The organism is Streptomyces celluloflavus (assembly GCA_000720995.1).
Lineage (GTDB): Bacteria > Actinomycetota > Actinomycetes > Streptomycetales > Streptomycetaceae > Streptomyces > Streptomyces celluloflavus.
The window spans coordinates 57,292-287,977 of sequence record JOEL01000001.1; the positions used below are offsets into that span (position 1 = coordinate 57,292).

The 230,686-nt window shown below is 72.0% G+C and carries 167 protein-coding genes, 2 pseudogenes and 1 riboswitch (1 of these 170 cut by a window edge); of the genes and pseudogenes, 72 read left to right on the forward strand and 97 right to left on the reverse strand.

Going from position 1 to position 230,686, the window contains the following annotated elements; genetic code table 11:
- Positions 1 to 61 carry the 3' end of a hypothetical protein gene (locus IH09_RS00245; RefSeq protein ID WP_052853149.1) on the forward strand. Its footprint begins 794 nt before the window's first position, so 61 of the gene's 855 nt are visible here — the last part of the coding sequence; the start codon falls outside the window, past its left edge; it ends in the stop codon at positions 59 to 61.
- 39 nt (positions 62 to 100) lie between these two features.
- On the opposite strand, the gene mmuM is transcribed toward IH09_RS00245, so the two are convergent.
- The 5 genes from mmuM to IH09_RS00270 all read right to left on the reverse strand — a co-directional run bounded on the left by mmuM (position 101) and on the right by IH09_RS00270 (position 9,775).
- Positions 101 to 1,021, reverse strand: a complete 921-nt coding sequence (gene mmuM, locus IH09_RS00250; protein WP_052853150.1) for a homocysteine S-methyltransferase — start codon at positions 1,019 to 1,021, stop codon at positions 101 to 103.
- Positions 1,022 to 1,060: 39 nt separating this feature from the next.
- Entirely contained in the window at positions 1,061 to 1,933 is an 873-nt protein-coding gene (locus IH09_RS00255; protein WP_052853151.1) for a YceI family protein, read from the reverse strand.
- 123 nt (positions 1,934 to 2,056) lie between these two features.
- Positions 2,057 to 5,044 carry a glycoside hydrolase family 2 TIM barrel-domain containing protein gene (locus IH09_RS00260; RefSeq protein ID WP_052853152.1) on the reverse strand — a complete coding sequence of 996 codons (2,988 nt, stop codon included), beginning with the start codon at positions 5,042 to 5,044 and terminating at the stop codon, positions 2,057 to 2,059.
- Positions 5,045 to 5,402: 358 nt separating this feature from the next.
- On the reverse strand, positions 5,403 to 6,698 hold the full coding sequence (locus IH09_RS00265; RefSeq protein WP_052853153.1) for an SWF or SNF family helicase: 1,296 nt from the start codon (positions 6,696 to 6,698) through the stop codon (positions 5,403 to 5,405).
- The gene (locus IH09_RS00270) at positions 6,695 to 9,775 is read right to left on the reverse strand and encodes an SNF2-related protein (protein ID WP_052853154.1); all 3,081 of its coding nucleotides are present in this window, start codon (positions 9,773 to 9,775) and stop codon (positions 6,695 to 6,697) included. Before IH09_RS00270 ends, IH09_RS00265 begins: the two co-directional genes overlap by 4 nt.
- 165 nt (positions 9,776 to 9,940) lie before the next feature.
- Here IH09_RS00270 and IH09_RS00275 point away from each other — a divergent pair, with 165 nt between their 5' ends.
- Positions 9,941 to 10,123 (forward strand): hypothetical protein, encoded by a 183-nt coding sequence (locus IH09_RS00275; protein WP_052853155.1) that lies wholly within the window; start codon positions 9,941 to 9,943, stop codon positions 10,121 to 10,123.
- Between the two features lie 524 nt (positions 10,124 to 10,647).
- Here the strand turns inward: IH09_RS00275 and IH09_RS00280 are convergent.
- Together IH09_RS00280 and IH09_RS00285 are read right to left on the reverse strand one after the other, a co-directional pair.
- Positions 10,648 to 12,051 carry a tannase/feruloyl esterase family alpha/beta hydrolase gene (locus IH09_RS00280; protein WP_404827225.1) on the reverse strand — a complete coding sequence of 468 codons (1,404 nt, stop codon included), beginning with the start codon at positions 12,049 to 12,051 and terminating at the stop codon, positions 10,648 to 10,650.
- A gap of 373 nt (positions 12,052 to 12,424) precedes the next feature.
- The gene (locus IH09_RS00285; RefSeq protein ID WP_052853156.1) at positions 12,425 to 13,207 is read right to left on the reverse strand and encodes a hypothetical protein; all 783 of its coding nucleotides are present in this window, start codon (positions 13,205 to 13,207) and stop codon (positions 12,425 to 12,427) included.
- A gap of 256 nt (positions 13,208 to 13,463) precedes the next feature.
- On the opposite strand from IH09_RS00285, the gene IH09_RS00290 reads away from it, so the two are divergent.
- The gene (locus IH09_RS00290) at positions 13,464 to 14,360 is read left to right on the forward strand and encodes an oxygenase MpaB family protein (RefSeq protein ID WP_052853157.1); all 897 of its coding nucleotides are present in this window, start codon (positions 13,464 to 13,466) and stop codon (positions 14,358 to 14,360) included.
- A gap of 25 nt (positions 14,361 to 14,385) precedes the next feature.
- On the opposite strand, the gene IH09_RS00295 is transcribed toward IH09_RS00290, so the two are convergent.
- Entirely contained in the window at positions 14,386 to 14,997 is a 612-nt protein-coding gene (locus tag IH09_RS00295) for a class I SAM-dependent methyltransferase (protein WP_052853158.1), read from the reverse strand.
- Positions 14,998 to 16,112: 1,115 nt separating this feature from the next.
- Complete coding sequence (locus IH09_RS00300) at positions 16,113 to 16,541, reverse strand: PPOX class F420-dependent oxidoreductase (protein ID WP_052853159.1); 429 nt, start codon at positions 16,539 to 16,541, stop codon at positions 16,113 to 16,115.
- A gap of 166 nt (positions 16,542 to 16,707) precedes the next feature.
- Between IH09_RS00300 and IH09_RS00305 the strand changes: the two genes are divergently transcribed.
- Together IH09_RS00305 and IH09_RS00310 are read left to right on the forward strand one after the other, a co-directional pair.
- Entirely contained in the window at positions 16,708 to 17,115 is a 408-nt protein-coding gene (locus tag IH09_RS00305; protein WP_052853160.1) for a roadblock/LC7 domain-containing protein, read from the forward strand.
- A 79-nt stretch (positions 17,116 to 17,194) separates the two neighbouring features.
- Positions 17,195 to 18,106 carry a DUF6397 family protein gene (locus tag IH09_RS00310; RefSeq protein WP_318279356.1) on the forward strand — a complete coding sequence of 304 codons (912 nt, stop codon included), beginning with the start codon at positions 17,195 to 17,197 and terminating at the stop codon, positions 18,104 to 18,106.
- On the opposite strand, the gene IH09_RS00315 is transcribed toward IH09_RS00310, so the two are convergent.
- The 3 genes from IH09_RS00315 to IH09_RS00325 form a co-directional block, all read right to left on the reverse strand.
- Complete coding sequence (locus IH09_RS00315) at positions 18,022 to 18,906, reverse strand: acyl-CoA thioesterase (RefSeq protein ID WP_052853161.1); 885 nt, start codon at positions 18,904 to 18,906, stop codon at positions 18,022 to 18,024. The two genes, IH09_RS00310 and IH09_RS00315, sit on opposite strands and share 85 nt — an antisense overlap.
- 52 nt (positions 18,907 to 18,958) lie before the next feature.
- Positions 18,959 to 21,472: a DUF3516 domain-containing protein gene (locus tag IH09_RS00320; RefSeq protein ID WP_052853162.1), complete on the reverse strand. Its 2,514-nt coding sequence runs from the start codon at positions 21,470 to 21,472 to the stop codon at positions 18,959 to 18,961.
- Positions 21,473 to 23,136: 1,664 nt separating this feature from the next.
- Positions 23,137 to 23,658, reverse strand: coding sequence for a DUF6624 domain-containing protein (locus IH09_RS00325; protein WP_052853163.1), 522 nt, complete (start codon positions 23,656 to 23,658; stop codon positions 23,137 to 23,139).
- A 791-nt stretch (positions 23,659 to 24,449) separates the two neighbouring features.
- On the opposite strand from IH09_RS00325, the gene IH09_RS00330 reads away from it, so the two are divergent.
- The 3 genes from IH09_RS00330 to istB all read left to right on the forward strand — a co-directional run bounded on the left by IH09_RS00330 (position 24,450) and on the right by istB (position 27,787).
- Positions 24,450 to 25,043 carry a pyridoxamine 5'-phosphate oxidase family protein gene (locus tag IH09_RS00330; RefSeq protein ID WP_052853164.1) on the forward strand — a complete coding sequence of 198 codons (594 nt, stop codon included), beginning with the start codon at positions 24,450 to 24,452 and terminating at the stop codon, positions 25,041 to 25,043.
- A gap of 447 nt (positions 25,044 to 25,490) precedes the next feature.
- Positions 25,491 to 26,996, forward strand: coding sequence for an IS21 family transposase (gene istA / locus IH09_RS00335; protein ID WP_052853165.1), 1,506 nt, complete (start codon positions 25,491 to 25,493; stop codon positions 26,994 to 26,996).
- Complete coding sequence (istB, locus tag IH09_RS00340; protein WP_052853166.1) at positions 26,996 to 27,787, forward strand: IS21-like element helper ATPase IstB; 792 nt, start codon at positions 26,996 to 26,998, stop codon at positions 27,785 to 27,787. The genes istA and istB overlap by 1 nt, the downstream gene beginning before the upstream one ends.
- Positions 27,788 to 28,261: 474 nt before the next feature.
- Here istB and IH09_RS00345 read toward each other — a convergent pair whose 3' ends face one another.
- Entirely contained in the window at positions 28,262 to 28,543 is a 282-nt protein-coding gene (locus IH09_RS00345) for a hypothetical protein (protein WP_205380085.1), read from the reverse strand.
- 351 nt (positions 28,544 to 28,894) lie between these two features.
- Between IH09_RS00345 and IH09_RS00350 the strand changes: the two genes are divergently transcribed.
- Positions 28,895 to 29,674 (forward strand): SDR family NAD(P)-dependent oxidoreductase, encoded by a 780-nt coding sequence (locus tag IH09_RS00350; protein ID WP_052853168.1) that lies wholly within the window; start codon positions 28,895 to 28,897, stop codon positions 29,672 to 29,674.
- Between the two features lie 733 nt (positions 29,675 to 30,407).
- On the opposite strand, the gene IH09_RS00355 is transcribed toward IH09_RS00350, so the two are convergent.
- From IH09_RS00355 to IH09_RS00370, 4 genes are all read right to left on the reverse strand, one after another.
- Positions 30,408 to 31,133 carry a tRNA-dependent cyclodipeptide synthase gene (locus IH09_RS00355; protein WP_052853169.1) on the reverse strand — a complete coding sequence of 242 codons (726 nt, stop codon included), beginning with the start codon at positions 31,131 to 31,133 and terminating at the stop codon, positions 30,408 to 30,410.
- 22 nt (positions 31,134 to 31,155) lie between these two features.
- Positions 31,156 to 31,476 (reverse strand): DUF6092 family protein, encoded by a 321-nt coding sequence (locus IH09_RS36430; protein WP_110951962.1) that lies wholly within the window; start codon positions 31,474 to 31,476, stop codon positions 31,156 to 31,158.
- Complete coding sequence (locus IH09_RS00360; RefSeq protein ID WP_110951963.1) at positions 31,433 to 32,050, reverse strand: nitroreductase family protein; 618 nt, start codon at positions 32,048 to 32,050, stop codon at positions 31,433 to 31,435. Before IH09_RS00360 ends, IH09_RS36430 begins: the two co-directional genes overlap by 44 nt.
- Positions 32,051 to 33,530: 1,480 nt before the next feature.
- Entirely contained in the window at positions 33,531 to 34,304 is a 774-nt protein-coding gene (locus IH09_RS00370; RefSeq protein ID WP_052853171.1) for an HAD hydrolase family protein, read from the reverse strand.
- Positions 34,305 to 34,709: 405 nt separating this feature from the next.
- On the opposite strand from IH09_RS00370, the gene IH09_RS00375 reads away from it, so the two are divergent.
- On the forward strand, positions 34,710 to 35,435 hold the full coding sequence (locus tag IH09_RS00375) for a vWA domain-containing protein (RefSeq protein WP_052853172.1): 726 nt from the start codon (positions 34,710 to 34,712) through the stop codon (positions 35,433 to 35,435).
- A gap of 13 nt (positions 35,436 to 35,448) precedes the next feature.
- A complete protein-coding gene (locus IH09_RS00380; protein ID WP_190233166.1) occupies positions 35,449 to 36,387 on the forward strand; it encodes a helix-turn-helix domain-containing protein in 939 nt (312 codons plus the stop codon).
- A gap of 394 nt (positions 36,388 to 36,781) precedes the next feature.
- Here the strand turns inward: IH09_RS00380 and IH09_RS00385 are convergent, their stop codons facing one another.
- Positions 36,782 to 38,149: a M64 family metallopeptidase gene (locus tag IH09_RS00385; protein WP_110951964.1), complete on the reverse strand. Its 1,368-nt coding sequence runs from the start codon at positions 38,147 to 38,149 to the stop codon at positions 36,782 to 36,784.
- A 325-nt stretch (positions 38,150 to 38,474) separates the two neighbouring features.
- On the opposite strand from IH09_RS00385, the gene IH09_RS00390 reads away from it, so the two are divergent.
- A complete protein-coding gene (locus IH09_RS00390; RefSeq protein ID WP_052853174.1) occupies positions 38,475 to 39,170 on the forward strand; it encodes an MFS transporter in 696 nt (231 codons plus the stop codon).
- On the opposite strand, the pseudogene IH09_RS36440 reads toward IH09_RS00390, so the two are convergent.
- A pseudogene (locus IH09_RS36440) lies at positions 39,158 to 39,364 on the reverse strand (helix-turn-helix domain-containing protein); the annotation flags it as partial. The gene IH09_RS00390 and the pseudogene IH09_RS36440 sit on opposite strands and share 13 nt — an antisense overlap.
- Positions 39,365 to 40,065: 701 nt before the next feature.
- Here IH09_RS36440 and IH09_RS00395 point away from each other — a divergent pair.
- From IH09_RS00395 to IH09_RS00430, 8 genes are all read left to right on the forward strand, one after another.
- Positions 40,066 to 43,038, forward strand: coding sequence for a BTAD domain-containing putative transcriptional regulator (locus IH09_RS00395; protein ID WP_052853175.1), 2,973 nt, complete (start codon positions 40,066 to 40,068; stop codon positions 43,036 to 43,038).
- A 135-nt stretch (positions 43,039 to 43,173) separates the two neighbouring features.
- Positions 43,174 to 44,175, forward strand: a complete 1,002-nt coding sequence (locus IH09_RS00400) for an L-tyrosine/L-tryptophan isonitrile synthase family protein (RefSeq protein WP_205380086.1) — start codon at positions 43,174 to 43,176, stop codon at positions 44,173 to 44,175.
- 108 nt (positions 44,176 to 44,283) lie between these two features.
- Positions 44,284 to 45,144, forward strand: a complete 861-nt coding sequence (locus tag IH09_RS00405; protein WP_052853176.1) for a TauD/TfdA dioxygenase family protein — start codon at positions 44,284 to 44,286, stop codon at positions 45,142 to 45,144.
- Positions 45,141 to 46,688 (forward strand): 4-hydroxyphenylacetate 3-hydroxylase family protein, encoded by a 1,548-nt coding sequence (locus IH09_RS00410; RefSeq protein WP_052853177.1) that lies wholly within the window; start codon positions 45,141 to 45,143, stop codon positions 46,686 to 46,688. The genes IH09_RS00405 and IH09_RS00410 overlap by 4 nt, the downstream gene beginning before the upstream one ends.
- 30 nt (positions 46,689 to 46,718) lie before the next feature.
- Entirely contained in the window at positions 46,719 to 48,605 is a 1,887-nt protein-coding gene (gene asnB / locus IH09_RS00415) for an asparagine synthase (glutamine-hydrolyzing) (protein WP_052853397.1), read from the forward strand.
- Positions 48,606 to 48,653: 48 nt separating this feature from the next.
- Positions 48,654 to 49,625: a quinone oxidoreductase family protein gene (locus IH09_RS00420; protein WP_052853178.1), complete on the forward strand. Its 972-nt coding sequence runs from the start codon at positions 48,654 to 48,656 to the stop codon at positions 49,623 to 49,625.
- A 28-nt stretch (positions 49,626 to 49,653) separates the two neighbouring features.
- The gene (locus IH09_RS00425) at positions 49,654 to 50,544 is read left to right on the forward strand and encodes a DODA-type extradiol aromatic ring-opening family dioxygenase (protein WP_052853179.1); all 891 of its coding nucleotides are present in this window, start codon (positions 49,654 to 49,656) and stop codon (positions 50,542 to 50,544) included.
- A 69-nt stretch (positions 50,545 to 50,613) separates the two neighbouring features.
- Positions 50,614 to 51,120 carry a flavin reductase family protein gene (locus tag IH09_RS00430; RefSeq protein ID WP_244933997.1) on the forward strand — a complete coding sequence of 169 codons (507 nt, stop codon included), beginning with the start codon at positions 50,614 to 50,616 and terminating at the stop codon, positions 51,118 to 51,120.
- Between the two features lie 400 nt (positions 51,121 to 51,520).
- On the opposite strand, the gene IH09_RS00435 is transcribed toward IH09_RS00430, so the two are convergent.
- Positions 51,521 to 52,246, reverse strand: a complete 726-nt coding sequence (locus IH09_RS00435; protein ID WP_052853401.1) for a Mut7-C RNAse domain-containing protein — start codon at positions 52,244 to 52,246, stop codon at positions 51,521 to 51,523.
- Positions 52,247 to 52,519: 273 nt separating this feature from the next.
- Here IH09_RS00435 and IH09_RS00440 point away from each other — a divergent pair, with 273 nt between their 5' ends.
- A complete protein-coding gene (locus IH09_RS00440; protein ID WP_052853180.1) occupies positions 52,520 to 53,311 on the forward strand; it encodes a metal-dependent hydrolase in 792 nt (263 codons plus the stop codon).
- A gap of 93 nt (positions 53,312 to 53,404) precedes the next feature.
- On the opposite strand, the gene IH09_RS00445 is transcribed toward IH09_RS00440, so the two are convergent.
- Together IH09_RS00445 and IH09_RS00450 are read right to left on the reverse strand one after the other, a co-directional pair.
- Entirely contained in the window at positions 53,405 to 55,186 is a 1,782-nt protein-coding gene (locus IH09_RS00445) for an ABC transporter ATP-binding protein (protein WP_052853181.1), read from the reverse strand.
- A complete protein-coding gene (locus IH09_RS00450; protein WP_052853403.1) occupies positions 55,183 to 57,057 on the reverse strand; it encodes an ABC transporter transmembrane domain-containing protein in 1,875 nt (624 codons plus the stop codon). The genes IH09_RS00445 and IH09_RS00450 overlap by 4 nt, the downstream gene beginning before the upstream one ends.
- A gap of 394 nt (positions 57,058 to 57,451) precedes the next feature.
- Here IH09_RS00450 and IH09_RS00455 point away from each other — a divergent pair, with 394 nt between their 5' ends.
- A complete protein-coding gene (locus IH09_RS00455; RefSeq protein WP_052853182.1) occupies positions 57,452 to 58,219 on the forward strand; it encodes a L,D-transpeptidase family protein in 768 nt (255 codons plus the stop codon).
- Between the two features lie 172 nt (positions 58,220 to 58,391).
- Here the strand turns inward: IH09_RS00455 and IH09_RS00460 are convergent, their stop codons facing one another.
- From IH09_RS00460 to IH09_RS00470, 3 genes are all read right to left on the reverse strand, one after another.
- Positions 58,392 to 59,843, reverse strand: coding sequence for a Gfo/Idh/MocA family protein (locus IH09_RS00460; RefSeq protein ID WP_052853183.1), 1,452 nt, complete (start codon positions 59,841 to 59,843; stop codon positions 58,392 to 58,394).
- A gap of 396 nt (positions 59,844 to 60,239) precedes the next feature.
- Positions 60,240 to 63,197 (reverse strand): FAD-binding and (Fe-S)-binding domain-containing protein, encoded by a 2,958-nt coding sequence (locus IH09_RS00465; protein ID WP_052853184.1) that lies wholly within the window; start codon positions 63,195 to 63,197, stop codon positions 60,240 to 60,242.
- Positions 63,198 to 63,291: 94 nt separating this feature from the next.
- Positions 63,292 to 63,750 (reverse strand): MarR family winged helix-turn-helix transcriptional regulator, encoded by a 459-nt coding sequence (locus tag IH09_RS00470; RefSeq protein ID WP_052853185.1) that lies wholly within the window; start codon positions 63,748 to 63,750, stop codon positions 63,292 to 63,294.
- Between the two features lie 127 nt (positions 63,751 to 63,877).
- On the opposite strand from IH09_RS00470, the gene IH09_RS00475 reads away from it, so the two are divergent.
- The gene (locus tag IH09_RS00475; protein WP_052853186.1) at positions 63,878 to 65,686 is read left to right on the forward strand and encodes an ABC transporter ATP-binding protein; all 1,809 of its coding nucleotides are present in this window, start codon (positions 63,878 to 63,880) and stop codon (positions 65,684 to 65,686) included.
- A gap of 112 nt (positions 65,687 to 65,798) precedes the next feature.
- On the opposite strand, the gene IH09_RS00480 is transcribed toward IH09_RS00475, so the two are convergent.
- From IH09_RS00480 to IH09_RS00500, 5 genes are all read right to left on the reverse strand, one after another.
- Positions 65,799 to 67,004 (reverse strand): GDSL-type esterase/lipase family protein, encoded by a 1,206-nt coding sequence (locus IH09_RS00480; protein WP_052853187.1) that lies wholly within the window; start codon positions 67,002 to 67,004, stop codon positions 65,799 to 65,801.
- A gap of 154 nt (positions 67,005 to 67,158) precedes the next feature.
- Positions 67,159 to 70,404, reverse strand: a complete 3,246-nt coding sequence (locus IH09_RS00485; protein WP_052853188.1) for a glycoside hydrolase family 2 TIM barrel-domain containing protein — start codon at positions 70,402 to 70,404, stop codon at positions 67,159 to 67,161.
- Between the two features lie 148 nt (positions 70,405 to 70,552).
- The gene (locus IH09_RS00490) at positions 70,553 to 71,197 is read right to left on the reverse strand and encodes a LutC/YkgG family protein (protein WP_052853189.1); all 645 of its coding nucleotides are present in this window, start codon (positions 71,195 to 71,197) and stop codon (positions 70,553 to 70,555) included.
- Entirely contained in the window at positions 71,194 to 72,681 is a 1,488-nt protein-coding gene (locus IH09_RS00495) for a lactate utilization protein B (RefSeq protein ID WP_052853190.1), read from the reverse strand. Before IH09_RS00495 ends, IH09_RS00490 begins: the two co-directional genes overlap by 4 nt.
- Positions 72,678 to 73,430 (reverse strand): (Fe-S)-binding protein, encoded by a 753-nt coding sequence (locus IH09_RS00500; protein WP_052853191.1) that lies wholly within the window; start codon positions 73,428 to 73,430, stop codon positions 72,678 to 72,680. The genes IH09_RS00495 and IH09_RS00500 overlap by 4 nt, the downstream gene beginning before the upstream one ends.
- A gap of 124 nt (positions 73,431 to 73,554) precedes the next feature.
- Here IH09_RS00500 and IH09_RS00505 point away from each other — a divergent pair, with 124 nt between their 5' ends.
- A complete protein-coding gene (locus IH09_RS00505; RefSeq protein ID WP_275126347.1) occupies positions 73,555 to 74,916 on the forward strand; it encodes an MFS transporter in 1,362 nt (453 codons plus the stop codon).
- Positions 74,917 to 75,323: 407 nt separating this feature from the next.
- Here the strand turns inward: IH09_RS00505 and IH09_RS00510 are convergent, their stop codons facing one another.
- From IH09_RS00510 to IH09_RS40530, 6 genes are all read right to left on the reverse strand, one after another.
- Positions 75,324 to 76,478, reverse strand: coding sequence for an NAD(P)-binding domain-containing protein (locus IH09_RS00510; protein ID WP_110951966.1), 1,155 nt, complete (start codon positions 76,476 to 76,478; stop codon positions 75,324 to 75,326).
- A gap of 144 nt (positions 76,479 to 76,622) precedes the next feature.
- Entirely contained in the window at positions 76,623 to 77,828 is a 1,206-nt protein-coding gene (locus tag IH09_RS00515) for an LLM class flavin-dependent oxidoreductase (protein WP_052853192.1), read from the reverse strand.
- 1 nt (position 77,829) lies between these two features.
- Positions 77,830 to 78,873: an ABC transporter substrate-binding protein gene (locus tag IH09_RS00520; RefSeq protein WP_052853193.1), complete on the reverse strand. Its 1,044-nt coding sequence runs from the start codon at positions 78,871 to 78,873 to the stop codon at positions 77,830 to 77,832.
- Entirely contained in the window at positions 78,870 to 79,724 is an 855-nt protein-coding gene (locus IH09_RS00525) for an ABC transporter ATP-binding protein (protein ID WP_110951967.1), read from the reverse strand. Before IH09_RS00525 ends, IH09_RS00520 begins: the two co-directional genes overlap by 4 nt.
- Positions 79,697 to 80,584 (reverse strand): ABC transporter permease, encoded by an 888-nt coding sequence (locus IH09_RS00530; protein WP_190233168.1) that lies wholly within the window; start codon positions 80,582 to 80,584, stop codon positions 79,697 to 79,699. Before IH09_RS00530 ends, IH09_RS00525 begins: the two co-directional genes overlap by 28 nt.
- A gap of 240 nt (positions 80,585 to 80,824) precedes the next feature.
- Positions 80,825 to 80,911 carry a putative leader peptide gene (locus IH09_RS40530; protein WP_404827226.1) on the reverse strand — a complete coding sequence of 29 codons (87 nt, stop codon included), beginning with the start codon at positions 80,909 to 80,911 and terminating at the stop codon, positions 80,825 to 80,827.
- 145 nt (positions 80,912 to 81,056) lie between these two features.
- On the opposite strand from IH09_RS40530, the gene IH09_RS00535 reads away from it, so the two are divergent.
- The gene (locus IH09_RS00535) at positions 81,057 to 81,479 is read left to right on the forward strand and encodes a YjbQ family protein (protein ID WP_052853195.1); all 423 of its coding nucleotides are present in this window, start codon (positions 81,057 to 81,059) and stop codon (positions 81,477 to 81,479) included.
- 154 nt (positions 81,480 to 81,633) lie between these two features.
- Here the strand turns inward: IH09_RS00535 and IH09_RS00540 are convergent, their stop codons facing one another.
- From IH09_RS00540 to IH09_RS00555, 4 genes are read right to left on the reverse strand one after another with little or no spacing between them, the layout of a single operon-like run.
- The gene (locus IH09_RS00540; RefSeq protein ID WP_052853196.1) at positions 81,634 to 82,878 is read right to left on the reverse strand and encodes an FtsX-like permease family protein; all 1,245 of its coding nucleotides are present in this window, start codon (positions 82,876 to 82,878) and stop codon (positions 81,634 to 81,636) included.
- The gene (locus IH09_RS00545) at positions 82,875 to 83,645 is read right to left on the reverse strand and encodes an ATP-binding cassette domain-containing protein (RefSeq protein WP_052853197.1); all 771 of its coding nucleotides are present in this window, start codon (positions 83,643 to 83,645) and stop codon (positions 82,875 to 82,877) included. Before IH09_RS00545 ends, IH09_RS00540 begins: the two co-directional genes overlap by 4 nt.
- On the reverse strand, positions 83,642 to 84,778 hold the full coding sequence (locus IH09_RS38720) for an efflux RND transporter periplasmic adaptor subunit (RefSeq protein ID WP_052853198.1): 1,137 nt from the start codon (positions 84,776 to 84,778) through the stop codon (positions 83,642 to 83,644). The genes IH09_RS00545 and IH09_RS38720 overlap by 4 nt, the downstream gene beginning before the upstream one ends.
- Positions 84,762 to 85,412, reverse strand: coding sequence for a hypothetical protein (locus IH09_RS00555; RefSeq protein ID WP_190233169.1), 651 nt, complete (start codon positions 85,410 to 85,412; stop codon positions 84,762 to 84,764). Before IH09_RS00555 ends, IH09_RS38720 begins: the two co-directional genes overlap by 17 nt.
- A gap of 111 nt (positions 85,413 to 85,523) precedes the next feature.
- Between IH09_RS00555 and IH09_RS00560 the strand changes: the two genes are divergently transcribed.
- The 4 genes from IH09_RS00560 to IH09_RS00575 all read left to right on the forward strand — a co-directional run bounded on the left by IH09_RS00560 (position 85,524) and on the right by IH09_RS00575 (position 90,246).
- The gene (locus IH09_RS00560; protein WP_052853200.1) at positions 85,524 to 86,300 is read left to right on the forward strand and encodes a response regulator transcription factor; all 777 of its coding nucleotides are present in this window, start codon (positions 85,524 to 85,526) and stop codon (positions 86,298 to 86,300) included.
- The gene (locus IH09_RS00565; RefSeq protein ID WP_110951968.1) at positions 86,290 to 88,176 is read left to right on the forward strand and encodes a sensor histidine kinase; all 1,887 of its coding nucleotides are present in this window, start codon (positions 86,290 to 86,292) and stop codon (positions 88,174 to 88,176) included. The genes IH09_RS00560 and IH09_RS00565 overlap by 11 nt, the downstream gene beginning before the upstream one ends.
- Before the next feature lie 194 nt (positions 88,177 to 88,370).
- Positions 88,371 to 89,162, forward strand: a complete 792-nt coding sequence (locus tag IH09_RS00570) for a Pr6Pr family membrane protein (RefSeq protein ID WP_052853201.1) — start codon at positions 88,371 to 88,373, stop codon at positions 89,160 to 89,162.
- A 409-nt stretch (positions 89,163 to 89,571) separates the two neighbouring features.
- Positions 89,572 to 90,246: an HdeD family acid-resistance protein gene (locus IH09_RS00575; protein ID WP_052853202.1), complete on the forward strand. Its 675-nt coding sequence runs from the start codon at positions 89,572 to 89,574 to the stop codon at positions 90,244 to 90,246.
- A 59-nt stretch (positions 90,247 to 90,305) separates the two neighbouring features.
- Here IH09_RS00575 and IH09_RS00580 read toward each other — a convergent pair whose 3' ends face one another.
- On the reverse strand, positions 90,306 to 91,940 hold the full coding sequence (locus tag IH09_RS00580; protein ID WP_052853203.1) for an ABC-F family ATP-binding cassette domain-containing protein: 1,635 nt from the start codon (positions 91,938 to 91,940) through the stop codon (positions 90,306 to 90,308).
- A 391-nt stretch (positions 91,941 to 92,331) separates the two neighbouring features.
- Between IH09_RS00580 and IH09_RS00585 the strand changes: the two genes are divergently transcribed.
- Positions 92,332 to 95,736 (forward strand): HelD family protein, encoded by a 3,405-nt coding sequence (locus IH09_RS00585; protein WP_052853204.1) that lies wholly within the window; start codon positions 92,332 to 92,334, stop codon positions 95,734 to 95,736.
- A gap of 50 nt (positions 95,737 to 95,786) precedes the next feature.
- Here IH09_RS00585 and IH09_RS00590 read toward each other — a convergent pair whose 3' ends face one another.
- From IH09_RS00590 to hcp, 3 genes are all read right to left on the reverse strand, one after another.
- Positions 95,787 to 96,176, reverse strand: a complete 390-nt coding sequence (locus IH09_RS00590) for a cupin domain-containing protein (RefSeq protein ID WP_052853205.1) — start codon at positions 96,174 to 96,176, stop codon at positions 95,787 to 95,789.
- A gap of 93 nt (positions 96,177 to 96,269) precedes the next feature.
- Positions 96,270 to 97,370 carry a 2Fe-2S iron-sulfur cluster-binding protein gene (locus IH09_RS00595; protein ID WP_052853206.1) on the reverse strand — a complete coding sequence of 367 codons (1,101 nt, stop codon included), beginning with the start codon at positions 97,368 to 97,370 and terminating at the stop codon, positions 96,270 to 96,272.
- The gene (hcp, locus tag IH09_RS00600; RefSeq protein ID WP_052853207.1) at positions 97,367 to 99,031 is read right to left on the reverse strand and encodes a hydroxylamine reductase; all 1,665 of its coding nucleotides are present in this window, start codon (positions 99,029 to 99,031) and stop codon (positions 97,367 to 97,369) included. Before hcp ends, IH09_RS00595 begins: the two co-directional genes overlap by 4 nt.
- A 146-nt stretch (positions 99,032 to 99,177) precedes the next feature.
- Between hcp and IH09_RS00605 the strand changes: the two genes are divergently transcribed.
- Positions 99,178 to 99,873, forward strand: a complete 696-nt coding sequence (locus tag IH09_RS00605) for a Crp/Fnr family transcriptional regulator (protein ID WP_052853208.1) — start codon at positions 99,178 to 99,180, stop codon at positions 99,871 to 99,873.
- 185 nt (positions 99,874 to 100,058) lie between these two features.
- Here the strand turns inward: IH09_RS00605 and IH09_RS00610 are convergent, their stop codons facing one another.
- The gene (locus tag IH09_RS00610; RefSeq protein ID WP_052853209.1) at positions 100,059 to 100,808 is read right to left on the reverse strand and encodes a thioesterase II family protein; all 750 of its coding nucleotides are present in this window, start codon (positions 100,806 to 100,808) and stop codon (positions 100,059 to 100,061) included.
- A gap of 299 nt (positions 100,809 to 101,107) precedes the next feature.
- Here IH09_RS00610 and IH09_RS00615 point away from each other — a divergent pair, with 299 nt between their 5' ends.
- A complete protein-coding gene (locus IH09_RS00615; RefSeq protein ID WP_052853210.1) occupies positions 101,108 to 101,899 on the forward strand; it encodes a hypothetical protein in 792 nt (263 codons plus the stop codon).
- A 157-nt stretch (positions 101,900 to 102,056) separates the two neighbouring features.
- Here the strand turns inward: IH09_RS00615 and IH09_RS00620 are convergent, their stop codons facing one another.
- The 7 genes from IH09_RS00620 to IH09_RS00650 all read right to left on the reverse strand — a co-directional run bounded on the left by IH09_RS00620 (position 102,057) and on the right by IH09_RS00650 (position 126,116).
- Complete coding sequence (locus tag IH09_RS00620) at positions 102,057 to 102,932, reverse strand: TauD/TfdA dioxygenase family protein (protein ID WP_052853211.1); 876 nt, start codon at positions 102,930 to 102,932, stop codon at positions 102,057 to 102,059.
- Positions 102,933 to 103,029: 97 nt separating this feature from the next.
- Positions 103,030 to 103,731, reverse strand: coding sequence for a hypothetical protein (locus IH09_RS00625; RefSeq protein WP_190233170.1), 702 nt, complete (start codon positions 103,729 to 103,731; stop codon positions 103,030 to 103,032).
- Positions 103,694 to 104,737: a GSCFA domain-containing protein gene (locus IH09_RS00630; RefSeq protein ID WP_052853212.1), complete on the reverse strand. Its 1,044-nt coding sequence runs from the start codon at positions 104,735 to 104,737 to the stop codon at positions 103,694 to 103,696. The genes IH09_RS00625 and IH09_RS00630 overlap by 38 nt, the downstream gene beginning before the upstream one ends.
- An 18-nt stretch (positions 104,738 to 104,755) precedes the next feature.
- Positions 104,756 to 105,523: a thioesterase II family protein gene (locus IH09_RS00635; RefSeq protein ID WP_052853213.1), complete on the reverse strand. Its 768-nt coding sequence runs from the start codon at positions 105,521 to 105,523 to the stop codon at positions 104,756 to 104,758.
- 27 nt (positions 105,524 to 105,550) lie between these two features.
- Positions 105,551 to 114,751, reverse strand: coding sequence for a non-ribosomal peptide synthetase (locus IH09_RS00640; RefSeq protein WP_052853214.1), 9,201 nt, complete (start codon positions 114,749 to 114,751; stop codon positions 105,551 to 105,553).
- The gene (locus tag IH09_RS00645) at positions 114,748 to 118,866 is read right to left on the reverse strand and encodes a non-ribosomal peptide synthetase (RefSeq protein WP_052853215.1); all 4,119 of its coding nucleotides are present in this window, start codon (positions 118,864 to 118,866) and stop codon (positions 114,748 to 114,750) included. The genes IH09_RS00640 and IH09_RS00645 overlap by 4 nt, the downstream gene beginning before the upstream one ends.
- Positions 118,863 to 126,116: a non-ribosomal peptide synthetase gene (locus IH09_RS00650; RefSeq protein ID WP_052853216.1), complete on the reverse strand. Its 7,254-nt coding sequence runs from the start codon at positions 126,114 to 126,116 to the stop codon at positions 118,863 to 118,865. Before IH09_RS00650 ends, IH09_RS00645 begins: the two co-directional genes overlap by 4 nt.
- Positions 126,117 to 127,190: 1,074 nt before the next feature.
- Between IH09_RS00650 and IH09_RS00655 the strand changes: the two genes are divergently transcribed.
- On the forward strand, positions 127,191 to 130,205 hold the full coding sequence (locus IH09_RS00655; RefSeq protein ID WP_052853217.1) for a non-ribosomal peptide synthetase: 3,015 nt from the start codon (positions 127,191 to 127,193) through the stop codon (positions 130,203 to 130,205).
- 33 nt (positions 130,206 to 130,238) lie between these two features.
- Here the strand turns inward: IH09_RS00655 and IH09_RS00660 are convergent, their stop codons facing one another.
- From IH09_RS00660 to IH09_RS00675, 4 genes are all read right to left on the reverse strand, one after another.
- The gene (locus IH09_RS00660) at positions 130,239 to 130,451 is read right to left on the reverse strand and encodes an MbtH family protein (protein WP_052853218.1); all 213 of its coding nucleotides are present in this window, start codon (positions 130,449 to 130,451) and stop codon (positions 130,239 to 130,241) included.
- Positions 130,452 to 130,559: 108 nt separating this feature from the next.
- Positions 130,560 to 132,845, reverse strand: a complete 2,286-nt coding sequence (gene murJ / locus IH09_RS00665) for a murein biosynthesis integral membrane protein MurJ (protein WP_052853219.1) — start codon at positions 132,843 to 132,845, stop codon at positions 130,560 to 130,562.
- 204 nt (positions 132,846 to 133,049) lie between these two features.
- Positions 133,050 to 134,108 carry a glycosyl hydrolase family 18 protein gene (locus tag IH09_RS00670; protein WP_190233178.1) on the reverse strand — a complete coding sequence of 353 codons (1,059 nt, stop codon included), beginning with the start codon at positions 134,106 to 134,108 and terminating at the stop codon, positions 133,050 to 133,052.
- Between the two features lie 582 nt (positions 134,109 to 134,690).
- On the reverse strand, positions 134,691 to 136,841 hold the full coding sequence (locus tag IH09_RS00675) for an endo-beta-N-acetylglucosaminidase (protein ID WP_190233171.1): 2,151 nt from the start codon (positions 136,839 to 136,841) through the stop codon (positions 134,691 to 134,693).
- 789 nt (positions 136,842 to 137,630) lie between these two features.
- Between IH09_RS00675 and IH09_RS00680 the strand changes: the two genes are divergently transcribed.
- Positions 137,631 to 138,062: an ASCH domain-containing protein gene (locus IH09_RS00680; protein WP_052853222.1), complete on the forward strand. Its 432-nt coding sequence runs from the start codon at positions 137,631 to 137,633 to the stop codon at positions 138,060 to 138,062.
- 191 nt (positions 138,063 to 138,253) lie between these two features.
- On the opposite strand, the gene IH09_RS00685 is transcribed toward IH09_RS00680, so the two are convergent.
- From IH09_RS00685 to IH09_RS00695, 3 genes are all read right to left on the reverse strand, one after another.
- A complete protein-coding gene (locus tag IH09_RS00685; RefSeq protein ID WP_052853412.1) occupies positions 138,254 to 138,976 on the reverse strand; it encodes an HAD family hydrolase in 723 nt (240 codons plus the stop codon).
- A 25-nt stretch (positions 138,977 to 139,001) separates the two neighbouring features.
- Complete coding sequence (locus IH09_RS00690; protein ID WP_052853223.1) at positions 139,002 to 139,481, reverse strand: Lrp/AsnC family transcriptional regulator; 480 nt, start codon at positions 139,479 to 139,481, stop codon at positions 139,002 to 139,004.
- Positions 139,482 to 139,851: 370 nt separating this feature from the next.
- Positions 139,852 to 140,271, reverse strand: a complete 420-nt coding sequence (locus IH09_RS00695; protein ID WP_052853224.1) for a CBS domain-containing protein — start codon at positions 140,269 to 140,271, stop codon at positions 139,852 to 139,854.
- Positions 140,272 to 140,649: 378 nt separating this feature from the next.
- Here IH09_RS00695 and IH09_RS00700 point away from each other — a divergent pair, with 378 nt between their 5' ends.
- From IH09_RS00700 to IH09_RS00715, 4 genes are all read left to right on the forward strand, one after another.
- The gene (locus IH09_RS00700) at positions 140,650 to 141,648 is read left to right on the forward strand and encodes a dihydroxyacetone kinase subunit DhaK (protein WP_052853225.1); all 999 of its coding nucleotides are present in this window, start codon (positions 140,650 to 140,652) and stop codon (positions 141,646 to 141,648) included.
- Positions 141,649 to 141,676: 28 nt separating this feature from the next.
- On the forward strand, positions 141,677 to 142,378 hold the full coding sequence (gene dhaL / locus IH09_RS00705) for a dihydroxyacetone kinase subunit DhaL (RefSeq protein ID WP_052853226.1): 702 nt from the start codon (positions 141,677 to 141,679) through the stop codon (positions 142,376 to 142,378).
- Positions 142,379 to 142,550: 172 nt separating this feature from the next.
- Complete coding sequence (locus IH09_RS00710; RefSeq protein WP_318279357.1) at positions 142,551 to 143,624, forward strand: lysylphosphatidylglycerol synthase transmembrane domain-containing protein; 1,074 nt, start codon at positions 142,551 to 142,553, stop codon at positions 143,622 to 143,624.
- A gap of 232 nt (positions 143,625 to 143,856) precedes the next feature.
- A complete protein-coding gene (locus IH09_RS00715) occupies positions 143,857 to 144,885 on the forward strand; it encodes a zinc-dependent alcohol dehydrogenase family protein (RefSeq protein WP_052853228.1) in 1,029 nt (342 codons plus the stop codon).
- 187 nt (positions 144,886 to 145,072) lie between these two features.
- Here IH09_RS00715 and IH09_RS00720 read toward each other — a convergent pair whose 3' ends face one another.
- Both IH09_RS00720 and IH09_RS00725 read right to left on the reverse strand, forming a co-directional pair.
- Entirely contained in the window at positions 145,073 to 145,804 is a 732-nt protein-coding gene (locus tag IH09_RS00720) for a BPL-N domain-containing protein (protein ID WP_052853229.1), read from the reverse strand.
- A 146-nt stretch (positions 145,805 to 145,950) separates the two neighbouring features.
- Entirely contained in the window at positions 145,951 to 149,937 is a 3,987-nt protein-coding gene (locus tag IH09_RS00725) for a Pls/PosA family non-ribosomal peptide synthetase (RefSeq protein WP_318279358.1), read from the reverse strand.
- Positions 149,938 to 150,293: 356 nt separating this feature from the next.
- Here IH09_RS00725 and IH09_RS00730 point away from each other — a divergent pair, with 356 nt between their 5' ends.
- Complete coding sequence (locus IH09_RS00730) at positions 150,294 to 150,728, forward strand: cold shock domain-containing protein (protein WP_172450793.1); 435 nt, start codon at positions 150,294 to 150,296, stop codon at positions 150,726 to 150,728.
- Between the two features lie 418 nt (positions 150,729 to 151,146).
- Here the strand turns inward: IH09_RS00730 and IH09_RS00735 are convergent, their stop codons facing one another.
- The 5 genes from IH09_RS00735 to IH09_RS00755 form a co-directional block, all read right to left on the reverse strand.
- Positions 151,147 to 152,373 (reverse strand): MFS transporter, encoded by a 1,227-nt coding sequence (locus IH09_RS00735; protein ID WP_052853231.1) that lies wholly within the window; start codon positions 152,371 to 152,373, stop codon positions 151,147 to 151,149.
- Between the two features lie 96 nt (positions 152,374 to 152,469).
- On the reverse strand, positions 152,470 to 153,543 hold the full coding sequence (locus tag IH09_RS00740; protein WP_052853232.1) for a hypothetical protein: 1,074 nt from the start codon (positions 153,541 to 153,543) through the stop codon (positions 152,470 to 152,472).
- A gap of 135 nt (positions 153,544 to 153,678) precedes the next feature.
- Positions 153,679 to 154,866 (reverse strand): cupin domain-containing protein, encoded by a 1,188-nt coding sequence (locus IH09_RS00745; RefSeq protein WP_143682152.1) that lies wholly within the window; start codon positions 154,864 to 154,866, stop codon positions 153,679 to 153,681.
- A gap of 83 nt (positions 154,867 to 154,949) precedes the next feature.
- Positions 154,950 to 155,090: a hypothetical protein gene (locus tag IH09_RS38725; RefSeq protein WP_165484674.1), complete on the reverse strand. Its 141-nt coding sequence runs from the start codon at positions 155,088 to 155,090 to the stop codon at positions 154,950 to 154,952.
- A gap of 709 nt (positions 155,091 to 155,799) precedes the next feature.
- On the reverse strand, positions 155,800 to 158,583 hold the full coding sequence (locus IH09_RS00755; protein ID WP_052853234.1) for an AAA family ATPase: 2,784 nt from the start codon (positions 158,581 to 158,583) through the stop codon (positions 155,800 to 155,802).
- A 190-nt stretch (positions 158,584 to 158,773) separates the two neighbouring features.
- On the opposite strand from IH09_RS00755, the gene IH09_RS00760 reads away from it, so the two are divergent.
- Positions 158,774 to 159,688, forward strand: a complete 915-nt coding sequence (locus IH09_RS00760; RefSeq protein ID WP_052853235.1) for an MBL fold metallo-hydrolase — start codon at positions 158,774 to 158,776, stop codon at positions 159,686 to 159,688.
- A 21-nt stretch (positions 159,689 to 159,709) separates the two neighbouring features.
- The gene (locus IH09_RS00765) at positions 159,710 to 161,200 is read left to right on the forward strand and encodes a carboxylesterase family protein (RefSeq protein WP_052853236.1); all 1,491 of its coding nucleotides are present in this window, start codon (positions 159,710 to 159,712) and stop codon (positions 161,198 to 161,200) included.
- Between the two features lie 67 nt (positions 161,201 to 161,267).
- Here IH09_RS00765 and IH09_RS39550 read toward each other — a convergent pair.
- The 7 genes and pseudogenes from IH09_RS39550 to IH09_RS00795 all read right to left on the reverse strand — a co-directional run.
- A pseudogene (locus tag IH09_RS39550) lies at positions 161,268 to 161,369 on the reverse strand (precorrin-6A synthase (deacetylating)); the annotation flags it as partial.
- A 109-nt stretch (positions 161,370 to 161,478) separates the two neighbouring features.
- On the reverse strand, positions 161,479 to 162,264 hold the full coding sequence (locus IH09_RS00770) for an enoyl-CoA hydratase (protein WP_052853237.1): 786 nt from the start codon (positions 162,262 to 162,264) through the stop codon (positions 161,479 to 161,481).
- Positions 162,261 to 163,181: a 3-hydroxyisobutyrate dehydrogenase gene (gene mmsB / locus IH09_RS00775; RefSeq protein WP_318279359.1), complete on the reverse strand. Its 921-nt coding sequence runs from the start codon at positions 163,179 to 163,181 to the stop codon at positions 162,261 to 162,263. Before mmsB ends, IH09_RS00770 begins: the two co-directional genes overlap by 4 nt.
- Positions 163,178 to 164,263, reverse strand: coding sequence for a 3-hydroxyisobutyryl-CoA hydrolase (locus IH09_RS00780; RefSeq protein ID WP_052853238.1), 1,086 nt, complete (start codon positions 164,261 to 164,263; stop codon positions 163,178 to 163,180). Before IH09_RS00780 ends, mmsB begins: the two co-directional genes overlap by 4 nt.
- Positions 164,260 to 165,408 carry an acyl-CoA dehydrogenase family protein gene (locus IH09_RS00785; RefSeq protein WP_052853239.1) on the reverse strand — a complete coding sequence of 383 codons (1,149 nt, stop codon included), beginning with the start codon at positions 165,406 to 165,408 and terminating at the stop codon, positions 164,260 to 164,262. Before IH09_RS00785 ends, IH09_RS00780 begins: the two co-directional genes overlap by 4 nt.
- 5 nt (positions 165,409 to 165,413) lie before the next feature.
- The gene (locus IH09_RS00790) at positions 165,414 to 166,937 is read right to left on the reverse strand and encodes a CoA-acylating methylmalonate-semialdehyde dehydrogenase (RefSeq protein ID WP_052853240.1); all 1,524 of its coding nucleotides are present in this window, start codon (positions 166,935 to 166,937) and stop codon (positions 165,414 to 165,416) included.
- A 266-nt stretch (positions 166,938 to 167,203) separates the two neighbouring features.
- Positions 167,204 to 167,382: riboswitch (cobalamin riboswitch) on the reverse strand.
- A 143-nt stretch (positions 167,383 to 167,525) separates the two neighbouring features.
- Positions 167,526 to 168,956, reverse strand: a complete 1,431-nt coding sequence (locus tag IH09_RS00795; RefSeq protein WP_052853241.1) for a short-chain fatty acyl-CoA regulator family protein — start codon at positions 168,954 to 168,956, stop codon at positions 167,526 to 167,528.
- Positions 168,957 to 169,141: 185 nt separating this feature from the next.
- Here IH09_RS00795 and IH09_RS00800 point away from each other — a divergent pair, with 185 nt between their 5' ends.
- Genes IH09_RS00800 through IH09_RS00810 form a run of 3 tightly spaced genes read left to right on the forward strand, consistent with a single transcriptional unit; the run spans position 169,142 to position 172,727 of the window.
- Positions 169,142 to 170,662: an MmgE/PrpD family protein gene (locus tag IH09_RS00800; RefSeq protein ID WP_052853242.1), complete on the forward strand. Its 1,521-nt coding sequence runs from the start codon at positions 169,142 to 169,144 to the stop codon at positions 170,660 to 170,662.
- On the forward strand, positions 170,662 to 171,567 hold the full coding sequence (gene prpB, locus IH09_RS00805) for a methylisocitrate lyase (RefSeq protein ID WP_052853243.1): 906 nt from the start codon (positions 170,662 to 170,664) through the stop codon (positions 171,565 to 171,567). Before IH09_RS00800 ends, prpB begins: the two co-directional genes overlap by 1 nt.
- A 20-nt stretch (positions 171,568 to 171,587) precedes the next feature.
- Positions 171,588 to 172,727, forward strand: coding sequence for a bifunctional 2-methylcitrate synthase/citrate synthase (locus tag IH09_RS00810; protein ID WP_052853244.1), 1,140 nt, complete (start codon positions 171,588 to 171,590; stop codon positions 172,725 to 172,727).
- A 163-nt stretch (positions 172,728 to 172,890) separates the two neighbouring features.
- Here the strand turns inward: IH09_RS00810 and IH09_RS00815 are convergent, their stop codons facing one another.
- On the reverse strand, positions 172,891 to 173,274 hold the full coding sequence (locus tag IH09_RS00815; protein WP_052853245.1) for a winged helix-turn-helix transcriptional regulator: 384 nt from the start codon (positions 173,272 to 173,274) through the stop codon (positions 172,891 to 172,893).
- A gap of 115 nt (positions 173,275 to 173,389) precedes the next feature.
- On the opposite strand from IH09_RS00815, the gene IH09_RS00820 reads away from it, so the two are divergent.
- From IH09_RS00820 to IH09_RS00835, 4 genes are all read left to right on the forward strand, one after another.
- Positions 173,390 to 173,797 carry a RidA family protein gene (locus IH09_RS00820; RefSeq protein WP_052853246.1) on the forward strand — a complete coding sequence of 136 codons (408 nt, stop codon included), beginning with the start codon at positions 173,390 to 173,392 and terminating at the stop codon, positions 173,795 to 173,797.
- 196 nt (positions 173,798 to 173,993) lie between these two features.
- Positions 173,994 to 174,683: an SRPBCC family protein gene (locus IH09_RS00825; protein WP_052853247.1), complete on the forward strand. Its 690-nt coding sequence runs from the start codon at positions 173,994 to 173,996 to the stop codon at positions 174,681 to 174,683.
- Between the two features lie 757 nt (positions 174,684 to 175,440).
- Positions 175,441 to 176,946 carry an FUSC family protein gene (locus IH09_RS00830; RefSeq protein WP_172450900.1) on the forward strand — a complete coding sequence of 502 codons (1,506 nt, stop codon included), beginning with the start codon at positions 175,441 to 175,443 and terminating at the stop codon, positions 176,944 to 176,946.
- 128 nt (positions 176,947 to 177,074) lie between these two features.
- A complete protein-coding gene (locus tag IH09_RS00835; protein ID WP_052853249.1) occupies positions 177,075 to 178,121 on the forward strand; it encodes a beta-propeller fold lactonase family protein in 1,047 nt (348 codons plus the stop codon).
- A gap of 73 nt (positions 178,122 to 178,194) precedes the next feature.
- Here the strand turns inward: IH09_RS00835 and IH09_RS00840 are convergent, their stop codons facing one another.
- The 6 genes from IH09_RS00840 to IH09_RS00865 all read right to left on the reverse strand — a co-directional run bounded on the left by IH09_RS00840 (position 178,195) and on the right by IH09_RS00865 (position 184,073).
- Positions 178,195 to 178,536 carry a nuclear transport factor 2 family protein gene (locus IH09_RS00840; protein WP_052853250.1) on the reverse strand — a complete coding sequence of 114 codons (342 nt, stop codon included), beginning with the start codon at positions 178,534 to 178,536 and terminating at the stop codon, positions 178,195 to 178,197.
- A 413-nt stretch (positions 178,537 to 178,949) separates the two neighbouring features.
- Positions 178,950 to 179,822, reverse strand: a complete 873-nt coding sequence (locus IH09_RS00845; RefSeq protein WP_052853251.1) for a sirohydrochlorin chelatase — start codon at positions 179,820 to 179,822, stop codon at positions 178,950 to 178,952.
- 188 nt (positions 179,823 to 180,010) lie between these two features.
- Positions 180,011 to 181,042 (reverse strand): N-acetylglucosamine kinase, encoded by a 1,032-nt coding sequence (locus tag IH09_RS00850; RefSeq protein WP_052853252.1) that lies wholly within the window; start codon positions 181,040 to 181,042, stop codon positions 180,011 to 180,013.
- A complete protein-coding gene (locus IH09_RS00855) occupies positions 181,035 to 182,078 on the reverse strand; it encodes a phospholipid scramblase-related protein (protein ID WP_052853253.1) in 1,044 nt (347 codons plus the stop codon). The genes IH09_RS00850 and IH09_RS00855 overlap by 8 nt, the downstream gene beginning before the upstream one ends.
- Before the next feature lie 22 nt (positions 182,079 to 182,100).
- Complete coding sequence (locus IH09_RS00860; protein ID WP_052853254.1) at positions 182,101 to 182,778, reverse strand: uracil-DNA glycosylase; 678 nt, start codon at positions 182,776 to 182,778, stop codon at positions 182,101 to 182,103.
- A gap of 209 nt (positions 182,779 to 182,987) precedes the next feature.
- Complete coding sequence (locus tag IH09_RS00865; protein ID WP_052853255.1) at positions 182,988 to 184,073, reverse strand: WD40/YVTN/BNR-like repeat-containing protein; 1,086 nt, start codon at positions 184,071 to 184,073, stop codon at positions 182,988 to 182,990.
- Positions 184,074 to 184,807: 734 nt separating this feature from the next.
- Between IH09_RS00865 and IH09_RS00870 the strand changes: the two genes are divergently transcribed.
- Positions 184,808 to 185,758: a phosphotransferase family protein gene (locus IH09_RS00870; protein ID WP_318279360.1), complete on the forward strand. Its 951-nt coding sequence runs from the start codon at positions 184,808 to 184,810 to the stop codon at positions 185,756 to 185,758.
- Between the two features lie 91 nt (positions 185,759 to 185,849).
- Here the strand turns inward: IH09_RS00870 and IH09_RS00875 are convergent, their stop codons facing one another.
- A complete protein-coding gene (locus IH09_RS00875) occupies positions 185,850 to 187,244 on the reverse strand; it encodes an FAD-dependent oxidoreductase (protein WP_052853256.1) in 1,395 nt (464 codons plus the stop codon).
- Positions 187,245 to 187,380: 136 nt separating this feature from the next.
- Between IH09_RS00875 and IH09_RS38730 the strand changes: the two genes are divergently transcribed.
- Positions 187,381 to 188,520, forward strand: coding sequence for a DUF6214 family protein (locus IH09_RS38730; RefSeq protein ID WP_190233180.1), 1,140 nt, complete (start codon positions 187,381 to 187,383; stop codon positions 188,518 to 188,520).
- Positions 188,521 to 188,657: 137 nt separating this feature from the next.
- Here the strand turns inward: IH09_RS38730 and IH09_RS00885 are convergent, their stop codons facing one another.
- Together IH09_RS00885 and IH09_RS00890 are read right to left on the reverse strand one after the other, a co-directional pair.
- Positions 188,658 to 189,299, reverse strand: a complete 642-nt coding sequence (locus IH09_RS00885) for a TetR/AcrR family transcriptional regulator (RefSeq protein ID WP_052853258.1) — start codon at positions 189,297 to 189,299, stop codon at positions 188,658 to 188,660.
- Positions 189,300 to 189,692: 393 nt separating this feature from the next.
- Positions 189,693 to 190,133 carry a hypothetical protein gene (locus tag IH09_RS00890; protein ID WP_052853259.1) on the reverse strand — a complete coding sequence of 147 codons (441 nt, stop codon included), beginning with the start codon at positions 190,131 to 190,133 and terminating at the stop codon, positions 189,693 to 189,695.
- Positions 190,134 to 190,576: 443 nt separating this feature from the next.
- On the opposite strand from IH09_RS00890, the gene IH09_RS00895 reads away from it, so the two are divergent.
- Complete coding sequence (locus tag IH09_RS00895; RefSeq protein WP_052853417.1) at positions 190,577 to 191,650, forward strand: Nickel transporter NicT; 1,074 nt, start codon at positions 190,577 to 190,579, stop codon at positions 191,648 to 191,650.
- A gap of 67 nt (positions 191,651 to 191,717) precedes the next feature.
- Here the strand turns inward: IH09_RS00895 and IH09_RS00900 are convergent, their stop codons facing one another.
- The 6 genes from IH09_RS00900 to IH09_RS00925 form a co-directional block, all read right to left on the reverse strand.
- Positions 191,718 to 192,656, reverse strand: a complete 939-nt coding sequence (locus IH09_RS00900; RefSeq protein WP_110951973.1) for an ornithine cyclodeaminase — start codon at positions 192,654 to 192,656, stop codon at positions 191,718 to 191,720.
- On the reverse strand, positions 192,653 to 193,654 hold the full coding sequence (locus IH09_RS00905; RefSeq protein ID WP_052853260.1) for a proline racemase family protein: 1,002 nt from the start codon (positions 193,652 to 193,654) through the stop codon (positions 192,653 to 192,655). Before IH09_RS00905 ends, IH09_RS00900 begins: the two co-directional genes overlap by 4 nt.
- A 4-nt stretch (positions 193,655 to 193,658) precedes the next feature.
- Positions 193,659 to 194,573 carry a dihydrodipicolinate synthase family protein gene (locus IH09_RS00910; RefSeq protein ID WP_052853261.1) on the reverse strand — a complete coding sequence of 305 codons (915 nt, stop codon included), beginning with the start codon at positions 194,571 to 194,573 and terminating at the stop codon, positions 193,659 to 193,661.
- Positions 194,574 to 194,704: 131 nt separating this feature from the next.
- Complete coding sequence (locus IH09_RS00915; protein ID WP_052853262.1) at positions 194,705 to 196,192, reverse strand: FAD-dependent oxidoreductase; 1,488 nt, start codon at positions 196,190 to 196,192, stop codon at positions 194,705 to 194,707.
- Positions 196,173 to 196,496 carry a (2Fe-2S)-binding protein gene (locus IH09_RS00920; protein WP_110951974.1) on the reverse strand — a complete coding sequence of 108 codons (324 nt, stop codon included), beginning with the start codon at positions 196,494 to 196,496 and terminating at the stop codon, positions 196,173 to 196,175. The genes IH09_RS00915 and IH09_RS00920 overlap by 20 nt, the downstream gene beginning before the upstream one ends.
- Entirely contained in the window at positions 196,493 to 197,671 is a 1,179-nt protein-coding gene (locus tag IH09_RS00925) for an NAD(P)/FAD-dependent oxidoreductase (protein WP_052853263.1), read from the reverse strand. Before IH09_RS00925 ends, IH09_RS00920 begins: the two co-directional genes overlap by 4 nt.
- A gap of 187 nt (positions 197,672 to 197,858) precedes the next feature.
- Between IH09_RS00925 and IH09_RS00930 the strand changes: the two genes are divergently transcribed.
- Entirely contained in the window at positions 197,859 to 198,137 is a 279-nt protein-coding gene (locus IH09_RS00930) for a hypothetical protein (RefSeq protein ID WP_052853264.1), read from the forward strand.
- Between the two features lie 427 nt (positions 198,138 to 198,564).
- Complete coding sequence (locus IH09_RS00935; RefSeq protein WP_165484678.1) at positions 198,565 to 199,896, forward strand: cation:proton antiporter; 1,332 nt, start codon at positions 198,565 to 198,567, stop codon at positions 199,894 to 199,896.
- 73 nt (positions 199,897 to 199,969) lie between these two features.
- On the opposite strand, the gene IH09_RS00940 is transcribed toward IH09_RS00935, so the two are convergent.
- Together IH09_RS00940 and IH09_RS00945 are read right to left on the reverse strand one after the other, a co-directional pair.
- Positions 199,970 to 200,764, reverse strand: a complete 795-nt coding sequence (locus tag IH09_RS00940) for a carbon-nitrogen hydrolase family protein (protein WP_052853266.1) — start codon at positions 200,762 to 200,764, stop codon at positions 199,970 to 199,972.
- A gap of 329 nt (positions 200,765 to 201,093) precedes the next feature.
- Complete coding sequence (locus IH09_RS00945; protein WP_052853267.1) at positions 201,094 to 203,481, reverse strand: phosphoketolase family protein; 2,388 nt, start codon at positions 203,479 to 203,481, stop codon at positions 201,094 to 201,096.
- 768 nt (positions 203,482 to 204,249) lie between these two features.
- Between IH09_RS00945 and IH09_RS00950 the strand changes: the two genes are divergently transcribed.
- Both IH09_RS00950 and IH09_RS00955 read left to right on the forward strand, forming a co-directional pair.
- A complete protein-coding gene (locus tag IH09_RS00950; RefSeq protein WP_052853268.1) occupies positions 204,250 to 204,768 on the forward strand; it encodes a lytic polysaccharide monooxygenase auxiliary activity family 9 protein in 519 nt (172 codons plus the stop codon).
- Positions 204,769 to 205,465: 697 nt separating this feature from the next.
- Complete coding sequence (locus IH09_RS00955; RefSeq protein ID WP_052853269.1) at positions 205,466 to 206,413, forward strand: hypothetical protein; 948 nt, start codon at positions 205,466 to 205,468, stop codon at positions 206,411 to 206,413.
- Between the two features lie 394 nt (positions 206,414 to 206,807).
- On the opposite strand, the gene IH09_RS00960 is transcribed toward IH09_RS00955, so the two are convergent.
- Positions 206,808 to 207,248, reverse strand: coding sequence for a DUF779 domain-containing protein (locus IH09_RS00960; protein ID WP_094792809.1), 441 nt, complete (start codon positions 207,246 to 207,248; stop codon positions 206,808 to 206,810).
- Positions 207,249 to 207,707: 459 nt separating this feature from the next.
- Between IH09_RS00960 and IH09_RS00965 the strand changes: the two genes are divergently transcribed.
- From IH09_RS00965 to IH09_RS01005, 9 genes are all read left to right on the forward strand, one after another.
- Complete coding sequence (locus tag IH09_RS00965) at positions 207,708 to 208,004, forward strand: thiamine-binding protein (protein WP_052853270.1); 297 nt, start codon at positions 207,708 to 207,710, stop codon at positions 208,002 to 208,004.
- Positions 208,005 to 208,221: 217 nt separating this feature from the next.
- Entirely contained in the window at positions 208,222 to 208,941 is a 720-nt protein-coding gene (locus tag IH09_RS00970) for a DUF1684 domain-containing protein (protein ID WP_052853271.1), read from the forward strand.
- A gap of 38 nt (positions 208,942 to 208,979) precedes the next feature.
- The gene (locus IH09_RS00975; RefSeq protein ID WP_052853272.1) at positions 208,980 to 210,497 is read left to right on the forward strand and encodes an ABC transporter substrate-binding protein; all 1,518 of its coding nucleotides are present in this window, start codon (positions 208,980 to 208,982) and stop codon (positions 210,495 to 210,497) included.
- A gap of 21 nt (positions 210,498 to 210,518) precedes the next feature.
- Positions 210,519 to 211,487, forward strand: coding sequence for an ABC transporter permease (locus tag IH09_RS00980; RefSeq protein ID WP_052853273.1), 969 nt, complete (start codon positions 210,519 to 210,521; stop codon positions 211,485 to 211,487).
- Positions 211,484 to 212,308, forward strand: a complete 825-nt coding sequence (locus IH09_RS00985; protein WP_052853274.1) for an ABC transporter permease subunit — start codon at positions 211,484 to 211,486, stop codon at positions 212,306 to 212,308. The genes IH09_RS00980 and IH09_RS00985 overlap by 4 nt, the downstream gene beginning before the upstream one ends.
- Positions 212,305 to 213,111, forward strand: a complete 807-nt coding sequence (locus IH09_RS00990; RefSeq protein WP_052853275.1) for an ATP-binding cassette domain-containing protein — start codon at positions 212,305 to 212,307, stop codon at positions 213,109 to 213,111. Before IH09_RS00985 ends, IH09_RS00990 begins: the two co-directional genes overlap by 4 nt.
- The gene (locus IH09_RS00995) at positions 213,108 to 213,884 is read left to right on the forward strand and encodes an ABC transporter ATP-binding protein (protein WP_052853276.1); all 777 of its coding nucleotides are present in this window, start codon (positions 213,108 to 213,110) and stop codon (positions 213,882 to 213,884) included. Before IH09_RS00990 ends, IH09_RS00995 begins: the two co-directional genes overlap by 4 nt.
- 508 nt (positions 213,885 to 214,392) lie before the next feature.
- Entirely contained in the window at positions 214,393 to 214,893 is a 501-nt protein-coding gene (locus IH09_RS01000; RefSeq protein WP_052853277.1) for a DUF1003 domain-containing protein, read from the forward strand.
- A 492-nt stretch (positions 214,894 to 215,385) separates the two neighbouring features.
- Positions 215,386 to 217,380 carry an ABC transporter ATP-binding protein gene (locus tag IH09_RS01005; protein ID WP_052853278.1) on the forward strand — a complete coding sequence of 665 codons (1,995 nt, stop codon included), beginning with the start codon at positions 215,386 to 215,388 and terminating at the stop codon, positions 217,378 to 217,380.
- Positions 217,381 to 217,540: 160 nt separating this feature from the next.
- On the opposite strand, the gene IH09_RS01010 is transcribed toward IH09_RS01005, so the two are convergent.
- Entirely contained in the window at positions 217,541 to 218,257 is a 717-nt protein-coding gene (locus IH09_RS01010) for a chitinase (RefSeq protein ID WP_052853279.1), read from the reverse strand.
- A gap of 347 nt (positions 218,258 to 218,604) precedes the next feature.
- Positions 218,605 to 219,156, reverse strand: coding sequence for a GNAT family N-acetyltransferase (locus IH09_RS01015; protein WP_052853280.1), 552 nt, complete (start codon positions 219,154 to 219,156; stop codon positions 218,605 to 218,607).
- Between the two features lie 67 nt (positions 219,157 to 219,223).
- Here IH09_RS01015 and IH09_RS01020 point away from each other — a divergent pair, with 67 nt between their 5' ends.
- From IH09_RS01020 to IH09_RS01030, 3 genes are all read left to right on the forward strand, one after another.
- The gene (locus IH09_RS01020; RefSeq protein WP_094792814.1) at positions 219,224 to 219,844 is read left to right on the forward strand and encodes a TetR/AcrR family transcriptional regulator; all 621 of its coding nucleotides are present in this window, start codon (positions 219,224 to 219,226) and stop codon (positions 219,842 to 219,844) included.
- A 425-nt stretch (positions 219,845 to 220,269) separates the two neighbouring features.
- Positions 220,270 to 220,926: a uridine kinase family protein gene (locus IH09_RS01025; RefSeq protein ID WP_110951976.1), complete on the forward strand. Its 657-nt coding sequence runs from the start codon at positions 220,270 to 220,272 to the stop codon at positions 220,924 to 220,926.
- Positions 220,927 to 221,078: 152 nt separating this feature from the next.
- Complete coding sequence (locus tag IH09_RS01030; RefSeq protein WP_190233172.1) at positions 221,079 to 222,014, forward strand: polysaccharide lyase; 936 nt, start codon at positions 221,079 to 221,081, stop codon at positions 222,012 to 222,014.
- Positions 222,015 to 222,075: 61 nt separating this feature from the next.
- Here IH09_RS01030 and IH09_RS01035 read toward each other — a convergent pair whose 3' ends face one another.
- A complete protein-coding gene (locus tag IH09_RS01035) occupies positions 222,076 to 222,804 on the reverse strand; it encodes a class I SAM-dependent methyltransferase (RefSeq protein WP_052853282.1) in 729 nt (242 codons plus the stop codon).
- Positions 222,805 to 223,273: 469 nt separating this feature from the next.
- Entirely contained in the window at positions 223,274 to 226,057 is a 2,784-nt protein-coding gene (gene mgtA, locus IH09_RS01040; protein WP_110951977.1) for a magnesium-translocating P-type ATPase, read from the reverse strand.
- Between the two features lie 595 nt (positions 226,058 to 226,652).
- On the opposite strand from mgtA, the gene IH09_RS01045 reads away from it, so the two are divergent.
- The 3 genes from IH09_RS01045 to IH09_RS01055 all read left to right on the forward strand — a co-directional run bounded on the left by IH09_RS01045 (position 226,653) and on the right by IH09_RS01055 (position 227,745).
- Positions 226,653 to 226,982 carry a hypothetical protein gene (locus tag IH09_RS01045; RefSeq protein WP_052853283.1) on the forward strand — a complete coding sequence of 110 codons (330 nt, stop codon included), beginning with the start codon at positions 226,653 to 226,655 and terminating at the stop codon, positions 226,980 to 226,982.
- A gap of 32 nt (positions 226,983 to 227,014) precedes the next feature.
- Positions 227,015 to 227,287, forward strand: a complete 273-nt coding sequence (locus IH09_RS01050) for a hypothetical protein (protein ID WP_052853284.1) — start codon at positions 227,015 to 227,017, stop codon at positions 227,285 to 227,287.
- Positions 227,288 to 227,553: 266 nt separating this feature from the next.
- A complete protein-coding gene (locus IH09_RS01055; RefSeq protein WP_052853285.1) occupies positions 227,554 to 227,745 on the forward strand; it encodes a DUF1059 domain-containing protein in 192 nt (63 codons plus the stop codon).
- 230 nt (positions 227,746 to 227,975) lie between these two features.
- Here the strand turns inward: IH09_RS01055 and IH09_RS01060 are convergent, their stop codons facing one another.
- The gene (locus IH09_RS01060) at positions 227,976 to 228,926 is read right to left on the reverse strand and encodes an MBL fold metallo-hydrolase (protein ID WP_052853286.1); all 951 of its coding nucleotides are present in this window, start codon (positions 228,924 to 228,926) and stop codon (positions 227,976 to 227,978) included.
- 127 nt (positions 228,927 to 229,053) lie between these two features.
- Here IH09_RS01060 and IH09_RS01065 point away from each other — a divergent pair, with 127 nt between their 5' ends.
- Positions 229,054 to 229,275, forward strand: a complete 222-nt coding sequence (locus IH09_RS01065; RefSeq protein WP_052853287.1) for a hypothetical protein — start codon at positions 229,054 to 229,056, stop codon at positions 229,273 to 229,275.
- Positions 229,262 to 230,659, forward strand: a complete 1,398-nt coding sequence (locus tag IH09_RS01070) for an amidase (protein WP_052853288.1) — start codon at positions 229,262 to 229,264, stop codon at positions 230,657 to 230,659. The genes IH09_RS01065 and IH09_RS01070 overlap by 14 nt, the downstream gene beginning before the upstream one ends.
- Positions 230,660 to 230,686: the final 27 nt, after the last annotated feature.

Below are 230,686 nucleotides of genomic sequence, written 5' to 3' on the forward strand. Positions count from 1 at the left end.
CAGTTGCAGTCTGACGGGCAACCGCACCGGCACCAAGAAGCTCACCAAGCCGCTCTCCTGAGCCCGACGCCGCCGGGGCCGACCCGGCCCCGGCGGTGCGTCAGCGCTCAAGGCCGGCCGCCAGCCCGGCGATGGCGGCCGGGCCCACCCGGCAGCAGCCGCCGATGAGCCGGGCACCCGCCGCCGCCCAGGCGGCGACCCGGTCGGCGCTGAACTCCGGACTGCCGCACCACGCCCGCGCCCCGGCGTCCCAGCTCTCCCCGCTGTTGGGATAGACCACCACCGGTTTGCCCGTGATCCGCGCGGCGAGCGGGACCGCCCGGTCCGCGTCCCGCGGCGTACAGCAGTTCACGCCGACCGCGATCACTTCCGCGGCCTCCGCGGCCAGCGCGAACGCCTCCGTCAGCGGCTGCCCGGCCCGGGTGCGGTCACCCGCGATGCTGTAGGAGAGGTAGGCCGGTACCTCCAGTCCGCGCACGGCGCGCAGCAGCGCACGGGCCTCGTCGGTGTCGGGCACCGTCTCCAGCGCCAGCACATCGGGCCGCGCGGCGGCCAGCACGGCCAGCCGCGGACGGTGGAACCGCTCCAGCTCCGCCACCGACAGCCCGTAGCGGCCGCGGTATTCGGAGCCGTCCGCGAGCATCGCGCCGTACGGACCGGCCGACGCGGCGACGTACAGCGGTGCGGCCACACCGCCGGCCCGTGCCCGCCGGGCCGCCTCGCGCGCCAGCTCCACACTGCGGCCGAGCAGCACCGCGGCGTCCCCGGCACCGATGCCGCGCCGCGCGAACCCCTCGAACGTCGCCTGGTAGCTGGCGGTGATCGCGACCTGCGCCCCGGCCTCGTAGTACGCCAGATGCGCCAGGACGACGGCCTCCGGGTCCTCGGCGAGCAGCCGGGCCGACCACAGGGTGTCGCTCAGGTCGTGCCCGGCGGACTCCAGCTGGTTGGACAGCCCGCCGTCGAGGACGACCGGTCCCGCGGCCAGGGCGTCGGCGAGCGACGGGGAGACGCTGACCACAGCTGCACCTCTTCCTCCGGCGGGTTCTCCCCGCCGCTCCTAGTCCTGCTGGACGGCCTGGATGTCCAGCTCGACCCGGATCGTAGCGCCGATCGCCGCGATGCCCCTGGCCAGCATCTTGCGCCAGTCCAGGGTGAAGTCCTCGCGGTGCAGTTCGGCGGCGGCCGTGCACGCGGTGCGGGTCTCGCCCCCCATGCCCGTACCGATGCCCAGATAGCGGGTGTCCAGCTGCACATTGCGGCTGACGCCGTGCAGATGCAGGACGCCCGGCACGGTCCAGCGGCTGCCGCCCTTGTGCACGAACCGCTCACCGGTGAACTGGAGCGTGGGGAACCGGGCCACGTCCAGGAACTCGGCGGAGCGCAGATGGTCGTCGCGCAGCTGCACGCCCGAATCGATGCTGGCCGCGTCGATGGTCACCTCGACCCGGGAGTCGCTCATCTGCTCGCCTATCCACAGCCCGCCCTCGAACCGGTTGAACCGGCCGTGGATCTCGGCCAGTCCGATGTGCCGGGCGGTGAAACGGATGGAGCTGTGGTCGGGGTCGAGCCGCCACCGGCCGGGGGCGGGCAGCTGCGGCGCGGGCGCCAGGTCCAGCGCGACCGGCCGCGGCGCCGTCCGCTCACCCGCCACGACCTCGGCGTCGAACCGCTCGGGTCGGAACCCGTCACAGGTGATCACGAGGTGGTACCCGGCCGGAGCCAGCGTCGCGGTCAGCCGCCCGTTCGGATCGGTCCGGCCGCGCATCACCTCCTGGCCCCCGGCGTCCCGGACCGAGACCTCGGCCCCGGCCATCGGCAGCCCGACGGGATCGTGGACGGCCAGATCCAGCGCCCCGGCACCACGAGGGAGGGGCGCCTGGGTGGCGTGCGGCGTACGGTCACGAAGGCGGTTCAGGAAGGCGAGCGCCATGGCAGGACGGGCCTCTCGGTCGATAGTGGGGGGATTCGGAGATTGGCGGGCAATCAACTCCATCCTGTCATTGGTCCAGACCGGGCTTGCAGTCGGCTGCCATGCCACGACGAAACGTGACATTCATCGCAACGAGGAGAAGGTGAAGGCGAACCGGGCCGGCGCCACCTCCAGCCGGTACCGCGGCAGTACGCCGGGCCCGCACGACTGGCTGCCGATGCCGTGCTGCGCATGGTCGAGATGCAGCCACACCAGCTCACCGGGCGAGAGGTCCGTGGTGTGCCGGGCCGCGTCCAGCTCCTCGACCGGCCAGCGGCGCGCGGTGAGATAGAAGTCCGGATCGCCCTCGATCCGGATGCCCGAACCGTCCGTACGGGACAGCTGCGCCCAGCGCACACCGGGCCGGGCACCGTTCTCCTGCGGCCGGACGTACGGCGTCTGCATCGCGTCCACCGGCATCGACCAGCGGCCCACCCGCGCCGCGGCCAGGGTGTCCGGATAGCCCTCACCCGGCCCGCCGCCGAACCACTCCGCGTGCCCGACGCTGCCGCACACCGCCATCCGCACCCCCAGCCGCGGCAGCGGAGCGGGCCAGTCGCCCTCCGGCTCGACGGACACCTCCAGCCGCAGCAACTCCCGCCGGGCCGTCCAGCGGTAGACCGTACGCAGCGCCGGCTCCGCCCCGGCCGCCGCGACACGGGTCCGCACGATCAGCGCGTCCGCGAGCGTCTCGACGGCGTCGACGCGGTGCCGCATCCGGTGCAGCCCCAGCCGCCGCCACTCGGCGGCCGGCGACCGTCCCGGCTGCCGGGGCGCGGCCTCGTCGTTGTCGGTCGGCGCCCGCCAGACCTCCAGCCGGGGGCCGCGCAGCAGCACACCGTCGAGATAGCCGAGCGTCCCCGTGGTGGCGTCGAACGTCCCCGGGCCCAGCAGGATCACATTGCCCTCGCCGCGGCGTGGAACCGCGGTGGCGGCCGGGGGAGTACGGACCGGACGGGCGGCGGCCGGCAGCTGGCCCCAGGCGACCTCGTGTCCCGCGCCCGCCCACGCGGTGTCGTCGGCCAGCACCGCCCGGACCGTCCACAGCGCCTCCGCGCCGCCCGGCGCCGCGGGCGGCGCGGGCAGCCGTAGCCCGGCCGACTCACCGGGCGCCAGCGCCGGCACCGCCAGCGAACCCGTCCCGCGCACCTCGCCCGCCACCTCGTACACCCAGCGGAACGCCAGATGGCCCAGATCCGCGAAGTCGTGGAGGTTGGTGATCCGGACCGTGCCCGCCACCCCGTCACCCTCGATCCGCACCGGCTCGACGACCTTCTTGAACTCGGCCAGCCCCGGTGACGGCGTCCGGTCGGGGAAGACCAGCCCGTCGCAGACGAAATTGCCGTCGTGCAGCTCCTCGCCGAAGTCGCCGCCGTAGGCGTGGTACACCTCACCGTCCGGCGTCAGCTGCCGCAGCCCGTGGTCGATCCACTCCCAGACGAAACCGCCCTGGCAGCGCTCGTACGTTTCGAACAGCCGCTGGTACTCGCTCAGCCCGCCGGGACCGTTGCCCATCGCATGCGCGTACTCGCACAGCAGGAACGGCAGCCGGCGGCGCCGGGCGTCCAGCTCCGGGTCGGGCAGCGGGTCCTCGGCGCGCCGCCCGATCCGCGCGACCTCGGCGTGGTCGGCGTACATCCGGGAGTAGACGTCCGTATCGGCGCAGCTGCGGTCGCCCTCGTAGTGCAGCGGGCGGGACGGGTCGCGCTCGCGTATCCAGGCGGCCATCGCGGACAGTCCGCGGCCGGTGCCGCACTCGTTGCCCAGCGACCACAGCACGATGGCGGGGTGGTTCTTGTCCCGCTCGACCATCCGGCGGGCGCGGTCCAGCAGCGCGGGCTCCCAGCGCGCGTCGTCCACCGGATTGCCCCGCCAGTCCTGCTGTCCGAAACCGTGGGTCTCCAGATCGCATTCGTCGACCACCCACAGGCCCAGCTCGTCGCAGAGGTCCAGGAAGGCGGGGTGCGGCGGATAGTGGCTGGTGCGGACCGCGTTGATGTTGTGGCGCTTCATCAGCAGCAGATCGCGGCGCATCACCTCCCGGCCGACCGTGCGCCCGTCACGCGGGTGGAACTCATGGCGGTTGACACCGCGCAGCAGGATCCGGCGGCCGTTGACCTTCAGCAGCCCGTCCTCGACGCGGACGGTACGGAACCCGATCCGCAGCGGGATCCGCTCGCCGGGGGTGGCCAGTTCGGCGTCGTAGAGCCGGGGTGTCTCCGCCGTCCACGGGAGCACCGGGACACTCGCGCCCTCGCCCGTCGCCAGATCGAGGCCGAGCGCCGGGACGGTGACCCGGCCGGCCGGTGCGCAGTCCACGCGCAGGGTGCCCAGGCCCGTCGTGTGGTCGAACCCGGCGTGCACGAAGTGGTCGGCGATCGAGCCCTCGGGGCGGCGGTGGACCGAGACGCTCCGGAAGATGCCGGGCAGCCACCACTGGTCCTGGTCCTCCAGATAGCTGCCCGACGACCACTGGTGCACGCGGACCGCCAGCACATTGCCGCGCGGCCGCAGCAGGTGCCCGACCGCGAACTCGTGGGGCAGCCGGCTGCCCTTGAAATGCCCCAGCTCCTGCCCGTTGAGCCAGACCCGGGCACAGGACTCCACACCGCCGAAATGCAGCACCGCGGGTCCCTCGCCCCAGCCCTCCGGCAGGTCGAAGCGGTGGCGGTGGTCGCCGGTCGGATTCTCGTCCGGCACCCGCGGCGGGTCGACCGGGAAGGGATAGGCGGTGTCGGTGTACGCGGGCGTGCCGTGACCCTTGAGCACCCAGTGGCCGGGCACCCACAGGTCCTGCCACCGGGAGTCGTCGAAATCCGGCCGCGCGAAGGAGTCGTCCTCGGCGGTGGCGGTCACCGAGAGCCGGAAGCGCCAACTGCCGTGTAACGGGAGCCGGGCGGCGTCCGATCCGGCGTACCAGGCACGCGGCGGCAGCGCCCCGCGGCCCGGGGAACGGTCCTCGTAGTACGGCGGGAGCTCCGGCCGGCGGGGTGTGCCGGCCGCGCCGGGGGCGGTCCGGGGCGGCGGCCCGTACGGCGGATGGTGCGGTGCGTGGGACGAAGTGCCGGACACTGGTCCTCCTCGCTGCGGGGCGGTGGCCTGGCCGTGGGGGATCCGATCAGCGAATCATGATCGGGCTCGGGGCGCAGCAGGATGGGCAGGATTGGCCGGGGCGACGGGCCGGGACGTCCGCCGCCGTACCGGGCACCGGCGGCTGTCCAGCTCCCGCACCGGTCCGGAATGCGCCCCTCGTGCCGGCCCGTCCCTTCCCCGTGCCGGCACGTCTCCCCGGCCGATCCGCCGCGTACGGCACGGGGATGCCCACACGGCGTGAACTCCGTGGTACCGGCCGGTGAAGCCGCGGGATCCGCTCCGGCACGTCCGTGTGGCCCGCCCCGGCCACCGCCCACCGGAGCGGTCCCGCCCGGTGTCAGTCCGCCGCCGACAGCCCCGCGAGGGCGCCCGCCGGATCGTCCGTCGCCGGGCCCGCGGGTGCCCACCGGCCGTGCTCCTTGCGATAGGGCCACCAGCGCCCGTCCCGGCCGTACCGCAGCTGGGCGTCGCCGCCGGCCACCGTCCAGCGGTTGCGGTCGGCGCGCAGCCGCGGCCGGGGTTCGTCCTCCTCCCAGGCGGCGGCCAGCCGGCCGGTTGCGCGCGCCAGTGCGGCCGGATCCGGCGTCCACTCCTCCTCCAGGACGGCGAGCCCGGCCGTACCGCCCAGCTCCCAGGCCCGTACGGCGAGCGCCAGTCCCCGCGCATCGCGCCCCGAACCGGCCGCCAGCCGCTCCGCGACGGCCGCCTCGGGCCCGGTGCCCGCCAGCCGGACCGCGTCCTGCGCGGGCGTCAGGGCGGGCACCGGCGGCGTGTCCGCGTGCCGGTCGGCGAGCGCGTCCGCCAGCAGCAGCCGGGCGCGTGCCGCCGTGTCCCGGATGAGGAACTCCAGGGCGGCCACGTCCACTCCGGGCGCGGGCGGGGTGCCGCCGCCGAGCGCCGGTGCGGCGCCCGGCGCCTCGACCGGCGGTGGCGGCGCGGGCAGCGGCGGCAGGATGTCGCGCGCCGCGTACGCCTCGACGGCCGGTACGCCCGCGGCCGGTGCCGCCGGCCCCGCTTCCGCGTCGGCCGGCATCCCGGCGCGGGCGGCGCTGCGTGCCTGGAGATCGTCCAGCAGCTCGTGCTCCCCGCGCCCGCGCAACAGCAGCAGCACGAACGGATCCTGGTCCAGCAGCCGCGCCAACTGGTAGCAGAGGGCGGCGGAATGCGCGCAGTGGTCCCATGCCTCGCAGCCGCACTCCGACTCCATGTCGCCGATGGACGGCAGGAGGCCGATCCCGGCGGCGGCCGCGTCCTCGACCAGATGTGGCGGCATATCGCGGTCCAGCAGCGCCGCGATGTGCCCGGCCCGGTCCGCGACCAGGTCCAGCAGACGGTCCCATTCCGCCGCGCTCAGCTGCTGGAGCAGCACATCGGCGCGGTACCGGGTGTGGTCCGGGTCCTGGACGATCGCGGTGATCCGGCCGGGGCGCACCGACACCGCGCCGACCGCACCGGCGCGGGCATGCCGGCGGCCCAGCCGCAGCTGCGCACCGTCCAGTGCGGTGTCCTCCAGCGCCTTGAGCCACGCCTGTCCCCACCAGCTCCGGGCGAAGGGGCCGCTCCGGGCGGCCGGCAGCGCGGCGAAGGTGCGTTCCCGCCCGTCGGGCGCGTTTCTCGTCTCCGGTGTGTTCATCGCTCGCTCCCTCGCAGTGCGACCAGGTCCGCCAGCTCGGCGTCGGTGAGTTCGGTCGCCGCGGCCTCGCCGGAACCGAGCACCGCGTCCGCCAACCGCTGCTTACGGGAGAGCATTTCCGCGATGCGGTCCTCGACGGTGCCCTCCGTGATCAGCCGGTGGACCTGCACCGGCCGGGTCTGTCCGATGCGGTACGCGCGGTCGGTGGCCTGCGCCTCGACGGCCGGATTCCACCAGCGGTCGAAGTGCACGACATGTGCGGCCCGGGTGAGGTTCAGGCCCGTACCGGCCGCCTTCAGCGACAGCAGGAACACCGGGACCGCGCCCTCCTGGAAGCGCCGTACCAACTCCTCGCGGCGGGCCACCGGCGTACCGCCGTGCAGGAACAGGGTGGGCACCCCGCGCGCCGCCAGATGCCCCTCCAGCAGCCGCGCCATCGCCACGTACTGCGTGAACACCAGCACGCTCGCGCCCTCGGCGAGGATGGTGTCGAGCAGCTCGTCCAGCAGCTCCACCTTCCCCGAACGACCGGCGAACGCCGGCCCGTTCCCCTCCCGTCCGGCTCCGTTCGGGCCGGTCTCCCTCCCGTACTGCGACGGGTGGTTGCAGATCTGCTTGAGCGAGGTGAGCAGCTTGAGCACCAGACCGCGGCGCGCGAACCCGTCCGCCCCGGCGATCTCCTCCAGCCCCTCGCGCACCACGGCCTCGTACAGCCCGGCCTGTTCCCTGGTCAGCGCCACCGCATGGTCGGTCTCCGTCTTCGGCGGCAGCTCGGGCGCGATCCCCGGATCGGACTTGCGGCGGCGCAGCAGGAACGGCCGCACCAGCCGGGCCAGCCGCTCGGCCGCCGCGGCCGCCTCGGCGGACGCCACCGCACCGCCTTCGACGGCCCGCGCGTAGCGGGTACGGAACCGGCCGAGCGGCCCCAGCAGGCCGGGCGTCGTCCAGTCCAGGATCGCCCACAGCTCCGACAGGTTGTTCTCCACCGGGGTGCCGGTCAGCGCCACCCGCGCCTTGGCGGGGAGGGTGCGCAGCGCCCTGGCGGTGGCGGAGAACGGGTTCTTGATGTGCTGCGCCTCGTCGGCGACGACCAGCCCCCAGCCGGCTCCGGCCAGCTTCCCGGCGTCCAGCCGCATGGTGCCGTAGGTGGTGAGCACGAACTCGCCGTCGGCCAGCTCCGCCAGGCTGCGCCGTCCGGCGTGGAAGCGGCGCACCGGCGTGCCCGGCGCGAACCTCTCGATCTCGCGCTGCCAGTTGCCCATGAGGGACGTGGGGCAGACGACGAGTGTGGGGCCCGCCGAGTCGGGATCGCTCTGACGGTGCAGGTGCAGGGAGATGAGGGTGATGGTCTTGCCGAGGCCCATATCGTCGGCGAGACAGCCGCCGAGTCCGAGCGAGGTCATCCGGTGCAGCCAGCCGAGCCCGCGCAGCTGGTAGTCGCGGAGCGTCGCGGCGAGTCGGTCGGGCTGCCGGACGGGCTCGGCACCGCTCCGCTCCGGGTCGGCGAGCCGGTCGCGCAGCCGCGCCGCCCAGCCGGCGGCCCGCACCTCGACGGACCGGCCGTCGTCGGTCTCGGCCGTCCCGGTGAGCGCCGCGCCGAGCGCGTCGAGCGGCGTGATCTTACGGTCCTGGCGGTCGCGCGCGGCGCGCAGCTCCTCCGGGTCGATCAGCACCCACCGGTCGCGCAGCCGCACCAGCGGACGACCGGCCTCGGCGAGCCGGTCCAGCTCCGCCTTGTCGAGCTCCTGGTCACCCACCGCGAACCGCCAGCTGAAGGAGAGCAGCGCATCGGCGGAGAGCAGCGCGGGCAGTGCGGACTCCGGTCCGCCCACCGGGTCGGGCGTTCCCACCACCGCCCGGGTGGTCAGCGTGCGCGCCAGCCCCCTGGGCCAGTGGACCCGCACTCCGGCGGCGGCCAGCGCACGGGCGGCCGGCCCGAGCAGTTCGGCGATCTCCTCGTCGGCGAGGTCGAGTGCGCCGGGCACCGCCGCGGACAGCAGCGGGGTGAGCGGCGCCCAGGCGTCGGCCGCGCGGCGCAGCGTGCGCAGGGTGTCCATCCGCGCCCGCGGACCGAACGCCTGACCCGCGGCGGACGTTCCGGCCCACACCTCGGCGGCGTCCGCGACCAGCGTCGGGTCGGTGAGGCTGTGCAACTGGAGGACGGCGGTGAAGCCGATCCGGGCGGCGTCCGGATCCGCGGGCCCGTCGTACGGCGGCCCTTCCCGCGGCGGCTGTTCCTCCCGGCTCCCGCTCCCTCGTCCGGTCCGGGTCTCTGCTGCTGCCTGCCCGTGCTGCTTTTGGGTGCCGTCTCCTCCCGGCGGTACATCCGGTTCGACCGGTCCGACCGCGCCGTGCATCTCCACCCGCAGCGAGATCCGTACGCCCGCGTCCTGCCCGGCGGCGACATCCGCGGCCCAGGCGCGCTGCTCGGGGATGCGCTGCGGGGCGGACGCCGCGAAGGCCGGTGCCCCGGTGGCCAGCGCCGCGGCGGGGGAGCGCGGCAGCCCGTCGGCCACCGCGTCGAGGAAGGCCCGCAGGTGGCGCTCCGGCTCGGGCAACAGCACCGGGTCGGTGTCCGGGAGCGGGGTGGCGTGCGCGGACGGCGGCATCGCGGCCGCGAGGTCACGCAGCCGCTCGACGTCGGCCGGGTCCAGTGGACCCAGCCGCCAGGCGTCGTGGTCGGCGGCGCTCAGACCGGGCAGCAGTCGGCCCCGGGCGGCGAGCTGGAGCGCCAGCATGGCCGCGGCGCCCCAGAACGCGGCGGCCGGATCGGCGCCACGGGCGGTCCGCGCGCGGGTGAGGACGGGCACCGCGGCGGCGACGGGCAGGACCACGGCCGGGACGGCGCACACCGAGAACCCGCCGTCCGCATCCGGCAGCACGACGGGAATCCCGTCCGCCACCGGCAGGGCGTCCACCGTCGGTCCGTCCTCGGCGGCGGGGTCTGCGAGGGGTTCGCCGTCCGGGCGCCAGAAGGCGACCCGGCCGGCCCGCGGCGGGTCCGACGGAAGGAAAACCGCTGCACAGCGGACCAGCGCGGACAGGCGCGCGGGCGTGACTGCGGGAAGGGAAGTCACTGGGTGGAGAGCTCCTCAAATTTGACTACTGGCGCTTGGAGCGCCCGAGAGTACACGACGCCCTGGCCCTCGATGGAACCTGCGGCGCGAAAACGGCGTTCAATGGGATACGGCGTTCACAGGGATGCACGGAGCGCGGCATGCGCCGCGGAAGGGGCGTGAAGGATGTCCACACAGGCGAAGGTCGCGATCGGCGGCGTTGCGGTGGGAGTGATCCTGCTGTGGCTGCTGCCGTTCTGGGCGGCCGTACTGGTCATGGTCGGAGTTCCGGCCGTCGCGTATCTGGCGCTCGACCCCTCCCAGCGCCGTCGACTGCGCCGGGCCAGCCGCAAGGAGATCGGCCGCTGAGCCGCGGGGCCCCCGCACCGCTCCGGGGGCCCGGGGGCCGGCCGCCGGCCGAGGCCGGGCGGGGGCCGCAGCACCGTACGGCCCCGAACACCGGCTCATGAGGCCAGACGGAGCCCTGCCCGTGACCTGAGTCGCCCGGTCCGGGGTCTGAGTACGGGGTGCGACTGGGACTTGGGTACGGGGCGCGAGGGCGCGACCGCCGGATCCGCCCGGTCGGCCGGGATCGCCCGTCGCTCGTTCCCTCCTGGTGGATGGTCAGAGGGGCATCGCTTCTCCTGACGGAGGGCCAGAGCGGGGTTCTCTCCTCCCGCAGACCGCCAGGACCACGGTTCGCAAGGAGCACTGCTCGCCGGGACCACTCCTCGCTGGGTCCACTTCTCGCGGGAGACGGCCAGGGCTCGAATCCGGTACGGCGGACCCCATTGGAGCCGCCGGCCCTGCTGCCGACGACCGGCCCCGGACCAGGCGCGGTGGAACGGTGGGACGCGGCCCCGGTGCGATCAATCAGCCTCCGACGCGATCGATCAGCTTCCGACGCGGCAGGTGTTGACGACATCCCCGACCACCGGTCTGCGGATCGTGTGGTCCGCGGGCGGGAGGACGCCCCGCTCCACCCAGTCGGTCAGCGCGGTGAACGCCGACCGGTAGCAGGGCAGTATCGGCCGGAGCAGGCCCGGATAGCTGTCGTAGAGGCCGTCGACATGGGTACCGCCCTGCACGGTGTAGTAGCGGTGCAGCCCGGAACGCCGTTGGTCGGCGACCATCCGGGCGTAGACGTCGGAGTCCGTCGCGATCGGCAGCAGCGTGTCCAGATCGCCGTGCAGCGTGATCAGCGGCCGCCCGATCCGTCCGGTCAGTGCGATTCGCTCGACCGCCTGCCGCACGGCCGCGGGACGGGCGGCGAAATCGTATGCGGCGTCGGACGCACAGGGCGCCAGAATCTCGGCGGGCGTCGAACCCGCCGAAGCCCCCGGGCAGGTGCGGTCGTAGTCCGGATCCAGCGCCGCCCGGTAGGTCTTCTGCGTCACGCCCCAGTAGGCGGCCTGGTGGTACGGCCACAGAAACCACGAACCGGCCGCGAACCCCGCCGCCACCATCTCCCGCGCACCGGCCTTCCCCTGCCCGTACGCCACGGCCGTCGGCAGCGACGTCAGCGGGTTCGGCCCGTTCGCCGTCCACAGCGTGCCCTCCCAGTCCACACCGCCGTCGTACAGCTCCGGGTGGTTCTCCAACTGCCAGCGCGTCAGATATCCGCCGTTGGAGATCCCGGTCATGTACGTACGGCGCGGGGCGCGGCCGTAGAAGCCGGCCACCGTCTGCCGCGCGGCGCGGGTCAGCTCCGTCGTGCGACGGTTCCACTCGGCGAGGGCATCACCGGGCCGCCGCCCGTCGCGGTAGAAGTCCGGGCCGTTGTTGCCCTTGTCGGTCGCGGCGTACGCATAGCCCGCCGCCAGCACCCGGTCGGATATCAGGACGTCGGTGGCGTACTGCTTGCGCGTGCCGGGCGCGCCCGTGACGACGAGCCCGCCGTTCCAGTGCTCCGGGAGCCGGATCACGAACTGGGCGTCGTGCCGCCAGCCGTGCGTGGTGTTGAAGGTGGAGTCGTCGGGGAAGTAGCCGTCGATCTGGACGCCGGGCACACCGCTGGGTCTCTGCGTGCCCGCGGCCGCGAGACCGGCCTGGTCGGCGGTGTCCGTGTACTCCGTACCGGCCAGCGCGGTGGTGGTCAGATCGGGCAGACAGACCGCCTGCTGCCGCTCCGCCCCCGGCACACGCGGGGCGGAGACGACGGCGGAACCCGGCGCGGGCCCCGCGCAGGAGCGGGCGGCACCGGACGCGGCGCGCGCCGGACCCACCATGGTCAGGGCGAGCAGAACGGCGCCGCACAGCGCGGCGGTGCGTCGCGAACGGCCGTACGGCGGGCGCATGATGAGCCTCCAGAGGCGGGACGGCGGAGAACGGTGGAGCCGGCGGTCCGAGGCGACCGCGGCGCCCCATGCTGCGCCGCCGCACCACCACGCACCATGGCCCCGCCCCACACCTCCCGGACCGCGACGGTGTGCCCGGCCGCCGACAGCCGCGCCGGCCCGGAGAATCCGTACACGGACCGCTCCCCGGTGGCGCCCCCGTAAGGCCGGCGAAGGGGCCGCCGGTGCCCGTGCCGAAGCCGTCGGCCCATCCCGTCCCGCGCCGGTCGCCCGCATGAACGCCTCCCCGTGTGCCCTCCTCATACGTCCGGGAACAGTTCAGCACACGGGTCTGACAACGCCCGTTCCCGGCGACCGCCGCCTGCCGTGGAGGTCAGGCGGGGTGTGCCGCCAGTGCGTCCAACGACGCCAGCAGGCCGGGGAGTTCGGGCCCGCGGCCCACCGGATGCACCGTGCCGGGCTCCTCGTCCAGCAGCACGAACGCGATGTCGTCGGTGCGGGCGACCATGCTCCAGCCCGGCCCGTCGACCCGTAGTGTGCGGGTCTCACCCGCCGCGAACGACGACCGCACCCGGCCGGGCGGCGGGGGCTGCGCCAGGTAGCCGTGCGCCTCGTGCAGCACCCGCCGCACCCCGTGATGCGGGTGGGCGCCCGGAGCGACGAAGGTGACTTCGCCGTCCACCTGCTCGCGCCATCCCGCCCACCGCAGCGCGATCTCGTCCGCGCCGAGCCGCCGTTGGGCCGGTCCCCACCGCCCGGCATCCGGCGGGGCGAGCGGGGCCGGATCCCCGTCCCGCGGTGCCGGGTCGTGCGGCCGCGGAACCCCCGGCGCCGATATGGCGAGGGCCAGCGGCCAGCCCGGCAGCGCGCCGACGATGCGGTCCGCCCCGGGCGAGAGGTCGTACGCCATCCCGCAGTCCCACGCCGCGATGGCACAGGCCACCAGCGGCACATCGTCCGTCGCCACCGTCCAGCGCGCGCCGCCGCCGTCCTGGCCGAGGACCAGCCCGTAGCCCGTACCGCGGGGATCGAGGCCGAGACCCGCACACGCCTCGGGATAGTCGTCACCGAGCACGCTCGGGAACCGCGCGGGCGTCAGCAGCACCGCCGTCAGCACGAACAACTCGTCGCTGTCGGCGCTCTCGGTCCTGGACACGGGGGCCTCCCCAGCCGATCCGTCCGGAGTACGTCGGCGCACCCTAATGGGGCCGGCAGGAGCTTGTCACCGGCCTCGGTACGCCCGCCCACAGGCCGCACCTCTCACGCGGCCGGCCGGCCGAGCGGCTCGCGGCGCCCCGCGGCACCCCGTATGAATCCGGCCACCCTGTCCCCGGCCGCCGTCCGTCTTCGCCGTTCAAGTGTGCCCGGAGCCCATAAAGTTGGAATTTCGGCAATCGAAGGGATGGCTTCAGGTGCGGCGCTACGACTGGCTGAGAGAGATCCGGCGGCTCGATCCCGAGCGTGACTTCCTGCGGATCTACCGCATCACCGCGACCCATGAATTCCCCTGGGACATGACCAGAGCCCTGGAACTGGCGCTCTACCGCACCTATGCCGTACCGAGCATCGGCCGGCTGCTGGCCGAAACCGCGGAGCTGACGGACCGCACGCAAAAGCGCTACGACGACACCGCCCTTCTGCTGGACGCCGTGGTGGAGCACGGCTTCGACGGGACCGACGGCCGCACGGCGATCCGCCGCATCAACCAGATGCACCGCAGCTACGACATCAGCAACGACGACATGCGGTACGTCCTGTGCACCTTCGTCGTGGTGCCCAAACGCTGGATCGACAACTACGGCTGGCGGCAACTGACCGAGCACGAACTACGCGCCATCGCCGCCTACTACCACACTCTCGGCCGCCATATGGGCATCACCGGACTCCCGGAGACCTACCAGGACTTCGAACGCCACCTGGACGACTACGAGCGCGCGCACTTCGGCTGGGACGAGGGCGCCCGGCGGGTCTCGGACGCGACCCTGGACCTGATGGCGGGCTGGTACGGCCCGCTCGCCCCCGTGGTGCGCGGTGCGAGCATGGCCCTCCTGGACGATGCGTTGCTGGACGCCTTTCGGTACGAGCGGCCCGGACCGGCGGTCCGGGCGGCGGTACACACCGCCCTGAAGCTGCGTGCCAAGGCCGTGCGGCTGCTTCCGCCCCGCCGCAGTCCGCACTACGCCCGCCAGAACCCCGAGATCAAGGGCTATCCGAACGGCTTCCGCGTCGCCGACCTCGGCACTTTCCCCACCGCTCGCCGTATGGGCGGCTGCCCGGCCCCGCACTCCGAAGGCCCGGTGACCCCTTGAGGAGCGTGTACCGGCCGCGGAGTCCTCACCCCCGCCGGAGAGCCAGCGCCAGATAGCGGGCGTCCTCGTCCACGTACCGGATGAGGTCCCACCCGGCGGCAGCCAGCAGGGGCCGCAGATTCGGCTCCGCCCGGAGGTCGCCGGGGGTGAGCGCGCGGCCCTTGCGGGCGGCGAGGGCGGCCCGCCCGACGGGATGGAAGAGCGCCAGCCGGCCGCCGGGCCGCACGACCCTGGCCAGTTCGCCGAGCCCGCCCGCCGAGTCCGGCAGATGGGAGAGGAGCCCGGCCGCGAAGACGGCGTCCAGGGCGGCGTCCCGCAGCGGCAGTCGGGTCACATCCGCGAGCAGCAGCCCCGCGTCCCGGCCGCGCCCGGCCCGTACGGCGGCCGCCAGCATCTCGGGCGTGAGGTCCGCACCCAGCACCGTCCCACGCGGTCCCACGGCGTCCCGCAGCGCGGGCAGCGCCCGCCCGGTGCCGCAGCCGGCGTCCAGCACCCGGTCACCCGCGCGCAGCTCCAGCTCAGCGACGCCCGCGGCATAGGCAGGGCCGTCGTCGGGGAACCGGGCGTCCCAGTCGGCGGCCCGCGCGGCGAAGAACGTGCGGACGTCGTGCGGCTGGTCGGCGTGGTGGTCGGTCATCGGGTTCCTCCGGGGCGGATCGGTCGGCCAGGTGGGCGGTGATGGCGTGCGGGACCCCCGCGACGGGCGGGGTCCACTGTGATGGTCGGGGGCCACCGAGACGGACGGGGCCACCGCGATACCGAGACGCATGGTGCCCGTGTGCCGTACGTGGCGCCGTCGGTGAACGGAAACCCCGCGGCCACGGCGGGACGGGGTCGGCGGAGGCGATCAGCCGGAACCCGACGCCGGTGGCGACGGCGAGCGAGCACACTCCCGCCGCCCGCTCGGGGTGCGGTGCCGCTCCGATGCCGCACGGAGGCCGACGCCGTGGCTTCGGCGGCACCCGCCGAGGTCTGCGCGGCGGCCCGTACGCCGTGCCACCACCGGGACCGCTGCCGCCTCATGAGCCCATGATCCCGCACGGTTGCCGGGCCGATGGCGGGCGGGTGAGTCGGGTCCGGCGAACGGAGCGGAGCGCGCGGGTGGCGAACGCGTTACGTCACACGAAGCCGGTTCGCTGCCGACGAGCCCGGAACCGCCCCGGGACACCGCAACCTTGGCCGACCCCTGCCGCGCCCCGGACACGGCAAACGAGAACGCAGGCCGCACAGGTGGACGGCACCGGAGCGCGAACCGCAAGCCCACGACGACACCAGCGATCGATTTCGGCCGCATCACCAACTGACGGAGACCCGCGCGCCACCGCTTCGACGCGCCGGGACAGGACCGTTTCTCCTGCCGGGGGACGATCTGGAGACGGCCCATCGGGCGCCCTGATCCCGGCATCGGCACCCGACGGCTTCCGGCCTGCGCGCCCGGTGGCGGACTGCCTCGCGTACTCCCCGCCCGGCATCAACTCCCGTATGCAGCAACAGACTTACGGCGCTGGAGACGCGCCCGTGTCCTGGGTGGCGCCTCCCGTGGCACCTCGGCCCTGCCGCTGTGCCGCCCCGGACCGTGACCCGGGCGAGCAAGAGCTGGTCAGGCGGGGTGAACGCGCCAGGCGGAGGTGTCCCGCCCGGCTGCCGCACCGGTGGAAGGACGGGACGGTCAGTCCGTCCGGCGGTCGCGCTCAGCCGGAGGTCCGGACGGTCGGTGGCGGGGGCGCCGCCCGGCGCATCGTGCCGGGGCCGTCATTCCGCGAGGCGCGTGACGGCGACGGCCTTGCCGATACGGACCCGCACCAGCAGCTCTCCCGGAACGCCGTTGCGCTCGCCGTACTCCTCCGCGCGGTCCTCACCCATGTAACGGGCCGCGATCCGAGCCGCCCAGTGCCGGACATCGGCGAGTTCCTCACTGATCTCCACCGACCCCTCCACGACCACGAAGGCGAAGGGCGGCCGCTCGTCGTCGACGCACAGCGCCACCCTGCCGTCCCGGGCGAGGTTACGGCCCTTGACCGTGTCCTTGCCGGTGTTGAACACCAGCTCATCGCCGTCCATGAGGAACCACACCGGTGCGATGTGCGGGCTGCCGTCGGCCCGTACGGTCGCCAGTTTCGCGGTCCGGGTGCCCTCGGAAAGGAAGTTCTGCCACTCGTCCTTGGTCATTTTTCGTGCCATGGCGACATCCTCTCCATCCGGCGCGATCGAGCGGGGCGTGGCACGCCGGGGCGCGGGGCCGCTTGCCGAGACGGCGGAGGTGGGACAGGCTGGCACGGCAGTCGCGGACGGACTGCCGACGGCCGCCCGGCCAGGTGTGCGGACGGGGACACGGGGAGGAAGCGGCATGGCACTGAGCAGCGCACTCGACTGGCTGCTGAACGACCTGACCAAGCGGATGGAAAAGGTACGGCACGCGTTAGTGCTCTCCAACGACGGGCTGGTGACCGGCGCGAGCCAGGGGCTGGAGCGCGAGGATGCCGAACATCTGGCGGCGGTCGCCTCGGGGCTGCACAGCCTCGCGAAGGGGTCCGGACTGCACTTCAAAGCCGGGCGGGTGCGCCAGACGATGATCGAGTTCGACGACGGAGTGCTCTTCGTGACGGCGGCGGGCGACGGCAGCTGCCTGTGCGTGCTGGCCGGCGCCGACCCGGACCTGGGGCAGATCGCCTACGAAATGACACTGCTGGTCAATCGCGTCGGGGAGCATCTGGGCGTCGCGACCAGGCAGTCGGAGAGTTATCCACAGGCTTGAGGCGAGGGTTGACGCACTGTCACAGCCCGCCGGTAGTGTCATCACTGTCAGTGATCGACCGAGCTGTGGGGGAAGCGACATGACAGTGATGTGTGACGGACGGCAGGCACTCACGATGGGGCAGGCCGCCCGCGAACTGGAGCTGAGGACCGGCGAGTTCGAACTCGCCACCCAACTCGGAGAAGTGCGTACGATCCCCGCCGGGCCGCCCGGCCGGCGTCGGGTCCCCGCGGAAGAGATCGACCGCCTGCGGGCCGAGCCGGGCTTCCCCGACGCGCTCCGCGAACGGGTCCGCACCGTCGGCACGACGGAGGCCGCCGAGCTGATGGGCATCGGCCCCGGCCGGTTCCTGCGGCTCACCCGGGCCGGCTGCCTCGGCCCCGTCAGGTTCTATCCGAACCGCTACGGCGCGGTGGTCTGGCTCTATCTCGCGACCGAGATCACCGGCTTCGCCGACCGCGAGCCAGGACTGATGCGGGGCAGCATCCCCGCCGCGATGCGCGTCATGCTCGCCGGGGGCCAGGACTGGCGGGGCCGGCAGTGGCGCGGCCGCCGTGTCGCCCAGCTCATGGGACAGGCCGAGGACCGCTGGGAGTCGGCGGCCGTGATCGCCGCCGTGCTGCCCCCGGAGGAACTGGCCTCGGTCGTCGACGACCCACGGGAGCGATCCCTGCTCCGCGAGCTCCGGCCGCCCTTCGCCTCCGTGATCACGGCGACGGCCGCCGCCCGGGATTCCTTCGACCGCGTGCTGACGGCCGAGGAGTTCGACGAGGTGATGTGGTACCGCGTCAACCTCTCCCGGGCACTCGCCACCGCCCGCAGAGACGCCCCGGCGCGCCCGCGGGAAGCGACCTCGGCCCGCCGTCGTCCCCCGGGCTTCGCGAACCGCCCATCCCGGACCGGGACTTACGGCTCGGTGACCGAGCTGTCGCGCGGACGGAAAAGCCCTTCCTGGACAACCGAGACCAGCAGCCTGCCCTCCCGGTCGTAGATCCCTCCGCGGGCCAGACCTCGGCCGCCGATGGCGATCGGCGACTCCTGGTCGTAGAGGAACCACTCGTCCGCGCGGAACGGACGGTGGAACCACATCGCATGATCCAGAGAGGCCATGTCGAACCCGCGCCGCCCCCAGAGCGGCTCGATCGGGATCCGGACGGCGTCCAGCAGTGTCATATCGCTGGCGTAGGTCAGCGCGCAGGTGTGCACGAGCGGATCGTCACCCAACGGCCCGACCGCGCGCATCCACACCGCACTGCGCGGCTCCGCACCCTCGATCTCGTCCGGCGTCCAGCGCAGCCGGTCGGCATAACGGATGTCGAACGGCTGCCTGCGCGCCATCCGCTCCAGCGCCTCGGGCAGTTCGCCCAGGTGCCCACGGAGCTCCTCCGCGATCGTCGGCAGCTCCTCCGGGCCGGGCACCGCCCGGCGCATCGGCAACTGATGAGTGAAGCCGGGTTCCGGCTTGTGAAAGGAGGCGGTCAGATTGAAGATCGTGCGTCCCTGCTGGACGGCGACGACCCGGCGGGTGGTGAAGGACCGGCCGTCGCGTACCCGCTCGACCTGGTACACGATCGGCACCCCGGGCCGCCCCGGCCGCAGGAAGTACGCGTGCAGCGAGTGGACCGGGCGGTCCCGCTCGGTGGTCCGCCCGGCGGCCACCAGCGCCTGGCCCGCGACCTGCCCGCCGAAGACCCGCTGGAGGGACTCCTGCGGACTGCGGCCACGGAAGATGTTCACCTCGATCTGCTCCAGATCCAGCAGATCGACCAGTCTCTCGGCAGGGTTGGTCATGACCGGCGGTCCTCCGTCACATCCGTCGACGGCCTCGGACGAAGCCGTTCCCTCACAGCTGACCCACATCGGTGACGCGCACCACCGCGCGCCCCTCCTCGTCGGAGGCGGCGAGATCCACCTCGGCGGAGATGCCCCAGTCGTGATCGCCGTTCGGATCGGCGAACGTCTGCCGCACCTTCCACAGGCCGTGCTCGGCGTCCTCCTCGATCAGCAGCAGCTTCGGGCCGCGCGCGTCCGGACCGGTGCCCAGCTCGTCGTACTCGTCCCAGTAGGCGTCCATTGCGTCGCCCCAGGTATCCGCGTCCCAGCCGGACTCGGCGTCCATCTCACCGAGCTCCTCGACCTTGTCCAGCGCCGCCAGCTCCACCCGCCGGAACATCGCATTGCGCACCAGCACACGGAACGCGCGGGCGTTGGCGGTCACCGGCCGGACCTGATCGGCCCGTTCGGCGGCCTGCTCGGCCGTCTCCTCCGCCGGGTTGGCGAGCTGCTCCCACTCGTCCAGCAGACTGGAGTCGACCTGCCGCACCATCTCGCCCAGCCAGGCGACGATGTCCTGGAAGTCCTCGGACTTCAGATCGTCCGGCACGGTGTGATCCAGCGCCTTGAACGCACTCGCCAGGTAGCGCAGCACGATCCCCTCGGTGCGCGCCAGCTCGTAGAAGGACGTGAACTCCGTGAAGGTCATGGCGCGTTCGTACATATCGCGGATGACCGACTTCGGCGACAGCGGATGGTCGCCGACCCACGGATGGTTCTTGCGGTACAGGTTGTACGCGTGGAAGAGGAGCTCCTCCAGCGGCTTGGGGTACTCGACGTCCATGAGCCGCTCCATGCGGTCCTCGTACTCGACGCCGTCGGCCTTCATCTGGGCGACCGCCTCGCCCCGGGCCTTGTTCTGCTGCGCGGCCAGGATCTGCCGCGGATCGTCCAGCGTGGACTCCACGACCGAGACCATGTCCAGGGCGTAGGACGGCGACTCGGGGTCGAGCAGGTCGAACGCGGCCAGCGCGAAGGTGGACAGCGGCTGGTTGAGCGCGAAGTCCTGCTGAAGATCGACGGTCAGCCGGACGATCCGCCCCTCCGCGTCCGGCTCCGCCAGGCGCTCCACGATCCCGCCGTCCAGCAGCGAACGGTAGATCGCGATCGCCCGCCGGATGTGCCTGAGCTGGTTCTTACGCGGCTCGTGATTGTCCTCCAGCAGACGGCGCATCGCCTCGAAGGCATTGCCCGGCCGGGCGATCACCGACAGCAGCATCGCGTGCGTGACCCGGAACCGCGAGGTCAGCGGCTCGGGATCGGAGGCGATGAGCTTCTCGAAGGTGTTCTCACCCCAGTTGACGAAGCCCTCCGGTGCCTTCTTGCGCACGACCTTCCGGCGCTTCTTGGGATCGTCACCCGCCTTGGCCAGCGCCTTCTCGTTCTCCACCACATGCTCGGGGGCCTGCGCGACGACGAACCCCGCCGTGTCGAAGCCGGCCCGCCCCGCGCGCCCCGCGATCTGATGGAACTCCCGCGCCCGCAGCGTCCGCACCCGGGTCCCGTCGTACTTCGTCAGCGCGGTGAACAGCACCGTGCGGATCGGGACATTGACGCCCACGCCGAGGGTGTCCGTACCGCAGATGACCTTCAGCAGACCCGCCTGCGCCAGCTTCTCGACGAGCCGGCGGTACTTCGGCAGCATGCCCGCGTGGTGCACGCCGATGCCGTGGCGGACATAACGCGAGAGGTTGCGGCCGAACTTGGTGGTGAACCGGAAGTTCCCGATGAGCTGCGCGATCTGGTCCTTCTCGGCACGCGTGCACATATTGATGCTCATCAGCGCCTGCGCCCGTTCCACGGCGGCGGCCTGCGTGAAGTGCACGATGTAGACCGGCGACTGGTGGGTCTCCAGCAGCTCGGTGAGCGTCTCCGTCATCGGTGTCGTGCGGTACTCGTACGACAGCGGTACGGGCCGGGTCACGGAGCGCACGACCGAGGTCGGCTTCCCGGTCCGCCGGGTCAGATCCCCCTCGAACCGCGACATGTCGCCGAGCGTCGCCGACATCAGGATGAACTGTGCCTGCGGCAGTTCCAGCAACGGAATCTGCCACGCCCAGCCGCGGTCCGGTTCGGCGTAGAAGTGGAACTCGTCCATCACGACCTGGCCGATGTCGGCGTGCTTCCCGTCGCGCAGCGCTATCGAGGCGAGCACCTCGGCCGTACAGCAGATGACCGGTGCATCGGCGTTGACGGACGCGTCACCGGTGAGCATCCCGACGTTCTCGGTGCCGAACAGCTTGCACAGATCGAAGAACTTCTCCGACACCAGGGCCTTGATGGGCGCGGTGTAGAAGGTGACCTGGTCATTGGCGAGGGCGGTGAAGTGCGCACCGGCCGCCACCAGGCTCTTACCGGAGCCGGTGGGCGTGGACAGGATGACGTTCGCCCCCGAGACCACCTCGATCAGAGCCTCCTCCTGGGCAGGGTAGAGCGTGATCCCCTGCTGCTCGGCCCAGCTCGAAAAGGCTTCGAAGAGGGCATCGGGGTCGGCGTCTTTCGGCAAATGATCGATGAGGGTCACACCCCCTATAGTGCCTGCCTTCGACCCGCATCAGGGAACCGGCGGCCCATATCGAGATCATGCGCCCCGGCGACCCGCTGACCTGTGGTAACGGCTACCGCATGGTGTCTGAGCTGCCGCGATGCTGTATCCCGTCGTACGGGCTCAGGAGCCTCGGACCACCTCAAGGCTCCACCTGACGCAAGGCCCGAGAAGGGGCGCAGGGATCGCCGGACGAGCGGGGCGGCTAGGGGCGCGGGGATGAGGGTGCTGAGCCACCTTGGATACGTGGGCTGACCTGCGGAAATGTGTCCCATGGGCGTTGGTCGACACGTCTCTGGGACCTATGTGGAATGTGGGGGAGAAGAGTGAATGGGGCATTTTCATCCCGCCGGATACCAGGGAGCTCAGCGCCGCGGTTCCCCCGTCTCCAGCTCCCTGGGGCTATCTGGCTCCTCCCGGGCAATCCTCGTTCTTCGGCCCTTGCGGCAGGAGGGGCAGGGGACGGCGTCGGGTCGGAGGAGGTTCCGTCGGTCCGCGGGGAGTGGCGGAGATCACCGTGGGCGTGGTGGCGCGCGAGCCCTGCCCACCGGAGCTGGACGAGGTGAGTGCGGAGGCGCTCCTCGGGATGCGCATCCCGAGGAGCAGACACCCGCCCTGGCCGGCCCGCAGGCCACCGGCGCTGCCACCGACACCGGATGGAGTCGGTCGGCGTCGATGGGAATGGTTCGCCGGGCGTGGTCGATCACGGAGATCGGTGCGTCGGCCCGCTGGGAAATGCGTCCAGCCCTCGGTGCAGTCGGTCCTCTGCGAAAGGAGGCGTGATCCACTCGGCTGGTGCCTGCTGTGGGAGAGGCGTGCCTCGGCGCGGTAGGGGCGGTGGGAGCACACAAGGCGCGGGACGCAGGGGGCGGGAGGGTCAGGATGCGCTCCACGGTGAGGCGTCGCTGTCGTGCGCATCAGGCAGCAGCGCGGTAGAGGCGGCGGGCGACGTGCGGGACACATTCTCGTATGGCTATCTGCACTGTGGGCGTGGGGCGTGGGGCGTGGGGGTGGTGGAGGCGGGGAGGGCGGAGGGGGAGAGAGAAGGGTGGGGGCGCCGGCCGAACTGCGGCCGAGGCGGTGTCGCGCCCCAAACCGTCGATCCTGCCGACGGTCTATTCCGCCTCGCCCACAGCAGTGCGCATCGAATGCGCATTGAATCGGCGTCGGCCGCTTCCAGCAGGATGGTGCGGACCCGGTCCGGCGTGCGCGTCATCAAATCGGCGACGCTGTAGATCCCTCAGAGCGGTGTAGAGCCCTCTGAGCATTGGGGGCCCCTGAGTGCTGGAGAAATCCCGAACGTTGGAGGCGTACCGAGCGTCGTCCCACTGCCGTATGTGTGAGGCCCGCCCGATCACCATGTGTGACGGCCGCCGGAGTGTGTTTCTGTCCGAGGCCGGAACTGGTCCCGGCCATGAGCCCAGTTTCGGCCCCGCCGGGCGCTCGGTCGCACCGCGTGCTCATCGCGCTCATCTTTCCTGTTGCGCGATCCGGGGTCTTCGATCCTGACGGCACCGGTGTTCAGCCTGCGCGGTCGATGTTGTGCGGTAGTCGACGGCTCGCGGAGGCAGGGGCCTGTGGGCCTTGCCAAGAGCGGCCGGGATTCGGGGTGCGGTCCGGCGCGCCCGGCTCAGGGTGACGGATCAGGTGGTTGAGATCTTGTCGGTGTACTTGGCGGTGTATTCGGCGAAGGGCGCGATTCCGACCTCCGCCCGCAACTTGTCCATGTGCTCGGGCTGTTCACAGGGCCACGGAACAGGCGAACCGTCCTTGATGCCGGCGATCTGTGTGCCGTAGACCTGCTTGTGCCCGTCGTTCACCAGCGTCCGGTCACGCAGGAACGCCAGTTCGCGGGGGCTGGCTGAGCCCGTAGCCACTGCCTGCTCCATGAGCTGGAGTGCCCGCCGCTGTATGCCGAGCTGCCGGTCGGCGTGCTGTGCGATCAGCCAGGCGCCGCGCGCGGCGTCGTCACCGACCAGTTCCGCAGTCGGCCAGCCGTACTCATCCATGATCTCGTTGAGTCGGTCGCCGTGCCGGGCGGTGAGCCGCCGCCATGCCAATTGCTCGGCAGGGTCCTCGTCGTTGGCGCGGTATGAGTTCTGCTGGTCCGCCGCAGCCATGTTGATCAGTTCCGCTGCCAATGCGGTGATGTTTTCGTGAGTCACTGTCAACTCCTTGGTTCAGGTGGGAACTTCATGTCGGTCCACAACATTAGAGGCGTATTTCGCCGTGAAGATCATTCGGTGGAACGGTGACAGAAGTGCCCGTGCGGAGGGATACTGGATCTACTCCCAGAAGCGACACGGCGTTGTCCGCAGGCGGCACAGCGATTCCCGTACGTAGGCTCGCGGCCACAGTTGGACGGCGGAGAGAAGACAGTTGTCCCGGGGCAGTGCACGTTCCTTCTTTGGTGGTCGCCCACACGTCGCATGGCGCAAAAGTGCCTTGGTCGTAGCTGCTGGGGGCGATTGGCGGCGGGCATGCCGCTCAAGTTCCGGGCGGTCGATACTCGATCGGCGTGGCGTTCGGCGGTACAGCCTTTGTCACCAGGGTGGAGGGGCGTACGGGTGCAGCGGCGGGGCAAGTTGTGGCAAATAATGCTAAATCGCGCCCGTACCGGCAAGTGCGCCGGGTCGGTCCGAAGTCGGGCGCTGCGACTTCGCGCTTTCCCCGGGGACTGGTTGCGCGACCACCCGTCCCCGGTCGGGCAGTACCGCTACTCGTCGCCGCTGACGTCGACTGCGGTGTTCACGGCGCTTCGTAACCAGGCCGCTTCGGTGAAACCCTCGGCATAATCGTCAAGACTTGTGGATCAGGTGCGAGGTGCGCCGCTCATGCCGTCCAGCCGATCGTGATGTGCGCCAGCGGTGGTCCATTCCATTGGTCCGCGATCCCCGCGATCCCCGCGATCCCCGCGTCCTGCCGCATGGGAGGGATCGCCCGCCATAATCGACCTATGGGAAAGAGCTACGAGCGGATCGATGGCAGGCTGCGTGCCTTCATCGAGGCGCAGCACATCTTCTTCACCGCGACGGCGCCGTTGGACGGAGACGGCACCGTCAACCTTTCGCCCAAGGGCCTGAACGGCTCGTTTGCCGTGCTCGACGAACTCACCGTGGCCTACCTCGATTTCGCCGGCAGCAATGCCGAGACGGTCGCCCATCTACGCGAGAACGGCCGCATCACCCTGATGTGGTGCGCCTTCGACGGTCCGCCCAACATCGTGCGCGTGCATGGGCACGGAGAGCCGGTCTTCCGCGACGACGCGCGTTGGAACGAGTTGATGGGGTACTTTCCGGACATCGACCCGACCACACACGGTCTGCGCGCGATCATCGTCGTGACCGCCGAGAAGATCCGTGACACCTGCGGGTACGCCGTCCCGTTCATGACTTACGACGGAGATCGGCCGTTGCACGCGTCGCGCTTCGCGCGCGAGACCGATGAGTCGCTCGATGTGTACTTCCAGAAGAAGGAGGACATCGCGACCAGCATCGACGGCCTCCCGGGGCTGCCCTTGCCGCTGCCGCCGCTTCCCCGCACGGCCTAACAGCCGGCCGGTGGAGCGGACACCACGGCGGGCGGGCTCTGTTCGGGAGACTGTCATGCCGCCCGGAACTCCCCGCGTTCGGTCGGGAGGCCGTGCTCGAAGAGGGTCCCGGCGTCGGCGAGGGCGATGAGGCGGGGGTGCGTTCACGGCTCTTCTGTGGTTCTGGGCGGACTGGGCCAGTCGAGCACATTGCTGTGGTGTGACGGGCCTTCTGTAGCGCAGGAGGGATGGTCCTGCCTCGACCCTCGGTGAGTCCGGCCTCTTCGCGGGGATGGCAGGCGGTACGGGGCGCCGGTTGACGGCGACTGTCGCAGTAGGGTGACGGCGGTCAGTAGATACTCCCCGTAGGCGGCCACTTAGCGCCCCATTCATGGCCAAGGATTTCCCCACGGACGGCTAGATATCTCCCCGGACCTGGACCGATACCGGTCGGCGAAGCTGGCCGGTGTGAAGAACAGCAGGGAGATCATGGAGATCCTTGAGGCATACGACCTCACGGGGAGTTACCGAGCGGCGGCCGAACTGGCCGGCTGCGACCACCACACGGTGGCCCGGTATGTGCAGGCTCGGGCCGAGGGCAAGAGCCCAACCGAGCGGCAGCACCGGGCCCGCCCGATCGACGAGTACCTCGCAAAGATCGAGGAGTTGGTGGTGAACTCCCACGGCCGGATCCGTGCCGATGTCGTGCACCGGCGGATCACGGCGATGGGCTTCACGGGCGGGGAAAGGACCACCCGGCGGGTGGTCGCGGAGGTCAAGGCGAGCCTGCGGGCCGGATCGCGGCGGGTCTATCGGCCGTGGATCACCGAGCCCGGTTTGTGGCTGCAGTGGGACTGGGGCGAGGGCCCGCGGATCGGTGGACGCCGTACTTCTTTGTGGTGCGCATGGCTGGCCTGGTCGCGTTTCCGCGTCGTCATTCCAGTGTTCGACAAGACCCTGCCGACGATCGTGGCCTGCCTGGACGCCACCCTGCGGCGAATAGGAGGGGTGCCGGCCTATGCGCTGACCGACAACGAGAAGACGGTCACCACGATGCACGTCGCGAACATCGCGGTCCGCAACCCGGAGATCGTCGAGGTCGCCCGGCACTACGGGCTGACAATCCGTACTTGCCTGCCGGCCGACCCGGAAACCAAGGGCGGATCCGAGGCCACCGTCCGTATTGCGAAGGCCGACCTGGTGCCCACCGACGCCAATCTGCTCGAGCAGTACGGGTCGTTCGGACACTTGGAGGCGGCCTGCCGCGACTTCTGCGACGAGATCAACAACCGGGTTCACCGGGCCAGTCGGCGCAAGCCCGCCGAGGCCCTGGCCGAGGAACGGCAGCGGCTGCATCCGCTGCCGAAGGAGCCGTTCGCCGTCGCGTTCGGCACCACGAGACGGGTGAACTGGGACGCCACGATCTCCGTTGAAGGAGTGCGGTATTCGGTCCCGCACCAGCTGGTCGACACCCGAGTCTGGGCCCGCTTCAACGGCGACGAGCTGATCGTCACCGCGGTCGGCGAGGACGGCCCGGCCGAGGTCGCCCGGCACGACCGCTCGACCCCCGGCAGCCCGCAGATCAAGGACGAGCACTACCCGCCCAGGGAGGACAAGGAGGGCGACCGGACACCGAAGGCGAACTCGGCCGAGGAGGCGGCCTTCCTCGCGCTCGGTCCCGGGGCGGCGTCCTGGCTGATCGAGGCCGGGGCGGCCGGAGCCCGCAGAATCAAGCCGAAGATGGCCGAGGCGGTCGCGCTGGCCAAGCTGCACTCCGCCGCCGACGTCGACCGGGCCCTGGGTTCTGCGGCGATCGCCGGACGGTTCGCGGAGAACGACCTGATCCGCATCCTCACCTACCAAGTCGGCCTGGAAACAGTCGAACCCACACGGCCTTCCGAAGATCACAGCCTGCAGCCAGGCACCTCCGCCTGGTCCAACTTCGGCCTCGCCAATGAGAAGGAAGAGCACTGATGGCCACCCCGATCCGCACCGTCACCGGCACCCACGGCGACCCCCTCACCGAGGCCATCGAGCTGACCAAGCGGCTGAAACTCCCGCACATCCGGCGGGCGTTGACCGACCTGATCCCCACCGCGAAGGCCCAACGCTGGGACCCCGCCGAGGTCGTCCGCGTCCTTCTCTCCGAGGAGGCCGCAGGCCGAGACGCCGCGAACCTCCGCACCCGCCGCAAGCGAGCCGGGTTCCCGGCCGGAAAGACCTTCGGCGACTGGGACGAGACCGCCTCCTCGATTCCACGGCCGACTCAGGACTCGCTGAAGATGCTCGAGTGGGTCACCCGCAAGGAGAATCTTTGCATCTGCGGGCCCTCCGGCACGGGCAAGAGCCACTTCACCGAGGCCCTGGGCCAGGCTGCCATCGAGGCCGGCATGACGGTCGCCTGGTTCACCATCGAAGACCTCGGAGCCCTCGTCCGCCGCCACCGGGCCGACGACTCGCTGGCCAGAGCGATGGCCCGGCTGATCCGAACCGACCTGATCATCGTCGACGACATCGGCCTGCTGCCGGTGTCGCCCGATGCCGCCGAGGGGTTCTACCGGCTGGTCGATGCCGCATATGAACGACGGGCGCTGGCCGTCTCGAGCAACCTCCACCCGTCAGGCTTCGACGAGATCATGCCCAAGACCCTGGCCACCGCGACCGTCGATCGGCTCCTGCACCACGCTCACGTCGTGGTCACCCAGGGTGATTCCTTCCGGCTCAACCAAGCCACCAGCGGTCAGGGGGTGATCCCCTTGCGCTGATCCATCCACCAACAGCGGGGAGATATCTGGCCGCGGTTGGGGAAGTGCTGCTGGCCGCCAGTGGGGAGAATTACTGGCCGCCTCCGGGGAGAACTGAGTGGCCGTTGACAGTAGGGATCCGACACGGGCGTGGCGTGGAGGCGAGCGTAGACGTGGAGGTGGACGTCGAGCCGAGGTTGTTGAGGTAGCTGAGGCCGTTGCCAACGGCTCCCGGTGGGCTGAGGTTCGTCGGCCGGGGGCGGAGTGGCAGGCCCGCAGTTGCCGTCACTCCTGGGCCTCGCGCGTAGCTACCGGCCGGGAGGGCGGCAGCTGGGTCCGGTTCAGGGCCTCCCTCTGACTCTTCACCGGCCCGAGCCGGTCCCCGATCTCGGCCCGCGCCGGTCCCCCGGCCCCGACACCGCGCCGGGGGACCGGTGGTATCCCGGACCCCCGGCGTCGGATGACGTAACACAAGCCGCCGGCGGCGCGGAAGGGCTACGCCAGGGTCGGCAGCAGGCCCGTCACTGGGGCCACGAGGTCCGTCAGTTGATGCAGCTCGCTGAGGTCGTGGAGATGCTGGAGGCCCATGAGCTGGCCGGTGACCGTCGGCAGCTGGCCCCGGTATGCCGCGGGGACGGGGGTGACGCCGAGGCTGTCGAGTTCGCCGAGCACGGACACTGAAGGGAGCTTAGGGGCGGGCGCGGCGGCGGAGGCGGCCGAGGCGGACGGCGCCGCCAGGCCGGATGCGCCGATGGTCAGGGCGAGCGCTGCGTACATACGTCGAGTTGAGATCACGCTTTCACAACCGGTCGGGGGCGCCGACGGACACGGGATACCGGTGGCATCATCCGGCTGGCCGGTGCCCCGGAGTGAAGGCCGGGGCGCGTGTCGCTGGTGAGACCGCAGACGCTCCGGCACCCCGTCGCCGCACCGCGCAGCGCCGCCGGAGTCGACGATGAAGCCTCGGCTGGGCGGTGAGCAGAGTCCCATCCTCGGTGGGTGCTGGGTGCTGGGTGCTGCCTGACCGTCCTCGATCGGTCGCCGTCGGGTGAGGACGCCGCTCCGGCCGTGGCGACATCCCGGTGGACGCGCTGCCGGCGTCGCGGACGCGCTGTCTAGTGTGCAGTCATGACAACGCAGGCATATCTCTCCGAAATGTTCTCGCTGGACGGCCGGGTGGCCATGGTGACCGGCGGCAGTTCCGGTATCGGCCGGGCTGTCGCCGAGGCCCTCGCACGTGCGGGGGCCGGCGTCGTGATCGTGGCACGCAAGGAGGCGGAGCTCGCCGTCGCGGCCGACGAGCTGACGGCCCATGGCTGCCGGGCGGCCTGGGTGAGCGCCGACCTGGGCACCCGCGACGGCGTGCGCGCGGCGGCCGAGGGAGTGGTCGACGCGTTCGGTGAGCCCGACATCCTCGTCAACTGCGCCGGAATCAACCTGCGGCCGCCGATGGGCGAGCTGGGCGAAGACGTGTGGGACACCACGATGGCGGTGAACCTTGAGGCGCCCTACCTGCTGGGGCAGCGGTTCGGTCCCGGCATGGCCGAACGGGGCTTCGGACGGATCATCCACATCACCTCCCAGCAGGCGCATCGGGCGTTCGTCCAGAGTGGTGCCTACGGCGTGTCCAAGGGAGCGCTGGAGTCGCTGGCCCGTTCACAAGCCGAGGCATGGTCGCCGCACGGCGTCACCTGCAACACCCTCGTACCGGGTTTCGTCATGACGCCGCTCAACGCGCGCCTCTCGTCCGACCCCGAGAAGGTCGCGGCGCTGGCCGAGCGCACGATGGTCGGGCGCAACGGGCTGGCGGAGGACTTCGCGGGCGCGGCGGTGTTCCTGGCGAGCGGTGCCTCCGCATATGTCACCGGGCAGGCGATTTTTGTCGACGGTGGGTTCTCCGTTCACTGAGTCCGACACGGGAGGCGGGTGTGGCTGGGGCCGTCCGGGTGTGACGGCCTGTGCCGTCGTGCGGTCAGTCGTCCGCCGGCTGTGCCTCCCCGTCGGTGCGGACGACACACGGGTGCTGCCGGGGCGGGAGGGTTTCGCCGCAGCGGTCGCAGACCGTGCGTGGCCGGAGCACGGTGCTGCAGTCGTGCTCTCACGCTGTCGGGGGGCTCTCCGTTGGTCGCGTAGCGGTCGCCCAGTCCATGAGGCCGCGCAGTACGGGCTGCAATGCGCGGCCCGCTTCGGTGGGTGCGCCTGTACCGCTCTTTGGCCAGGACACCGGACTCGACGAGTCCTCATCAGCCGGCTGGCGAGAATGTCCCGGCCGACACCGGTGTGCGCGGCGATCCGGTCGAACCGGTGCACTCCGAAGAAGACCTTCCCGCAACGCGACGAGACTCCGGCGTTCGCCGATGATGCCGAGGGCGATGGCGATCGGGCAGGGCGATATCGGATGCAGAGGTTCGACACCGATCGCCCTCCGTCTGCCGGTGCCATGCCGCCAAGGCCCCCGTCCGGCCTCCTATGCCGATGCCGATGCCGACGTGGGCTGTGGGTGGGCGCCAGGTGAGTGACCGGGACGGGTCGGGTCGGGTATGCGTCGTGTCGGCCTACTTCTGCCGTCCCGGCCTGCTGGGCTGCGCGTGCGGAGTTGCCGGCCGAGGGTGTGTGCAACAGGTCGACCGACGGCGCCGTCTCATGTGTCGGAGGCGGCCAGCGAGGGGGGTCTGACGACGACGTAAGCCTGTCCCTGCGCGGCGCAGAACCCCGTTGTCTGCTGGGCGAGATGTTGGGAGACAGGAGTTCTCGTGTGGTACAGGAGCACCGAGGTGGAGACGCCGAAGATGCTCGGAGAATCCACGAAGAGCGGGGCTTCGGCCTTGAGGTAACTCAGTCCCGCGTGCACTTGCTCCGCAGTGACGTCGCTGCCGCCGCCCGGCCGGTGCTGGACGATCTCATGCACCATGGTTTCGCAGATCGAGGAGAACTCCTCGTCCTCTTCGATGGCCCGATCCGTCTGCTTTTCCACGGTTCGGTAGATTGGCAGCTCCATGATTTCGGAGAGGGCCCGGACGCGGAATCGTGCGGCTTCGGGGCCCAGCCTCTCCAGTGCCCGCCGGATTCTGCGCCGTACGTCCTTCAGTGTGGCTTTCACCGACCGTACGGCGCTTTCCGGGACACGGCCGTCCGCGATGAGCATCGAGTCTATATGGGTGTCGACGTATACGACATCGACTTTGGCGAAAGAATCTTCCGCCCACTCCATCAAGGCGGTAAGGCGGTCCTGGTTGAAATAGCCATTTCCTGCACTTACGCCTATGAGTGCATGCTCGCCGCGCTGCCAGATGAGCCGGCTTCTGTCGCTGAGCGGCTCGACGTACATTTTGCTGTCTGGCGTCGTTAAGAGCGGATAGGACTGCATGGCGGATATTCTTCCTTTCCTTTCAGGCGGTTTTGAGTTCCTTCAGGGCGCCGGCCAGCTGTAGGCAGAGATCGTCCAGGATTTCGGGGAGATGTAGATCACCGCCCATCGGCGAGAACATGACTTCGTCCAGACGGTGTCGAATCCCGGACAGCTGGGGGGTACTCGCCCCGGCCTGCTCCAGAATTCCCAGCGTCCGGCGGGCGGCGTCTGCGCAACGATAGGCGCCGTAGTCCGCCGGCTCGTCCAGGAGCCCCCGTCCGCTGCTCAGCAGATAGGCGGCAAGAAGGGCGATTTCCTCATGCAGCCGATCCTGTGGCAGCGTCTTTTCCCCAGATTTCATAGCTGATTACCTCGTTCTTGTCGCGGCGTTCGGAGGGTGTGAGCTTCTGTGCGGGACGGCCGATGGGGACCATCAGGATCGGTTCGATCGGGGTCGGCAGATCGAGCAGGAGCCGCACCGCCCCTTCCCGGAAGCTGCTTACGGGGCAGCCGCCCAGTCCCAGCGCGTGCGCGGAAAGGAGGAGATTCTCCACCGCCATGGCCACGCAGAGCTTTGAGGTCTGGTAGATCTTCTGTGAAATATTGCCGGAGAGGCCGTCCGTGAGACGCCTGTCGAGACATGCCACCACGACGAATGCGGGCGTTCCGATGATCCCCGGAGAGAATGCCCGCAGGAGTCGCACGCCAGCCGGTTCCCGCACCACGACGAAGGACCACGCCTGTTTGTTGGACGCGGTGGGTGCGGCGAGCATGCATTCCAGCAGCTGCTCGATGAGCGAGTCGTCGACCCGGTCGGGTGCGTAATTTCGGACCACGCTCCGCGAGCGGAGCACGTTCAGTGTTTCCGGCAGCGTTACCGGAAGTGTTCTCGTCGGTGTTTCCGCCGGTACTTCCGGTGAGGAAATTTTCGGCATCACTTCCCTTTCTTTCGGGCAACCCCTTGGCCACCGGGGGATCTCGGCGATATCTCGGCGGGATTCGCCAGGTTGTGCAGGTGTTTTCGAGGGATGTGTGCGTGAGAATGTATGTGCTTCGCCACCTCCGCCTCCACTATCCCGACAAACCCGTTAAGACCTGTGCGCCACAGCAAGCACAGGAGGCACATGTGTACCGCGAGATACCTGTTCAGGCAAGGGAAAAGTGGACAAAATAACCTTTACGTGATGCGGAATTAACCATTCGGCAAGGTGGCGGATGAATGGCTCAAATATTGCTTCCGCTCGCCGCCCGGATCTGAGGGTTGTCCGGGGGCTGCTGTCCACGACCGCTGTCACGTCACGGGCGAGAGGGGCTTGGCGCCGTCGGGGTCATCACGGCCGGCATGGTCGGCGTAATCACGGCGCCGAACCGTCCCAAAAATCTTAACCCTGTCCACCGAACCGCGCCTGCGCTGCCGCATCCGGCTGGTGAGGCCGGAGACCGGCCTGCGCCACGGTGCCACGACACCGATCCCGACGGGCCGAAATTCGGCCTCCGGCCAGCCCGGCGTACGGCCATCGATCCTGGTGCGCGAATCGGCTCGCCGGCCTGGACGGTCGCCGCGGCGGTCGGGCTCGCGGCGGTACTCCAGCGGTGGGATGCGGCGTTCACCGTCGTACGGTCGGCCGGTGCGGCCTACCTGCTACCGCTGGACGCGTAGGCGCTCTGGACCCACCAGCGGTCGGGTGCGGTCGCCGAGTCCGGGGATGTGCCCTCGGCGGCGGAGGCACCGGACCGCTCCGCCACGCGCCTGGGGTCGGTACGCGCCTTCCGGCAGGGGCTGTTGAGCTGCCTGCTCGAACCCAAAGTCGGCACCCTTTCCGTGGCGGTGGTGCCGCAGTTCCTGCCCGAGGGGTACTCGGTCCCGGGTCGGCGCTCTCCCTGGGGGCGGTCGATGCCGTCATCGCGGCGGGCTGGCTGCTGCTGGTCGTCGTCTGCGTCGGTCGACTCCTGGAGCGGCTGCGGGGTCCCCACCTACACCGCGACTTGGAGCGTACGACGGGCGGGGCGCTCGTCGTGCTCGGGGTGGGGACGGCGACAGAGACAGTCGCGGGCTAGCTGGAGCGAGGATCCCGGCGTCCGTCGAGGGATCCATGGCCGGAGCCGGACGCGCACGGTTGCAACCTGCAATAGCCACGGTCCCGTGGAAGACGTAGGCGCGCTCGGCAAAGCGTGTGGCCATGGCCCGAAAGCCCTTGAAAACATTGACCGTTCACTCGACTTCGTCGAGGCGCCTGCACATCGTGCGATCGAAGGCCGCGGGCGGACCGCCCGTACTGCCTCGGCGTTGGTGATCGGTCCACCGGTCTCCGCGTTTCGGGGATGGTGTGGTCGATCCATCCGCGTCACAGGAACGCCGATTGCGGTGGGAGCCGCACGCCACTTCACCGGATGCTGCGAGTTCACCAGGACCGCTCAGACGACGACCCCGGCCGCCTGGGCCAGCAGGGAGATCTCGGCCGCGACTGCCACCGGGTCGGCCGCGACGGTGACCTGGGCCACGTCGTCCAGGCTTGAGTGTGCGCCGACGCGCACCGCACGCTCCGCGTTCCGCAGGAGATCGAAGTCGTTGATGTCGTTGCCGAACGCCACGTACTCGCGGATCTCCATCGAGGCCAGGGCCTCCCACTTCGTCGTCGAACCCGGGGCGAAATCTATGATCGCCTCGTCGAGGTGGTGGTTGACCGTCAGCCCGAGCCTGCGGCCGGTCTCGGCGAGTTCCGTCATGTCCGACGCGCCGACGACGAGGAACTTCACCACCTCGGGAAGCTCGGTGAGGTCCACCCTGCGCGCGAGGTCGCCCTGATCCACACGGCTCCGGATCGGGTGATCGACAGGTCCGGTGTAGGCGTAGTCCCAGGGGCCGTCGGCGAGGTAGGTCGCCTCGTACCGCCCGGCCGCCTCCAGCAGTGCGCGAAGTCCGGCAGGATCGAATGCGGCCCGAGCCCGCACCTGACCGCCGGCCGAGACGAGGCTCCCGTTCCCGCCGATCAGGGTGGCGGACGCGAAGGCCCCGTTGAGCACCGGCAGAAGGTCTCGGACGGGGCGGGCGGACGCGAAAACCAGGTGATGGCCGGCGCGTTCGCATTCGCCGAGCGCCGCGAGAATTCCCTCGTCGATCGTCCGCCCGTCGAAACAGAGCGTGCCATCGATGTCGAAAACCACGGTGCGGGCGCGAAGGCTGAACATCACCGGATGATATCCGGCTGACCGGCGATGCCGAGGTGATGCCGATGTGATGCCCGCAACTGTGCCCGTGCCTCCGACCGCCCGGCCGGGCAGCTCCCTGCCCTGGCCCCGGCCCCGGGGCACCACATCGTGACCGGTACGGCGCGGGCGTACGACATACGACATGGGAGTACGGCACGGGCGTACGGCGCAGGCGCAGCTCCATCCGGCATGTGGGGAGGGCGGCATCCTGGTCCGGACCGGGTGACGTGGTCCGTCGCACCCGCAGGACAATGGTCCACGTGGTGAGCCCGGTGCCGTACCAGCCGGGTGAGCTGCGGCAGCCGGGGCGCCGATCCCGGAGCCGACCGTACAGCTGCCGGCGCCATGGGCCGGCCGTCCCGCCGGTGTACCAGGAGGCATCAGATGACCAGTCCCGCGATCAGCCTGACCAAGGTGCAGGAGAGGGCCCCCGGCCTGGTCAGCCTCTACAAGAGTGCCGCCGTCAGTCTGCGCAAGCGCTCCCTCCAGGGCGTGCGCGCGGCCGTCTATCTGGTGCTCGACCGCTCCGGCTCGATGCGCAACTACTACAAGGACGGCACCGTCCAGCACCTCGCCGAACAGGTTCTGGGCCTGTCGGCGCACCTCGACGACGACGGCACCGTTCCGGTCATCTTCTTCTCCACCGATATAGACGGCACCGCCGAGCTCGACCTCGGCAACTATCAGGGCCGCATCGAGGAACTGCACAGTGGTCTCGGCCACATGGGCCGCACGAACTACCACTGGGCCATGGACGAAGTCATCGACCACTACCTGGCCAGCGGCTCGTCCGCTCCGGCACTGGTCATCTTCCAGACGGACGGCGGGCCCACGAGCAAGTTCGCCGCGGAACGCTATCTCTGCAAGGCGGCCACGCTGCCGATCTTCTGGCAGTTCGTCGGCTTCGGCGACCCTGACGAGCAGGAGTTCGCGTTCCTCCACAAGCTCGACGACCTGCCCGTTCCGGCCAAGCGCGTCGTGGACAACGCGGGCTTCTTCCACGCCGGACGTGACCCCCGCAGCGTCAGCGACGACGTCCTGTACGACGAGCTGCTGCACGAGTTTCCCAGCTGGCTGACCGCCATCGACAGTGCGGGAAGCATGCAGTGACGAGGAGCATGCAGTGACGAGGGATTCGGCCCCTCGCGTCCGCGGCGGTGACGGCGCGGCGGCCGGGGCCGGCCCCGCGGGTGGGCTCCGGGTCTACGGGGTGTCGGCTGCCGTGGAAGGCCAGGGGACGGGCCGGAGAGGCGATCCGGGCGCGGGGCACGGCGGGACGGTGCCCGGATCACCCGATGTGCGGTTGCGTGACTACGTGCACGGCTATGTCGGTTTCGGGCCCACGATGGGGCTGCCCGCCGTACATCGCGTACTGCCGGAGGTGGCGGTCATGCTGGTGCTGGACTTCGTCGCGCGGCCGTCCCGCCTGGTCACGGCGGAGGGCGGGGCGGCGCGCATGCCGTCGCTGCCCGTCATCGGCCTGCACGACCGCCCCGTTCTGGTGGAACACGGCGGCTCTCCCCGCGGTGTGGCGATCGGCCTGACACCACCTGGTGCCCATGCCCTGTTCGGCGTCGCGATGAGCGAGCTGGCCAACACGTATACGAGCCTGGCCGATTTAGTGGGCGGCCGGGCATGGTGTCTGGTGGAGCAGCTGTCCCAGCTCTCCCACTGGCAGGCCCGCTTCGCGCTGCTGGACCGGACACTGGCTCAGTGGCTGGCGGGCACGAACGCGCCGGTGGCCACTGTGCTACGGGCCTGGCGGCGGCTCACGGAGTCCGCCGGGCAGCTGACGATCGCCGGACTGAGCGACGAACTGGGCTGTAGCCGCCGCTACCTGGAGATGCGGTTCGGCGAACAGGTCGGTCTGCCGCCCAAGACCGCGGCCCGGATCCTGCGTTTCAAGGGTGCGGCGCGCATACTCACCGCAGCCGGCCGCGGATCCTTCTCGGAGATCGCGGGGCGGTGCGGATACAGCGACCAGGCGCATCTCAACCGCGACTTCCGGGCACTGGCCGGCTGCACACCGACGGAGTTCCTGCTCCGGCGGTCGAGTGGCTGACACGGGCGGGCAACCGGTCCGCCTCGGACCCGTTCGCATTTTTCCAAGAGGCCGTCGCACCCTGCGGCCTACCCTCGGGAGAGTGGGCCTACGGGGGTGGTCCACACACCCACTCAGGAAGGCCGCACCGTGGGCGGAACCGTCCGCCCGCCGGCTCCCGTCACCGCAGCACCGGTGACGGGAGCCGCAGTGGTGCCGGCCATCGACCCGCAGGGCATGGCGCGGCCTACCGGGCACATGCCCATCTGCGGCTCCTCGGTGGCGGTAGCGGGCCGGGCCGCGTACAGGTAACGGTGTGCCGCTCACCGGTGCCGGGCGGGCGCGTGGGGCCGGCCCGCCCGGCACCCGGGGCGGCGTTCGAGACAGTGCGCCCCGGCGCGTCGAGGCGGTGTGCCTAGCGGGTGACCTGCCAGCTCAGCGATGCGGAGAGCGGCTTGCGCAGCGCCGGGTCACGGACCGCGTCCGTACCGTCGACGGCCTTGGCCGTGACCGTGTGGGCGCGGCCGTCGGAGGGAACGCCGAGGGAACGCGGTACGACCGTCGTCTTGCCGCGCCAGGCTTTGGCCTCGCGGCCGTCGACGTACCACTTGACCTGCGCGGAGGCGGGCAGCGTGACCGGGATGCGGTCTCCGCGGGACAGTGTGCGGCCGGCGGCGACCGGGCTGCTCAGCACGCTCGCATGGCGGTAGAAGCCCGCGATCATCGCCTCACGGCCGGGGAGGTTGAACTCGCGGCCGAGGGTCCGCATGATCGAGTTCTCGGTGGGGCGGTTGAGGCCGAACTGGTAGTAGCCGCCGCCCTCGTACGCGCCGACCGTGCCGCCGTCCGGCGACTTCTGGCCCATCCAGCGGTACCACTTCTGCTTCCGGGTGGTCATCTGGTCGACGGTGTAGGTGGTGATGTTGGCCGAGCCGGGCTCGGGGCCGGAGTAGGTGCCGGACTGGCCGTAGTCGTACTCGTCGGCGAGTTTGCCGAGCGAGTGACCGGTTTCGTGAATGGCTATCTGTACGGCGTCGGCGTTGTGGGCGGAGGCGGTGGCGATACCGTCGTAACCGACCTTCGAGCTGATGTCGTTGTAGCCCGCGCCGCCGTACTTGGTGGAGTTGGCGAGCACCACGACGAGGTCGGCGGCCGGGGCCTTGGCGGCGTACGACTCGACCTTGCCGGTGTCGACGCAGAGCAGGCGCTCGATGTCGTCGCAGAAGAAGGCGGAGCCGAGGGCGGTGTCGCGGACCGCGTTCCGGTCCGGGTCGCCGGAGACGCCGGACTGCCGGGAGACGGCATCGACGGCCCAGACGTTGAAGAGGCCGGTGTACGAGGCGTACGGCTCGACGGCGGTCATCTTGGCCCACTTGGCGCGGACATCGGCGTGGAAGGTCGCCTGCTGGGCGGCGGTGTAGCCGTCGCCGATGAAGACGACGTCGAGTTTGGTGCCGACGGGGCCGTTCTGCACGATCGGCGTGACCTGGCCGTCGGAGGCGGGCGCGGCCTTGGCGGACCGGGAGAGCGGCTTCGAGGCCGGGATGGTGGTGTGCCGGGGGTGGCCGCCCGGCCCGGTGAAGTACTCCACCTGCTGGGTGGGTTGACCCTGCGGGTCCGGGGGCGGGGTGGCGCCCTGGGCGGTGCTGGTCGCGGCGGCGGTCAGGGCGACGGCGGCCAGGCCGACGGCCGCGGCGGTGCGCAGGGAAGTGCGGAGGGAGATGCGTGGGGTGGCGCGTGCGGAAGTGCGTGTCGAGGCGCATATGGAGGTGCGTCTGAGCATGGGTGATCCTCCTGGAGCCCACCGCAAGGCGGTGAGTTGAACGGGATGCGGCCGCGGATCAACGTAGAGGCTGCGGTGGTTCCAGGCAACGGATGATGCCCAAGTGCTGTGAGAGATCAGAGGGACAGGGGAGTAGGGGGTAGCGGGCAGAGGAGCGCGGGCGGTGGAGCGCGCGGCGGGCGGATTGGGGATGGGCGCGCTCGGGGTGGGCGGGGGCGGCAGGGGCAAGTCGTCCGCGCCGACGGCTGGTTACCTGGTTCTGGTACCGGATGGGTCCAGGGCGGAGCGACCGCAAGCATCTCTCCGCGAAGGTCATTGCAAAGAGATGATTGCTCTCTTACGCCACCGCGCCTTCCGGAACTACTGGATCGGGCAGAGCATCTCCCTGGTCGACGAGGAGATATCCAGAATCGCCCTTCCACTGGCAGCTGTTCTCATCCTTGACGCGCAGGCCGGCGAAATGGGCGGGCTCACCACCACCGCTCTGGTGCCGGCCCTGCTGTTCTCGGTGCCGGCCGGTGCCTGGGCCGATCGCTGGCGAAGTCGGCGCCGCGTCATGCCCGTCACCGACCTCGGCCGTTTCCTGCTGATGGCATCAATCCCGGCCGCTTACGCGTGGGGTGTGCTCGATTTCGTTCAGCTCTGTCTCACGGCCTTCGCCATCGGCGCATTGGGGGTGCTCTTCAACGTCTGCGACAGCACCCTGTATGTATCCCTCGTACCGGCGAAGAGCTACTTCCAGAGCAGCTCGTTGATGAACGGGAGCCGCTCCCTGGCCTTCACCGCCGGCCCGAGCCTCGGCGGTCTTCTGGTCCAGTTCGCCAGAGCGCCTTTCGCCCTGTTCGTTGACGCGCTCAGCTATCTGCTCTCCGCGCTCTTTCTCTTCCGTATCTCGCCCGCGGAGCCGCCGCCGTCGGCCTGGCGGAGAGGTCATTTCACCGCGGGCCTGAAGTGGCTCGTCCGGGCTCCGCTGATGCGGCCGATGCTCGCCGCCGTCGCGAGGCTCAATTTCAAGCGATAGCTCGCGTTGCCGGAGGTGATGCCCAGGCGTGCGGCGAGCCGGGTGGCCGTCGACGGGCCGTAGGTGCGCAGCAGTTCCACCAGTTGAACGCGTACGGGGTGCGCGAGGGCGCGCAGGCCCTTGGCGTCCAGGGCCACCTCCGCTTCGGGGTCCTGGCGCTTCGGTCCGCCCATGCGATCGCTCATGTCCGGCATGGTAGAACGCGGAAGCCCGCCTGCAAAGATTTCTCCGCGGGAAGCTGCTTTCAACGGCTTGCTGCGTAAGCCTGTTTTGGCGTCGGGTAGTTATGCGCAGTGAGGCGGAATGCCGATCCCTATGCGGTTGATGTTGGACTCCTTCAATTTTCGTCGGCTTGGGTTGCCTTCGATTACCTTCGGTCTACGTGAACTGCGATATCCCTCGCCGATAATTGCCGCTGCCTCCGCCGTAACTGTGGGCGCGACGAACCCCAGGTCTCGTACCCTGACGGAACATCAGGCGGCTGCCCATGAATCGGCCCGACGGCCGGCAGAAGGCCGACAATTAGCCGGCAGGGAAGCCCCGGCGGCGCAGGCATGCCCGTGAACGTAGCTGCGCACGCCGAGCGAGGTCAAAGCCGTCTCGGCTGGTGGACCTCTGTTGCGGGAGCGGTGGGCGGGGATTGCGGAAAGCCGTCGGAGGGGCGAGGCATGCGCGTAACTCGGGTGCGTCGTCGCCGCGTTCAAGGAAGTCCAGATAACTCGTGGATGTCGCAATCGGGGGGATCCACAAGGAACCGCGAGTAAGTCGGGGCATTGCAAGTGGAATAGCTCACACCGCATGGACCGTATGGTTTTCGGGCTCGTCGTTGTTCAAGACATGCCCATCAGAACGCGTACGCCCTGCGTCGCGCAGCCAACAGAAAGGCGGACCTGCGGTGGAGTTTCCGCGCGTCGAGTTCAAGGTATTGGGACCTCTGGAGGCAGTTTCCGGCGGTCGGGTCCTCCCGCTCGGCGGACCGAAGCAGCGGACGCTGCTCGCCGCACTGCTGCTCCACGTCAACACCACGGTGTCCGGGGACCGGCTGTGCGATGCGGTCTGGGGCACGACCCCGCCGGCCTCGGCCCAGGCCAACGTCCGCAGCTATGCCGCCGCGTTGCGCCGGGTGCTCAACCCGGACGCGGGAGAGGACCGGTTGAGCCTGGGGCACGGCGGCTACCAACTGCGGGCGCGACCGGACGAAGTGGACCTGCACCGGTTCGAGGAGCTGGTCGAGCGCGGCCGGTCCGCCCTGGCCGGGGGTGCGCACCCGGCGGCGGCCGGCCATTTCCGGGAGGCGCTGGACCTGTGGCGCGGCGGTGCCTTCGAAGGGGTGGCGCACCACGACGCCCTGCACATCGAGGTCGCCCGCCTCGACGAGGCGCGGCTCGCGGTGTTCGAGGACTATGCCGAGGCGCGTCTGGCGCTCGGCGACAGCCGCGAGATGGTGGGCCCACTGCGGGAGCAGGTGGCCCGGTACCCGCTGCGCGAGTCGCTCTGGGGAAAGCTGATGACCGCGCAGTACCGCTGCCACCGCCCGGGAGACGCGTTGCAGTCCTACGCCCTCGCCCGTACCGCACTCCGGGACGAGCTGGGACTCGAACCGGGCGCCGAACTCCGCCGGTTGCACCGCGCGGTCCTGGGCGGGGACCCGGCCCTGCTGGGCACCGCCCCCGCACCTGCCACCGTCCCCGCGCCCGTCCCCGTGCCGTCCGACCGGCCCGCGGGCGCCTGGCGGCCGGTGAGTCAACTCCCCTCGGATCCCGCCGACTTCGTCGGCCGCGACGAGGTGCTGACCCGGGCCGCCGCCTTACTCCGGCCGGCCGCCACCGCGCCGGGCGCCCCGCCGCCCGTGCCCGGATCGCCCTGCGCCGTACCGGTCGTGATCCTCACCGGGCTCCCCGGCGTCGGCAAGACCACCCTGGCCACCCGGCTCGCTCACCTGCTGCGCAAGTCCTTCCCCGACGGCCAGTTGTTCCTGCACCTGGGCGGCGCCCGGCGCGCGCCCGGCGCGGTCCTCGCGGACCTACTGCTCGGGCTGGGCGTCGCGGGCGCGTCCATACCCGAGTCGACGGTGGACCGCGCCGCGCTGTTCCGTTCGCTGCTGTCCGGCCGCAAGGTGGTGGTGCTGCTCGACGACGCCCAGGACGAGGCCCAGATCCGCCCGCTGCTGCCCGGGACCCCGGGGTGCGCGGCCCTGGTCACCAGCCGGGCCCGGCTGGCCGGGCTGGCCGCCGCCCACCTGATAGACGTCGCCCCGTTCGACGCCGGTGAATCGGAGGCCCTGCTGCGGCGCATCGCCGGCGGCCGGCGGCTCGCGGCGGAACCGGAGGCGACCGAGCGGGTGCTGGCCGGCTGCGCCGGTCTGCCGCTGGCGCTGCGGGTGATCGGGGCGAGACTCGCGAGCCGCCCGCACTGGCGGGTCGGGCGGCTCGCGGACCGGCTCGCCGACGAACAGGGCCGGTTGGCGGAGCTCACGGTGGGCGACCTCGCCGTCCGGACCTGTGTCGCCACCAGCTACCGCAGTCTGACCCCCGACGCCGCCCGCGCCTTCCGGGCCATCGGCACCCTTCCCGCACCGGAGTTCCCGGGCTGGGCCCTGGCCGCCCTGCTGGACTCCGGCGACACCGACGACACGATCGACGTCCTGCTCGACGCGAACCTGGTGCAGGTCGTCGGCGTCGACGACCAGGGCCAGCCGCGCTATCGGATGCACGATCTGCTGCACGTCTACGCCACGGAACGGGCGTTGGCCGAGGAACCCCGGCCCTGGCGGCGGGCGGCACTGGCCCGGGTCCTGACCGGCTGGCTCTGCCGGGTGCGGGCGGCGGGCGACCAGCTCGTCCGCGGCGGGACGGACGACCGCGCGGGCGATCTCGTCGGACGGCTGGAGGGCGAGCGGACGAGTCTGGTCACCGCGGTCGAGTTCGCCGCGGGGGCCGGATACGGCACCCACGCGGCCGACCTCGCCGCCGCCTTGGAGGACATCTGCCACCTGCGCAACTGGTGGGACGAGTGGGACCGGGTGGCGCGCGCCGCACTCGACTGCGCCAGAGCAGACGGCGACCTCGTCGCCGCCGCGGTCGCCCAGGGCTCCCTGGCCAGGGCCCTGGCCGCCCGCGGCCGGGTGGACGACGCGCTGACCCGCTTCACCACGGCCATCGACCAGCTGGACGAGCTGGGCGAGGCACATCACGCCGCCCGGCTGCGGATCCACCGGAGCTTCGCGATCGCCGACCGCGGTATGGCCGGACTCGCCCACGACGACGCCGCCGCGGCCGCCGCCGTGATGGGCCGGCTCGGTGACGAACACGGCCGGGTCCTCGCCCTGCGCAGCCTCGGCTTCGCCCTGCTGTGCCAGCAGCGCGCGGCCGAGGCCATCGCCACCCTGGAACCGGCCCTGGAGACGGCGGAGCGACTCGGCCGGCCGCTCGCGCTCGCCGACGTCCTCCAGGCGCTGGCCGTGGCCGAGATCGGCCACGGCCGGCTGGGCCGGGCCGCCCGCCGCCTGCCGCGGGCGCTGACCCTGTTCCGGACGGTCCGGCACCGCCCCGGCGAGGCGTACGCACTGCTGACCCTGGGGCGGCTGTACAACGAGCTCGGTCCCGACCGGGCCTCGCGCGCGCTCGGCCCGCTCGGCGAGGCGGCGGAGATCTTCGCCGAGCTGGGGGAGCACCGCGGCGCGGCCTTCGCCTCCTACTGGCTGGGCAGGACCCACACCGCGCTGGGCGACGCCGACCGAGGCCGGCGCCACCTCACCGAGGCACTGGCCGGCTTCCGCAGTCTGCGCATGCCGTTCTGGGCCGACCGCGCCGAGCGGGAGACCGGCGGCCCCGCACGGGTCGGCACCCCGCCCGGACGCCCTTCCTGACGCCCCTGCCGAGGCTCTTCCCGGGGCTCTTTCCGACGCGCCGCCGACCGCGGGAGCCGGGCAGTTGTGCGCTCTCTGTGCGTTTCCCATGCGCCCGCGGACCACGGTGGGACCCAGTCAACGAAAGGAGACGCGGTGTCCGATCTCGCCGTACCCGATACCGAACTGGCCGCCGTCGAAGTGCTCCGGGAGGTCCTGGCCCATCAGCGCAGAATGCGCGAGGGCGGGTGCACCGGAGAAGTCTGCCCGCGCTGCGTGGGACACCACCTGGACGCGGTGCGCGACGCCATGGCGAGCGGCCGGCGCATCGAGTTCGTCCTGCCGGCGTTCCCGACGAAGTCCCCGAACCCGGCCAAGGTGCTCGGCCCGCTGCCCGACCTCGCCGAGGAACTCGCACTGCGTTTCCTCAACTCGCTCTGCGAGCGGATCGGCGAAATCTACCCGCCCGGAGCCGCCATCCTGATCTGCTCCGACGGACGGGTCTTCAACGACCTGCTCGGGGTGAGCGACGAGAACGTCACCGGCTATGTGCGGGCCCTCGACGACATGATCACCAGGATGGGCGCCACCCACCTCGAACAGTTCACCCTCGACAAGGTCTACCGGGGCGCCGGACACACGGACATGCGCACCATGCTGTCCACCGGCCACGCCCCGGAGATCGAGGAGCTGCGCGAGGAGGTACGGGCCGGCGGCGCGCCCCTCGCCATGTACCGGGGCATCACCCGCTTCATGCTGGAGGACCTGTCCGGTCCGCACTACACCGGCACCCGGTCCGCCCTGCAGCGCGAGTGCCGCCGCCTCGCCTACCGCGTCATCCAGCGGAGCCGGGCCTGGGGCGACCTGCTGGGCCAACTCTTCCCGGCCGCCATCCGGCTGTCGATCCACCCCCAGCCGTGCGGGACGGAGAAGATCGGCATCCTGCTCGCGGACACCCCGGACGCCTGGCTGACGCCCTGGCACAGCGTCGCGGTCGAATCCGGCGGACGTTTCACGCTGATGAAGCGCGCCGACGCCGAGCGTGCCGGAGCCGAACCGGTGCACGTGGCGGGGCGCCCCAGCCACTACGTACTGGCGCCGGACGCGGCCCGGCCCGGCCCCGCGCCCCACGAGCCGGGGCACCGGCCCCGCGCGTGAACACCGCCGTCCGCCTCGCCGCCGAGACCGTGCCCGACGGAGCCCGCCGCCCGCCCGGCCGGGCCCGCGTACCGGGCGAACCCACCCTCACCACCCCTGGAGAACACCATGACCGATGACCACGACCACCTCGCCGGCAGCCGGCTCGACGTCACACGGATCGAACCCTTCGGGGCGGCGGTACGGGCGCCGGAGCCGGGCGCGCACGTCCGCGACGTCCCCGTCGAAACCCTGCGCGCGCTCGTCCGGGAGCACCGTCTCGTCCTGCTCCGCGGCTTCGACAACTTCGCCGGTCCGCAGGAACTGTCCGCCTACTGCGAGCGCTGGGGCGAGCTGAGCGTCTGGCCGTTCGGCACGGTGCTCGAACTGGTCGAGCAGGAACGGCCCGCGGACCACATCTTCGACCACAGCTATATGCCGATGCACTGGGACGGCATGTACCGCGAGCAGGTGCCGGAATTCCAGGTGTTCCAGTGCGTACGGGCACCCGGCGCGGGCAACGGCGGTGAGACGACCTTCTCCCACACCACCGCCGTGCTCGAACACACCGACCCGGCCACGGTCGCCCAGTGGTCGGCGGTCACCGGTACCTACCACCGCGCGATGGAGTTCTACGACAGCGTCACCGTCTCGCCGCTCGTGGCCGCCCACCCAGGCCACGGCGCCCAGGTCATCCGCTACAACGAACCCACCGCCGCAGAGGACAGCGGCTTCGTCAACCACCCCGACCTCCAGTTCTCGGGGCTCCCGGACGACGCGCTCGCCGAGGTGCACCGGAGCCTGCGCGCGGCGCTGTACGATCCCGCGCACCTCTACGCCCACACCTGGCAGACCGGCGATCTGGTGATCGCCGACAACTACACGCTGCTGCACGGCCGGAACGCGTTCACCAGCGGCGCGCCGCGGCATCTGCGCCGGGTCCAGGTGCTCGGCACCCCGCCGCTGGACAACCCGGGGCTGGTGCGATGACCGGCACCGCACCCACGGCCGGCGGCACCACGACCGTGACCGGCAACGCGCTCATGACGGGCGCGGACTACCTGGAGAGCCTGCGCGACGGCCGGCAGGTGTACGTGGACGGCGAACGGGTGAAGGACGTCACCCGGCACCCCGCCTTCCGCAACTCCGCCCTGTCGGTGTCCCGGCTCTACGACGCCCTGCACGACCCGGCGACCGCCGAGGTGCTCACCGGGGTCGACGACTCCGGCATCCGTACCCACAAGTTCTTCAAACCGAGCCGGACCGCCGCGGAACTGGTCGAGGCACGGGAGGCGATCGCCACCTGGGCGCGCATGAGCTACGGCTTCCTGGGGCGCACCCCCGAGTACAAGGCGTCCTTCATGTCGGGCCTGGGCGTCAACGCCGACTACTACGGCCCGTACGCCGCCAACGCCACCGCCTGGTACCGCGAGTTCGCGAGCCGGGCGCTGTACCTCAACCACGTCATCATCAACCCGCCGGTCGACCGCAAACGGGCCATCCACGACATGGAGGACGTGTTCGTGCACGCCGTGCGCGAGACGGACGCCGGAGTGGTGGTCAGCGGGGCGAAGATGCTCGCGACCGGCTCCGCCCTCACCAACGCCGGTTTCGTCGCCCCGGTCGGCTCGGCCGCCCTGGCACCGGGCAAGGCGGAGGCGTTCGCCCTGGTCTTCTTCGTCCGGATGGACAACCCCGGGGTGAGACTGATCTGCCGCACCCCGTACGCGAACCCCGCCCGCGGCCCCTTCGACGCACCGCTGAGCAGCCGTTTCGACGAGAACGACAGTGTGCTGCTGCTCGACGAGGCGCTGATCCCCTGGGAGGACGTGCTCGTCCACCGGGACATCGAACGGGCGACGGGCTTCTACGCCACGTCGGGCTTCCCGAACCTGTACAACTTCCAGTCCGGAACCCGGCTGAGCGTCAAGCTGGAACTCATGGCCGGACTGCTCGCCCGCGGCACCCGGGCGAACGGCACCGACGGGTTCCGCGGCGTACAGGCCGCCGTCGGCGAGCTCATCACCATGCGGGACATGGTGTGGGCGCTGACCTCGGCGATGGCGTACGACCCCGAGCCGGGCAGCGGCGGGACCGTCGTGCCCCGCCTGGAGCACGCCTCGGCCATGCGGATGTACAACGCGCAGGTGTGGGACCGGGTCCACGAACTGTTCGAGACCACGCTGGGCGGCGCACCCCTCGCGGTGCCCTCCAGCGGCCGGGATCTCACCCATCCCGAACTGCGGCCGCTGATCGACCGCTTCTACCGCGGCGCGGACACCTCCGCCGCCGACCGGATCAAGCTGCTCAAGCTCGTCTGGGACGCGATCGGCACCGAATTCGGCGGCCGCCACGAACTGTACGAACGCAACTACTCGGGCAACGGCGAACAGGTCCGGCTCGACGCCCTGAAGTGGGCGACCCGGCGGGGCAGCCTCGCCCGGTACGAAGCGCTGGTGCAGGAGTGCCTCGACGACTACGACGTCGAGGGCTGGCGCAGAGGCCCGTGGCAGGACCCGGCGCACACCCTCTGAAACGCCCACCGACCGAGAACGGAGCACATGATGTGTGGCATCACCGGGTGGGTCGACTTCACCCGAGACCTCACGGACGAGTACCCGCTCGTCCACGCCATGACCGAGACCCTGACCGCCAGAGGGCCGGACGCCGGCGGTGTCTGGCTGGACGGACACGTCGCGCTGGGACACCGGCGGCTGGCCGTCATCGACGTCGAGCACGGCACACAGCCGATGCGCACCCCGGAACGCGGCCCGGGGGACCTGCCGCGAGCGGTGATCTCCTACGGCGGGGAAATCTACAACTTCCGTGAACTCCGCGCCGAACTCGCCCTGCTCGGGCACCGGTTCACCACCCGCAGCGACACCGAGGTGGCCCTCCGCGCCTACCTGGAGTGGGGCGCCGGCTTCGTCCACCGCCTCAACGGCATGTACGCACTCGCCATCTGGGACACCGCCCGGGACGAACTGCTGCTGGTGCGGGACCGGCTGGGCGTCAAACCCCTCTACTACCACCCCACGGCCGACGGCGTGCTCTTCGGCTCGGAGCCCAAGGCCATCCTCGCCCACCCCCTGGCACGGGCCGGCGCGGGAGCGGAGGAACTCTGCGACGCGCTGCTGTTCCTGCGCACCCCGGGGCGGGTGCCCTTCCGCGGTATGCGCGAGCTGAAACCCGGCCATCTGCTGCGGGTCCGCCGCGACGGGCTCAGCGAGGAGCGCTACTGGGCGCTGGAATCCCGTCCGCACACCGACGATCTGCCGACCACCGTCGCCACCGTCCGCGACCTGCTCGACGACATCGTCCCGCGGCAGATGGTCGCCGATGTGCCGCTGGTCTCGCTGCTGTCCGGCGGACTGGACTCCAGCACGGTCACCGCCCTCGCCCAGCGGGCGCGCGCCGCCGACGGCGGGCGCCTCACCACCTTCTCCGTCGACTTCACCGGCCACACCGAGAACTTCCGGGCCGATCCCATCCGCCCCACCCCGGACGGCCCGTACGCGCTGGAGGTCGCCCGGCACGTCGGCAGCGACCACCACGCGATCGTCCTCGACCGCACCCGGCTGCTCGACCCGGCCGTCCGCCGGACCGTCCTCGGCGCCTGGGACCTGCCGTTCAACTTCGCGGACCTCGACGTCTCCCTGTACCTGCTCTTCGCCGCCGTCCGGGAGCACGCGACCGTGGCGCTCTCCGGGGAGGGCGCCGACGAGATCTTCGGCGGCTACCTGTGGTTCTCCGACCCCGATGCGCGGCGCGCCGACACCTTCCCCTGGCTCAAACTCGGCGCCCACCGCGGCCTCGACCCCCGCTCGCTCTTCCACCCCTGGTTCGTCGACGGGATCGACCTGGGGGAGTACGAGGCCGACCTCTACCGCACCGCGCTGGCCGAGGTACCGCGCCTCGACGGGGAGAGCGCGCAGGACCGGCGGACCCGGGAGCTGGGCTATCTGACCCTGACCCGGTGGCTGCCCATCCTGCTGGACAAGAAGGACCGGATGGGCATGGCCAGCGGACTGGAGGGCCGGGTGCCGTTCTGCGACCACCGCCTGGTCGAGTACGTCTTCAACGTCCCCTGGGAGATGAAGACCTTCAGCGGCCAGGAAAAGGCACTGCTGCGCGAGGCCGCGACCGGTCTGCTGCCCGAGTCGGTACGGCGCCGCAAGAAGGCCGCCTACCCCTCGATCCAGGACCCCGCCTACGACCGCGCCCTCATCACCGGCCTCACCACGGCGGCGGGCGACGCCGGCGCACCGCTGAGCCACTGCCTCGACGGCGCCGCGGTACGGCGGCTCACCGGCAGGACCACCACCGGCAGCCTCTCCGAGTTCGAACGGATCCTCGTGGAGTCCACCGTCCGGCTGGACGAGTGGCTGCGCACCTACCAGGTCGAGTTGGACACCGGTGCCCTCGGCGCCGCCTGGCCGCGAACAGCCTGAAGTGTCCCTGCCGACGGAACCCACAGCACCGATGAACGGAGACCACTGATGCACGCCATCGAGATCCGCCGGACCGGCGGACCCGAGGTCCAGACGTATGGGGAGAAGCCCGACCCCGAGCCCGGCGAGGGGCAGATACTCGTCGAACTCGCCGCGGCCGGGGTCAACTTCATCGACCTCTACCGCCGCGAGGGCCGCTATCCCCTGCCGCTGCCCGCCGTACCGGGCGAGGAGGGATCGGGCGTCGTCCTGGCCACCGGCCCCGGAGTCAGCCGGTTCGCGCCCGGTGACCGCGTCGCCTGGACGACCGTCCTCGGCAGCTACGCGAGCCGGGTGGTGGTGCCCGAGGACAAGGCGATCGCCGTACCGGACACGATCGACCTGCGCACGGCCGGCGGGGTGCTCGTCCAGGGCATGACGGCCCACTACCTGGTCAACGACTCCTACCCGGCGCGCGCCGGCGACACCGTACTGGTCCATGCCGCCGCCGGCGGGGTGGGGCTGCTGCTCACCCAGTTGCTCAAGCGGCGCGGCGTCCGGGTCATCGGCACGGTGTCCACCGCGGAGAAGGAGAAGCTCGCCCGGGAGCACGGCGCCGACGAGATCATCCGCTCCACCGGGACCGGCGACCTGGCCGCCGAGGTACGCCTTCTCACCGGCGGGGAGGGCGTCCATGCGGTCTACGACGGCATCGGCGCCGCCACTTTCGACGCCAGTCTCGACGCCCTGCGCACCCGCGGCACGCTGGTCCTCTTCGGCGGCGCCAGCGGCGCGGTGCCGCCCGTCGATGTGATGCGGCTGCTGTGGGGCGGGTCGCTGACCCTGACGCGCCCCTACCTCGAACACTTCCGGGCCACCACCGAGGAGTTCGAGTGGCGGGCGGGCGAGGTGTTCGCCGGTATCGCCGACGGCACCCTGCGCGTCACCATCGGCGGCACGTATCCGCTCGCCGAAGCGCACCGCGCGCACGCCGACCTCGCGGCCCGGCGCACCACCGGCAAGCTCCTGCTCGTCCCGTAGCCCCCCCGACCACGAAGGAGGTTCCCCCATGGGTGACATCGTCGGCGCGGGCCTGGTCTCGCACGCACCCGTCATCATGTTCCCCGAGCCGCGGCGGATCGAGGCGAACGGCGGCCGCGACTTCACCCTCGCGACCGGCCTGACCCGGCTCCGGCACGAGGTGATCGACCCGGCGCAGTACGACACCGTCCTGGTACTCGACAGCCACTGGGCGACGACAACCGAGGTGGTGGTCACCGCCCACTCCCGGCGCACGGGCCGCTTCACCTCGGACGAGATGCCCAGCGAGATCAGCGGGCTGCCCTACGATCTGCCCGGCGACCCCGAACTGGCCCGCGCCGTCGCGGAATCGGGGGCGGGGCGGTCGCTGTGGATCACCGCGAACGACGACCCGTACCTGCCGGTCCACTACGCGACGCTCAACCTCTGGACCTACCTCGGCCGGGCCGGCACCCCGTGGGTCTCCGTCTCGGTCTGCCAGACGGCGACCACCGAGGACTTCCTGGCCGTCGGCGAGGCCATCGCGGACGCGGTCACCCGGCTCGACCGCAGGGTGCTGCTGCTCGCCTCGGGCGGCCTCTCCCACGTCTTCTGGCCGCTGGCCGAACTCCGCGACCACATGGCGGGGGACCCCGGCCATATCGTCACGCCCGAGGCCCGCGCGGCGGACGAGCGGCGGATCGCCTGGCTGGAGGCGGGCCGCCACGACCGCGTGATCGAGGCCATGCCGGAGTACCTCCGGTTCGCCCCCGAGGCGCGCTTCGGGCACTACCTGATGCTGGCGGGCGCGGTGGGCGGCGCCCGGTGCGGTGCGCCGGGCCGTCGCTTCGGCGCGTACGAGAACGGGATCGGGACCGGCCAGGTCCACCTCTGGTTCGACCGGCCCGCAACCGGCTGGCAGGACGGACCGACCCGCTAGAGCGCCGATCGAAGGACCCCGGAGGAAGCGCAAAGCACCGGGGAATCAGTGGGAACCAGGAGGACCCCCGTGGATATCGACCGACGGTCGCTGCGCACCTGCCTCGGCCACTTCGCCACCGGCGTCACGGTCGTCACCTGCGAGGTGGGCGGGGCGCCGCACGGCGCCACCGTCAACGCCTTCACCGCGGTGTCACTGGACCCGGCGCTGGTGCTGGTCTCGCTCCACCGCGAGAGCACGGCCGGCCGCCACCTCGGTGGCCGGCCGTTCACGGTGAACGTACTCCGCGAGGATCAGGACGCTCTCGCCCGGCACTTCGCGGGCCACCGGACCACGGCCCCGCCGCCCCGGTGGACGCGCTCGGCAGCCGGCCTCGCACCGCGGCTCGCCGACGCGCTGGCCACCGTCGAGTGCTCGCCCTGGGCCGAGTACGACGGGGGAGACCATGTGCTCTTCCTCGGCCGGGTCGAGGCGTTCGACCACCGGGGCGGCGGCCGGCCGCTGGTGTTCTACCGGGGGGAGTTCCCCCGCCTCGCACCGCTGCCCGCCCTCGCCACCGGGGACCCCACGCACTGACACCCGACGGGCGACGGGGCGGGCGACCGGAGGGAGGTGCCGCCGGGCGCGGAGCTCCGCCGCGGGGCATGGGTGGGGCGGGGCCGGCACCCTCCCCGCCCCACGCGTACGTCCGCACAGCGACCGGGATCCACGCGGCCGTGCCGGGGCGGCGGGTGCGCCCGGTCCCACGGCCGGGCCGTTCAGCCACCGGCCGGGCCGCGTGCCCGGCGCGGGGCCGATGACCGTGGCCACGGCGATGCCCATGGCGGGGCCCACGGCACCCACGCACCGCATCGCTCGCGGAGCGGGCTCGTGGACATGCCGGGCGACAGCCGACAGGTTCCGCTTCAGGTGACCGGGCACGCGCCTACCGGTGACCGCCGCCCGGCTCCGGGCCGCCCGCCTCGCCCCGGGTGGCTCAGGTGGCGCGCTCGCGCAGCGCATCGTTGACGATCGCCTGCAGACGGGCGTGGTGCGCGCCGCGCCAGTAGACCCGTCCGCACGACGCGCACTGCGCGAAGACGTCGTAGGTGCGCTGCGTGCCGTGCCGGAGGTGGTCCCGGACCGCGTCCTTGTCGGCCTCCGTCAGCGGCCCGTTGCAGGCGGTGCAGCGGGTCCACGGGGCGAGCGCGGGGGCGAAGCGGCCCAGCACATCCCGGAGTTGCTCCTCGACCCGGTCGCTGTAGACATACGCACCGGCCCAGATCTCCCGCCGGCGCAGCAGCCCCCGGTCCCGGGAGAGCAGCACCCGCCGCTCCTGCGCCGAGAGCGCGGCCAGCGCCGGGTCACCCGGGTCCTCGTTCGTATAGGCCGCGTCGACGCCGAGCAGCCGCAGCCGCCGCGCCAGACTGCCGAGGTGCACATCGAGCAGGAAGCGCAGCGGAGCGCCGGGGACGTGCTGCGGGCGCGCGACGGCGGACACCTCGACGTTCTCGCCCGCGCGCGGGACGTGCGAGACGGGGACCGCCCGCCCGTCCACGAAGAGCCGTCCGACCTCGGTGAGCGGGACGCCGAGCGATTCGACGACGTGGCCGAGCGACGACGACCCGTCGGTCACCAGGGACGTACGGCCGGCGAGGCGGTCGGCCGAGAGGAAAAGATGCAGTTCAGGGGGGAAGGTGAGGAAGATTTCGGGTCCGTTCACGCCGGACAGCATGCCATCGGGCGGGCCGGGCCAGGTGATCGCGGTGCCGTGCCGCCGGACCGGAGCACCGCCGCCCGCCGCGAACGGGGGCCGGGAGACCGGGCGTTGGCGCTTCCCCAGACGGCCGTACCGCCCGGTCCGGGGGGCCGGCCGGACACCCCCGCGGCCCACAGTGATCATCTGAGGTTACGCTGAGTCGCCGACCACGCGGCAGCCGCCGGAAGCGGCAGCGGGCGGCGCGAGAACCGAGAGAACAAGGGGTGGGGAACAACCATGATGGGACCGGCGCACTCGCTGTCCGGGGCCGCGGCCTGGCTGGGGGTGGGGGCGGCGGCCTATGCCGCCGGACATCCGATGCCCTGGCCGGTGCTCGTCTGCGGAGCCCTGATCTGCGCCGGAGCGGCGCTCGCCCCCGACCTCGACCACAAGTCCGCCACCATATCGCGCGCCTTCGGACCGCTTTCGGGGATGCTGTGCGGGGTGGTCGACACCCTCTCGCACGCGGTCTACAAGGCCACCAAGACGCGCGGTGACGCGCACCGTTCGGGCGGGCACCGCACGCTCACCCACACCTGGGTGTGGGCGGTACTGATCGGCGGCGGGATGTCGCTGCTGGCGACGGAGGGCGGCCGCTGGGCGGTCCTCGGCATCCTCTTCGTCCATATGGTGCTCGCCATCGAGGGGTTGCTGTGGCGGGCGGCGCGGGTCTCCAGCGACGTCCTGGTCTGGCTGCTGGGCGCGGCGACGGCCTGGATCCTGGCCGGCATCCTCGACCAGCCGGGCAACGGCGCGAACTGGCTCTTCGAAGCGCCGGGACAGGAGTACCTCTGGCTGGGCCTGCCGATCGTGCTCGGCGCGCTGGTGCACGACCTCGGCGACGCCCTGACGGTCTCGGGCTGCCCGGTCTTGTGGCCCATTCCGATCAAGGGCAAGCGCTGGTACCCGCTCGGTCCGCCCAAGGGGATGCGCTTCCGGGCCGGCAGCCGGGTGGAGCTGAAGGTCCTGATGCCGGTCTTCCTGCTGCTGGGCTGCCTGGGCGGACTGGGCGCCCTCGGCTACCTCTGACCGGCACCAGCGCGCCCCGGCCACCGGAGTACCGGCGGCCGGGGCGCGCTCGTGTCCGCACCGGCGCGACGGTGCGGTCGCGCCGGTCCGCCGTCAGCCGTGCCAGGAGCGCCAGAGCGCCGCGTAGGCCCCGCCGGCGGTGACCAGTTCCTGATGGCTGCCCAGCTCGCTGATCCGGCCCTCCTCGACCACCGCGATCACATCGGCGTCGTGCGCGGTGTGCAGCCGGTGCGCGATCGCCACGACCGTACGGCCGTCCAGCACCTTGCCGAGCGAACGCTCCAGGTGCCGCGCCGCCCGCGGGTCGAGCAGGGACGTCGCCTCGTCCAGCACCAGGGTGTGCGGATCGGCGAGCACCAGCCGGGCCAGCGCGATCTGCTGGGCCTGTGCCGGCGTCAGCGCCCGGCCGCCCGAGCCGACCTCGGTGTCCAGCTCCTCGTCCAGCGCCCGCGCCCAGCCGTCGGCGTCCACCGCGCCGAGCGCCGCCCACAGTTCGGCGTCGGCCGCGTCCGTGCGGGCCAGCAGGAGATTGTCCCGGAGCGAGCCGACGAAGACATGGTGCTCCTGGTTGACCAGCGCCACATGCTGACGGACCCGCTCGGCGGGCATCTCGGACAGCTCGGCCCCGCCGAGGGTGACCGTGCCCGTCCGCGGCCCGTAGATACCGGCCAGCAGCCGGCCCAGCGTGGACTTGCCGGCGCCGGACGGCCCGACCAGCGCCAGCCTGCTGCCGGGGCGGACGTGCAGCGAGACCTCGTGCAGCACGTCGACATCCGCGCGGTAGCCGAAGCGCACCTCGTCGGCGCGCATGTCCCGGCCGTCGGGGGACAGCTTGTCGTCCGCGGCCTGCGGTTCGATCTCCCGGACGCCGACGAGACGGGCGATGGACACCTGGGCCACCTGCAGCTCGTCGTACCAGCGCAGGATCATGCCGATCGGCTCGGACATCATCTGCGCGAGCAGCGCCCCCGTCGTCAGCTGGCCCGGGGTGATCCAGCCGTTGAGCACGAACGCGCCGCCGAGCAGCAGCACCGACCCGAGCAGCAGCACATGCGTCACATTGATGACGGGGAAGAGCACCGAGCGCAGATAGAGGGTGTACCGCTCCCACTGCGTCCACTCGCGCACCCGGCGCTCCGACTGCGCGATCCGCCGGGCACCGAGCCGGTGGGCCTCGATGGTGTGCCCCGCGTCCACGGTCTCGGTGAGCGCGGCGGAGACCGCGGCGTACCCGGCGGCCTCCGAGCGGTACGCGCTCGGCGCCCGCTTGAAGTACCAGCGGCAGCCGACGATCAGCACCGGCAGCGCGATCAGTACCGACAGGGCGAGCGGCGGCGCGGTGACGGCGAGCCCGCCCAGGAGCAGCGCCACCCACACCACGCCGATGGCCAGCTGCGGTACGGCCTCGCGCATCGCGTTGGAGAGCCGGTCGATATCGGTGGTGATCCGGGACAGCAGATCGCCGGTACCGGCCCGCTCCAGGACGCCCGGCGGCAGCGCCACGGACCGGACGAGGAAGTCCTCGCGCAGGTCCGCCAGCATCTGCTCACCGAGCATCGCCCCGCGCAGCCGGACGAGGCGGGTGAAGCCCGTCTGGAGGGCCAGCGCGAGGGCGAACAGCCCGATGGTGAGGCCGAGGTGGATGTCGCGGGCGCCGGCGGACAGGTCCTCGACCAGTCCGCCGAGGAGATAGGGACCGACCATCGACGCGATGACCGCGGCGGCGTTCACACTGACCAGCACGGTGAACGCCCGGCGGTGGCGGCGGACCAGGCCGCCGACGTAGGCGCGCACGGTGGCCGGTGAGCCGACGGGCAGGGTCGTGGCGGTCTGCGGGGCGTCCGGATCGTGCTCCGGCGGCGCCAGGCCGATCATGCGGTCTCCTCGATCTTGTCGTGCCGGGTGTCGCCGGCCGGTGCGGTGGTGGTGGCCATGGCCGGGTCCGCCGGCGCGTCGGCCGCCGCCTCGGTCTCCGTCTCGCGGGTGACGACGGCGCGGTAGGCGGGGTGGGTGCGCAGCAGTTCGCGGTGGGGTGCCCGTGCGACGACCTTGCCGTCGTGGAGGAACACCACCTGCTCGGCCCGGTCCAGCAGCAGCGGGCTGGAGGTGAGCACCACCGTGGTACGGCCCGTCCGGATCTCGCGCAGCCCGTCGGCGATGCGGGCCTCGGTGTGGGAGTCGACGGCGCTGGTCGGTTCGTCCAGCACCAGGACCTCCGGATCGGTGACCAGCGACCTGGCCAGGGCCAGCCGCTGCCGCTGCCCGCCGGAGAGCGACCGGCCGCGTTCGGTGATCCGGGTACGCATCGGGTCGCCGGAGTCGTCGACGGACGCCTGCGCCAGCGCGGTCAGCACATCGCCGCACTGGGCCGCCGACAGCGCCCCGGCCGTGTCCACCCGGCCGGATGCCGGTACGTCGAGGAGTTCGCCGAGCGTGCCCGAGAGCAGCACCGGGTCCTTGTCCTGGACGAGCACGGCGGTGCGGGCCGCCTCGCGCGGTACGTCGTCCAGCGGGGTGCCGCCGAGGAGGACGGACGGGGTCGCGGCAGCCTTCTGCGCTCCTTCGCCGCCTTCGACACCTTCGTCCTCGGATTCCGCGGGCTGTCCGCCGAGCCGCGCGGCGAGGCGGCCCGCGGCGTCGGGGTCGCCGCAGACCACGGCGGTCAGCCGGCCGGCCTCGGCGGTCAGGCCGGTGACCGGGTCGTGCAGATCGCCGTCGAGCGTCCCGTGGTCGGTGAGGCGGCCGCCGGCCGGGCGGCTCAGGGCCAGCAGCCGGGCGGTACGTTTCGCCGACGGCCGGGAGAAGGAGTAGGCCATCGCGATCTCTTCGAAGTGCCGCAGCGGGTAGAGCAGGAAGGCGACCGCGCTGTAGATGGTGACGAGTTCACCGATGGCGATCCGGCCGTCCTGGGCGAGCTGGACGCCGTACCACACCACCGCGATGAGCAGCAGCCCCGGCAGCGCGACCTGTACGGCCGAGATCAGCGACCACATGCGGGCGCTGCGGACGGCGGCCTTGCGCACCTCCTGGGAGGCGCTGCGGTAGCGGCCGAGGAACAGCTCCTCGCCGCCGATACCGCGCAGCACCCGCAGCCCGGCGACGGTGTCGGAGGCCAGCTCGGTGGCGAGCCCGGCCTTCTCACGCTGCGCGTCGGCGCGGCGGGTGGCGGGCGGCAGCATCGGCAGGACGGCCAGCGCCAGCACGGGCACGCCGATGGCCACCACGACGCCGAGGGCCGGCTGGTAGACGAGCAGGGCCACACAGACGCCGACCGAGGTCAGCGCGGCCGCCCCGAACCGGGAGATCGCCTCGACGAACCAGCCGATCTTCTCCAGGTCGCCGGTGCTGACGGCGACGATCTCACCGGCCGCCACCCGCCGGGTCATGGCCGAGCCCAGTTCCGTGGTCTTGCGGGCGAGCAGTTGCTGGACGCGGGCGACGGAGGTGATCCAGTTGGTGATGGCCGAGCGGTGCAGCATGGTGTCGCCGACCGTGACCAGGACGCCCAGCAGCGCCATCAGCCCGCCCGCCAGGGCCAGCCGGGAACCGTCGCGGTCCACGACGGCCTGCACGGCGATACCCACCGGAACCGGGAACGAGGCCACGGCCCCGGTGTGGACCAGCCCCCACAGCAGGGCCTTGGCCTGCCCGCCGAGCTGCTTCTTGTAGAGCCACAGGAGAAAACGGCCGCCCGTACGGACGTCGGGGACGCCGGGGTCGGGATGCGGCAGGTCGCGAATGTGCATGATGTCCAAAGGCGTTGTCGTGGCGGGCGGAGAGCGGGGCGGCCGGAGACCGGGCGCGGCGGGTGGCGGGCGGGTGGGAATGGCAGGGCGGGAACGCGGGTAAGGAAGGGGAGCGCCGAAGGGCGTCCGGGCGTGCGGTGTCGCCCCGTCCCGGCCTGACGTACCCCGACCGGTACGGCTGCCGCTGCGGCCGCGCTGCCACACCCGACCGTTCCTGTCGGCACCTCCGCCGTCGTCGGCGGAGCATCATGGAAGGTTGACGCGCACGGCGGCCGATTTCAAACGGTTTTCCGCCGCAGGCGCATATCTCGGGAAAATCGTGTGCGACACGTACACAACGGGCAGGCGCCGGAACGGCGTCGGTCCGGCGGTGCGGCCTTGGGGAGTCAGACGGATGGCGGGTACGGCGGGCAGGGCGATACGGACGGCGGCTGTCGCCGCGGCGGGGCTGGTGCTACTGGCGGGCTGCGGGGGTGGTGCGGGTGGCGGCACGGGCGGCGCGGGCGGTAGCCGGGACGACGGTGCAGGGAAGGGAGAGAGCCCTGGCGATCCGGCCCACAGCGCGTCGGCCACCACCCATCTTAAGAACATCCCGGAGGTGGGGGCGAACCTGCGCTCACGGATTCCGGCCGATTCGCGTCAGGTCGTGGCGGTCTACGGCCGGGGCGCCGAGGCGGCCGACGTCACCGTCGTCCTCTATGACAAGGGCGCAAACGGCTGGGACCGCAAGGGAAGTTGGGCCGCGCACAACGGCAAGCGGGGCTGGACGACGGACCACCACGAGGACGACAGGCGCAGCCCCGTCGGCGTCTTCCCGCTGACCGACGCGGGCGGTGTTCTCGCGGATCCCGGCGCCAAACTGCCGTACACGCATTCGGCGGCGTTCACGCCACCCGCGTACTGGTCCCCGAGCACCCGGCACGACTTCGATTATGTCGTCGCGATCAACTACAACCGGGTCAAGGGGACCTCCCCGCTGGACGGGACGCGCCCCGAGGGGCAGTCCAAAGGTGGCGGGATCTGGCTGCACCTGGACCACGGAAGCGGCACCTCCGGCTGCGTGAGCGTCTCCCGGTCCGGGATGGTGGCGCTGCTGCGCGCGCTCGATCCGGCGCGGCATCCTGTGGTGGTCATGGGGGACAAGGCGCACCTTTTGCGCTGAATGTGCAACCTCTGTGCTGTAGGGGGTTGATGGTCCGGCCGACCCCGTCAAGCCGGTTGATCTGTCCGGTCCGGCCGCCCGTCTTTCCCGTACCGGCCCGGGAGCCGTGGGTGACCGGTCACGGGTCCCGGGTCCCGGCCGACGCGCGGCCGGGACCCGGAACGGTCCGTTCCTACTCGGCGGGCTTCTCCGAATCCACCCCCGTCCGGGCCTTCTTCCACAGCCCCCGGGTGAAGTCGGGGATCTCCTGCGGGGCGCCCTTCGCCTTGATCGACGCGTCGCTCAGCGGGACCGGCGCGGACCAGGTCGCCGCGTCGTAGATGTCGAAGTCCGGTACGAGGCCGAGCCGCATGCACTGCATCAGCCGGAACACCATCATGTAGTCCATACCGCCGTGTCCGCCCGGCGGGTTGGCGTGCTCCTTCCAGAGCCAGTGGTCCCACTCCGCGTACTTCGCGAAGTCGCCCCATTCGTCATCGTGCTGGTCGGGTTCGAGGTAGATCCGCTCGGGATAGTCCTCGAAGAGGCCCTTGGTGCCGCCGAGACTGTTGATCCGGCTGTAGGGGTGCGGGGTCGAGACATCGTGCTCCAGCCGGATCACCCGGCCCTTGGCGGTCTGGACGAGGCTGATCGTCCGGTCGCTCTCGATGTACGACTCCTTCCAGCTCGGGTCGTTCGCCGGCTTGTGTTCCTTGCGGTACTCGGCGAGCCCCAGCGCGGGCGTGCCGACGCTGGAGATCCGTACGACGCGGTCGCCGCGGTTGACGTCCATGTAGTTGGCGACCGGGCCGAAGCCGTGGGTGGGATACAGATCGCCGCGCAGCCGGGTGTGCCACAGCCGGCGCCACGGTCCCTCGTAGTACGCCGGGTCGAACATCAGGCCCCGCAGATCGTGGATGTACGCACCGGCGCCGTGCAGCAGCTCGCCGAACAGGCCCGCGTGCGCCATCCGCAGCACCCGCATCTCGTTCCTGCCGTAGCAGCAGTTCTCCAGCTGCATGCAGTGCCTGCGGGTGCGTTCGGAGAGGTCGACCAGTTCCCACAGCTGGTCCAGGCGGAGCGCGAGGGGACACTCCACACCGAAGTGCTTGCCGTTGCGCAGTGCCGTCCTGGCCATCTCGAAATGCCGGTCCCAGGGCGTGGCCGCGTAGACGAAGTCGAGGTCGCCGCGCTTGCACAGGTTCTCGTAGTCGTGATCGCCCTTGGTGTAGACGGCGGGCGCGGGCTGTCCGGCGTCGGTGACCTTCTTGGCGGCCCGCTCGGTCTTCTCCTTCACCGGGTCGCACAGCGCGACGACGCGGACGCCCGGCACCGCGAGGAAGAGGTCGATCATGCTGCCGCCGCGGTTGCCGAGACCGATGATGCCGACGCGTACGGTGCTGCGCCGTTCGAACGGCACCCCGATCATGGTTCTGCCGCGGGCCGCCGGTGCCGCGGCGGTACCGGCCGTCGCGGCGGCCGGTGCTCCGGGGACGGTCTCCCCGGGGGTGGCCGCCGCGGCGCGGCCGGCCGGGAGTGCGCCGAGCCCGAGTCCGGCGCCCGCCGCACCGGCGGTCCACAGGACCGAGCGCCGGCTGGGACCCGTCTCGTCGTGGTCGTGGTTCTGCGGATGTGCCTCGTTCATCGGTCCTCCTGGGGAACGGATGGTGCGCGGGGCATACGTGAACCTTGGAGAGGACCTTGACGGTTGGGTGGCCTGGGGCACAAGAGGGCCGATCGGACTCGTGGTGCGGGCGTCCGGTCCCGGACGCGCTCGGACCCGGTCCCGGACGAGGAGGGTGGACGCGCCCGGCGCCTCGGACGCCCTTGCCCTGCGGTACGGGTGACGGGGCGACAGGGTGGCAAGACGACAGGGCCGCGGGGTCACAGGGTGAACGACGACGGCGCTGCCGACCGTCACCTGGTCGGCAGCGCCGTCATCCCGCCTCCGGGCGTCAGGGGCCTGCTCACGGGCGTCAGGAGCCCGCCTCGTACTGCCGGTCCGCCCCGGCCCGGCGTGACGCCCCCGGAGCGGGGAGCGTCAGTGTGCCGCGCGGTCCGGGGCGGGGCGGGTCGCCCGTTCCAGCTCCAGGAGGACCGAGTAGTACCCCCGCCCGCCCGTCGCATGGTCCATGCCGACCTCGCACATGCGGTTCGCCGACAGATGTGCGTCGAAGTGCCGGGAGGTGACCTCGGCCGCCTCCTTGGCGGTGGCCGATTCGGTCAACTCCTTGTGCAGCATCCCGCGGTCGCCCGCGAAGGCGCAGCAGCCCGCGTCGTCCGGCACCACGACCTCCCGCGCGCATGCCTCGGCGACCTCGATCAGCTCCGCCTCGTCCCCCAGGTGCTGCATGGAGCAGGTGGGATGGAGCACCGCGGAGCCGGTCGTCCGCAGGATCTCCAGCTGCGGCAGCAGCTCCCGCGCGGCCCAGACGATGGAGTCGACGATGGTCAGCTCGGCGTGCAGGGCGCGGTTGTCGGGCGTCAGATGCGCCACCACCTCGTGGGCGATGCCGAGGGTGCAGGAGGAGGCGTCGACGACCAGCGGCAGCCGCCCGCCCGCCGTCCAGCCCCAGGCCGCCTCGACGATGCGGTTGGCCATCACCGCGTTGCCCCGCTCGTAGCCCTTGGAGTGCCAGATGGTGGCGCAGCAGGTCCCGGTCACGTCCGACGGGATCCACACCGGCTTGCCCGCCCGCTGCGACACCGCGACCACGGCCTCGGGGAGGGAGGGGCCGTGGAAGCCGGCCGGTTCGCCGAAGATGCGGTTCACACAGGCCGGGTAGTAGACGGCGGCCGCGCCGGTCTTCCGGGTGGCGGGCAGCCGGCGGGCCGCGGCGCCGGGGATCTGCGGCAGCCACTCGGGCACCAGATCGGGGCGGACGGCCCGGCGCGCGGCGCCGGTCACCGACGCCAGCAGCCGGTCGCCGATCCGGTCCGCGGCGGCCACCGCCAGCCGCGCGGACTTCTCGACGGCCGTGAAGTGCCGGGCGGCCTGCGCGGCGGTCCACTCCTCGCGCGGCGAGTGCCGCTGATGGCGGAAGTCGCGCATCATGGCGCCGGTGTCGATACCCACCGGGCAGGCCAGTTTGCAGGTCGAGTCGCCGGCGCAGGTGTCCACCGCGTCGTAGCCGTAGGACGCCAGCAGCTCACCGGTCACCGGGGAGTGCGGCGCCTGGCGCAGCATCTCGCGGCGCAGCACGATCCGTTGGCGGGGCGTGGTGGTCAGGTCCTCGCTGGGGCAGGTCGGTTCGCAGAAGCCGCACTCGATGCACGGGTCGGCGATCGCCTCGACCCGGGGGATGGTCTTCAGCCCGCGCAGATGCGCCCGGGGATCGCGGTCGAGGAGGACGCGCGGGGCCAGGATGCCGTGCGGGTCCACGAGCTCCTTGATCCGCCACATCAACTCCGTCGCCCGCGGCCCCCATTCGAGTTCCAGGAACGGTGCGATGTTCCGGCCGGTCGCGTGCTCGGCCTTGAGGGAGCCGTCGAAGCGCTCGACGGTCAGGGTGCAGAACTCGTCCATGAAGGCGGCGTAGCGGGCCACATCGTCCGGTCTGGCCGCGTCGAAGGCGAGCAGGAAGTGCAGATTGCCGTGCGCGGCGTGCCCGGCGACCGCCGCGTCGAAACCGTGCCGGGACTGGAGTTCAAGGAGCGCGACGCAGGCGTCGGCGAGCCGCGACGGCGGTACCGCGAAGTCCTCGGTGATCAGGGTCGTGCCGGACGGCCGGGAGCCGCCGACCGCCGTCACGAACGCCTTGCGGGCCTTCCAGTAGCCGCCGATGGTCTTGGCGTCCCGGGTGAAGGCGTTGGTGACGGAGGCGACCGGCGCGACCAGCTCCAGGTCCGCCAGCGCCCGTGCCGCGGCCGCCTCGTACGCCTGCTGGGCGGTCTCGTCCGGCGCCCGGAACTCCACCAGCAGCGCGGTGGTCTCCTTCGGCAGCTGCGCCCAGTCGGCCGGCACCCCGGCCACGCTCACCGACGCGCGCAGCGTGTTGCCGTCCATCAGCTCCACGGCCCGCGCGCCCGCCTCGGTGAAGCGCGGTACGGCGGCGGCCGCGGCGCGCAGCGAGGGGAAGAAGAGCAGCGCGCTGGAGGTGTGCCGGTCCAGCGGCAGGGTGTCGAACACGGTCTCGGCGACGAAGCCGAGGGTGCCCTCGGAGCCGACCGCCAGCCCGCGCAGGATCTGGGTGGGCGTCGCACCGTCCAGGAAGGCGTCCAGCCGGTAGCCGTTGGTGTTCTTGATCTCGTACTTGGCGCGGATCCTGGCCACCAGCTCCGGGTCCGCCTCGATCTCGGCCTTCAGCGCGAGCAGCCCGGCGCACAGGGCGGGTTCGGCCTGCGCCAGCGCGGTGTCCGCGGCCGGGTCCGCGGTGTCCACGACGGTGCCCGAGGGCAGGACGAGGGTGACCGAGGCGAGCGTTCGGTAGGAGTTGCGGGTGGTGCCGGCCGTCATCCCCGAGGCGTTGTTGGCGACCACGCCGCCCAGGGTGCAGGCGATGGCGCTGGCCGGGTCGGGGCCGAGCAGTCGGCCGTACCGGGCGAGCGTGGCGTTGGCCCGCAGGACCGTCGTGCCCGGCCGGATACGGGCGCGGGCGCCGTCGTCGAGCACCTCGATACCGGTCCAGTGCCGGCGCACGTCCACGAGGATGTCCTCGCCCTGCGCCTGGCCGTTCAGCGAGGTGCCGGCCGCCCGGAACACGATGTTGCGGCCCTTGCCGTGGGCGTAGGAGAAGACCGCGGAGATGTCGTCGAGGTCCTCGGCCACCACCACGACCTGCGGGACGAAGCGGTACGGGCTGGCGTCCGAGGCGTAGCGGACCAGATCGGAGATCGTGTGCAGCACCTTCTCCGGGCCCAGCAGCGCGACGAGGTCGCCGAGCAGCGGCTCGGGGGTGCCGGACGCCTGCCCGTCGGGGACCCGGTCGGGCGAGGGGCCCGCGGGATGCGCCGTCGCGGCGGGCCGCAGGGCGGCGGGATCCGGCTCCAGCAAGGGCATGGCGGCACTCCTCCGGTCACTCCGGCGCCGGTCGGTCCGGCGCCGTTCACCACGGGCGGTCCACGGCCGGGCGGTACGCCGCCGGCCGTGGGGCTCAGTGGTACTTCCCCGGCCCGTCGACCAGGGTGGACAGCAGACCGCCGAGCTCCGCGCGCTGCGCGGCGGTCAATGGGGCAAGGATGTCCTCCGCGGCGGCCCTGCGCGCGCTGCGCAGCGCGCGCAGCGTCGACCGGCCGGTGTCGGTCAGCGCGATCCGCACCACCCGGCGGCTGGCCGGGTCGGGCACCCGGCGCACCGCGCCGTTCGCCTCCAGCGCGTCGACCAGTGTCGTCACCGCCCGCGGCACCACTTCGAGCCGCGCGGCGAGGTCGGTCATCCGCGGCGGGGTGTCACCGCAGTGGTCCACGATCCGCAGCACGCGGGACTGTGCGGGGGTGACGGCGATGTCCAGGTGTTTCAGATGGTGACGCTGCGCACGCTGCACCCGGCGGGTCAGCCGCACCAGCTGTTCGGCGAGGTCGGAGGTGCTGGTCGTCGGCTCGGTGGAGGACATGCGGGGAGAATAGCAGGACAAAGTTCATTGTGAGTATAGGTAACAATGAGCTAGGCTCCATGAAACCTTCCCGCCCGGCGGCACCGCTCCGTGCCCCTCCCCTCCCGCACCCCTCCGAAGGAGCCCATTGCGCAGCGACGAACCTCAGTGGACCCCGCCGCCCAAGGACCCGGAACAGCCGGTCCCGTTGCGGCGCATCCTCGCCCTTTTCCGCCCCTACCGCGGCCGGCTGGCCGTCGTCGGCCTGCTGGTCGGCGCCTCCTCGCTGGTCTCGGTCGCCTCGCCGTTCCTGCTGCGCGAGATCCTCGACGTGGCGATACCCGGCCGCCGCACCGGCCTGCTCACCCTCCTCGCCCTCGGCATGATCGTCACCGCCGTCACCACCAGCGTCTTCGGCGTGCTGCAGACCCTGCTGTCCACCACCGTCGGCCAGCGCGTCATGCACGATCTGCGCACCGCCGTCTACGCCAAGCTCCAGCGGATGCCGCTGGCCTTCTTCACCCGCACCCGTACCGGCGAGGTCCAGTCCCGGATCGCCAACGACATCGGCGGTATGCAGGCGACGGTCACCTCCACCGCGACCTCCCTGGTCTCCAACCTGACCTCCGTCGTGGCCACGGTCGTCGCCATGCTCGCCCTCGACTGGCGGCTGACCCTCGTCTCGATGCTGCTGCTCCCGCTCTTCGTCTGGATCAGCCGCCGGGTCGGCAACGAACGCAAGAAGATCACCACCCGGCGCCAGAAGCAGATGGCGAGCATGTCCGCGATGGTCACCGAATCCCTGTCGGTCAGCGGCATCGTGCTCGGCCGCACCATGGGCCGCGCCGACTCGCTGACCGCGAACTTCGCCACCGAGTCCGAGCGCCTGGTGGACCTGGAGGTCCGCGCCAATATGGCCGGCCGCTGGCGGATGGCCACCATCGGCATCGTCATGGCCGCCATGCCCGCACTGATCTACTGGGCGGCCGGCCTGGTCCTCCAGCTCGGCGGCCCCACCTTCTCCCTCGGCACCCTGGTCGCCTTCGTGACCCTCCAGCAGGGCCTGCTGCGGCCCACCGTCTCGCTGCTGACGACCGGTGTGCAGATGCAGACCTCCCTGGCGCTCTTCCAGCGGATCTTCGAATACCTCGATCTGCCGGTGGACATCACCGAACCCGCCGAGCCGGTACGCCTCGCCGCCCCGCGCGGCGAGATCCGCTTCGAGGACGTGACGTTCTCCTACGACCCGGAGGCGCCGCCCACCCTGCGCGGTATCGACCTGACCGTCCCGGCCGGCGGCAGCCTCGCCGTCGTCGGCCCGACCGGCAGCGGCAAGAGCACCCTGAGCCATCTCGTGCCACGGCTGTACGACGTGACCGGGGGCCGGGTCACCCTGGACGGCTCGGACGTCCGCGACCTCGACTTCGACACCCTCGCGCGCTCGGTCGGCGTGGTCTCCCAGGAGACCTACCTCTTCCACGCCTCGGTCGCCGACAACCTCCGCTTCGCCAAACCCGACGCCACCGACGACGAGATCGAACGGGCCGCCAAGGCCGCCCAGATCCACGACCACATCGCCGCCCTGCCCGACGGCTACGACACCCTCGTCGGCGAGCGCGGCCACCGCTTCTCCGGCGGCGAGAAGCAGCGGCTGGCCATCGCCCGCACCATCCTGCGCGATCCGCCCGTACTGGTCCTGGACGAGGCCACCAGCGCCCTGGACACCCGTACCGAACACGCCGTCCAGCAGGCCATCGACGCACTGTCCGAGGGCCGGACGACCCTCACCATCGCGCACCGCCTCTCCACGATCCGCGACGCCGACCAGATCGTCGTCCTGGACGGCGGCGAGATCGCCGAGCGCGGCACCCACGACGAACTTCTCGCCGCCGACGGCCGCTACGCGGCACTGCTGCGGCGCGACCGGCACGGCAGCGGGGTCGGCGGGCCCGGGTGAGGAAGCGGCGCGGTCCGTCGGCCGTCGACCGCCGCACCGTCGCCGGGGAGGAGCGCGCCCGCCGCCTGGCCGCGCCGCCCCGGACGGCCCGCGGCGTGCTGCGGCCGCGGGCTCAGAGCCCGGCGAGGTCGACGGCGTCGGCCATCGCGCGGTAGCCCGCGTCGCCGGGGTGCTTGCGGTCGCCGCTGTCGTAGGCGGGGGCGAGCGCGTCCGGATCGGCCGGATCGGCGAGCGCCGCGGCGAAGTCGGCGACCGCGTCGAACTCGCCCGAGGTGCGTATCCAGGCGTTGATCTCCCGGCGCTTCGCCTCGGCGGCCGGTGTGTGGTACTCCGACCCCTTGAACGGCATGATCGTGCCCCCGGTGACCCGCACGCCCGCCGCATGCGCCGCTCCGATCAACTCCCGGTATCCGGCGATCAGTTCGGCGACGGAGTTGTCCGGGTTCGGCTTGTACGTCGGCAGGTCGATCTCGCTGAACCCGATGTCGTTGAGCCCCACCAGCACGACCACGGAGCGGATGCCGGGCCGGTCGAGGACATCCCGCCGGAAGCGGGCGCCGGCCCGGTCGCCGAACCATGCCGAGTCGTTGAGCAGCAGATTCCCGCCGATGCCCGCATTGAGCACCGGGCGCGGGGTGCCTAGGTCGGCCAGCCGCTCGGCGAGCGCGTCGGAGTAGCGGCGGTTGCCGTCGATCGTCGAGGCGAACCCGTCGGTGATCGAATCGCCGAAGACCACCACCGTGTCCCGGCCCGCCGGGCCGCCGTCCGCCAGCTCGACCTCGGCGAGGTGGTACCAGGACACCGTCGTCTCGCCGAACACCGCCGGATCCACGGCCCCCAGCTGGTCACCCGCCGCGCGGTAGGCGGTGGCGAACGCCTGCGCGTGGAAGGTGGCCGGTCCGGTCGGCCGGGCGAAGTACAGCGACACCGTCAGCGACTCGAACGGCGCCACCCGCACCTCCGCGCCGTCGCTGGACACCTCGCCGCCCGCCGGGATACGTACCGACGCGGCGCCGTCGAAGGTCAGCCGGCGTTCCGTGCCCGGCAGCACCGCCGCCCCGTGGTCCGTCCGGGCGATGGTGGCGCCCGCCACCTCCAGCGGGGCGCTCCCGTAGCGGTGGGAGAGCCTGATCCGGGCCGAGGTGCCGCCGTTGGTGACCCGGACGACCTGGCGCACCGTCTGGTCCGCGAAGCCCTCCTCGGCCCAGTTCTTGTGGAAGCCGGTGCTGGGCCGCTGCACGGAAGCGGCCCAACCCGCCTGCCACTGCGGGCCGTTGCCCCGCTCGACCGCCGCCGTGCCGTCCGCGTTCCCGTTCATGATGCCGCCTCTCCGTCGGTGCGCTGTGCTGATGACGGAGAGTCTGCCGACCGGCGCGGGGGCTACCCAGCCCCCTGGGCTGCGTACGCCCCGGGTGCCTACCCCTGCCGGGGTCACCCTCCGCGCCGGCCGCCGCGGGACGCGCCCGGCCCGCCTACACCGGCGACAGCCGGTAGGCGTACCGGTACGTCCGGTCCGCGTGCAGCAGGTACTTCTCCAGCGGCGGCGCGCCCCAGGAGTCGTTGCCGCCGACGCCCGTCTGGCGGTGGTTGACGCCCAGCAGCGTCTCGTCGCGCCGGGTCAGCTCGTAGGGGTGCCGCAACCCCTCCAGGTCCGTGGGCGCGTGGTGCAGCGCGCTCAGCTCCAGCAGCGGGGCGTCGGCGCCCGGTTCGGCGCGGACGCGCAGACCGGCGCCGTCCCGGCCGGTGAGCGAGGCGGTACGCACATCGGTGACGCTGCCGGTCTGCTGGGGGCGGACGTACGGGCCGGCCTGCGCGTCCACGGTGCTGCGGTAGCGGCCGACGAACGCGCCGGTGCGCCGGTCCGGGTAGTTCTCCTGCGGTCCGCGCCCGTACCAGTCGAAGGTGTTCAGCCCGGCCGGGACGGTGAGCAGCGCGCCGACCACCGGCAGATCGGGCAGTCCGGCGCCCGGCCGGAGGGTGTGGGCGATCCGCACCTCGCCGTCGCCGCGGATCGTGAAGACGGTGTCCCAGTGGGAGACGGCGGGGGAGGTGGGCAGGGTGGCGGTCACCTCGATGACGACCTCGGAGCGGGACGGCTGGGAGGCCCTGACGCCGGTGACGGTGCGCCGGGCGCCCGCGTCCCGCCAGGTGCGCAGGGAGCGCTCGGCGCCCCGGCCGATGTCGTTGTCGGTCGGGCCGCGCCAGAAGTTGGGCACCGGACCGCCGGAGAGCAGCGGCCGGCCGCGGTGGCGGTAGGCGGTCAGCGTGCCGGCGGCCTTGTCCAGGACGAGCTCCAGACCGCGTCCGCCGACCGTCACGCTCCTGCCGGTCTCGGCGAGCTTCAGCGGCGGCAGGGTGGCCGGATCGGGGTCCTCGGGGGCGGGCGCGTACCAGGGCAGCGCGAACTGCTCGGCGGCGACCCGGTGTCCGGCGTCCGCCCACCGGGTGGCGCGGCGCAGGACGAAGGCGAGGTTGAGCCAGTACGCGGCGCCGGGCGCGGGGCGCGCCACCGGCTTCACGGGCAGCCGCACCGTCCGCGCCGCGCCCGGCGCGACCTCGGGCGCGGGCAGCGTGCCGTGCTGGATCCGCTCGCCGTCGCGGGTCACCTCCCAGCGCAGCTCGTAGGCGGTCAGGTCCGCGAACAGCTGGTGGTTGGCGACCGTGACCGCGGTGCCCGCGGGGTCGTCGGCGGCCGTCATCCGGATGGTCTGGTAGACCTTCTTGACCTCCTGGAGCGCGGGGTGCGGCACCCGGTCGGCGGAGACCAGCCCGTTGCAGCAGAAGTTGTCGTCGGTGGGGTAGCCGGGCCGCCAGTCGCCGCCGTAGGACAGATAGGTCTGCCGGGGGTCGCCGGGCACCGGGCGGCGGATGGCCTGGTCGACGAAGTCCCAGATGAAGCCGCCGTGCAGATGGGGGTAGCGCTCGAAGACGTCCCAGTACTCCTGGAAGTTGCCGGTGCTGTTGCCCATCGAGTGGGCGTACTCGCAGAGGATGAACGGCTTCGGGTCGCCGGACCTGCCGTACTTCTCCACGGCGTCGGGCGTGGCGTACATCTCGCTGTGCAGGTCGGCGACCTCGTTCATGCCCTCGTAGTGGACCGGCCGGGACGGGTCGCGGTGGTGCGTCCAGTCCGCCATCGCCCGGAAGTTGGCGCCCTGCCCCGCCTCGTTGCCCAGCGACCAGACCACCACGCTGGGATGGTTCTTGTCCCGCTCGACCAGGGACCGCATCCGGTCCAGACAGGCGTCGGTCCACTCCGGCAGACCGGCGGGCAGGATGTCGCGGACGCCGTGCGACTCCAGGTTGGCCTCGGCGACGACGTACAGGCCGTACTCGTCGCACAGTTCCAGCCAGCGCGGATGGTTGGGGTAGTGCGAGGTGCGGACCGCGTTGATGTTGTGCCGCTTCATGAGGCGGATGTCCTGGAGCATCCGCTCCTCGGTGACGGCCTGGCCGTGGTCCGGGTCCGTCTCATGGCGGTTGACGCCGCGGAAGACGACCGGTCTGCCGTTGACCGTGAAGGAACCGGGGCGGCAGACGACGCCGCGGAAGCCGACGCGGGTGCGCTGGACGTCGACGGTCCGGCCGGCCGGGTCGGTGAGGGTGACCACCAGGGTGTAGAGGTAGGGGTCCTCCGCGGACCACAGGCGGGGCGCCCGCACGGCGGCCTTCGGCTCGACGGTGACGTCCTTACCGCCCTTACCGGGCTTGCCGGCCGCCCCTGCCTCGCTGTCCGCACCGTCCTCCCCGGTGTCGAAGCGGACGGCGGCGGTCAGCGGCTCGGGCAGCACCGGCCGGCCGTCGGCGTCGTACAGGGTGGCGGTGAGCCGGTGCTCACCGGCGCGGGCCCCGCCGTCCGCGCCCCGGTCGCGCACCGTCGCGCGCACCGTCAGCTCGGCGTCCCGCCGCGCACCGTCCGGCTCGGCGCGTACGTACAGGTCCTGGAGGTGTACCGGAGGGAGGGAGTAGAGGTAGACATCGCGGAAGATCCCGGACAGGTCGATCATGTCCTGGTCCTCCAGCCAGCTGCCGTCGGACCAGCGGTAGACCTCGACGGCGAGGGAGTTCTCGCCCGGCCGGAGCCGGTCGGTGAGGTCGAACTCGGCCGGGGTGTAGCTGTCCTCGCTGTAGCCGACCCGCTCGCCGTTGACCCAGACGAAGAACGCGGACTTCACGCCCTGGAACGAGATCAGGGTGCGGCGGCCGTCCCAGCCCTTCGGCACGGTGAAGGTGCGGCGGTAGGAGCCGACCGGGTTGAAGCCCAGCGGGACGTGCGGCGGCGCGGGGGTCTCGTAGCCTTCCCAGGCGTATCTGATGTTGAGGTAGATCGGCTCGCGGTAGCCCTCGATCTCCCAGTTGGCGGGCACGGTGATCCGGTCCCAGCCGCTGTCGTCATAGCCGGGGGCATGGAAGCCGGCGGGCCGCTCGTCCGGGTTCCTGGACCAGTGGAAGCGCCAACGTCCGTTCAGCGAGCGGTAGTACGGGGAATCGGTGAACTTCCCGGTGAGCGCGGAGCGGGTGTCCCGGTAGGGGACGAGGCGGGCGCGGGCCGCCTCCCGGTTCACCTGGAAGACACGGGGCCGGGCGTTCCACTCCTCGCCCCCGGCGGCGCGGTGCTCCGCCGCGAAGGACTGCTTCTGTGCGCAGAAGGCCGCCCAGCCCGCGAGTGCGGTGCTGGTGGCGAGGAACGACCGGCGGCTCAGACGGCGTGCGGTCATGCGCCACCTCCGAACGTGAGGCAACAGGAGGCTTCAGGGTCGGACGGCGCCCGTCCGCAGGACAAGCCCCGCGCACGCCACTTCACGGCATGGACATGGCGCGGCCTTTCACGTCACCGCACGGCGCGCCCGCCGTGCCGTGCGCCGCTCACTCCGTCAGCAGGATCACCTCCAGCGTGCGCGGACCGTGCACCCCCTCGACCCGGTCGAGTTCGATATCGCTGGTGGCGGACGGGCCGGAGATCCAGGTCAGCGGCCGGTCCGGGGCGAGCCGCGGCAGCGCCTGCGGCACCGAGCCGACGACCTGGCCGGGAACGCGGACGACGCAGAGGTGATGGTCCGGCACCAGGGTGATGCGCCGTCTGCCCTGGTCGGGGCCGCCGTCCAGGACGAGGGTGCCGGTCTCGGCGATGGCCACCGCACAGCCCGTCACCACACTGTCCACGGCGTCGAGTTCGCGCGCCGTCTGTGCCGCGCGGTCGGGCACCAGGGTCACGTCGGCGGCGGCCAGCCACGCCGGATCGAGGCCCGGCGGCACCACCACCGTCTCCGCGCCCCGCTCGGCCAGCAGCCGGCGGATCAGCGCCGGCAGCCCGTCGGCGGCGCAGCGGTGCACGATCGCCCGGTAGTCCGCGAGATTCTCCGCGAGCAGCTCCACGGTCTGCGCGGTCGTCCGGGCGCCGTGTACCCGCCGGTAGTCCCGCTCGACCGGCCAGTCCTCCGGCCCCTCACCGCGCGGCACATCCGCCAGCGCCCGGCGCACCCGCGCCAGTACCACGTCCCGGCCGCTCATTCCGCGCTCCCTTCCCGTCCGGACGTACCGCGGGTGCGCTGCCACCAGTCGCGGAAGGATTCGGCGGGCACCGCCGGCAGCTCACGGGTGTCGGACCAGGCCCGCCCCGGACCGGGCAGCCGCCGCGGATGGAGCCGCCGCGTACGGGCCGCCAGCCGCATCCCGCGGCGCAGCGCGTCCGGATGGTCGAAGGCCCAGCCCGCGGCGCGCATCGCGGCCCGCTCCGCGGCATGCCCCCGGGCCGGTCGCAGGACCGTCCGCACACCGTTGCGGACAACCGGGCCGCCCTCCACCACCCGCTCCCGCAGATGCACCAGGACCTCGGGGATGTCGATGGCGACCGGGCACACCTCGTAACAGGCCCCGCAGAGCGATGAGGCGTAAGGCAGCGAAGCCTCCAACGTGCCTTCCGTGCCCCGAAATTGAGGGGTGAGGATGGCGCCGATCGGACCGGGGTAGGGCGAGCCGTAGGCGTGCCCGCCGGCCCGCTCGTAGACCGGGCAGACGTTGAGACAGGCCGAGCAGCGGATACAGCGCAGCGCCTGCCGGCCGACCGTGTCGGCGAGGGTGTCGGTGCGCCCGTTGTCGAGCAGCACGAGATGGAAGGTCCGCGGCCCGTCGCCGTCCGTCGTTCCCGTCCAGGTGGAGGTGTACGGGTTCATCCGCTCGGCCGTGGAGGAGCGCGGCAGGAGCTGGAGGTAGACCTCCAGGTCCTGCCAGGTCGGCACGGTCTTCTCGATGCCGACGACGGAGATCAGCGTCTCGGGCAGGGTCAGGCACATCCGGCCGTTGCCCTCGGATTCGACGACCACCAGCGTGCCGGACTCGGCGACCATGAAATTGGCGCCGGAGATCCCGACCTTGGCGGTCAGGAACTTCTCCCGCAGATGCAGCCGCGCGGCCTCGGCCAGTTCCGCGGGGGAGTCGGAGAGCCCCTCGGGCGCCGCCCGGCCCCACGAGGCCATCTCACGGCGGAAGATGTCACGGATCTCGGAGCGGTTGCGGTGGATCGCCGGGACCAGGATGTGCGACGGCAGATCGCGGCCGAGCTGCACGATCAGCTCGGCCAGATCCGTCTCGTAGGCACGGATACCGGCCTCGGCGAGCGCCTCGTTCAGCCCGATCTCCTGCGTCGCCATCGACTTGACCTTGACGACCTCCGTCTCGCCGGTCTCCCGCACCAGCCGGGTGACGATCCGGTTGGCCTCGTCGGCGTCCGCCGCCCAGTGCACCTGGCCGCCCGCGTCGGTGACCGCGGTCTCCAACTGCTCCAGATAGTGGTCGAGATGGCGCAGCGTACGGTCCTTGACGGCGGCGCCCGCCGCCCGCAACCGATCCCAGTCGTCCAGCTCCGCGACGGCCTTGGCCCGCTTGTCGCGGATGGTGTGGGTGGCGTGCCGGAGGTTGGCGCGCAGCCGGCTGTCGCGGGTGGCGGCGGCCGCGGCCCGGGGGAAAGCGGGCATGCCCAGATAGGTGCCGCTCATCGCGGGCTCCCTTCCGTACTGGCCAGGATCTCGGCGATGTGGACCGGGCGGACCGGCGCGCCCTGCCGTGCGAGGGTGCCGCCGATGTGCAGCAGACAGGAGTTGTCGACGGTGCAGACCACCTCGGCGCCGGTCCCGATCACTTGGCGGACCTTGTCGGCGCCCATCGCGGCGGAGACCGCCGGGTTCTTCACCGCGAAGGTGCCGCCGAACCCGCAGCACTCCTCCGCGCCCGGCAGTTCACGCAGCTCCAGACCCCGGACCTCGGCGAGCAGACGGCGCGGCCGGTCGCCCAGGCCCAGCATCCGCAGACCGTGACAGGTGGGGTGGTAGGTGACGGTGTGCGGGTAGTAGGCGCCGACATCGGTCACCTTCAGCACATCCACCAGGAACTCGGTCAGCTCGTACGTCTTGGGCACCGCGAGCGCCGCCGCGTCCACGAGCCGCCGGCCGCGGCCCTCGGCCGCCGCCTTCGCCCCGATCCGCGGATAGTTGTCGCGCACCATCGCCGCGCAGGAACCGGACGGGGTGACGACATAGTCGTAGTCCCGGAACGCGCGGTCGAAGCGGCGTACCAGCGGCTCGGTCGCATGCCGGTAACCGGTGTTGAACTGCGGCTGACCGCAGCAGCTCTGCTCGGCGGGGAAGTCGACCTCCACCCCCAGCCGCTCCAGCAGCGTCACCACGGCCTGTCCCGTCCGCGGATGGAGCGTGTCGTTGATGCAGGTGACGAACAGTGCTACCCGCATTGTTTCGCTCTCCTTTCGGCCGCCGACGGACCCTGGCGGCCACCCACCTCACCGGTACATGATCACCTGTCGGATCATCCTGCCCCAGCGGCAGGCTCAGGAGAAGCACCGGGAGCGGAGGACCATGTCGAGTACGCACCGCACGGCCGAGGACCGGCCGTCCGGCGGGAAACGGCCGCCCGGCGGTGGCCGCCCGCCGTCACCGCTGCGCCAGCTGGCCGCCGCCTCCGTCGGGAACGCCGTCGAGTGGTACGACTGGCACGCCTACTCCTTCCTGGCGGTCTACTTCGCCGAGCAGGTCTTCCCCCCTGGCACCGGCAACTCCCTGGTGCCGCTGCTGTCCTCGTTCGCCGTCTTCGCCGTCGGCTTCTTCATGCGGCCGGTCGGCGGGCTGCTGATGGGCGCGGTCGCCGACCGGCACGGCCGGCGCGCCGCGCTGACCGTCACGATCCTGCTGATGGGCGCCGGCAGCCTCCTCGTCGCGCTCACCCCCACCTACGCGACCGCCGGTGTGCTGGCCCCCGTCATCCTGGTCCTCGCCCGCCTGGTGCAGGGGCTCTCGGTGGGCGGCGAGTTCGCGGCCTCCACGACCTTCCTCGTCGAATCGGCGGGCCCCGGCAGACGCGGGCTGTTCGCCAGCTTCCAGTACGTCTCGACGACCTTCGGCCAGCTGCTCGCGTCGGGTACGGCGGCGCTGCTCGCGGCGCTGCTCAGCGAGGCGCAGATGGGGCAGTGGGGCTGGCGGGTGGCGTTCCTCGGCGGCGCGCTACTGAGCCTGCTCGGGCTGTGGATCCGGCGGGGTGCGCGGGAGACCCTTCCCGGAGCCCTCACCGGCGTTCGAGCGGGGGAGGAGACGTCGGTCGCCGAGCGGCGGGCGGCGCGCCCCGGTCTCTTCGAGGCGCTGCGCCACTACCCCCGGCAGTCCCTGCTGATCTGCGGCATCACGGCCGGCGGCACCCTCGCCTACTACACCTGGACCACCTATCTCCCCACCTACGCGCAGGTCAACGCGGGCTTCGACAAGGGCGATTCGCTCACCGTCGGCACCCTCTCGCTGGCCTTCTTCGCGCTGCTCCAGCCGCTGGGCGGGATGCTCTCGGACCGCATCGGCCGCAAACCGCTGCTGCTCGGCTTCTCGCTGGGCTTCGCGCTCCTGGCGGTGCCGCTGCTGCACCTGGTCACCGACGCGTTCGTCTCGCTGCTCCTGGTGCAGTGCGCGGGCCTGGTACTGCTCACCGGCTACACCTCGATCGCCGCGGCCGTGAACGCCGAACTCTTCCCCGCGCGGATCCGGGCCGCCGGTATCGGCTTCCCCTACTCCCTGACCGTCGCCCTCTTCGGCGGCACCGCTCCGTACGTCGGCACCTGGTTCCGGCAGAGCGGGCACGCCGGACTCTTCCCCTGGTACGTGGCGGCCCTGTGCCTGGTGTCGTTCTGCGTCTATCTGACGCTGCCGGAGACCGCGCGGCAGAAGCTGGACGAGTAGCGGCCGGGCCGGGGCCCGTGCGCCCCGCCGGACGCACGGAGGCGCCGCCCCTCCCTGGGACGGGGAGGGACGGCGCCTGGTACCGCGGTGTCCGTCAGACGAGCCACCCCACGAAGTGGATGATGCCGGCGAGGAAGTGGGTGAGGATGTCCATCTGGATGTTTCTCCTTGAGCCTGGTGTACCTGTGGGACCAACTCTCCGGGCCGGCAAGGGAATCGGCCGGAGGCGCCGTAACGGTGTGCACCCCGTCGCCTGCGCCCCGTAAGGATCACCCCTCCCGGCGCGCGCACGGAAGCCCTACCGCCATCGATCACGCTTTCCGGCGAACACTCGATCCGGCGTTCGTTTGTTCGGGGATCGGGGTCGCCGGGAGTGCGGGAGAGCGGGGCGCGGCCGCCGTCGTGCCCTACGAGGCGAGGCTGCCGGTCGCGTCCGCCGCCACGGTCGGGCCGGCTCCGTCCCCCAAGTGCCCGGCCACGCCGACGGGTTGGGCGTCCCGCGTGAGCAGCCGCCGGATGTCGCGGACCGCGGCGCGGCCCGCGCGGTTGGCGCCGATGGTGCTCGCGGAGGGGCCGTAGCCGACGAGATGCACCCGCGCGTCGCGCAGCGCGCGGGTGCCCGCCATCCGGATACCGCCGCCCGGCTCGCGCAGCCGGAGCGGGGCGAGATGGTCGATGGCGGCGCGGAACCCGGTCCCGTACAGGATGGTGTCCGCCTCGACCGTGCGCCCGTCCGCCCAGGCCACCCCGGTGGGGGTGATCCGGTCGAAGAGCGGCAGTCGCTCCAGTACGCCGCTCTCGCGGGCCCGTCGGACCGCCTCCGTCATCGGCAGCCCGGTCACGCTCACCACGCTGCGCGGCGGCAGCCCGGCCCGGACCCGCTCCTCGACCAGGGCGACCGCGGCCCGGCCCTGCTCCTCGTCGAACGGCCCCGCGCGGAAGACGGGCGGCCGCCTGGTCACCCAGGTCGTGGCCGCCGCGTACGGCGCGAGCTCCATCAGCTGCTGCACCGCCGACGTTCCGCCGCCGACCACCACGACCCGCGCCCCGCGGAAGCTCTCCGGCCCGGGGTACCGCGAGCTGTGCAGCTGGCGCCCGGTGAAGGTCTCCTGGCCGGGGAAGCGCGGCCAGAACGGCCGGTCCCAGGTGCCGGTCGCGTTGATCAGCGCCCGCGCCGCGTACCCGCCCTCCGACGTCTCCACGAGCAGCCGCCCGCCGGCGCCCTCGCGCACCGCCAGGACGCTCACCGGCCGGTGCACCCGCAGCCCGAAGGTCCGCTCGTAGGCGTCGAAGTACCCGCCGATCACCTCGGCCGACGGGCGGCCCGGATCGGCGCCGGTCAGCTCCATGCCCGGTAGTGCGTGCATCCCGTGCACCTTCTCGTACGTCAGCGTCGGCCACCGGAACTGCCAGGCACCGCCGGGGCGCGGTGAGTGGTCGAACACGACGGCGTCCCGGTCCGGCACGTATCCGGCCCGCCGCAGATGGAAACCGGCGGCCAGCCCCGCCTGCCCCGCGCCGATCACCACGACCTCGACCTCACGCACCCCGGTGTAGTTCATGTTTCTACTAACTGGGGGAGGGGTGAATGTCTTCCCGGGGTGTCTTCCCGGGATGTCATCGCAGGGGCGGCTTCGCGGGTGTCCGGTGCCGGCATCCGCACCGATACCCGATCCCGCGCCTGCGACCTGGCGGTCCGGTCGGCCTCAGCGACCGCCCCCCAGCAGCAGCGGCGCGCCACCGGGGGCGGAGGCCGGGCGGCCGTTGGCGGCCGGCCCGCCGTCCGGGGGAGCGGGCACCGCCGCCAGCAGACCGCGGGCCGCCAGTTCCGGGCGTACGCCTTCGCCGAACCAGTACGCCTCCTCCAGATGCGGATAGCCGGAGAGCACGAAGTGCTCGATGCCCAGCGCGTGGTACTCCTCGATCCGGTCGGCCACCTCGGCGTGGCTGCCGACCAGCGCGGTCCCCGCACCGCCGCGTACCAGGCCGACGCCCGCCCACAGGTTCGGCGAGATCTCCAGCTTGTCGCGGGAGCCGCCGTGCAGTGCGAGCATCCGCTGCTGGCCCACCGATTCGCTCTTCCCCAGGGCCTGCTGGGCCGCCGCGACGGTCTCCGGGTCGAGGTCGTCCAGCAGCCGGCCGGCCGTCGCCCATGCCTCCCGCGCGGAGTCCCGCGAGAGGGTGTGCAGCCGGATGCCGAAGCGGACCGTACGGTTCTCCCGCTCGGCCAGCCCGCCGATCCAGTCGATCTTCCGCTTGACCTGCTCGGGCGGTTCGCCCCAGGTGAGGTACACATCCACGTTCCGCGCGGCGACCGGGCCCGCGGCCGCCGAGGAGCCACCGAAGAAGATGGGCGGCAGCGGGTCCGGCGGCAGCGCCGTCAGACCGCCCTCGACCTGGTAGTGCGCACCCTGGAAGTCGAACGGCGCACCGCCCCAGACACCCCGCACGACCTGGAGGAACTCATCGGTGCGGGCATAGCGCCGGTCGTGGTCGAGGAAATCCCCGAACCGCCTCTGCTCTGTCGAGTCGCCACCGGTGACCACGTTCAGCAGCAGCCGCCCGCGCGAGACGCGCTGGTAGGTCGCGGCCATCTGCGCGGCCAGTACCGGCGAGATCACCCCGGGCCGGAAGGCGACCAGGAACTTCAGCCGCTCGGTGGCCTGGGTGAGCGCCATCGTCGTCAGCCAGGCGTCCTCGCACCAGGTGCCGGTCGGTGTGAGCACCGCCTCGAACCCCAGCTGCTCGGCGGCCTTGGCGATCTGCGTCAGATAGTCGATATCGGGCGCGCGTACGCCGCTCACCGGGGTGATGCGGTCGCGCCGGATACCGCCGTCGGTATAGGCGTGCCGGTCGACGAGGGTCCGCCCGTCGCCGCCCGTCGGAAGGAACCAGTGCAGGTGTACGGACATATCAGTCGGCCTTTCCGTAGGTGCGCGGCGCCGTGCCCGAGGGCGGCAGACCGCCGTTGAAGCGGGGGTCGACGAACGACCCGAAGTCGAACGAACGGGGAATGAGCCGGAGCGCGGCGAAGGTGTCGACGATCTGCTGTTCCGAGGCGATGGCAGCCTTGTCCACGGCCACCGCGACCGCCGTGCCCCGGCTGCGCCGGACCGCGTCCAGCGCCACCTTCCGGGGCAGCCCGGTCTCCTTCGACCACACCCGCGCCCAGGCGTCCGGATGCCCGAAGACCCAGTCCTGCGCACGCCGCAGCCGCTCGGTGTAGTCCTTGAGCGCCCCGGACTTCGCCTGGTCCGCCAGCGCGGCGGTCGCGGCGATCTGGAAGCCCAGACCGTTGACCACCCCCTGCCCGGTGGTCAGCACCCGGGCACCGGCCTGGTCCAGGGCCTGTGAGGTGTACGGGTCCCACACCGCCCAGGCGTCCACCTTGCCCCGGGTGAACGCGGCGAGCGCATCGGCCGGTTGCAGGTAGTTGAGGGTGACGTCCTCCGGGGAGAGCCCGGCCCGCTTCAGCGAGGCGACCAGCTGATAGTGCGCGGAGCTGCCCTGCGCCACCGCGATCGACCGGCCCTTCAGCTCGGCCGGCCGCCGGAGCGGCGAATCCTTCTTGACCAGGATCGCCTCACCGTCCGACCTGCTGTGCGTCCCCGCGATCACCTTGATCTTCGAGTCCGCGGCGGCGGCGAACACCGGCGGGGTGTTGCCGACCCCGCCGACATCGACGGCCCCGGCGTTGACCGCCTCCAGCAGCGGCGGCCCCGAGGTGAAGGTCGACCACTCGATCCGGTAGGGAAGATCGTCCAGCTCGCCCGCGGCCCGCAGCACCGCCGCCGAACCACCCTTCTGATCCCCGACCCGGAGCGTCACCGCACCCTTCCCATCGGTACGGCCCCCGCCTCCGGAACCCTCGGCCCGCGACGCGCCCCCGCAACCGGCCAGCAGCAGAGCGAGCGGGAGCAGCAGGGCCGGGGCGATGCGCCGTGGTCGTGACCTCATGGGGTGTCCGTTCCGTTCTCGTCGGCGCCTGCGTGGGCGCGTGCGGGGGCCGGGGACTGGGGCTGTTCCGGGGGCGGGACGGGCGCGCCCGCCACGCCCAGCCGGTCGAGGAGCCGGGCGCGCAGTGCGGCGAAGCGCGGATCGGAGCTGTCGCGCGGCCGCGGCAGCGCCACCTCGGTCTCGTACGCGATCCGGCCGCCCGCCATCACCAGCGCGCGGTCGGCGAGCAGCAGGGCCTCCTCCACATCGTGGGTGACCAGCAGTACCGCGCAGCCGCGCCGCTGCCACACCTCGGCCACCAGCTGCTGCGCCCTGATCCGGGTCAGTGCGTCGAGCGCGCCGAACGGCTCGTCCAGCAGCAGCAGATCGGGCTCGCGCACCAGCGCACGGGCGAGCGAGGCACGCTGGGCCTCACCGCCGGAGAGCGTCTTGGGCCAGGCGTCCGCACGGTGGCCGAGGCCGACTTCGTCCAGCGCCCGTACGGCGGTGCCCCGGTCGGGCCGGCCCGGCAGCCCCAGTACGACATTGCGCCACACCCGTTTCCAGGGCATCAGCCGCGGCGCCTGGAACGCCACCGCCTTGCGGCGCGGTACCAGTACCTCGCCCTCGATCTCCCGGTCGAGCCCGGCCAGCACCCGCAGCAGCGTCGACTTACCGCACCCGCTGCGCCCCAGCAGGGCCACGAACTCGCCGGGCCGGACGGTGAGATGCAGGTCGTCCACAACGGCCCGGCCGTCGAAGGACCGGACCAGCCCGCCGACCCGTACGGCGGCTCCGGGCGCGGCCCCGGCGGACTGTCCGGCGGCGTGCCGAACGCTCTCGTTCACTGGCCCGTGAAGGTCGGTCGCCATTGCAGCAGCAGCCTTTCGAGGGTGCGGACGACGAGGTCGGCGATGAGCCCGAGGATCGCGTAGACGGCCAGGCACACCACGATCACGTCGGTGCGGAAGAACTCCCGGGCCTGGTTCATCAGGAAACCGAGCCCGTCATCGGCGTTGACCTGCTCACCGAAGACCAGCGCGAGCCAGGCGGTGGCCAGCGAATAGCGCAGTCCGGTCATCGCGCCCGGCAGCGCGCCGGGCAGGACGACATGCCGGATCAGCCCCCGGCGGCTCAGCCCGAGCGAGGTGCCGGCCTCGACCAGCCGGGCATCGACGCCGCGGATCCCGGCGTACACGTTCAGATACAGATGGAAGGCCACGCCGAGCGCGATCAGCGCGATCTTGGGGGCCTCGCCGATGCCCAGCCAGATGATGAACAGCGGGATCACCCCCACCCAGGGGATGGACCGCAGCATCTGCACGGTCACGTCGATCACGTCCTCACCGAGCCGCGAAAGCCCCGAGGCGAGCGCCAGCGCCACCCCGGCGACCCCGCCCAACAGCAGCCCGACGGCGACTCGTTGAAGGGATACCAGCATCGCCGAGGGCAGCGTCCCGTCCGCGACGAGACCGCCACCGGTGGCGGCGATGGTGCCGGGCGAGGCCAGCATGCCGACGGGCAGCACACCGGTCGAGCTGAGCACCTGCCACAGCACCAGCAGCACGACGGGACCCACCGCCCGGCGCAGCCACCGCGGCACGGACCTGCGGCGGCCGGATACCGGGATCACCCGGGAGAGCTCGGGGGAGGGACACGGCTCCGCGCGCGCCGGTGTCCCAGCGGATACATCGGGTGGTGCCTGGCCGTGTACGGCCTGGTCGAGAGTCATGGAGGCTCCACGGGCAGGGGAGGGGCGCGCCCGGACACACGGCAACAGCGCGAGGCGGCGTAGGGGAACCGGCTACCGGCCCCCGGCGAAGAGGGACGCCGGAGAACAACCGAAGAACAACGACAGGCCCTCTGGCCGCTACGAGAATCACGAGACCTACGAGACCTACGGGGTCTACGGGGAGCTGTGAGACCTACGAGACCTACGGGATCCGCGGCAGCTACGAGATCTGAGGGCGCGTCAGCAGCCGCTGCGACACGCGGCGGAGGCCACCCGCAGCAGGTCGATGTGACCGCGCGTGGTGAGCAGGGCTGACGAGGGGGACATGCCCGTGAACGTAGCGGTGCGTTCCGAGCGCGGTCAATCGTCGTCTCGGCTGGTGGACCTTTGTTGCGCGCACATGGAGGGGGCGTTGCGGGCGCCGGCCGCGGGGCTCCCGGCGCGCGGCCGGCACCCGTACGAAAATGGGGGCATGAGCACCGCATTCACCACCCGGATCCTCGACATCACCACCGGTTCGACGGAGACCGTCGCCGACCTCACCGCCCACTGCGCCGCCTTCCTCCGAGACGCCGCGGCCGGGGGCGACGGCCTCCTGAACATCTTCGTACCGCACGCCACGGCGGGCATCGCCGTCCTGGAGACGGGCGCCGGCAGCGACGAGGACCTGCTGGCCGCGCTGCACGACCTGCTGCCGGCCGACAACCGCTGGCGGCACCGCCACGGCAGCCCGGGACACGGCCGCGACCACGTGCTCCCCGCGCTCGTCCCCCCGCATGCGACCCTCCCGGTCGTCGACGGCCGGCTGGCCCTCGGCACCTGGCAGTCGGTCTGCCTCGTCGACACGAATCGCGATAATCCGCGCCGTCAGGTGCGGCTGACCTTTCTCGGGTGACGCGTCGACGCGACGAGCCCGTGGAGGCGAAACCGCGCGGTCAGTCAACGGGAGGAGGTGCGCGCGTCGGCCGGTCCGCGCCACCGTGCGATGTCAGGGCATATCGCCTCCGACGGCCGCCTGGCCTGGGCTTTCGGACCCGCCAGGCGCTACCTCACCCCGTCGCCAACGCCTCGGTGGGCGCCAGTCGCGCAGCCCGCATGGACGGGTACACGCCCGCGACCACCCCGATCGCGATCGCTCCGGCGGTGCCGGCGCCTACCGCCGACAGCGGGATGACCGGCGGCCAGCCCTGGTAGACGGCGTAGCCGAGGGAGGCCAGGACGCCTACGACGGTGCCCAGGATGCCGCCCAGGAGGGACAGGGCCACCGACTCGGTGAGGAACTGGCCGCGGATCTGGCCGCGGTGGGCGCCCAGGGCGCGGCGGAGGCCGATCTCGCGGCGGCGTTCCAGTACGGAGATGTACATCGTGTTGGCGACGCCGACGCCGCCGACCAGCAGGGCGACGCCCGCGAGGCCGAGAAAGAGGGCCGAGAACGTCGATGCGGTGGCGCGTTTCGCGGCCAGGGCGTCGGAGGGGCGGCTGACCTGGATGAGGCCGGGGGCCTGCGGGTAGACGGTGGCCGCGAGTACCGAGGCGACGTCTTCGATGGAGTCCTCGCGTGCCGTCGTGTAGACGACCGTCGGATGCCCGTCGAAGTGCAGGGTCTTCTTGGCGGCGCCCCAGCCGACCAGGACGGAGCGTTCCAGGTCGGGGGCGAGACGCATCGGGGCGAGGATGCCGATGACGGTGAAGTAGGTGTTGCCGATGATGACTTGGGGCGGTTCCTGGCCGGGCGTCAGGCGGGGGATGCCGAGTCGGGCCGCGGCTTCGTACCCCAGGACGACGGTGGGGAAGGAGTCGGTCGTGGAGTTCAGGAACGTACCGGAGCCGACGGTGCCGTTCACCGCGGGCAGCAGGTCGGTCCGGGCCGCGAGCACCGTCAGGCCCAGTCCGTCGTTGGGATCGGTGCGGTCCGAACGGCGCACCAGGGAATGGGTGTTGGCGACGGCGCTCGCATGGGTGACCGGGCCGATCCGCCGGACCATGTCCGGTGCCTCCTCGGGCAGGAGGATGGGCTCTTTCTGGTTGGACATGGGTTCGGCGCGCAGCGTGTTCGTGCCCAGCGCGGACAACTGCTGGTCGAGGTGGCGCTGGCTGGAGGCCGGGATGCTGGTCACCAGGATCAGGGTGGCGATGCCGATGGAGATGCCGAGCGCGGAGAGCGCGGCGCGCATCCGGCGGGTGCGGATCCCGAGCAGGCCCAGGCGCAGCACGTCGGAGGGGGCGAGCCGGACCGGGCGGCTGGGGTCGGCGTCCGGTCCGGTCGGGTCGGGGACGGTGTCGGTGCGTTTCACTGCGGGCCCCCGGTGTGCGCTGCGGTGTCGGCGACGATGCGGCCGTCGCGGATCTCGACCCGGCGCGGGAGCCGGGCCGCGAGGTCCCGTTCGTGGGTGATGACCGCGATGGTGGTGCCCTCGGTGTTCAGCCGGATGAGCAGGTCGAGCACGGCCTGGCTGTTGGCCGTGTCGAGGGCGCCGGTCGGCTCGTCGGCGAGAACCAGCGCGGGCCGGTTGACCAGTGCGCGGGCGATGGCCACGCGCTGCCGCTCGCCGCCCGAGAGCTGATGCGGCAGGTGCCCGACACGGTGGCCGAGCCCGACCCGTTCCAGCGCGGCGACCGCCAGCGGCCTGCGCTGCCGCCGGGGCACGCCCGCGTACAGTAGTCCGGTGGCGACGTTCTCCGCCGCGCTCAGCCCCTCGGTGAGGTGGAACTGCTGGAAGACGAAGCCGAGCCAGCGTCCGCGCAGCGCCGAGAGGCGGCGGTCGGACAGCTGGGCCGGGTCCTTGCCGCCGATCTCGACCGAGCCGCTGGTCGGCAGGTCGAGGGTGCCCATGATGTTCAGCAGCGTCGACTTGCCGGATCCGGACGGGCCGACGATGGCGAGCAGATCGCCTTCGCCGATGGTGAGCGAGACGTCGTCGAGCGCCTTGACGCCGCCGGAGTACGCCTTCGTCGCGTTCCGGACGGTGAGGACGGGCGGGCCGGGCGGGCCGGGCTCGCGGGGGAGGACGGCGGTCGGCGACGTGTCGGCGGCCGCCGGTGGGGGGTGCGGAAGGCTCACGACGTGGTCACCACCCGGTCGCCCTCCTTGATGCCCGAGCCCGAGATCTCGACCATGCCCTTCGCGAACAGTCCGGTCTTGACGGCGATGAGCCGGCCGTCGGTCCGCTGGAGCGCGTAGCCGCCCTCGCGCAGCGCCAGCAGTGCGCCGACCGGGACGGCGAGCACGTGCTCCCGCTTCTCGGCCGTGAAGGTGACCTGCACGGACGCCGAGCTGAGGTCCTTCACCGAGGCGCTGTCGACCGGCTCGACGGTCACCTGGAGCGTCGCCGGGGCGGCCGCGCCCGAGGCGTCCGTGTCGGCCCCGCCCTGCACGGTCTGCCCGACCGAAGTGACCTTGCCCGGCACGCTCTTGGTGCTGGGCAAGGCGAGGGTGACGGGGTCGCCCTTGTGGATCGGGGCGGCGTCCTGGGCCTCGACCTTCACCTGGACCGACTTGTGGACGGAGGTGACGGTCAGCACCTCTTCGGCCACCGGATCGCCGAGCTGTGCCTTGATCCCGCTGACCCGGTACGGTCCGGGCACCACGACGACCTCCCCGGGGACGAGCTTCCCGGTCTCCTGCTGACCGGTGTCGTGCTGCCAGCGCTTCAGCGCGGCGAGCAGCGTGGGGGTCAGCTTGGTGCCGGGCTCCGCGCCCTTGCCGGAGCCGGCCTTCTGCGGGACGCTCACCGCCGGGCCGGTGTCGTAGCCGAGCGCCCGGAGGTTCTCGGCGAGTACGGTCACGTCCCGCCCGCTGACCCCCGAGGTGTCGAGGGTGCGGAAGACGGGGGTGTCGCCGAAGAACACCATCACGGGCCGGTCGTCGACCCAGTACAGCGGTTTGCCGCGGGCCACCGTCGTATCCGGCTTCGGCAGCCGGGTCAGGGACCCCTTGCCCGTGCCCTTGACCACCGTCTGCCCGCCGAAGCCGAGGGCGCCGGGCAGCGTCCGGCTGTCGGCGAGGTCCGTCCGCACGATGGCGGCCGTCTGAGCCGAGGGGGCGCCCGCTTCCTTGGGCTGCTGGTCACGGCCGTGCGCGGACAGTGCCACCGCGCCGACGGCGCCTCCGGAGAGCACGGTCAGGGCCGCCACCGCCGCGATCCTCCTGCCGCGCCGGCGGCCGGACGCCGGGGCGTCATCCCTTCTTGCCACCGAACGCCTCCTTCTCGCACGTCTTGTCGATCTCGTTCTGCTTGGCCTCGGAGAACCCGTTGGTGCCGTTGTCGTCGGCGTAATTCCAGCCCGTCGCGATGCCGTGCTCGTCCTGGAGCATCTTCACCCGCATGCCCGTCTTGTTGATGCACTTCACGTAGACGCGGTAGTCGTCCGTGTAGTGCGGGTTGACCGCCGGGTCCTGCTCCGGTGGCCGCCGGGGCAGCTTCACCAGACAGGCGTCGAAGGCCGCCTTGTACTTCGTGGTGATCTCCTTGCCCTGCATAGGCCACGCCTGTTTGGCGCCCGCGAGCTCGGCCCGCTTGGTGTTCATGGGGACGCCGTGGGCCTGGAGGCAGGCGTTGTAGGCGTTGTCGAGCTTGTCGATCTCCTCCTCCGTCGAGTCCATGCGCAGTTGCGGCCGCCGGGAGTCGACCTCGGGGGCCGCGGACGTACCGGGCTTGCCGTCCGGCGCCGGGCTTCCGGTTTCCAGGGTCGAGACGCCGTCCTTGGCGGCCTTGGCGCCGGACTCGCCGCCCGCACCACAGGCGGTCAGCACGGTCGCGGCGAGCAGCGCGCAGACCGAGAACGCGGTGGTACGGACCGCGGGGGAGAGATGTTTCGTGTTCCGCATGGTGTCGAGCATCGCGATGACTTGTCAGAAAGCTGTCAGGAACTCATGGGGTGCTCATAGGGGTCGCGCCCGGCCGCCCCGGGCGGCACACGGCATTCCTAGACTCGCCGCATGTGTGCACGCGTGGTCGTCGCCGAGGACGACCGGAAACAGGCGGCTCTGGTCCGCCGCTATCTGGAACACGAGGGCCACGACGTGGTCGTGGTGCACGACGGTGCGACGGCGCTCGCGGAACTCCGGCGCCGGCTGCCCGACCTGCTGATCCTCGACGTGATGATGCCGTTCATCGACGGCTTCGACGTGTGCCGGACCGTGCGCGCCGAGGCGGGCCTCGCCGCCCTGCCGGTGCTGATGCTGACCGCCCGTTCCACCGTGGACGACCAACTGCTCGGCCTGGACCTGGGCGCGGACGCCTACCTGTCCAAACCGTCCGGTCCGCGCGAACTGATGGCCCGCGCCCGGTCCCTGCTCCGGCGCGGCGGGCGCGCGGGCACGGGCGCGGACGCGGCCGGGCCGGACCCCGTACTGCGGGTCGGGCCGCTGACCGTGGACCCCGGGCGCCACGAGGTGTGGGCCCACGACCGCCGCATCCACTGCACACCGGGCGAGTTCCGGCTCCTGGAGGTGCTGGCCTCGCGGCCGGGACAGGTTTTCAGCCGGACGCAGATCCTGGAGCGGCTGCACGGCGCCGACTGCTACATCAGCGCGCGGACCGTGGACATGCACGTCATGAACCTCCGCAGGAAGATCGAACAGGACCCGCGCAGCGCCCGCCGGCTGGTGACGGTATACGGCTTCGGCTACAAACTCGTCGACCAGGAGCAGCCCGCCGGCCGGGAGAACCCCGGGCCCGCCACCGGCCAAAGGGACGCGCGCCATGGGCCCTGACCCGAACCGGCCCGACACCGATCCGGCGGCCAAGTCCCGCCGTGCGGCCCGCAGGCGCGGCAGACCGAAACCACTGCGCCGTGAGGTGCCGCTGCGCCGCAGTCTGCTGCTGCGACTGCTGGCGGTGTCCGTGATCGTGTCCGTCTGCTCGGTCGCCGCCACCGCGTACGTGGTCGTCCGGATGACGGCCGTCGCGATCCGCGAGGAACAGGGCCAGGCGCTGGCCGACGACGCCAAGGCGTACGACGCGCTGCTAGGCTACGCGGCCTGGCATCCGGACTGGTCGGACGTGAGTGGCACGGTGGCCGCGCTCGCCCGCAGGACGGGCCACCGCATCGTGCTGACCGTCCGGGGCCAACCGCGGCCGGTCGCCGACTCCGACCCGGAGCCCGGCGTACCGTTCCGGCCGCCCGCCAAGCCCACCGCCGTCATCGACCCGCTCGCCGTCAACCCCGACCTGCTGCCCCGCGCGGCGGGTGACCGGATCGACCCGCGGGCGGCGGGACCGTTCCTGCTGCCCAGGGACGAACGTGACGATCTCGACGCCCTCGCCGGGCGCCTCAAGACGTGCGTGGAGCGGAGGACCGGGGTCGACGTCCGTATCGAGCGGGAGCCGAGCGGGCGGCCCCGGCTGCTGCCGGCCGGTGTGAGCGCCACCTCCGCGTGCCCGGCCGCGGCGCTCGCCGAGCCGACCCCCACCGAGAGGAAGGCGCTGGCCGTGCTGAACACTCTCGTCGCCACCTGCCTCACCCACCGCGGCGACCCCGCCGTGGCCCTGTCACTCGACGCCGGCGGCAGGCCGGTCGCCGAGGGGCGGGGGGCCGACAGGCCCCAGGTCTCCTCGTGCGTCGCCTCCAGCCGCGCGGAACAACTCGCCCCGTACGTCGCGCCCGCCGCGCAGCTGTACGTCGCCAGTCCGGGCCGCGCCGCGACCACCTTCTTCGCCCTGTCCCCGGCCAACAAGGCGCGGATCGCCGGGGGCGCGGCGCTGGTGCTGCTGGTGACCGTCGCCGTCACCGTCCTGGCCGGCATCCGGCTGGTGCGTCCGCTGCGCGCGCTGACCGCCGCGGTGCAGCGGCTGGCGGAGGGCGATGCGTCCGCCCAGGTGCGGGTGACCGGCGGTGACGAGATCGGCCGGCTGTCGGTCGCCTTCAACTCGATGGCCGGACGGCGCGCGGAGCTCGAACAGCTGCGCAAGGCGATGGTCAGCGACGTGGCGCACGAGCTGCGCACGCCGCTGAGCAACATCCGGGGCTGGCTGGAGGCGGCGGAGGACGGCGTCGTCGACAACGACGGGAACCTGCTGGCCTCCGTACTCGAAGAGGCGCTGCTGCTGCAGCACATCATCGACGACCTGCGCGATCTGGCGGCGGCCGACGCGGGCGAACTGCGGCTGTGGAAGGTGCCGGTGCAGGTGGCGGACGTGCTGGCGCAGACCGCGAACGCGCACCGCGCCGACGCGGACGCCGCCGGCGTGACGCTCACCGTCACCGCCGACGACGGAACGCTCGTCGACGCGGACCCGGTCCGGCTGCGGCAGATGGCCGGCAACCTCGTCTCCAACGCGATCCGGCACACCCCCCGCGGCGGCACGGTGACCCTGCATTCGCAGGCGGCGGACGGGACCGTACGGATCGACGTCGCCGACACGGGTGCGGGCATCGCGCCGGACGAACTCCCGCACGTCTTCGACCGTTTCTGGCGCGCCGAGAAGTCCCGCAGCAGACAGACCGGCGGCAGCGGCCTCGGCCTGTCGATCGTGCGCAAACTCGCGGAGACGCACGGCGGCACCGTCACGGCGCGCAGCACCCCGGGCGTGGGCTCCGTCTTCCGGCTCACCCTTCCGCTGCTCCCGGAGACGGGCGACGACGGCTGACGGCGGCGGGCCCGGCGGCGGCCCGGACGGACCACGGCGCCGTCCGGGCCGCCGCCCCGCCGGTGTGCCGGACGCCGACCGGGCAGCCACGGCGGCCGGTTCACGGCCTGGCGGGCGCGCCGCTTCACGGAGGCCGCCGACGCGTGGCGGACCGGCACGGAGACCGCCCCGGACCCGGCCCGTACGGTGGACCAATGCTTGATCCGAAACCCTCCACCACGCCCACGGCCACTGCCACTTCCACCGAGCCCGCGGCCCGGCCCGGCCTCCCCGGTGATCCGGCCGCGCCCGCACCCTCCGCGGGAGGCCGCCGCCCCGTCGCGGCGGCCTTCCGGGCGCTCGCGGCCCTGACCGGGGTCACCGGCATCGTCCTGGACACGATCGCCTCCCACGATCTGGGCCGTCTCTTCAGCTACTTCACGATCCAGTCCAACATCCTGCTGGCCCTCGTCTTCGCCTGGTCCGCCCACCGGGCCTGGACCGGGCGTCCCGCCCTCGCACCGCGGATCACCGGTGCGGCGCTGCTCTATATCTGCATCACCGGGCTCGTCTTCCACTTCGTCCTGTCGAACGACTCCAGCGGCTTCGCCATGACCAGCCACCGCACCCCCCTCGAAACGGCCGCCAGCCAACTCCTCCACACCGCGACCCCCCTCGCCGCCGTCCTCGACTGGCTCGTCCTCACCGCCCCCGGCGCCCTCCTGCTCCGCCACGCCTGGCAGTGGCTCGCCTACCCCTTCCTGTACCTTCCCTTCGCCCTCATCCGCGGCGCCTTCCTCGCCCCCGGCACCGATGGCCGTTACCCCTATCCCTTCCTCGATGTCGACGTCCAGGGCTATGCCGGGATCGCCACCAACACCGTCGTCTTCGGCCTGGCCTTCTACGTCCTGGCCCTGGCCCTCGTCCTCCTCGACCGCATACGCCCCCGCCTCCGCGGCCCCCGGAGCCGGATGCCGTCCACGGACTCCGGTCCGCTGGACGACTGACGCCGAGGGGCGGGCAGCACGCATGCCATGGGCGAGTGAGCCCGAGGAGTGAAACGCCGGCGTTCCCTGCTTCCGTCCGGGGCGCCGGCCGCGGCGGTGGCGGAACCGGCAGCGCACAGGCCGAGGCCATGCAGGATCTCGCGATCGCACCGGGCTCCGTCGGGCCGGCCGGGAGGACGGGGCCCTGCGCAAGGTGACCGGCCGGATCCTGTGCGTGCTGCCGGTTCGCTGCCCACCGGCCTGGTGGGAAGCGAGGCCGGTACCGGACCGGTGACGGAGGGAACGCGGTAAGTGCCCGGAACGGGCGTCTTCCCGAGCGCGGCGGAGCGCTCCCCGAGCGGGACGGGGCCGACGGGGTGACGATGGAAGCGTCCATCGACCGTGCTGTTCCATGAGAGAGGTGGGAGGTATGACAGACCCCTCCACAGCCTCGGGCGACAGCCCGCCGCAACCCCGGGCCACCTCCGCGGAGGGCGAAGCCCTGGGCATCCTGGCCAACCTCGGCTGGCAGGCCCTGTTCACCATCGGCCTGGCGTCCATCGCCCTGGGCGTGGTCGTCCTGGTGTGGCCGGGCAAAACGCTGCTCGTCGTCGGAATCGCCTTCGGCGCCTACCTGTTGGTCAGCGGTGTCTTCCAACTGGCCAGCGCCTTCGGCTCACACGTTCCCGGGCACCTGCGGGCACTGCACTTCGTCACCGGCGCGATCAGCGTGCTCCTCGGACTCATCTGCTTCCGGGGCACCATGCAATCGATCCTGCTGCTCGCCCTCTGGATCGGCTTCGGCTGGCTGCTGCGCGGCATCATGATGACCGCGGCCGCCGGTTCGGCTCCCGGAGCGCCCGCACGCGGCTGGCAGCTCTTCGTGGGCATCATCACCCTGCTCGCAGGCATCGTGCTGATCGTTTCACCGTTCGGCTCGATCGCCGCGCTCACGTTGGTGACGGGCATCATGGCCATCGTCCTGGGCATCGCGGAGGTGGTCAACGCCATTCGCCTGCGCATCGCCATCGGACGCGGCACCAAGGGCACCGCCACCAAGCACCGGCGGTCCGTGTTCCAGCCACGCCCGCACCCGCAGCACTGACCCCCTGCCCACCGCGGACCGATGGCCCGATACCTCATCGGTCCGCGGTGGCGCGCCGGTCACACCTCAGGGGCTGCCGTCTCCGCCAGTTCGCCGGCGGTCAGCCGCAGCCACCGGTTCACGCGGATCTCGCGGAGGAACCGCTCGTCGTGGCTGACCACCATGAACGCACCCTGATAGGAGTTCAGAGCGCTCTCCAACTGGCCCGCGCTGACCAGGTCCAGGTTGTTCGTCGGCTCGTCCAGGAGCAGCAGGTGCGGGGCGGGCTCCGCGCACAGTACGCAGGCCAGGGTGGCGCGCAGCCGCTCGCCGCCGGAGAGCACCCCGACGGGCAGATGGGCGCGGGCACCCCGGAAGAGGAAACGGGCGAGCAGGTTCATCCGCTCGGCCTCCGGCCGCTCCGGCGCGAAGGCGGCGAAGTTCTCCGCGACCGTACGGTCCGGGTCCAGCAGGTCGAGGCGCTGCGAAAGGTAGGCGATGCGTCCGTCGGCCCGCTTGAGCTCGCCGCTGTGCGGTGCCAGGTCGCCGTGGAGCAGACGCAGCAACGTGCTCTTGCCGGCACCGTTGGGGCCGGTCAGGGCGATACGCTCCGGGCCCCGTACGGTCAGGTCCACCCCCTGGCCGGCGAACACCTCCTTGTCGCCGAGCCGGACGCGGAGCCGTTCACCGAGGAACAGATTGCGTCCGGCGGGCACGCCGGTGTCCGGCAGGTCCAGCGTGATGCGCTGCTCCTCGCGCAGCGCGCGCCCGGCCTCGTCCAACCGGGCCTTCGCGTCGCTGACCCGGCCCGCGTGCAACTGGCCCGCCCGGCCCGCGGACTCCTGCGCGCCCCGCTTCATGTTGCCGGCGAAGATACGGGGCAGCCCGGCGCTCTTCAGGTTGCGGGCGGCGTTGCTCTGCCGGCGCTCGGCGCGCTCACGGGCCTGCTGCAGCTCCCGCTTCTCCCGCTTCAGCTCCTGTTCGGCGTTGCGGACGTTCTTCTCGGCGACGTCCTGCCCGGCCCGCACGGTCTGCTCGTACTCGGTGAAGTTGCCGCCGTGGAAGGACAGTTCGCCGCGGTGGAGCTCGGCGATGCGTGCCATGCGGTCGAGCAGGACGCGGTCGTGGCTGACCAGGAGCAGGCAGCCGGTGAAGTCCGCCAGCACGTCGTGGAGCTTGTGCCGGGCGTCGAGGTCGAGGTTGTTGGTGGGCTCGTCGAGCAGCAGCACGTCGGGCCGCTTCAGCAACTGGGCGGCGAGACCGAGGGAGACGATCTGGCCGCCGCTGAGGGTGCGCAGGCTGCGGTCCAGCGCGAGACCGGCCAGGCCGAGGCGGTCCAGCTGGGCGCGGGTGCGTTCCTCGATGTCCCAGTCGTCGCCGATGGCGGTGAAGTGCTTCTCGTCGACGTCCCCGGACTCCACCGCGTCGATGGCCCGGATGACCGCGGCGACGCCCAGCACCTCGGCGACCGTGAGATCGCCGGTCAGGGGGAGGTTCTGCGGGAGGTAGCCGAGGGTGCCGGACACGGAGACCGACCCGCTGACGGGCCGCAACTCACCGGCGATGAGCCTGAGAAGCGTGCTCTTGCCGGTGCCGTTGGGCGCGACGAGACCGGTGAGACCGGAGCCGAGGGTGAAGGAGAGATCCCGGAAGACAGGGGTGTCGTCGGGCCAGGTGAAGGACAGGTTCGAGCAGACGACGGAAACGCCGGACATGGAGACGACCTCGTGAGGAGGGAGGCAGGAATGACACTTCTGCCTCGGCGGACAGCAGACAGGAAGAAGGGGGAACGACAACGACGCCACGACGGCGGTGCTTTTGTGCACCGGCCGGTGGCCAGTCGGTCCGGGTATCACCCGGAGATGTCGTCGTCCACCACCATGTCCGCTCTCCTCCATACACGATCAACGTCTTCGCCACTGTAACAACAGCAGGGGTGTGGGACCGAGAGGGGCCCCGCGTACGGCCGGGTGCGCGCCTGGCGGGCGGTGGCCGAGGAACTGACGTACTGACTGTTCGACACCGCCCGGTCTCTGATAGTTGTTTCAGCGGGGTACGGGCACAGGTCCGTGGCGGTGTCCCTTCGGCACCGCAGGGAGGACGTACATGAGCACGACCACTCGGGACGAGGTCCTTGCCGTCGAGCAGGAGGCGGTGGACCGCGCCTACGATTGCTACACCGCGCGGCTGGCCGAGATGAGCGGCACGTCGGCCGCCATGGCGTCGGCGAGCGGCAAGGACGGCATCGCCAACCGGTTCGAAGCGGAGGCGCGTGCCGCCGCGTATGACGGGCTCGGCGACGAGGCCCTCGTCTTCACCCGGGTCGATGTGCCGGAGGAACCCGGCGCGGCGCCCCGCCCCTGGTACATCGGGCGTCGAGGCGTGCAGGACGCCTCGAACGAGCCGGTGGTCCTGCTGTGGACCAGCCCGCTGGCGAAGAAGTGGCGCGAAGCCCTCCCCGAGAACCCGGGCGAGGTCGTCTTACGACGCCAATTACGCTGCGTGCAGCGGGTAGTTGAGGGCTATTTCGACGAGATCGCTCCGCCGGTGTCCGAACCCGCACCCCCGTCCGTCCCGAAGCCCCGGCAGACCACCGACGACGACCGGACGCAGACCCCGCCCGAAGCCCCCGCCCCGGCACGGGCGGAGCGCCGCGCGCCGGCCCCCACCCCTGGCGACATCGTCGTACGCCGGCGCCGGAAACCGCTCCAGCCCGACGACTTCCTGCTGCGGGAGCTCCAGCGCTCGCGCGGCGGCCGGATGCGGGACATCGTAGAAACCATCCGCCGTGATCAGATGGACCTGGTCACCGGTTCCCCCTCGGACGTCCTCGTCGTGCAGGGCGGCCCCGGCACCGGCAAATCCGCGGTCGGCCTGCATCGCGTCACCTGGCTGGTCAACAGCGACCACTTCAAAGCCCAGGACATCCTCGTCATCGGCCCCCACCAGCGGTTCCTCGACTACGTCGGCCAGGTCCTCCCCACCCTCGGCACCCGTGACGTCAACGCCGTCCAGCTGAGCCGCCTGTGGGAGGGCGAGATCCTCGGAACCGACTCCCCGCGGGCCCGGCTCGTGAAGTCGGACGAACGCATGGCGGCCGTGCTGCGCCGCCGGGTGGCGAACGACTACCGCCCCGAAGCCCTCGACGACCTCACCGTCGTCCCCGCCTTCGAGGGCGACGAGTCCGCGATCGTCGTCACGGCGGGGAGCACGACCCTGCGCGTACCACGGTCCGAGATCCTTACCCTCCTCGGCCAGGCCCATGAGAGTGACGGCCCCTACCGGGAACGCCGCGATCGCTTCCGCGGTCTGCTCGTCGACCGCCTCCTCCAGGAACTCGCCGTCATGGCGCCCCGGCGCGGACAGGCCGGCACCATCCGCCGTGACCTGGAACGCAACCGCCGGGTCGAGCGCCTCATCGAACGCGTCTGGCCGTCACCGGGCCCACGTGAGGCCCTGCGCAGCCTCTACGACTCGCCCGACCTCCTGCGCGGCTGCGCCGACGGCATCCTCGACGAGGACGAGCAGGCGGCTCTGCTGCGTGCCCGCGCCGCCAGCGCCGACGCCGACCCGTGGACGCTCGACGACCACGTCTGCCTCGAAGAGCTCCAGGTGCTCATCAGCGGGGACACTCCGCGGCGCTACGGGCACATCGTCGTCGACGAGGCACAGGACCTCACCCCCATGCAGGCCCGCGCGTTACGGCGGCGCTGTGCCGCGGGCGGCTCCATGACCGTCCTGGGTGACCTGGCGCAGGCGACCGGTCCCCACATCCCGACGAACTGGGACCGCATCGGCGCGCTCCTGTCCGACCACGGCGACTGGCGCGTGGCCGAACTGAACACGAGTTACCGGGTCCCCGCCGAGATCATGGAGTTCGTCGCCCCGCTCGCGCGGGCGGTCGCCCCGGACCTGCCCTATCCGCAGGCCGTGCGGGAGGCGGGCGAAGACGCCGTACGGACGGTGGCGACCGAGCCGTGGAAGCTCCTCGACGACACGGTCGCCCAGGTGTCCCGCCTGGTGGGTACCAGTGACGGAAGCACCCTCCGTTCCGTCGCCGTCATCGTCCCCGACGACTCGGACTGGCTGGACGCGATCAGCCGCCGGATCGACGGAGGCGGCGACATCGGCGAGCGGAACCGCGAGGCGGTGTCCGTTCTGGCCGCCACCCAGGCCAAGGGCATGGAGTACGACCATGTCCTGGTCATCGAGCCCGCCACCATCGCCGACCGCGGTCCCGCCGGTCTGCGGCAGCTGTACGTGGCGCTGACCCGCAGCACCCAGAGCCTGACCGTCCTGCACACCGCACCGCTCCCGGACGCACTCATCGGCTCGGGGGACAACGGGGAAGCGGCGGCAGCCGGTGCCCGGCCGGAAGAAGCGGCGGCACGGCTTCCGCGGATCGGCACGGATGTCAGGGTGGAGGTCGTGGGCCGGGCCCCCGGCGGCCGCTACCGGGTCAAGCCCCTGTCCCCGGTGATCGACCGGCCGCTGGTGCTCACCGTCCGCCACGGATCGGTTCTCCCGCAACAGGGCGAGAAGCTGGACTGCTGGGTGTTCGCGAACGAGACGAACCAGACCGTGCTCGCCGCCGACCAGCGCGGCCGGTCGCCCGTCTCGGAGCGGATGGCGGGGCGTTACGGCGCGGCACTGGACGTGCTCGGTGAGCTGATCGAGAACAACGGCGACGTGCCGGACGCCCGCAGCCGCCTCTCCGAGCTCCAGGGCATGGCCCACCGCATCCTCCGACGGGACCAAGCCGACTGGGTCGACGTACTGCACCTGTTCGGCGAGCCGAGCCGGGACGAACTGGGCGTGCTACGAGACCTCACCGCGACAACTCAGCGCGCGCTCAAGGACGGCACCTTGGACGCGGGCCGCCTCAAGGAAGAGCTGGCCGCCTCCGGTTGGGCGGTGCCGCTCGCCGAAGCGCGACGGGTACTTCAGACCCGCTTCGCCGCCGAGGCGGGGGAGCACCCCGACGACGAGGCTGCGGCCGCGGCCCCCGTCGCCCCGCGGCACCCCGAACAGAAGGAAGAAGTGCAGATGACCACCGCGGACACCACCTCCGCCGCACCGGCCCCGACCGCGCAGGAAGGCTTCCTCCGCGCACTGGAGGCGGCCGCCGACGCCGACCGCACCTGCAAGAAGCACGAGGCGATCCGCCATGCGCTGAAATCGTCACTTCTCTGGGCAGACCTCCAGCCGACCGACTCACCGGTCGTCGACGTCAGCTGCGTCACCGAGCGCGGCCTCTTCCTCTACGAGGCCCTGGGAGCGGGCTGCTCCACCTATGCGGACCTCCGCTCGGGCGCGACCCGCCTGCTGGAGATCAACCACACGCTGCCGACACCGGCCGACAGCCTCTATCTGGTCCTCCCCGAACCCCCCGCCGACGAGTGGTCCGCGGATACCGTCCGCGACGTCTTCCACGTCCACCTCATCTGGCGAAGCCCCGAAGGATGGGGTGGGCGGGACACGGACATCGCGCTGGGCTCCTCGGGGGCGTGAGCCCCCCGGCGGGGGAGGGGCGGCGGGACGGGGTCCGAGGACGGCACTCCTCAGGCGTGGTGCCGGCCCTGGCAGCCGCAGCCCTGGGCGCCGGCACGTGGCAGGTTTTCGGTGAACTCGCTCTGTGAGAAGACGGCGAGGAGCGTGGCGTCCTCGTGGCCGGTGTTGGTGAGGGTGAGTTCCTTCCCCGCCGGCAGCATGGCGAGGGTTCCCGGTGCGACCGTCTTGGAGCCGCAGCCGCAGGATGCTGTCACGACGCCTGCCAGGCCGGTGAGCAGCAGCTCGGACGTGCCGTGTGTGTGGGCCGGGATCGTGCCGCCCGCCGGGACCTGGATGCGCACTGCGGCGAGCGTCCGGAAGGGGCTGCCCTCGGGGTCGAGGCGCAGGGCGTGGCCCCGGGCGCCGGGGGTGTGGGTGGTGTCGATGCTGATGCCGAACATGAGGGTGTTCCTTTTCTCGTTGGTGGAGGGTCTGACGTGAGGGTGCCGGGGTCGAGGTGTGGCGGACCGTCCGGCGCGGCCGGGGTGGGCCGGTCAGGTCGCGGAGGAGTTGAACTTCTCGCTCAGGACCCGGTCCGGGGCGAGGCCGTGGTCGGCGGCGGCCCGTTCGACGGCGTCGATGAGCCCGGGTGAGCCGCAGATGTACAGGTCCGGGTCGGTTCCGCCGCTCGTGCGGAGCCGTACGAGGTCGGCGACGAGCGCGTCGATCATGCGGCCGTGCCGGTAGCCCGCCCGGTCAACCGGTTCTTTGACCGAGAACACCGTTTCCAGTTGGGGCAGCTCGTCGCGGAGGGCCGAGATCGCCTCCGCCCCGCACAGCTGCGCCACGGTGTCCGCGCCGCTGTAGAAGCGCAGCGGGTGGCTTTCGCCGAACTCCGCCATGCGGCGGGCCATCGACAGCAGCGGTGCCGTGCCGGTGCCGCCGGCCACGAACCAGCGGGGTCTCAGCCCGGTCTCGACGAGCCCGAACGCACCCTGCGGCCCGAGCACGGTGACGCTGTCGCCGGGCGTCGCACGGGTGTCGAGCCAGGTGGAGAAATGCCCGCCGGGGCGGAGCCGCACATAGAACTCCAGCTCGCCGTCCCAGTTGGGGGCGTTGGCGTACGAGTAGGCGCGGGACTCCTCGGTCTCGCCGGGGATGCGCAGCTGGGCGAACTGGCCGGGCTCGAACTCGGCTCCGCTGCCGAGCTGTCCGTCCTCGTCGAGCTGGAGTACCAGGCGTACCAGGTCACCGGTGAGGCGCTCCAGGGCGGAGACGGTGGCGGTGCGTTCGGTGAGCCGTCCGCTGATGATCCGGGACCGCTCGTAGGGCAGGCTGACGGCCAGCGGTCCCTCGGCGTAGGTGCGGCACAGCAGCGCGCCGCCGGCCCGCGCGCGCTCGGGGCTGAGCGCTTCGGGGCTGTGCGGGCCGAGGGTGTACGGGCCGTCGGTGACGGTGACCGCGCAGGCGCCGCAGGTGCCCTTTCTGCACAGCGACGGCAGCAGGTACCCGGCGTCGGCGGCCGCGTCCAGGACGGACCGGCCCGGCAGGCACTCCGCCTGGAGGATCTCGCCGTCCAGCGTGGTCATGCGCAGGGGGACCGGCTCGGCCCCGGTGGGGGTCCGCGCCGTGCCGGGTGCCGGTGCTGCGGTCATCGGGTGGCCCCGAGGGCGTCCGCGAGATCCTTCTCCGCGCTTTCGCTGGTACGCAGTCCGAACCGCTCGCTCAGGAGGCGCCAGACGGGCTCGGTGACGAAGGCCGGGACGGTGGGGCCGGTGCGGACGTTGCGCAGGCCGAGGTGGATGAGGGTGGCGAGGACCGCCAGGGCCTTCTGCTCGAACCAGGCCAGCACGATGGTGAGCGGCAGATCGTTGATGTCCGTGTCGAGCGCGGCGGAGAGGGTCTCGGCGACCCGGAGCGCGGCGTAGGTGTCGTTGCACTGGCCGACGTCGAGCAGGCGCGGGAGGCCGCCCGGAGTGGTGCCGTGGCTGAGCTTGTTGAAGCGGTACTTGTTGCAGCCGAGGGTGAGGATCACCGACTCCGCCGGGGTGGCACGGGCGAGCTCCGTGTAGTAGTCGCGGCCGGGTGCGGCGCCGTCGCAGCCGCCGATCAGGAACATGTGGCGGATGTCGCCGGAGTGCACGGCGTTGACGATGTCCTCGGAGATCGACAGCAGTGCGTTGCGCCCGAACCCGATGGTGATCAGCGCTTCCGGTGCGGTCTCGGCGAAGCCGGGGGTGGCCTTGGCCGCGCGGACGACGGCCTTGAAGTCGTAGCCGGCGATGTGCCGCACGCCGGGCCAGCCGACCGGACCGGTGGTGAAGGTGCGGGTCTTGTACGCGGGCAGCGGCTCGATGAGGCAGTTGGAGGTCATCACGACCGGGCCGGGGAAGGCCGCGAAGTCCTGCTGCTGGTCCTGCCAGGCCCCGCCGTGGTTACCGGCGAGGTGCGGGTACTTGCCGAGTTCGGGGTAGGCGTGCGCGGGCAGCATCTCGCCGTGCGTATAGATCCGGATGCCGGTTCCCTCGGTCTGCTGGAGCAACTCCAGCAGCTCGTCGAAGCCGTGCCCGCTGACCAGGATCGCCTTCCCGGCGACCGGCGACGTACGGACCTTGGTGGGGAAGGGCGTACCGAAGGTGCCCGTGTTGGCACTGTCGAGCAGCGCCATGACCTGAAGGTTCACCCGCCCCACCGCACTCACGTGCGCGAGCAGATCCTCGACGTCGGTGGGCTCACCGGCCAGGTAGTCCAGCTCCGCCTCCATACCGGCGTCCACCTCGTCACTCCGGTATCCGACCACCCTGGCGTGGTGCATATACGCGGAGACACCCTTGAGGGCGTACAGGACGAAGGCACGCAGGCCCACGACGTCCTCGCCGACCAGCTCCACCCCGGCCCTGATGCCCGCCTGCCCGGCCTGGGCGAGCAGCCCGTCCACGTCACCGGCGGGCTCGAACACGGCCGGGCCGCGCAGCCGCTCGGGGTGCCGGCCGGCCGCGAGGGCCGCTTCCTCGTATCCGGCCCGCACCCGGTCACGCACCGCGGCTGCCTCGTGGATCAGCTTCACGAACCGGGCGGCGTTGAAGTTGACGTTGGTGAGGGTGGAGAAGAGGCCGTATGCGACGACGGCGGAAGCCTCCCGGTCGACCGCGCCCAACGCCCGGCCGCGCACCGCGTACTGGGCGACCCCCTTGCACAGGTGCACGAGCAGGTCCTGGAGCGCCGCGGTGGTCTCGTCCTTGCCGCAGGTGCCCTTGGTGTGACACCCGGGGGTCTCGCCGGTCCGGTCCGTCTGCTCGCACTGGTAACAGAACACGCTATTCCTCTGGTCCTCGCTGGTCGGCACCGGATATCCGGCACGTCTGGCGTCGCGGCTGTCGCGCCGACTGCCATGACGCTAGGGAAAAGCAGCTCATAGCGCCTTGACCTGGATCAAAAACCGCAAAATCTATACTTGAGGGCATGCGCCAGCCCTTCCCGGTATCCGAGCTCGCCCGGATCCCCCTGTTCAGCGAGATCGACACGGCCGATCTGCGGCTCATCGCGGAGCGGGTTCGCACGGTCACCGCACGCAAGGGAGAGGTCCTCGTCGAGGCCGGGGACCTGCACCGCTGGTTCTACTTCGTGTGCCAGGGCCATGTGCAGCTGGTGGTGTCGGCGGCCACCGCGGAACAGAAGGTGATCTCACTGGTGTCGGCAGGGCAGACCTTCGGGGACGCGCTGCTGTTCACCGGCCGCCCCTACCCGGTATCGGTGATCGCCCTCTCGCCCGTGACCCTGGTGGCCATCCCGCACGAACCGGTGCTCCGCCTCGCCCATCACAGCCCCGGCTTCGCGCTGCGGATGGCCGGCGGGCTGGCACAACGGCTGCACCAACTGGTCTCCGACGTGGAGTCCTACGCACTCCACAACGGCACCCAGCGAGTCCTGGCCTATCTGGAACGGCTGGCGGGCGGTGGCGACGACGGTCCGCCACTCCGATACCCGGTCCGGGTCGAACTGCCGACCGACAAGGGGATCATCGCCTCCCGGCTCAGCCTCAAGCCGGAGACCTTCTCCCGCGTCCTGAGAAGGCTCTCCGACACCGGGACCCTCACGGTGGACGGCCGCCGCATCACCCTGATGAGGGCGCCGGCCGCCGGTCAGGGACTGCTCTGAGCCGCCCACGCCGGCGGGGCCGGGGACCGGCCTGGAGAACACCTGGACGGCCGGGCGGGCGGGGAGGCCAATGGCCCGGGTCCGCGCCGTAGGCGAAGGCGCGGACGGCCGCCGCCGGGTGACCACCGACGCGCCGGTGGCGGCGCCCCGTCGCCGGGCGCCGCCACGTGGCCGGGGTCGCGTCGTCAGACCGCCAGCTGCTGCGCGATCTTCCGCAGGATCGCCGGCTGGTGCTCGGTGAGGAAGAAGTGCCCGCCGGGGAAGACGTCCAGGTCGAAGGCGCCGGTGGTGTGGGTCGCCCAGTCCCGCGCCTCGTCGAGTGTCGTCTTCGGGTCGTCGTCCCCGGTGAACACCGTTACCGGGCAGGTGAGTTGGGGGCCGGGCCGGTAGACGTAGGTCTCGACGGCGCGGTAGTCCGCGCGGATGGCCGGCAGCGCCATCCGCAGGAGTTCCTCATCGTCCAGGATCCGCGAATCGGTGCCGCTCAGCTTGCGCACATCGGCCAGCAGCCCCTGGTCGTCGAGGAGATGCACGCTCTCGTGCCGGGGCCGGGACGGCGCCCGCCGCCCCGACGCGAACAGCCTCGACACCGGCTGCCCGGCCTGCTCCATCAGCCTGGCCAGCTCGAACCCGAGCGTCGCCCCCATGCTGTGCCCGAACAGCGCCATCGGGCGCCCCATCAGGGGCCGCAGAATGGTGAACAGCCGCCCGGCGAGTTCGTGGATGTCGTCGACGCAGCTCTCCTGTCTGCGGTCCTGCCGCCCCGGGTACTGGATGGCCAGCACCTCGACGGCGGGTGCGAGTGCGGTGGCGACGGGGTAGTAGAAACTGGCCGAGCCGCCCGCATGGGGCAGACACACCAGCTGCGGGGCGTTCTCGGCCGAAGTGGCGAAGCGCCGGATCCACAGACCGTTGTCGGTGTCGGTAACGCTCATAGCGGCAGCGATCCTCCGAAGAAGTAATGATCAGCAGACGCTAAGCCCGCCGCGCCCGAACGGCCAACCCCTACCTCCCGGTTCACTTCCCCGGCGGACCGGACAGGGCAGGGGGCTTCGCCTGCGGCGGCGGATACGGCAAGCTGCGGGGCAGGGCCGGGACGGTGCGGGGCAGAGGTGGGGCAGAGCCCGCGCGGCAGTCCGGAAAGCCGGAAGCTGGAAGCCGGAAGCCGAAAGTTACGCCCCCGACGAACCCGCGACCCGAGACGAAGCCGAGACACGAGACAGGAGAGAACCAAGTGAGCAGTTCCCCGGCCGCCGCCGAGGCGTTCCCGTACTTCCTCGCCCAGCTCGAAGCCGGTATGGCCGGCCGGGACGAGGACGATCCGGGGCCCCGCCCCCGTCCGGACCTGCCGGCCTGGGCGGCGCAGCTGGTCGGTGTGCTCTTCGACGGCCAGGATGCCGCCGCCGCGCAGGACTGGGCGCGGCGCGTGCACGGCGAACTCGGGCGCCTGGGCGGCCGGGTGCCCCTCGGCGTCGTGCACGACTGGCACGCCCGGGTCGTCGCGCCGATGCTGGCGGAGGCGAGCGTGCGGCACGGCGGGGCCGCCGGGCCGCACCATGCGGTGGGGCTGCTGCACACCCGGACGCTGGCCGGCGAGCGGGTGCCGGAAGCGGACTGGACCGCGGCGCTGGAGCCGGCGCTGCGAGAGGTCTACCGCCACGCCTACGGCTACGCCGACGCCTGCGCCACGGCCGGCGCCCAGGCCCATGCCTACGCGATCGCCAACGGGTTCGGCGAGGAACGGGCCGCCGAGTTCGCCGAGACCTACGCCCAGCTCAACACCGGCGCCAACGCCCGGTCCTACGCCGACGCCAACGCCCTCGCGAACGCGCGGGCGCTGGCGGCCGCCTACGCGGCGGGGGATGCGCGGGCCTACGCCCGGACCTACCCGTTCGCCCGCGTGCAGGCGTACGCCCACGCCCATGCCGGCCGGGACGGAGCGGCCGGCCAGGAAGAGCGGCACCGGGCGGCTTACGGGCGGCTCGCCGACGGGCTGGCCGACAGCCTGGCCCGGACCGCGGCCTGAGCCGGGCCCGCCCTCCGTACCGCCGGTGCCCGGTCCAGGGCACCGGCGGCGGGCGCCGCACCTACGGTCCGCGGGTGCGCCGGTTGTTCGGAGAGCGTCGTCAAGGCGGTGCCCGCCGCGCGGCACCACCGTGCCGCCGCCCCCTGGCGCGCACCGCTCAGGCTCGCGGCCGCCCGCCGTTGATGGAGATCCGCCGGGCGTGGCGGGAGTGCGGGTAGTAGTCCCATATCGCGTGGTGCTGGGTGCAGCGGTTGTCCCAGAAGACCAGGGTGTTGGGCGCCCAGCGGACGCGGCAGCTCAGCAGGGGCTCGCGGGCGACCAGGCCGAACAGCAGGTCGAGGAGCGCCCGGCTCTCACCGCGCGACAGCTGCGCGATGTGCGAGGTGAATCCCCCGTTGACGTAGAGCAGTTTGCGGCCGGTCTCGGGATGGCGGACCACCACCGGGTGCTCGCTCTTGGGGACGACGTACTCGGGCGGCGGGGTGTAGCCCTGCCACGGGATCAGGCCGTCGTGCACCGCGGTCAGGCCGTCGAGGAAGGACTTCATGGGCGGCGACAGCAGATCGTAGGCCAGGTGCATGTTGGCGAACAGGGTGTCGCCGCCGCTGCCGATCTCCGGTGGATGGGTGACGTAGAGCATCGAGCCGAGCGCGGGTTCGGCGTCGGCGGTGCCGTCGGAGTGCCAGTCCTCACCGGCCACGTAACGCGATTCCTTGGTGGCGGTGAGGTCGAGGATGGCCGGGTCGCCGTCGTCGGTACCGGTCAGCGGCATCTGGCGCAGTTCACCGAAGTAGCCGGCGAAACGCTTGTGGTCCGCGGGCGACAGCTCCTGGTCGCGGAAGACCAGCACATGGTGCTCCAGGAAGGCGCGCCGCACCTCGTCCAGCTGCTCGTCCGAGAGCTCCTTCGACAGGTCGAGGCCGGACACCTCGGCGCCGATCACCGGGGTCAGCGGATCGACCCCGATCGTGTCGTAGACCGCCCGTGGCCGCGTGGTGAGGCGCTCGACCGCATCGAGTGCGAACTGCTCCATTCCGTCCTCCTGAAGTGGGGTGGTGGTGCCGAGTGGGGTGGGGTGGGGTGAGGGGAGTGGCCGGGTGCCGGCCGGTGGTGTCATACGGGGGCGGGGGTCACAGACCGCGCTCCAGCAGGTCGGCCAGGATCAGCCGGCCGAAGGCGAGATTGCCGTGGATCGGGTCGTCGGCCTCGCACAGTTCGGGGCGCTGGAAGCCCGTCCCGTCGGTGACGCGGGCGCGCAGATCGACGATCTCGACGCCCAGGGCGTCCAGCGCGCGCCGGACGGTCTCCTGCGCCGCGCGGAAGACCAGCGGGTCGGACTGGCCCGGCACCCGCTGCGGCGGCATCGCCGCCAGCACCCGCAGGCCCAGGCCGCGCGCATGGCGGTAGAAGGCCAGCGCGTCGCGGACCATGGCGTGGACGATGTCGTCGAACAGCCCGCTCGCCAGGAAGCCCGGTGCGAGGCCGCCGCCGCGGACCCGGTAGACCTCCCAGTTCTCGGTCGTGGCGACGAAGTGGACGCTGAAGCCGAAGGTCGACACCAGTGGCACGGTGAGCCGGTCGAGGCCGCTCACGCCCAGCTCGGCCAGGAAACCGCGGTAGCGCGCCTCCGCCTCCGGCTTGCGGAAGACCACATCGTTCTCGCGCAGGTCGAAGAAGCCGGCGGTGAACTCGCGTCCGGCGCCGATCGGGCCGCCGTGGAACGGGATACCGGCCGCCTTCGCCGCCCGCCCGATCGGACCGGCGTGCGAGTCGCCCAGCAGCAGGAACCTGGCCCTAGCGGGGGTTGTAGTAGTCGAGTACGGCGTCGTCACACCAGAAGTCCTCTCCGCCGGCGGGTGGGGTGCGGTGGGCGGGCCGCGGCTCGGCCGGGCGCCGGTCGAGCGCGTCGAAGAACTGGCGCATGACGAAGGCGACACCCGCTGGCGAGACCGTGCGCAGATTCGGTTCGAAGAACACCGCCTTGAAGGGGAAGCCGGTGATCATCTCGTACGCGGGGAAGTAGTCGACGTCGTCGTGCTCCTGCGCCAACTGCCCGGCCACGGCCCGCAGTACGGACTTGGAGTACGTGGTGGCGGTGAGCGCGTGGCCGCCGGTGGCCGTCGCGGTGAGCGGCACCGGCGACACGGTGAGCAGCACGCGCAGCCGTGGGTTGGCGGCGCGGGCCAGCGCGAGCGCGGCGGACAGGTCGCGGTGCACCTCGTCGAAGGTGAAGTTGTGGAAGACATGCCGCTCGGCGTCGAAGGTGCCGCGTACGGTGCCGGGGCAGACCGGGTGGACGGTGCCGTCGCCGCCGTCCAGCCAGGCTTCGGTCAGGCCCAGGGTGAAGACGAGGCAGCTCGCCTCGGCGACGGCCGTACGGATCGCCGCCAGCGTCGCCCGGCGCGCGGCCGCCACCGCCTCGGCCGTGGCATGGCCCGCGGGCTCGACGGCCGGGCGGAACGGGTCGAAATGGCGGCCGTCCTCGTGCCAGACCTCGTCGGGCGGTGTGGCGTGGCCGTAGGCCCAGGCCAGCCACTGCCGCAGCATGGCGGCGGTGTAGATGTTGCCGGTGCGGAACGAGAACACGCCGTAGTGGCGGTCTTGGCGCTCGGCCGCGGTCAGCCCCGGTGGGGCCGGTTCGGCGTCGCGCCAGTTCATGCCCCGGTCGCGCAGGGCGCGGCCGATGTGGCGGGCGAAGCAGGAGCCGGCGGTGAGGACCGGGTCGTCCTGTCCGATGGCGAACTTCGGTGTCCACAGTTCACCGATGTCCGGTATCTCCGGCTCGGCCACGGCGGAGCGCCAGAACGAGCGGGGCGGCAGCGACTGATAGGGGTTCATGGCGGGGTCCTCGGCGCGTCAGGTGAGCGGCCGCGGGCCGACGGGGCCGGCGGCCGGTGCCGCCGCCAGCAGCGCGGTGATGGCGGCCTGGTGGGAGTGGATGAAGAAGTGGTCGCCGGCGTACTCGTGCCGGTGCAGCGGCCGCGTGCTCTCGCGCGCCCAGCCGGCGGCGCGGACGGCGTCCACATGGGGATCCCGGTCGCCGAGCAGCAGGTGGAAGGGGATGTCCAGCGGCGCTTCGGCGCGGTAGGCGTACCGCTCGTCCAGGGCGAAGTCGGCGCGCAGGCCGGGCAGCAGCAGCCGCATCATCTCCTGGTCGTCCAGGAGTTCGGCGGGCGTGCCGTTGTAGTCGCGCAGGGCGTCGATCAGCTCCGCCTCCGGCAGATCGTGCAGGTGGCGCTCGACCGCGCGGGTCTGCGGCCCCTCGGCGCCGGACACATACAGCACGTCCGGACCCGGCAGCCCCTGGCGGCGCAGGGCGCGGGCGACCTCGAAGCCCACGAGGGCACCCAGGCTGTGGCCGAAGAAGGCGAAGGGCCGGTCGGCGAGGTCCGCCACCGCCCCCGCCAGCCGGTCGACCAGTTCGTCCATATCGTCCAGCGGCGCCTCGAACAGCCGCAGACCGCGGCCGGGCAGCAGGGCGACCCGCAGTTCCAGCCGCGTACCCAGCAGCGCCTGCCAGGGCAGGAAGGAGGCGGCGCTGCTGCCCGCGAACGGGAAGCAGAACAGACGCCTGGCGCCCGCGGCACCGGGGGCCGGGGTGAACCAGGGGGTGGGCGTGTTCAAGTCGACCTCTTTCGTGCGTGGACGGCGTCAGCGGGTTCCGGGAACCGGCGGCAACGCCGCGTTGATGGCCTCGGCCACCGCCTGTACGTGCGGCGGCCGGACGATGTCGTAGTGCGTGGTGTCGAGGCGGTACCGGCCCGCCGGCCGCGGCAGCCGTGCCTGCCACAGCCGTTGCTGCTCCGCCGGCGAGACCGGCGCCGGCAGGCCCGCCACCGGCCGGCTCGCCAGCCACAGGTGACCGGGGGTTTCGGTCAGCCGCGGCGGTTCGTACCGCGCCATGCTCGCCAGGTTGGCCCGGCAGCAGCGCGCCAGCCGCTCGGCGTAGGCCCTCGCCTCCCGGCCCACCGGGGCCCCCGTGCCGCCCTGGCCCAGCTCGTGCGCGAAGACCGCTTCGAGCTGCGCCTCGTCGTAGGCCCGGAAGTGCCGCCCGGCGCCGGGTGGCGGCGGGTCCAGCAGATACAGCCCGTCCGCCGGCCGGCCGGCCGCCTCGGCCTCGGCCGCCATCGCCACCGCCACCCAGGCGCCGAAGGACCAGCCGGCCAGCCGCCAGCGCCAGGTCTCGCGCGGGAAGCGCGCCTGGAGCGCGGCGTGGTAGCGCCGGGCCCGGTCCGCCAACGGCCAGGCCGGCAGGTCCGGTTGGTGCAGCGCGGGGTCGGCGATCAGGCAGACGGTGAGCCGCGGATCGAGTGCCGACACCAGCGACCGGTATGCCTGGATGTCACCGCCGACCGGGTGGACCAGGCACAGCAGGTCGTGCCCGTGGCCCTCCTGCCAGACCTCCGGCGCCACCGGGTCCGCGCCGGGCGGCCCGTCGGGCAGCGCCTCGGCCAGCCGCGCCAGTACCTCGGTGAGGCTGACCCGGTGGCTCAGCCGGGACAGTTCGAGATCGACGCCGAAGTGGCGCTTCACCTCGTCGATGAGGTCCAGCAAGGTCAGCGAATCGGCGCCCAGGTCGTAGAGCGAGGCGGCCGGGTCGAGGTGGTCCAGGCCCAGCCAGTGACAGAGCCGCTCGGCGAGCCGCTCGGCGGCCGGGGCCGTGGCCGCGTCAACGGGGTTGACCGTGGCGGAAGTTGGGACGGCGGCCGTGGGTGCCGTGCTCGTCGCCGGTGACGGGGACGGCGCCGCGTAGAAGCCGCGGGCCTGCTCCAGGGCGGTCGTGGAGACCAGCAGCTGCGGCAGCTGGAGGTGCAGGGCCCGCGCGAAGAGCCGCTGGCCCTCCGCCACGTCGAGGCCGACCGCCAGGTGTGCCCGGTGGCGGGCGTCCGTCGGCAGGGCGTGCCGCGCCATACCGGCCTCGCGCCAGATGTCCCAGTCGATGCCGAGCCGCACCGTGGTCTCCGCCGCGTCGGCCCGGTGGCGGGCGAAGCCGTCCAACAGGCCGTTGGCGGCGGCGTAGTCGAGCTGGCCGACGCCGCCGAACAGCGCCGACATCGATGAGCAGTAGACCGCGAAGTCCGGCCGGTGGCGCGCCACCACCTGCTCGACCAGCAGGGCGCCGTGCAGCTTGGCCGCCGTCGTCTGCCGCAGCGCCGCGGCGTCGCGCCGGGCTATCAGACCGCCGGCCGCCACGCCCGCGGCGTGCACCACCCCGTCGATCCGGTGGGTGTGCCGGTCGAGCCGGGCCAGGATCGCCGCCGGCGCCTCCTCGGCCAGATCGGCCTCGCACAGTGTGACGCGGTCGGCCCACGGTGCCAGGCCGGCGGGCAGCTCCGGCCGTCGCGCCAGCAGGATCACCCGGCAGTCGGTCCGGGCCAGCAGCCAGGCCGCGATACCGCTGCCGATCCCGCCGGTACCGCCCAGGATCAGGTGGACGCCCCGCGCGGCGGGCAGCGCCGTGGGGGCCGCCGGGGCGGGCGCGGCCACCGGCAGCAGCGTCGGCTGCCACCAGTAGCCCTGCCGCAGCGCCAGCCGCCGGGGGAGCGCCGCGGCGTCCTCGGCCAGCACCGCCGACAGCTCCGGCGCCCAGCCGGCCGGGTCGTCGCCGGGCAGGTCCAGCCAGTGGCCCTCGACGGCGCACTCCTGCGGTGCGACCTCGCAGACACCGGCCAGCAGGCCCAGTTCCGGCCGCTCCACGGTGCCCTCGACCGGCTGGGCCCGGTGCGACAGCCACCAGGTCCGCAGCGGCGGCGCGTCGGGCAGCGCCGCCACCGCCTGGAGCAGCGCGGCGGGTGTGTCGAGGCAGGCCCAGCGGGCGCGGGCCAGCGTCTCCTCGTCCACCGCCCCGTCGACCGCCAGCGGCAGCGCGTGCAGCCAGTCGATACCGGCCCGGCCCGCGTCGGGCAGCGCGTCGAGGAGCTGGCGCAGCGAGGCGGGGTCGGCCGGGTCGACCTGGAAGCCGCCGTCCGCCAGCCGGGCGAAGGAGGCGGCCGCGCTGACCCGGACCACCCGGCGACCGGCGGCCTCGAAGGGTCGCCAGGCTGACGGTGCCGACGGTGTGGCGCTCATCAGCACCACCAGGCCGGGCGCGCGGGAGGTGGTCTTGGTGGCGGCGCGGCGCAGCCGTGTCCAGTGCGGCTGGTGCAGCCAGTCGGCCTCGGGCAGCCGCGCCTCGGCGCCGGGCGCGGCCGGGCCGGTCGCCGGTGCGGCCCGCGCGAAGTCGTAGTCGGCCAGCTCGAAGGCGGGCGGCGGGAAGTCCCAGGGCGCCTGCGCCGGACCGGCCGGCCAGTGGATCGTCCGCCCGGCCAGCCAGGCGTCGGCCAGTTCCCGGGCCGGATGGTCCGCGGCGCGGCAGCTCGCCTCGCTCGGCGCCACCTCGGCACCGGCCGCCGTACGCAGCCAGGCCACCGCCTCGGCGGCGTCGGCGCAGACCGCCGCCAGCCGCCAGCGGCGCGGCGGGCGGCCCGCCTGGAGATGGCGCAGCACATGGCCGTACGCCTCGGGTCGGGCCGCCAGATAGTCGGCGACGCGGGCGGCATCGGCGCGCAGCCCCGCCGCGCTGCTGCTGGAGAGCACCAGGCAGGGCACGGCGCCGGGCGGCGCCGCCGGTTCGCCCGCCTCCAGCACCAGGTGGGCGTTGGTACCGCCGATGCCGAAGCTGCTCACCGCCGCCACCCGCGGGCGGCCGGCCGGCCAGGGCCGGGCCTTTGTGGGGATGTAGAACGGCGCCGGGTCGGGGCCGAGCTGCGGGTTGAGGCGGTGGAAGTCGACATTGGGCGGGATCAGGCCGTGGTGGACCGCCAACGTGGCCCGCACCAGACCGATCACGCCGGCGGCGGCGCCCAGGTGGCCGAGCTGGCTCTTCACCGAGGCCAGTGCGCAACGGCCGGACTCGGTCAGCCCGTACGCCTGGCGCAGTGCGCCGACCTCGACCGGATCGCCGAGCTGGGTGCCGGTACCGTGCGCCTCGACATAGCCGAGGTCGGCGGCGCCGCGGCCGCTGCGGCGCAGCGCGGTGCGGATCACCTCGCGCTGGCCGGCCAGTGATGGTGCGCTGTAACTGAGCTTGTCCGCACCGTCGTTGTTGAGGGCCGAGCCGGTGATCACCGCGTACACGGTGTCGCCGTCGCGTCGCGCCAGCCGCAGCGGCTTCAGCACCACCACGCCGACCCCGCTGGCCCCGATGGTGCCGCTGGCGTCGTCGCTGAACGGCCGGCAGTGCCCGTCCTTGGAGAAGATGTGCTGCGGCCGGTAGCGGTAGCCGTCGGTCAGCAGCGTGTCGACCAGTACGCCGCCGGCCAGCATCACCTCGGCGTCGCCCTGGCGCAGCAGACCGGCCGCGATATGGACCGCCGCCAGCGAACTGGCGCAGGCCGCCTGCACGGTGAGGGCCGGACCCGAAAGGCCCAGGTGGTAGGCGGGTTTGGTGGCGAGGAAGTCCTTGTCGTGGTGGAGGGCCAGCTGGAAGCCGTCGGGCAGCTGCGCCGGGTCGGCCTCGCGCAGCATGGTCTGGAAGTAGGTGTTCTCGCCGCAGCCGGCGACGAGCCCGACGCGCCGCCCGGCCGGGTCGGCGATACCGGCATGGGCCAGCGCCTCGACACAGCTCATCAGCAGATGGCGCTGCTGCGGGTCCATCAGCCGCGCCTCCTGGCGGCTGATGCCGAAATGCTCCGGGTCGAAGGCCAGCAGGCCCGCCATCTGACTGCGGGCGCCGACCAGTCCGCCGGCGGCGTCGAAGTGCTCGATACCGCGGCCGCCCGTCCGCACCAGGTCCCAGAAGGCGGCCAGGTCCCGGGCGCCGGGCAGCCGCACCGCCATACCGATGACGGCCACCGGTTCGTCGGCGGCGGCCACCGGGGCCGCGTCCCGCCGTACGGCCGGCCGTCCCTCCAGAAAGCGGGCCAGGCGGCGGACGGTGACATGCTCGAACAGGTCGGGGATGGTCAACGGCAGGCCCAGCTCGGCGGTGCAGCGCAGATGGAAGCGCATCAGGCCGAGGCTGGAGGCACCCGCGTCGAAGAAGCGCTGCTCCGGTCCGATGGGCTTGCCGATCACCGCCTCGAACAGCTCGGTCAGCTGCGCCTCGCGGTCCGACAGGACGGGCGCGGCGGTGGCACGCGGGCGCAGCTCCTCGCCCGGAGCGCGCAGCGCCCGGCGCCGGTCCAGCTTGCCGCTGGGGGTACGCGGCAGCGCCGTCAGCCGGCGGAAACGGGCGATCCGCACATGCGGCGGCAGCAGCGGCGCCAGATGATCCGCCAACTCCTCCGGCGTCGGCGCCGCAGCACGGCATTGCAGGCACCCCACCAGATGCTCGCCGTCCAGCACCACCACCGCGTTGACGATCCCGGGGTGCCGCAGCAGCGCCGCCTCGACCTGTCCCAGCTCCAGCCGGTGGCCGCTCAGCTTGATCTGCTGGTCGTCGCGGCCCAGGTAGTGCAGCAGTCCCCGCCGGTCGAAACGGGCCCGGTCGCCGCTGCGGTAGAAGCGCCCGAGGCCGGTCAGTTCGACGAAGCGGGCGTCGTCGAGCGCCGCGTCGCCCAGGTAGCAGGGCGCGGCCATCGGCCCGCCGATCAGCAGCTCACCGGCGCAGTCCGGCGGTACGGCCTGGCCGGCCTCGTCGACCACCCGCAGCCAGGCGTTGGCGACGGGACGGCCGATGGCCGGACGGTCCGGCCAGTGCGCCGGGTCGCCGTCGAGACGGAGGGCGCTGACCACATGGGTCTCGGTCGGCCCGTAGTGGTTGAACAGCCGCGCGCCGGGCAGCTTGCCGAACCAGCGGCGGATGGCGTCGGTGCACAGCAACTGCTCGCCGGCGGTGACCACCTCCCGCAGCCGCGACGGGTGGCGGCCCAGATGGACACCGTGCTCGGCCAGCAGTTGCAGCGCCACGTACGGCATGAAGACGCGCTCGATGCCGGCCGTTTCGAGGTGCTCCAGAAGCGCCGGGGCGTCCTGCCGCAAGCCGGGCCGCACCAGATGCAGGCGGCCGCCGCCGCAGAGCGTGCCGAAGATCTCCTGGAAGGACACATCGAAGGAGAGCGGGGCGAACTGGAGGGTGACGGCGTCCGCCGCCAGACCGCCGCTCTCGCGCTGCCAGTGCAGCAGGTTGCACAGGGTGCGGTCGGGTACCTGCACCCCCTTGGGCGTGCCGGTGGAGCCGGAGGTGAACAGGGTGTACAGCGACCGGCGGCCGGTGTGCGGGGGCAGGGCGGGCGCGGGCGCGGTCGACAGCGTGACCACATGGCGCGGCAGGCCGTCCGCGGCGATCGCGTCGAGTGCGGCCGGATCGCCCGGCGGCAGCAGGACGCAGAGCGGCGCCACCTGGTCCAGGATCTGCCGCAGCAGCGCCGGGGGGTAGGCCGGGTCGAGCGGCACGATGGTGAGGTTGAGCCGGGCCAGCGCCAGGAGCGCCACCACGTGCTCGACCGAGGGCGGGAAGTGCAGCGCGACGCAGCGCGGCCGGTCGTCCGCCGGCGGCAGCGGGTAGCGGTCTTGCAACTCGGCGGCCAGCGCCGCGGCGTGCGCGTCGAGTGCGGCGTAGCTCAGGCTGCGGCCGTCGGCGGTCACCAGCGCCGGCGCGTCGGGCATCCGGCGGACCTGCCGGGCGAAGCCCTCGGCGACGGTGGCGAAGGCCGGTTCGGCGGCGGGGCCGCGGCCGGGCTCGGGCAGCGTGCGCCGGTAGGGGGCCACCAGCTCGGCCAGGGTGGTTTCCGTACCGTCGGCCAGCTTGTCCAGCCCCTGCCGGAACAGGTCGGCCAGCGCCGCGACCTCGGCGGGGTCGAAGTGGCCGTCGGCGTACTCCCACAGGCAGTCGAACCCGGCCGCCCGCTCGACCACCGACAGCGTCAGCGGGCACTTCGCCTCGGACGGCGCCAGCCATTCGGGGCGGGAGTCGCAGCCCGGCAGCGCCAGCGCGGTGAAGTCGGTGTTCTCCAGGACGAAGAGGAAGTCGAACGGCGGGCCGTCGGCGGGGAACTCCCGGTCGGCCAGGACATCGGCGAGCGCCACGTCCTGCCGGTCCAGCACCGCCCGCAGCCCGGCGCCCTGCCGCGTCAGCTGGGTACGCAGCTCCTCGTGCGGCGCCGCCGTCAGCGGCAGCAGCACGGTGTTGGCGAACATGCCGACGCTGCCCTCGAACTCCTGCACCGGGCGGTTGGCCACCGGGCCGGCGATCCGCGGCTCGGTGCGGCCGGTCACGCCGTACAGGCTCCACGCGAACACGCTCAGCAGCAGCTGGAAGCGGGTGAGACCCAGCTCGGCGCCCAGCCGGTCGAGGTCGGCGCGGCGGTCCGCGTCGACGGACGTGCGCAGCAGCCGGCCCTCGGCACGGGCCCCGGCGCGGATCGGCCGGAGTGGCTCCGCCGCCTCGTCCAGCCCGTCGTAGTGCGCCCGGAGCGCGGCGCGCTGGGACAGATAGGCGGGATGGCGGAACCAGTCGGCCTGCCAGACGGCGAAGTCGAGCGGGGTCGGTACGGGGGCGCCGGCGGCCGCGCTCGCTTCCTCGCCTCCCGTCGCTTCCCGCTCTCCGCCGCCGTCCGCGCGTGAGGCGGCCGCGTAGTCGGCCGAGAGCTCGTGGAACAGGACGTTGAGCGACCAGCCGTCCACCGCGATGTGATGCAGATGCAGCAGCAGGACACCACCGTCGTCCTGCGCCAGCCAGCACGCGTCCAGCAGCCGGGGCCGCGCCAGGTCGAAGGGGGTGGCGAAGAGCCGGTGGGCGACGGCGCGCCAGCCGTCGCCGTCCGGGGCCGGGCCGGGCTCCGTCCACGGGTCGTAGGGCTCGGCCACCGTCTGGCGCAGCCCCTCGGGCGTGGCCGCGAAGGCGGTCCGCAGCGCCGGATGGCGTGCCACCAGCCGCCGCAACGCCCCCCGCAGCGCGGCCGTGTCGACCGCGCCGCGCAGCCGGAAGGCCAGCCCGACGTTGTACGCGCACGACCGCGGCGTCCGCTGTTGCAGCAGCCACAGCCGCTGCTGCTCGGCGGTGGCCGGCGCCGAGCACGCCCCCGCCGGGGCGGGCGGCGCCGGGTAGGGCGCACCGTCACCGTCACCGTCACCGTCCACGGTTCGGCCCGCCGCGACCGCGGCGGCCAGCTGCGCGAAGTCCCCCTGCAGGACCAGCGCTTGCGGCAGTTCGCAGCCCCAGCGCCGCCGGACCTCGAAGCGCAGCCGCAGCGCCTTGAGCGAATCGCCGCCGTGGGCGAGCCAGCGGTCGCCCGGCCGCAGCCCCGCCACGCCCAGCACCTCGCCCGCCAGCTCCAGCACCTCGCGCTGCTGACCGGTGGCGGCCGGGCCGGACACCTCGGTACCCCGCCAGGGCGGGTCGGCGCGCCCCAGCAGCGCCGCCCGGTCGACCTTGCCGTTGGCGTTGAGCGGCAGCGCCTCGACCAGGTGGACCCGGTGGGGCCGCATGTACGGCGGCAGCCCGGCCGCCACATGGCGCCCGAAGTCCTCGAAGGACAGCTCGGCCCGGAGCACCAGGTAGGCCAGCAGCTCGTTCACCCCGGTCGCCGCGTCGCGCCGGGTGCAGACATACGCCTGCTGTACCGCCGGATGCGCCACGATCTGCCGTTCCAGCTCGCCCGGTTCGATGCGGAAGCCGCGGACCTTGACCTGGCGGTCGGCGCGGCCGACGTACTCGATGTGGCCGTCGGCGTCGCGGCGCACCAGATCGCCGCTGCGGTAGTAGCGGCCGTGGCCGCCGTCGTACCAGGGCAGCCGCACGAAGCGGCGCGCGGTCTCGTCCGGCAGGTTGCGGTAACCCGCCGCCAGCGCCTCGCCGGCCAGCAGGAGTTCGGCCACCTCACCGGGCTCGGCCGGCCGATCGCCGTCGGCTACCAGCAGCGCCTCGGTGCCCGGCAGCGCCCGCCCGATCGGTACCACCGCCGCGTCGAAGTCGCGCGGGACGGGATGGCACAGCGCGAAGGTGGTGGCTTCGGTGGGCCCGTACACGTTGTGCAGTTGGGTGGTGCTCGCGGCGTTGTCGCGGTACCAGCGTTGGATCAGCCGGGCGTTGAGCTGCTCACCGCCCACCAGCACCTGGCCGGCGTCGGCGAAGCAGTCTGGCACCTTGTCGACCACCGCGTTGAACAGCGCCACGGTGATGAACAGGGTGTCGATGCGCTCGCGCCGGAGCGCGGCCGCCAGCAGATGGGGCGTCTGCACCGTCTCGTCGTCGAGGACCACGCAGCGGCCGCCGGTCAGCAGCGGTACCCAGACCTCGAAGCTCAGCGCGTCGAACGCCGGGTTGGACAGCCAGGCGTAGCGCGCCGCCGGGCTCAGCCGGAGGTAGCCGGGCCGCGCCAGCCGCAGGATGCCGGCGTCCCGCACCTCGACGCCCTTGGGCCGGCCGGTGGTGCCCGAGGTGTAGAAGAGGAACGAGACGGGCGGGGCGGCGAACGGTGGCGGGGGAGCGGCGTCGGTGGCCGGGCCGGTGCCGAGCAGCGCGGACACCGCCAGCGGCGCCACCCCGTCGGGCAGGCCGTCGGGCGCCGCCTCGCCGTGGATCAGCGCCACACTCGCCGAATCGGCCAGGATGTGGTGGCGGCGCTCGGGCGGGCTCTGCGCGTCGAGCGGCACCACCACCGCGCCCAGCCGCAGAATGCCGAGCATGGCGCAGACCAGTTGCCACGAACGCGGCAGGCAGACCGCCACCGCCTGGCCCGGCCGCACACCGTGGCGGTGCAGGGACCGGGCGACGGCGGCGCCCGCGGCGTCGAGTGCGGCGTAGTCGAGACGCCGGTCGCCGTCGACGAGCGCGACGGCGGCCGGGGTGCGGCGGGCCCGGGTGTACAGGCTGTGGGCCAGGCCGGGGGCGGCGGAGCCGGCCGGTGCGGGCGATCCGGTGTCCATCATGACTCCTGCGCCAGGGCCGCCCCGGTCCGCCGGGCGGCGGACGGCAGCGGACGGGATACCGGGAAGCGGGCGAGTTCGGAACTGATCAGCGCGGCCACCCGGCGCACCTCGGCGGTCTCCAGCATTTCCCAGTGGTCGCAGGGCACCTGCTCCACCAGGAGCTCCGCGTCCGCGCGGCGCCGCCAGAAGGCGCGCACCGCCCGCAGATGGTCGGTGTCCGGCCCGTCCCCGACGGCCTGGAGCAGCACCAGCCGGGCCGATGACGACGGCGCCGGATAGTCGCGCATGGTCAGCCGGTTGTGGTTGTAGATGTGGAAGTACTGGTCGATCTGCTGGTCGTCGATACCGGGATACATGCCGTTGAACTTGACGAGCTTCTCCCGGAACTCGGCCATCTCCACCGGTTCGATCAGGGCCCGCTGCGCCGGGTCGTCGGTGCCCTGGGTGTCGAGCAGCACCACGCTCAGCTCGGTGTGGCCGGCCGACGCCAGCCGGCGCCCCATCTCATGGGCGATCAGGCCGCCGTAGGAGAGCCCGGTGAGGACCAGCGGCCCGTCGAGCAGCGGCTCGATGAGCCGCAGATACGCCTCGGCCATGGCCTCGACCGTGGGCAGGGACGTCTCGCCGGGGTTCACCCCGGGCGACTGGATGCCGTAGACGCCGTACTCCTCCGGCAGCGCCTTGGCCAGTGACAGATAGCAGAAGGCGGTGCCGCCGGCCGGGTGGACGCACACCACCCGCCGCCGGCCCTCGCCCGCCCGGAACTCGATCAGATTGCCGGGGGGCCGGCCCGAGGCGCCCTGCCGCAGCCGCCCGCCCAGCTCCTCGATGGTCGGGTGCAGCAGGATGTCGCGGATCGGCAGGGTCTCACCGAACGCCTCGCGGATGGCGTGGGACATCTTGATGGCCGAGATGGAGCTGCCGCCGATGTCGAAGAAGCTGTCGCGGATGCCGATGTCGGGTTGCAGCAGCAGCCGCTGCCATATCTGATAGAGCGTCAACTCGATGTGGTCGCGCGGACTGGCCAGATTGACCTGGACGGACCCGCCCTCCCGCGCCCGCAGCAGCAGCGCCGCCCGGTCGAGTTTGCCGTTCGCGGTCCGCGGCAGGTGCGGCAGCTCCACGAAGAGCGCCGGGATCATATAGCCCGGCAGCCGCTGCGAGAGCGCGGTGCGCCAGGCGCCCGGCGGCAGCGGCGGCGCCGCGCCCCGGCCGACGCCGGCCACCAGCCGCGGCTCACCGGCCGCGTCGTGGTCGACCAGTACCGCCGCTTCCCGCACCCCGGGCTCGTCGAGCAGCGCCGCCTCGATCTCGCCCAGTTCGATACGGAAGCCGCGCAGCTTGACCTGGTGGTCGCGGCGGCCGAGGTACTCGGCATCGCCGTCGGGCAGCCAGCGGGCCAGGTCGCCGGTGCGGTACATCCGCGCCCCGTCGACGAAGGGATCGGGCAGGAAGCGCTCGGCGGTCGGGCCGGGACGCCCCAGATAGCCGCGGGCGAGTCCGGCGCCGCCCAGATAGATCTCGCCGGCCACCCCGACCGGTACCGGTTCGAGCCGCTCGTCGAGCAGGTAGAGGCGGGTGTTGGCCAGCGGCCGGCCGATCGGGCACTGCCGCGCCAGCGGCCGCGGGTCGGGATAGCCGGTGCTGTAGACCGTGGTCTCGGTCGGCCCGTAGCCGTTGAGGACGCGCAGGCCCGGGAGTAGTTGGCGGATGCGGTGCAGGCCCTCCTCGGGCAGCGGCTCCACCCCCACCAGCAGCTGGCGCAGCGCCAGCCCGGCCAGGCGCGCCGCGGGCGCTTCGTCGATCCACTTGACGAAGGCCGGCGGCAGATACGCCTGCGCGATGCGGTGGGTGCGCAGCCAGTCCATCAACGCCTCGGGATCGGCGCGGAGTTCCTCCGGCACCAGGTGCAGTACGCCGCCGCTGGTGAGCGGCAGCAGGATCTCCTGCACCGACACGTCGAAGCCGATGCTCGACCACAGCGCCGCCGCCTCACCGGGTACCGCGCCGAACTCCGTCAGCCAGTGGTCGAACAGGTTGGCCACGCTGCCGTGCGTCACCGCCACGCCCTTGGGTCGGCCGGTCGAGCCCGAGGTGTAGATCACGTAGGCCAGACCGGCCGGGTGGCACGCGATGGCGGGCGCGTCGTCGCACCGTCCCTCGGCCTCGACCGCGACGAGCGAGTGCCGGCCGGGCGGCGGCGCGGCGGCCTCGCTCAGCACCAGGGCCGGTCCGGCGTCCGCGACCATGCCCGCCAGCCGTTCCGCGGGCAGGGCGGGGTCGAGCGGCAGATAGGCGGCACCGGCCTTGAGGATGCCCAGGATGCCCACCACCAGCTCCGCCGAGCGGCCCGCGTGCAGGCCCACCACCTGGTCGCGGCGGACCCCGCGGGCGACCAGGGCCTGCGCCAGCCGGTTGGCGCGCCGGTCCAGCGTGGCGTAGTCCAGCCGGTCGTCGCCGCAGGCCAGCGCCAACTGGCCGGGACGCGCGCGCACTTGGGCCGCGAAGCGCTCGGCCAGACCGGCCGGCGCGGTGCCGTCCCGTCCGGTGGCGTTCCAGTCGTGGAGCTGGCGCTGCCGTTCGGCCGGGCCGAGCAGCCGCAGGGCGCCGACCGGCCGCGCCGGTCCGGCCGCCACCTGCTCCAGGAGCCGTACGTAGTGGCCGGCCATCCGGGCGACGGTCGCGGCGTCGAACAGATCGGTGTTGTACTCGAAGGAGAGCTCCAGCCCGTCCGCGTCCTCGGACACCTCGACCGCGAGGTCGAACTTGGCGGCCCCGGCGTGGGTCGGCAGCGGCTGCATGGTCAGGCCCGGCAGTTCCAGCCGGCCGCGCGGCATGTTCTGCAGCACCAGCATCACCTGGAAGAGCGGTGAATGGCTGGTGTGCCGCTCCGGCCGGAGCGCCTCGACCAGCTGGTCGAAGGGCGGGTCCGGGTGGGCGTAGGCGTCCAGGACGTGGTCGCGCACCTGCGCCAGCAGCGCCTCGAAGGACTGCTCCGGGTCGAGGTGCTGACGGATGACCAGGGTGTTGACGAAATGCCCGATCAGATCCTCGGCCTCGCGGTGACCGCGGTTGGCGAAGGGCGTGCCGACGCAGATGTCGTCCTGGCCGCTGTAGCGCCACAGCAGCACCGACAGCGTCGCCATCAGCGTCATGAACAGCGTCGCCCGGCCCGCCTGGCCCGCCGTGTGCAGCCCGCGGGTGACCTCCGCGCCGACCGTCACGGCGTGGCGCTGTCCCCGGTAGCGCTGCACCGCGGGGCGCGGCCGGTCGGTGGGCAGGGCCAGCAGGGTGGGCGCACCGGCGAGCCGGCCGGTCCAGTGGTCGAGCTGGCGCGCCAGTGCCTCCTCGTCCAGCTGCCGCCGCTGCCAGAGCGCGTAGTCGGGGTACTGGACGGACGGCTCGGCCAGCGGCGAGGGCAGCTCCCGCGCGTAGGCGCCGTAGAGCGCGCCGATCTCCCGCACCAGGATGCCGATCGACCAGCCGTCGGCCACGATGTGGTGGACGTTGAGCAGCAGGCGGTGCTCGTCGGCGGCCAGTCTGAGGAGGCGGCCGCGGAAGAGCGGCCCGGCGCTCAGGTCGAACGGCACCCGGGCGTCGGCCTCGGTCTCCCGCCGGGCCCGCGCCGGCCGCTCGGCCGCCGGCAGCGCGCCGAGGTCGGTGACCGGCAACGCGACCGGTCCGGCGGGCCGTACGCGCTGCCACGGTTCGCCGTCGACGCTGCCGAAGACGGTACGCAGCGCCTCATGACGGCGCGTCAGTTCGGTGAGGGCGCGCGTCAGCGCCGCCACGTCGAGGGCGCCCTTGATGTCGATGGCGGCCGGATTGTTGTAGAAGGGATTGCCCGGCGCCAACTGGTCCAGGACCCACAGCTGACGCTGGGCGAAGGACAGCGGCAGCGCAGCCGCCGGGTCCGGCCGGCGGACCAGGGTCCCGTCCGCGTCGCCGTCCTGGCCGGTCAGGATGGCGATCAGCTGGCGCTTGTGGTGCTTGAGCGCCGCCAGCAGCTCGGGGGTGAGGAAGCCGCGCGGCGCCTTGCAGCGCAGCGTGTCGCCGTCGACGACCAGGGTGATGGCGTGCCGGTTGAAGAGATCCAGCAGTGCGTAGGCGTTCAAATCTCGATGTCTTCCATCTCGTCCCGGCCGGAGGTGTGTGCGGCGTGCCCGGCCGGTGCGGCCGCGAACGCGTCCGGTCCGCCCGGCGGGCGGCGGCCGCCGACCATCGAATAGACCAGCCGGTGCGTGGGCCCCAGCTCCAGCAGCGGATCGAGCTGGGCGGTGTCGAGCGAGCCGATACCGCACAGGCCCAGCCCCTGCTCCGGCGCCGTCATGGTCAGCAACTGCCCCATGGCACCGGCCTCGATCTGGCAGAAGCCGAGGCTCCGGTCGCCGTAGAGCGGCTGGATCGCCGCCAGTTCGGCCACCAGGAACAGCGCGAACGCCGCCGCCTCGAACAGCGGCCGGTTGACGAAGTAGTCGTAGGCGTCGGGGCTCAGCGTGCGGCCCCGGCCCAGCGCCACCAGCCGGTGCCGGCCCGGGTCGTAGTAGTAGGCGCCGCCCGCCACCCCGGCCACCCGCCCCGGCTTGACGTAGAGATACGCCTGCACCGGATAGCTGCCGCCGGCGGAGCCGTAGAGATATTTGCGCCCGCCGTTCAGCTCGTACTGCGACAGACAGGCCAGCAGCCCGGCCAGCGCGGCGGCGTCGACGGGCTCGCCGCCGAACTGCCGCACCGAGCGGTAGTCGGCACAGCGGCGGGCGAAGGCCGGATCGGCGGGCGCCGGCAGGGCGAGGCCCGGTACGTCGTCGCCGAAGCTGCGGCCGCCGCGTCCGCGCGCCGTGAACTCCTTGCGGGCCGCCGGGTCGTCGAGCACAGCGCCGCTATCGGCCGCGCCGGCCGCGCCGCCCACGCCCGCCGCGGCACGCTGCGCCTGCGCGGCGATGTCCTGCTGCCGGACGTGCTCGCGGTACATGCCGAGCAGATCGGCCAGGGTCGGCTGCCGCATCAGCTGCGCCAGCCGCGGCCGGAAGCCCAGCTCACCGGCGAGCGCGTTGCCGATGCGCACGATGTCGATCGAGGTGGCACCGAGGTGCAGCAGATTCGCGTGCGGTGCGATCTCCGCCCGGTCGAGAACCTTCTCGACGGTCGCGACCAGACGGCGCTCGGCCGGATCGTCGAGCACCGGCGCGGCCGCCTCCGGCCCTCCCGCCGGTGCGGCCTCCGGCGCCGGCTCGGGCAGCCGGCCCCGGTCGACCTTGCCGTTGGCCGACAGCGGCAGCGCATCGAGGAAGGTGAACGACGCGGGCACCATGTACGCCGGCAGCTTCCGCGACAGGTACCGGGCCAGCGCGGCGCCGTCGGCCTCCGCCTCACCCGTCACCACATAGGCGGCCAGCCGCTTGTCGCCCTGGGCCGCGCCCAGGAGGCGCAGTACGGCGCTCTCCACCGCCGGATGGGTTTCGAGCGTCGCCTCGATCTCGCCCAGCTCGACGCGGTAGCCGTGCACCTTGACCTGGCTGTCCTCCCGGCCGAGGAACTCGATGGTGCCGTCGGGCAGCAGCCGGCCCAGATCGCCCGTGCGGTAGAGCCGCTCGCCGGTCGCCGGGTGGCGTACGAAACCGGCCGCGGTGGCCGCCTCGTCGCGCCAGTAGCCCCGGGCGAGGCCGGCCCCGCCGATGTAGAGCTGGCCCGGCACCCAGGTCGGACGGGGGCGCAGCGCATCGTCGAGGACGTGGCACCGCTGGTGCCTGAGGGGTTTGCCGTAGGGGATGCTGTGCCAGGCCGGGTCCACTTCGCCGATCGGGTGGTGGATCGACCAGATCGATGCCTCGGTGGCGCCGCCCAGGCTGTCGATCCGCACCGCGGGCAGCAGTCCGCGCAGCCGTCCCGGCAGCGTCAGGGGGATCCAGTCGCCCGACAGCATGGCCAGCCGCAGCGACGGCGGCAGCGGATGGCCGCCCTCGGCGTACTCGACCAGCATGCCCAGCAGCGCCGGCACCGAGTTCCAGACGCTGACGTCGTGGGCCCGCAGCAGTTCGAGCCAGTGGGCCGGGTCGCGGGCCGGTTCGGGCGCCACCGTCACCACCGCCGCACCGGCCGCGAGCGTGCCGAAGATGTCGTACACCGACAGGTCGAAGTGGAGCGCGGAGAGCGCCAGCACCCGGTCGGCGGGTCCGACGGCGAAGCGCTCGTTGATGTCGAGCAGGGTGTTCACGGCGCCGCGGTGGTCGATCATCACGCCCTTGGGCGTGCCGGTGGAGCCCGAGGTGTAGATCACGTAGGCGAGATCGGTGCCGGACCGTGCGACCGGCTGCCAGGCCGGCCCGCCCTCCCCGCAGGCGGCCCGGTCGACCACCAGGCACTCGACGTCCCCGGGCAGTTCCGGCGCCGCCGGCCGGTCCGGCCCCACCAGGGCCAGCCGGGCCTCGGCCCGCTCCAGGAGATGCGCCACCCGCTCGGCCGGCAGCTCCGGATCGACCGGCAGATAGGCGCCGCCGGCGTAGAGGACGGCCAGAGTGCCGGCCACCTGCTCCCAGCCGCGGTCCATCAGCACCGCCACCAGCTCACCGGGCCGCAGACCACGGGCCTGGAGACGGCCGGCCAGCCGCTGCACCGCGCGGCGCAGCATGCCGTAGCTCAGCCGCCGGTCGGGCGAGAGCACCGCGGGCGCCTCCGGCGTCTCCCGCGCCCGGCGGTCGAACAGCTCGTGCAGCAGGGGCTGCGCCGGCGGCTCCGGCAGGGCCGGTGCGAAGCGGGCGACGGGCAGCAGCGCGTCCGGTGCGGCGTCCCAGGCTTCGGGCTCCGCGAGCCGGGTCAGCAGCGCGCAGTACGCGGTGAACATCTCGGCCACCATGCCCGCCGGGAACAGTTCGTCGATGCTGTCCCAGTTGAAGTGCAGCCGGCCCTCGGACTCCATGAGGGTGTGGTCGATCCACACCTGCGGGGTCTGGGTGATGCCGTGGACGGTCGTGCCGCCCAGCCCCGCCGCCAGCCCGCGGCCGTCCGCCTCGGGCGCCAGCTCGCTCAGCGTGCTGTTGAACACCACCGGCATGGCGGTCTGGCGGGTGCCCCGGGACTGCGACAGCTCACGGGCGACCTGCACCCCGCTCACCGCGGCGTGGTCGATGTCCTGCCACAGCCGCTCCTGCACCGCGCGGGCCTGCGCGGCGAAGCCCTCCTCGGCCGTCACCTCGACATCCAGCAGGACCAGCGAGGTGAAGTCGCCGATCACCGCGTTGATGCCGGGGTGCAGCGGCAGCCGGTTGAACAGCGGCAGGCTCAGGGTGAACCGCGGCCGACGGCTCCACCGCGCGAGCACCTGGGCGAAGGCGGTCAGCAGCAGCACCGAGGGGCTCAGCCCGTGCTGGGTGGCGAGGTCCTTCAGCCCGCTCCAGCGCGCGGCCGGCAGGACCTGCTCGTAGCGGGTGAAACGGGGCCGTTCGACGGTCTCGGGCCGGCGCACCAGCGGCAGGTCCGGCGCCGGCGCCAGTTCGGGTGCCCGCTGCCGCCAGTAGCGCAGCGCGCGGGCGTACCGCGGCGTCTCGCGCAGCGCCCGCTCGGCCAGCACATAGTCGCGGAAGTCCACCTCCAGGGGCGGCAGTTCGGCGTCCGGGTCGGCGTAGCGGTGCATCAGCTCGCGTTCCAGGAGCCGGCTGCTGGCGGCGTCGACGATCAGCGCGTCCAGGCTGATGTGCAGGCGCACTTCGTCGTCGAGCAGCGTCAGCGCGAACTCGAACAGCGGCCAGCGGCCGGCGTCCAGCAGCTGGTGCGACATCCGCTCGCGGATCTCCGCCAGCCGCGCCTCGGCGGTGGCCGGGTCGAGACCGCGCAGGTCCACGCGCGGCATCCGGTAGGGCGGCACCGTCTCCAGCACCTGCTGGGTGCCGTCGCCGTGGAACACCGCGCGCAGCATGTCGTGACGGCCGATCAGCCCGTTGAGCGCCGAGGTGAAGCGCGCCTCGTCGAACTCGCGCACGGCGATCTCGCGGTAGCCGTGCGCGCCGACGCCGCCCAGTTCGATGGCGGACTCGCGGCCGACCCAGTACGCCTGCTGGATGTCGGTCAGCGGGAAGGGCCGGCAGCGATCCGCCGGGGCGGGGGTGAGCTGCGGGAAGACGAAGGCCGCCGCGGCGTCGCCCGCACCGCGCGCCACCTCGGCCGTGAGGTCGGCCAGCACCGGATTGCGGAACAGGCTGCGCAACGACAGCTGTGCCGACATGCGCTGGTTGACCAGGTGGATCAGCCGGGTCGCCAGCAGGGAGTGGCCGCCCAGGGCGAAGAAGTCGTCGTGCACGCCGACCCGCTCACGGCGCAGCACCTCGGCCCAGATGGCGGTCATCCGTGCCTCGCGCCCGTTGCGCGGCGCCTGGTAGGCGGCGTCGCCCGCCTGCCGGCCGGGCGCCGGCAGCGCGCGCCGGTCGAGTTTGCCGTTCACCGTCAGCGGCAGCCGCTCCAGCGCCACCCAGCGGGTCGGCACCAGATGCTCCGGCAGCCGCAGCCGCAACTGCTCGCGGACGGCCCGGACGGTGACCTCGCCGACGAGGTAGCCGACCAGATGCCGGTCGCCGGGCGCGTCCTCGCGCACCAGCACGGCCGCCTCGCGCACCCCGGCCACCTGCTGGAGCACGCTCTCGACCTCGCCCGGCTCGACGCGGAAGCCGCGCAGCTTGACCTGGTCGTCGGCGCGGCCGGCGAAGTCGACGGTGCCGTCGGCCAGCCGGCGCGCCAGGTCGCCGCTGCGGTACATACGGGCGCCGGGCCCGGCGAAGGGATCGGGCAGGAACTTCTCGGCGGTCAGCGCGGGCCGGCCGAGGTAGCCCCGGGCCAGGCTCACCCCGCCGATGTACAGTTCGCCGACCGTGCCGAGGGGCACCGGCTCCAGCCGCGCGTCGAGGACGTAGAGCCGGGCCTGGGCGATGGGCCGGCCGATCGGTGGCAGGGTCGGCCAGTCGGCGGCGTCGGCGCAGGTCAGGACGTGCTGGCTGACCACATGGGTCTCGGTCGGGCCGTACTGGTTGTAGAGCCGGGCACCGCCCAACCCCGTCAGGCAGGCGCGCAGTTCGTCGCTGACGCGCAGCGCCTCACCGGCGGTGACGATCTCGCAGCCGAGCGGTGGCCCCGCGATGGCATCGTTGTCGAGGACGGCGATCTGCTGGAGCACCGCCGCGGGCAGGAACGCGCGCTGTACCGCCTGATCGGCGAGGAAGTGCCGCAGCGTACCCAGTTCGCGGTGGCGCTCCTCACCCATCAGCACCAGGGTGGCGCCCTGGCAGAGGGTGCTCCAGATCTCCTGGAACGAGACATCGAAGCTGACCGAGGCGAACTGGAGCACCCGGGCCGGTGCCGGGCTGTCGGGCGCGGCGTGGTGCAGCTGCCAGTGGATCAGGTTGTCGAGGCTCCGCCAGGTCTGGGCCACGCCCTTGGGCCGGCCGGTCGAGCCGGACGTGTAGATCACATAGGCGAGGTGATCGGGCAGGCGCGGTACCACCGGGTTGGACGCGGGCGCCGCCGCCCAGGCCGCCTGATCGCTGTCGAGGCAGAGCACGGGCGGTGCGTCGGCCGGCAGGGCCGGGCGCAGACCCGCCTGGGTCAGCAGCAGCGCCGGCGCGCTGTCCCGCAGCATGTGGGCGAGCCGCTCGGCCGGATAGGCCGGATCGAGTGGCACATAGGCACCACCGGCCTTCAGGATCGCCAGCAGCCCCACCACCATCTCCAGCGAACGCTCGGCGCATATCGCCACCAGGGTGTCGGGGCCGACACCGCGCTCCGTGAGGTGATGGGCCAGCCGGTTGGCCCGCGCGTTCAGCTCTCCGTAGCTCAGCGACCGCCCCTCGCAGACCGCCGCCACCGCCGTCGGCGCGGCCGCCGCCCGAGCCTCGAACAACGCCTGCACGGTCCGGCCGGCCGGGAGCGGCGCGGTGTCGTCCGGCCACGTCACCAGCTCGCCGCGTTCCCGCTCGTCGAGGAGGGGGAGGGCCGCCGCCGCTTCGCCGGGCCGCTCCGCCATAAGTGCCAGCACCCGCCGCAGATAGCGGGCGTGGCGCTCCACCGTCCCCGCGTCGAAGAGCGCACTGGCGTAGTCCAGGGTGCCGACGATGCGGCCGTCCTCCTCCGCCAGCGACAGCGTCAGATCGAACTTGGCCACGGTGTACGGGGATTCCAGCGGCGTCACCTCGACATCCGGCAGCGTCACCTCGCCGACCTCGTTGTTCTGCCAGGCGAACATCACCTGGAACAACGGCGTGTGCGCCAGATCGCGGACCGGGTTGACCAGCTCCACCACCTGCTCGAACGGCAGGTCCTGGTGCTCCATGGCCGCCAGGGACACCCCGCGTACCCGCTTGAGCAACTCGGCCACCGTCGGCGTACCGGAGAGATCGATGCGCAGCGCCAGAGTGTTGACGAAGAAACCGATGAGGTCTTCGAGTTCGGCGCGGCGGCGATTGGCGATGGGCGTACCGATCACCACATCGCTCTGCCCCGAGAGCCGCGACAGCACCAGCGCCCAGCCGGTCAGCAGCGTCATGAACAGGGTGCTGCCGTGGCGCCGGCTGAAATCCTTGAGTGCCGCGGTCAGTTCCGCGTCGAAGACGAGCCGCAGCTGTCCGCCGCGGTAGTCCTGTTCGGCCGGGCGCGGCCGGTCGGCCGGCAGGGCGAGCAGTGCCGGGGCGTCCGCGAGGGCCTTGCGCCAGTAGGCGCCCTGGCGGGCCGGTCCGCCGTCGGACAGCCACTGCCGCTGCCAGGCGGCGTAGTCGGCGTACTGCACCGGCAGTGGCGGCAACGGGTCGGGTTCGCCCCGCCGGAACGCCGCGTAGAGCGCGCCGATCTCCCGGGTCAGCACACCCATCGACCAGCCGTCCGACACGATGTGATGCAGTGTCAGCAGTAGTACCTGGTGGTCCTCGGCCAGCGTCACCAGACGGCCGCGGGCCAACGGTCCCCGGGCCAGGTCGAACGGCGCGGTGGCCTCCTCCCGCTGAAGGGCGGCGAGCGCCGCTTCGGCATCCGCCTCGCCGGTCAGGTCGTGGACCTGCAGAGGGAAGCCCGCACCGGGCGGGTCGATCCGCTGGCAGGCCGCACCCGCCGCGGGGATCAGCCGGGTACGCAGGACCTCGTGGCGGGCGACCAGGGTGTCCAGCGCCCGCGCGAGCGCCGTGCGGTCCAGAGGTCCGCGGAGGCGGACCGCCTGCGGCATGTGGTACGCCGCGCTCGCGCCCTGCATCTGCGCCAGGAACCACAGCCGCTGCTGCGCGAAGGAGAGCGCCAGCGGCGCGGCGCGGTCCGCCAGCGGCACGATCGCGGTCTGCTTCGGCGTCGCCCGGGGCTGCCGGGGGGTCACATCGCGGAACGTCTGATTCGTCGGCAAAGCTGGCCCTTTTCCTCTGCGGGAGGGTTATTCATAGGGGTGGCTGACGGTGTGTGAGCGTGTGCCGCGGACCCCGGAGCGCCGTCCCGTACGGGGGAGCGGCAGGGGGCAGGCGCGGAACGGGTCAGCCGGTACGGGGCAACGGGCGTGGGGCGTGCGGTATCGGCTCAGGCGTTGCGGGGAGGATGTGCCGGGAGGCACCGGGGCCGGGGCGTGCCCGCTGCGGGCACGGACTCGCCTGCCGGTGGCCGGTGTCGAAGTCCCGCTCGCGCCAAGGCGTGACGCCGAGGCTCTTGCGGGAGGGGGAGATGGCCGGGTCATGCGGGGGTGCCGCAGCCCGTCCGCGATCGGTGGGGCGCTAGGTCCGTGGGTGACCGGTGGAGCGGTCGGCCACGGAGCGGGTTAATCGGCCCCGCGGCCGGCAACGGACCTGACGATTCCGGACGGTCGGGAAGCGGGACCCGTACCGCTGGCCGGCACCGGTTCGCCCACCACTGCGAGTAACCATGGTGCGCACCCACTTCCTTGACTGCCGGACCGACAGACCCCTTGAGACGGCACCCGGTATCCCGGGCGTCCTGCTGGTCACTTGGTCAACGCCCTGATGATCGAACAAGCCCTCAGAGTGTGTCAATGGTCAGAAGGACAGACTCCCGGCGCGGCCCCGTGGCGCCGCCGGATCTCGCCCACCTGCACGTTCGCCGCTCAGGAGGGCGGGGGAACCCGGTCCGGACACGTCGGTTCCGGTGTGCCGCGGGGGCCTGGGCTCCCGCCGACCGTCCCCGGGCGCCGCGGAGTTCGGACGGCTATTCCGGTCGATGGCGGGCGAGAAAAAGAGCGAGAAAGAGCGAGGAGGGGGCAGGGGGATCGCGGAACGGCAGGAGAAGGCACCCAGAGTCAGCAAAGGGCGAGAAAGTGTGTCAAGAAGCAGAGAAGAGCGATCAAGTTATTGCAAATGTCGGTCATGATCGGGCAGATTGAGGGCGCCCGATCGGCTTGGAGTCACTCCTCAGCCGCCGCACCCGGGAAAGCGCCCCCAACGGGCCTCCCCACAACGGTGACAGGACGTGTTCGATGTCCGATGCCCCGGCGAATCCGCATGCCTCGGTCGAGGGGCCGCCCCAGACGCGTCCCGCCTCCGCCGCGCAGAGCGGAATCTGGTTCAACGAACTGCTCGACGACTGCGGGGCCGTGCACCACGTCTCGTTCACCGTGCAGTTCGACGGCGGCCTCGACACCGAGGCGCTGCGCCACGCCTGTGCCGCCGTACTGAGCAGGCACCCCGAGCTCACCAGCGCGGTCGAGGACCGGGACGGTGTGCCCTATCTGCGCCCGGCCCCGGTCCGGCCCGCGCTGGTGGTCGAGCCGGCGAGCGAGGAGGCCACGCGGCAGCACATCCGGACGCCGTTCGACCTCGCCCGTGGCCCGCTCTGCCGCATCGTGCTCCAGGTCGCCGGTCCGTGCACCCACCGGCTGCTCGTCGTCGTCCACCATCTGGTCTTCGACGGGCACTCGTTGGAGCTGTTCGTGGCCGACCTCGCGGCGTACTACACGGCGGCGGCCGCGGGCGGCGATCCCGCACCGTCGGCGCTCCCGCCGGACGGAGCGGCCGCCGACGAGGAGCGGCGCATCACCGCCAAACTGCCCGCCGCGCGCCGCTACTGGGCGGCGCACCCGCTCGGCGACGACGACGTGGTGCTCCCCGGTCTGGACCGGCCCGCCCGAGGGGTGCAGGACGGCGCGTCGGTGGAGCTCCGGCTGCCCGGGGAGTTGCGGGAGCACCTCGGACCGGCGGCGGCCCGGATCGGCGTGACCCGCTTCGAACTGCTCGTCGCGTCCCTGCACGCCCTCCTGTTCCGGTACGGCAACAGGGTGCCGGTCACGGCCCTCGACCTCGGCACCCGGACGCCGGATCAGCAGGAGCACATCGGCGTCCACGTCAACGAACTGCCCTTCTCCTCCCCGCCGGAGAGCGGGATGCCCTTCGCGGACTTCGCCCGCGCCGTCCGGACCGGGCTGCGGGAGCTGTACCGGGTGCGTGAGGTGCCGCTCGGACGCGCCGGCGCCGGGGTGCGACCGGGCGTCGCCCTCGCACCGGTCTCCCTCTCGTACCACCGCCCGTCCGCCGCCCCGGAGTTCCCCGGGGTCGCCGCCTCGGTGGAGCGGGGACTCTCCCACGACACCGCCCGCAACGCGTTGCGGGTCGAACTGATCGACGGCTCCGACGAGTTCCGCGTGCTGATGCAGTACCCGCCGCGGTCGATCGCGCGCCCGGCCGCCGAGAGCATCGCCCGGCACTGGCTGACCCTGCTCGGCCATGCCGTGGACGACCCGGCGACCGAGCTGGCCGCGCTGCCGCTGCTCGCCCCGGACGAGCGCGACCGGCTGCTCACCGGCTGGAACGACACGGCCGTGGCGTACCCGGAACGGACCGTCCCCGAGCTGATCGCGGAACAGGCGGCCCGCCGGCCCGACGCCATCGCCGTCAGCCATGCGGACCGCCACCTCACCTACGCCGAACTCGATGCCGCCGCGACCCGGCTCGCGGCCCGGCTGCGCGGCGACGGCATCGGTCCGGGCTCGCTCGTCGCGGTGCGGGCGAACCGCTCGGAGCGGCTCGTGGTGGGCCTGCTCGGCGTCCTCAAGGCCGGGGCGGCCTACATCCCGCTCGACACGGACTACCCGGCCGAACGGCTCGACTTCATCACCGCCGACGCCCGGGTCGCCCGCGAACTGGGCGACGCCGACCTCGCGGACGACGGGCCGGCCGAAGCCGACGGGCCGGCCGAAGCCGACGCACCGGCACCCGACGACCTGGCCTATGTCATCTACACCTCCGGCTCCACCGGCCGCCCCAAGGGCGTGCAGATCGCGCACCGCTCGCTGACCAACCTGCTGCTGGCCATCCGGGACCTGCTCGACGCCGGCCCCCACCACCGCTGGCTGGCGCTGACCTCGGTCTCGTTCGACATCTCCGGCCTGGAACTCCTCCTCCCGCTGATCACCGGCGCCACCGTGGTCGTGGCGAGCGAGCAGCAGACACGGGACGGCGCGGCGCTGACCGAACTGGCCGCCCGGCACGGGGTCACCCACATCCAGGCGACCCCCACCGGCTGGGCGATGCTCCTGGACGCCGGATTCGACGACCCGGCGGTCACGGCCCTCACCGGCGGTGAGGCGCTCCCGCTGACGCTCGCCCGGCGGCTGCGCCCGAAGGTCGGCAGGCTCGTCAACGTCTACGGACCGACGGAGGCGACGATCTGGGCGACCTCGGACGAGATCGGCCCCGACCCGGACCGGGTGACGATCGGCCGGCCGCTCGCCAACACCCGGGCCGTCGTGCTCGACGCCCGCCTGACGCCGGTCCCGGTCGGTGTCCCCGGCGATCTCCACCTCGCCGGGACCGGCCTCGCCCGTGGCTACCTCGGCAGACCGGAGCTGGACAGCGAGTGCTTCCTGCCCGATCCGTTCGGCCCGCCGGGCAGCCGGCTGTACCGGACCGGCGACCGGGTGCGCCGGCTCGACGACGGACGGCTGGAGTTCCTCGGCAGGGCCGACGACCAGATCAAACTCCGGGGCTACCGGATCGAGTTCGGCGAGATCGAATCGCGGCTGCTCGCGGTGGACGGTGTGGACCGGGCCGCCGCCGCGGTGCGGGACGGCCGGCTGATCGGCTATCACACCGGCGGCGCGGGCGCGGACGAACTCCGGCGCGCCCTGGCGGCCTCGCTGCCCGGCTACATGGTGCCCGAGGTCTTCATCGGCCTCGACGCCCTGCCGGCCACCCCGAACGGCAAGCTCGACAGGTCCGCGCTGCCGTCCCCGCCCGAGCCGGTCACCGTGCCGTCGGCGGGCTCCGGCAGCACCCTCGACACGGTGCGGGAGATCTGGCGCGAGGTGTTCCGGCTCCCCGGGCTGGGCGACACCGAGAACCTCTTCGACCTCGGCGGCCACTCGATCACGATGACCCAGATCTCGGCCCGGATACTCGACCGGCTCGGCGTCGACGTCCCGCTGTACGCGTACTTCGACGAACCGACGGTCCGCGGTATCGCCGCCGTGGTCGCCGACCTCGGGCCGGCGGACTGACGGCGCTACCGCGGCACTCGCGCGGCGCGTCCGTCAGTGCGCGTCCATGGCCGCGGCCAGGCTCTTGGGACGCATGTCCGTCCAGTGCTCGTTGACGTAGTCGAGGCATGCCTGGCGGTCGGCGGCGGCGAGGGCGACCGTCCAGCCGGCGGGCACCTCGGCGAAGTCCGGCCACAGCGAATGCTGCCCCTCGTCGTTGACGACGACGAGGTGCTGCGCGTCGGGGTTCTCGAAAGGATTGCTCATCGCTCTGCTCCGGTGGTGAGAGGGAGTTGTCGGGTGCGGTGATGATCAATTCGCGTTGGCCGCCCGGTCATGATACGGGCGGCCCCGGCGAAGTGACAGGGCGAAAGCTCACCGGCCGAGGCGTCCGCGGACCATCGCGACCATGGCGTTCAGCTCCGCCACCCGCAGCAGCCGCGCGAGGACGAGGAAGATGCCCAGCAGGACGCAGCCGCCGCCGGCCAGTGCCGCGAGCGAGCCCAGGACGCCGCTGCCGAGGGCCTGGGTGATGGCATTGGCCACACCCCCGCCGGCGAGTGTCGCGGGGGCCGCGGCGGCGATCAGGCGGAGGTAGGTACGCAGGACCCGCGAGCCGTCCAGATCGCCGCCCAGCCGCTTGCGCAGCCGGCGCCAGGCGACGCCGAGACCGACCGCGAAGGACAGCCCATAGGAAGCGGCCATCCCGGCGACGGCCCAGCGCGCGGGCAGGACGAAGTAGCTCAGGGCGGAGGCGGCGGCGTTCACCACGGCGACGATCACGGTGTTGTAGAAGGGTGTGCGGGTGTCCTCGTACGCGTAGAAGCCGCGCAGCACGACGTACTGCACCGAGTAGGGAATCAGGCCCAGGCCGAAGGCCATGAGGACATGGCCGATGCCCCGGGCGCCCTCGGCGCCGGAGCCCGCGTAGAGCAGGGTGGCGATCGGCACGCCCAGCGCCAGGAAGGCGAAGGCGCAGGGCACGATGGCGACGGCAGAGGTCCGCAGTCCGTAGGAGATGTCGGTGCGGACCGCCGCCGCGTCGTCGTCCTGGGCGGCGCGGGCGATCCGGGGCAGGACGGCGGTCATCACCGACACGGTGATGATGGCCTGCGGCATCTGCCACAGCAGCAGGGCGAAGTTGTACGCGGTGATGCCCGAGCCCGGGTGCCCGGACCGTTCGGCGGCGGAGCCCGCCGTGGTGGCGAGCCGGGTGACGACCGTCAGGCCGATCTGGTTGGCGAACACATAGAGAATCGTCCACTTGGCCAGACCCATGGCCTTGCCGAGGCCATGGCCCCTGAAGTCACGGCGCGGGCGGATCCGGAAGCCGGCGTTGCGCAGGTACGGCAGCATGGCCAGCGCCTGCACCGCGAGTCCGAGCAGGGTGCCCAGGCCGAGGAGCCGGACTCCTTCCGGGGTGACGGTCGCCGGGTCGACACCGGATTCGGTGAAGCCGCCGAAGGCCCAGATGAACCCGGAGAAGGTCGCGATGGTCACGACGTTGTTGAGAACCGGGGTCCACATCATCGCGCCGAAGCGGCTGCGGGCGTTGAGGATCTGACCGAGCACCACATGCACGCCCATGAAGAACATGGTGGGCAGGCAGTACTGCGTGAAGGTCACGGTGACGGCCATGCGCTGCGGATCGTCGGAGATGTCCGGCGACATGAGCCGGACCAGCAGCGGAGCCCCCAGCACGCAGATCACCGTGACGGCCGCGAGCACCCCCACGACCAGGGTGAGCAGTCGGTTGGCGTACGCCTCGCCGCCGTCGTCGTCCTTCTTCATGGCCCGTACGAGCTGCGGGACGAACACCGCGTTCAGCGCGCCGCCGCCGACCAGGGTGTAGATCATCGTGGGCAGGACGTTGGCGACCTGGTAGGAGTCGTTGAGAGCGCCGACGCCGATCGCCGTGGCCATCACGAGGGTGCGCAGAAAGCCGGTGATACGGGACACCATCGTGCCCGCCGCCATCAGGGCGCTGGACTTCACCAGGTTGGTGGAGCCGCCGGCCGGCTTCGGTTCGGGAGCCGGTTCGGCGGGCGGCGCCGGAGCCGGTTCGGGCGACTCGGACGGGAACGTTTCTCCGGGACCGGCGACCTGATCCTCGACCGCCGCCGCGGTGGTCCGCGGCGGCGCGGCCATCACGTCCTGGAACGGCTCGCCCTGCACAGCGGGGCCCGGACCCTGCCCGTGCGGCACCGCGCCGTCGTAGCCATGGGCCTGCGCGGGGACATGGCCGTACCCGTATCCGTACGCGTGGCCGTAGTTGTAGCCGTGGCCATAGCCGTAGCCGTAATGCGGTGTGGCCCCGTCGTCCTGGATGACGAGTTCCGGTGCGGGGTACTGCGGTGCGGCGTACTCCGGTGCGGGCGGAGGCGCCTGGCCGTGGTAGCCGGAGTGGTCGTGGTAGCTGTAGTAGGGGCCTTCATGACCGGTGTAGCCATCGTGACCGGTGTAGTCGTCGTAGCCGAGGTAGCCGTGATGACCGGTGTATTCGCCGTGGCCGGGGTAACCGAGGTGGCTGCCGTCACCGTGGTGGGCGTCGGCGCCGTGCTGGCCGGCGCTCCCGGGCGGTGGCTGCGGCGGGACATGCCATCCGGCGGCGAAGTCGCCCTCCGGAACCCGGCCCTCGTTCTCGCCGTACGGCGCGTTCATGCTTGCCCCACTTTGTCAGTATCCGGACCGTCGATGGCCGGCCGTCACTCGACGGACACTCTCTCACCCGCCGTCCGGCGGCCTGACATTGCGAGACGGTGAACGCCGTCACGGTGAGCGCACAACGGACCGCGGGCGGGGCGGGGAGGCGCCGACGGAGCCGGGCCGGATCCGTCGCACCCCTCGCCCTGCCCGCACCCGACGTCAGCGGCCCTGAAGCGCCTTGACGTTGTCCCCGAAGGTCCAGCCCTTCGACCCGTCCCAGTTGAGGGACCAGGTCATCAGTCCCTTCAGCTGGCCGCCGTAGGTGTTCCAGGCTTGCGACACCTGGCCCGGCGCCAGGTAGCCGCCCCCGGCGCCCGGTTGCGCCGGCAGTCCGGGCACCTGCTTGTCGTAGGGCACCTTGATCGTGGTGCCCTGGACGACCAGGCCCTTGTTGAGGCAGTCCGTCTGCGCGGTGAACCCCTCGACCGTGCCGGCCGAGTACGAGTCGCCGGAGCAGCCGTACATGCTGCCGTTGTAGTACTGCATGTTCAGCCACCAGAGCCGGCCGTTGTCCGCGTACTTCTTCACGATGGGCAGGTACGCGCCCCAGATCGATCCGTAGGTCACGCTGCCGCCGGTGACATACGCCGTCTCGGGCGCCATCGTCAGGCCGAAGTTCGGGGGCATCTGGGCGAGTACACCGTCGATGATGCGGATGAGGTTGGCCTGCGAGGCAGACAGCGTGTTGATGTCGCCGCTGCCGGTAAGGCCGGTCTCGATGTCGATGTCGATGCCGTCGAAGTTGTACGCCTTGAGGATCGGCACCACCGTCGCGACGAACCGGTCGGCGACGGTGCTGGAGCTGAGGTCGATACCGGCCGTGGCGCCTCCGATGGACATCAGGGTGGTGAGCCCGGCCGCCTTGGCCTGGCACATCTCGGCCGGCGTCGCGACCTTCACCGTCGAGTCCATCCCGTCCTCCCACAGGGCGGTGCCGTCCGAGAGGATGACCGGGAACGCCGCGTTGATCACGTTGTAGCCGTGACCGCCGATACGGGTGTCGGTGACCGGGATCCAGCCGAGCGGCGGATGGACGCCGTTCGACGCGCCGTCCCAGTTCTCCCAGTACCCCTGGAGCACCTTGCCCGCGGGCTTCGACTTGACCGCGCAGGTGTCGCTCCGCGGTGCGCTCGTCGGCGGCGGTGCCGCCGCGACCAGCAACTGCGTGACGAAAGCCGTCGCCAGGCCGATTCCCAGCAGACGTGATATCCGACCGATCACGTGGTGCTCCCTTCCGGCCATGACGGGCCGTCACCGCAGCGGTGAGGGTGTCCTGTCCATGGCGGTCCGACTCCGGGTGAGTGGGCAGCAGCCACCGTCTCGTCGTGCGGCCGTCCGGGATTCAGGGCCGGTCCCGGGGTTCGGGACCGCGGGCGCCGCCGGTCACTGCCCGGCCGCCGACGGCGACTGGCGTCCTGACGCGGCGGCCGTGAGCGTGACCGGTGGGGGAGGGGGAGTGTGGGGGTGGGGCACGCTTGCCGGCTGAACTGAGGGGGGCCTGGAGACGTATGTGGCGTGACGCGCCACACGGTAGATTGGTCCAGACCTTCCGTCAATGGGGTGGGAGCGACCCGGGTGCCGGTGCGGGCCGGCGTCCGTCGGTGCGCCGGCCGCGCGGTGGTGCCGTGCGCCGCTCCGTGGGCCCACGGCTGACCGGGCCCACGGCCGAGCGGGCCCGCGCCAAGAGGCGCGGGCCCGTGAGGAGTTACCCGTACGGCGTCCGGGACGGTGGTGAGACGTCGCGGCGGCCGGTCCTCCCTCCGAACGGACCGGAAGGAGGTGCCGCGCGGGGCGGTGCGGTCAGGCCCAGTCGACCCGGGCGGTCGCCGGAGCGGAGCGCGTACCGTCCGGGGCCACCGCCACCAACGACAGCGTGCTGCCGGCCTCACTGCCCTGCCGGGTCAGGGACTTGACGTAGTACACCCCGTCACAGACCCGGCCCAACGGCTCCGGGGTGCCGTCCGCCCGCTGCCGCCAGATGTCGTAGTACCAGACGCCCTGCGCGGCGAAGTCCCAGGACAGGAAGACCTCGGCGCCGTTGCCCGCGGCGTTCGGATGGACCTGGTCGACCGTGAAGCGGGCCGGCCGGGCGGGGGCGGCGGGGGTGCCGGCCGGAAGGAGGGCCAGTTCACCGAGGTTGAGCCGGTAGGAGGCGGCGGCGTCGGCCGAGACACGGACCGCGATCGCGGCGATGGTGCGCCCCGCGTAGGCGGCCAGCGGGAGCCCGGCGGTGGTCCAGCCGGACGCCGCGGTCTTGCCTGCCGGCAGCCAGACGAAGTCGGCCGGTGCGTCCTGGAAAACCAGCCCCAGTTCCAGACCGCTCTGCTGTCCGGGCCGGTCGGTACGGAAGACCAGCCGGGCGCTCTCGCCGCCGCCGACGCGCAGCTGGGTCTTGAAGAGCCGGACCGTGGTGGGGTTGGCCGGGCCGAGCGTGCCGGATATCAGCAGGGAGCAGCCGCCGTCGTACGCGGTGGTGTGGTCGTAGTCGACACTCAGCGGCGCTCCGCTGCCACCGCTGGCCGTCCACCACTGCCAGGTGGGCAGCAGGTCCTGGCTGCCGGCGTTGTTCCACTCCCGGTCCGAGCGCTGCACACCGTCCAGGAAGAAGGCGCGGCCGTGGCCGGTGTTGAAGCGGGTGACGAAGGGGAACGCGCCGATCACCGAACGCTCGGCGATGTAGTGCGCGACACCGTCCCACTTGCGGTGGTTGTCCGGGTCGTTGGGCCTCCCGTTGTCCGTCCACGGCACGTACTCGGTACGTCCGGTGCGGGTGGGGTCCTCGTTCGGCCCCGACCAGTAGCGCCGTTCCCGTACGAAGGTGTTCTGCTGCTTGTCCGGGTTTTCGCGGTCGGGGTTGTTGGCCCACGCCATATGGGTGCCGAACAGGGCCCAACTGGTCTGCGCGTCACCGCCTTCGGGGAAGACGAGCCGGGGGTCGTAGGGCGGATTGAAGCCGTACTTCTCGTTCTCGGTGCCGAGGTACACCACGTCATGGGCCGCCATGCCCAGCCGCTTGGCGGTGGCCACCGAGGAGGCCACCCGGCTCGCGTTCCAGGCGTAGTTGACGAAGACGCTGTGGTTGACCGGCCGGCCGTCGTGCTGCACCCAGGCGGCGTTCACGTCATTGAACTGGTTCTGGTACTGAAGCTGCCCGCCGGTGGTGATGGTGTCGTACCACTGGAGGTGGAAGCGGGCGGGCGCCTTGGCCCGCAGATACTTCAGGAACGCCATCAGCTGCGTGGCGTCCGCCTGCGAGACGGACGCTTCCTGGTTGATGAAGTAGCCGTCGAAACCGAAGTAGTCGGCCATCTCGATGAGCTTGTCGGCGACGATGAAGGAGCCGTCCGGGCGCTGCTCCAGATACGCGGAGAAGGCGCCGTTCCGCGGCCAGAACCACCCGGCCAGCGACTTCACGCCGTTGCGGTGCGCGGCGTCGGTGTACGCGGGGTTGGGCAGGTTGATCAGCCCGTGCTCCGGGTCGCTGGTCGACGAGCCCCATACCGGCATGCCGTGCCAGGAGCTGTACAGATCGCTGTACTGCCAGAAGCGCATCAGCCGGCGGGCGAACTGGTCGTTGTAGCGGTAGGCGGTGAAGAACGCGTTGTCGTAGTCGTACGACATGTTCATCACCTGCGCCTTCGAGGCCAGGGCGGGCTTCGCCTGGGTGGCGGTGAACGGCGCGATGCGGGTGGCCAGCGGCACCCGGGAGCGGAAGTACTTGGCGTACGGATCGCCGTCGGGGGTCCACGACTTGAGGCCGGCGGCGTTGTATCCGTGGAGGTACGGCTGATGCGGTGCGCGGGTGCGCCCCTCCTCCGCGGCGAACGCGACCCCGGCCATCGGTCCTGCCAGCGTGGCCGTACCGGCCAGCCCGACGGCCACACCCGCCGCGCCGAGCATCCTGATGAACGCGCGTCTGTCCACTCTGGCCGCTGCCGGTCGTTCTGCCATCACGTGTCTCCTCCACGAAACAGTGCATGACAACACTGTCATGCGGGGCGAGATGTTCATATCCGAGGACTTGATGGCCCGTCAATGTATCTGCCGAGAATGCCGGAAGCGACACATGCGGCCGCGCTATGGGTTGTTCCCCCGGCGAAGAATTCCTTTTATGGCGCCCGGGTGCCGATAGCAGCTAAACCACTTTAGTGCAACAAGATCGCGGGGGTGGGGCGCTCCCTCGGCTTCCCCGGCGAACGCCTCTTGACAGTGAAACCGACGGGGTGGAACAGTTACGGAGGACGTCAATTCGGACATGTATCCCGCGTCTCCCGCACTCGCGTCCGCGGGGACGAAGAGGCGAATCCTTCCGCCTGCCGCCGGCCGTCACTTGGGAGTTCCTTCGTGCTGCGAATGACGAGATCACCCGGAAGCTCGGCATTCACGTCATTGTCGGGGAGCTTACTTCGGTGACCTGCCGTGAATAATCTCCGGCTCGCCATTCCGGCGATACTCATGGAGTTCGGCGAGGCCCGCTAACCCAATGCCGACTTCGGTAATCAGCGGAGACCCTGGACCGCTGCGGGTGACGGATCCGCGCGACGCGCTCCGGCGGCCGGAAGCGATGTGGTGAATTCCCTTTATCCCGGGGCCTGTTGCCGAGTGGCGAAAAGAACTCCCGCTCTCTCACCGCTGGATGCGCAACGTGCAGACGGCGGAGTCCGGTTACGGGGTGGATACGGCGGCCCGACCGAGGCGCCGCCCCTTGATCAACGCGACCGGGCTTCGTACGTTCATCCGATGGGACATGACGATCTTCCGACCCTTGAACTCGCCTTTCCCGGTCCGGAACGTGACCGTGGTGTGGCGGCGATCCTGAGCGGTCGGAAGACCGCGCTCACCGGCCTCCTGGAGATCTTCGAGCACGCCGGAGAGGCGGTGCCGACGGCCGGTCAGCGATTCGCGGTGCTCGATTCCGAAGGCCGCCCGGCCGTCACCATCGAGCTCGTCGACGTACGCGTCGTTCCCATGAAGGCGATCGACGGCGACTTCGCACGGGACGAGGGGCGCGGCTACTCCGACGTGGCGCAGTGGCGAGCAGCCCACGAAGAGTTCTTCCGGAGCGACGGCGTGAGCGAGTTCCTGGGCCACACCCCCGTCGTTGATGACGACACTCTCGTCGTCGCCGAACGCTTCCGGGTGGTGGAGTCCGACGGCCTGGGCAATCGGTGACCCGCGCCCGGCTCGATGAAAGTCCGGGGAGGATCAGCCGCACAGGTCTCGCGGAAGCGGGGAGGGGCGGTGGTCGCAGCCATTCGTTGACGGCTGCGACCACCGCGATCACCTCGTGGCGGACGGCGAGGTCGCCACGGCCCCCACGCCGCGCGAGCATGTGTCCCGGGGGGACATCGGCGAGTCCCGCCTCACCCTCCGAGCCAGTCGTACGCAGCCCGCGCCGTGAATTCCGCCTGGCCGCCCCGGAAGAGCAGTCCGGCGCTCGCGAACGCCGGATCGTCGGCCGTCCGCGCCACATACGGGATCGCGATGCACCGCATCCCGGCCCGGTGTGCCGCCTGCGCGCCGGGCGGCGCGTCCTCCAGCACCACACAGTCGCCCGGTCCGACGCCCAGCTGCCGCGCGGCCTCCAGGAACACATCCGGCTCGGGCTTTCCGCGCGCCACCTCCTCGGCGGAGACCACCGTGGTCAGCAGCGCGTCCAGCCCCGTACCGGCGAGCACCGCCTCGATCGCGGCCCGCGACGAACCGGACGCCACCGCCATCGGATGCCCGGCCGTGTGCAGTCGCTCCACGAACGCGCGCATCTCGGGGAAGACCTCGGTATGCGCCCGCGCCAGCTCCAGGTAGTGCCGGTTCTTCCCGGCCAGCAGCTCCTCGACGGGCGCGTCGATCCCGAACTCGCGGCTGAGGATCTCCAGAGTCTCGCGCGTCCCGATGCCGATGAAGCGGGTGTGGTGCTCCCAGCTGAAGTCCGCGATGCCGTAGCCGGCCAGCAGCCGGCGCCCCGCCTCGTAGTAGTTCGGCTCGCTGTCCACCAGCGTCCCGTCGAGATCGAAGATCACCGGGGTGGGCGGTGCGGAAGAAGCGGACGGTGCGGAGGAGCCTTGGGCGGCGGGGGAGGTGCTCATGCCCTCCAGCATGCCAAGAAGTCCCTCAACGCGGCTTCGCGGTGCCGCCCACGGCTTCGACCAGTGGCAGCATCCGGTGCGGCACCCGCTCGCGCAGCGCCACCTCCGTACGGGTACGGACCACACCCGGCAGGCTGATCAGCCGCTGGATCACGTCCTCCAGATGCGCCGCGTCCCGCGCCACCACCCGCGTCAGCAGATCCCCGCCACCGGTCGTGGAGAACGCCTCGATGATCTGCGGTACCTCCGCCAGCGCGTCGGCGACCTCCTCCAGATGCCCCTGCGTGACCTCGATGTGCACGAACGCCAGCACCGGATGGCCGAGGGCGGCGGGGGACAGCCGCGGCCCGTACGCCGTGATCACCTCGTCCCGCTCCAGCCGGTCCAGCCGTGCCTGCACCGTGCCGCGGGCGACGCCGAGGAGGCGCGCGTACTCCCGCACACTGGTGCGCGGCTGTTCCAGCAGCAGCCGGAGGATCTTCGCGTCGAGGGCGTCCACGGCCATGGCCCGGTGGCCTCCTCACGGTCGGCGGGCAGTGCACCGAATGTACTTGGCCGAGGACAGCCGGCTGCCCACCGGTGTCCCGACCGCCGTTGCCCACCTCTCCGCACACGCCCGCACCCACGCGGCACCCGGCCGCCCCGGCGCTCCCGGGTGGGCGCGGCCAACGGCCGGTGGCAGGCCCCGCACGCCTCGTTGCCCGACGGCCGGGCCGACGGGCAACGTCGCCGTGGTGGCCACCGCCGCCCGGCCACCGCGCCGACCCTCGCGTGGACCGGGCCGGGGCGGACACCCGTCGCGGCCGCGCGGTGTGCGCGGCGCCGGGTGCCCGCCGTGGTGCGTCCGGTACACCGTCCGGCGCGGCGGCGTGCGGTCAGGGTGCGGCGCAGATGGCCTCGACGAAGTGCCCCAACTGCTTCTCCGACAGATGCCGGGAGAGGTCGGCTTCGCTGATCATGCCGACCAGCCGGTGCTCGTCGATGACCGGCAGCCGCCGGATCCGGTGCTGCTCCATGGTGTGCAGGACCTGCTCCGTGCCGGCATCGGCGGTGACGGTGACGGGCTTGCCCTGTGCCAGCTCGCCGGCGGTCATGACCTTGGGGTTCTTACCTTCGGCGAGGCATTTCAGGACGATGTCGCGGTCGGTGATGATCCCATGGAGCCGGTCGTCCGAACCGCAGATGGGGAGGGCGCCGACATCGAGTTCCTGCATTCGGCGTGCCGCGTCCTCCAGGGTTTCGCTCTCCTGCACGCAGGTGGCGCTGTCGTGCATGATGTCGCGTGCGGTGGTCATCGCGGTCTCCTCACGTGTGGGGGCTGGGTGGGGCAGGAGGCGCACACGCGCACACCCCCGCTGCGCCCGCTACAGGAAAAGTCTCCGGCTCACGGGCTTCGGGCGGGAAGGGGCCGAATGGTCCCGACCTCCGCGGCGGCCGACCTCCGGCCCGTGGGCGGGCGGGCCGGTGCGTACGTTCCGATCGCGTCACCCGGCCGGTGGTGCGGCGAAGTGACCGGGGCGCGCCGCGGCCCCACGGGTCCACCGGCGGCGGTGCGTACGCCCGACGGGACGTGGGCGAGTTGCCGCGCCCCGCGTGTCGGCTCACGATAGGCGGACACGCGGGACATCGGGGACCTCGCCCGCCGGGTACTCCGGAGAGGTCTGTGAGCGCTCATGGCCTTGTACTTCGCGAATTCCTCCGAGGGCATGGTGCCCGATGCGCTGGCCGGTTTCGCGCGGGCCCACGCCGATCTGGTGGTGTGGGAGCGGGAGCACGGTTTCGTGCGGGCCCGGCACACTTCCCCGGCCCGGCGGGTCGGCCTGGTGTCCGGGGGCGGTTCGGGGCACGAGCCGCTGCACATCGGTTACGTCGGCGCCGGCATGCTGGACGCGGCGTGCCCGGGACGGATCTTCGCCTCGCCGCACAACCGGCAGATTTTCGAGGCGTCGCGCGCGGTCGGGCGGGAGGGCGGCGTGCTCCACCTGGTGAAGAACTACACCGGTGACCGCATCAACTTCGGTATCGCGGCGGAACGCCTGGGGCGGCAGGGGATCCCCTGTGCCCGGGTGCTGATCGACGACGATGTGGCCTCGGAGTCCGACGGCGTCGCGGCCGGGCGCCGCGGTACGGGGGCGACCGTACTGGTGGAGAAGGTACTCGGCGCCGCGGCGGACACCGGCATGGGACTGCGGGACCTGGTCGCGCTGGGCGAGGACCTGGTGGAACGCTGCTGCAGCCTCGCCGTGGCGTCGGCCCCGCACACCGCCCCCACGACCGGCCGGCCCGCCTTCGCGCTGTCGAACGGTGCCCTTGAGTACGGCGTGGGCATCCACGGGGAGCGCGCGGAGCACACGGCGGCCCACCGGCCGCTGCGCGACCTGGTGGGAGAGATGACCGGTACGCTCGCCCGCGCGCTGCGGCTCGGCCGGGGCTCATCGGTGATCGCCCTGGCCAACGGCCTCGGCGGGGTCACCCAATTGGAGCTGTACGCGGTGCTGGGCGAGGCGGCACGCCTGCTCGACGACCGCGGCGTGGCGCTGGAGCGGGCTCTGGTCGGCGACTTCGTCACGGCGTTGGACATGCACGGCTTCTCGCTCTCCCTCCTGGAGGTGGATGGCGAGACGCTCAAGTGGTACGACGCGCCGGCCCAGGCCCCGGCCTGGCGCCGATAGGAGACATCGGACGACGGGAGGCGGCCGCATGCGGTTCGACGGGACCTTCACGGACGGCTGGATGCGACGGTTCGCGGCATCCGCGTCGGCTACGGAAGCCGAGCTGACGGCACTCGATCAGCAGGCCGGCGACGGCGACTTCGGCGTCAACCTCACCACCGGACTGGACGCCACGGTCCGGGCCCTGAACGGCGCCCCCACCGGGAGCCTGGCCGCGGCCCAGCAGCCCTTGCAAGCGGCGGCCACGACCTTCCTCGACGAGGTCGGCGGCACGAGCGGCCCCCTGTTCGGGCTGCTGCTGGAAGAACTGGCCCTCGCCGCCGCCGCGGGCACCGCGCTCACCGTGCCCGCACTGGCGGCGGGCGCGGGCAGCGGACTGTCCGTCATCCAGCGCATCGGGGAAGCGGCACCGGGCGACAAGACACTCATCGACGCACTCGCCCCCGCCTGCGACGCGCTGAACTCGCGCGGCACGGACGCCGATGTGCGCAAGGCGCTCGCCGCCGCGGCCGGCGCCGCCTGGGACGGGGTGCGGAACACCGCGCAATTGAGGGCGCGCCGTGGCCGGGCCAGCTACCTCGGCGAACGTGCCACCGGCGTCGCCGACCCGGGCGCGGTCGGCATCGGGCTGCTCTTCGCCTCGGCGGGGGAGACCGTCACCGCGCTGGCGCCCTTCCTGACCTGCCTGTCGGCCTCCCTGCCGGGTACGGAGACCAGGCCGCGGCCATGACGCACCGGTGCGGCGGGCCGGCGGGATACCCGGCGGGAGCGGGACCACCGTCGACGACGCGCCAGCCGGCTCGGGTGGCGGCCCGGACACGGCGGGGGAGTCGTCGGCGGCGCCGGCGAGGGCGGGTGCCGGGCCGCGGTGCGCCGGACATCCGCGTCGTACCGTAGGAAACGTGGTGATCCGTCCCGGAGGGCGAACCGGCGGGCCGAAGGGCTCGGGACAGGTCTCTGCCGGGGCGGTACGCCCGGTGTGGTGGGTGGTGTCGGCCGTCCTCGTGGCAGCCGCCGCGGCCGTCGCCGTGACCCGGCGTGCCGAGGTCGGCGCGGCCGTCCGGCTGATCTCCGAGGTCCACCCGGTCCGGCTCATCGCGGCCGGCGCGTTCGAGGCGGCCTCCCTGGGCTGTCTGGCGGCCGTGCAGCAGTGGCTGCTGCGCGCGGGCGGTGCACGGGTACGGCTCGGGGTCGTCGCCGCCATCGTTCTCGCCGCCAACGCCATCGCGGGGGCGCTGCCCGGCGGGGCCGCGTTCGCGGTGGCCTGGATCTTTCGGCAGCTGCGCCGCCGGGGCGTCGAGCAGGCTCTCGCGGGGGCCGTGCTGCTGGTCGCCGGAGTGCTGTCCGGGCTGAGTCTCTTCGTGCTGCTGGCGGTCGGTGTGCTGATGGGCGGTTCCGCCGGGCCGGTGGCCGGACTGCGGCCCGCGGTACTGGTCCTGGTGCTCTGCGCCGCCGTGATGGCGGGCGCGGCGGTCGGTCTGTCCAGGCTGCGCTGGGTACGGCGCCGGGCCTGGCGTGTCTGGCGGCGGCTCGGGGTGCGGTCCCGGCGGCTCTGGGACGCCGAGCAGGCGTTGATCCGGCTGGGACGGCAGGTGCGGGCCGTGCGGCCCGGAGTGCGCCCGTGGCTGTGGCCGGCCACTCTGGCGCTGCTCAACTGGGCCCTGGACCTGGCGTGTCTCGTCGCCTGCATGTGGAGTCTGGGCGTCGGCGTGCCCTGGCACGGACTCCTCGCGGCGTACGCGCTGACACAGTTCGCGGGAAGCCTGCGGCTGACACCCGGGGGCCTCGGCGTGGTCGAGACGAGTCTCACGGCGCTGCTGGTGCTGTACGGTCTCGGCGCCGAGCAGGCCATCGCGGTGACGCTGCTGTACCGAGCGGTGAGCTACTGGGCCCTGCAACCCGTCGGCTGGGCAAGCGGACTCGGACTGACCCTGACCCGCGGCAACAGGCCATCAGGGGGTGATACCGGCGGCTGAGCCGTGGCTGTGGAGTAGGCGGCCTCAGCGCGGGTCCGAGGGCTGCGAACAGAGGCGGGGCCGACGTAGGGGCACTGGGAGGCCGGCGCAGAGGGCCGGTGCAACGGTGACCGGGCGGCGATCGGGTGGACCGCCACACAGTCATGTTTTACGTGAAACATTCCGGTCGGCGGCGCCTCGTGGACACCGGCGAGCGTTTGCCGCCCCCACCGGGCGGCCGCAAGCTGGAGACATGGCGCAGGTGCCGGTTCCGCATGAGCTGACCGGATGGGCTGTGTACCACCCCGGCCCGATCGCGGCCGGTCCGCTGGTGTCCGTACGCCGTCCCGTCCCCGTGCCGGGTCCTGACGAGCTGTTGCTGCGGGTGGAGGCGTGCGGCGTCTGCCGAACCGACCTGCACCTGGCCGAAGGCGATCTGCCCCCGCACCGGCCGGAGACCGTTCCCGGCCATGAGATCGTCGGCCGGGTGGCCGCCGTCGGCGAGCCCGTCACACGGTTCCGGGTCGGCGACCGGGCCGGCGGGGCCTGGCTGCGCGGCACGTGCGGCAACTGCCGTTACTGCCGGGCCGGTCGCGAGAACCTCTGTCCGGCCTCCCGCTACACCGGCTGGGACGCGGACGGCGGTTTCGCCGAAACCACCCTCGTCCCGGCGGATTACGCCTATGCGCTCCCGGACGAACAGGACGCCACGTCGCTGGCCCCGCTGCTGTGTGCCGGGATCATCGGGTACCGGGCGCTGCGCCGCAGCGCCCTGCCCGCCAACGGCCGGCTCGGGATCTACGGGTTCGGCGCCTCGGCCCATCTGGCGGCGCAGGTCGCCCTGGCCGAAGGCGCCACCGTGCATGTGCTGACCCGGTCGGCGGCGGCCCGTGAACTCGCCCTCGGTCTGGGCGCCTCCTCCGCGGGCGACGCCTACGCCCGGCCGCCCGAACCGCTGGACTCAGCGATCCTGTTCGCCCCGGTGGGCGACCTGGTGCCCGTGGCCCTGGAGGCGCTGGACCGCTCGGGAACCCTCGCCATCGCAGGCATCCACCTCACCGACATCCCCGTACTCAACTACCAGCGCCACCTCTTCGAGGAGCGCAACCTGCGCAGCGTCACCTCCAACACACGGCAGGACGGCCGAGACTTCCTGGCCATCGCCGCCCGGATCGGCATCCGGGTCACCGCCAGCCCGTACCCGCTGAGCCGCGCGACCCAAGCCCTGACGGACCTGGCCGCCGACCGGATCAACGGCGCCGCGGTGCTCGTGCCCGACTGACCCGCACGCCGCACCCCGCGCAGCAACGCGCATGATTGCCCGTTGCCGTGCGCGGGGCCCCCTCGGGTCGCACCGGTCGCAGGCTCGTCGGCCGGGAACGGAACCGGCGTCAACGGATCCGGCGCCGCAACGACCGCGCACACCCCCAGCGTCGGGCCCGCGCCGCGAGCGGCTCAGCGCCCTGTGGTCAGTCCGCCAGCACCGCAGCCGCGAGATCGATTCCCAGGTCGTGGGCGCGGTGGACCGGCAGACCGACTTCGGTGAACCAGTCGTCGGTGGCCTCCGGGTGCGGTCCGACGACGCCTACGCGGCCTGCGCCGAACGGTGTGACGAGAGCGGCGACCGAGCCGTTCGGATAGGTGGCCAGGACCGTCGCGTCCGCGCCTTCGTCGAGGACGAAGTGCGGCCCGTCCTGGAAGTAGAGGGTGCGCGGCTCGCCGCGCCACGCCACGTCGACCAGGGTGTCGCGCTCGTCGTCGACGGTGGCGCCCGGCGTGACGATGTACTGGTCGGTGTCGCCGGGCAGCAGGTCGAATCCCGGGGTGGCCCCGGCCAGGTATCCGCCGAGGCAGAAGCCGAGATAGCGGCCACCGCCGCGGACGTAGTCGCGGATCGCGTTCCGCCGCCGGCGCAGGCGCCAGTAGGCCGGGGACAGTGAACCCCCGCCCGGCTGGGCGTACACCGTGGCACGGGCCAGCGACTCGGCCGTCAGTGGCAGTGCCTCGCGCGGACCGGTGTAGCGGATGTCCAGGCCCCAGCCGCCGGCGGCGAGCAGCGCGGCGACCGCCTCCGGACAGCCGGGCAGTGCGGCCGGTCCCCGGTAGACGAGTGCCAGCGGACGCTGATCGGCAGCCGGAAGGGGAGCGCTTCGGGGGCCGGAAGACCGGCCGAGCGGGTCGGGTACGGCGCTGGAGGTCATGCTGTCCTCATCGCGTTGTCGACGGTGGAAGTGCGGAGGTGTGGCGGGGCCCGCCGCCGTCGCGGAGTTCGGGCCGCAGCCGTGGCGGTACCGCTTCATCAGCTCGACCCGGCCCCGGGATACGAGCTACGGGACCATGGCGGCCGCTAGCCGTCGGCGGACCGGTGGGTCACGCCCTGGGCGGGGATACCGCGCCAGCTCGTGCCCGGCATGAGGCGCTCGCCCTTCATGAGCAGCGACAGCGCGCCGAGCCGGACGCCCGCGCCGACCACGGCGTCGTAGAGCACGATCGCGCGGGTGCCGACGCTCGCCCCGCTGTCGACGGTGACCTGCGACATTTTCATGACGCGGTCTTCGAACAGGTGCGTTTGCAACGATACGCCCGTGCCGATCGCGGCGTCGTCGCCGATTTCCACCAGGTCGAACTCGGTGAGATAGGTGGTGCCGATCCAGGTGCGCCGGCCGATGCGGGCGCCGAACCAGCGCAGCACCGCCGGCAGGAACGGGGTCCCGACCAGGGTGCCCGCCCCGGCCGGTACCGCGGCCGCCTCGTAGAGGCCGGTGACGAACTCGGTACGGCGTACGAACCAGCTCCACAGCGGTTCGACCCGCGGCCGGTAGGTCCCGACGACCGCGCGCTTGACCGCCGCGCAGTACGCGATCACCGCGAGCCCCGCACCCATCGCGAGCAGCGGCGATACGAGCACCGGCACCAGCGGGTCCCGGGAGCGTGCCACGCCGGCCAGCGCCAGCAGATAGAGGTAGACGCCCATGCCCAGCACCGTCGCGGGCAGCGTGGCGCGGAAGAACTCGATGCCGAGGCGGTGCCGCACGGCCTTGCGGTTCGGGCGGAACGTCAGCTCCTCGGGGAACGAACCGCTGCTCTGGCGTACCGGCAGATGCATCGCGGGCGACCCCAGCCACGAGGTGCCGTCCGGCGCACCGTGCCGCGGCGGTACCGTGCCCACCCCGACCAGGGACCCCGGCCCCATCCGGGTGCCGGCCGGTACGAACGCGGCGTTGCCGACGAACGCGCGCCGGCCCACCTCGGTGGGGCCGAACGCGACCCGGCCGGCCGCGAAGGTGGCGGCGCCGATGCTGGCCATGTCCGCGACGAAGCTGCCGTCGTCGAGAGTGAGCAGATCCGGGTCGAGGTGCGCGGCGGTGGCGACTTCGGCGCCCCGGCCGACCCGCGCGCCGAGCAGCCGCAGCCACGGCACCGTATAGAGGGTGGCGTAGAGCGAGTTGGTGAAGGCCAGGCTGAACTCCAGCAGCTTGTCCGCCACCCACTTGCGCACGCCGAGCGAGGAACGCACCGGGTGCACACCGACCGGTACCTCGGACAGGACGAGACGCTTGCCGACGGCGACCACACAGCAGACGGTGAGCACGTACACCGGACCGGACACCACGACGGCGGCGGCGCCCGCGAGCACGCCCCAGCCCCAGTAGCCCCACCACACCAGTGCGAGGCCCGGCAGGACCATCGCGACCACGGCGGCCTCCAGGAGCACCAGGCCGGACAGCGCGGCCGCGAGATGGCGTGGCCGCCACCCGTCCACGTGGCCGCGAGCACGCAGCATGGTCTCCATGGCGGGGGCGAGCGCATCGACCGGATACGGCGGCGAGCCGGCCCAGCGCGCTCCGGCGGTGACCACCTCGTCCTGCTCGACCACCGACTGTTCGCCGAGCCCGGCCCCGGCCCCCAACCGCGCACCGGGTTCGAGGACCGCGTTGGCCCCGACGCAGGCGCGCGGCCCGATCTCGATCGGGGCGACCGTCACCCAGCCGTCCGCCACCCGCCACGGGCGCAGCGAAACGCCGTAGCCGACCGAGGCGTCGCCGCCGATGCGCAGCAGGGTCGGCAGGCTGACCATGCTCGTGGCGATCGTGGTGCGCGGCCCGATGCGCGCGCCGAGCAGCCGCAGGTACGGCGCCATCATGGGGGACCCGGACAGCACCTGCAGCGGGCTGACGGCCAGCAGCAGGTTCAGCAGCCACAGCCGCAGGTACGTCCCGCCCCACAGCCGGTAGGAGCCCGGCCGGATCCCCGCCGCCAGCGGGCGCGCGAACACCACCGGCACGATCCAGCGCACGCCGAGGTAGCCGGCCAGCGCCGCGAGGACCGCCTGCACCGCGGTCAGCTCCGAGAACTGACCGCCGTGCCGGCCGTACACGAAGGCCAGCGGCAGCGTGGTCAGGAGCAGCCACAGATAGATCGCCCCGGCCTGCGCCGTCCCGGCGGCCGCGATCCGGCCGCCCCGGTGGCGGATCGGTTCCGGGCGGGGCGGCGCGGTCAGCCGCGGGGGACCCGCCGACGCGCCCAGCCGTGCCGCCAGGCCGCGTACGGTCGGGGCCGCGTAGAGATCACGCATCGTCGGGCTCGTGCCGATGTCCCGGCCGCGCAGCAGCGAGACGACCCGGGCCGCGAGCAGGGAGTGGCCGCCGAGCTCGGTGAAGAAGTCCGCCTCGGCCGACAGCGACGCGGGCTCGGCGCCGAGCACCTCCGCCCAGGCGTCCCGCAGCCGCGTCTCCAGCTCGCCGCGGGCGGCCACGACCCGGCCGCCGCCCACCAGACGGCGGCCCGTCGGGGCGGGCAGCCGGGTGCGGTCCGCCTTGCCACTGGGCATGGCCGGGAGCTCGGTGAGGATGTCCACGAAGGCCGGCACCATATAGGCGGGCAGCCTGCGTCGCAGATGCGTGTGCAGCCGGGTGACGAGAGCCTCGTCCCCGTCCGTACCGCCCGGTGTCCGCATCACATAGGCGGCCAGCTCGTTGCTGTCGCCGCCGTCGTCCGGTGCGGGCACCAGCGCGGTGACCGCCTCGGCCACGTCGGGATCCTCCAGCAGCACGCTGTCGATCTCACCGAGATCGACCCGGTAGCCCCGGATCTTCACCTGGGCGTCGGTACGGCCCAGGAACTCGATCTCCCCGTCCGTGGTGATCCGGCCGAGGTCTCCGGTGCGGTAGAGCCGGCCGTCCCCGGGCGCGAGCGGATGCTCGATGAACCGGTCGGCGGTCAGCTCCGGTCTGCCGATGTAGCCGCGGGCGACGCCGGGGCCGCCCACACAGATCTCGCCGACCGTGCTGTCGGGTACGCGTTGCCGCCGCTCGTCGAGGAGTACCACCGAGTAGGTCGGCAGCGGCCTGCCGATGGTCACGGGCCGCCCCGGCAGCAGCTCCGTCCAGGTCGCGGTGACGGTGGTCTCGGTCGGTCCGTAGGTGTTGAGCATCCGCCGTCCCGGCCTGCTCCACCGCTCGACGAGCTGACCGGGGCAGACCTCACCGCCGACCACGATGCCCCGGATCCGCGGCAGGTCCCGCGGAATCGTCTCCAGCAGCGTCGGTACGCAGTACAGCAGCGTGATCTCGCGGTCCTCCAGGAAATCGGCGAGCTCCGAACCGAGCCGCCCGGAATCGACCGTGCCCGCGACCACCGTGGCGCCGACCGACCACGTCGGCCAGATCTCCTCGATGGAGAAGTCGAAGGAGATCGTCATGCCCTGGTACACCCGGTCGTGCGGCCGCACGTCGTACACCCCGGGCACGATGTCGAGGAAGTTGCAGATGCTCGACTGGGTGATCTCCACACCCTTGGGCCGGCCGCTCGAACCCGAGGTGTACATGATGTACGCGATGGGGTCGTCGTCTCCCGGACCGTGCGCCACCGTGTCGGGACGCGGACGCGCGGTGGGTACGGAGGCGAGCTCCGGCGCGCACGAGTCGAGCTCGACCACCCGGCAGGGGAGCTCCGCCAGGCCCGGTGCGAGCGCGGCGGTGGTCAGCACCAGGTCGACGCCGGCGTCCCCCGCGATATAGGCGATACGGTCCGGGGGCGACGCCGGGTCCATCGGCACGAACGCCGCACCGGCCTTGCTCACCCCGAGCAACGACACATAGGTGTCCACCGAGCGCGGTAACAGAATCGCGACCCGTGCCCCGTGGCCGATGCCGAGACCGCGGAGGTGGTGGGCGAGCCGATTCGCGTGCGTGTCGAGTTCGGCGTACGTCAGCCGGTGGTGCCGGTATTCGAGTGCCGTCGCCGACGGATTGCGGTCACAGGCGGATTCGAAGACGAAATGCAGTCGCCTGCCCGCTCCTCCCGGAGGCAGTCCGTTCAGATGCTGTGCCACCACCCCACGTTAAGTCCTCGGTCTTGGACGGAACGGGATAGACACCGCCCACGTTCCTCGGCGGGTGGAGCGGCGGAGCGGTCCCGGTGTGCGGGAATCTTTCGCGAAGCCGCAGGCCGTGACCCATTGACATCGGGCCGGGCGACTTGATCTGCTGGCCGCAGCAAGCAGCTGATGGCGGCCGTCGAGGGTGGACCTGCCGAGAAGTTGGCGCAGTCGCCCGGCCGTCGTATCGTGCGTCTCACGGTGTGGCAGCAGGCGAGACGGCCCCACACCAGATGTGTTGTGTGCAGGCGCCAAAGGGGCGTCAGTATTTTGTGGTAGCAGTATTGCGAGAAGGTGTGGTTGTTGTGTTGATGACGGGGAAGGTCCTGCGGTTCGACGAGGTGCGTGGTTATGGCTTCATCGCCCCCGATACGGGAGACGAAGACGTTTTCATGCATGCGAACGACCTGATTGACGAGAAGGGTTTCTACCAAGCGGGCAGCGAGGTGGAATTCCTCATGGAGTCGGGGGAAAAGGGCCCCAAGGCGTCACAGATCCGCCTCGTTCACAAGCCGGCCGGGCACCAGCTCGCGCGCAATTCGCTGGCATCGGGGTCGCTGCGCACGCCCGTGCAGGCAAACCGGGCGGACGACGAGATGTGCGACGTGCTGAGCGCCGCTGATCTCCGGAGCGAGCTGATCGAGGTTCTCGTCGCGGCCGACGAGACCCTGACGGCCGCACAGATTCAGCGGATCCGTGCGAGCGTCGTCGACATGGCGCGCGGATACGGCTGGGTCGAAGGCTGACCCACGGCATCGCTCCCGGACCAGGCGTCGACGGGGAGCGTCCGGCCGGGCAGGCGGCAGGGCCCCTGGCCCACGCCGCCGCCCGGCCCGCCGAGGCCCACCGGATGCGGGCCGGCGTCGGCCGTCCGCCCGCATCCCCAGCGTTCGCACCCCGACCTCCGGCGCCGACGAGGCTGCCGGGGGCGGAACGTGGAAGGGCGTGTGTCGTCCACGGCACCGTGACCGCCGCGGCCCTCGGCCGTCGGCTCCGCGCAGGCCCCGCCTGACGGAGCCCGCCGGCCGCAGCATGCAGTGCGCGGATCAGACGGTCGTTCTCCGGGGCGCACGCCGCGTGCAGATCCCGCTGGATGTGCGGTCCGAGGTCGAGCACGGCCGCGCTCCCCTCGCCGATGCCGGAGATGCCACCACGAGGGAGACCTCAGCCGACGGGGACGGGGCTTGTCGTCGCCGGAAGTGTCCGGGTGCGCAGTGCCCACCGGGTGAGCGGCCGGGTGGCGAGGCCGCAGAGCGCGAGGACGACGCCCAGCACTACCCAGCCCGGCCTGCCCCATTGGAGGCAGAGAGCGGTGAGCACGACCGGTGACGCCGCGCGTACCACGCCATCGGCCAGGTTGAAGGCTCCCTGGTACTGGCCCTGGGCGTGTTCCGGGGCCAGTACGAAGCTGATTTCGAATGCCCCTGCGGCCAGGCCGAGTTCACCCGATGACAGCAGGAGTACGCCGACGAGCAGCAGGGTCGCGGCAACGGGGGCGGAAACCCCTGCGGCGAGGGCGAGCACGATACAGCCGGCGAGGGACAGAAACCCTGCTCCGCGGAGAGCGGTGGAAGCGGGCAACGGGCCCCTCACCCACCGGGTCGCCCTGACCTGGAACAGCACGACCACGGCCGTATTCACCACCAGCAGTGCGGAGAGCCACCATCGGGGCGCCTCGGTGTGCGACACCAGCCAGAGCGGCAGGACCAGGGACACCACGTCGTACTGGAACGCGATGACCCCGCACAGCAGCGACAGGGCGAGGTACGGTCCGTCCCGCATGGCCTCCATGCGCCGCGCGCCCGGCGGGCGTGGCACCGGCTTCACGGACGGGATCTTGAGCAGCAGTCCCGCCGCCGCGAGGAAGCTCAGTCCGTTCGCCAGGATCAGCAGGGTGTAGCCCGCCGTCGAGTCCAGCTGGAGCGCGACGCCGGCCGCGGCGGCGCCGATGCCCATCCCGAGGTTGGTCACCGCCCGGAGATGGCTGCGGACGCGGGTACGTTCGCCGGGCTCGCTGATCCGGGCGATCAGGGCGCCGCCGACCGCCTGGGCGCCGCGTTGGCCGATGGCGGCGACGGTGACCAGCACGAGGAAGACGGCGAAGGAGTGTGTCATCGGGAACAGGAACATCGCCGTCGCCTGGACAGCTTGGGTGGCGACGTACAGTCCCCGCGGCCCGACGCGATCGGCCACAGCGCCGAGGGGGAGGCCCGACAGGATGCCGGCGACCGTCGCGATGGCGAGGCCGGTGCCCACGCCGGACACACTCAGCCCGACGACGCGGGTGAAGAACAGCATGCTTCCGGCGAGATAGAGCCCGCTGCCGACGGTGGTGACGAAACTGGCGATCGTCAGGAAACGTACCGAGCCACGAAATACATCGGCCGTCATATGCGCCTCTGGGGGGCGCCGTTGCTCTCCTGGTGGCACACGTGGCTTTCCTTCGAATCGGGTTCGGATGCCTGCTTTTCCGGGATGGGTTCCGGGTCAGTGACGGCGAGCCAGTTGCTCGCGCAGGGCCGACAGACACTCGGTCCGGTATGCCGCCAGTCCCGGTGCCGCCGCCCGTTTCCTGCGGTTGAATTCGCCGGTGTTCACCCAGGTGACGATCAGGTCCGCCAGGGAGGGAATGCCGCCGTACCGCGCCGTCATCCCTTCGGTATGACCGCTCAGTGGATAGAAGGCGGGCACGAGCGAGGGAAGGCCGAACCGGACCATGTCGTTGATGTTGCCCGTGACACAGGTCTGGCCGCGCGTCTCGACGATGCCGTTACGCGTGAGGTGCTCGGAGACCGGAAGAATGAGGAAGTCAGCCTCTGCCAGGGTCCGGTCGAACTCCTCCTGCGGGACGTAACCCGGGTGGTCTCGCAGTTCGACCGAGGGAGCGACCGCCTTCCTCGCGGCTTCCACGGCAGCGCTGGTGTCCTCGGTGGCGTGCTCTCCCAGAAATTCGACGCGCAGTCGCTTCGTCAGCCGGGGGGAGGCGATTTCCAGTGCGGACAGAACCTCGGCGTGGTCCCTGCCGGAATACATTCTCCCCGGAATACAGCACCGCACCTCGTCCCTCACGAACTCCGTGGGCGGATGCTGCGGGTAGGCGATGTTGACGGCGCGGCTCCGCAGGGGGTCGCCGGTCCTCCTGAGCCGGAGATCCGGGAGCAGGACACCCGCCGCGCCGTCGAGAACGAGCTTCGCGATGGCGGCGCTCGGCCGGTTGCCGTCCGACGAGGTGAACGTGTTGAGGTTGTGCACCAGGCAGTGCCAGGCGGGTGTCAGCACGCTCGTATCGGAGAGCAGGCCGCACAGGGAATCGACCGGGGTGATGATGAACAGGTGGTCCTGCGAGGCGATCGAGGACGTGTACTTCTCCAGGAATTCCGCGTACGGCAGACCCGGGGGACACACCTTCCACTCGACTTCCGCGGATTCGGCGGTCTGAGAGGATTCGGCACAGAACGCATTGGTGTAGACGGTGGGGCTCGCCCCGATATCGACGGCTTGCCGTATGAGACTGTCGAGGACCTCGCTGTGTGCGCTGAGCTCGATCAGGCCGATCTTCATCGAGTTGTCTCCGTCAGTGCTGAGCGCCCTGCGCGGGCCCGCACCATCGCGAGGAACTGACCCCGTGGTGCAGGCCCGGCGGGCATGGACCGCCTGCCCGTCATGGAGCGGGCCGGGCCGGATTCCCGGTGGTGCTCACGCCGGCGGAGGATTCTCCTCCAGCAGGATTCCCTCCTCGACCAGCAGCCGGAGCAGTGGGGCGATGTCTTCGGCCAGGTCGAATTCGGGGGCCCAGTCAGTGGCTTCCGCGAGGGTGAACGACGTGCGGCGGAAGAGATTGTCGATGAGCTCCGCGGGAGCGCCGTCGAGCGTGATCTTCCGCGCGCCGAACTGGATATGGTGCTGTTCGGCCTCGGCATCGTAATCAACCTTGACAGGGTTGAATTGCGCTTGCCGCAGACGTGAGCCGCCGTTCGTGGAGAGGGGATGGAACCCGGACTGGCTCGGGAGGCTGACCTCCCGGTGACGGCTGTCCTGAGTTGTCAGATGATGGGCGAGGTACGCCTTCACCAACTGCTCGTCGTCGGCCCGTGCGGCGAGCCTGCCCATCAGTCCGCGGATGTGGTCGGCGAGCTGGGCCGTATCACCTCCGACGACGGGCGGGAGATTGCGCCGCCACTCCTCCTCGTCCATCAGCTCGTCCGCGAGCCACTTCAGCCAGTAGACGCCGGTGCGGCACGTCACTCCCAGCGTCAGGTGCAAAGAGGGTTCGTCGCCGGCCACCGCGTAATGCCAGTGGCCCCGTGGAATGTAGAGCACGTCCCCCGGATGGAGTTCGGTCTCGATGTACGGGGGTCCCTTGGGTTCGCCTGTGTCGGCGGAGACGTTGTTGTATTTGTCGAGCGGGTATTTGTACGTCTCCTCGGAGACGACCCAGCGCTTCGTCCCCTCGATCTGCAGGATGAAGACCTCATGGTCGTCGTGGTGCTGGTCGAACCCCTGCTGTTCGGGCCAGGAGCAGTACATGTTGACCTGGCTCCGGTGGCCGGTCGCACGCTCGATCCCCGTTGCCAGTTCGGCGATGGCGGGCAGCCGCGCCTGCAACTGGTTGATGATGAGGGTGTAGCCGTCCTGGCAGTGCTTGATCCACTCTTCGGGAGTCTCGGGCTCGCCGGAGATCTTTCTGCCTATTGCCGCCAGGCGTATCTCTTCGCCGAACCGGAGACGGTGGAAATTGAGAAGGTGGTTGAGCTGATCCCATGAGAAGAGCGGACGGAAACGGTCCCGGTCCTGCCCGCGTAGGACGACGCCCCGGTTTGTCCAGTTCTCGCGAAGGAATTGATCGAGAGGCATTGGGTCAAGCAGGGATTCGAGATCGAACACGCCATTCCTCACACGTTTAAGGGGAGTGCCCGGTGGCTCCAGGAGCCACCGGGCGGTTCAGGACAGTGACTTGCCCCCTGTCCTTACACGTCCTTCTGGTCGACCTCAAGGTTCGGCACGCTCTTGACCTGGGCCGTCTTCACCGTCTCCACGGAGAATCCGATCCGCTTCGGCAGACGGGCCGAGTGGGACTCGCTCTTGGGCGCTGCGGGAATCTTGGCCATTGATGACTCCTCGACTAGGGAACTTGCCCTTTCATTCCTACTCCTTGATGTCCCTGGCTGCGGAAAACGTGTGATAGATCATCGGGCGATGTATTGAGCCATAGTTGCCGGAGTGCTTGCCAAGCGTTGGCGGCTGTGCATGGTGAGGGGCAGGTCGCCGGTCGTTTCAGGACGTGGTGAATGGCTGCCTCAAGTGATGGATGGTGCGGGTGAGTTCGAGGAGTCCCTGGTGGAGATCGGTGCGTATCTCGTAGCGGAGGCACAGACGCGTGAACTGGTGCAGCCGGGTCAAGGTGCGTTCGACGACCCAGCGGGCCTTGTCCTGGGCCGGAGCCGTGCGGGGCGCCGCGGCGCGCGGTCTTCACCCGGATTTCTCTCAAACGGTCAGCGAGACGCGGGAAGGGCCCGATCCTCGCTGAGGATCAGGCCCTTGACCTGGGCTTGCTCTGCCGTGGTGGCGGGATGTGAACCCGCGGCCTCTCCGTCCCGAAGGAAGCGAGTCGAAGGCCGGCCGCTCGGCAGCTGCGCTCAGGTTTGTCTTGTCCTCGCCCCGGACTTTCACGAGGTGAGCTGTCCGAGGCTCGCCCACAAACCTGAGAAACGCTCCTGACCTGCAACGACAGGTAACGACGAGAAGCGCCCCGGCCCGCGGTCACTCGGCAGCCGCGTGGTACGCGCCGGATGACCGCCGCCCTTGCCGGACGTGTCCTCAGTCCTGGTGGCGGGCCGCGAGGGGGCCCTCGATGAGGTCGCGCAGCTGGGAGCGGGCGGTGATGCCCAGTTTGGGGAAGCTGCGGTAGAGGTGCGAGCCGACTGTGCGCGGGGAGAGGAAGAGCCGCTCGCCGATCTCGCGGTTGGTCAGCCCGCGGGCGGCGAGCCCGATGATCTGCCGCTGTTGCGGGGAGAGCGCGGTGAGCGCGTCCGGGGGCGAGTCCGCGACGTCGAGACCGGCGGCGCGCGCTTCGGCTCGGGCGCGCTCGATCCACGGGTGCGCGCCCAGGCGCAGGAAGATCTCCAGGGCGTCGGTGAGCGGCGCTCGCGCCTCCGCGATACGCCGGCGGCGCCGCAGCCACTCGGCGAGGTCCAGCAGGGTCTGGGCGTGTTCGAACGGCCAGTGCGCCAGCGACGGGTCCGCCAGCGCCGCCCGGAAGTGCGGTTCGGCCTCCTCGGGGTCCGCCAGCAGGCCACGGGCCCGGCCGAGCAGCGCGCGCAGACGGGGCGAGGCGTTCTCCGCCAAGGCGCGTGCGGAGCGCTCGACGAGCGCGGCGGCCTCCGCGCGCCGGCCGGCGCGTACCGCCGCGGCGGCCAGCTCCGCGAGGGCCGGATAGGAGGCGTGATAGTGCACGGGCGCGCCATCTGCCGTGAAAACCATGCGGAGTTGGTCGTAGGCCCTCTCGTACGCGCCTTCCGCGGCCGCCGCGGCGCCGAGCGCACGACGGGCGTAGACGGATACGGAGCGGCTCTCCAGGGGATCGATCAGGGCGAGCGCGTCCTCGGCTCGGGCACGGGCCGCCGCCGCGTCACCCTGGAAGGCCAGTACGGTGGCATCCGCCGCGGCGGCGCACGCCACGGCATGGTCGAGGCCGGCCGCCGAACCGACCGCGGTGGTGCGGGCGCACGCCGTACGGGCCTGCTCCCATCGTCCGTGCTCCACATACGCCCAGGCGGCCGCGCCCTCCAGACCCTCCGGCAGCGGTCCCGGCAGCTCGCGGTCGAAGGCCGCGTCGTAGGCGCGGACGGCCTGCGGGGTCTCGTCCAGGAGCCACGCCATGACCGCGAACGCGGTGAGCCGGTCGGGCCGGTGTTCCGCCTCGGCGGCCAGCCGCGGGAGCAGCGAGACGAGTTCGGCCCGGTCGGTGCGGGGATCCGACACGGCCCGCACCCAGGTGCGCAGCCAGGTGTGGGACGCGTGCCGGGGCAGGCGTCGCAGGACGTCCTGGACGCGGTGGCGGTGGGCGTCCTCGCCGGAGTAGAAGCGGACCACGGCGGCGCCGGCCAGGAGGTCCAGCGCGGTGCCGGGCCGGGAGACCGCCGACCGCTCGGCGGCGTGGATCAGACGGGAGAAGACCACGGTGTGGCGCACGGTCAGCACCGCCAGCCGTCCGACGTGCACGGTGGCGGAGGCCAGCAGCGACGCGTCGTCGGTCCGCGCGCGTACCGCCGCGGCCAGTTCCTCGACCCAGGCGAGGTCCCCGGTGAACACGGCCGCGCCGGCCGCTTCGACCAGCAGCCGGGCGCTGTCCGCGCGCCGTGGTGAAAGTTCCGCGGCGTGTTGCAGCGCCTTGCCGGCCGCCGCGTGGCCGCCGCGCCGGCGGGCCCGGTCGGCGGTCCGCACCAGCTCCGCCGAGACGGCCGCGTCCGGGCGCGGGGCGGCGGCGGCGAGGTGCCAGGCACGCCGGTCCGGGGCGTCCCGCAGCGTCTCGGCGAGCCGGAGATGGGCCTCGCGCCGCGCCTCGAAGGGCGCGGCGTGATACAGGGCGGACCGGACCAGCGGATGGCGGAACCGGACGTCCCGACCGGTCCGCCGGACCAGACCGGCCCGCTCGGCGGGCGGCCATGCGCCGTCCTCGGCGTGCGGCAGCCCGGCCGGGGCGGTGATCGCCGAGTCGACGGTGTCCATGGCGGCCAGGAGCAGCAGGGCCCGCCGGGTGGCGGTGGGGAGGGTGTCGAGACGGGCGGCGAAGATCCGCTCCAGGTGCTCGGTGAGCGGGAGCGGCCCCGCGGACGGCACCTCCGCGGCCGCGCCGGGTGCGGCGGCCGCCCTCGCCAGTTCGGTCAGCGCCAGCGGATTGCCGCCGGCCTGGTCGAGGATCCGGGCCCTGGTCCGGCCGGTGGGGACGGCCGGCCGGCGGTCCAGCAGCCCGCGGGACGCCGCGTCGTCGAGCGGTCCGAGGGTGAGCGTCGGCAGCTGCCGGCCGAATCCCGGGAGGTGCTCGCCGGCGCGGGCCCCGATCAGCATCGTGACGGGTTCCCCCTCGAGCCGTCTGGCGACGAAGGCGAGTGCGTCCAGCGAGGCCCGGTCGAACCAGTGCGCGTCGTCCAGCACCACGAGCACGGGGCCCTCATCACCCAGGGCCGACAGCAGGCTCAGGACGGCGACCCCGATGACCATGAGGTCGGGTGCCACCGCGGCCGGCCCCGTGCCGAAGGCGTCGTGCAGCGCCGCGCGCTGCCTCTCCGGGAGCCCGTCCACCTCGGCCCGCACCGGCCGCAGCAACTGATGGAGCGCGGAGAACGCGAGGTTCGACTCCGACTCGCTCCCGTCGGCGCGCAGGACGCGCGCGCCGCGCGCGCCGGCCCGGCGCACCGCGGAGTCCAGCAGCGCGCTCTTGCCCGTGCCCACGTCACCGACGAGCACCACGACCGGGTCGGCCGATACCGCGTCCACCGCACGGAAGAGGCGTGCCAGCTCCGCGTCCCGGCCGACGATCGGCTCCGGGGTGTCCGGACCCGGTCGCGTGATCGCACCGGGGTCCGCTGCGTGCTCGTCCACGGAGTCTCCAGAAATCGTGGCTCTTCGAGCGGAGCCGCCGTGCCATGTCCTCCCTCGACTGTAGGCGGCGGGCGGATGTCCGGGGTGCCCGCGCGCAGGTGCGGTCATCTGACGGATACCGCGCGGATCCGGGCCGCCCGTACGGTTCCAGGAGATTCCCCGAATTCCCCTGAATCCCCCAGGACAGGCTATGGACACGATTGTGCTCGGCGATATCACCATCACCCGGATACGGGAGTATTTCGGACCCGTGGAGATGACGCCCGATACGTTCTTCCCCGACAGCCCGAAAGAGGTGTGGGACGACAACGAACCCTGGCTGGCCCCGCACTTCCTGGATGCCGGGACCCGTATCGTGAATTCCGCGATACAGACCTGGCTGCTGCGCAGCGAAGGCAAGACCATCCTCGTCGACACCGGCGTCGGCAATCACAAGGAGCGCCCGTACTCGCCGGTCTGGAGCCATCTCGATACGGATTTCCTGGCCGGCCTCGCGCGGGCGGGTGTGGCACCGGAGGACGTGGACATCGTCATCAACACGCATCTGCACGTCGATCACGTGGGCTGGAACACGTATCTGGACGGGCGGAACTGGGTTCCCACCTTTCCTCGTGCCACCTATCTCCTGCCGAAGGACGACTTCGACTTCTGGAATCCCGCGAACGGCCACACACCGCTGCTCGGCCGCGGCAACCAGAACGTCTTCGAGGACAGCGTGGCCCCGGTGCACGCGGCCGGTCAGACGCTGTTGTGGGAGAACAGCCACCGGATCGACGCCGGCCTGCGCCTGGACGCCGCTCCCGGGCACACCCCCGGCTCCTGCGTGCTGACCCTCGAATCCGGGCCGGATCGCGCGGTGTTCGTCGGCGACATGCTGCACAGCCCGGTGCAGATCCTCGAACCGGACACCAACAGCTGCTTCTGCGAGGACCCGGCGGGCGCTCGCGCCACCCGCCGCAAGGTACTGGGCTGGGCGGCCGACCACAACGCACTCCTGATCCCCGCGCATCTGGGCGGCCACGGCGCCGCGGAAGTGGCGCGCGACGGAGACACGTTCGCCGTCAAGGGCTGGGCCCCCTTCGCCCCGTACACCGAGCAGGGCTGAGACCCGCGGAAAGGCACCACTGTGAACCACCACCCCGACCCCATCGTGACCACGGCGCAGGGGGCGGTCCGCGGCCTGCGCCAGGGCGGCACCGCCGCCTTCCTCAACATCCCCTACGCCGCCCCGCCCCTCGGCGCCGGCCGCTTCGCGCCACCGCGGCCGCCCGAGCCCTGGGACGGCGTACGGGACGCCACCGTGCCGGGACCCACCGCACCGCAGTCCGCGCGCATGCTCGGCAGCGTGGACATGACCCCTTACTTCGGCACCGGCTGGAGCCGCGGGGCGGACTACCTCACCGTCAGCGTCCGGACGCCCGAGGCCATGGGCCGCGACCTGCCCGTCATGGTCTTCGTCCACGGCGGCGGATTCGTCGCCGGATCGACGCGGTCCGCGCTGTACGACGGCTCCCGCTTCGCCCGCGACGGCGTCGTCCTCGTCACCCTGAACTACCGGCTGGGCATCGCGGGGTTCCTCGACCTCCCCGGCGCGCCCGCCAACCGCGGCCTGCTCGATGTCGTCGCCGCGCTGCGCTGGGTACGGGAGAACATCGCCGCCTTCGGAGGTGATCCGCACCGGGTCACCCTCTTCGGCCAGTCGGCCGGGGCGACCCTCGTCGGCGCCGTCCTCGCCACCCCCGAGGCCGCGGGCCTGGTCCACCGGGCGATCGTCCAGAGCGGCAGCGGCCTGGGGGCCTTCACGGCCGAACAGGCCGACCGCGTCACCAGGGCGGCGGCCGAATCCCTCGACATCGCGCCGCATGCCGACGCCTTCGCGGACATCTCCGACGAGCACCTGGTCGAGACCGCCTCCCGGCTCGCGGGCATCGACCTGAGGACCGCGACGCACCGCGACCCGCTGGCCGGGCTCAGCCCCTTCGCCCCGGTCCTCGACACACAGCCCGCCGCATCCGTCGCCGCCGGCCTCGGCCCCGGTGTCGACCTGCTCATCGGCACCAACACCGAGGAGGGAAACCTCTACCTGGTCCCCGTGGGCCGGTACGCCGACTCGACCGACGGGGATGTCGACGCGGTGGCGGCGCGCTCGCACCCGGACCCGGCGCGGCTCGTCGCGGCGTACCGGATAGCACGCCCCGCCGCGTCCGCCGGCGAACTGCGGTCCGCCATCCTGGGCGACGCGCTGTTCGGCGCGGGCAGCTGGGCCCTGGCGGCTGCCCACGCCGCCCACCCCGGATCCGCCACGTTCGGCTACGAGTTCGCCTGGCGCTCCCGCGCCCTGGACGGGGCGCTCGGCGCCACCCACGCGGTGGAGCTCCCCTTCGTCTTCGACCTCGCGCATCTTCCCCGGCTGCACGGGCCCAACGGCCTGCTCGGCCCCGACGAGCCCCCCGCGGATCTCGCCGCCCGGATGCACGCGAGCTGGGTCCGGTTCGCCAGGACCGGCAACCCCGGCTGGGACCCGTACGACAACGAACGCCGGGCCACGATGCGCATCGACACCGAGTGGACCCAGGTCGACGACCCCCGCGGCCGGGAACGACGGGCCTGGAGCTGACCCGCCGCCCCCGTCCCGCCGAGCACCCGGCACCGCGGCCGGCCGACGCCGCGGGCGCCGCGCCGGGCTACGGGCGGATCCGCAGCAGATAGGTGTCCATGATCCAGCCGTGCCGGGCCCGCGCCTCGGCGCGCAGGGCCACGATGCGGTCGGCGACCTCGGACAGGGGTGCGGGGTACCGCTCCGCAGGCCGGGCACGCCGCCTGTCCGGCCCCGGCCCGGGGTCCGTGACCTGGTGTCACGGGCCCCGGGCCGGCTGTGCGTGCCGGGCGTCGTCGTCAGCGATGGCGGAAGCCGGGCGGGCGCTTGTCGACGAAGGCGCCCATGCCCTCCTTCTGGTCGGCGGTCGCGAACACCGCGTGGAAGAGCCTGCGTTCGAAGCGCACGCCCTCCGCCAGGGTGGTCTCGAAGGCGCGCGCCACCGCCTCCTTCGCCATCATCGCCACCGGCAGGGACATCCCCGCGACGGTCTCGGCGACCGCGAGTGCCTCGCCGAGCAGTTCGTCGGCGGGCACGACGCGCGAGACCAGCCCGGCCCGCTCCGCCTCGGTGGCGTCCATGGTGCGGCCGGTCAGGCACAGCTCCATGGCCTTGGCCTTGCCGACGGCCCTGGTCAGCCGCTGGGAGCCGCCGATGCCGGGGATCACCCCGAGTTTGATCTCCGGCTGGCCGAAGACCGCGGTGTCGGCGGCGAGCAGGATGTCGCAGAGCATCGCGAGCTCGCAGCCCCCGCCGAGCGCGTATCCGGAGACGGCGGCAAGGGTCGGCGTCCGCAGCGAGCCGAGCCGGTCCCAGGCGGCGAACCAGTCGCTGAGGTACATGTCCATGTACTCCTGCGGCCGCATCTCCTTGATGTCGGCCCCGGCGGCGAACGCCTTCGGCGAGCCGGTCAGCACGATGCAGCCGACGTCCGGATCGCGGTCGAGCGCCTCGGTGGCCGCCACGACCTCGTTCATGACCTGGAGGTTGAGCGCGTTGAGGGCCTTGGGCCGGTTGAGGGTGAGCAGGGCGGTGCGGCCCTTGCGTTCGACGAGGATGGTCTCGTACCCGGATGGCGTGGTCATGCCTGGTCCCCGCCCTTCTGTGAGGCGTCCCTGATCGCGCGGATTATGCCCGAGAAGTCCTCGGTGGCGCCGGAGTCCGCAGCGAAGTCGGCGTACAACTCGGCGGCTCGCAGGCCCAGTTCGGTCTGCACACCCCCGGCGCGGGCGGCGCGGGCGGCGAGGCCGAGATCCTTGGCCATCAGCGGCGCCGCGAACCCGGGCCGGTAGTCGCGGTTGGCGGGGCTGCCCGGGACCGGTCCGGGGACCGGGCAGTTGGACGTCAGGGCCCAGCACTGACCCGACGCGGTGGAGGCCACGTCGAAGAGGGCCTGGTGAGACAGGCCCAGGCTCTCGCCGAGCACGAACGCCTCGCTGACCGCGATCATCGAGATCCCCAGGATCATGTTGTTGCAGATCTTGGCGGCCTGCCCGGCACCCTCGCCGCCGCAGTGCACGGCCTTCTTGCCCATGGCGGCCAGCAGCGGTTCGGCCTCGGCGAACTCGGCCGCCCCGCCACCGGCCATGAAGGTGAGCGTGGCCGCCTCGGCCCCGACGACCCCGCCGGAGACGGGTGCGTCCAGTGCCCGCATCCCGGCGGCGACGGCGGCGGCGTGGGCGGCGCGAGCGTCGGCGACGTCGATGGTCGAGCAGTCGACGAACAAGGTGCCCGGCCGGGCCGCGGCGAGCAGTCCCTCGTCGGCGTACAGGCCGAGTACCTGGCGTCCGGCGGGCAGCATGGTGATCACCACATCGGCGGCCGCGGCCGTGGCGGTGGCCGAGCCGGGCGCCTCCACCCCGGCGTCGACGGCGGCGGCGAGCAGTTCGGGCACGATGTCGTGGCCCAGGACGCGGTGGCCGGCCTTGACGAGGTTCGCGGCCATCGGGCCGCCCATATGACCCAGACCGATGAAACCGATGGTGCGGATGGCGTCGCTCACCAGGGCATCTCCTCTGCGGAGTCGGAGACGGCGAGCCGGAGTTCGCCGTGGACGGATGGCGCGAAATAGCGTTCGACGTCCGCCCCGCTCACCTCGGCGAGGGTCCGCGGGGACCACCGCGGGGCGCGGTCCTTGTCGATCACCTGGGCCCGGATGCCCTCGACGAGGTCCGGGGCGGACAGGGCGGCGCAGGAGATACGGAACTCCTGCTCCAGGACCCGTTCCAGCGGTCCGAGCCCGCGGGCCCGGCGGATCGCGGTGAGCGCGACCTTGACGGCAGTGGGGGATTTGGCCAGCAGGGATTCGGCCGCTTCCTTGGCCGCCGGGTCGCCGTGCGCCAGCAGACGCCCGACGATGTCCTCGACGCCGCCGACGCCGTAGCAGGCGTCGATCCAGGGCCGCCGGCCCGCCAGCTCGCCCGCGGGTGCCTCCTCGGCGTACCTGCCGAGCACCTCCCGGACCGGTGCGTCCGCGAGGTCGTCGAGGAGGCGGGGGAGCACCGACGACGGGACGAAGTGGTCGGCGAGTCCGCACAGCAGGGCGTCACCGGCGCCGATCTGGGCGCCGGTCAGCGCCAGGTGCGTACCGAGTTCGCCGGGGGAGAGGCCCAGGAGATAGGTGCCGCCGACGTCGGGGACGAACCCGATGCCGGTCTCCGGCATGGCCAGGCGGGAGCGTTCGGTGACGATCCGTACGTCGCCGTGGGCGGAGACGCCGACGCCGCCGCCCATGACGATGCCGTCCATCACGGCGACATACGGCTTCGGGTAGTGGGCGATGCGCGCGTTGAGCCGGTACTCGTCCGCCCAGAACGCGGCAGCGGCGTCGCCGTCCCCGCTGGTGATGTCCTCGTGGATCGAGCGGATGTCGCCGCCCGCGCAGAGGCCGCGCTCCCCGGTCCCCGTCAGCACCACGGTCTCGACGGCGGGGTCGTGCTCCCAGGCCGTGAGCGCCTCGTCGATGCGCCGCACCATGTCGTGGGTGAGCGCGTTGAGTGCCCTGGGGCGGTTGAGGACGAGGTGGGCGGCGCGGCCCTCGGTGCGGAGGAGGACGGAACCGTCGGTGGCACCGGTGGCGCTCACCGGAGTCCCTCCGTGAGGCCGCGGGCCACGATGAGGCGCATGATCTCGTTCGTTCCTTCCAGGATCTGGTGGACCCGCAGGTCCCGGACGATCTTCTCGATGCCGTACTCGCTCAGGTAGCCGTATCCGCCGTGCAGTTGCAGGGCGCGGTCGGCGACCGTGTAGCCGGTGTCGGTCGCGAACTGTTTGGCCATGGCGCACAGCTGCGGTGCCTGCGGATCGCCGCGGTCCAGGGCCTGGGCCGCCTGCTGCACCAGGGCGCGGGCGGCGGTGAGTTCGGTGGCCATATCGGCCAGCCGGAACTGGAGGGCCTGCGCGTCGAGGAGCGGTTTGCCGAACGCCTCGCGGTCGGCGAGGTACGCCAGGCTCTGGTTGAGGGCGGTACGGGCGCCGCCGAGTGAGCAGGCCGCGATACCGAGGCGGCCGCCGTTCAGCCCGCTCATGGCGATGCGGAACCCGTCGCCCTCGCGGCCGAGCAGCCGGTCGGCCGGTACGCGGACCGCATCGAGGACGACCTGGCGCGTGGGCTGCGCGTTCCAGCCCATCTTCTTCTCGTTCGGGCCGAAGGAGAGGCCCGGATCGTCCCGGTCGACGAGGAACGCCGAGATGCCGCGGGGGCCTTCCTCTCCGGTGCGGGCCATGACGATGTAGACCTGGGAGGCGCCCGCGCCGGAGATGAACTGCTTCACGCCGGTGAGGACGTAGTGGCCGTCCTCCCGGACCGCGCGGGTGCGCAGCGCGGCGGCGTCGGAGCCGGTGCCGGGCTCGGTGAGGCAGTAGCTGCCGAGGTCCTCCATGGCGCACAGCCGCGGCAGCCACCGCTCGCGCTGGGCGTCGTCGCCATAGTGGTCGATCATCCAGGCGACCATGTTGTGGATGGACAGATAGCCGGCGATCGACGGGCAGCCGGAGGCCAGGGTCTCGAAGACGAGGACGCCGTCGGCGCGGGTCAGCCCGCTGCCGCCCGATTCCTCGCGCACGTACACGCCGCCGAGCCCGAGCCCCGCGGCCTTGCGCAGCACATCGACGGGGAAGTGCTTGTCCTGGTCCCAGGTCACGGCGTGCGGCGCCAGGTGGTCCTGCGCGAAGTCCAGGGTGGTCTCGACGAGGGCGAGCTGGTCCTCGGTGAGCATCGTGGTGGTCATCGCGCTCAGCCCATGGTGGGGAGGGTGAAGCTCGCGCCTTCCCTGGTGCCCGAGGGCCAGCGCGAGGTGACGGTCTTGGTCCGGGTGTAGAAGCGGATGGCGTCGGGGCCGTGCTGGTTGAGGTCACCGAAACCGGACCGCTTCCAGCCGCCGAAGGTGTGGTAGGCGACGGGCACCGGGATCGGCACGTTCACGCCGACCATGCCCGTGTTCACCCGGCGGGTGAAGTCGCGCGCGGTGTCGCCGTCCCGGGTGAAGATGGCCACGCCATTGCCGTACGGATGCTCGCTGGGCAGCCGCAGCGCCTCCTCGTAGTCCGCCGCGCGTACGACGGACACGACCGGGCCGAAGATCTCCTCCTGGTAGATCCGCATGGCCGGGGTGACCCGGTCGAAGAGGGACGCTCCGGCGAAGAATCCGTTCTCGTGCCCGGCGAGGCGGAAGTCCCGTCCGTCGACGACGAGTTCGGCACCCTCCTCGACCCCGAGATCCACATACGAACGGACCCGTTCCAGGGCGTCCTTGCTCACCAGCGGCCCGAAGTCCGCCTCGGGGTCGTCGCTGCGGCCGATGCGCAGCGCTCCGATCCTCTCCTTGAGGCGCGCCACCAGGGCGTCGGCGGTGCGCTCGCCGACCGGCACGGCGACGGAGATGGCCATGCACCGCTCGCCGGCCGAGCCGTAGCCCGCGCCGATCAGCGCGTCCACCGCCTGGTCGAGGTCGGCGTCCGGCATCACGATCATGTGGTTCTTGGCGCCGCCGAAGCACTGGGCGCGTTTGCCGTGCGCGGCGGCGGTGGCGTAGATGTGCGCGGCGATCGGCGTGGAGCCGACAAAGCCGAGCGCGCCGACACGCGGGTCTTCGAGCAGGGTGTCGACCGCCTCCTTGCCACCGTTCACGACGTTCAGGACGCCCGGCGGCAGCCCCGCCTCCAGGAACAGCTCGGCGAGGCGGAGCGGTACGGACGGGTCGCGCTCGGACGGCTTGAGAAGGAAGGAGTTGCCGCAGGCGATCGCCGGTGCGGCCTTCCACAGCGGGATCATGGCCGGGAAGTTGAACGGGGTGATGCCGGCGACGACACCGATCGGGCTGCGCAGCGAGTGCACGTCGATGCCCGTCCCCGCGTTGTCGGTGAAATCCCCCTTCAGCAGGTGCGGAATGCCCGCGGCGAACTCGACGACCTCCAGGCCGCGTTGCAGGTCACCGTGGGCGTCGGCCACCGTCTTGCCGTGCTCGGCGGAGAGCAGCCGCGCCAGGGAGTCCCGCTCGGCCTCGACGAGCTGGAGGAAGCGGAGCAGCACGCGTGCGCGGCGCTGGGGATTCCACGCGCCCCACACCAGCTGTGCCTCGGCGGCGTCGGCGATCGCCGCCTCGGTCTCCGCCCGGTCGGCGAGCGGGACGCGCGCCTGTACCTCGCCGGTATTGGGGTCGTAGACATCGCCGAACGCCCCCGACGTCCCCGGGATGTGCTTTCCGCCGATGAAATGGGTCAACTCACGTACGGCTGCGCGGACATGTTCACGGGCCATGGGTGCCTGCTCTCGTCAGGTGAGGTCCGGGGATGGCCACACGGCACGGAACGCGCGCGCCGGAGCACGCGGACCTGCGGTGCGGGAGAACGGCATGGAGGGAGGCGAGCCGAACGGGTCGGATGCGTACGGCCTCGTGGCCGCTCAGCAGGGGAGTCCCGGGGCTCTGCGGCCCTCAGGCGGGAGCTGTTGGTACTCGCCGGGCCGGATCGCCGGAATCGTGGATACACACCGATGCCATGCGTGTCTGCTCCATCCTCGTGGACAACACGGAACATCCCGCGGCCGGTATCCTGACTCCCGGATCAGCACACGCTCCCCGGCCTTCCCGACGGAACTGTCCGTCAGTGGCCTGTCCAGCTCGAAGAGCGTATTTCCCGGTCACAGTGGCGGGACCGCGCCGGAATCACACCGGCTTCCCTGCACCGCGGGCCTTCGCTCCGACCATATAGTTGGACGTCCTAGTAAGTCCACCCCCGGCCTGCCGCCCCTGACGGCACACCGCCGACCGGCTCCGTGGGAGGAGACCCGCCCGGGCCGGCGGCCCGCGTTCGGCGTGTGCGTCCCGTGCCCGGCCGCCCGAGGGGCTCAGCTGTCCGCGATCACCGGATAGGGCACATGGGTACGCCGGTCCGGATCGACGGCCAGCCGTCCGCCGGCCGGGGGGCGGGCCCGCTGGGCGCAGTCCCGGCGTTCGCAGATGCGGCAGCCCAGCCCGATCGGCGTCGCGGAGCGCGGATCGTCCAGGGCGATACCGGCCGCGTACACCAGGCGCTGGGCGTGCCGGAGTTCGCAGCCCAGCGCGACGGCGAACTCGGCGCGCGGCGCCCGGTGCCCGAAACCGCCCCGCGTGACGGTGCGGGCCACCCAGAAGTACCGCTTGCCGTCGGGCATTTCGGCGACCTGCGTGAGGATGCGGCCGGGGGCCGAGAACGCCTCGTACACCGTCCAGAGCGGACAGGTGCCGCCGAGCCGGGAGAAGTGGAAGTCGGTGGCGGACTGCCGTTTGGAGATGTTGCCGGCCCGGTCGGCGCGCAGGAAGGAGAACGGCACACCGCGGTGGCCGGTGCGCTGGAGGGTGGAGAGCCGGTGGCACACGGTCTCGAAGCCGACACCGAAACGGGCCTGGAGCAGTTCGATGTCGTACCGCAGTTCCTCGGCGGCCCGGTGGAAGGCGGTGTACGGCATGAGCAGGGCGCCGGCGAAGTAGTTGGCCAGCCCGATCCGGGCCAGCCCCGCCGACCGGGACGAGCCGAGTGCGCTGCCCGCCACCAGGGCGTCCAGCAGCGCGGCATGCTCCAGGAGGGCGAGCTGGGTGGCGAGCTGGAAGGCGCGCTGCCCCTCGCTCAGCCACGGTGACAGCAGGAGCAGCCCGCTGCCGGCATCGAAGTGCCGGGCGTCGGCCGACCGTTCGGGATCGGCCCGGACCACCTTGACGCGATACCGGACGGCGAGCCGCTCCACGAGCGCGTCGGCCGCCCGCCCCGCCGGACCGAGGCCCAGGGCCGCGGCGGTCCGCTCGGCCGCGGCGTCCAGATCGCCGAAGTGGTTGTGGTGGGCGTAGAAGAAGTCTCGTACCTCGTCATGGGGTTCGGTGGGCAGCAGGGCCGCGGTGTCCTCCGGAGCGGCGAGCGCGACGACCCGTTCGGCGGCGTCCCGGTAGCGCTGATGCAGTGCGACGAGTGCGCGGGCGACCTCGGGATGGTCGCGCGCGACATCGGCGGCCTCCTCCTGCGGTACCGGCGCGCCGCACGCCTCGTCACCCAGGGCCGCCCGCAGCGCGGTGGCGAGCCGCTCCTCGTCGGCCTCGGAGAAGAACTCCGGGTCGACGCCGAACACCTCGGCGATCCGCAGTAGCACCGGAGCGGTGAGCGGACGCTGACTGTGCTCCAGCTGGTTGAGATAGCTGGTGGACAGCCCCAGGGCGCGGGCCAGCTCCACCTGGTTCATGCCCCGCTCACGGCGGAGTCGGCGCAGTTTGGCGTGGGCGTAGATCTTCCGTCCGGCGGGCCGTCCCATCGCGGTGACCAGGCTCCTCTCCTGCGCTCCGTACTGCGAAAGTAGCATCCGCACCTTTCGCAGGATTCGCAGATTCGCAGCTCCTGGACGGAAGGATTCCGCACAGTGGAGCTGTCGCGCCCTGGTGGCACGCGGGGAAGACTGAATCCGGTACACCGCATCCACCGCACGTCGCGAGGAGTCCCGTGATCGATCACCAGGTACGCGTCCGCCCCAGTGCCGACCGGCTGCCCCGCGAGGAGCAACTCGCCTGGAAACTGGCGGCCGTGGCCACCGGCACCCAGGACGCCCCCGGCCTCGACCCCGACGCCGCGGCGATGGCGGTCAACCGGGTCATCGACAACGCCTCGGTCGCCCTCGCCGCCCTGCGCCGCCGCCCCGTCGCGGTCGCCCGCGCCCAGGCGCTCACCCACCGGGCCACCCCCGGCGCCGCACTCTTCGGCACCGCCGCGGAAACCCGGGTGTCACCGGAGTGGGCGGCCTGGGCCAACGGCACGGCCGTGCGCGAACTGGACTTCCACGACACGTTCCTGGCCGCCGACTACTCCCACCCCGGCGACAACATCCCGCCGCTGCTCGCCGTCGCCCAGCACACCGGACGCGGCGGCGCGGATCTGCTGCGGGCCGTCGTCGCCGCGTACGAGATCCACGTCGCGCTGGTCAAGGGCATCTGCCTGCACCGGCACCGCGTCGACCACGTCGCCCACCTCAGTGCGGCGACCGCCTGCGGCATCGGCGCCCTGTTGCGGCTGGACACCGCGACCACCTATCAGGCCGTCCAGCAGGCTGTGCACACCACCACCGCGACCCGGCAGTCCCGCAAGGGCGAGATCTCCAGCTGGAAGGCGTACGCCCCCGCCTTCGCCGGCAAGGCCGCCATCGAGGCGGTCGACCGGGCCATGCGCGGCGAAGGCTCCCCCTCGCCGATCTACGAGGGCGAGGACGGATTCCTCGCCTGGATGCTGGACGGCCCCGACAGCGCGTACACGGTCTCCCTGCCGGAGCCCGGCGAAGCGCGCCGGGGCATCCTCGACACCTACACCAAGGAGCACTCCGCCGAGTACCAGGCACAGGCCGTCATCGACCTCGCCCGGCGGCTACGGGAGCGGACCGGGCCCCTGGAGAACGTCCGCGAGATCGTCCTGCACACCAGCCACCACACCCACCACGTCATCGGCTCCGGCTCCGGCGACCCGCAGAAATACGACCCCACGGCGAGCCGCGAGACCCTCGACCACTCGGTGCCGTACATCTTCGCCGTCGCCCTGGAGGACGGCGCCTGGCACCATGAGCGTTCCTACGCCCCCGAGCGGGCCCGGCGGCCCTCGACCGTCGCCCTGTGGCAGAAGATCTCCACCGTCGAGGACCCCGAGTGGACCCGCCGCTACCACGACCCCGACCCGGCCCACCGGGCGTTCGGCGGACGCGCGGTGGTCACGCTCTCGGACGGCACCGTCATCGAGGACGCACTCGCGGTGGCCGACGCGCACCCCGCCGGGGCCCGCCCCTTTGACCGGACCGGATACACGGCCAAGTTCCGGGCGCTGACGGAGGGGATCGTGTCCGCCGCCGACCAGGAGAGGTTCCTGGCGGCCGCCGGGCGCCTCGCCGAACTGGACACCGGCGGCCTCGACGCGCTGTTCCCCGCCGTCGACACGGACGCGGTCGCCGCGTACGACGCACAGCTCCCGAAGGGCCTGTTCTGATGCTGCACACCCGCACCACCCCCGCCGCCCGCCGCCGCGCCTTCCGCGAACACCTCGCCTCCGGCCGTCTGCTGAGGATGCCGGGCGCCATCAACCCGTACTCGGCACGGCTCGTCCAGGAGGCCGGGTTCGACGCCGTCTATCTCTCCGGAGCCGTGCTCGCCGCCGACCTCGCACTGCCCGACATCGGCCTGACCACCTCCACCGAGATCGCCGCCCGCGCGCAGCAGATCACCCGGGTCACCGACCTGCCCGCCCTCGTCGACGCCGACACCGGCTTCGGTGAACCCATGAACGCCGCCCGCACCGTCCAGCTCATGGAGGACGCCGGACTCGCCGGCCTGCACCTGGAGGACCAGGTCAACCCCAAGCGCTGCGGTCACCTCGACGGCAAGGGCGTCGTGCCCCGCGAGGAGATGGCCCGCCGCGTGCGGGCCGCCGCCGACGCCCGCCGCGACCCCGACTTCCTCCTCATGGCCCGCACCGATGCCCGCACCGTGGAAGGACTCGCCGCCGCGATCGACCGGGCCAAGGCGTACGTGGACGCGGGCGCCGAGGCGATTTTTCCCGAAGCGCTCGCGGACGAGGCCGAGTTCGAGGCGTTCCGCGCGGCCGTCGACGTCCCGCTGCTGGCCAATATGACCGAGTTCGGCAAGAGCCGGCTCCTCGACACACGCACCCTGGAGAACCTCGGCTACAACATCGCGCTCTACCCCGTCACCCTCTTCCGCCTCGCGATGGGCGCGATCGAGGACGGTCTGCGCACCCTCGCCGCCGAGGGCACCCAGGAATCCCTCCTGCCCCGGATGCAGACCCGGTCCCGGCTCTACGAGGTACTCGGCTACGAGGATTACGCCGCCTTCGACTCCGCCGTCTTCGACTTCACACTCCCGCCCGGCACCTGACCCGCACCGGAGGCCACGCCATGACCACCGCCACACCCGACATCCACCGCGGCCTCGCCGGCGTCGTCGTCGACACCACCGCGATCTCCACCGTGATCCCGGAGACCAACTCCCTCACCTACCGCGGCTACCCCGTCCAGGACCTGGCCGCCCACCGCTCCTTCGAGGAAGTCGCCCACCTGCTGTGGTACGGCGAACTCCCGGACGCTGCCCAGCTACGCGATTTCCGGGCCCGCGAAAGCGCCCTCCGCCCCCTGGACCGCACCACCTCCGAACTGCTCGCCAGACTGCCCGAGACGTGCCACCCGATGGACGTGCTGCGCACCGCGGTCAGCTTCTTCGGCGCCGAGGACCCCACCGAGGACGACGGCAGCCTCGCCGCCCACCGCGCCAAGTCCCTGACCCTGCTGGCGAAACTGCCCACCGTGGTCGCCGCCGACCAGCGCCGCCGCCGGGGCCTGGACCCGATCCCGCCGGACCCCGGCCTCGGCTACGCCCAGAACTTCTTCCGGATGTGCTTCGGCAGCGTGCCCGCTCCCGAGGTGGTCCGCTGCTTCGAGATCTCGCTCATCCTGTACGCCGAACACAGCTTCAACGCCTCGACGTTCACCGCCCGGGTCGTCACCTCCACCCTCTCCGACCTCTACAGCGCGGTCACCGCCGCCATCGGCGCCCTCAAGGGCCCGCTGCACGGCGGGGCCAACGAGGCAGTGATGCACATGCTGGAGGAGATCGACGACCCGCAACGCGCCGCGGAATGGCTCGACGAGGCCCTGGCCGCCAAGCGCAAGATCATGGGCTTCGGCCACCGCGTCTACCAACACGGCGACTCCCGCGTCCCCCTCATGCAGACCGCCCTGGACCGCCTGGCGGCCCGCACCGCCGACCCCGAGGCGACCCGCCTGGCCGCACTCCACGCGGCCCTGCGCGACGCCATGCTCACCCGCAAGGACATCCACCCCAACCTCGACTACCCCGCCGGCCTCGCCTACCACCTGATGGGCTTCGACACCCCCACCTTCACCCCGATCTTCGTGATGAGCCGCATCACCGGCTGGACCGCCCACATCACCGAACAACTCGCCCACAACGCCCTGATCCGGCCTCTGGCCTCGTACGAGGGGCCGGGAGAGCGGGCGGTGCCGGGGGTGGGTGGGTAGGGGGTGGGGTGGGAGCGGGGGCCACGGGGCTGCCGCGGTGCGGCCAGCCCCACGGAATCAAATCCCGACTCTGACCACGACCAAGAACACGGGCCTGGCCGGCCGGACCAACACCCCCCGACTGAGGCCCAGCGGATCGCGGGGTATGTGCGTGCCCCGACCGTCAGGTGTCGAATTGGTGGCGGGCGGTCTCGATGTGGCCGAGGTACCGATGGGTCCAGTCGCACATGCCGTCAACTGTTGCTCGCAGGGCTCGACCCGGCTCCGTGAGGGTGTACTCGACCCGCGGCGGCACGGTGGGGTGCACGCATCGATCGACCAGGCCGTTGCGTTCCAGCATGCGCAGGTTCTGGGTGAGCATCTTGTGGCTGATGCCCTCGATCTCGTTGCGCAGTTCGGTGAAGCGCAGGGTGCGTTCACCCACGGTTTCGATGATCAGGAGCGCCCACTTGTTGGCGATGTCCGAGAAGATCTCCCGCGCCAACGAGTCGGCGCGTGTCAGGTCTGCTTCGTCCTTGGGCGAGCCCTCGAACTGCTTGGTCACCATGAGGTTCCTCCGTCACCGAAAAGTGCGTTCTTCCACGTCAGCGGCCACTCTCCTACGGTTCCTGAGTAGCCACAAGAGACCACAGAGGTCTCTCGCAACGAGGAGGTAGGCAGCCATGGCCATCACCCTGGTGAACCCCGGCGTATTGCCCGAGATCGACGTTTACCGGCAGGTGTCGATCGCGTCCGGGTCGAAGCTGGTCTTCATCGCCGGACAGGTCGCCTGGGACGCCGAGGGGGCCGTGATCGGCGAAGGCGACCTCGCCGCGCAGGTCGAGCAGTGCTACCTCAACATCGGCATCGCCCTGGCCGCGGCCGGTGGTTCCTTCGACGACGTGGCGAAACTGACCGTCTACGTCGTCGACTGGACGCCCGACAAGATGCCTCTGCTCCTGGAGGGGATCTCCCGGGCGGCCGCGAAGCTGGGGGTCACCCCGGTCCCGCCGGCCACGCTGCTGGGCGTAGCGGCGCTGGACATCCCCGACCACCTGGTAGAGATCGAGGCCACCGCGGTCCTCGACTGAACGGATGCGCATGGAGCCCGCTGGGTGCCGAAGTGGTCGACCGGCGGGCTCAGTTGCACCGGGGCGGGGTGCGGCCCCGGGATCGCGGGCCCTGGAAAGGGGACTAGGCAGCGCCACTCTCGCTGTTATAGCCTCTAACCATCGCGAGTGGCAGTAATGCGATGGCCGCCCGTCCATGTGCTGAACGAGGAGAACCATGTCCGACGCGCCGAACCAGCAAGCCCGCCCCGCCACCTCACGGACCGCCCGCCGTGTGTGTGCCACCCTGCTGGCGATCCCGCTGGCCGCCGCCGGCGTTCTCGGCGCCGCCGCGGTGCCCAGCCAGGCCGCCGCGCCCGGTCAGGCCGGCAAGGCCGACCACGCCGGCCGCGCGGGTGCTTCACTGACCTGCCGGGGGGAAGGCGTCGATCCCGCTGCCAAGATCCGATACCGGACCTCGACCGTCATCCACGCGCCGCTGCGCACCATCTGGAATCTTCAGGCCGATGTGGCGAATTGGCCCTCGTGGCAGCCGCCCGTCACCAGCATGAAGCGCCTGGACCCGGGTCCGCTGCGGAAGGGCTCGGGGTTCCGGTGGACCACCCCGGCGCCCGCCACCGACACGACGCCCGCCACCACCCTGACCATCACCTCGACCGTCCGGCAGCTCAAGCACGGCAAGTGCATCCGCTGGACCGGGCCCGCGATCGGCGACGGGCTGCGCATAGACAGGGGTGTCCACGTCTGGAACTTCACCAAGGTCCCGGGCGGTGTCCTCGTGCAGACCGAGGAGACCTGGGTCGGTGACCAGGTCGAAGCGGATGTGCCCACCTCCGTCAAGTACCTCGGCGGAGGACTTGAGGAGTGGCTGAAGGAGTTGAAAGCCACGGCCGAGGCCCGTTCCTGACCACCACTTGGAGAAGGGGACTTGATGCTGGGGGGCTCGCGTATGCGACTGTCGCCGGTTCTCGGGCGAAACAGGAGCAGTTGTGATGATGCGTGCTCCCCTTTGGTAGCTGGGTGGCGAGGGCGGACCTGTTGCGAGCCCATTACGGCCGGTGCCGCCGAGCCACCTCTCGGCCAGGCGGATCCGCTCCGCTTCGCTTCGCCGAGATGGCTCGGGGGCCCTCGGCCCGGACAACCGACGGTCGAGTTCCGCGGCGATGTACGGGGCGAAGTGTGCGGGCGTGGCGCCTCCGCCGTCGTGCCGGGCGTCGTAAATGTTCTGTGCCATGCGCGGCTTGTCGTCGTTCGCCCGCCTGCGGTGGACGCTTCCCGCCTTCCGCGGACCGGTAAGGGTGCGACTCCGGCACCCGCACCCGTAGCCCGCGTCCTCCTCGCCGGTCCGCATGCACGGGGCGGTGCGCAACTGCCCGGAGCGCCCCCGGAACTGCTGAGGTGCGGAGCCGGGGTGAGGCCGGTGCGTGCGGGTGGCCGCGCGGTGCGGAGTCGCGGGGGCCGGTGACGCTTGTCCATGGTTATGGTCCGTTGGCCGCCCCTCCGGCCCACTGGTCAGGCAGCAGCTGTACCAATGGCACAGCAATCTCGGCATCTGTTGAGCCAGTGGGCGTCAGGATGGTGTGATGGTCCTGTCGATGGCGCTGCGGATTCCGCGGCGCCTTTTTCGTGCCGGAGGCAGGGAGCGGGAAGTAGTGCTGAAGAGGATGTTCGTGGCTCCGGACCCGGGGCGGCTGCGGCTGCGTGCCGCGTGCCGGGGCGTCGCCGGCATCGGGTCGGCCGTGATGGTCTCGGGTCTGGCCGGGCATTCGCTCGTCGCGGCCATCGCCGGCGGCCTCGCCGCGCTGCTCGCACTCTTCACGGTCGCCGACGCCACGGTCCGCGGCCAGGCGGTGACGACGGCGTTGCTGCCGGTCGTGGGCCTGCCGGTGCTCGTGCTGGCGACGGTCCTGCACGACATCCCGCCGGCGCGCGATGCCGCGTTCCTCGCCGTCGTGTGCGCGGGGGTGTACGCGCGCCGCTGGGGAGCGCGCGGCCACGCCCTGGGTGTCTTCGCGTTCATGACCTTCTTCATGGCGCAGTTCCTGCACGCGGTACCGGCCCGGCTGCCCGAGCTGTCCGCGGCCATCGCCCTCTCCCTGATCGTCTCCTCGGCCGTCCGATTCGGCGCCTGGTGCTACGAACGGCGCATGCCGCCGCCCGCCGTCCCCGCGCCGCAGGCCGGCCGCGGTCTGGCCCGTACGACCACACGGCAGGCGATGCAGGCGACCGTGGCCTGCGCCATCGCGCTCGGCGTCGGTCACGCCCTGTCGGCGGACCGCTGGTACTGGGCCGTGGGCACCGTCTGGTGGATCTTCGTGAACACCGCATCGCGTGGCGAAACCCTGGTCCGCGGCTTCCGCCGGGTCCTCGGCACGGTCGCCGGCATCGCCGCCGGACTGCTCACCGCCGTACCGCTGCACAGCGCGCCGGCCCCGACCGCCGTCCTCGTCGCAGTCTGTGTCTTCGGGATCTTCTACACGGCCGCGGTCTCGTACACCTGGATGGTCTTCTTCGTCACCGTCATGGCCGGTCTGCTCTACGGTCTGCTCGGCGCGCTGCACCCCGGACTCCTCGCGCTCCGCCTCGAACAGACCGCCGTCGGTGCGCTCGCCGCCGCGCTCGCCGTCGCCGTCGTCCTGCCCGTCACCACCCACGCCGCGACCGACGGATGGATCCAGCGCGCCGTGCACTGCGTACGGGACTGCACCGCCACCTCCGCCCGCCGGCTCGCCGGTGACGCGGGTGCCGACCCGTCCTCGCACGTCGCCGAACTCGAACTCCTCCTGGCCCGGGTCCGGCTCTCGCTGGCGCCCCTGCTGCACCCGCTCAACCCGCTGCGGCACCGCACGGCACGCGCCCGCCAGGTCCTGGCCTGCCTGGACGACTGTGCCGCGCAGGTCAGGGGACTGGCCGAGGTCGCCGCCGACCCGGCCGCCTCGCACGACGCCCGGCTGACGGCCGCCTGCCAGCGCGTCGAGGCCGTCGTGGGAACCCTGTTCGCACCCGGCGCGGAACCCGGTGCCGCCCCGTCCGCCTCCTTGAACGCGGCCCCGCACCACCATCCCGGCGCCGAACGCGCCCTGGCCCACCTCCACGGCCTGGAATCCGCCCTCACCGCCCTCGCCCAGCCCGTCCGCAGCTCACCGCGCGCCCCGTTCGCGGCGTCCTGAGGCCGGCCCGGGGAGCGCGTACCGGCAGGAATCAGCCACCCCTCGAAGCGGTCCCGGCCCCAACTGTTAGCGTCACCCGAGCATTCCGACGGGCAGGCGCTCGACGGGCGACGAAGGGCGGACCAGCGGTGACGACGGACAGCGGCCGACGGGCATACATCGGATCCTTCACGACGGCAGGCGGTCTCGGCATCACCACCGCGGCCGTCGACCGGGAGACCGGCGCGCTCACCCCGCTGCACTCCACCGATGCCGTCACCAACCCGTCCTACCTGGCCCCGAGCCCCGACGGCCGCCACCTCTACGCGGTCAGCGAGGCCGCGGACGGTGCCGCCGCCGCCTTCGCCCTCACCCCTGAGGGGCCCGCGCTGCTCGCCCCGGCCGTCTCCGTACGCGGCGCCGCCCCCACGCACCTCGCGCTCACCGCCGGCCACCTCGTCACCGCCAACTACAGCTCCGGCAGCGTCAGCACGTTCCCGATACGGGCCGACGGGACGCTCGGCGACCTCGCCGCCGTGCTCACGCACCGAGGCGGCGGCCCGCGGACGGACCGTCAGGAGGCGCCGCACGCACACGCCGTGCTGCCGGATCCCGGCGGCCGGTGGCTGCTGAGCGTCGACCTCGGTACGGACTCGGTCCGGGTCTGTGCCCTCGATGCCACCGGCGGGACGCTGACCGTACACGCCGAGGTACCGCTGCGGCCCGGCAGCGGGCCGCGCCACCTCGCGTTCCACCCGCGCGGCGACCGCGCCTACGTCGTCAACGAACTCGACCCGACGGTCACGGTCTGCCGCTGGGACGCCGCCCGCGGCACCCTCACGCCGGTGGGGGAGACCCGGCTGCTCCCCGACACGGTTTCGGTGGCCGAAACCTTCCCCTCCGAACTGGTCGTCTCCGGGGACGGCCGGTTCATCTGGACCGCCAACAGGGGCCACGACAGCATCTCCGTCCTGGCCCTGGACCCGGCGGGCGACACCGCGACCCTGGTCACGACCGTGCCCTGCGGCGGCCACTGGCCCCGCGACCTGGCACTCCACCCCACCGGCCGGTACCTCTACGCCGCCAACGAACGCTCCGGCGACGTCACCTGGTTCACCCTCGACCCGCACACCGGCATCCCCGCCCGCGCGGGCTCCGTCCCGGCGCCGGCCGCCTCCTGCGTGGTGTTCGCCTGACCGCCGGGCCGGTTCACCTCTCTCCCGGCCCGGTCCACTCCTGACGCTTGCTCACTCCCGTGGAGAGGCGTGCTCACTCCTGCGGGAACAGCCCGCCGAAATACACCTGGGTCTCGGTGATCCGGCCGTCCCGCACCGTCATCACCTCGACGTTGCGATGCCGGGCACCGGACTTCAGCTCGTACTCGTACCGGACGAAGACCTCGTCGCCATCGGTGGGGACGGCGTCGAGGACCACCTGGGACCGGAAGCGGCCGGCCGTGGGGAAGCAGCGTTCGAGGAACGTGGCCTTGTCGATGTGGTCGTCCTGCGGACTCGTGAAGACGAAGTCCTCGGCGAGCAGCCGTTCCATGGCGGCCCGGTCCTGGGCGAGATAGCTCGTGAAGCACGCGCGGACGACATCGGTGTTCGACATGGATCCTCCTTCTGTGGGCGGCCCCCTCGGTGCGCGAGGGGCGCGGGCCGTGAGACGGCCCGCGCCCGAACGTAGACCACTCCGCCCACCTCGGCCGGCGCGCGATGCGGAAGAGGAACTCTCCGGGCGGGCGGACGCGTCGGTCGACGTGCAAGCCCTACCCAGAAGCCCTGAACGGGCCGCTCGCGGCCGTACGCGGGTCCGGTACGGAATATCCCGGAGCGGGCTCCCGCAACGGCCCTGTCGGCCGGACGCCCGCGCCGCTGCTGCCGGTGGATTCCGACTGGCCGGTGCGTTGGCCACCCGGTGGTTTCCGGCCGGTGGGCGCCCGGTCTCCGGACTTGCCCGGAGAACGCGAAGGGCCGCCCCGCGCGGTCTGCGCGAGGCGGCCCTTCGATGGTGTGCGGTGCCGGCTAACGGACCGGTGCGGCGAGACCCGACTGCTGCGGCAGCGGGATGCCCAGCGCCGCCGCGTAGTTGGACAGCACCAGCCGGCCCACGGCGCCGTACGCGCCCAGCGCCTCGGCCGACGCGCAGCCCGCCTCCGCCGCGGCCGCCCCCAGCAGACCGTCGGCGATCTCCGGGCCGATCAGGTACGGAGCCAGCGCCAGCTGCTGCGAGCCGGAGGTACGCAGCTGCTCCGCCGTACGGGAGATGGCGCCCTCCTCGTCCAGCGCGGCGGCCAGTACCGGCACGGCCAGCCGCGCGGAGAGCAGCATGCCGGTGATCCCGGCGGCCTGTACGGCCTCCTCGCCGCCCACGGTGGCGAGGATGATGCCGTCCGCGGCCGTCGTGACCGTGAACAGCCGCGCCCGGTCGGCGCGCGCGAGGCCCGCCTCGGACAGCCGCACGTGCAGGGCCTCGGCCAGCAGCGGGTGCGGGCCCAGGACATCGGTCAGTTCGGCGCCGGAGCCGCTGTTCATCATCGCCTGGCGTATCCGCCGCAGCAGACCACTGTCCGGTCCGGCCAGCAACGGTACGACCACGGGGGCGGGACCGGGCCGGGCGGGCTGCCCGTCGTGGCCCGCCCGCGCCCGGTACTCGGCGGCGGCGTGCGCCAGCACGGCCTCCAGCGACGGGAACTCGTTGCTGCCGCCATCGACATAGCCGATCCGGGCATCGAGGCCGGGCAGTTCGGAACGGGCGATGCTGGAGACGTCTTCCGCCAGCTCACGGGCGGCGGGGGTGGGGGTGCCGGGCACGGCCAGCACCAGGGCGGGTGCGCCCTCGGGTGCGGCGAGCGGCTCCGGCCTGCGGTGGCGGCCGGACTGCCGCGCGCGCGGCATACGTACAGGCAGGCCAGAAGCGGCTCCCGGGCTCGGGGATGCGTCGTCGAAATGGGGCGAGCCGGGTGCGGGCCCAGTGGGGGAACTCATGGCGTCGCATGCTAATGCCTCCGGTCACCCGGGCGCGGAGGGAGGGTTCGGTCGGGCGGTATCCGTCCCGATTTATCCCGCGCGTCATGGTGACACCGTCACTCCGCGGGCCGTGTGATCTGCAACAACTTCGCATCGGCGGGCAGCAGCAGGCGGTCGCGGGCCAGCGCCGCGGCGATGGTCAGCGCCCCGTCCAGGGGGCTCCCCGCGGCCGGTGTCCGGTGGGCCTCCGGCAGCCGCTCGGCGAGCGCGTCGCGCAGCGGAGCGAGCAGCGGTTCGCCCATCCGGAACAGGCCGCCGGTGAACGCCACCGTGCCACCGGTCCCCGGCGGACAGACCGCGGCCGCGGCGTCGGCGATATGGCCCGCGGCGGCCCGCAGGATGCCCGCGGCCACCGCGTCCTCGGCGGCGCAGCGCGCGACCTCCGGGGCGAACGAGGCCAGGACGGCGGGCCGGTCGGTCCGCGGATACAGCGCGCCGGGCAGACCGGCCACCGGCCCGAACACCGCCTCCGCGCGGGCCAGCAGGGTGTCCGAACCATCCGGCCGCCCGTCGTACGCGCGCATCGCGGCCTCCAGGCCGGCGCGGCCGATCCAGGCGCCGCCGCCGCAGTCGCCCAGCAGATGGCCCCAGCCGTCGGCGCGGCGCCAGCCGCCCGCCGCGGTCAGGTCCGTGCCCACGGCGACCATCCCGGTGCCCGCGGCCACCACGGCACCGGGCCGCTGGCCCAGCGCTCCGGCGTAGGCGGTGACGGCGTCCGTCGCGAGCGCGAGGTGCCGCACACCGAACGCGGTGGCCAGCGCGGCGGGCAGTCTGGCGCGCAGGTCCTGTCCGAGGGTGCCCATCCCGGCGGCGCCCACACAGACCGCCGAGAACCGGTCCGCACCGGTCTCCTGCTGCAACTCCTCTGCTGCGGGCGTCAGTTGGGACAGCAGATGCTCCGCGTCGATACCGTTGCGCCCGGTGCGGACCGGCTCGTGCGAGGTGTACGTGGCGAGCGGCCGGGCCTCGGGGGTGTCGGCGCGGGCGACGGCGATCCGCAGCCCCGAGCCGCCCGAGTCGATCCCCAGGACGTAGCGGCCGGGCCGGTCGAGTGGGTGGTGCCCGCAGTGCGGGCCGTGGTCAGCCAAGGCCGCGGGCATCCTGCTTGAGGGCGGTGTCGACGGTGAGCGCCGTCGCGACGACCAGGCTCAGCAGCGGGTCGGGGAGCTGACGGTGGATTTGCAGGACGTAGTTGTCCGCGGTGGTGAACATGGTCTGGGCCAGGCCCTCCCACGTCTTCGTGATCCGGGCGACCTCGGCATCGGTGTGGTCCACGATCGCGAAGTCCCAGGCGCGCCAGTTCTCGGCCTTGATGGCGCCGATCTGCCGGCCCTCGGCCAGCATCGCGAAGTTGATCTTCCCGATGGCGTTCTGCTGCACGATCTCACCGACCGGCCGGCCGTCGGGACGCTCCACGATCACCTTGGACTTGAGGATCTTCGAGGGGCGCGTCAGCACCAGCTGCGGCTGCCCGTACGCGTCCCGGATCTCCAGCTTGTGGGTCATGTACTGGTCCAGGCTGGAGACGACCCGCAGCATCTTCTTGGCCGCGCTCTGGCCGACCTGCACCACCGTGCCGAGCGTGTTGCCGTGCTGGTCGAAGACGCCGTACTCGTTGGTGACCTCTATCAGCTTGGCCTTCTGGTTCACCACCAGCACCGGCTCGGTGAACAGGGTGCCGCCGCCCGGTCCGCCCGGTGCCACCCCGGCCTGCTGTACCTGCTGCGGGACGGCCGCCTGGTGCAGGTGCGCGCCCGGCTGCCCCGGTATCTGCTGCTGCGGGTACGGCTGCGGCCCCGGTTGGCCGGGTGCCTGGTGCTGGGGGTAGCCGTAGCCCTGCTGGTGTCCCTGCCCGCCGTACGGGGCGCCGCCCTGCTGTGCCTGTTGCGGGGCCTGTGCGGGCTGCTGCTGGGGTGCCTGCTGTGGTGCGTACTGCTGGGGAGCGTGCGGTTGCTCCGACTGCTGCTGCGCGGTCTGCTGCGGTGCCTGGTTCTGCGCCGGAGCTTGCGCCTGCTGTCCCGGGTGGGTGTGCTCGGTCCACCCGGAGCCGTCCCACCAGCGCAGTTGGTGGGGGGTGCCCTGCGGGTCGGCGTACCAACCCGCAGGGATGTTCGCATTCGTCATGCGGGCACACTATCGCCCGGGGTCAGGGCAGCCTCCAGTCCACGGGCTGCGCTCCGCCCCGTGCCAGCAGGTCGTTCACCCGGCTGAAGGGCCGCGAGCCGAAGAAGCCCCGGTCGGCGGACATGGGGGAAGGATGCGCGGACTCCACGGCCGGCAGGTCGCCCAGCAGTGGCCGCAGATTGCGCGCGTCACGGCCCCACAGCACCGACACCAGCGGGCGGCCACGTGCCACCAGCGCGCGGATGGCCTGCTCGGTGACCTCCTCCCAGCCCTTGCCACGGTGCGCGGCGGGCTTGCGCGGCGCCGTAGTCAGCGCCCTGTTCAGCAGCAGTACGCCCTGCTGCGTCCAAGGAGTGAGGTCGCCGTTGGACGGCCGGGGCAGCCCGAGGTCGGAGTGCATCTCGCGGAAGATGTTCTCCAGACTCCCGGGCAGCGGACGTACCTCCGGTGCCACGGAGAAGCTCAGGCCGACCGCATGCCCCGGTGTGGGGTACGGGTCCTGCCCGACGATGAGTACCCGCACCTCATCGAAGGGCTGTTGGAAGGCGCGCAGCACATTGCTGCCGGCCGGGAGGTACGTACGTCCCGCGGCGATCTCCGCCCGCAAGAAGTCGCCCATCGCGGCGATCCGTCCGGCGACGGGCTCAAGTGCCTTGGCCCAGCCGGGTTCGACGATGTCATGAAGAGGTCGTGCAGCCACGGGATCACCCTATCGGCCGAACACCCCCGTCCTTCAATCCGTGGCCTCCGCCTCTCTTCTCTTCCTCCTCTCTCCTCCGCACCGTCCGCCGCGCCTCGTCGCCCGAGGCCCGCCCCGCAGCCCTCTTGCCTCAGCCCTCTTTGTCTCCCGCCTTCGACTCTCTCTTCTCGTCCCTTCCTCACCCAGCGGCTCTCCCGGTTCGTTCCTCCTCACCCCACGGCGGCGGCTCGTACGCACAGCACATCCGGCAGATGGGAGGCGAGCCGGCGCCAGCTGTCGCCGTCGTCGGCGCTGGCGTACAGCTCGCCGTTGCGGTTGCCGAAGTAGACCCCGGCGGGGTCGGCGTCATCGACGGACAGGGCGTCTCTGAGCACCGTGCCGTAATGGTCCTGCTCGGGCAGCCCGTCGCCGAGGGCCTCCCAGCTCTGCCCGGCGTCGGCCGTGCGGTACACCCGGCAGCGGTGGCCGGCGGGTACCCGGTCGGCGTCGGCGGTGATGGGGAAGACGTAGGCGGTATCGCCCCGGTGCGGGTGTGCGGCCACCGCGAAGCCGAAATCGGAGGGCAGCCCGCCGCCGATGTCCGTCCACCGTGCGCCCGCGTCGTCGCTGCGGTAGACGCCCCAGTGGTTCTGGAGATACAGCCGGTCGGGATTGACCGGGTCCTGAGCGATCTTGTGCACGCACTGGCCGAACTCGGGGTGCTGATCCGGCAGGAAGACCGCCTTCACCCCGTGGTTCGACGGTGCCCAGCCGGCCCCGCCGTCCCGGCTGCGGAACACCCCTGCCGTCGAGACCGCGACCGTCACCGCGGCGGCGTCCCGCGGGTCGGTGATCACCGTATGGACGGCCAGCCCGCCGCCGCCCGGTACCCACTTCTCCCGGCTGGGGTGGTCCCACAGCGACCGCACCAGTTCAAAGGTCTCGCCGCCGTCCTCGGACCGGAACAGACCGCCGGGCTCGGTGCCCGCGTACACCACATCGGGGGCCGCGGGGCCCGCCGGGTGCAGCTGCCACACGCGCTCCAGCGAAGTCCCGGTGTACTTCGGATACTTGACCGCGGGGCTGGCCGGTTCCCGCCAGGTCTCGCCGAGGTCGTCGGAGTGGAAGACCGACGGGCCCCAGTGCGCGCTGTCCGCTCCGGCCAGCAGCCGGGGCGTCGGGCGGCGGGTGTCGATCCCGAGGGAGTAGACCGCCTGGGCGGGAAAGTGCGGCCCGCTCAACTCCCAGGCACCATGCCGTCTTCGCCCGATGAAGAGCCCTTTGCGGGTACCCACCGCGAGTAGTACGTCCGTCATATCGGAACACCTCCGTACGCCGTTGTCCCGGCCGCCAGTGGCAGCCAGTAGCAGTCGGTAGCAGACTGTGGTCAGTCTGCTACCGGCCACTGACAATGGCGTTCCCGTGCGGTATCCGCGCAGGTCGGAGCGGTGAGTGCGGGCCGCGCCGTCATGCCGCCGTGCGTTGACCGTGGGCCGCCGCGCAGCCCCCAGCCGCCCAGCCGCCGTGCGGGCGCGTTCGCCTCGTACGGTCGTCTGCCGAGGTTTTCTGAACGCCGCCCGGCAGCGGTCTGCCGGAGCCTCGGGAGGCCGCACCGACCAGTTCCCGCGTCCCGCGCCGGGGATGCCGTACCGCCGCGCGGCGCCCCTGAAGCGTGAGTGCTCGACGGGAGGGAGGGGGCGGGGGAGGAGGGAGTGGTGGAGGGGGGATATGCAGTGGCCGGTCCGGGGGTGAGGCGTCACGATCGCGATGCGCCGGGCACGTTGCGGGAGTCGGGCGCGTTCCGGGAGTGGGTGATCGCGTCTCCCGTCGAGGAATGTCTGCCACCGGCAGGTCGGCGACGACGGAAGGCGCGTTCACCCAGCGCCTCCCGTTCCTCCCGTTCCCGCACCCCGACCCCGCGTTCCGTTCCCGTCTCTGTCCCCGGTCCACGCAGTCACCCAGGAATCAGCGGCCCCAGATGTCACAGCCACCCCCCTCTCCCACAACACCGCCCACTCCGCCCGCGCCGTCCGAACCCACCGCCCACACCGTGCGGCACCTGCTCAGCCGCGCTCTGCCAGGGGAGAGCGGGACGCGAATCGAACCAGTCGACGAGGGCGGCGAACACTCCACCTGGTGGGTCGGCGCGCGCTACGTCCTGCGGTTCGCACTGGATGAGAGTGGTTCCCGGCGCCAGCGGCGCGAGCGGGCGCTGCGTGACGCGATCCGCTCCCGCCTCGCGGTCCGGGTGCCCATCAGCATCGCCTCCGGTGAGTGGGCGCCCCGGCTCACCTACACCATCGACACCCGGCTTCCGGGCGTCTCGGCCGAACGGCAGCCGGTCTCCCCGGCGGGTGAACGGGACCTGGCCCAGCTGCTCACGGGCCTGCGCGCGCTCTCCGCGGAAGAAATCGCGGGACTCGGTCTGCCCACGGCTCCACCGCGCCCCCTCGACACCCTGCGGAAGGCCGCGGCAGCGGCGGCCGCACGGCTGACCGCGGACGGCGAACTGGATGGCGTAGCGGAAGGTGCCCACCGCCCGCCGCTCAGGGCCGCCGCTCCGGCACGGCCCACTCCGCCCATACGGCCCGCACCGGTCGCCGTGGTGCACAACGACCTCAAGGGCGAACACCTCCTGGTGTCGGACTCGGGGCGGGTATGCGGTGTGCTCGACTGGACCGACGCCGTGATCGGCGACCCCGCCGAGGACATCGCCGGACTCGCCATCTCCCTCGGCGCGCCCGCGGCCATCCGGGCCGCCACCCACGCGGGATACGAACCTCCCGTATGTCGACGCGCCCTCCTCCTCGCCCGCTACGACACCCTCATCCGCCTGGCCGACCGTCTCTACGGCACGGACGACAGCCCCCTGTCGCTCCTGCGCACCCAACTCGCCCGTGCCTGGCGCACCACACCACTCGACACCACCACTCCGACCGGCAGCAGCACCCCCACCACCGGTGGCCCCACCACGGATATCCGCGATGACCCGCCAGCTTGAGCGGAGGGCGGCGGAGCGCTCCCGGCCGGTGTCACCGGGCAGACCCATAGCGCCCGGCGTACCCACCCCACCCACACCGGCCCGCCTCGTCTCACACCACCTCAGCTCCCGTGCGCGCCGCCTCCAACAGCCCCGCCCAGTCCGGCAGTTTGACGGTGCCGCGTCCCAGCCGTCGGCCCCATGCCGCCTCCGCGGCCTCGATACCCAGCCAGCCCGTCCAGGGGACCGGCTGCTGTCCCGCCCGGATCAGCGCGCTCACCGGATCCTCGGTGAGAGTGCGCTCCGCCAAGGCGGCGGCGTCGTCCAGCAGTGACGCCGCGGTCTCCTTCGCGCACGGCCGGTTCGTGCCGATCACGCCGGTGGGGCCGCGCTTGATCCAGCCGGCTACGTACACCCCGGGGTGCGCCGCGTCGTTCCGGAGCACCCGCCCCGCCCGGTGCGGCACCGTCCCCGTCGCCTCGTCGAACGGCAGCCCCGGCTGCGGCGTTCCCCGGTAGCCGACGGAGCGCAGCACCAACTGGCCCTGGATGTCCTCGTATTCGCCGGTTCCCGTGACCCCGCCGAGCCCGTCCGGCACCGTCCGCTCGAACCGGACCGCGCGCACGCCGGTGGCCGCGTCACCGATCATCGCGACCGGGCGCAGGAAGAACCGCAGATGGAGGCGGCGCGGCGGCGTCGCCCCGGCCGCGGTGGTCCCGGCCACCGCTCGTTCGGTACCGTCCCGCTCCGCCCAGCCGCGCAGCACCTCGATGTTCCGGCGCCGCACGGCCGGCAGGTCACCGGGTTCGCGGTACGCCGGGTCGAGCGCCAGTTCCTTGGGCCGAACGAGTACCTCCGTACCGGGGAGCGACCCCAGTTCCCGCAGCTCCTTGGTGGTGAACTTGGCCTGGGAGGGGCCGCGGCGGCCGACCATCCAGACATCCTCGACACGGCTGTCCGCGAGGGCGCCGAGCGGCCCCTGCGGCATATCGGTCGTGGTGAGCTGCGCGGCACCGCGGGACAGGATCCGGGCCACGTCCACGGCCACGTTGCCCACGCCGATCACGATCGCGGACCGGGCCGCGAGGCTGAAGCGGGTGGCCGCGGCGTCCGGATGGGCGCTGTACCAGGAGACGAACCCGGTCGCCGGATGGCTGCCGGGCAGGTCCTCGCCGGGGATGCCGAGCTGCCGGTCGGCGGCGGCGCCCACGCAGAACACCACCGCATGGAAGATCTCCCGCAGTTCCTTGAGTCCCAGCCCCGGAGCGCCCACCTCTACATTCCCGAGGAAGTGCACCCGGGGATGTTCCAGCACCGTACGCAGGTTGTTCTGAAGCGACTTGATCTTTTCGTGGTCCGGTGCGACGCCGTAGCGGACCAGACCGTACGGACAGGGCAGCCGGTCCAAGACGTACACCTCGATGTCCGGGACGGTCTCCTGTTCCACCAGCGACTGCGCGGTGTACACGCCGCTGGGTCCCGAACCGATCACTGCGACACGAAACACGTGTGGCTCCTTCCACGGAGTACCCCCAGGATCGCACCGGCGGCCGTGCGGCGTCAGATGAGCTATCGGGGTTGCTCCCGGTGCGATGAGCGTGCCGCGCCACTGGGCCGGGTGAGCGGGCGGCTACGTTTCCCTCGTGTCGGAAAGTGACTTTTATACCGTTAATGACCGATATAAAGCTCAGGATGTGGCCTCGGAGTGGCCTGCCTGGGAGCTTCAGGCGTGCGGTTCGGCCGCGCCCGCCCCCGAGCCTGCGGCCTCCGACGCTCCGGCCGGATCCGATGACGCAGGGGCGGTGCCGCCTCGGCTCGATCCGCTGGGGCCCTGGTTCAGCGCCCGGCTGACCTTCGCCGACGGTGCCCGGATCGACGTTCTGGTGGCGGTCTCCGGCGATCGCATCACCGTCGAGGATGTGCGGGCCGATCCGCCGTTGACGCTGGAGGGTCTCGCCGAGCTGGCGCGCTGGATCGAGGGGCCGTTGGACGACGCCTGCCGGCTCGCCACCGGCCGCCCCCGAAAGCCCCGGCCCACACCGGCACTCGCGAAGGAGCCGGGGGAGGAAGAGGGGGACGGGGCGGCGCCTGAGCGGGGGACGGGGCCGACGGGGGCCGGGGCGGCGGGGGCGGAGGCCATGGCGGATGTGGCGGTGTCGTGGGCGGGGGAGGCGGCGGCTGTCGAGTCCAGTGCGTCCGTTGCGCCTATCGAGTCCATCGCGTCCGGAGGGTCCAGTGAGCCGGGTGGAATCGTCGGCTCCGGTGGGATCGAGGGATCCGGCGGGCTCATGGGTGTCGGCGGACCTCTGAGGCCCGGCGGAACCGTGGAGTTCGGTGAGCATGTGGAACCCGTGGAACCCGTGGGTCTCGGCGGATCCGTGGAGCCCGGCGAAGCCTTGCCCTCCATCGTGCCTGCCATGTCGACCGAATCCGTCGAATACTCCGAACCGGCCGAAAGCGACGAACCCGCCGAACCCGTCGGATCCGCCACGTCTGCTGCGGCGTCTGCCGTGTCCGCCGCTTCCGCCATGTCTGCCGCGTCCGCCACCCCCGCCCGGCCGCCCGATCCCTCCGAGTGCTCCCCGCCCACGTCCCTCACCCGATCGCGCGCCAGTGAGCGGCACAGGGTTGTCGCGGACGCGTACCGGGAGGCGCAGCGGGACGGCCGGGATCCGGTGCTGGCGGTCATGACCGTCACCGGTCGCAACCGCCGCAGATCACTGCGGCTGATCGCCGGAGCTCGCGACGAAGGGTTGCTGACTCCGCGCCACCACAAGCGTTAGGGAGCCCGCTTCACGGAGTGAGCGGGGTGGTGTGTGGAGAGCGACGGGAGGGACACCGCACCGCCGGGGTCAGGCGCGCGGCGATACCCGCCCCCTATTCACGGCGATAGCGAACCATGTTTTGTGCCGGTTCACGGCTATACCGGACCCTGCCGCCGTGCCCCGCCGGGCGGTTCGGCATCCGGTGGGAAGCCCAACTCCCAGTCCAGTCCGTACCGTTGGAACAGCTCGGCGCGGAGCAGGGCCGGTTCCATCGGTGCGCCGGGCAGCAGCAGCGGGACCACGGCTCCCATGAGCAGCGCCCGCAGCAGGGGATAGTCGGCATCCGGATCCGCCGATCCGTACGCCACCACCGTCTCGCGCAGCAGCTGGGCCAGCCGTTGCTGCTCGGGGCACTGGATGAATCCCTCGGCCGTCAGGATGATGGCCATATGCGTCCGCATCAGCAGCGGATGGTCGCGAGTCAGCCCCAGGACCGCGTCGATGGCGCGCGCCATCAGCTCGGGTCCCGCGTCCGGTCCGGCCGGCCGTGGCTCGCGTTCCAGGGCCGCCTGCAGGGTGAGGTGCATCAGCCGGTGCACGGCGGACTGAAGCAGTTGGCGCTTGCCGGGGAAGTAGTACGAGACCAGTCCCCGTGCCGCCCCGGCCCGCTGTGCGATGTCGCCGAGCGTCGTCGCCTCGTACCCGTGTTCGCCCACGAGGTCGATCGCCGCTTGGAGCAGCCGTTCGCGGGAACGCCGCCGCAACTCTTCATTGACCGATGCGCTGCGGGGGGACATGCTGTAACTCCTGCGTTGACTGGCTGATAGCCAATATACTCGTGGGTACCCGGATGTCCGCCTGCCCTGGATGGAGAATCCGGTGGAACTGTCTGATTCGGGCGATGCGGGGGATCGCCCGAATCAGGCGGTGCAGATGCCGGGCCGTTGCTTCTGACCTGCGATTTCTCAGGTTGGAAGTGGTGGCCCGGTGGACTGCGCCGGGTGGGTTGAGCGCCCTTCGGCCTCGCTCGCGCCGGCCCGCCGCCGCTCCGTCGGCGTGCCTCGGCGGCCCGATGTCACCGAAAAGATCACGCCGCGCGACACCGTTCCCGTCGCGCCGGGACGTGGCCGTCGGTAGGGCGCACGACCACGGCCGGCCGCGGATCCCCGCCCCGGCCGGACGGAACCGGATCAGAGCGTGGCGATCTTCTCGTCCTGGGCGTACTCGACGCCCGCCGGGTTCACGATGGTTGCGACGACCTTGACGTCATCGCCCTGCTGGAAGACCGCCCCCGGCTGCGGGCTCAGCGTGAGCCGCTCGACGTGCCGCGCCGCGTCACAGATCAGCTTGTCGTTGGGGAGGGTGGCGGTGGCTATGGACGGCGCACTGCCGTCCGGTGTGTCCAGGTTCGTCGCGGTGGTCGTCACGTGGACATCCGAACCCGGGTCGCAGGAGTAGGTGAGATACGCCTTGATGACCGGCGCGTTTCTCGTATCGAGGGCGATTCTGTCGACGGTCATGGTGTTGGCCTTGGCCGCGGCCGGGGAGGCGATGGCGACCGCGCCCGCGGTCAGCATGAGGGTGGCGATGGCGGTACCGGTGACCCGATGGGTGAGGCGGGACGACAGCATGGATGGCTCCCTCTTCCTTCTGTCTCGATCTGTCTCGAACTGTTTCGGTTTTCTTCTGCCGCGATCTGTTCGGTCACTCTTCTTGGCGTGACGGCGGTGGCCGTCGCGACCGCCGTGATCGCTTTCTGCCGGTGTGGTGCCTCGTGGGCGAGTTACGGCTGGATCATCACAGGGGTTGCCGATCCCCGTCCAGAGCTTTGGCCGGAAGGTGCTTGATCTTGCTCATCGCGCATCGTGGCTGGTGAGGCGGGGTGAGGGCGAGATGCGGGAGCTGTCCGAGGGCTTTACTGCAAGTTGGTTGCAGTTGACAATTGATGGCAACAGCATGGGACGGGCTCGATCAACCGGCAGAAAGCAGTGTCCCCATGGCCACCACCACGTCCTCCTCACCCACCCCGGGCGCCGGCGCCACACCGTCGCGCAGACAGCGCATCGCGCGCTCGATGACCCGGGCGGAGTGGGGGAGGGTGGCCGGAATGGCCGGTTTCATTCTCGCCCTGCATGTCATCGGCTGGTTCACGCTGGTGGCGATCGTGGCACCGGAGCATTACAGCCTGGGCACCAAATCGTTCGGTATCGGTATCGGTGTCACCGCCTACACCCTGGGCATGCGGCACGCCTTCGACGCCGACCACATCGCCGCCATCGACAACACCACCCGCAAGCTGATGAACGACGGCCAGCGCCCGCTGTCCGTCGGATTCTGGTTCTCCCTGGGGCATTCGAGCATCGTCTTCGGACTGGCCTTCCTGCTCTCGCTCGGCGTCAAGGCCCTCGCCGGGCCGGTACGGGACGACAGCTCTCAGCTGCACGACGTCACCGGCCTGATCGGCACCACCGTCTCCGGCGTCTTCCTCTACGTCATCGCGGCGATCAACATCGTCATCCTCGTCGGGATCTGGCAGGTCTTCCGGCGGATGCGCGCCGGTGATTTCGACGAGGCGGCGCTGGAGGAGCACCTCAACAACCGGGGCTTCATGAACCGCCTGCTCGGCCGCGTCATGAAGTCCATCACCAAGCCGTGGCAGATGTATCCGCTGGGCCTGCTGTTCGGCCTCGGCTTCGACACCGCCACCGAGATCGCCCTGCTCGTCCTCGCGGGCTCCGGTGCCGCGTCCGGACTGCCCTGGTACGCCATTCTGTGCCTGCCCGTGCTGTTCGCCGCGGGGATGAGCCTGCTCGACACCATCGACGGTTCGTTCATGAACTTCGCCTACGGCTGGGCCTTCTCCAAGCCGGTCCGCAAGGTCTACTACAACCTCACCATCACGGGCCTGTCGGTCGCCGTCGCCCTGATCATCGGCACCGTCGAACTGCTCGGGCTGCTGGCCGAGAAGTTCGACCTGCACGGGGCCTTCTGGGACTGGATCTCCGGTCTGGACCTCAACCTGATCGGGTTCGTCATCGTGGGCATCTTCTTCGCGACCTGGATCATCGCGATGGCGGTGTGGAAGTTCGGCCGCATCGAGGAGAAGTGGACGGCGAACGTCCGCCCCGCCGACCGATCCGCGGAGTAGCCGGGGCGGCGGGGTGAGGCGGCTCGTTCTCCCCTCAGCGGGAGGGGGGACGAGCCGCCTCACCCCTTTACGCGTCTTCTGCCGCGTCGGCCTCGTACGCGGCGCCGGCCACCACCAGGTCCTCCCACGCCATGCCGACGCTCTTGAAGAGCCGGGGGCGGGTCCGGTCCACGGTCGCGGCCCCGGTGGCCAGGTCGGCGAGCGGGATCAGCGCGGCCCGGTCGAGGCGGCCGGCGGCCAGCTCCGGGATGAGATCACCGGCTTCCCGTACGGCGGCGGCCCGGGACTCGACCACGACGGTGCAGCGGCGGACGGTGCCGCTGTCGACCTCGCGGGCGTCGGGTTCGTGGGATCCGACGGCCGTCACGGTGGCGTGCGGGGCGAGCAGGGCGCCGTCGAAGAGCGGGGTCCTCGCGGTGGTGCAGCAGGCGACGAGATCGGCGGTCGCGACGGCGGACGGATCACCGGGTGCGACGGGGAGCCCGGTGTCCCGGCGGGCGGTTTCGGCGAACCGCTCGACATGCGCGGGCGTGCGTCCCACGACGGTGACCCGGGTGAGCGGGCGGACCACCCGCAGCGCGTCCAGGTGGCCGCGCGCCTGGGGGCCGGTGCCGAACAGCACCAGATGGCCGGCTTCGGGGCCGGCGAGCAGGTCCACGGCGAGGGCGGATACGGCGGCGGTCCGTACGGTGGTCAGCTCGATCCCGTCCAGCAGGGCCAGCGGGGAGAGCGTCGGGGCGTCGAAGAGCAGGTAACGGCCCTGGACGCGGGCGAGTCCGGCGGCCGGATTGGCCGGGGCGACGGTGGCGATCTTGACGCCTGCGTACCGGCGCCGGTGCGCGGGCATGAGGAGCAACTGGCCGTGCTCGACCGGTACGACGGTGCGGGGCGGATCGGACTCCGGATCCGTTCCGTCCCGCAGGGCGGCGCGCAGTGCGCCGATCGCCGCGGCCATCGGCAGGGCACGCCGGAGTGCGGCCCCGTCGATGGTCCGGGGCGCGGTCACAGGACGAATCCGGCGGGGAAGGGGTCCTCCGGGTCGCGGTGGAACTGGGCGGTGCCGGTGATCCACGCACGGCCCGTGATGGTGGGGGTCACGGTGGTGAGGTCGCCGAGCCGCCCCTCTTCGACCAGGCGGCCGGTGAAGTGCGTGCCGATGAACGACTCGTTGTCGAAGTCGGTGTCGAGGGTGAGTTCGCCGCGCGCGTGCAGCTGGGCCATCCGGGCGCTGGTGCCGGTACCGCACGGCGAGCGGTCGAACCAGCCGGGGTGGATGACCATGGCATGCCGGGAGCGGCGGGCATCGGACCCGGGAGCGGCCAGATACACATGGTGGCAGCCGTTGATCTCGGGATTGCCGGGGTGGACGGGGCGGTCCTGTTCGTCGACGGCGGCCATGACGGCCAGACCGGCGTCGAGAATGCGCTGCTTCTCGGCGCGCTCGAACGGGATGCCCAGGGCCTCCAGCGGGACGATGGCGTAGAAGTTGCCGCCGAAGGCGAGGTCATAGGGGATGTCGCCCCAGGGCTCGACCCGTACCGTCCGGTCCAGTCCGAGCGCGAACGACGGCACATTGCGCAGGGTCACCGACTTCGCGGCCCCGTCCACCACCCGGACCTCGGCGACGACGAGTCCGGCGGGGGTGTCGAGACGGATGGTGGTGGTGGGTTCGGTGACCTCGACCATGCCGGTTTCGACGAGGACGGTGGCGACGCCGATGGTGCCGTGGCCGCACATCGGCAGACAGCCGGACACCTCGATGTAAAGGACCCCGAAGTCGGCGTCGGGGCGGGTCGGCGGCTGAAGGATGGCGCCGCTCATCGCCGCATGCCCGCGGGGCTCGTTCATCAGGAACGTACGGATGTGGTCGAGATGGTCGATGAAGTACCGGCGCCGGGCGAACATGGTGTCGCCGGGGATGACCCCGACGCCCCCGGTGATCACCCGGGTGGGCATCCCCTCGGTGTGCGAATCGACCGCGTGGAAGATCCGGTTGCTGCGCACGTGTCTACCGCAGTCCTTCCGCGAGGGCCTTCCCGGTGGCCTGCCGCACGCTCTCCTCGTGCTCCGGGGCCAGCGGCAGGCGCGGCTGCCGGCAGGGACCGCCGTAGCGGCCGGCGAGATCCATGCTGAGCTTGATCGCCTGCACGAACTCGATCCGCGAGTCCCAGCGCAGCAGCGGGTGCAGCGTCCGGTAGAGCGGCAGCGCGGTGGACAGGTCACCGGCGGACGCCGCCTGCCACAGTTCGACGCAGGCGCGCGGGAACGCGTTGGTGAAGCCCGACACCCAGCCCGGGGATCCGGCGGCCGCCAGCTCCAGCGCGACATCGTCGGCGCCGCACAGCACATCGAGTCCGGGGGCCAGTTCGGCGATCCGGTAGGTCCGGCGCACATCGCCGGAGAACTCCTTGACGGCGACGATCAGCCCTTCGCCGTACAGCTCGGCCAGCAGCTCCGGCACCAGATCGACCTTGGTGTCGAAGGGGTTGTTGTACGCGACGACCGGCAGTCCGGCCCTGGCGACCTCACGGTAGTGCGCGACCACGGCACGCCGGTCCGCCCGGTAGGCGTTCGGCGGCAGCAGCATCACCGCACGGGCCCCGGCCGCACCGGCGTGTTCGGCCCACCGCCGCGCTTCGTCGGCGCCGTACGCGGCTACCCCGGGCATCACGGTGAAGCCGGGGGTGTCCGCGGCCACCTCGACCGCGGTGGTCACTACACGGGCGCGCTCCTCGGGGGTGAGGGTCTGGTACTCGCCGAGCGAACCGTTCGGGGTGACGCCGTGACAGCCGTTCTCCGCGAGCCATCCGAGGTGTTCGGCATAGCCGTCGAAGTCCGCCGTCAGCTCGCCGGTCCGCGACTCCCGCCACGGGAGCGCGGTCGCCACCAGTACTCCGTGCCACGGCTGTGCTTGCGCGTTCATGTGACCTCCACGGTTTGCGTATCCGGGACCACTGAGTCTGTGCAATGTTACATTGCATTGGCTCTCGGGGTGGGGTGAATCATGGGGTGTGAGGTGCAGGGGTGGGGTGGATGGAGCTTCTCAATCGCGCCTCAGCGGGCGGGCATTGACGACTCATCAGTTCCGGCGTCAGGGACGATGCCGGAGCCGGATTCGGGGTCCGCGCCGGGGTCGCCGGCGGCGAGGATGCCGAGCGGCAGCGGCTGCGCGATGGGCCGGCCGGCCATCCCCCGCAGTTCCTCCGCGGTCGCCTCACGTCCGGATCGTGCGGCGACCAGGCAGGCGGTGGCGTAACCGCAGACCCGTCCCTGGCACAGCCCCATACCGGGGCGCGCGTACAGCTTGACCGTGCGGGGGTCGGTCGCGCCCAGTTCCGTGACGGCCTCGGTGACGGTCCGCACGGTGACCTCCTCGCACCGGCACACCACGGTTTCGGGGCGCAGCCACCCCAGCCAGCCGGGGCGGACCGGAAACGCCCGATGCAGCGCGGCGGCGAACTGCCGCTGTGCGGTACGCCGCCGCACCAGACGGCGGACCACCGCCGGGTCGGCGACGGCGGCGCCGACGGCCTGGGCGGCGTGCAGCCCGGCGAGTTCGCCCTCGGTCAGGGACAGGGCGGCGCCGCCGACGCCGCAGACCTCCCCGGCGAGGTAGACGCCGGGGGCCGAACCGCGCTGCCGGGCGTCGGCGGTGGCGACCAGGCTGCCGTCGATATCGCGACGGGTCGCGCAGCCGAGCTGGAGCGGGATCTCGATCTGCGGGGTGAAGCCGTAGCCGACGGCGAGGGTGTCGCAGTCGAGCCGGCGCTCGCTGCCCGGTACGACCCGCCACCGGGCGTCGACGCGGGCCACCGTGACCCCGGTGACCTCGTCCTCGCCGTGCGCGGCGACCACGGCGGTGCGGGTCCGGTACGGCACGCGATGGCGCAGCAGCGTCCGCAGGAACCCCGCGCCCTCGGCGAGTTTCGCGGGATTAGCGGCCACGGTGAGCGGCTGCCGCACGAACGAGGCGGGCAGCCCGGCCTCGAAGACCCCGACCACGCGCGCGCCCGCCTCGGCGAGTCCGGCGGCGACGGCCGGAAGGAAGGGGCCGGTCCCGGCGACCGCAATCCGCCGTCCGGCGACCACACCGTGACCCTTCAGCAGCGCCTGCGCACCGCCCGCGGTGAACACCCCGGGCAACGTCCAGCCGGGGAACGGGAGTTGGCGGTCGTAGGCGTCGGTGGCCACGACGACCGCGGTGCTCTCCACGACCTGCTCGGTCCCGTCGTGGAGGGTGTGTGTACGGAATCCGCCGGCCGTCCGCCCGGTATGCCAGACGGCGTGGCCGGGGAGGTGGTGGAGCCGGCCGGCGTGGGCGGCCAGTCCGTGGCGCAGTCGCTGGAAGGCGGCCCAGCCGTGGTGCGCCGCGCCCGTGTCGCCGGGGCGGTGGCGCCAGTACTGCCCGCCGACCCGCGGGCCCGCGTCGACCAGCGCGACCCGGGCGCCCGCGGCGGCCGCCGTGACCGCCGCCGCGAGACCGGCGGGGCCCGCGCCGAGCACCGCGAGATCGTACGGCCCGTCAGCACGCGAGGTCGTCACGGCCGGCTCCTTCCTGGGTCCTGACCAGGTCTCCCGGCGCGGCCTCGACCAGGCAGGCCCGCTGGTTCGGACGCCCGTTGACGGTGACCAGGCAGTCGAAGCAGACCCCGATGCCGCAGAACATCCCGCGCCCGGCGCCCGCGACCCGGGTGCGGCGCCAGGAGCGGTGCCCGGCGGCGAGGAGCGCGGCGGCGATGCTCTGGCCCGGCTCGGCCTCGATCGTCAGCTCGTCGAAGCGGAAGGGGAAGGACGGGCGGCGGGGGACGGCCGGCCCGCCCGCCCCGGCACGCGTATCGGTGCTCATACGGTGGTCTCCTCGAACCGTTCCGGGCGGAAGGGGGCGAGATCCAGATCGGGCGCCGCCCCCGTGATGACCTGCGCGATCAGATGACCCGTTGCGGCGGACAGCCCGATCCCGGCGCCCTCGTGCCCGCAGGCGTGCAGCAGCCCGGGGGCGCGCGGATCGGCGCCGATCACCGGCAGATGGTCCGGGCAGTACGGCCGGAATCCCAGGTAGCTGCGCAGCAGTGCGACCTCGGCGAGGAACGGGAAGACCCCGATGGCCTGCGCGGCGAGTCTGCGCAGCACCGGCAGGGATACCGAACGGTCGAAGCCGACCCGCTCCCGGCTGGCCCCGATCAGGACCGTGCCGGCCCGGGTGCCCTCGACCACGACGGAGGTCTGGAGCCCCGCGTCGCCGCTGGCGACATTGGCGACGTACTCCGCGGTGTACACCTTGTGCCGCACCACCCGGGGCAGCGGCTCGGTGACCAGGATGAACCCCTTGCGGGGCAGGATGGGCAGCGGCACGCCCGCCAGCCCGGCCAGCTCGCCGCCCCAGGTGCCGGCGGCGTTGACGACCCGGCCGGCGGGGATCAGCGGTGCCGTGGCCGAGTCGGTACGGACGCCGGTGACGGCGCCACGACTGTCGCGTACGAACCCGGTGACCGCGGTGCCCGGCAGGACCGTGGCCCCGTGCTCCCGGGCGTGCCGCAGCAGCCGGGCCGTCGCCAGCACCGGCTGGACCTGGCAGTCCTGCGGGTAGTACGCGCCGGCGGCCACCTCGGGCGTGATGTTCGGCTCCAGTCCGGTGACCTCGTCGCGGGAGACGTCGACCGCGTCGATACCGGCCGCGCGCTGGACGGCGGTCAGCTTCCGGAGCCCGTCGGCCGTCGCCGGCGAGGCGGCCACCATCACGCCGCCCTTCTCCTGGTACTCCAGCCGCTCCGCGCCCAGCGCCTGCGCGGTCCGCGCCCACAGTCGCGAGGACAGCAGCGCCAGTTCGAGTTCGGCTCCGGGCTCCTTGTCGGAGAGCAGGATGTTGCCCTCGCACGCCGCGGTGGTGGCGCCCCCGATCGCGCCCCGTTCGACCACGGTGACCCGCAGCCCCGCCGAGGTGCAGTGGTAGGCGCAGGCAGCGCCGACCATGCCCGCTCCGATGACGACGACGTCAGGAGACCGATTCGTCGAGCGATCCATCGCAGTAGAATGTCACGTTGCATTGCCCCGCGCCAGGGCCCGTACGGCAACCGGCCTACGGGCATCTGCCGTACCGCCGGGCCGAGTTGGGGCGGAGACGCCGGCAGGGCCGGGAGGTGCTGCCGGGAATCGCGGCGGTGGCCCCGGCGGGATTGTCAGTGCGGTCGGGCTCCGCGAACATGCCTCCATGAGCCTGATGACCGATGGCAAAGCTCCTGGTCCGGTGCGCTTCTATCTCGCCTGTGACCGTGGCAAGTGCACCGAGAGAATCAGCTTTGACCTCGTGATCTCCGAGCCGCGGCCGGACGAAGAGGCGGACTTTCTCGGCCACATACTTCACGAGGCCCACCACGCGGCCCCGCTCATCGCGGACCTGGGCTGGGTCTTCATCCAGGGCGGGGAAGGTTACTGGTGCCCCGCGTGCGCCGGCCCCACCCGCGACACCGGCACCCCCGACCCCTCGTAGACGCCCACACCAGGACGGCGCCGGTCCTCATCGGACCGGCGCCGCCCGCTGTCGGCGCGGAGCGGTGGCCCGGAACGGTGGCCCCGGGGGAGTGGTCCCCGAGCGCCGGTTCCCCTCGATCCGCCGAAAAGCGGATGACGGGCGCGGAACAGTTGTCGCGGCCGCTCGGAAAGTTCCGGCGGGAAAGTGAGTTCGCCGAATACAGGCACCAATGGCACAGGAAAAAATCCGTATTTCTCCCTCAATCGGGTGGACCGTCGGAATCGCCCTTCAAGAGACCTGCCCGCGCCCCTAAAGTCATGCCTCAGCACCGCATCACAGCGGAATTCCTCTCGCGTATCTGAAGCCGAGAGGCGCGGTCCGCGGGCGCCCGGGGCGCCCTGCCGGGCGTGGCCCAGAATTCCCGTTCCGAGGAAGGCACAGGGCATTGGCAGGTTCTTCGCTGGAAGCAATCGTGCTGGTCGACATCGCCGTCGTGCTGCTGATAGGAGTCGCTCTCGCACCGCTGCGGACCCGTCTGCGGCAGCCGGTGGTGGTCGGGGAGATCGCGGTCGGTGTGCTGCTCGGGCCGAGCGTGCTGGGCCTGCTGCCGGGGAATCTGCCGGCGAAGGTCTTCCCGGTCGAGGTGCGCAGCCACCTGTCGGTGATCGCCCAAGTAGGCATCGTCCTCTTCATGTTCGTGGCGGGCTGGGAACTCGAATTCCATTTGCTGCGTGGCCGGGTCCGCTCCGTACTCGCCATTACCGCGGCGTCCCTGACCGTGCCCTGCGCACTGGCCTCCGCAGTGGCTTTCGCGCTCTTCGCGGGACATTCGAGTCTGGTGCCCGCCCATATCTCGCCGCCGCTCTTCATGCTCTTCATGGGCGTCGTCCTGTCGGTCAGTTCCCTGTCCGTGATGATCCGCATCCTGGGCGAGAACGGGCTCCAGGGCACCACCGCCGGCGCCATGGCCACCGCGTCCGGCGCGATCACCGACCTCGTGGCGTGGTTCGCCTTCGTCTGCCTGATCACGGCGGCGCAGGGACTGAGCACCGGGAATCTGCTCCTCACCCTGGGCCGGGTCACGGCCTACTCGCTGGCCATGGGCTTCGTCGTCCGCCCGGTCCTGCGCGCGCTGCTGCGCCGGGTCCACCCGCAGGGCGGACACTCGCTGTTGCTGATCTTCGCCGTCGGCAGCGGTGTCTTCGTGTCCGCGTGGTTCGCCACCTGCATCGGGATCCATGCCGTGATCGGGGCCTTCACGTTCGGCCTGGTCATGCCACGCGATCTGGACCCCGCCGTGCGCCGGGCGATCGCGACGCCCCTGCACCATGTGGGAGCGCTACTGATCCCCGTCTTCTTCGGACTGACCGGCCTGTCCGTCGACATGGGCGCGCTCGGCTGGGGCGGAGCGCTGGCGCTCACCGCGTTCTTCGTCGTCTCGCTGGGCGGCAAATTCACCGGAACCGCGGTCACCGCGCGCCTGTTCCACCTGCCGTGGCGCGAAGCGGCGACCGTGGGCGTGCTGGTCAACAGCAAAGGGCTTGGCGAAGTCCTGATGCTCACCATGGGCCGGGAAGCGGGCCTCATCAACGACCAGCTCTTCTCCGCGCTGTTCCTGACCGCGCTGCTCATGACCGCCTCCGTCAACCCGCTGGTACGACGCCTGACGCCGAAGGCCGGCAGTACGGACCCCGGCGCCGCCGTCCCCGCGCAGCAGCAGGGACCGCACGCGGCCCCGGAGTTGAGCGACGACCACACCACCCGGGGCCCGACCTGAGACCGGGACAGGGCCGGCCGTGCGGGGCCGGCCCTGTCCCGGGCGGTCGCGAGCGCCGCGGCCTGCCGCGCGGCTACAGGCGCCGGTTGGCCAGTACCGCGACGGCGCGGCGGACACGGTCGGTCTCGGCAAGATCCACGTCGGCGGTGAGCAGATCCGGTGCCGCGCCCAGCCGGGCGCGTACGGTGCCGTCGGGGGCGGCCAGGAGGCTGTGGCCGATACCGGTCGGGGCCTTGGTGGGCAGTTCCGGATCGGCCAGCGGATCCGGGGCGGCGTGTCCGACGGCCGCCAGCCAGACCGTCGCGTCCAGGGCGCGGGCCCGCACCAGCAGTTCCCACTGCGCCAGCTTGCCGGGGCCGGCGCCCCAGGAGGCGGGCAGGACGCTGACGGTCGCCCCGGCGTCCGCGTGTGCCCGGAACAACTCGGGGAAACGCAGGTCGTAGCAGGTGCCCAGGCCGATACGGACCCCGTCGACATCGATGGTCACCACGCGGGTGCCCGGGGCGACGCTGTCGGACTCCCGGAACCCGAACGCGTCATACAAGTGAATCTTGTCGTAGGAGTCCTCCACGCCGGGCCCGGTGGCCAGCAGGGTGTTCACGACCCGGCCGTCCGGCGCGGGCGTGAACATACCGGCGACCACCGTCACCCCGGTCTCCCGGGCCACCGCCCGCACGCCCTCGGCCCACGGTCCGTCCAGCGGTTCGGCCACCGGACCGAGCGGCACCCCGAAGCGCACCATGGCCGCCTCGGGCAGCACCGCGAGCCGCGCCCCCGCGTGCGCCGCGCGGCGGACATGGTCCTGTACGGCCGCGAGGTTCTCCTCCGGGTCGGTCGATGCCGTCATCTGGCAGAGTGCGATGCGCATGCGGCTCCTTCTCTCATGGTGATCGATGATCCCCTCGTGATGACCGATGATGGACGATCGCTGATCCATTGTGGTCGGTGGTGGCCGGTGGCGACCGGTATCCGTGGTAGCACGACCGGGACTCGGCCCCCGTACGCGGTCGTGGCCGGGCATCGTCGCCCGCAGCCCGACGGCACTCCGGCGTCCACGTCGCGATCAGCCTCGCGCCCCGGCCGCACACCCGCAATGGTGACCACGGCGGTGGCGGCCGAAACGGACGCACATAGACACGAACCCGGCGGCGCCGGGCAGCCGTTGCCGTCCGGGGCGAGCCCGCCGCGCGCGGGCGCTCAGCCGGGCCAGGTCCAGTCGGCGACCTCGGGCAGGTCGGTGCCGTGCGCCCGGATCCAGGCATGGTGGCGGGTGCGGGCATCGGCCATCGCCTGGCGCAGCGCGACGGCGCGTACCGCGAGGCCGGGGACCCGGTCCACGACGTCCATCACCAGCCGGTAGCGGTCCAGATCGTTGCGGACAACCATGTCGAAGGGCGTCGTGGTGGTGCCCTCCTCCTTGTACCCGCGGACGTGCAGATGCTGATGGCCCGCGCGGCGGTAGGCGAGCCGGTGGATCAGCCAGGGGTAGCCGTGATAGGCGAAGATGACCGGTCTGTCGCGGGTGAACACGGCGTCGTACTCGAAGTCCGGCATCCCGTGCGGGTGCGCGTCGCGCGGCAGCAGCCGGGTCATGTCGACGACATTGACCACCCGCACCGCCAGCTCCGGCAGATGGTGCCGCAGCAGACCGGCGGCGGCGAGCGTCTCCAGGGTGGGTACGTCGCCGGCGCAGGCCAGGACGACATCCGGTTCGCGGCTGCCGTCCTCGGTGCCCGCCCACGCCCAGCTGCCGACGCCGCGCGCGCAGTGGGCGCGGGCCTCGTCGAGCGTCAGCCAGTCGAAGCCCGGCTGCTTGCCGGCCACGATCACATTGACGTAGTCCCGGCTGCGCAGCGCGTGATCGGCCACCGACAGCAGGGTGTTGGCGTCCGGCGGCAGATAGACGCGCACGACCTCGGGGCTCTTGTCCAGGATGTGATCGACGAAACCGGGGTCCTGGTGGGAGAAGCCGTTGTGGTCCTGCCGCCAGACATGCGAGGTGAGCAGGTAGTTGAGGGAGGCGATCGGGCGCCGCCAGGGCAGCCGGCGGGCGGTGCGCAGCCATTTGATGTGCTGGTTGACCATGGAGTCGACGATGTGCGCGAACGCCTCGTAGCTGGCGAAGAGCCCGTGGCGCCCGGTGAGGAGATAGCCCTCCAGCCACCCCTGGCACAGGTGCTCGGAGAGCACCTCCATGACCCGGCCGTCCCGGGCGAGGTGTTCGTCGGTGTCGAGGGTCTCGGCCTGCCACGCCTTACCGGTGGCCGTGTAGAGGGCGTCCAGGCGGTTCGAGGCGGTCTCGTCGGGGCCGACGACGCGGAAGTCCCGGCGCTCGGCGGTGGCCGCCATGACGGCGGCCAGCAGACCGCCGAGCACCCGGGTGGGCTCGTGCAGGGCCGTGCCCGGCCGCTCGACCTTCACCGCGTACCGATCCAGCGGCGGCACCGGCAGCTCCCGCAGCAGCAGACCGCCGTTCGCGTGCGGCGAGGCACCCAGCCGCCGCGCCCCCTCGGGTATGTACGCGAGGACCTCGGGCCGCGGCCGCCCCGCCGCGTCGAACAACTCGTCCGGCCGGTACGAGCGCAGCCACGCCTCCAGCTGCCGCAGATGGTCGGGGTTCTCGCGGACCTCGGACAGCGGGACCTGGTGGGCGCGCCAGGTCCCCTCGACGGGCACCCCGTCGACCTCGTGCGGGCCGGTCCAGCCCTTGGGTGTGCGCAGCACGATCGCGGGCCAGCGCGGACGGTCGCGCACCTCCTCGGAACGGGCCCGGCGCTGGATGTCGGCGATGCGGTCCAGCGCCTGGTCCAGCGCGGCGGCCATGGCGTCGTGCACCGCTGCCGGGTCGTCACCGGTGACGTGGATCGGGTTGTGGCCGTAGCCGCGCAGCAGTGCGTCGAGTTCGTCCTGGGGGAGCCGGGCGAGCACCGCCGGGTTGGCGATCTTGTAGCCGTTGAGGTGCAGGACCGGCAGTACGGCGCCGTCGTGCACCGGGTCGAGGAACTTGTTGGCGTGCCAGGACGCGGCGAGCGGCCCGGTCTCCGCCTCGCCGTCGCCGATCACACAGGTGACGACCAGACCGGGGTTGTCGAACGCCGCGCCGTAGGCATGGGTGAGGGAGTAGCCCAGTTCGCCGCCTTCGTGGATGGAGCCTGGGGTCTCCGGCGCGACATGACTGGGCACTCCGCCGGGAAAGGAGAACTGCCGGAACAGCTTCGCCATACCGGACCGGTCCCGGCTCACGTCCGGATAGGTGTCCGAGTAGGTGCCGTCCAGCCAGGAGTTGGCCAGCACGGCGGGGCCGCCGTGGCCGGGTCCCCAGACGCACAGCGCGTCCAGCGCACGTGCCCTGATGACGCGGTTGAGATGGGTGTACACGAGGTTCAGACCGGGCGTGGTGCCCCAGTGGCCGAGCAGCCGCGGTTTGACGTGCTCGGGGCGGAGCGGCTCCGCCAGCAGCGGATTGGCCAGCAGGTAGATCTGGCCGACGGCCAGGTAGTTGGCGGCACGCCAGTGGGCGTCCAGCGCCTGGAGTTCGGCGGGCTCCAGATGGCGCGGTGCGGCCGGCCTGGGGGCGTCGTCCATGCTGACCTCCTGGCGGGTGGCGGCTCTCCTCGGACGGTGGTGGCGGCTACGGCCTTCCGGGGAGCGTCCCGGGGGCCCACCGCTCCGGGCCGGCCGGGTGCGCACCGCCTCACCCGGCGCCGGCAGCGGTTCCGCCGCCCGCTCGCGGGAACGGCCCTGCGTACGAGGGCGATCGGGTGAATCCCGCCGGTACGGAGGCCGTACCGCCTCGGCGAAGCGGCCGACGCCGGTGCCGCACGTCACGGCGTCCGCGAGGTCCGCCCGCCGTACGCACCGGGCCGCCCCGGCGGAACCGGCCGGCCCGGCAGCTCGGTATCGCCCCCCCGGCCGCCGACCCGGCGGCGGTACCGGTCGTGCGCCCGCGGTGGCCGTATCCCCGGCCGGGCGGCACACTCACCTTGCGCCGGGCACGCCGCGCCCGCAACCGGACCCCCGCCGCGCACGGCTCCGGACGGCGTGCCCCCGGCGGCGGGTTCCGGGGCCGCGACGGGGGGACGGACCGCCGTCGTCATGCCGGGCTCCCATTACCGCCACACCTATTGACCGTGTGCTGTCAAGCGGTAAAGTCTAGACCAATTGGCGGGCGCGCTCGTGCGGCGCCGCATCCGGTGTCGGCGCCGGGCGGGGCGGGTGCGGGGTGTGCCGCCGTGGAAAACCTTCGCGTCACTTTCCCCACACCAACGAGGCCGCCCGGGGCGGATGCGCGCTCTCGCGCCGACGCCCGGTCTCCTGCTTTCGCGCGGCGGCCTCCACCGCGAAAGGGTTGTCATGAACAGGAAAAGGAAGTTGGCCATGTCCGTCGGCGCGGGCCTGGCCCCCCTCCTCGTGATGACGCTGCCGGTCAGCCCGGCGAGCGCGCACGGCTACATCGACTCGCCGCCCAGCAGGCAGGCGCAGTGCGCCGCGGGCACCGTCCAATGCGGCCCGATCAAGTGGGAGCCGCAGAGCGTCGAAGGCCCCAAGGGACTGTCCAGCTGTAGTGGTGGCAACAGCCAGTTCGCCGATCTCGACGATGACGCCAAGGGCTGGAAGGTCACCCCGGTCGGCAGCACCACGACCTTCAACTGGACGCTGACGGCACGTCACTCCACCAGTACCTGGCAGTACTTCGTCGGCGGGCGGAAGGTCGCCGAGTTCAACGACGGCGGCGCGCAGCCGCCCGCGCACGTCTCGCACCAGGTCAACTTCGGCGGCATCACCGGCAAGCAGAAGGTCCTCGCGGTCTGGAACATCGCCGACACGGCGAACGCCTTCTATGTCTGCGTGGACGTCAACATCGGCGGCTAGTCCGCCGTACCCGACTCGTCGCCCCGTCGTGCCCACGGCCGCGGGGCGACGAGGCCGTGGCCGACCGCGGGCGCCCCACGCCGGCGTCGGCCACGGTCACCGGTTCCGGTCACCGTAGGACATCCGGGGGCGTGGACGGACGCCCGCTCATCCGGCGGAGGCGAGGCCGGGTTTCGTGTACGAGCGGGGGCCGGGCAGGTACGGGCGCGCGCCGGGTTTGGTGTACGCGCCGGACTCCGTGTGCGCGCCGGGTTTGGCGTACGGCCGGGCTCGCGCGCACGCCGGGATCCGTAGGCGAACCAGTTGGACACGCACCGGACTCCGCGTACAGGTGCGAGCCGCGCGGAGGGCCCGGCGGGTCCCTCCGCGAGCCGTTCCCGGTCGGCCCCGCCGCTCAGCTGCCGGAGCCGGATGCCCCTCCCGCACGCCGCCGCCGCTTCGCCCGGCGCCCCCAAGTCGGCGGAAAGAGGCGGAAATCGGCGGTGACGGTTCTCGGCGCGGGTGATCCGCCGGCCGGGGTGTGGAAGCGGGGAGGAACGGGCGCCGGACAGCAGAGGACCGGACGGGTCGCGCGTAGGTGCGCGGGGCCGCGCGGTCCCGCCGCCGGCCGGGGTGGACCCTGTCGGGTCCGGGAGGGGGACCCGTTACGATCGCCCCAGTCATGGCCGTCGTACGTGGCCATCGCCGGGAGGAAGAGATGGGCCTGTTCCGCCGAGGACCGAAGCGGGATCCGCGCGACCTCGCACGCGATGGGGAGTTCACCTTCTTCTCCGAGCGGGAGGGCGGCGTCTTCAGATCGCAGGTCCGGCAGGCGTTCGCCGAGCAGGGCCTGGAGGTCACCGCCTACGCGGGCGTGGTCACCGACTCGGCGGGCCGCCAGTTCGGCCTCGGCAACCTCGCGGCGGTGTGCCACCGCGACCGGCGCGGCGAGCGCAGCTGGCCGGCGCTGATCCGCGACCACGTCGGCAAGGTCCTGCGCACGATGGACGGCCCGCAGCCACTGGAGATCCTCACCGAGGACGAGATCCGGGCCTGCCTCTATCCCCGCGTCGTCGCCCAGGAGACGCTGCCCGCCTCGGACTCCTTCCGGTACGGCGGTGAGCCGGCGCCGGGGCTGCGCGAGGTGCTCGCCCTCGACCTGCCCGAGGCGGTGCAGATGCTCAGCGAGGACTCGCTGACCGACCTCGGGGACGTGGCCGAACTGCGTATCCGGGCGATGAACAATCTGCGGGCGCTGCCCGTCGAGGGGCACGAGACGGTGCGGCGCGGCGACGGATCGGCGTTCGAGGTGCTGCTCGGTGACTCGTTCTTCACCGCGAGCCGGGTGCTGGTCCTGGACGAACTGGTGCAGCGGATCACGGGCACCGGACTCACCGCGGACGGCGCGCTGGTCGCGCTGCCCTTCCGCCACCAGCTGGCCTTCCACCGCATCCAGGACGCCCAGGTCATCCCGGCGTTGCAGGCCATGGCGCAGTTCGCGGCGGCCGGGCACGAGGACGCGGCGGGCGCGATCAGCCCCAAGGTGTTCTGGTGGCGGCGCGGCGTGATGACCGCGCTGAGCGAGCCGGACGGCGACGGTCTGCGGGTGGTCGTGGACATGGACTTCCAGAGCATGCTGGAGCGGCTGGTCCAGGACGACGCCTGACTGCCCGGCCCTTGCCGGATCTCGGGGATCCGTCCCGGGTTCCTCCGGCGGACTTCTCCCGCGCGCGGCCTTCGGCGGCCTCAAGCGCGGTTCTGCCGGGGGCGATCCGCCCCGTTTCGCCGTTTCCGGGGCCCTGCCCGACGGCCCGTCTGTCCACCCGCCCGGCGGCCGGGAGAAAATTTCTCGCAGAATCTTCACGGATCGGGAACCCGAGGTGCCGTATCCCCGTTTTCCCCAGTGAGGCCCCGCGTCATCCCCCGTGCGCGGGGCCTCACCATCTCTTCCGCCGGACCGTTCCTCCCGCGCGGAACCGCCGCACTTCCCCGCGAGGCGCGGTGAATCACCGGTTGGCCACCACGTCAGACGGCGCACGCCGCAGGGCGTATTACGCCGCTCAGTCGCCGAGCCGGTCCAGTTCCTCCTCGGTGAGCAGCCGGGAGCGGACCAGGAAGCGGACGCCCTCGGGAGCCTCCAGGGAGAAGCCGCCGCCGCGCCCCGGTACGACGTCCACGGTCAGATGCGTATGCCGCCAGAGCGCGAACTGGTCCGCCGCCATCCAGAACTCCACCGGTTCCGCCATCCCCTCGACGGCCAGCCGCGCCAGCAGCACATCCGACGCTCCGGTACGGAAATCCCCGGCCGGGTAGCACATGGGGGCGCTGCCGTCACAGCAGCCGCCGGACTGGTGGAACATCAGCGGACCGTGCAGCTCCCGCAGCAGACACAGCAGTTCGGCGGCCGCGGTGGTGAGCGCCACCCGCGAGACCGGAGCGCCCCCCGCCGCCGCGCCATCGGGAACGGCGCCCTCCGGGGCGCCCGCGTCCGCGGCCGCCATCAGCGGACCGGCTTCCGCGCAGAGCGGCCGACCCGCAGGTTCTTCGTCCGATGTCCGTACACGTATCGACTCCTCACTGACCGGCGCGAACAGCCGCGGTCGACGGATCCGAAGCGACATGACCCGGAACCGGCTCGGAAAGCCCGGCAGCGGCTCGGAAGCCGTTCGGAAGTGGCTCGGTACAGGCCCGGATCGTGCCCACGGGGGTGCCCGGGATGCGGCCACCCTATGCCGCGGGACGTTGCGAGGAGGTTGCGGACGAACGGCGCCCGGCACCGGCCGGGGGTGCGCGCGTACGAGGGCTGCCCCCTCCCCGCACGGTCCGTCGATCCGCGGCGGCCGGGCATCGGCCGCCGCCCCGCCCTCGTGTCCGCCAACGGAAGGGCCGTCGGCCGGGGTGGCGGGCGGGGTCGGCGCGTTGTGCGGAGGGGCGAGCCGCCGCCTGTCAGGCTGCCGGGCATGATCTTTGCCTTCTCGATCACGCCGCTCGGGGTCGGCGAGCACGTCTCCGACTATGTGGCCGACGCGGTGCGCGTGGTGCGCGCCTCCGGTCTGCCGAACCGCACCGATGCCCTGTTCACCTCCATCGAGGGCGAATGGGACGAGGTGCTGCCGGTGATCAAGCAGGCGGTGGACGCCGTGACCGCGCGGGCCCCGCGGGCCTCGCTCACCCTCAAGGCGGATCTGCGCCCCGGTGTCCGCGGCGGGCTGACCGGCAACGTCGAGAGCGTGGAGCGCCGCCTCGCGGGCGGTTGAGCACCGGCGGAACCGGGCTGCGGCTGCCGCCCGCCGTCCCCTCGTCCCCACTCGGCCTTCGGCGGGGACCGGCGGTGCGCGTATTCCTGGTTCGTCCCCGTCTCACTGGTTGGCGGCATTTGACATTAGCTTCCCTTATGGGAGATAAAGAAGATCCTTTGGTTCAAGCTTCACCCAGCGTGGCCGCCGGCGTGGATGCTGACGAGTTTCTACGCGAATGAGTGCCGCCATGCCCGACATAGCCAGTGCCAGCGCCCCCTGGGAAGCGTGGCGTACCGAGCGCCACCGCTCCGTCACCGCTCCCACCGGCAACCTCGCCCTCGTCGAGACCCGCTGGCTCCCCGCCGGTGAACGTCCCGACCTCGACGCCGCCCGCACCGGGCAGCGCGAGTCCGTGACCGTCACCACGGTCGCGCGGACCGGCATGATCACCGGCGAGGCCGAGCACGGCCTGCGCTTCTGGGACGCGGCCTCCCCGGCCATCGGCCACTTCGTGCGCACCGACGCCTTCCCGTACGACCCCGCCTGGGTCCTGGAGGCCACCTACACCCCCGTCGAGGGCGCCCGCCGTGTCGCCTTCGAGCACATCCGGGACAACGGCGGCACCCGCGACCTCGTCGTCCCCGGCGATATCGCGCTCACCGTCGGCGGCACCGACTACACGCTCAGCGCCTTCGACGACGACGGCACGCTGCTGCTCGTCTTCGGCGACCCGACCAACGGGGACACCACGTACGGCGCGGGCCGCTTCCTCTTCGTCCGGCACACCGGCGAAGGGCGGGTGCTCCTCGACTTCAACCGGGCCTTCGTACCGCCCTGCGGTTTCTCCGATCAGTACAACTGTCCGATGCCGCCGCGGCAGAACCGCTTCCACCTGCCCGTCGAGGCGGGCGAGAAGCTCCCGGTCTTCCGCGACGGCTACGCCGGCACCCACTGACCGACCGCCCCGCAGCAGCACTCGTACAAAGGCACCCCATGAAGCTCCGCAAGAAGCCCCTGTCCGCCGGCGTGCTCACCCTCGCCCTCGCCGTGACCCTCGCCGCATGCGGCGGCGGTGCGCACGGCGGCGGGGCGGCCAACGGCGCGTACGACAAGAACGCCACCGTCAACATCGGCTCGCTCTACGAGCCGCAGAACCTCGACAACACCGCGGGCGGCGGCCAGGGCGTCACCGAGGCGCTCAACGGCAATGTCTACGAGGGGCTGTTCCGGCTCACCGACGCGGGCAAGGTCGAGAAGCTGCTCGCCCAGGACTACAAGGTCAGCGGCGACGGGCTCACCTACACCTTCACCCTGCGCGACGGTGTGACCTTCCACAGCGGTAAGAAGCTCACCAGCCAGGACGTCAAGTACAGCCTGGAGAAGGTGCTCGCGAAGGACTCGCAGTCCGCGCGCAAGGCCGACCTCGAAGTCGTCAAGGACATCGCCACGCCCGACGCGAAGACCGTGCGGGTCACGCTCTCGAAGAAGTCGGTCTCCTTCGTCTACAACCTCTCCTACGTCTGGGTCATCAACTCCCAGGCCAAGGAGCTGAAGACGACCGAGGACGGCACCGGTCCGTACAAGCTGAACAAGTGGACGCGCGGCTCGGCCCTCAGCCTCGACCGCTTCGCGGGCTACTGGGGCGACGCCGCCAAGAACAAGCAGGTCGTCTTCCACTACTACAAGGACGCGACCGCGCTGAACAACGCGCTGCTGACCAATGGCGTGGACGTGGTCACGAGCGAGCAGTCGCCCGACGCCCTCGACCAGTTCAAGTCCCAGCGGAACTACAAGGTCAACGACGGCAACTCGACGACCAAGCTGCTGCTCGCCTTCAACGACAAGGCCAAGCCGTTCACCGACGTCAAGGTCCGGCAGGCGGTCTCCGCGGCCATCGACGACAAGAAGCTCCTCGACTCCGTCTGGGGCGGCTACGGCAAGCTGATCGGCTCGATGGTGCCGCCCACCGACCCCTGGTACGAGGACCTGACCAAGGTCAACGCCTACGACGTCGACAAGGCGAAGAAGCTCCTGGCGGAGGCGGGGTACGCGAAGGGCTTCAGCTTCACGCTCGACACCCCGAACTACGACCCGCACCCCACCGTCGCCACGTTCATCAAGTCGCAGCTCGCCAAGGTCGGCATCACCGTCGAGATCAACACGATCACGCCCGACCAGTGGTACACGAAGGTCTACAAGAACCACGACTTCACGGCCACCTTGCAGGAGCACGTCAACGACCGCGATCTGGTCTGGTACGGCAACCCCGACTTCTACTGGGGCTACGACGACAAGCAGGTCCAGAACTGGATCGAGCAGGCCGAGCGGGCCTCGACCACCGACGAGCAGACCGAGCTGCTGAAGAAGGCCAACCGCAAGACGGCCGAGGACGCGGCGAGCGACTGGCTGTACCTGTACCCGCAGATCGTCGTCGCGAACAGCAAGCTGTCGGGCTACCCGGTCAACGGCCTCAACTCGCAGTTCTTCGCGTACAACATCGAGAAGCGCTGACGCGGGGACCCGGATTCCGTCATGACTCGGTACCTCGTACGGAGACTGGTGTTCCTGCTGGTCTCCCTCGCTCTCGCGAGCATCGTGCTCTTCGTGCTGCTGCGGATGCTGCCCGGCGATCCGGCGAACGCGCTCACCTCCGTGGGCGCCTCACCGGAGCAGATCGCCGCGGCCCGGCACTCCATCGGCTCCGACAGGCCGCTTCCCCAGCAGTTCGCCCACTGGATCGGCCAGTTGGCGGGCGGCGACCTCGGCACGTCCTTCGTCAGCTCGCTGCCGGTCGGCCCCGAGGTGGCGCAGCGCCTGAACGTCACGGTGCCGCTGACCCTCTCGGCGTTCGTGCTCGCGGTCCTCATCGCGGTCCCGGCCGGCTTCCTCGCCGCGTACAAACGGCACACCTGGTACGGGGCTCTGCTCAACGGCGTCTCCCAACTGGGCATCGCGGTACCGGTGTTCTGGCTCGGCATGATCCTCATCGCCGTCTTCGCGCTCAACGCGGGCTGGCTGCCCTCGGGCGGCTTCCCGCAGGACGGCTGGGACGCGCCGGGTGACGCCATCAGCTCGCTGGTCCTGCCGGTCGTGACCGTGGCACTCGTGATGTCCGCCTCCCTCATCCGCTACGTCCGCTCCGCCGCACTCGACGTGCTCGGCAGCGAATACCTGCGGACGGCGCGGGCCCTGGGGTCCTCGTTCGGGCGGGCCATGTGGCGGCACGGGCTGCGCAACGCCGCCGTCCCGGTGATCTCGGTCCTCGGCATCGAACTCGCCTCGACGCTGCTCGGCGCGGTCGTCGTCGAATCCGTGTACGCACTGCCCGGCCTCGGCTCCCTGCTCGCCACGGGCATCGCCCAGCACGACTACCCCGTCATCCAGGGAGTGCTCTTCGTGTCGACACTCGCGGTACTGCTCATCGGCTTCGCCGCGGACCTGGTGCAGCGGATCGTCGACCCGCGGCTGCGCGGACGGCTCTCGGGAGGTGGGGTGCGGTGAAGCGCCGCTCACCGACCCTGTGGACGGGGGCCGTGCTCGCCGGGCTCGTCGTGCTGCTCGCCCTCGTCTCGCTGGTTTGGCTGCCCTACGACCCCGCGGACACCTCGGGCGGCCGGCTCGCGGGCCCCGGTGACGGGCATCTGCTCGGCACCGACAAACTCGGGCGCGACCTGTTCACCCAGCTCATGACCGGATCGCGGATCGCCCTGGAGGCGGGCCTCGGCTCGGTACTGATCGCGGCGCTCATCGGCGTCACACTGGGCGTCCTCGCCGCGTACGCACAGGGCTGGTTCGACGACACCCTCTCCGCGCTGCTCGACATCCTCATCGCTTTCCCGACGCTGCTGCTCGCCATGCTCATCGTCGCGGCGCGCTCGGCGACCCTCGGCTCCGCGATCCTCGCGATCGGCCTGGCGCAGAGCGCGGTGGTGGCGCGCCTCACGAGAATCCTGGTGAAGCGGGTGCTCGCTCAGGACTACATCACGGCGGCCCGCACATCCGGGACGTCCTGGCCCAGGATCACCGCCGGACACGTCCTGCCCAACATCTGGCCCACGCTGGTCGTGAACCTGGCGCTCCAGTTCGGCCTCGCGGTGCTCGCCGAGGCGGGCCTGTCCTACCTGGGCCTCGGCGCGCCCCCGCCCAACGCCTCGTGGGGCCGCATGCTCCAGGAGGCGCAGGCGACCTTCACCACGGCGCCCGCGGGCGCACTGGCCCCCGGAGTCCTGCTCGTGCTGCTCGTCATCGGCGTGAACCTGATCGCGGACGGGCTGCGGGACGTACTGGACCCGACGACGCGGCGCGGAAGGGCGGCGGCATGAGCGCGCTTCTGGAGGTACGGGACCTGACGATCCGTACGGGCACGGGGCGGGCCCTCGTCACCGGCCTCACCTTCTCCGTGGCGCGCGGCGAGCGCCTCGGCCTCATCGGGGAATCGGGCTCGGGCAAGTCCCTGACGACGCTGGCGGTGCTCGGCCTGCTGCCCGACGGCATGACCGCGAGCGGCAGTGTCGTACTCGACGGCACGCAGATCATCGGCGCGAGCGAGAAGACACTGGCCGGGGTGCGGGGACGCGGCGCGGCGATCGTCTTCCAGGAGCCGCTGACGGCCCTCGACCCCCTGATGCGGGTGGGGCGGCAGATCGCCGAACCGCTGCGCAGGAGGCGGGGCGTGACGGGCGCGGCACTGCGGCGCGCGGTCGCGGAGGCGCTGGAACGGGTCCGGCTGCCCGACCCGGCCCGTATCGCGCGCGCGTTCCCGCACGAACTCTCCGGCGGCCAGCGCCAGCGCGTCGCGCTCGCCATGGCACTCGCCTGCGACCCGGCGCTGCTGATCGCCGACGAGCCGACGACCGCCCTCGACGTCACCGTGCAGGCCGAGATGCTCGACCTCGTCGACACCCTCGTCCGCGAACGGGACATGGCCGTGGCGTTCGTCAGCCATGACCTGGCCGTGGTGGCGCGGGTGACGGACCGGGTCCTGGTGATGAAGGACGGGCACGCGGTGGAGTCCGGGGACGTACACGAGGTCGTGCGCGCGCCGCGCGAGGCGTACACCAAGGCGCTGGTGGACAGCGCACGGCAACTGGAATCGGCGCTGGATTCCTTCGGAGGTGCACAGTGACATCGTCGCCGGTGCTGGAACTGGACTCGGTGTCGTACGCGTACCGGGGGAGCGAGGCGGCCGTCGTCGCGGACATCTCGCTCGCGGTGACCGCCGGGCAGAGCCTGGCGCTGGTCGGGGAGTCGGGCGCGGGCAAGACCACGCTGCTGCGGATGCTGCTCGGCCTGGCCCGGCCCACGTCCGGCGAGGTCCGTTTCGACGGGGACGCGCTGCGGCTGCGGGACCGGGAGCAGATGCGGCGGTTCCGGCGGAGCGTGCAGTGCGTCTTCCAGGATCCGTATGCGTCACTGGACCCGCGCCAGCAGGTGCGGCGGATCGTCGGCGAGCCGTTGCGGTCACTCAGGATCGCCTCCGGGGCGGCGGCCGGCGACCTCGTGGGCCGGGCCCTGGAACGGGTTGGACTGCCGGCGGACGCCGCCGACCGCTATCCGCACGAGTTCTCCGGCGGGCAGCGGCAGCGCATCGCCATCGCGCGGGCCACGGTCTGCGACCCGCGGATCCTGCTCGCCGACGAACCGGTGTCGGCGCTGGACGTGACGACCCGGGTGAAGGTGGTCGACCTGCTGGCGGAGCTGAAGGAGACGACGGGGCTGACGGTGGTGATGGTCTCCCACGATCTGTCGGTGGTCGCCGCGCTCTGCGAACACACCGCCGTACTGGAACGGGGACGGGTGGTGGAGTCCGGCGCGACGCGGTCGGTACTGGGCGCGCCGTCGCACGGGTACACGCGCCGGCTGCTGTCGAGCGTGCCCCGCCTGCCGGTGGGGGGCTGACCAGGGCGTTCCGGTCCGGCTGTGGTGCGTGGCCGTCCGGTAGCGGGCGGGGCGGTGTGGCGGGTGGGAGTGTCCGACCCCTTGCGTCCCGGGTATCCCGGCTGCCTCAGGTGTCCCGGTACGGGGGCGGCCGCTCGGGCCCGTGCCTGTCGGCGGCCCGGCTCCGGGTGAAGGGCGCGCAAACGTCACGTCAAAGCCACCGCCGGGAACGCCCAGGCACTCGACCGCCCCGGCACCCGCTGGTAGAAGTCTCATGATGTCGGGAAACCTGCTCTTCCGGCCGAACGTGCCGATCAGGTAGGGGCGTTGCGGAGCGACTGCCGGATCACTGCCGGAGCAGGGGCGGGTGACGAACCGGTCGCCGCACTCGGTGAGCCAACGCCATGGACCCCCTGTGCACGGGTCCGCTGCCGATGGGGGTTCGGCCCTGCGGAAGGGTACGGCCGCCGCCCCCACCGTGGCCGGCACACCACCCTTGGCGGTCGTCCCATCGACAGGGAGTCGGGCCATGACGATCTACCAGCACCTGCCCCATCCGCACATCACCGCACGGCATGCCCAGGGCCCGGTGAAGGTAGCCGATCAGCTCTCGCAGGGAAACGCGATCACCCGGTTCAACACGAAGGTCGCGATCCTGGTCACGCGGGCGGTCGGCAGCATGTGGTGCGCCTACGCCTTCGCGCTCTTCGACCTGATCAGTCTCCCGGACGCGATCCGCGGCGGTGCCGCGTCGGTCGTCTCCTGGGTGGCGCAGACGTTCCTCCAACTGGTGCTGCTGTCCGTCATCATGGTCGGCCAGAACGTCCAGGCCGCCGCGTCCGACAAGCGCTCGGAGGCGACGTTCCACGACGCGAGCGCGACCCTGCACGAGGTCGCGCACCTGCAGAGCCATCTCGCCGCGCAGGACGTCCTGCTGACCCGGATCGCGGAACAGCTCGGCCTCGATCCGGTACCGGTCATCGACACCCCCTCGGACGGCGAAGCGGCGGAACGGAACCTGCCCGGCTGACGGCCGCCGGTGGGGCAGGGACGTGCCGGCTCGGCCGCATGGCGCAGCGTCAAACCTGCGCCAACAGCCGCCTGCGTCATTCGAGTTGACCGCTCGCCGAACGCTGAGCGGGCGGGAGGCGGCTGCGGGGGCGGCACCGCCACGTGATGCGGGCGTGCCAACGCGCCGCCATCGCGGCGGCTTCCGGAATTCCCCCACCGTCGTCGGCGCGGGCGGATAGAGTTCTGGACCGGCCCGGGAACGGGCTCCCGGCCGTCGCGGTGACCGGCAGTTGCCGGACCGCGACGTCTTCCGCGAGATTCCTGCGCCGCCCCATCACCCCATCCACTCATCGCCTCGTCGCCTGCTCGTGCGCCGACGCGTGCGTCGGCCGCGCCTGCTGCTTCCACCGAACCGCCTGGAGGCCGTTATCTCCGTGGACACCGATCAACCCGGCACCGCCCCAACGGACTTCGCGAACCCGCCCGTCTCCACCGTCCCGGCGAGGCGGGTATGAGGTTCTGGCGGCGCCCGGCGCCGCGCCCGCTGCCCGTATCGCAGACCGAGAAGCTCCTCTTCGGCGGTGCCCTGCGCTACGACCTGCCCTTCACCCGGCACGAGAGGCCGTTGCTGCGCATGGGGTTCTGGGCCATGGCCCGCCAGTTCCCGGCCATGGCCGCCGTCGTGGGCCGCGCCGCCTGGCAGGTCGATCCCCGGGCCCTGCTGACGCTGCTGGGGGCCGAGCTGGGGCAGGGCCTGACCCGGGCCTTCGGCCTGGTCGCCACCAACAGCGCCCTGGTGGCGCTCTTCGCCGCCGGCCCCACCGCGGACCGGCTGCGGCAGGCCCTGCCCGCGATTCTCGCGGTGAGCGCGGTGGCCGGTGCGGGCGCGCTGCTCTCCGCCGTGTCGGTGGGCGCCTCCGGCCGGCTGGAACCGCAGGTGGAACGGGTGTGCACGGCCCGGTTCTACGCCGGAGCCGTACGCATCGAGCTGGCCGCGCTGGAGGACAAGGACATCCACCGCACGCTGGCCGCCGGACGGTTCGGCACCGACTCCATCCGCGTCATGCTCGGCTCCTCCATCACCGTCGTCAACGCCCTGATCGGCCTTGTCGCCTCGGCCGGAGTGCTGTTCCTGCTGCACCCGCTGCTGGTGGCCATGCTCGTGCTGATCGCCGCCCCCAAGGCGTGGGGCGCGGTGTTCACGGCCCGTCGGCGGTACGCGTCCCGGCAGGCGTGGCTCGAACACCGCCGGGCGATCGGCATCATCAGCAACGAGATCACCCGGGAGCAGCCCGCCGCGGAGATCCGGGTGCACGGCGCCGGACAACTGCTCGTCGACGCCTACACCGATATGTCCATCACGATGGAGGGCGAGCAACGGCGGCTGGCCCGCGCCCAGGCGACCACCCAGACCGTCGCCTCCGCACTCTCGGGCGCCGCCGCGCTCGCCGCGTACGCGGTGCTCTGGCTCCTGCTGACCTCCGGCGGGATGGCGCTGGCCGTCGCCGGCACCGCGGTCATCGCCGTCCGCGCGGCCGGCGCGAGCCTGACGGGGCTGGTCACCCAGGTCAACCGCCTCTTCGAAGAGACCCTGTACCTCAAGGATCTGGACGGCGCCTGCGAGCTGGCCGAGCGGCACGCCCTGCCCACCGGCGGCGTGGCGCTGCCCCGGCCGCTGGCGGAGATCCGGCTGGAGAACGTCTCCTTCACCTACCCGGGCGCGGAGACACCCGCACTGCACGAGGTCAGCCTGACCATCCCGCAGGGCAAGGTCATCGCCCTCGTCGGCCGCAACGGCTCGGGCAAGAGCACCCTGTCCAAACTCGTCGCCGGACTGTATCTGCCGTCGGACGGCACGATCCGGTGGAACGGCGTCGATGTGCGCGCCGCCGACCGGCAGGAGCTGTTCGACCAGGTCGGCCTCCTCGGGCAGGACTTCCCCCGCTGGCCGATGACGGCCGCGGCCAATGTCCACATCGGCCGCAGCGCCCGACCCTTCGACCAGTCACGCGTGGAAAAGGCCGTCACCGAGGCCGACGCCGATGAGGTCATCGCCGCCCTGCCGCACGGCTGGCAGAGCCTGGTGATGAAGGGCTTCGAGCGCGGTACGCAGCTCTCCGGAGGGCAGTGGCAGCGCCTGGGCAGCGCCCGCGCCCGCTACCGGCAGGCGCCCCTGCTGATCGTCGACGAGCCCACCGCCGCCCTCGACCCGGACGCCGAGATCGAGGCATTCGAGGCCCTGCGTTCCCTCGCCGACCACGGCACCACGGTATTGCTGATCACCCACCGCCTGGCGGCGACGGCCAACGCCGACCACATCTACACCCTCGATCACGGCCGGCTCATCGAGCAGGGCACCCACTCCGATCTCATGGCCCTGGAGGGAGGCAGCTACCGGCGCATGTACGAACGGCAGGCGGCCCAGTTCGCCATCACGCCCCACCGTGCGGCCGTGCCCCGGCCCGACCGGCACCACGACACGGCCGCCCCACCCGCCTACGGCTGACGCGGGACCGTGGCCGCCGTACAGCGCGTCCGCGCGGTCTGCGACGGCTCGAAGTCCGACGGGGCGGGCATCGGTCGGTCCGGCCCTGGCGACGTGCCTACGGCGGTGGGCGGTGCGGGAGGTCGCCCCCCGCACCGCCCGGTTCCGGCAGCGGCGGAGATCAGCAGGACAAGTTGCCGCCGGCGTCGGTGCCGAGGACGCCGACGAACTTCTCGTAGAGGTTGATGCGGTCCTGGCGCTCGTTCGGGTTCTTGCCGTTGCACTCCAGGGCGCCGTTGATGCTCCGGATCGTCTCACCGAAGCCCTTGTTGTTGACCATCGCGTCGTGCGGGGTCATGGTGCCGGCGCCCTTCTGGGTGTTCCAGAACCACAGGCCGGTCTTCCACGAGACGGCGGCGTCCTTTTCCACCTTGTACGGGTCGTGCAGCAGGTCGATGCCCAGGGCGTCACCGGCCGCCTTGTAGTTGTAGTTCCAGCTCAACTGGAGCGGGCCGCGCCCGTAGTAGGCGCTCTCCCCGGCCGGACAGTCGTAGGACTTCGATTTGTCGCAGTAGTGACTGTAGTTGCTGGTGTTCTGCTCGACGATGTACTTCAGACCGCCGGTCTCGTGGCTGACGTTGGCGAGGAAGGCCGCCGCCTCCCGCTTCTTGGTCGTCTCGCTGCCGGTGGTGGCGAAGCCGGGGTAGGCGCTCAACGCGTCGGTCAGGCCCTTGTAGGTGTAGAAGGCGTTGCGGCTCGGGAACATCTTGTCGAACTGGGACTGGCTGACGACGAACGCGGCGGAGGGGGCCTCGGCACCGGTGGCGGCCGTGGCGGACAGCTGCGGGGACAGCGCGAACAGGCTCACGGCGACGGCTATGACGCGACGTACGGACATTCTCCAACTCCTTCTACGACAAGGACGAACCCCGGAGAGCGGCCGATCCGGACGGACCGGCGCTCCGAAGTAAGGAAGAAATAAGCGTCTCGCGTATTTTTCGGGATATTAACGGCAATGGAGCTAAACCACTCTTTCGATACCGGAGCGGGGCGGTTCCGGCGGTGAGGTTCTGGCGAAGCGTCAGAAAAAGTTGGCGTCGGGCGGCGTGGTGCCGAGCCGCTGCTGGTTGCATCCCGGCGCACTGGCAAGAAGCGCCGACGTAAGGCGGGCGGCCGACTACCGGCGGGGGTCGCGCCATGCCTGCCTTGTCTGCCGCCGCTGTGGCCGCGTGGCGGTGCCGGAGGTCACTGGCGAGGTGATCGCCATTCGGAGGCGAGGATCCCCCAGATCTGCTTGTCGTGGCGGGTACCGCCGTAGGGCCAGTACTCGCGCCGTACGCCCTCAAGTGTCATTCCGAGCCGCTCGGCCACCGCGGAGCTGCGCGCGTTGTCGGCCCGGCAGTGCCACTCGGCGCGGTGCATCCCCCGGGAGGCGAACGCCCAGTCCAGCAAGGTGCGGCACGCCTCGGTGATCAGGCCGTGGCCCTCGGCGGCCGGTTCCAGCCAGCAACCGATCTCGCAGGAACCCCAGGTGGAGTCGAAGTCCACGAACAGCACGCCGCCGACCAGCGTGCCGTCGAGCCAGATGCCGTAGAGGCGGGCGCCGTCCGCGGCCTGGCGCTCGGCGTACCGGCGCAGTGTGGCCCGCGCCCCGTCGAGATCGTCGGTGACGAACGCCGGCCCGACCCACGGCCGGATGTGTTCGCGAGCCCGGTCGAGATGGGTGGCGAATTCCTCGGCGTGCCATACCTCAAGGGGGCGGAGGCGGGCGTTGTCCCGCAGCGGAAGGGAGAACATGATGACCTCGCAGTGACAGCACTCAAGCATTTACACAACAAGCGTTACGGTTATGTACCGTAGCAGCATGCCACGTACCAAGGGTGACCACGAGGCCCGTCGTCGGGACGTCTCCGAGGCGGTCTGGCGGGTGTTGGCCGCGCACGGCTTCGGCGGACTGACCCTGCGCGCCGTCGCCGCCGAGCTCGACGCGACCACCGGCCTGCTGACCCACTACTTCCCCGCCAAACGCGACCTGGTTGCGCACGCCCTCGACCTGCTCGAACGGCGAACCGCCGCCCGCCCCCGGCGCCCGGCCGGGAAAGGCGTGTCCGCCGTGCGGGCCGCGCTGCTGGACGTCCTGCCGCTGACCGCCGAGGCCACCGACAGCAACCGGATCTGGGTGTCCTCCTGGGACACCGCGCTCGCCGACCCCGCACTGAGCGGCGACTACGCCCGCAAGTACGCGCAGAGCCGCGACAAGCTCCGCGAGCTGGTCGCCGCAGCCCAGCAACTCGGCGAACTGCCCGCCGGAGACCCGGCGCGCATCGCGGCCGGCGCCCAGTCCTTCGTCCTCGGCCTGGTGGTACAGGCCCTGTTCGACCCCGCGGCGTTCCCACTGCACCACCAGGTCGAACTCCTTGACGACTACCTGGCCACACTGGCCTCCCCGCCCTCATCGAGCGGCGATCACGTGGCTCCTGCCTGACAGCTGATAGCCGACAGTTGACGGCCGGGCGTTTTCAGTGGAGTTGGGCGGGACTCGTGTCCCTTCCGTCAGGAGTCCGCATGCCGGCCAACGGGCTGTCATGAGTACGTAGTTGGCCTCGCCGTATGCCGATGTCGAACTCGCCGTCGCGTCCGGCGGGCCGTTCGGCCGGGGATGGCTTGCGCCCGAAGGGTCGGCGATTCCGGGAGGCCGGCTCCGGCGGAGTCAGCTGGCCGGTCGGCGTCCTGGTCACAAGTGCGCGTGCTACGGCTTCCTGGCCCGCGACGCCGCCGACGCCCTGGAGCGGTGGGTATCTCGTGGATCGCCCCCGTGCTCCTCCTCGCGATGTGAACCCGTCGGGCCGCACCCCCGTATGCGATCCTCGGTTCGTCGCGGAGGCGGGACGGGCGGGGAAGGTGGACCGGATGCTGGTGACGCTGACCGGAGGGGCCGGTGCCGGGAAGACGACGCTGGCGACCGCACTGGCGGCCACGGCCTCCCGGGCCCCCGTGCGGGTCTTCCACGGCGACGACTACTACTTCGGCACCCCCGAGCGCGGGGTGTGGATGCCGGATGAGGCCGGGGTGCCGCGGCTGGATGTCGGCGATCCCCGCTCGATGGACCTCGGGCGTCTCGGTCACGATGTGGACGCCGCGCTGACCGCCACCTCCGTCGTCATCGTCGACGGCCTGTTCGCCCGCCGTGTCACCCTGACGGCGCCGTGCCCGCGCTTCGACGTCTTCGTCGACCTGCCGGCCGACCTCCGCCTGGCCCGGAAGATCCAGCGCAAGTGCCTGCGGGACGGCTTCCCCCTCGACGTCCTCCTGCGGAACTACCTGAACCACCGGCGCACGGCTCACGAGAAGTACGTCGAACCCGTACGCCACGACTGCGACTTGATCGTTGACGGAGGCGCCGCCGCCGACGTGCTGGCCCGGCGGATCTGGACAGAGGCGACGGGCAAGGGACTCACCCGCCACGCCGATTCCGGTCAGCAGCCGGGAACTGCGCCGCAGCCCGAAGCGTGCGCCGCTCCCGACGGCCGGCAGGTTGTTCGCGCTCCCCGGACGACGGCGCGCTGAACCACAGGCGTCCGGCACCCCGTACCCCTGGACGCCCGGAACCCCCCCCGCGCTAATCTCACCCAGCCGTATTCACGGATGTACTGAATGTTCATGTTGATGAACGTCGGTACGGACAGATCCGCTCACCCCCCTGAGCTCCGAGGAGTGCGATGTCTGTTTCCTTCCGCCGCCGTGTCACGGGGGAGCGTCGCCGCTCCGGCCGTGGCTCGCTCCTGGCCGCCTGCGGTGCTCTGGCCTGTGCCGGTGTGGTGGGCGTCGGTCTGCTGGGCGCGGCCCCCGATGGGCCTGTCGCCCCCGCCGCCTCCGGGGTCGACGCCGCCTTCGGGTCCGGTCCCTGGAGCGGGCAGTTCTCCGGCTACGGGTCCGGCGCCTGGAAGAAGTCCTGGGGTGTGGCCTCCTCGGGTGCCTGGGGTTCGTCCCAGCTCAAGGGCGTCAAGGATGCCTCCGTCCCGGGTGACGGTTCCGCGCTCCAGGTCACCTACGGTGCGGGCTCGTCGGCGAACTCCTGCTCCGACTGCCCCAATCCGGGCGGCGGGCAGTTCTACACCCAGCTCGGCGCGATCGGCCGGAGCGACCTGGCCAAGTCCGCCACACTGGACCTGAAGTACGGGCTCAAGCTCCCCGCCGGCTTCGATTTCGGCAAGGGCGGCAAGTTGCCGGGCCTGTACGGCGGCAAGATCGGTGCGGAGTCCGGCGGCAACCACGGCCGCGGCTGGTCCACCCGCTATATGTTCCGCGCCAAGTCCCACCCCGACGACGGCGAGGTCTACCTCTACACGCCCACCAATTCCGGCCCCACCGGCTACGGCGTCGACGTGGGCCTGGGGTCCTGGCGGTGGCTCGCCGACGGCGGCTGGCACACCGTCGAGCAGCTGGTGAACCGGACCACCGGCGACGTCACCGTCTGGTACGACGGCAAGCAGGCCCTCGTCGCCAAGGGCACCGCTTCCGGTATCTCCGGTATCGACTTCGGCGGTGTCTTCTTCTCCACCTTCTTCGGCGGCCATGACACCAGTTGGGGTCCGAAGAAGACGGAGCGGGCGGAGTTCGCGGACTTCTCGCTGTCCGCCTCGGTCCAGCACTGAGACCGCCGCGGGTAGCCGCGATGGCTACGGGGCGGGCGCACCCGCCCCGTAGCGATCATGCCTACCCGCGGCGGAAGAGCGCCGTCCACAGGAACGGTTCGCCGAAATAGGGCGACTCGGGCGGTTCGTCGCGCATGCGGCGCAGCTCGATCTCCGTCAGGTCGGAGAAGATCCAGCGCAGGGACTCCGGTGTGTAGGCGAGGCCGCCGTGGAGGCGGGCCCGGCGGTAGAAGGCCGGGTCGGGGAGTTCGGATCCCATCGCTCCCGACGCGAAGCAGGTGAGGGCGAGATGGCCGCCGGGGGACAGGACCTGTTCCACAAGGGCGAGATAGCTGATGCGGCGGTGGGGCGGCAGGTGGTGGAAACAGCCCGAGTCGTAGATCAGGTCGTACGGGCCGCCCAGTTCGGTCGCGGTGAGGTCGAAGATGTCGCCGCAGTGGAACTGGATGTCGGCGCCGGCCTCGCGGGCGCGCTCCCCGGCCCAGCCGATGGCCGCCGGGGAGAGGTCGACGGCGTCCACCCGGAACCCCAGGGACGCCAGATGGAGAGCGTTGCGGCCCGGACCGCAGCCCAGATCGAGGGCCCGGCCTGGAGCGAGCAGGCTTCGGTCGAGGTACGAGACCAGGTTCTCGTCCGGCTTCGCCACGAAGAACGGCACCGGTCTGGAGCGGTCGGTGTAGAAGTCGTCCCACCAGGTGGCCGCACCGGCCGTCCAGCGGTCGGCCTCCGGCGCGAACAGGCCGTCCAGGAGCCGCAGCACATCATCGACCGTGCGGATGTTCCGGTCCATCAAGTCCCCTTTCCCGATGCGGGGACGGTACGGCTGAACGAGGTGAAAGACCAGGTCAGGCCCTGTCGGGCAAGGGGCACAGGGAGGGGTGGAGAGGTCCGGACGGGGATGGGCGGGCCCTCACCCGCGACCCTGCCCACGCGGGCGGCCACGCCCCCGTCGAAGGCTGTCAGCGGGGCATTCCGGGCGGCGCTCAGGCAGGTTTCGGGGGCGATTCCGATCCGGGGGGAGAGGGATTGGGTCCCGCGACCGGCCGTGCCGCGTTCCGGGGGAGAGACGGGGCTTCTCCCGCGTACAACTCCGCGAAGCGTAGAGGCGTAGAGGCGTGGCCCGGCCACGCGCAGAATGACGGAGGCGGAACGACCGGAGACCCCGACACGGCCCCAGCCCGCCAGCCACACCGCCGGTGGGCCGGTCCCGAGGACCAACCCACCGGCGGTGTCCGCGTACGCGGTGCGTACCGCGGGCTCTACAGCCAGCTGTGGTAGCGGCGGATGTACCAGGTCTTCACGACCTGGGTGAGCGCGCAGTAGGCGAGGAGCGTCCCGATCAGCCACGGGAAGTAGCTCATCGGCAGCGGCTCCATCGACAGCGCCGGTGCCAGCGGTGAGAACGGCAGGAAGATGCCGAATGCCATGATCGCGCCGGTGAGCAGCAGCACCGGCAGCGAGGCCCGGGACTGGATGAAGGGGATCTTCTGGGTGCGGATCATGTGCACGATCAGCGTCTGGGAGAGCAGTCCCTCGATGAACCAGCCGGACTGGAACAGGGTCTGCTCCGCGCCGGTGTTCGCGCTGAACACATGCCACATCACCAGGAAGGTGGTGATGTCGAAGATCGAGCTGATCGGACCGATACGGATCATGAACCGGCCGATGCCCCTGGCGTCCCAGGTCCGCGGCTTGCGCAGATACTCCTTGTCCATCCGGTCCCAGGGGATGGACAGCTGCGAGATGTCGTAGCAGAGGTTCTGCACCAGCAGGTGGATGGCGAGCATCGGCTGGAAGGGGATGAAGGCCGAGGCGATCAGCACCGAGAAGACGTTCCCGAAGTTCGAGGAGGCCGTCATCTTGATGTACTTGATGGTGTTGCCGAAGGTCTGACGCCCCATCAGGACGCCCTGCTCCAGGACGGTCAGGTCCTTCTCCAGCAGGATGATGTCCGCGGACTCCTTGGCGATGTCGACCGCGGTGTCCACCGAGATGCCGACGTCGGCCTCGCGCAGCGCCGCGGCGTCGTTGATGCCGTCGCCGAGGAACCCGACGGTGTGCCCGTCCGCCTTGAGGGCGCGCACGATCCGGGCCTTCTGGACGGGGTTGACCTTGGCGAACACCGAGGTCGTACGGGCCAGTTGGATCAGCTGCACATCGTCGAGGCCGTCGATCCGGGCGCCGGTGACGACGCTGCCCACATCGATGCCCACATCGGCGCAGACCCGGGCGGCGACCAGCTCGTTGTCGCCCGTGATGACCTTGACGGCCACCCCGTTGTCGGCGAGCGCCTTCAGCGCCTCGGCCGCGTCCTGCTTCGGCGGGTCGAGGAAGGCGAGGAAGCCGACCAGGGTCAGCTCGGCCTCGTCCCGTACGGAGTAGGCGTCGCGCAGGGCGGGCATCGTGCGGGTCGCGACGGCCAGCACCCGCAGCCCCTCGCGGTTGTGGTTCTCGCTGACCATCGTGGCGTGCGCGCGCAGCTGCTCGGTGAGCGGGACGCGCTCGCCGCGGTCCACCATGTGCGTGCACAGGTCGAGGACCTCCTCCACCGCGCCCTTGGTGATCAGTACGTGCTCCTGGACGCCGGCCGCGGCACCGCCGAACTCGTTGCGGCGCAGGACCACGGACATCCGCCGGCGGGCGAAGTCGAAGGGGATCTCGTCGACCATGGTGAAGCGGGTGTCGACGACAACCTCTTCGGCCTCGTCCACGCGGTCGATGACCGCCTGGTCCATGAGGTTGCGCAGCCCGGTCTGGAAGTGGCTGTTGAGGTAGGCGTATTCGAGGACCTCGTTGTCCTCCTTGCCGTGGACGTCGAGGTAGCGGTCCAGGACGATCCGGTCCTCGGTGAGGGTGCCGGTCTTGTCCGTGCACAGCACGTCCATACCGCCCAGATTCTGGATGGCGTTGAGCTGCTTGACGACGACCTTGTGCTTGGACATCGCGACCGCGCCGCGCGCCAGGTTCGCGGAGACCACCATCGGCAGCATCTCGGGGGTCAGCCCGACCGCGACGGAGATCGCGAAGAGGAACGCCTCGTCCCAGTCGCCCTTGGTGAAGCCGTTGACGGCGAACACGACCGGGACCATGACCAGCATGAAGCGGATCAGCAGGAAACTGACCTTCTTCACGCCGATGTCGAAGCTGGTCTGCGGACGGTTGCCGACCAGCGCCCCGGCCATCGACCCGAAGTAGGTGTCGGCGCCGGTGGCCACGACCACGCCGGTTGCGGTACCCGAGGTCACGGACGTGCCCATCAGGCAGAGGTTGTCGGCCTCGACCGGGTCGCCGGTCTCGTGCTGGCCGAGGTCATCGGCGCGGGTGTCGGCCTTGGTGACCGGCAGCGACTCGCCGGACAGGGCGGCCTGACTGACCATCAAGTCCTTGGCCGTGAGCAGCCGCAGGTCGGCGGGGACCATATCGCCGGCCGCGAGCCGGACCAGGTCACCGGGGACGACCTGCTCCATCGGGACTTCTTCGGTCGTCGCCTTGGAACCGGTGTCGTCACGGCGCTGTACCGCGGTGGTCGTGGTCACCAGCGCCTTGAGCGCCTCGGCGGACTTGGTGGAGCGGAACTCCTGCCAGAAGCGGAGCAGTCCGCTGACGCCGATCATCACGGAGAGGATGACGACGCCGGGGTCCGCCGGGTCCTGCCAGTACATCACCGCCGCCAGCACGATCAGCACGGCGATGAACGGATTCCAGAAGGATTTGACCAGCTGGGCCGTCCAGTGCGGCGGCTTCTCGTGCACCACGGTGTTGTTGCCGTGGCGCACCAGACGCTCACAGACCTGGTCCTTGCGCAGCCCCCGGTGGCTCGCTTCGAGCGTCTGGAGGACTTCGCGGGCCGGCTGCGCGCTGAACTGGGCGAGCCGCGCGCCCACTTCGCGGGTACGGGTCTCCAGCTCGGCGGCCTTGCGCTCGCGGCGGGAGCGGGCGGGTGCGACAGGGGTGTCGTGATTTTCGGGGGTCTCGTGGTTCTTGTGGTTCCGGTTGTTGTCGCCCGGCGGAGCCAGGCGTACCGATGGGATCTGCTTGTTCATGGCAAACCTCCCTCCGTGCGAACGGGCATGGCGAAGCACGCCCCGCGCACAGAGATGATTTCGGGCAGGCCGAAGGAGCGGCCGGCACCAGAAGGAAAAGGGAAAGAATGGCGGTGGGTGCCGCCGGGTGAATCACCTGGGAGAGCAGCCCTCAGAAACCCGGGAAAGGGCAGGGCGTATCGCTGATGCGATCAGCGAGCGGAGACGCTGCGGCCAGGGAAACCGTCGGGACTCGGACTCGGACTCATCCCGAACACCTCCTCGGGTCGCGGCGGAATGATGCGGCCAGGCATGGCCGCGATTAGTGAGTCATATGCGCGGTGAAGTGTCAACCGGGGATAAGTGGCAGCCGTCGCCCTCGAAGCCTTTAGGGACTTTAGTCCCTCGTGATCGGGACGTCCGGCTGTTGAGCGGCGGGAATATACGTCTACCGTCAATGGCGAGAAGCGTTCCGCATGCCCCTGGGAAGGAGGTGTGATCGATGGATCACAGTCCGAGTTGCCGACAACTCACGCACTGCACCCTTTCACCCCTTCCCGGTACGCGCTGACGCATTCCGCGCACTCCGCGTGCCGCCCCTCCCCGGGAGGCCGCCATGAGCCGTACATCCCCTCAGCAGCAACTGCCGCTGCCCACCCTCTGTCTCGTCGTGAACGGGATCCCCACCACCTATCTGCTGGAAGATCCCGGCACCGGGCCGTATGCCGCGTCCCTGCCGGACGGAGCCGTCTACGATCTGCGCATCCACGCCGCCTGGGTGCTCGCCCGGCAGGGCCATCGCACCTCCTGGCTGGCCACCCATCTCGGCCTGCCGCGCCCCGTGGCCCGCGCGATCGTCACCACGGCCCGCCCCACCCCGGGGCCGCCCCGCCTGCCGGCCGACCGCGCGTTCGGCCTCAACTACTTTTCCCCCTGGGGCGGTTGAGCCGCCCCTCGCAGAACTCAGGAGGTAGCGCCATGGCGTTCATCACCTTCTTCCACCGTCCGTCCCTCCGACTCGCGCGCCGCGAGGCGGCAGCCGTGCGCGCGCACCGCGTCTGGCGCCGCCTGGCCGACGCCCCGGTGACCGCCAACCCCGTATCGCAGGCCCTGAACGACCGCGCCGGCCGCCGTCGCCCCGTCGCCCCGCCGCGCTCGGATGCGTCCCGCCGGGCCGCCCCGCGTCCGGAACGTCGGCGCGATCCCGCCGAGGACCAGCCGGCCGATCGGCCACTTCCGGCCCTGCTGTGACCGGGCGCAGCGGCAGCCGCCGCAGACGGCCGGCCGCTGGAGCCCGCCGGCGGCACGCGTCCGTCCGGACGCGATGACTCCGGGGGCTGGAGAGCTATGGGGATCGCGGTGTGCGGTCCCCGACGGGAGCCCGGCCTCGGGCTTCCCTCTCCGGCCCGCGAGGAGGATCATGGAAAGCGACATATATCCGCATCTGCCCCGCCTTCCTGCCCGTGCACCCCTCGGGCGGCAAGGCCGGCAGTCATCGCCATCGCGGAGGCGCGACCATGCGTAAGGTCATGGACTGCAGGGACTACCCCAGTGAATCGCACTGCTCCCTGACCATCGCGGGTGAGGAAGAGGAAGTCATGCAGGCGGCCGCCCAGCACGCCGTCGCCGTGCACGGCCACCAGGACACTTCTGAGTTCCGCACCACGCTGCGCGGCATGCTGAAGGACGAGGTGCCGCAGCACGCCTGATCTCCAGGACTCACGACCCGAGGATGTAATTGGCGCGGTTTGAGGGTGTCTCGTGTCGGCAGGGGGTCGGCCCGTCGGCGTTCGGGCGGCGAGCGGGGTAAGGGCGGCTGGTCGTGACCACGCACGGTGACGGCCAGTGCACGCCCACCGGGTGAGAGGTGCTCTCCGGACGGCACGTGCATCGGGCGAGGAGCGTGCGCGGGGCGCCCCCTCGGTAGGGCGACCGGGCTTTACCGGCCAGTGCCGTGCGCCGGCCAGGTCGGTCCGGCAGTGCCGGGGACGGGGGCGAGGCGGTAGTTGTCCCCTTCGGAGACGACGAGGCCGGCGGTCGGGGGTGGGAAGTGGCTGCCCAGGAGCAGGACTTCGGTGTCGGCGAGCGCGGCGAGGAGGTCGCGGCGGCTGCGGGTGGCCTGGGCGGCATCGAAGTCCACGCAACTGGTGATGTTGGGCTGGTGCAGCTGTACGGGGTGGTGGACGCAGTCGCCCGTGACGACGGCCGACCGGCCGCCGCTGCGGAGCTCCACGGCGACCTGACCCGGGGTGTGCCCGGGGGTGGGCAGCAGACGGATGCCGGGGGCCACCTCGGCGCCCGCGTCCGGTACGTCGATCAGGTCGAGCAGACCGGCGTCGCGGACGGGGTGGACGGAGTCGCGGAACATCTGCCGACGGGGCCCGTCCAGGTCCGTTCCCGCCCAGTGGTCCCATTCGGCGCGGGACGTCAGGTACCGGGCGTTAGGGAAGGTGGGGACCCAAGTCCCGCCGTCGTCACGGGTGTTCCAGCCGACGTGGTCGGTGTGCAGATGGGTCAGGATGACCAGGTCGACGCTCTCGGGCGGGAAGCCCGCCCCGGTGAGCCGCCGGAGATACGCGGTGTCCAGGTGGTGCCAGGCCGGGTTGGCCCGGGTCTTGCCGTTGCCGATCCCGGTGTCGATCAGGACGCGCAGGCCGTTCGCCTCGACGGCGAAGCTGTGGCTGGACAGATGCAGCACACCGGTGGGGCCGGCGAAGTGCGGCCGGAGCCACGGGGCGCCGCCCACGGTGCCGGGGGTGGCGGCGGGCAGCAGCCAGGGGCCGGTCTGCGGTGGGAGCGCCGCTTCGTCGATGCGGTGCACGAGCAGATCGCCCACGGCCCAGGTGGGTGCCGGGCCGCCGGAGGCGTGCGGGGGGAGGGGCTGGGTCATGACGTCTCCCGTCATCTAAAGCGGATTCTTTGCGTTAGTGGACGGTATGCCGTAGGGTCCGGTAACGCAAATAAAGAGCTTTTAGGGGTGTGTGCCGCACACCCCTACGTGGCGAAGGGACGCACCGATGACCACCGCAGATCTCTCCCCGCAGGAGGTGGCCCGCCAGGCCCTGCGGGCCGGCATCCCCCTGGAGGCGGAGCGGCTCGACCTGGTGACCGCCACGGCGAACCACATCCGGCGCGTCATCGGCACCCTGCGCGCGCTGGACCTCGACGAGACCGCTCCGGCCGCGGTGTACGACGCCGCTCACCTCGTGGGGGAGGGGCGGAACGATGCGGCCGTATGAGCTGTCGCTCGCCGACGCGGCGCAGGCGATCGCGTCCGGGGAACTCTCGCCGGTGGAACTGACCGACTCCGTCCTGGCGCGGATCGAGGCGGTGGAGGGGAGCCTGGGCGCCTTCGTCGCGGTCTTCGCGGACGCCGCGCGGCAGGCGGCCGGGCAGGCGGAACGGGACATCGCGGCCGGCGCCCACCGCGGTCCGCTGCACGGTATCCCGATGGGCCTCAAGGACCTCATCGACGTCCAGGGGCTGCCGACCACGGCCAGTTCCCGGGTGCGCGAGCACCACACGGCCCGCCGGGACAGTACGGTCGCGGCGCGGCTCCGGGACGCCGGGGCCATCCTGCTGGGCAAGACCCACACCCATGAGTTCGCCTACGGGCTGACGACCCCGCAGACCGGCAACGCATGGGCTCCCGAGCGGGTGGCCGGCGGGTCCAGCGGCGGATCGGCGGTGGCCGTCGCGGCGGGTGAGGCGACCTTCGCCCTGGGGACGGACACCGGCGGCTCGATCCGGGTCCCCTCGGCGCTGAACGGCGTCCTGGGGCTCAAACCCACCTATGGGCTCGTCTCCCGGCGCGGTGTGACGCCCTTGTCCTGGTCCCTGGACCACGTCGGCCCGATCACCCGTACCGCGCGGGACGCCGAACTTGTACTCGCCGCCCTCGTCGGGCCTGATCCGGGCGGCCCGGCCTCGCCGTACGTGCCGCCGTCCGGCCGCCCGCACCGCACCGGCGGGGATCTCACCGGGCTGCGCGTCGGCGTCCCCCGCAACCACTTCTTCGACCGGGTCGCGCCCGAGGTGGCGAAGGCCGTCCGCGGCGCCCTCGCCGACCTGGCCGGACTCGGGGCCGTGCTCGTGGACATCGACATCCCGATGGCCGAGTACCTCCAGGCCACCCAATGGGGGCTCATGGTGCCCGAGGCCACCGCCTACCACCAGCGGACGCTGCGCTCGTCCCCCGAGCTGTACGGCCCCGACGTGCGCGTCCTGCTGGAAGCCGGCGAACTCGTACCGACGGGCGACTATCTGCGCGCCCAGCGTTCCCGCACCCTCATGCGGCGGGCGTGGGCGCGGCTGTTCGACGAGGTCGACATCATCGCCGCGCCGACGGTGACCTCCACGGCCGCCCGCCGCGATCAGCAGACGGTGCGCTGGCCGGACGGATCCGAGGAGAGCGTGTCCGACAGCTACGTCAGGCTGTCGGCGCCGGCGAACATCACGGGCCTGCCGTCGCTCTCCCTGCCCGTCGGCCTCGACGGTGCGGGGCTGCCGATCGGCATGCAGCTCATCGGCGGACCGTTCGCCGAAGCCGCGCTGCTGAGCACCGGACGGATCTACGAGGAGGCCAGGGGAGCCGCCCCGCGCCTGGCCCCCGTCGCCGCGTGACCCGGCACCGGCCCCGGCGCCTCCCCG

What these genes read in the sequence shown, in the direction of transcription:
- mgtA (WP_110951977.1), bottom strand. Translation starts at nt 226,057, where the DNA reads ATGAACAAGCAGATCCCATCGGTACGCCTGGCTCCGCCGGGCGACAAC.
- IH09_RS00355 (WP_052853169.1), bottom strand. Translation starts at nt 31,133, where the DNA reads ATGCAGTCCTATCCGCTCTTAACGACGCCAGACAGCAAAATGTACGTC.
- IH09_RS00405 (WP_052853176.1), top strand. Translation starts at nt 44,284, where the DNA reads ATGACCGATGACCACGACCACCTCGCCGGCAGCCGGCTCGACGTCACA.
- IH09_RS00885 (WP_052853258.1), bottom strand. Translation starts at nt 189,299, where the DNA reads ATGTCCCCCCGCAGCGCATCGGTCAATGAAGAGTTGCGGCGGCGTTCC.
- IH09_RS00795 (WP_052853241.1), bottom strand. Translation starts at nt 168,956, where the DNA reads ATGGGACGGCCCGCCGGACGGAAGATCTACGCCCACGCCAAACTGCGC.
- IH09_RS01015 (WP_052853280.1), bottom strand. Translation starts at nt 219,156, where the DNA reads ATGTTCTCCCTTCCGCTGCGGGACAACGCCCGCCTCCGCCCCCTTGAG.
- IH09_RS00370 (WP_052853171.1), bottom strand. Translation starts at nt 34,304, where the DNA reads ATGTTCAGCCTTCGCGCCCGCACCGTGGTTTTCGACATCGATGGCACG.
- IH09_RS00595 (WP_052853206.1), bottom strand. Translation starts at nt 97,370, where the DNA reads ATGACCGCAGCACCGGCACCCGGCACGGCGCGGACCCCCACCGGGGCC.
- IH09_RS00465 (WP_052853184.1), bottom strand. Translation starts at nt 63,197, where the DNA reads ATGCCCTTGCTGGAGCCGGATCCCGCCGCCCTGCGGCCCGCCGCGACG.
- istB (WP_052853166.1), top strand. Translation starts at nt 26,996, where the DNA reads ATGGCCACCCCGATCCGCACCGTCACCGGCACCCACGGCGACCCCCTC.
- IH09_RS00845 (WP_052853251.1), bottom strand. Translation starts at nt 179,822, where the DNA reads ATGCCGCGCGCGCGGCAGTCCGGCCGCCACCGCAGGCCGGAGCCGCTC.
- IH09_RS00275 (WP_052853155.1), top strand. Translation starts at nt 9,941, where the DNA reads ATGTCCACACAGGCGAAGGTCGCGATCGGCGGCGTTGCGGTGGGAGTG.
- IH09_RS00585 (WP_052853204.1), top strand. Translation starts at nt 92,332, where the DNA reads ATGAGCACGACCACTCGGGACGAGGTCCTTGCCGTCGAGCAGGAGGCG.
- IH09_RS00685 (WP_052853412.1), bottom strand. Translation starts at nt 138,976, where the DNA reads ATGAGCACCTCCCCCGCCGCCCAAGGCTCCTCCGCACCGTCCGCTTCT.
- IH09_RS00330 (WP_052853164.1), top strand. Translation starts at nt 24,450, where the DNA reads ATGGGAAAGAGCTACGAGCGGATCGATGGCAGGCTGCGTGCCTTCATC.
- IH09_RS01020 (WP_094792814.1), top strand. Translation starts at nt 219,224, where the DNA reads ATGCCACGTACCAAGGGTGACCACGAGGCCCGTCGTCGGGACGTCTCC.
- IH09_RS00855 (WP_052853253.1), bottom strand. Translation starts at nt 182,078, where the DNA reads ATGACGAATGCGAACATCCCTGCGGGTTGGTACGCCGACCCGCAGGGC.
- IH09_RS00565 (WP_110951968.1), top strand. Translation starts at nt 86,290, where the DNA reads ATGGGCCCTGACCCGAACCGGCCCGACACCGATCCGGCGGCCAAGTCC.
- IH09_RS00680 (WP_052853222.1), top strand. Translation starts at nt 137,631, where the DNA reads ATGGGACATGACGATCTTCCGACCCTTGAACTCGCCTTTCCCGGTCCG.
- IH09_RS01070 (WP_052853288.1), top strand. Translation starts at nt 229,262, where the DNA reads ATGCGGCCGTATGAGCTGTCGCTCGCCGACGCGGCGCAGGCGATCGCG.
- IH09_RS00940 (WP_052853266.1), bottom strand. Translation starts at nt 200,764, where the DNA reads ATGCGCATCGCACTCTGCCAGATGACGGCATCGACCGACCCGGAGGAG.
- IH09_RS01065 (WP_052853287.1), top strand. Translation starts at nt 229,054, where the DNA reads ATGACCACCGCAGATCTCTCCCCGCAGGAGGTGGCCCGCCAGGCCCTG.
- IH09_RS00425 (WP_052853179.1), top strand. Translation starts at nt 49,654, where the DNA reads ATGGGTGACATCGTCGGCGCGGGCCTGGTCTCGCACGCACCCGTCATC.
- IH09_RS00975 (WP_052853272.1), top strand. Translation starts at nt 208,980, where the DNA reads ATGAAGCTCCGCAAGAAGCCCCTGTCCGCCGGCGTGCTCACCCTCGCC.
- IH09_RS00810 (WP_052853244.1), top strand. Translation starts at nt 171,588, where the DNA reads ATGACCACCGCCACACCCGACATCCACCGCGGCCTCGCCGGCGTCGTC.
- IH09_RS00790 (WP_052853240.1), bottom strand. Translation starts at nt 166,937, where the DNA reads ATGGCCCGTGAACATGTCCGCGCAGCCGTACGTGAGTTGACCCATTTC.
- IH09_RS00295 (WP_052853158.1), bottom strand. Translation starts at nt 14,997, where the DNA reads ATGACCGACCACCACGCCGACCAGCCGCACGACGTCCGCACGTTCTTC.
- IH09_RS00555 (WP_190233169.1), bottom strand. Translation starts at nt 85,412, where the DNA reads ATGCGGAACACGAAACATCTCTCCCCCGCGGTCCGTACCACCGCGTTC.
- IH09_RS00530 (WP_190233168.1), bottom strand. Translation starts at nt 80,584, where the DNA reads ATGACTCTCGACCAGGCCGTACACGGCCAGGCACCACCCGATGTATCC.
- IH09_RS00385 (WP_110951964.1), bottom strand. Translation starts at nt 38,149, where the DNA reads ATGCTCAGACGCACCTCCATATGCGCCTCGACACGCACTTCCGCACGC.
- IH09_RS00455 (WP_052853182.1), top strand. Translation starts at nt 57,452, where the DNA reads ATGGCGGGTACGGCGGGCAGGGCGATACGGACGGCGGCTGTCGCCGCG.
- IH09_RS01000 (WP_052853277.1), top strand. Translation starts at nt 214,393, where the DNA reads ATGACGATCTACCAGCACCTGCCCCATCCGCACATCACCGCACGGCAT.
- IH09_RS00470 (WP_052853185.1), bottom strand. Translation starts at nt 63,750, where the DNA reads ATGTCCTCCACCGAGCCGACGACCAGCACCTCCGACCTCGCCGAACAG.
- IH09_RS00865 (WP_052853255.1), bottom strand. Translation starts at nt 184,073, where the DNA reads ATGACGGACGTACTACTCGCGGTGGGTACCCGCAAAGGGCTCTTCATC.
- IH09_RS00730 (WP_172450793.1), top strand. Translation starts at nt 150,294, where the DNA reads ATGACGGGGAAGGTCCTGCGGTTCGACGAGGTGCGTGGTTATGGCTTC.
- IH09_RS00925 (WP_052853263.1), bottom strand. Translation starts at nt 197,671, where the DNA reads ATGGATCGCTCGACGAATCGGTCTCCTGACGTCGTCGTCATCGGAGCG.
- IH09_RS00895 (WP_052853417.1), top strand. Translation starts at nt 190,577, where the DNA reads ATGACCCGGGCGGAGTGGGGGAGGGTGGCCGGAATGGCCGGTTTCATT.
- IH09_RS00280 (WP_404827225.1), bottom strand. Translation starts at nt 12,051, where the DNA reads ATGCGCCCGCCGTACGGCCGTTCGCGACGCACCGCCGCGCTGTGCGGC.
- IH09_RS00695 (WP_052853224.1), bottom strand. Translation starts at nt 140,271, where the DNA reads ATGACCACCGCACGCGACATCATGCACGACAGCGCCACCTGCGTGCAG.
- IH09_RS01045 (WP_052853283.1), top strand. Translation starts at nt 226,653, where the DNA reads ATGAGCCGTACATCCCCTCAGCAGCAACTGCCGCTGCCCACCCTCTGT.
- IH09_RS00970 (WP_052853271.1), top strand. Translation starts at nt 208,222, where the DNA reads ATGAGTGCCGCCATGCCCGACATAGCCAGTGCCAGCGCCCCCTGGGAA.
- IH09_RS00440 (WP_052853180.1), top strand. Translation starts at nt 52,520, where the DNA reads ATGATGGGACCGGCGCACTCGCTGTCCGGGGCCGCGGCCTGGCTGGGG.
- IH09_RS00980 (WP_052853273.1), top strand. Translation starts at nt 210,519, where the DNA reads ATGACTCGGTACCTCGTACGGAGACTGGTGTTCCTGCTGGTCTCCCTC.
- IH09_RS00610 (WP_052853209.1), bottom strand. Translation starts at nt 100,808, where the DNA reads ATGAGCGTTACCGACACCGACAACGGTCTGTGGATCCGGCGCTTCGCC.
- IH09_RS00990 (WP_052853275.1), top strand. Translation starts at nt 212,305, where the DNA reads ATGAGCGCGCTTCTGGAGGTACGGGACCTGACGATCCGTACGGGCACG.
- IH09_RS00580 (WP_052853203.1), bottom strand. Translation starts at nt 91,940, where the DNA reads ATGTCCGGCGTTTCCGTCGTCTGCTCGAACCTGTCCTTCACCTGGCCC.
- IH09_RS00570 (WP_052853201.1), top strand. Translation starts at nt 88,371, where the DNA reads ATGCTTGATCCGAAACCCTCCACCACGCCCACGGCCACTGCCACTTCC.
- IH09_RS00620 (WP_052853211.1), bottom strand. Translation starts at nt 102,932, where the DNA reads ATGGAGCAGTTCGCACTCGATGCGGTCGAGCGCCTCACCACGCGGCCA.
- IH09_RS01060 (WP_052853286.1), bottom strand. Translation starts at nt 228,926, where the DNA reads ATGACCCAGCCCCTCCCCCCGCACGCCTCCGGCGGCCCGGCACCCACC.
- IH09_RS00965 (WP_052853270.1), top strand. Translation starts at nt 207,708, where the DNA reads ATGATCTTTGCCTTCTCGATCACGCCGCTCGGGGTCGGCGAGCACGTC.
- dhaL (WP_052853226.1), top strand. Translation starts at nt 141,677, where the DNA reads ATGCGGTTCGACGGGACCTTCACGGACGGCTGGATGCGACGGTTCGCG.
- IH09_RS40530 (WP_404827226.1), bottom strand. Translation starts at nt 80,911, where the DNA reads ATGTCCCCCTCGTCAGCCCTGCTCACCACGCGCGGTCACATCGACCTG.
- IH09_RS00960 (WP_094792809.1), bottom strand. Translation starts at nt 207,248, where the DNA reads ATGGCGGCCGCGGACGCGGGCGCCCCGGAGGGCGCCGTTCCCGATGGC.
- IH09_RS01030 (WP_190233172.1), top strand. Translation starts at nt 221,079, where the DNA reads ATGTCTGTTTCCTTCCGCCGCCGTGTCACGGGGGAGCGTCGCCGCTCC.
- IH09_RS00715 (WP_052853228.1), top strand. Translation starts at nt 143,857, where the DNA reads ATGGCGCAGGTGCCGGTTCCGCATGAGCTGACCGGATGGGCTGTGTAC.
- IH09_RS00785 (WP_052853239.1), bottom strand. Translation starts at nt 165,408, where the DNA reads ATGACCACCACGATGCTCACCGAGGACCAGCTCGCCCTCGTCGAGACC.
- IH09_RS38725 (WP_165484674.1), bottom strand. Translation starts at nt 155,090, where the DNA reads ATGGCCAAGATTCCCGCAGCGCCCAAGAGCGAGTCCCACTCGGCCCGT.
- IH09_RS00315 (WP_052853161.1), bottom strand. Translation starts at nt 18,906, where the DNA reads ATGACCAACCCTGCCGAGAGACTGGTCGATCTGCTGGATCTGGAGCAG.
- IH09_RS00890 (WP_052853259.1), bottom strand. Translation starts at nt 190,133, where the DNA reads ATGCTGTCGTCCCGCCTCACCCATCGGGTCACCGGTACCGCCATCGCC.
- IH09_RS00720 (WP_052853229.1), bottom strand. Translation starts at nt 145,804, where the DNA reads ATGACCTCCAGCGCCGTACCCGACCCGCTCGGCCGGTCTTCCGGCCCC.
- IH09_RS00375 (WP_052853172.1), top strand. Translation starts at nt 34,710, where the DNA reads ATGACCAGTCCCGCGATCAGCCTGACCAAGGTGCAGGAGAGGGCCCCC.
- IH09_RS00525 (WP_110951967.1), bottom strand. Translation starts at nt 79,724, where the DNA reads ATGGCGACCGACCTTCACGGGCCAGTGAACGAGAGCGTTCGGCACGCC.
- IH09_RS00515 (WP_052853192.1), bottom strand. Translation starts at nt 77,828, where the DNA reads ATGTCCGTACACCTGCACTGGTTCCTTCCGACGGGCGGCGACGGGCGG.
- IH09_RS00740 (WP_052853232.1), bottom strand. Translation starts at nt 153,543, where the DNA reads ATGAAGATCGGCCTGATCGAGCTCAGCGCACACAGCGAGGTCCTCGAC.
- IH09_RS00445 (WP_052853181.1), bottom strand. Translation starts at nt 55,186, where the DNA reads ATGATCGGCCTGGCGCCGCCGGAGCACGATCCGGACGCCCCGCAGACC.
- IH09_RS00920 (WP_110951974.1), bottom strand. Translation starts at nt 196,496, where the DNA reads ATGAGCACCGATACGCGTGCCGGGGCGGGCGGGCCGGCCGTCCCCCGC.
- IH09_RS00510 (WP_110951966.1), bottom strand. Translation starts at nt 76,478, where the DNA reads ATGAACTACACCGGGGTGCGTGAGGTCGAGGTCGTGGTGATCGGCGCG.
- prpB (WP_052853243.1), top strand. Translation starts at nt 170,662, where the DNA reads ATGCTGCACACCCGCACCACCCCCGCCGCCCGCCGCCGCGCCTTCCGC.
- IH09_RS00815 (WP_052853245.1), bottom strand. Translation starts at nt 173,274, where the DNA reads ATGGTGACCAAGCAGTTCGAGGGCTCGCCCAAGGACGAAGCAGACCTG.
- IH09_RS00660 (WP_052853218.1), bottom strand. Translation starts at nt 130,451, where the DNA reads ATGAGCAATCCTTTCGAGAACCCCGACGCGCAGCACCTCGTCGTCGTC.
- IH09_RS01035 (WP_052853282.1), bottom strand. Translation starts at nt 222,804, where the DNA reads ATGGACCGGAACATCCGCACGGTCGATGATGTGCTGCGGCTCCTGGAC.
- IH09_RS00700 (WP_052853225.1), top strand. Translation starts at nt 140,650, where the DNA reads ATGGCCTTGTACTTCGCGAATTCCTCCGAGGGCATGGTGCCCGATGCG.
- IH09_RS00945 (WP_052853267.1), bottom strand. Translation starts at nt 203,481, where the DNA reads ATGGACGACGCCCCCAGGCCGGCCGCACCGCGCCATCTGGAGCCCGCC.
- IH09_RS01005 (WP_052853278.1), top strand. Translation starts at nt 215,386, where the DNA reads ATGAGGTTCTGGCGGCGCCCGGCGCCGCGCCCGCTGCCCGTATCGCAG.
- IH09_RS00495 (WP_052853190.1), bottom strand. Translation starts at nt 72,681, where the DNA reads ATGAGCGGCACCTATCTGGGCATGCCCGCTTTCCCCCGGGCCGCGGCC.
- IH09_RS01050 (WP_052853284.1), top strand. Translation starts at nt 227,015, where the DNA reads ATGGCGTTCATCACCTTCTTCCACCGTCCGTCCCTCCGACTCGCGCGC.
- murJ (WP_052853219.1), bottom strand. Translation starts at nt 132,845, where the DNA reads ATGAACGCGCCGTACGGCGAGAACGAGGGCCGGGTTCCGGAGGGCGAC.
- IH09_RS00760 (WP_052853235.1), top strand. Translation starts at nt 158,774, where the DNA reads ATGGACACGATTGTGCTCGGCGATATCACCATCACCCGGATACGGGAG.
- IH09_RS00480 (WP_052853187.1), bottom strand. Translation starts at nt 67,004, where the DNA reads ATGAACGGGAACGCGGACGGCACGGCGGCGGTCGAGCGGGGCAACGGC.
- IH09_RS00305 (WP_052853160.1), top strand. Translation starts at nt 16,708, where the DNA reads ATGGCACTGAGCAGCGCACTCGACTGGCTGCTGAACGACCTGACCAAG.
- IH09_RS00300 (WP_052853159.1), bottom strand. Translation starts at nt 16,541, where the DNA reads ATGGCACGAAAAATGACCAAGGACGAGTGGCAGAACTTCCTTTCCGAG.
- IH09_RS00345 (WP_205380085.1), bottom strand. Translation starts at nt 28,543, where the DNA reads ATGTACGCAGCGCTCGCCCTGACCATCGGCGCATCCGGCCTGGCGGCG.
- IH09_RS00255 (WP_052853151.1), bottom strand. Translation starts at nt 1,933, where the DNA reads ATGGCGCTCGCCTTCCTGAACCGCCTTCGTGACCGTACGCCGCACGCC.
- IH09_RS01055 (WP_052853285.1), top strand. Translation starts at nt 227,554, where the DNA reads ATGCGTAAGGTCATGGACTGCAGGGACTACCCCAGTGAATCGCACTGC.
- IH09_RS00735 (WP_052853231.1), bottom strand. Translation starts at nt 152,373, where the DNA reads ATGACGGCCGATGTATTTCGTGGCTCGGTACGTTTCCTGACGATCGCC.
- IH09_RS00310 (WP_318279356.1), top strand. Translation starts at nt 17,195, where the DNA reads ATGACAGTGATGTGTGACGGACGGCAGGCACTCACGATGGGGCAGGCC.
- IH09_RS00640 (WP_052853214.1), bottom strand. Translation starts at nt 114,751, where the DNA reads ATGATGGACACCGGATCGCCCGCACCGGCCGGCTCCGCCGCCCCCGGC.
- IH09_RS01025 (WP_110951976.1), top strand. Translation starts at nt 220,270, where the DNA reads ATGCTGGTGACGCTGACCGGAGGGGCCGGTGCCGGGAAGACGACGCTG.
- IH09_RS00770 (WP_052853237.1), bottom strand. Translation starts at nt 162,264, where the DNA reads ATGACCACGCCATCCGGGTACGAGACCATCCTCGTCGAACGCAAGGGC.
- IH09_RS00490 (WP_052853189.1), bottom strand. Translation starts at nt 71,197, where the DNA reads ATGAGCGGCCGGGACGTGGTACTGGCGCGGGTGCGCCGGGCGCTGGCG.
- IH09_RS00690 (WP_052853223.1), bottom strand. Translation starts at nt 139,481, where the DNA reads ATGGCCGTGGACGCCCTCGACGCGAAGATCCTCCGGCTGCTGCTGGAA.
- IH09_RS00605 (WP_052853208.1), top strand. Translation starts at nt 99,178, where the DNA reads ATGCGCCAGCCCTTCCCGGTATCCGAGCTCGCCCGGATCCCCCTGTTC.
- IH09_RS00955 (WP_052853269.1), top strand. Translation starts at nt 205,466, where the DNA reads ATGGGCCTGTTCCGCCGAGGACCGAAGCGGGATCCGCGCGACCTCGCA.
- IH09_RS00485 (WP_052853188.1), bottom strand. Translation starts at nt 70,404, where the DNA reads ATGACCGCACGCCGTCTGAGCCGCCGGTCGTTCCTCGCCACCAGCACC.
- IH09_RS00520 (WP_052853193.1), bottom strand. Translation starts at nt 78,873, where the DNA reads ATGAGGTCACGACCACGGCGCATCGCCCCGGCCCTGCTGCTCCCGCTC.
- IH09_RS00630 (WP_052853212.1), bottom strand. Translation starts at nt 104,737, where the DNA reads ATGAACCCCTATCAGTCGCTGCCGCCCCGCTCGTTCTGGCGCTCCGCC.
- IH09_RS00830 (WP_172450900.1), top strand. Translation starts at nt 175,441, where the DNA reads ATGTTCGTGGCTCCGGACCCGGGGCGGCTGCGGCTGCGTGCCGCGTGC.
- IH09_RS00505 (WP_275126347.1), top strand. Translation starts at nt 73,555, where the DNA reads ATGTCGAGTACGCACCGCACGGCCGAGGACCGGCCGTCCGGCGGGAAA.
- IH09_RS00840 (WP_052853250.1), bottom strand. Translation starts at nt 178,536, where the DNA reads ATGTCGAACACCGATGTCGTCCGCGCGTGCTTCACGAGCTATCTCGCC.
- IH09_RS00350 (WP_052853168.1), top strand. Translation starts at nt 28,895, where the DNA reads ATGACAACGCAGGCATATCTCTCCGAAATGTTCTCGCTGGACGGCCGG.
- IH09_RS00560 (WP_052853200.1), top strand. Translation starts at nt 85,524, where the DNA reads ATGTGTGCACGCGTGGTCGTCGCCGAGGACGACCGGAAACAGGCGGCT.
- IH09_RS00450 (WP_052853403.1), bottom strand. Translation starts at nt 57,057, where the DNA reads ATGCACATTCGCGACCTGCCGCATCCCGACCCCGGCGTCCCCGACGTC.
- IH09_RS00655 (WP_052853217.1), top strand. Translation starts at nt 127,191, where the DNA reads ATGTCCGATGCCCCGGCGAATCCGCATGCCTCGGTCGAGGGGCCGCCC.
- asnB (WP_052853397.1), top strand. Translation starts at nt 46,719, where the DNA reads ATGTGTGGCATCACCGGGTGGGTCGACTTCACCCGAGACCTCACGGAC.
- IH09_RS00575 (WP_052853202.1), top strand. Translation starts at nt 89,572, where the DNA reads ATGACAGACCCCTCCACAGCCTCGGGCGACAGCCCGCCGCAACCCCGG.
- IH09_RS36430 (WP_110951962.1), bottom strand. Translation starts at nt 31,476, where the DNA reads ATGAAATCTGGGGAAAAGACGCTGCCACAGGATCGGCTGCATGAGGAA.
- IH09_RS00825 (WP_052853247.1), top strand. Translation starts at nt 173,994, where the DNA reads ATGTCCGACGCGCCGAACCAGCAAGCCCGCCCCGCCACCTCACGGACC.
- IH09_RS00675 (WP_190233171.1), bottom strand. Translation starts at nt 136,841, where the DNA reads ATGGCAGAACGACCGGCAGCGGCCAGAGTGGACAGACGCGCGTTCATC.
- IH09_RS00590 (WP_052853205.1), bottom strand. Translation starts at nt 96,176, where the DNA reads ATGTTCGGCATCAGCATCGACACCACCCACACCCCCGGCGCCCGGGGC.
- IH09_RS00265 (WP_052853153.1), bottom strand. Translation starts at nt 6,698, where the DNA reads ATGAACACACCGGAGACGAGAAACGCGCCCGACGGGCGGGAACGCACC.
- IH09_RS01010 (WP_052853279.1), bottom strand. Translation starts at nt 218,257, where the DNA reads ATGTCCGTACGTCGCGTCATAGCCGTCGCCGTGAGCCTGTTCGCGCTG.
- IH09_RS00820 (WP_052853246.1), top strand. Translation starts at nt 173,390, where the DNA reads ATGGCCATCACCCTGGTGAACCCCGGCGTATTGCCCGAGATCGACGTT.
- IH09_RS00420 (WP_052853178.1), top strand. Translation starts at nt 48,654, where the DNA reads ATGCACGCCATCGAGATCCGCCGGACCGGCGGACCCGAGGTCCAGACG.
- IH09_RS00500 (WP_052853191.1), bottom strand. Translation starts at nt 73,430, where the DNA reads ATGCGGGTAGCACTGTTCGTCACCTGCATCAACGACACGCTCCATCCG.
- IH09_RS00535 (WP_052853195.1), top strand. Translation starts at nt 81,057, where the DNA reads ATGAGCACCGCATTCACCACCCGGATCCTCGACATCACCACCGGTTCG.
- IH09_RS00910 (WP_052853261.1), bottom strand. Translation starts at nt 194,573, where the DNA reads ATGAACGCGCAAGCACAGCCGTGGCACGGAGTACTGGTGGCGACCGCG.
- IH09_RS00360 (WP_110951963.1), bottom strand. Translation starts at nt 32,050, where the DNA reads ATGCCGAAAATTTCCTCACCGGAAGTACCGGCGGAAACACCGACGAGA.
- IH09_RS00930 (WP_052853264.1), top strand. Translation starts at nt 197,859, where the DNA reads ATGAGCCTGATGACCGATGGCAAAGCTCCTGGTCCGGTGCGCTTCTAT.
- IH09_RS00950 (WP_052853268.1), top strand. Translation starts at nt 204,250, where the DNA reads ATGAACAGGAAAAGGAAGTTGGCCATGTCCGTCGGCGCGGGCCTGGCC.
- IH09_RS00460 (WP_052853183.1), bottom strand. Translation starts at nt 59,843, where the DNA reads ATGAACGAGGCACATCCGCAGAACCACGACCACGACGAGACGGGTCCC.
- IH09_RS00410 (WP_052853177.1), top strand. Translation starts at nt 45,141, where the DNA reads ATGACCGGCACCGCACCCACGGCCGGCGGCACCACGACCGTGACCGGC.
- IH09_RS00390 (WP_052853174.1), top strand. Translation starts at nt 38,475, where the DNA reads ATGATTGCTCTCTTACGCCACCGCGCCTTCCGGAACTACTGGATCGGG.